207 protein-coding genes and 4 tRNA genes (1 of these 211 cut by a window edge) are annotated in these 230686 nt (G+C 42.1%); 116 read left to right on the top strand and 95 right to left on the bottom strand.

Annotation, left to right across the window (positions count from 1 at the left end; all coding sequences use genetic code 11):
• The 11 genes from AC13CS_RS13525 to AC13CS_RS13475 form a co-directional block, all read right to left on the bottom strand.
• Positions 1–813: the 5' end (the start) of a DUF5723 family protein gene (locus AC13CS_RS13525; RefSeq protein ID WP_293166940.1), read on the bottom strand. The gene continues 1329 nt to the left of window position 1, outside the view; only the first 813 of its 2142 coding nucleotides appear in the window; it begins with the start codon at positions 811–813; its stop codon lies beyond the left edge, outside the window.
• Positions 814–1347: 534 nt separating this feature from the next.
• A complete protein-coding gene (locus tag AC13CS_RS13520) occupies positions 1348–1680 on the bottom strand; it encodes a YegP family protein (RefSeq protein ID WP_293166942.1) in 333 nt (110 codons plus the stop codon).
• A gap of 182 nt (positions 1681–1862) precedes the next feature.
• Positions 1863–3062, bottom strand: a complete 1200-nt coding sequence (locus AC13CS_RS13515; protein ID WP_293166944.1) for a glutamate-5-semialdehyde dehydrogenase — start codon at positions 3060–3062, stop codon at positions 1863–1865.
• On the bottom strand, positions 3062–3838 hold the full coding sequence (proB, locus tag AC13CS_RS13510; protein WP_014033013.1) for a glutamate 5-kinase: 777 nt from the start codon (positions 3836–3838) through the stop codon (positions 3062–3064). The genes AC13CS_RS13515 and proB overlap by 1 nt, the downstream gene beginning before the upstream one ends.
• Positions 3839–3841: 3 nt before the next feature.
• Entirely contained in the window at positions 3842–4648 is an 807-nt protein-coding gene (gene proC, locus AC13CS_RS13505) for a pyrroline-5-carboxylate reductase (protein ID WP_014033014.1), read from the bottom strand.
• A gap of 35 nt (positions 4649–4683) precedes the next feature.
• Positions 4684–4875: a hypothetical protein gene (locus AC13CS_RS13500; protein WP_293166948.1), complete on the bottom strand. Its 192-nt coding sequence runs from the start codon at positions 4873–4875 to the stop codon at positions 4684–4686.
• Positions 4876–4906: 31 nt separating this feature from the next.
• Positions 4907–5104 (bottom strand): 30S ribosomal protein S21, encoded by a 198-nt coding sequence (gene rpsU / locus AC13CS_RS13495; protein ID WP_014033016.1) that lies wholly within the window; start codon positions 5102–5104, stop codon positions 4907–4909.
• An 8-nt stretch (positions 5105–5112) separates the two neighbouring features.
• Positions 5113–5556, bottom strand: a complete 444-nt coding sequence (locus AC13CS_RS13490; protein WP_293166952.1) for a GNAT family N-acetyltransferase — start codon at positions 5554–5556, stop codon at positions 5113–5115.
• A gap of 642 nt (positions 5557–6198) precedes the next feature.
• A complete protein-coding gene (locus AC13CS_RS13485; RefSeq protein ID WP_293166955.1) occupies positions 6199–7293 on the bottom strand; it encodes an acyltransferase family protein in 1095 nt (364 codons plus the stop codon).
• A gap of 158 nt (positions 7294–7451) precedes the next feature.
• The gene (locus AC13CS_RS13480; protein ID WP_293166957.1) at positions 7452–7712 is read right to left on the bottom strand and encodes a LuxR C-terminal-related transcriptional regulator; all 261 of its coding nucleotides are present in this window, start codon (positions 7710–7712) and stop codon (positions 7452–7454) included.
• Positions 7709–8248 carry a hypothetical protein gene (locus AC13CS_RS13475; protein WP_293166959.1) on the bottom strand — a complete coding sequence of 180 codons (540 nt, stop codon included), beginning with the start codon at positions 8246–8248 and terminating at the stop codon, positions 7709–7711. The genes AC13CS_RS13480 and AC13CS_RS13475 overlap by 4 nt, the downstream gene beginning before the upstream one ends.
• Before the next feature lie 163 nt (positions 8249–8411).
• Here AC13CS_RS13475 and AC13CS_RS13470 point away from each other — a divergent pair, with 163 nt between their 5' ends.
• Genes AC13CS_RS13470 through AC13CS_RS13460 form a run of 3 tightly spaced genes read left to right on the top strand, consistent with a single transcriptional unit; the run spans position 8412 to position 12469 of the window.
• Positions 8412–10001, top strand: a complete 1590-nt coding sequence (locus tag AC13CS_RS13470) for a GumC domain-containing protein (protein WP_293166961.1) — start codon at positions 8412–8414, stop codon at positions 9999–10001.
• Positions 10002–10012: 11 nt separating this feature from the next.
• Positions 10013–11170 (top strand): hypothetical protein, encoded by a 1158-nt coding sequence (locus tag AC13CS_RS13465; RefSeq protein ID WP_293166963.1) that lies wholly within the window; start codon positions 10013–10015, stop codon positions 11168–11170.
• A 9-nt stretch (positions 11171–11179) separates the two neighbouring features.
• The gene (locus AC13CS_RS13460; protein WP_293166965.1) at positions 11180–12469 is read left to right on the top strand and encodes a toxin-antitoxin system YwqK family antitoxin; all 1290 of its coding nucleotides are present in this window, start codon (positions 11180–11182) and stop codon (positions 12467–12469) included.
• A gap of 105 nt (positions 12470–12574) precedes the next feature.
• Here AC13CS_RS13460 and AC13CS_RS13455 read toward each other — a convergent pair whose 3' ends face one another.
• Positions 12575–13498, bottom strand: a complete 924-nt coding sequence (locus AC13CS_RS13455) for a PAS domain S-box protein (RefSeq protein ID WP_293166967.1) — start codon at positions 13496–13498, stop codon at positions 12575–12577.
• A 534-nt stretch (positions 13499–14032) separates the two neighbouring features.
• On the opposite strand from AC13CS_RS13455, the gene AC13CS_RS13450 reads away from it, so the two are divergent.
• The 4 genes from AC13CS_RS13450 to AC13CS_RS13435 all read left to right on the top strand — a co-directional run bounded on the left by AC13CS_RS13450 (position 14033) and on the right by AC13CS_RS13435 (position 18828).
• On the top strand, positions 14033–15490 hold the full coding sequence (locus AC13CS_RS13450) for an amidohydrolase family protein (RefSeq protein WP_293166969.1): 1458 nt from the start codon (positions 14033–14035) through the stop codon (positions 15488–15490).
• A 21-nt stretch (positions 15491–15511) separates the two neighbouring features.
• Complete coding sequence (locus AC13CS_RS13445; protein WP_293166971.1) at positions 15512–16231, top strand: type II CAAX endopeptidase family protein; 720 nt, start codon at positions 15512–15514, stop codon at positions 16229–16231.
• A gap of 134 nt (positions 16232–16365) precedes the next feature.
• On the top strand, positions 16366–18069 hold the full coding sequence (locus AC13CS_RS13440) for a serine hydrolase domain-containing protein (protein ID WP_293166973.1): 1704 nt from the start codon (positions 16366–16368) through the stop codon (positions 18067–18069).
• 39 nt (positions 18070–18108) lie between these two features.
• The gene (locus AC13CS_RS13435; protein ID WP_293166975.1) at positions 18109–18828 is read left to right on the top strand and encodes a hypothetical protein; all 720 of its coding nucleotides are present in this window, start codon (positions 18109–18111) and stop codon (positions 18826–18828) included.
• Between the two features lie 58 nt (positions 18829–18886).
• Here the strand turns inward: AC13CS_RS13435 and AC13CS_RS13430 are convergent, their stop codons facing one another.
• The 10 genes from AC13CS_RS13430 to AC13CS_RS13385 all read right to left on the bottom strand — a co-directional run bounded on the left by AC13CS_RS13430 (position 18887) and on the right by AC13CS_RS13385 (position 26096).
• Positions 18887–19348 (bottom strand): GyrI-like domain-containing protein, encoded by a 462-nt coding sequence (locus AC13CS_RS13430; protein ID WP_293166977.1) that lies wholly within the window; start codon positions 19346–19348, stop codon positions 18887–18889.
• Positions 19349–19430: 82 nt separating this feature from the next.
• Positions 19431–20324, bottom strand: a complete 894-nt coding sequence (locus tag AC13CS_RS13425; RefSeq protein ID WP_293166979.1) for a TIM barrel protein — start codon at positions 20322–20324, stop codon at positions 19431–19433.
• Between the two features lie 171 nt (positions 20325–20495).
• Complete coding sequence (locus AC13CS_RS13420) at positions 20496–21230, bottom strand: ThuA domain-containing protein (protein ID WP_293166981.1); 735 nt, start codon at positions 21228–21230, stop codon at positions 20496–20498.
• 44 nt (positions 21231–21274) lie between these two features.
• The gene (locus AC13CS_RS13415; protein ID WP_293166983.1) at positions 21275–22129 is read right to left on the bottom strand and encodes a helix-turn-helix domain-containing protein; all 855 of its coding nucleotides are present in this window, start codon (positions 22127–22129) and stop codon (positions 21275–21277) included.
• Positions 22130–22384: 255 nt separating this feature from the next.
• Positions 22385–23401, bottom strand: coding sequence for a TQO small subunit DoxD (locus AC13CS_RS13410; RefSeq protein WP_293166985.1), 1017 nt, complete (start codon positions 23399–23401; stop codon positions 22385–22387).
• Positions 23402–23407: 6 nt separating this feature from the next.
• On the bottom strand, positions 23408–23824 hold the full coding sequence (locus AC13CS_RS13405; RefSeq protein ID WP_293166987.1) for a DsrE family protein: 417 nt from the start codon (positions 23822–23824) through the stop codon (positions 23408–23410).
• 7 nt (positions 23825–23831) lie between these two features.
• The gene (locus AC13CS_RS13400) at positions 23832–24230 is read right to left on the bottom strand and encodes a DoxX family protein (protein ID WP_293166989.1); all 399 of its coding nucleotides are present in this window, start codon (positions 24228–24230) and stop codon (positions 23832–23834) included.
• 68 nt (positions 24231–24298) lie between these two features.
• Entirely contained in the window at positions 24299–24676 is a 378-nt protein-coding gene (locus AC13CS_RS13395; protein WP_293166991.1) for a hypothetical protein, read from the bottom strand.
• Positions 24677–24869: 193 nt separating this feature from the next.
• Entirely contained in the window at positions 24870–25367 is a 498-nt protein-coding gene (locus tag AC13CS_RS13390; protein WP_293166993.1) for a VOC family protein, read from the bottom strand.
• 186 nt (positions 25368–25553) lie between these two features.
• Positions 25554–26096: a DUF2867 domain-containing protein gene (locus tag AC13CS_RS13385; RefSeq protein WP_293166995.1), complete on the bottom strand. Its 543-nt coding sequence runs from the start codon at positions 26094–26096 to the stop codon at positions 25554–25556.
• Between the two features lie 633 nt (positions 26097–26729).
• On the opposite strand from AC13CS_RS13385, the gene AC13CS_RS13380 reads away from it, so the two are divergent.
• Positions 26730–26948: a hypothetical protein gene (locus AC13CS_RS13380; protein WP_293166997.1), complete on the top strand. Its 219-nt coding sequence runs from the start codon at positions 26730–26732 to the stop codon at positions 26946–26948.
• 254 nt (positions 26949–27202) lie between these two features.
• On the opposite strand, the gene cydB is transcribed toward AC13CS_RS13380, so the two are convergent.
• The 12 genes from cydB to dnaE all read right to left on the bottom strand — a co-directional run bounded on the left by cydB (position 27203) and on the right by dnaE (position 39912).
• Positions 27203–28279 (bottom strand): cytochrome d ubiquinol oxidase subunit II, encoded by a 1077-nt coding sequence (cydB, locus tag AC13CS_RS13375; RefSeq protein ID WP_293166999.1) that lies wholly within the window; start codon positions 28277–28279, stop codon positions 27203–27205.
• A 2-nt stretch (positions 28280–28281) separates the two neighbouring features.
• Positions 28282–29616, bottom strand: coding sequence for a cytochrome ubiquinol oxidase subunit I (locus AC13CS_RS13370; RefSeq protein ID WP_293167001.1), 1335 nt, complete (start codon positions 29614–29616; stop codon positions 28282–28284).
• 72 nt (positions 29617–29688) lie between these two features.
• Positions 29689–30168 (bottom strand): Dps family protein, encoded by a 480-nt coding sequence (locus tag AC13CS_RS13365; protein WP_293167003.1) that lies wholly within the window; start codon positions 30166–30168, stop codon positions 29689–29691.
• Positions 30165–31505 (bottom strand): rhodanese-like domain-containing protein, encoded by a 1341-nt coding sequence (locus AC13CS_RS13360; protein ID WP_293167005.1) that lies wholly within the window; start codon positions 31503–31505, stop codon positions 30165–30167. The genes AC13CS_RS13365 and AC13CS_RS13360 overlap by 4 nt, the downstream gene beginning before the upstream one ends.
• A 57-nt stretch (positions 31506–31562) precedes the next feature.
• A complete protein-coding gene (locus AC13CS_RS13355; RefSeq protein WP_293167007.1) occupies positions 31563–32228 on the bottom strand; it encodes a peroxiredoxin in 666 nt (221 codons plus the stop codon).
• 519 nt (positions 32229–32747) lie between these two features.
• Positions 32748–32951: a site-specific integrase gene (locus AC13CS_RS13350; protein WP_293167009.1), complete on the bottom strand. Its 204-nt coding sequence runs from the start codon at positions 32949–32951 to the stop codon at positions 32748–32750.
• On the bottom strand, positions 32948–33331 hold the full coding sequence (locus tag AC13CS_RS13345; protein WP_293167011.1) for a site-specific integrase: 384 nt from the start codon (positions 33329–33331) through the stop codon (positions 32948–32950). Before AC13CS_RS13345 ends, AC13CS_RS13350 begins: the two co-directional genes overlap by 4 nt.
• On the bottom strand, positions 33303–33653 hold the full coding sequence (locus tag AC13CS_RS13340; protein ID WP_293167013.1) for an Arm DNA-binding domain-containing protein: 351 nt from the start codon (positions 33651–33653) through the stop codon (positions 33303–33305). Before AC13CS_RS13340 ends, AC13CS_RS13345 begins: the two co-directional genes overlap by 29 nt.
• A gap of 242 nt (positions 33654–33895) precedes the next feature.
• Positions 33896–33969 (bottom strand) — tRNA-Asp (locus tag AC13CS_RS13335).
• Between the two features lie 125 nt (positions 33970–34094).
• A complete protein-coding gene (locus AC13CS_RS13330) occupies positions 34095–35024 on the bottom strand; it encodes a DUF58 domain-containing protein (protein ID WP_293167084.1) in 930 nt (309 codons plus the stop codon).
• Positions 35025–35106: 82 nt separating this feature from the next.
• Positions 35107–35424: a thioredoxin gene (trxA, locus tag AC13CS_RS13325; protein WP_275649610.1), complete on the bottom strand. Its 318-nt coding sequence runs from the start codon at positions 35422–35424 to the stop codon at positions 35107–35109.
• A 102-nt stretch (positions 35425–35526) separates the two neighbouring features.
• Positions 35527–39912 carry a DNA polymerase III subunit alpha gene (gene dnaE / locus AC13CS_RS13320; RefSeq protein ID WP_293167088.1) on the bottom strand — a complete coding sequence of 1462 codons (4386 nt, stop codon included), beginning with the start codon at positions 39910–39912 and terminating at the stop codon, positions 35527–35529.
• 222 nt (positions 39913–40134) lie between these two features.
• Between dnaE and AC13CS_RS13315 the strand changes: the two genes are divergently transcribed.
• Complete coding sequence (locus tag AC13CS_RS13315; RefSeq protein WP_293167090.1) at positions 40135–40710, top strand: 30S ribosomal protein S16; 576 nt, start codon at positions 40135–40137, stop codon at positions 40708–40710.
• Between the two features lie 12 nt (positions 40711–40722).
• Complete coding sequence (rimM, locus tag AC13CS_RS13310) at positions 40723–41250, top strand: ribosome maturation factor RimM (protein ID WP_293167092.1); 528 nt, start codon at positions 40723–40725, stop codon at positions 41248–41250.
• A gap of 58 nt (positions 41251–41308) precedes the next feature.
• Here the strand turns inward: rimM and AC13CS_RS13305 are convergent, their stop codons facing one another.
• On the bottom strand, positions 41309–41896 hold the full coding sequence (locus AC13CS_RS13305) for an outer membrane beta-barrel protein (RefSeq protein WP_293167094.1): 588 nt from the start codon (positions 41894–41896) through the stop codon (positions 41309–41311).
• 189 nt (positions 41897–42085) lie between these two features.
• Here AC13CS_RS13305 and AC13CS_RS13300 point away from each other — a divergent pair, with 189 nt between their 5' ends.
• Positions 42086–42796, top strand: coding sequence for a methyltransferase (locus AC13CS_RS13300; RefSeq protein WP_293167096.1), 711 nt, complete (start codon positions 42086–42088; stop codon positions 42794–42796).
• 155 nt (positions 42797–42951) lie between these two features.
• The gene (locus AC13CS_RS13295; RefSeq protein WP_293167098.1) at positions 42952–44130 is read left to right on the top strand and encodes an acyl-CoA dehydrogenase family protein; all 1179 of its coding nucleotides are present in this window, start codon (positions 42952–42954) and stop codon (positions 44128–44130) included.
• Here the strand turns inward: AC13CS_RS13295 and AC13CS_RS13290 are convergent, their stop codons facing one another.
• Positions 44131–46437: an FdhF/YdeP family oxidoreductase gene (locus AC13CS_RS13290; RefSeq protein ID WP_293167100.1), complete on the bottom strand. Its 2307-nt coding sequence runs from the start codon at positions 46435–46437 to the stop codon at positions 44131–44133.
• Positions 46438–46572: 135 nt separating this feature from the next.
• Between AC13CS_RS13290 and AC13CS_RS13285 the strand changes: the two genes are divergently transcribed.
• Entirely contained in the window at positions 46573–47832 is a 1260-nt protein-coding gene (locus tag AC13CS_RS13285) for a Y-family DNA polymerase (protein WP_293167102.1), read from the top strand.
• Complete coding sequence (locus AC13CS_RS13280; protein WP_293167104.1) at positions 47829–48278, top strand: translesion error-prone DNA polymerase V autoproteolytic subunit; 450 nt, start codon at positions 47829–47831, stop codon at positions 48276–48278. Before AC13CS_RS13285 ends, AC13CS_RS13280 begins: the two co-directional genes overlap by 4 nt.
• A 687-nt stretch (positions 48279–48965) precedes the next feature.
• On the opposite strand, the gene hutG is transcribed toward AC13CS_RS13280, so the two are convergent.
• From hutG to hutH, 4 genes are all read right to left on the bottom strand, one after another.
• On the bottom strand, positions 48966–49937 hold the full coding sequence (gene hutG / locus AC13CS_RS13275) for a formimidoylglutamase (RefSeq protein WP_293167106.1): 972 nt from the start codon (positions 49935–49937) through the stop codon (positions 48966–48968).
• 4 nt (positions 49938–49941) lie between these two features.
• Complete coding sequence (locus tag AC13CS_RS13270; RefSeq protein WP_293167108.1) at positions 49942–51951, bottom strand: urocanate hydratase; 2010 nt, start codon at positions 51949–51951, stop codon at positions 49942–49944.
• A gap of 109 nt (positions 51952–52060) precedes the next feature.
• Positions 52061–53290 (bottom strand): imidazolonepropionase, encoded by a 1230-nt coding sequence (hutI, locus tag AC13CS_RS13265; protein WP_293167110.1) that lies wholly within the window; start codon positions 53288–53290, stop codon positions 52061–52063.
• A gap of 2 nt (positions 53291–53292) precedes the next feature.
• Complete coding sequence (gene hutH, locus AC13CS_RS13260; RefSeq protein ID WP_293167112.1) at positions 53293–54870, bottom strand: histidine ammonia-lyase; 1578 nt, start codon at positions 54868–54870, stop codon at positions 53293–53295.
• 243 nt (positions 54871–55113) lie between these two features.
• Here hutH and AC13CS_RS13255 point away from each other — a divergent pair, with 243 nt between their 5' ends.
• Together AC13CS_RS13255 and AC13CS_RS13250 are read left to right on the top strand one after the other, a co-directional pair.
• The gene (locus AC13CS_RS13255; protein ID WP_293167114.1) at positions 55114–56001 is read left to right on the top strand and encodes a LysR substrate-binding domain-containing protein; all 888 of its coding nucleotides are present in this window, start codon (positions 55114–55116) and stop codon (positions 55999–56001) included.
• Between the two features lie 48 nt (positions 56002–56049).
• Positions 56050–56604 (top strand): nitroreductase family protein, encoded by a 555-nt coding sequence (locus AC13CS_RS13250; RefSeq protein WP_293167116.1) that lies wholly within the window; start codon positions 56050–56052, stop codon positions 56602–56604.
• On the opposite strand, the gene AC13CS_RS13245 is transcribed toward AC13CS_RS13250, so the two are convergent.
• Entirely contained in the window at positions 56601–57113 is a 513-nt protein-coding gene (locus tag AC13CS_RS13245; RefSeq protein WP_293167118.1) for a DUF456 domain-containing protein, read from the bottom strand. The two genes, AC13CS_RS13250 and AC13CS_RS13245, sit on opposite strands and share 4 nt — an antisense overlap.
• 156 nt (positions 57114–57269) lie before the next feature.
• Here AC13CS_RS13245 and AC13CS_RS13240 point away from each other — a divergent pair, with 156 nt between their 5' ends.
• From AC13CS_RS13240 to AC13CS_RS13180, 13 genes are all read left to right on the top strand, one after another.
• A complete protein-coding gene (locus AC13CS_RS13240) occupies positions 57270–57668 on the top strand; it encodes a hypothetical protein (RefSeq protein WP_293167120.1) in 399 nt (132 codons plus the stop codon).
• 114 nt (positions 57669–57782) lie between these two features.
• Positions 57783–60008 carry a TonB-dependent receptor plug domain-containing protein gene (locus AC13CS_RS13235; protein ID WP_293167122.1) on the top strand — a complete coding sequence of 742 codons (2226 nt, stop codon included), beginning with the start codon at positions 57783–57785 and terminating at the stop codon, positions 60006–60008.
• 306 nt (positions 60009–60314) lie between these two features.
• Entirely contained in the window at positions 60315–60677 is a 363-nt protein-coding gene (locus AC13CS_RS13230; RefSeq protein ID WP_293167123.1) for a BlaI/MecI/CopY family transcriptional regulator, read from the top strand.
• A complete protein-coding gene (locus AC13CS_RS13225) occupies positions 60674–62527 on the top strand; it encodes a M56 family metallopeptidase (protein WP_293167124.1) in 1854 nt (617 codons plus the stop codon). Before AC13CS_RS13230 ends, AC13CS_RS13225 begins: the two co-directional genes overlap by 4 nt.
• Positions 62528–62635: 108 nt before the next feature.
• Entirely contained in the window at positions 62636–63115 is a 480-nt protein-coding gene (locus AC13CS_RS13220; RefSeq protein WP_293167125.1) for a hypothetical protein, read from the top strand.
• A 1-nt stretch (position 63116) separates the two neighbouring features.
• Entirely contained in the window at positions 63117–63668 is a 552-nt protein-coding gene (gene ruvC / locus AC13CS_RS13215) for a crossover junction endodeoxyribonuclease RuvC (protein WP_293167126.1), read from the top strand.
• A 7-nt stretch (positions 63669–63675) separates the two neighbouring features.
• The gene (gene hemW / locus AC13CS_RS13210) at positions 63676–64845 is read left to right on the top strand and encodes a radical SAM family heme chaperone HemW (RefSeq protein ID WP_293167127.1); all 1170 of its coding nucleotides are present in this window, start codon (positions 63676–63678) and stop codon (positions 64843–64845) included.
• A gap of 84 nt (positions 64846–64929) precedes the next feature.
• Positions 64930–65682, top strand: a complete 753-nt coding sequence (locus tag AC13CS_RS13205; RefSeq protein ID WP_293167128.1) for a cyclase family protein — start codon at positions 64930–64932, stop codon at positions 65680–65682.
• A complete protein-coding gene (locus tag AC13CS_RS13200; RefSeq protein WP_293167129.1) occupies positions 65679–66038 on the top strand; it encodes a DUF4260 domain-containing protein in 360 nt (119 codons plus the stop codon). The genes AC13CS_RS13205 and AC13CS_RS13200 overlap by 4 nt, the downstream gene beginning before the upstream one ends.
• Positions 66031–66654 carry a DUF4230 domain-containing protein gene (locus AC13CS_RS13195; RefSeq protein ID WP_293167130.1) on the top strand — a complete coding sequence of 208 codons (624 nt, stop codon included), beginning with the start codon at positions 66031–66033 and terminating at the stop codon, positions 66652–66654. Before AC13CS_RS13200 ends, AC13CS_RS13195 begins: the two co-directional genes overlap by 8 nt.
• A 2-nt stretch (positions 66655–66656) precedes the next feature.
• Complete coding sequence (locus AC13CS_RS13190; RefSeq protein WP_293167131.1) at positions 66657–67058, top strand: Dabb family protein; 402 nt, start codon at positions 66657–66659, stop codon at positions 67056–67058.
• Positions 67055–67414: an MmcQ/YjbR family DNA-binding protein gene (locus AC13CS_RS13185; RefSeq protein WP_293167132.1), complete on the top strand. Its 360-nt coding sequence runs from the start codon at positions 67055–67057 to the stop codon at positions 67412–67414. Before AC13CS_RS13190 ends, AC13CS_RS13185 begins: the two co-directional genes overlap by 4 nt.
• A 6-nt stretch (positions 67415–67420) precedes the next feature.
• Complete coding sequence (locus AC13CS_RS13180; RefSeq protein ID WP_293167133.1) at positions 67421–69190, top strand: MutS-related protein; 1770 nt, start codon at positions 67421–67423, stop codon at positions 69188–69190.
• Here the strand turns inward: AC13CS_RS13180 and AC13CS_RS13175 are convergent.
• The 3 genes from AC13CS_RS13175 to AC13CS_RS13165 form a co-directional block, all read right to left on the bottom strand.
• Complete coding sequence (locus AC13CS_RS13175) at positions 69187–70287, bottom strand: DUF4407 domain-containing protein (protein WP_293167134.1); 1101 nt, start codon at positions 70285–70287, stop codon at positions 69187–69189. The genes AC13CS_RS13180 and AC13CS_RS13175 overlap by 4 nt on opposite strands.
• Positions 70288–70393: 106 nt before the next feature.
• A complete protein-coding gene (locus AC13CS_RS13170; protein WP_293167135.1) occupies positions 70394–72484 on the bottom strand; it encodes a M56 family metallopeptidase in 2091 nt (696 codons plus the stop codon).
• A gap of 2 nt (positions 72485–72486) precedes the next feature.
• The gene (locus AC13CS_RS13165; RefSeq protein ID WP_293167136.1) at positions 72487–72852 is read right to left on the bottom strand and encodes a BlaI/MecI/CopY family transcriptional regulator; all 366 of its coding nucleotides are present in this window, start codon (positions 72850–72852) and stop codon (positions 72487–72489) included.
• A gap of 135 nt (positions 72853–72987) precedes the next feature.
• Between AC13CS_RS13165 and AC13CS_RS13160 the strand changes: the two genes are divergently transcribed.
• Positions 72988–73566, top strand: coding sequence for an alkylphosphonate utilization protein (locus AC13CS_RS13160; RefSeq protein ID WP_293167137.1), 579 nt, complete (start codon positions 72988–72990; stop codon positions 73564–73566).
• Here the strand turns inward: AC13CS_RS13160 and AC13CS_RS13155 are convergent.
• Positions 73563–74951, bottom strand: a complete 1389-nt coding sequence (locus tag AC13CS_RS13155) for a dipeptidase (protein WP_293167138.1) — start codon at positions 74949–74951, stop codon at positions 73563–73565. The two genes, AC13CS_RS13160 and AC13CS_RS13155, sit on opposite strands and share 4 nt — an antisense overlap.
• 97 nt (positions 74952–75048) lie before the next feature.
• Here AC13CS_RS13155 and AC13CS_RS13150 point away from each other — a divergent pair.
• The 3 genes from AC13CS_RS13150 (at position 75049) to AC13CS_RS13140 (ending at position 77609) form a co-directional block, all read left to right on the top strand.
• Positions 75049–75130: transfer RNA gene (locus AC13CS_RS13150), tRNA-Leu, on the top strand.
• 538 nt (positions 75131–75668) lie between these two features.
• Positions 75669–76058: a response regulator gene (locus AC13CS_RS13145; RefSeq protein ID WP_163625437.1), complete on the top strand. Its 390-nt coding sequence runs from the start codon at positions 75669–75671 to the stop codon at positions 76056–76058.
• Positions 76059–76148: 90 nt separating this feature from the next.
• A complete protein-coding gene (locus AC13CS_RS13140; protein ID WP_293167139.1) occupies positions 76149–77609 on the top strand; it encodes an ATP-binding protein in 1461 nt (486 codons plus the stop codon).
• Between the two features lies 1 nt (position 77610).
• On the opposite strand, the gene AC13CS_RS13135 is transcribed toward AC13CS_RS13140, so the two are convergent.
• From AC13CS_RS13135 to AC13CS_RS13125, 3 genes are all read right to left on the bottom strand, one after another.
• Positions 77611–78546, bottom strand: a complete 936-nt coding sequence (locus AC13CS_RS13135; protein ID WP_293167140.1) for a pyridoxal-phosphate dependent enzyme — start codon at positions 78544–78546, stop codon at positions 77611–77613.
• A gap of 61 nt (positions 78547–78607) precedes the next feature.
• Positions 78608–79516, bottom strand: a complete 909-nt coding sequence (locus AC13CS_RS13130; protein WP_293167141.1) for a universal stress protein — start codon at positions 79514–79516, stop codon at positions 78608–78610.
• Between the two features lie 81 nt (positions 79517–79597).
• Positions 79598–80287 (bottom strand): Crp/Fnr family transcriptional regulator, encoded by a 690-nt coding sequence (locus tag AC13CS_RS13125; RefSeq protein WP_293167142.1) that lies wholly within the window; start codon positions 80285–80287, stop codon positions 79598–79600.
• Between the two features lie 119 nt (positions 80288–80406).
• Between AC13CS_RS13125 and AC13CS_RS13120 the strand changes: the two genes are divergently transcribed.
• The 9 genes from AC13CS_RS13120 to AC13CS_RS13080 all read left to right on the top strand — a co-directional run bounded on the left by AC13CS_RS13120 (position 80407) and on the right by AC13CS_RS13080 (position 90398).
• The gene (locus AC13CS_RS13120; protein ID WP_293167143.1) at positions 80407–82791 is read left to right on the top strand and encodes a heavy metal translocating P-type ATPase; all 2385 of its coding nucleotides are present in this window, start codon (positions 80407–80409) and stop codon (positions 82789–82791) included.
• A 59-nt stretch (positions 82792–82850) separates the two neighbouring features.
• Positions 82851–83060, top strand: a complete 210-nt coding sequence (gene ccoS / locus AC13CS_RS13115; protein ID WP_014033097.1) for a cbb3-type cytochrome oxidase assembly protein CcoS — start codon at positions 82851–82853, stop codon at positions 83058–83060.
• 2 nt (positions 83061–83062) lie between these two features.
• Positions 83063–85246, top strand: a complete 2184-nt coding sequence (gene ccoN, locus AC13CS_RS13110) for a cytochrome-c oxidase, cbb3-type subunit I (protein ID WP_293167144.1) — start codon at positions 83063–83065, stop codon at positions 85244–85246.
• A 99-nt stretch (positions 85247–85345) separates the two neighbouring features.
• On the top strand, positions 85346–85534 hold the full coding sequence (locus AC13CS_RS13105; RefSeq protein WP_014033099.1) for a hypothetical protein: 189 nt from the start codon (positions 85346–85348) through the stop codon (positions 85532–85534).
• Between the two features lie 4 nt (positions 85535–85538).
• Entirely contained in the window at positions 85539–86432 is an 894-nt protein-coding gene (locus AC13CS_RS13100) for a cbb3-type cytochrome c oxidase N-terminal domain-containing protein (RefSeq protein WP_293167145.1), read from the top strand.
• Positions 86433–86534: 102 nt separating this feature from the next.
• Positions 86535–87944 (top strand): cytochrome c oxidase accessory protein CcoG, encoded by a 1410-nt coding sequence (gene ccoG / locus AC13CS_RS13095; RefSeq protein WP_293167146.1) that lies wholly within the window; start codon positions 86535–86537, stop codon positions 87942–87944.
• 11 nt (positions 87945–87955) lie between these two features.
• The gene (locus AC13CS_RS13090; protein ID WP_293167147.1) at positions 87956–88402 is read left to right on the top strand and encodes a FixH family protein; all 447 of its coding nucleotides are present in this window, start codon (positions 87956–87958) and stop codon (positions 88400–88402) included.
• 2 nt (positions 88403–88404) lie between these two features.
• Positions 88405–89115, top strand: coding sequence for a sulfite exporter TauE/SafE family protein (locus AC13CS_RS13085; RefSeq protein WP_293167148.1), 711 nt, complete (start codon positions 88405–88407; stop codon positions 89113–89115).
• A 14-nt stretch (positions 89116–89129) separates the two neighbouring features.
• Positions 89130–90398: an acetyl-CoA hydrolase/transferase C-terminal domain-containing protein gene (locus AC13CS_RS13080; protein ID WP_293167149.1), complete on the top strand. Its 1269-nt coding sequence runs from the start codon at positions 89130–89132 to the stop codon at positions 90396–90398.
• 89 nt (positions 90399–90487) lie between these two features.
• Here the strand turns inward: AC13CS_RS13080 and AC13CS_RS13075 are convergent, their stop codons facing one another.
• Together AC13CS_RS13075 and hemN are read right to left on the bottom strand one after the other, a co-directional pair.
• Positions 90488–91312 (bottom strand): universal stress protein, encoded by an 825-nt coding sequence (locus AC13CS_RS13075; protein WP_293167150.1) that lies wholly within the window; start codon positions 91310–91312, stop codon positions 90488–90490.
• Positions 91313–91330: 18 nt separating this feature from the next.
• On the bottom strand, positions 91331–92689 hold the full coding sequence (gene hemN / locus AC13CS_RS13070) for an oxygen-independent coproporphyrinogen III oxidase (RefSeq protein ID WP_293167151.1): 1359 nt from the start codon (positions 92687–92689) through the stop codon (positions 91331–91333).
• A gap of 186 nt (positions 92690–92875) precedes the next feature.
• On the opposite strand from hemN, the gene AC13CS_RS13065 reads away from it, so the two are divergent.
• Both AC13CS_RS13065 and AC13CS_RS13060 read left to right on the top strand, forming a co-directional pair.
• Positions 92876–94720, top strand: a complete 1845-nt coding sequence (locus AC13CS_RS13065) for a glutamate-cysteine ligase family protein (RefSeq protein WP_293167152.1) — start codon at positions 92876–92878, stop codon at positions 94718–94720.
• A gap of 2 nt (positions 94721–94722) precedes the next feature.
• Positions 94723–95925, top strand: a complete 1203-nt coding sequence (locus AC13CS_RS13060; RefSeq protein ID WP_293167153.1) for a M14 family metallopeptidase — start codon at positions 94723–94725, stop codon at positions 95923–95925.
• Positions 95926–95964: 39 nt separating this feature from the next.
• On the opposite strand, the gene AC13CS_RS13055 is transcribed toward AC13CS_RS13060, so the two are convergent.
• On the bottom strand, positions 95965–96693 hold the full coding sequence (locus tag AC13CS_RS13055; RefSeq protein WP_293167154.1) for an energy transducer TonB: 729 nt from the start codon (positions 96691–96693) through the stop codon (positions 95965–95967).
• A gap of 201 nt (positions 96694–96894) precedes the next feature.
• Positions 96895–97863: an ROK family protein gene (locus AC13CS_RS13050; RefSeq protein ID WP_293167155.1), complete on the bottom strand. Its 969-nt coding sequence runs from the start codon at positions 97861–97863 to the stop codon at positions 96895–96897.
• A 196-nt stretch (positions 97864–98059) separates the two neighbouring features.
• Between AC13CS_RS13050 and AC13CS_RS13045 the strand changes: the two genes are divergently transcribed.
• The 4 genes from AC13CS_RS13045 (at position 98060) to AC13CS_RS13030 (ending at position 101305) form a co-directional block, all read left to right on the top strand.
• Complete coding sequence (locus tag AC13CS_RS13045) at positions 98060–98851, top strand: universal stress protein (RefSeq protein WP_293167156.1); 792 nt, start codon at positions 98060–98062, stop codon at positions 98849–98851.
• A gap of 79 nt (positions 98852–98930) precedes the next feature.
• Positions 98931–100250, top strand: coding sequence for an ATP-dependent 6-phosphofructokinase (locus tag AC13CS_RS13040; RefSeq protein ID WP_293167157.1), 1320 nt, complete (start codon positions 98931–98933; stop codon positions 100248–100250).
• 80 nt (positions 100251–100330) lie between these two features.
• Entirely contained in the window at positions 100331–100630 is a 300-nt protein-coding gene (locus tag AC13CS_RS13035) for an HPF/RaiA family ribosome-associated protein (RefSeq protein WP_293167158.1), read from the top strand.
• Between the two features lie 48 nt (positions 100631–100678).
• The gene (locus tag AC13CS_RS13030) at positions 100679–101305 is read left to right on the top strand and encodes a hypothetical protein (protein ID WP_293167159.1); all 627 of its coding nucleotides are present in this window, start codon (positions 100679–100681) and stop codon (positions 101303–101305) included.
• Between the two features lie 251 nt (positions 101306–101556).
• Here AC13CS_RS13030 and AC13CS_RS13025 read toward each other — a convergent pair whose 3' ends face one another.
• Both AC13CS_RS13025 and AC13CS_RS13020 read right to left on the bottom strand, forming a co-directional pair.
• A complete protein-coding gene (locus AC13CS_RS13025; RefSeq protein WP_293167160.1) occupies positions 101557–102948 on the bottom strand; it encodes a sugar porter family MFS transporter in 1392 nt (463 codons plus the stop codon).
• Positions 102949–102982: 34 nt separating this feature from the next.
• On the bottom strand, positions 102983–104224 hold the full coding sequence (locus AC13CS_RS13020) for a glycosyltransferase N-terminal domain-containing protein (protein WP_293167266.1): 1242 nt from the start codon (positions 104222–104224) through the stop codon (positions 102983–102985).
• Between the two features lie 83 nt (positions 104225–104307).
• On the opposite strand from AC13CS_RS13020, the gene AC13CS_RS13015 reads away from it, so the two are divergent.
• Genes AC13CS_RS13015 through AC13CS_RS13005 form a run of 3 tightly spaced genes read left to right on the top strand, consistent with a single transcriptional unit; the run spans position 104308 to position 106880 of the window.
• Positions 104308–105462: a DegT/DnrJ/EryC1/StrS aminotransferase family protein gene (locus tag AC13CS_RS13015; RefSeq protein ID WP_293167161.1), complete on the top strand. Its 1155-nt coding sequence runs from the start codon at positions 104308–104310 to the stop codon at positions 105460–105462.
• 2 nt (positions 105463–105464) lie between these two features.
• Positions 105465–106487 carry a UDP-glucose 4-epimerase GalE gene (galE, locus tag AC13CS_RS13010; RefSeq protein ID WP_293167162.1) on the top strand — a complete coding sequence of 341 codons (1023 nt, stop codon included), beginning with the start codon at positions 105465–105467 and terminating at the stop codon, positions 106485–106487.
• Positions 106488–106547: 60 nt separating this feature from the next.
• Positions 106548–106880, top strand: coding sequence for a hypothetical protein (locus AC13CS_RS13005; RefSeq protein ID WP_293167163.1), 333 nt, complete (start codon positions 106548–106550; stop codon positions 106878–106880).
• A gap of 7 nt (positions 106881–106887) precedes the next feature.
• Here AC13CS_RS13005 and AC13CS_RS13000 read toward each other — a convergent pair whose 3' ends face one another.
• Positions 106888–107988 carry a heparan-alpha-glucosaminide N-acetyltransferase domain-containing protein gene (locus AC13CS_RS13000; protein WP_293167164.1) on the bottom strand — a complete coding sequence of 367 codons (1101 nt, stop codon included), beginning with the start codon at positions 107986–107988 and terminating at the stop codon, positions 106888–106890.
• Positions 107989–108198: 210 nt separating this feature from the next.
• On the opposite strand from AC13CS_RS13000, the gene AC13CS_RS12995 reads away from it, so the two are divergent.
• Complete coding sequence (locus AC13CS_RS12995; protein ID WP_293167165.1) at positions 108199–110997, top strand: 2-oxoglutarate dehydrogenase E1 component; 2799 nt, start codon at positions 108199–108201, stop codon at positions 110995–110997.
• Between the two features lie 22 nt (positions 110998–111019).
• Entirely contained in the window at positions 111020–112240 is a 1221-nt protein-coding gene (gene odhB, locus AC13CS_RS12990; RefSeq protein ID WP_163625409.1) for a 2-oxoglutarate dehydrogenase complex dihydrolipoyllysine-residue succinyltransferase, read from the top strand.
• Positions 112241–112311: 71 nt separating this feature from the next.
• Here the strand turns inward: odhB and AC13CS_RS12985 are convergent, their stop codons facing one another.
• On the bottom strand, positions 112312–112752 hold the full coding sequence (locus AC13CS_RS12985; RefSeq protein ID WP_293167166.1) for a retropepsin-like aspartic protease: 441 nt from the start codon (positions 112750–112752) through the stop codon (positions 112312–112314).
• A gap of 168 nt (positions 112753–112920) precedes the next feature.
• Between AC13CS_RS12985 and AC13CS_RS12980 the strand changes: the two genes are divergently transcribed.
• From AC13CS_RS12980 to AC13CS_RS12940, 9 genes are all read left to right on the top strand, one after another.
• Complete coding sequence (locus AC13CS_RS12980) at positions 112921–113439, top strand: hypothetical protein (RefSeq protein WP_293167167.1); 519 nt, start codon at positions 112921–112923, stop codon at positions 113437–113439.
• Positions 113439–114206, top strand: a complete 768-nt coding sequence (locus AC13CS_RS12975; protein WP_293167168.1) for a TatD family hydrolase — start codon at positions 113439–113441, stop codon at positions 114204–114206. The genes AC13CS_RS12980 and AC13CS_RS12975 overlap by 1 nt, the downstream gene beginning before the upstream one ends.
• A gap of 3 nt (positions 114207–114209) precedes the next feature.
• On the top strand, positions 114210–115241 hold the full coding sequence (locus AC13CS_RS12970; protein ID WP_293167169.1) for an asparaginase: 1032 nt from the start codon (positions 114210–114212) through the stop codon (positions 115239–115241).
• A gap of 66 nt (positions 115242–115307) precedes the next feature.
• Positions 115308–115395, top strand: a tRNA-Ser gene (locus AC13CS_RS12965).
• Between the two features lie 78 nt (positions 115396–115473).
• On the top strand, positions 115474–116202 hold the full coding sequence (locus tag AC13CS_RS12960; protein WP_127142235.1) for a MotA/TolQ/ExbB proton channel family protein: 729 nt from the start codon (positions 115474–115476) through the stop codon (positions 116200–116202).
• A 26-nt stretch (positions 116203–116228) separates the two neighbouring features.
• Entirely contained in the window at positions 116229–116666 is a 438-nt protein-coding gene (locus AC13CS_RS12955; protein WP_293167170.1) for a hypothetical protein, read from the top strand.
• An 11-nt stretch (positions 116667–116677) separates the two neighbouring features.
• Positions 116678–117286 carry an ExbD/TolR family protein gene (locus AC13CS_RS12950; RefSeq protein WP_293167171.1) on the top strand — a complete coding sequence of 203 codons (609 nt, stop codon included), beginning with the start codon at positions 116678–116680 and terminating at the stop codon, positions 117284–117286.
• Positions 117287–117298: 12 nt separating this feature from the next.
• Positions 117299–117781, top strand: a complete 483-nt coding sequence (locus AC13CS_RS12945) for an ExbD/TolR family protein (RefSeq protein ID WP_127142238.1) — start codon at positions 117299–117301, stop codon at positions 117779–117781.
• A 72-nt stretch (positions 117782–117853) separates the two neighbouring features.
• Complete coding sequence (locus AC13CS_RS12940; protein ID WP_293167172.1) at positions 117854–118555, top strand: porin family protein; 702 nt, start codon at positions 117854–117856, stop codon at positions 118553–118555.
• Here the strand turns inward: AC13CS_RS12940 and AC13CS_RS12935 are convergent.
• The 10 genes from AC13CS_RS12935 to rplM all read right to left on the bottom strand — a co-directional run bounded on the left by AC13CS_RS12935 (position 118550) and on the right by rplM (position 129174).
• Positions 118550–119152 (bottom strand): hypothetical protein, encoded by a 603-nt coding sequence (locus AC13CS_RS12935; protein WP_293167173.1) that lies wholly within the window; start codon positions 119150–119152, stop codon positions 118550–118552. The genes AC13CS_RS12940 and AC13CS_RS12935 overlap by 6 nt on opposite strands.
• Positions 119152–120609 carry an RNA polymerase factor sigma-54 gene (rpoN, locus tag AC13CS_RS12930; protein WP_293167174.1) on the bottom strand — a complete coding sequence of 486 codons (1458 nt, stop codon included), beginning with the start codon at positions 120607–120609 and terminating at the stop codon, positions 119152–119154. The genes AC13CS_RS12935 and rpoN overlap by 1 nt, the downstream gene beginning before the upstream one ends.
• A gap of 50 nt (positions 120610–120659) precedes the next feature.
• Positions 120660–122093 carry an asparagine--tRNA ligase gene (gene asnS, locus AC13CS_RS12925; protein ID WP_293167175.1) on the bottom strand — a complete coding sequence of 478 codons (1434 nt, stop codon included), beginning with the start codon at positions 122091–122093 and terminating at the stop codon, positions 120660–120662.
• A gap of 90 nt (positions 122094–122183) precedes the next feature.
• The gene (locus AC13CS_RS12920) at positions 122184–124586 is read right to left on the bottom strand and encodes an MMPL family transporter (RefSeq protein WP_293167176.1); all 2403 of its coding nucleotides are present in this window, start codon (positions 124584–124586) and stop codon (positions 122184–122186) included.
• A gap of 75 nt (positions 124587–124661) precedes the next feature.
• Complete coding sequence (gene frr, locus AC13CS_RS12915; RefSeq protein WP_293167177.1) at positions 124662–125216, bottom strand: ribosome recycling factor; 555 nt, start codon at positions 125214–125216, stop codon at positions 124662–124664.
• A gap of 42 nt (positions 125217–125258) precedes the next feature.
• Complete coding sequence (gene pyrH, locus AC13CS_RS12910) at positions 125259–125966, bottom strand: UMP kinase (protein ID WP_014033137.1); 708 nt, start codon at positions 125964–125966, stop codon at positions 125259–125261.
• A 132-nt stretch (positions 125967–126098) separates the two neighbouring features.
• Positions 126099–126923 carry a translation elongation factor Ts gene (gene tsf / locus AC13CS_RS12905; RefSeq protein ID WP_163625397.1) on the bottom strand — a complete coding sequence of 275 codons (825 nt, stop codon included), beginning with the start codon at positions 126921–126923 and terminating at the stop codon, positions 126099–126101.
• A gap of 80 nt (positions 126924–127003) precedes the next feature.
• Positions 127004–128104, bottom strand: coding sequence for a 30S ribosomal protein S2 (gene rpsB / locus AC13CS_RS12900; protein WP_293167178.1), 1101 nt, complete (start codon positions 128102–128104; stop codon positions 127004–127006).
• Between the two features lie 228 nt (positions 128105–128332).
• Positions 128333–128719 (bottom strand): 30S ribosomal protein S9, encoded by a 387-nt coding sequence (gene rpsI, locus AC13CS_RS12895; RefSeq protein ID WP_293167179.1) that lies wholly within the window; start codon positions 128717–128719, stop codon positions 128333–128335.
• Complete coding sequence (rplM, locus tag AC13CS_RS12890; RefSeq protein WP_293167180.1) at positions 128719–129174, bottom strand: 50S ribosomal protein L13; 456 nt, start codon at positions 129172–129174, stop codon at positions 128719–128721. The genes rpsI and rplM overlap by 1 nt, the downstream gene beginning before the upstream one ends.
• Before the next feature lie 248 nt (positions 129175–129422).
• Between rplM and AC13CS_RS12885 the strand changes: the two genes are divergently transcribed.
• Complete coding sequence (locus tag AC13CS_RS12885; protein WP_293167181.1) at positions 129423–132074, top strand: DUF5916 domain-containing protein; 2652 nt, start codon at positions 129423–129425, stop codon at positions 132072–132074.
• Between the two features lie 72 nt (positions 132075–132146).
• On the opposite strand, the gene AC13CS_RS12880 is transcribed toward AC13CS_RS12885, so the two are convergent.
• The 7 genes from AC13CS_RS12880 to hppD all read right to left on the bottom strand — a co-directional run bounded on the left by AC13CS_RS12880 (position 132147) and on the right by hppD (position 138649).
• Positions 132147–133247 (bottom strand): pyridoxal phosphate-dependent aminotransferase, encoded by a 1101-nt coding sequence (locus AC13CS_RS12880; RefSeq protein WP_293167182.1) that lies wholly within the window; start codon positions 133245–133247, stop codon positions 132147–132149.
• A 15-nt stretch (positions 133248–133262) separates the two neighbouring features.
• The gene (locus AC13CS_RS12875; protein WP_293167183.1) at positions 133263–133559 is read right to left on the bottom strand and encodes a type II toxin-antitoxin system RelE/ParE family toxin; all 297 of its coding nucleotides are present in this window, start codon (positions 133557–133559) and stop codon (positions 133263–133265) included.
• A complete protein-coding gene (locus AC13CS_RS12870; RefSeq protein WP_293167184.1) occupies positions 133556–133780 on the bottom strand; it encodes a type II toxin-antitoxin system ParD family antitoxin in 225 nt (74 codons plus the stop codon). Before AC13CS_RS12870 ends, AC13CS_RS12875 begins: the two co-directional genes overlap by 4 nt.
• Before the next feature lie 87 nt (positions 133781–133867).
• Entirely contained in the window at positions 133868–134737 is an 870-nt protein-coding gene (locus AC13CS_RS12865) for a flavin reductase family protein (RefSeq protein WP_293167185.1), read from the bottom strand.
• 181 nt (positions 134738–134918) lie between these two features.
• A complete protein-coding gene (gene fahA / locus AC13CS_RS12860) occupies positions 134919–136142 on the bottom strand; it encodes a fumarylacetoacetase (RefSeq protein WP_482888842.1) in 1224 nt (407 codons plus the stop codon).
• A 153-nt stretch (positions 136143–136295) separates the two neighbouring features.
• Positions 136296–137453 carry a homogentisate 1,2-dioxygenase gene (locus AC13CS_RS12855; RefSeq protein WP_293167186.1) on the bottom strand — a complete coding sequence of 386 codons (1158 nt, stop codon included), beginning with the start codon at positions 137451–137453 and terminating at the stop codon, positions 136296–136298.
• 62 nt (positions 137454–137515) lie between these two features.
• A complete protein-coding gene (hppD, locus tag AC13CS_RS12850) occupies positions 137516–138649 on the bottom strand; it encodes a 4-hydroxyphenylpyruvate dioxygenase (protein WP_293167187.1) in 1134 nt (377 codons plus the stop codon).
• A gap of 178 nt (positions 138650–138827) precedes the next feature.
• On the opposite strand from hppD, the gene AC13CS_RS12845 reads away from it, so the two are divergent.
• Positions 138828–139283: a MarR family transcriptional regulator gene (locus tag AC13CS_RS12845; RefSeq protein WP_293167188.1), complete on the top strand. Its 456-nt coding sequence runs from the start codon at positions 138828–138830 to the stop codon at positions 139281–139283.
• Here the strand turns inward: AC13CS_RS12845 and AC13CS_RS12840 are convergent.
• Entirely contained in the window at positions 139259–140008 is a 750-nt protein-coding gene (locus tag AC13CS_RS12840; protein ID WP_293167189.1) for a sulfite exporter TauE/SafE family protein, read from the bottom strand. The genes AC13CS_RS12845 and AC13CS_RS12840 overlap by 25 nt on opposite strands.
• A 179-nt stretch (positions 140009–140187) precedes the next feature.
• On the opposite strand from AC13CS_RS12840, the gene AC13CS_RS12835 reads away from it, so the two are divergent.
• Positions 140188–140751 (top strand): hypothetical protein, encoded by a 564-nt coding sequence (locus tag AC13CS_RS12835; RefSeq protein ID WP_293167190.1) that lies wholly within the window; start codon positions 140188–140190, stop codon positions 140749–140751.
• A 232-nt stretch (positions 140752–140983) separates the two neighbouring features.
• On the opposite strand, the gene AC13CS_RS12830 is transcribed toward AC13CS_RS12835, so the two are convergent.
• The 9 genes from AC13CS_RS12830 to AC13CS_RS12790 all read right to left on the bottom strand — a co-directional run bounded on the left by AC13CS_RS12830 (position 140984) and on the right by AC13CS_RS12790 (position 149478).
• The gene (locus AC13CS_RS12830) at positions 140984–141802 is read right to left on the bottom strand and encodes an NIPSNAP family protein (RefSeq protein ID WP_293167191.1); all 819 of its coding nucleotides are present in this window, start codon (positions 141800–141802) and stop codon (positions 140984–140986) included.
• Between the two features lie 152 nt (positions 141803–141954).
• Entirely contained in the window at positions 141955–142812 is an 858-nt protein-coding gene (locus AC13CS_RS12825; RefSeq protein ID WP_293167192.1) for a GIY-YIG nuclease family protein, read from the bottom strand.
• Between the two features lie 92 nt (positions 142813–142904).
• Positions 142905–143531 carry a JAB domain-containing protein gene (locus AC13CS_RS12820; protein WP_293167193.1) on the bottom strand — a complete coding sequence of 209 codons (627 nt, stop codon included), beginning with the start codon at positions 143529–143531 and terminating at the stop codon, positions 142905–142907.
• 37 nt (positions 143532–143568) lie between these two features.
• Complete coding sequence (locus AC13CS_RS12815) at positions 143569–143856, bottom strand: type II toxin-antitoxin system RelE/ParE family toxin (RefSeq protein ID WP_293167194.1); 288 nt, start codon at positions 143854–143856, stop codon at positions 143569–143571.
• A 1-nt stretch (position 143857) separates the two neighbouring features.
• A complete protein-coding gene (locus tag AC13CS_RS12810; protein ID WP_293167195.1) occupies positions 143858–144088 on the bottom strand; it encodes a type II toxin-antitoxin system ParD family antitoxin in 231 nt (76 codons plus the stop codon).
• 261 nt (positions 144089–144349) lie between these two features.
• A complete protein-coding gene (locus tag AC13CS_RS12805) occupies positions 144350–145009 on the bottom strand; it encodes a DMP19 family protein (protein WP_293167196.1) in 660 nt (219 codons plus the stop codon).
• Positions 145010–145024: 15 nt separating this feature from the next.
• Positions 145025–147859, bottom strand: a complete 2835-nt coding sequence (gene polA / locus AC13CS_RS12800; protein WP_293167197.1) for a DNA polymerase I — start codon at positions 147857–147859, stop codon at positions 145025–145027.
• 161 nt (positions 147860–148020) lie between these two features.
• The gene (locus AC13CS_RS12795; protein ID WP_293167198.1) at positions 148021–148314 is read right to left on the bottom strand and encodes a hypothetical protein; all 294 of its coding nucleotides are present in this window, start codon (positions 148312–148314) and stop codon (positions 148021–148023) included.
• A 162-nt stretch (positions 148315–148476) separates the two neighbouring features.
• Entirely contained in the window at positions 148477–149478 is a 1002-nt protein-coding gene (locus tag AC13CS_RS12790) for a glycosylasparaginase (RefSeq protein ID WP_293167199.1), read from the bottom strand.
• Positions 149479–149518: 40 nt separating this feature from the next.
• Between AC13CS_RS12790 and AC13CS_RS12785 the strand changes: the two genes are divergently transcribed.
• Both AC13CS_RS12785 and AC13CS_RS12780 read left to right on the top strand, forming a co-directional pair.
• Entirely contained in the window at positions 149519–150238 is a 720-nt protein-coding gene (locus AC13CS_RS12785) for a copper homeostasis protein CutC (RefSeq protein WP_293167200.1), read from the top strand.
• A 54-nt stretch (positions 150239–150292) separates the two neighbouring features.
• A complete protein-coding gene (locus AC13CS_RS12780) occupies positions 150293–151528 on the top strand; it encodes a metallophosphoesterase (RefSeq protein ID WP_293167201.1) in 1236 nt (411 codons plus the stop codon).
• Between the two features lie 44 nt (positions 151529–151572).
• Here the strand turns inward: AC13CS_RS12780 and AC13CS_RS12775 are convergent, their stop codons facing one another.
• A complete protein-coding gene (locus tag AC13CS_RS12775) occupies positions 151573–152034 on the bottom strand; it encodes a CBS domain-containing protein (protein WP_163625373.1) in 462 nt (153 codons plus the stop codon).
• Between the two features lie 267 nt (positions 152035–152301).
• Here AC13CS_RS12775 and AC13CS_RS12770 point away from each other — a divergent pair, with 267 nt between their 5' ends.
• Positions 152302–152601: a thioredoxin family protein gene (locus AC13CS_RS12770; protein ID WP_163625372.1), complete on the top strand. Its 300-nt coding sequence runs from the start codon at positions 152302–152304 to the stop codon at positions 152599–152601.
• A gap of 39 nt (positions 152602–152640) precedes the next feature.
• Here AC13CS_RS12770 and AC13CS_RS12765 read toward each other — a convergent pair whose 3' ends face one another.
• Positions 152641–155973 carry a glycosyltransferase family 117 protein gene (locus AC13CS_RS12765; protein WP_293167202.1) on the bottom strand — a complete coding sequence of 1111 codons (3333 nt, stop codon included), beginning with the start codon at positions 155971–155973 and terminating at the stop codon, positions 152641–152643.
• Between the two features lie 170 nt (positions 155974–156143).
• On the opposite strand from AC13CS_RS12765, the gene AC13CS_RS12760 reads away from it, so the two are divergent.
• Positions 156144–156215 (top strand) — tRNA-Gln (locus AC13CS_RS12760).
• Between the two features lie 56 nt (positions 156216–156271).
• On the opposite strand, the gene AC13CS_RS12755 is transcribed toward AC13CS_RS12760, so the two are convergent.
• Together AC13CS_RS12755 and AC13CS_RS12750 are read right to left on the bottom strand one after the other, a co-directional pair.
• The gene (locus tag AC13CS_RS12755) at positions 156272–156853 is read right to left on the bottom strand and encodes a YkgJ family cysteine cluster protein (RefSeq protein ID WP_482888840.1); all 582 of its coding nucleotides are present in this window, start codon (positions 156851–156853) and stop codon (positions 156272–156274) included.
• A 195-nt stretch (positions 156854–157048) separates the two neighbouring features.
• Complete coding sequence (locus AC13CS_RS12750; RefSeq protein ID WP_293167204.1) at positions 157049–160465, bottom strand: PA14 domain-containing protein; 3417 nt, start codon at positions 160463–160465, stop codon at positions 157049–157051.
• A 343-nt stretch (positions 160466–160808) separates the two neighbouring features.
• On the opposite strand from AC13CS_RS12750, the gene rimP reads away from it, so the two are divergent.
• From rimP to infB, 3 genes are read left to right on the top strand one after another with little or no spacing between them, the layout of a single operon-like run.
• Positions 160809–161270, top strand: coding sequence for a ribosome assembly cofactor RimP (rimP, locus tag AC13CS_RS12745; protein ID WP_293167205.1), 462 nt, complete (start codon positions 160809–160811; stop codon positions 161268–161270).
• Positions 161271–161282: 12 nt separating this feature from the next.
• The gene (gene nusA, locus AC13CS_RS12740; RefSeq protein WP_293167206.1) at positions 161283–162515 is read left to right on the top strand and encodes a transcription termination factor NusA; all 1233 of its coding nucleotides are present in this window, start codon (positions 161283–161285) and stop codon (positions 162513–162515) included.
• A gap of 42 nt (positions 162516–162557) precedes the next feature.
• The gene (gene infB, locus AC13CS_RS12735; protein WP_293167207.1) at positions 162558–165296 is read left to right on the top strand and encodes a translation initiation factor IF-2; all 2739 of its coding nucleotides are present in this window, start codon (positions 162558–162560) and stop codon (positions 165294–165296) included.
• A gap of 53 nt (positions 165297–165349) precedes the next feature.
• Here the strand turns inward: infB and AC13CS_RS12730 are convergent, their stop codons facing one another.
• The gene (locus AC13CS_RS12730) at positions 165350–165721 is read right to left on the bottom strand and encodes an SPOR domain-containing protein (RefSeq protein ID WP_293167208.1); all 372 of its coding nucleotides are present in this window, start codon (positions 165719–165721) and stop codon (positions 165350–165352) included.
• A gap of 235 nt (positions 165722–165956) precedes the next feature.
• Between AC13CS_RS12730 and AC13CS_RS12725 the strand changes: the two genes are divergently transcribed.
• The 9 genes from AC13CS_RS12725 (at position 165957) to AC13CS_RS12685 (ending at position 178686) form a co-directional block, all read left to right on the top strand.
• Entirely contained in the window at positions 165957–167324 is a 1368-nt protein-coding gene (locus AC13CS_RS12725) for a cytochrome c3 family protein (protein ID WP_163625364.1), read from the top strand.
• A 32-nt stretch (positions 167325–167356) separates the two neighbouring features.
• Entirely contained in the window at positions 167357–170476 is a 3120-nt protein-coding gene (locus tag AC13CS_RS12720) for a TAT-variant-translocated molybdopterin oxidoreductase (protein ID WP_293167209.1), read from the top strand.
• Positions 170477–170509: 33 nt separating this feature from the next.
• On the top strand, positions 170510–172261 hold the full coding sequence (gene nrfD, locus AC13CS_RS12715) for an NrfD/PsrC family molybdoenzyme membrane anchor subunit (protein ID WP_293167210.1): 1752 nt from the start codon (positions 170510–170512) through the stop codon (positions 172259–172261).
• Positions 172262–172263: 2 nt separating this feature from the next.
• Complete coding sequence (locus tag AC13CS_RS12710; protein WP_014033174.1) at positions 172264–172791, top strand: DUF3341 domain-containing protein; 528 nt, start codon at positions 172264–172266, stop codon at positions 172789–172791.
• Positions 172792–172795: 4 nt separating this feature from the next.
• On the top strand, positions 172796–173365 hold the full coding sequence (locus tag AC13CS_RS12705; protein ID WP_293167211.1) for a c-type cytochrome: 570 nt from the start codon (positions 172796–172798) through the stop codon (positions 173363–173365).
• Positions 173366–173382: 17 nt separating this feature from the next.
• Positions 173383–174720, top strand: a complete 1338-nt coding sequence (locus tag AC13CS_RS12700) for a quinol:cytochrome C oxidoreductase (RefSeq protein ID WP_293167212.1) — start codon at positions 173383–173385, stop codon at positions 174718–174720.
• 33 nt (positions 174721–174753) lie between these two features.
• Positions 174754–175878, top strand: coding sequence for a cytochrome c oxidase subunit II (locus AC13CS_RS12695; protein ID WP_293167213.1), 1125 nt, complete (start codon positions 174754–174756; stop codon positions 175876–175878).
• Between the two features lie 37 nt (positions 175879–175915).
• Complete coding sequence (locus AC13CS_RS12690; protein ID WP_293167214.1) at positions 175916–177739, top strand: cbb3-type cytochrome c oxidase subunit I; 1824 nt, start codon at positions 175916–175918, stop codon at positions 177737–177739.
• A gap of 122 nt (positions 177740–177861) precedes the next feature.
• A complete protein-coding gene (locus AC13CS_RS12685) occupies positions 177862–178686 on the top strand; it encodes a GIN domain-containing protein (protein ID WP_293167215.1) in 825 nt (274 codons plus the stop codon).
• Positions 178687–178689: 3 nt separating this feature from the next.
• Here AC13CS_RS12685 and AC13CS_RS12680 read toward each other — a convergent pair whose 3' ends face one another.
• Complete coding sequence (locus AC13CS_RS12680; protein WP_293167216.1) at positions 178690–180942, bottom strand: acyl-CoA dehydrogenase family protein; 2253 nt, start codon at positions 180940–180942, stop codon at positions 178690–178692.
• A 126-nt stretch (positions 180943–181068) separates the two neighbouring features.
• On the opposite strand from AC13CS_RS12680, the gene ruvB reads away from it, so the two are divergent.
• The 28 genes from ruvB to tsaB all read left to right on the top strand — a co-directional run bounded on the left by ruvB (position 181069) and on the right by tsaB (position 211531).
• Positions 181069–182091: a Holliday junction branch migration DNA helicase RuvB gene (ruvB, locus tag AC13CS_RS12675; RefSeq protein ID WP_293167217.1), complete on the top strand. Its 1023-nt coding sequence runs from the start codon at positions 181069–181071 to the stop codon at positions 182089–182091.
• A 204-nt stretch (positions 182092–182295) separates the two neighbouring features.
• Positions 182296–183366: a c-type cytochrome gene (locus AC13CS_RS12670; RefSeq protein ID WP_293167218.1), complete on the top strand. Its 1071-nt coding sequence runs from the start codon at positions 182296–182298 to the stop codon at positions 183364–183366.
• Positions 183367–183378: 12 nt separating this feature from the next.
• Positions 183379–183846 (top strand): hypothetical protein, encoded by a 468-nt coding sequence (locus AC13CS_RS12665; protein WP_293167219.1) that lies wholly within the window; start codon positions 183379–183381, stop codon positions 183844–183846.
• Positions 183846–184061 carry a hypothetical protein gene (locus AC13CS_RS12660; RefSeq protein WP_293167220.1) on the top strand — a complete coding sequence of 72 codons (216 nt, stop codon included), beginning with the start codon at positions 183846–183848 and terminating at the stop codon, positions 184059–184061. Before AC13CS_RS12665 ends, AC13CS_RS12660 begins: the two co-directional genes overlap by 1 nt.
• Before the next feature lie 3 nt (positions 184062–184064).
• Positions 184065–184475 (top strand): DsrE family protein, encoded by a 411-nt coding sequence (locus AC13CS_RS12655; RefSeq protein ID WP_293167221.1) that lies wholly within the window; start codon positions 184065–184067, stop codon positions 184473–184475.
• Between the two features lie 199 nt (positions 184476–184674).
• Complete coding sequence (locus AC13CS_RS12650; RefSeq protein ID WP_293167222.1) at positions 184675–185772, top strand: nickel-binding protein; 1098 nt, start codon at positions 184675–184677, stop codon at positions 185770–185772.
• A gap of 170 nt (positions 185773–185942) precedes the next feature.
• The gene (locus AC13CS_RS12645) at positions 185943–186299 is read left to right on the top strand and encodes a DUF4242 domain-containing protein (RefSeq protein ID WP_293167223.1); all 357 of its coding nucleotides are present in this window, start codon (positions 185943–185945) and stop codon (positions 186297–186299) included.
• Between the two features lie 39 nt (positions 186300–186338).
• Positions 186339–187262 carry a tRNA epoxyqueuosine(34) reductase QueG gene (queG, locus tag AC13CS_RS12640; protein WP_293167224.1) on the top strand — a complete coding sequence of 308 codons (924 nt, stop codon included), beginning with the start codon at positions 186339–186341 and terminating at the stop codon, positions 187260–187262.
• 166 nt (positions 187263–187428) lie between these two features.
• Positions 187429–189726 (top strand): NADP-dependent malic enzyme, encoded by a 2298-nt coding sequence (locus AC13CS_RS12635; protein WP_293167225.1) that lies wholly within the window; start codon positions 187429–187431, stop codon positions 189724–189726.
• Positions 189727–189749: 23 nt separating this feature from the next.
• Entirely contained in the window at positions 189750–190331 is a 582-nt protein-coding gene (gene ruvA, locus AC13CS_RS12630) for a Holliday junction branch migration protein RuvA (RefSeq protein WP_293167226.1), read from the top strand.
• Between the two features lie 5 nt (positions 190332–190336).
• Entirely contained in the window at positions 190337–197440 is a 7104-nt protein-coding gene (sov, locus tag AC13CS_RS12625) for a T9SS outer membrane translocon Sov/SprA (protein ID WP_482888839.1), read from the top strand.
• A gap of 266 nt (positions 197441–197706) precedes the next feature.
• Positions 197707–198087, top strand: a complete 381-nt coding sequence (gene gcvH / locus AC13CS_RS12620) for a glycine cleavage system protein GcvH (RefSeq protein ID WP_293167228.1) — start codon at positions 197707–197709, stop codon at positions 198085–198087.
• Positions 198088–198163: 76 nt separating this feature from the next.
• Positions 198164–198487, top strand: a complete 324-nt coding sequence (locus AC13CS_RS12615) for a VanZ family protein (protein ID WP_293167229.1) — start codon at positions 198164–198166, stop codon at positions 198485–198487.
• Between the two features lie 63 nt (positions 198488–198550).
• Entirely contained in the window at positions 198551–199255 is a 705-nt protein-coding gene (locus AC13CS_RS12610) for an energy transducer TonB (protein WP_163625346.1), read from the top strand.
• Positions 199256–199415: 160 nt separating this feature from the next.
• Entirely contained in the window at positions 199416–200318 is a 903-nt protein-coding gene (gene cyoE, locus AC13CS_RS12605; RefSeq protein WP_163625345.1) for a heme o synthase, read from the top strand.
• 1 nt (position 200319) lies between these two features.
• Complete coding sequence (locus AC13CS_RS12600; RefSeq protein ID WP_293167230.1) at positions 200320–200901, top strand: cytochrome c oxidase subunit 3; 582 nt, start codon at positions 200320–200322, stop codon at positions 200899–200901.
• A 92-nt stretch (positions 200902–200993) separates the two neighbouring features.
• Positions 200994–201968 carry a cytochrome c oxidase subunit 3 gene (locus AC13CS_RS12595; RefSeq protein WP_293167231.1) on the top strand — a complete coding sequence of 325 codons (975 nt, stop codon included), beginning with the start codon at positions 200994–200996 and terminating at the stop codon, positions 201966–201968.
• Positions 201969–201983: 15 nt separating this feature from the next.
• Positions 201984–202367 carry a cytochrome C oxidase subunit IV family protein gene (locus AC13CS_RS12590; RefSeq protein ID WP_293167232.1) on the top strand — a complete coding sequence of 128 codons (384 nt, stop codon included), beginning with the start codon at positions 201984–201986 and terminating at the stop codon, positions 202365–202367.
• Between the two features lie 71 nt (positions 202368–202438).
• Positions 202439–203071 (top strand): hypothetical protein, encoded by a 633-nt coding sequence (locus tag AC13CS_RS12585; RefSeq protein WP_293167233.1) that lies wholly within the window; start codon positions 202439–202441, stop codon positions 203069–203071.
• Positions 203052–203795: an SCO family protein gene (locus AC13CS_RS12580; RefSeq protein ID WP_293167234.1), complete on the top strand. Its 744-nt coding sequence runs from the start codon at positions 203052–203054 to the stop codon at positions 203793–203795. Before AC13CS_RS12585 ends, AC13CS_RS12580 begins: the two co-directional genes overlap by 20 nt.
• Positions 203792–204328 (top strand): DUF420 domain-containing protein, encoded by a 537-nt coding sequence (locus AC13CS_RS12575; protein WP_293167235.1) that lies wholly within the window; start codon positions 203792–203794, stop codon positions 204326–204328. The genes AC13CS_RS12580 and AC13CS_RS12575 overlap by 4 nt, the downstream gene beginning before the upstream one ends.
• 7 nt (positions 204329–204335) lie before the next feature.
• Positions 204336–204548: a hypothetical protein gene (locus AC13CS_RS12570; protein WP_293167236.1), complete on the top strand. Its 213-nt coding sequence runs from the start codon at positions 204336–204338 to the stop codon at positions 204546–204548.
• Positions 204549–204891: 343 nt separating this feature from the next.
• Positions 204892–205593 carry an ABC transporter ATP-binding protein gene (locus AC13CS_RS12565; protein WP_293167237.1) on the top strand — a complete coding sequence of 234 codons (702 nt, stop codon included), beginning with the start codon at positions 204892–204894 and terminating at the stop codon, positions 205591–205593.
• Positions 205586–206815 carry an ABC transporter permease gene (locus AC13CS_RS12560; protein ID WP_163625336.1) on the top strand — a complete coding sequence of 410 codons (1230 nt, stop codon included), beginning with the start codon at positions 205586–205588 and terminating at the stop codon, positions 206813–206815. Before AC13CS_RS12565 ends, AC13CS_RS12560 begins: the two co-directional genes overlap by 8 nt.
• Before the next feature lie 80 nt (positions 206816–206895).
• Complete coding sequence (locus tag AC13CS_RS12555; RefSeq protein WP_482888838.1) at positions 206896–208074, top strand: ABC transporter permease; 1179 nt, start codon at positions 206896–206898, stop codon at positions 208072–208074.
• A gap of 38 nt (positions 208075–208112) precedes the next feature.
• A complete protein-coding gene (locus AC13CS_RS12550) occupies positions 208113–209231 on the top strand; it encodes an efflux RND transporter periplasmic adaptor subunit (RefSeq protein ID WP_293167239.1) in 1119 nt (372 codons plus the stop codon).
• Between the two features lie 42 nt (positions 209232–209273).
• Positions 209274–210623, top strand: coding sequence for a TolC family protein (locus AC13CS_RS12545; RefSeq protein WP_293167240.1), 1350 nt, complete (start codon positions 209274–209276; stop codon positions 210621–210623).
• 224 nt (positions 210624–210847) lie between these two features.
• Positions 210848–211531 carry a tRNA (adenosine(37)-N6)-threonylcarbamoyltransferase complex dimerization subunit type 1 TsaB gene (gene tsaB / locus AC13CS_RS12540; protein ID WP_293167241.1) on the top strand — a complete coding sequence of 228 codons (684 nt, stop codon included), beginning with the start codon at positions 210848–210850 and terminating at the stop codon, positions 211529–211531.
• Here the strand turns inward: tsaB and AC13CS_RS12535 are convergent.
• The 4 genes from AC13CS_RS12535 to AC13CS_RS12520 all read right to left on the bottom strand — a co-directional run bounded on the left by AC13CS_RS12535 (position 211528) and on the right by AC13CS_RS12520 (position 215775).
• Complete coding sequence (locus AC13CS_RS12535; protein WP_163625331.1) at positions 211528–212355, bottom strand: mechanosensitive ion channel family protein; 828 nt, start codon at positions 212353–212355, stop codon at positions 211528–211530. The genes tsaB and AC13CS_RS12535 overlap by 4 nt on opposite strands.
• 83 nt (positions 212356–212438) lie before the next feature.
• Positions 212439–214538: a thioredoxin domain-containing protein gene (locus AC13CS_RS12530; protein ID WP_293167242.1), complete on the bottom strand. Its 2100-nt coding sequence runs from the start codon at positions 214536–214538 to the stop codon at positions 212439–212441.
• A 67-nt stretch (positions 214539–214605) separates the two neighbouring features.
• On the bottom strand, positions 214606–214806 hold the full coding sequence (locus tag AC13CS_RS12525; protein ID WP_163625329.1) for a dodecin family protein: 201 nt from the start codon (positions 214804–214806) through the stop codon (positions 214606–214608).
• Positions 214807–214878: 72 nt separating this feature from the next.
• The gene (locus AC13CS_RS12520) at positions 214879–215775 is read right to left on the bottom strand and encodes a NifU family protein (protein WP_293167243.1); all 897 of its coding nucleotides are present in this window, start codon (positions 215773–215775) and stop codon (positions 214879–214881) included.
• Positions 215776–215901: 126 nt separating this feature from the next.
• Between AC13CS_RS12520 and AC13CS_RS12515 the strand changes: the two genes are divergently transcribed.
• The 6 genes from AC13CS_RS12515 (at position 215902) to AC13CS_RS12490 (ending at position 226262) form a co-directional block, all read left to right on the top strand.
• A complete protein-coding gene (locus tag AC13CS_RS12515; protein ID WP_293167244.1) occupies positions 215902–216897 on the top strand; it encodes a PorP/SprF family type IX secretion system membrane protein in 996 nt (331 codons plus the stop codon).
• Positions 216898–216996: 99 nt separating this feature from the next.
• Entirely contained in the window at positions 216997–217512 is a 516-nt protein-coding gene (locus AC13CS_RS12510; protein ID WP_293167245.1) for a gamma carbonic anhydrase family protein, read from the top strand.
• Positions 217513–217559: 47 nt separating this feature from the next.
• Positions 217560–218444, top strand: a complete 885-nt coding sequence (gene fabD, locus AC13CS_RS12505) for an ACP S-malonyltransferase (RefSeq protein ID WP_293167246.1) — start codon at positions 217560–217562, stop codon at positions 218442–218444.
• A gap of 112 nt (positions 218445–218556) precedes the next feature.
• Positions 218557–223323, top strand: a complete 4767-nt coding sequence (locus tag AC13CS_RS12500) for a T9SS type B sorting domain-containing protein (protein WP_293167247.1) — start codon at positions 218557–218559, stop codon at positions 223321–223323.
• Position 223324: 1 nt separating this feature from the next.
• The gene (locus AC13CS_RS12495; RefSeq protein WP_293167248.1) at positions 223325–224314 is read left to right on the top strand and encodes a PorP/SprF family type IX secretion system membrane protein; all 990 of its coding nucleotides are present in this window, start codon (positions 223325–223327) and stop codon (positions 224312–224314) included.
• A gap of 1 nt (position 224315) precedes the next feature.
• Positions 224316–226262, top strand: a complete 1947-nt coding sequence (locus tag AC13CS_RS12490; protein WP_293167249.1) for an OmpA family protein — start codon at positions 224316–224318, stop codon at positions 226260–226262.
• A 117-nt stretch (positions 226263–226379) separates the two neighbouring features.
• Here AC13CS_RS12490 and AC13CS_RS12485 read toward each other — a convergent pair whose 3' ends face one another.
• Both AC13CS_RS12485 and AC13CS_RS12480 read right to left on the bottom strand, forming a co-directional pair.
• The gene (locus AC13CS_RS12485; RefSeq protein ID WP_293167250.1) at positions 226380–227624 is read right to left on the bottom strand and encodes a divalent metal cation transporter; all 1245 of its coding nucleotides are present in this window, start codon (positions 227622–227624) and stop codon (positions 226380–226382) included.
• Between the two features lie 81 nt (positions 227625–227705).
• Positions 227706–230081 (bottom strand): prolyl oligopeptidase family serine peptidase, encoded by a 2376-nt coding sequence (locus AC13CS_RS12480; protein WP_293167251.1) that lies wholly within the window; start codon positions 230079–230081, stop codon positions 227706–227708.
• Positions 230082–230305: 224 nt separating this feature from the next.
• On the opposite strand from AC13CS_RS12480, the gene AC13CS_RS12475 reads away from it, so the two are divergent.
• On the top strand, positions 230306–230686 hold a 381-nt coding region (locus tag AC13CS_RS12475), incomplete at its 3' end, for an FAD-binding protein (protein ID WP_482888835.1).

The following is a 230686-nucleotide window of genomic DNA, read 5'->3' as shown; positions in this document are numbered from 1 at the left end:
TTTATTTCCATTGAGGTCTACCAACTTTTGGTTTTCATGGTCGGGCCTCCACTCATATACAAATCCAATATCTGCACCAAGGCCCGTGGACTGTCCAAAACTGAATGCATCTCCCAGGCTGTCATCGCCTCCCACATCATAACCGTGGGTAAGGGTTCCATTTGTTGCTACTTCTTCTGTGGCAGCATTGTAGTCGACAGTTACTTCGGAACCATTAAGATAGGCATGGTGTATGCCAGACAAATATTTAAGGGTAAGACCTCCTTTTAGGAAATGTTCGTCCTTGTCCATCAATATCCTTGCATAGGTGGCACCTATTTCTGTCCAAAGGGTGAGCTCTCCGGACAGGTCTCCTTCATTGATGGAAAAATCCTCATTTTCATCAAAACCTCCTTCTTTGTCAATGGTAGAACCATCTATATCGTCAACATTGGCAAAAATGCGGGCTCTTGTATAAAGGGCCACAGAATGTTTTTCGGAAAGACTGAGCATGGCCGATGGTCCAAGAATATCCAAGTTGGCCGCTATAAAGTTGTTGCTTTTTGGAGTTGTTTTGGCATCGTCAAAGGTTTTGTCTATGTCATTGAATGCATCTCCCAAAGTAGCACTTAAATAATTGTTACCAAAAAAGGCACTTACACCTATTAGGTTGATGTCCAGCTTTAATCTGGAATCTGCAATATTGGCCGGGTTGGAAAGGACACCGTGCACTCCATTGTAATTGTCTGTGAGCAAACCTTCGTAAGATTGTGCTCTGAGCATGTAAACTGAAAATAAAAGTAAAATGCTCAAAAGGATTTTTTTTGAATGCATGTTTTAAAATTTTAGTCCCCAAAACAAGGGCAAGGGTTATTAATTATTTTGATTAATAGACCCCAAAGAGAATATAAAAAGAGGTATTGTAGCGGGTACAATGCACGAAAGGCCCTTTTGAATTGACGGATGGGGGAGTTGGGTTTATCTGGAATTTAATTTGAAGGAATATTCCCCAGAAAAATGGATGGAAAAAACACAGGTGTTGGAAAATAAAAAACCATTACAACCAAGGAACTGATCTAGTTCCTTGGCGTAACGGAAACCTCAACTAAACTAAACACTTTTATGACCAACAGTCGTCAAAAGTGAATTGCTATATGTGCATGCGTTAAAAATTGATCTTGCTTTTTCAATTGGCTTTAACGCTTGATTGCAGAACAAACATAAGAGCAAAAAATGGAATTAAGGTAGCTCGTTTTATGAATGCCCCGTTTCAACTAATGGATGCCCGTTTTCAATTGGTGGATGCAAAAATGAGACATAAAAAAAGCAGCCCAAAGGACTGCTGTTTTATTTAAATGATATACGGTTTTATTCAGAGATTTCCTCTACCGATGCACTTGGTGCGTTTTTTTTAACGGAAGAAATGCCATTTTCCATGGCAGATTCACTGGAATACATTTCGCTATTCCCAATAACTTGACCGTTGGAAGCTTTCAGGTTAAAGAATGGGCTTCCATCCTTTGCGGTGTTTCGCTCAAAATTCCCATCGTCTTGTGAATGAGTTCTTACTGATTCGATGCCATTTTCGCAGGCAGACTTGGAGGAGTACCCTTGACTGCTTAAAATAACCTGGCCGTTTCCAGCTTTTAAATTAAACCGGTACTTACCAGCTTTATCCGTTTTAATCTCAAATTTTCCCATATTCTTTATGTTTTAAGTAATAAATCTAGATAATATATTAAAAATTGACCAATAAAAGCGAGAGAAATTGTCAATAAAATAAGCTTTTACTCTTTTTGAAAGGTGAATGGGAATGGTGCCATGTTTTTGGGATAAAAAAAGGAGGCCGATCGGCCTCCTTTTGAATTATGTAAGTTTATGCTTTACACCCTGATTTGACCGTCTCCAAATACATAGTATTTGTTGGTGACCAATTGTTTTAGACCCAATGGACCACGGTGGTGTAATTTATCTGTACTAATGGCAAGCTCTGCGCCCACGCCCATTTGACCACCATCGGTAAATCGGGTGGAGGCGTTTTGGTACACTGCTGCACAGTCCACATTTTCCATAAAGGTTTTTGCCACACCATTGTTTTCTGTCATGATGGAGGCAGAGTGCCCGCCAGAGTTTTTGTTGATTTTCTCTACGGCTTCATCAATATTGTTGACGGCACCGATAACACACTTCATGGCCAAAAACTCTTCTTGCCAAACGGAAGGGTCCGGAATTACTTCTTCATCCTTCAATACTTTTTTGACTTGATCATCTACCAAGATGGATACGTTGTTGGCGGTAAGGACTTGCTGCAATTCCTTGAGCTTGTCCTCATAACCATCAATTTGGGTATCCATCAAAACTTTGTCCAATGCGTTACAGGCAGAGATTTTATGGGTTTTCGCGTTCAAGATTACTTTTAGGCTCTTTTCCCAATCGGCATCTTTGTGCACGTAAAGAAAATTGTTTCCTCTACCGCTTATCAAAACGGCGCATTTGGCGTGTTCCTTTACAAAGGCGATCAAGCGCTCACCACCACGGGGAACAATAAGGTCCAAGTCTTGGTCTGGATTCCTTAAAAATTCCTGAGTTTGTGTCCTGTCCATTTCCAAGAACTGGATAAAATCCTCCGGTAATCCGTTTTCGGACAAGGCTTGGTGCCAAAACTTTACAAGGGCCTTATTGCTATGGTAGGCTTCTTTACCACCTTTCAACAATATTTTGTTGTTGGCCTTGAAAGCTAGTACGGCGGCCTCGACGGTTACATCCGGACGTGATTCGTAAATAATCATTATAGTGCCGAAAGGGGCTGTACGGTTGATGATTTTTAAACCGTTGTCCAACTCTCTTGTGGAGATTTCCTTGTTAACAGGGTCCTCCTGCAAACGAACCTCTTTTACGGCCTGGATCATTTGGTCTACCTTCTTTTGGTCTACAACCAAACGATCGTACAATGCTTGATCGTTGCGGTTAAATGCGTCAAGATCCTTTTTGTTGGCTTGGAGCAATTCTTCTCGGTTTTGATCGAGAATACGCTCCATATCTTGTAATACTTTATTTTTTAAATCTGTTTTTAATAACTTCATTACTCTGGTTTTGAAACTTCTGTTCCTACGTTTTTTCCGTCTATAACATCTAGGATTACGTTATCCCGCTTACCGTTAACAATGTAGGATGGAATGTTATCGGCAGCTGCTTTTTGTGCGTAGCTCAATTTTGAACCCATACCGCCGCGGCCTTCACCTTCTTGTTTGTTGCCCTCTTCAATATATTTATCTAGGTCTTCTTTGGGCTCAACTTTATCGATTACCTTGGAATCCGCCTTTTCAGGGTGTCCATCATACAGGCCGTCAATATCCGTCATCAGGATTAATTTATCGGCCCTCATTAATTGTGCAAGCAAGGTGGCCAGCTCGTCGTTGTCCGAAAACATGGACATGGATACGGAAACGGCATCATCCTCATTGGCTATCGGGATTACTCCTTCGGAAAGGAGCCCTTCAAGACAATTGATCATGTTGTCGCGGTGCACCCCAGGGTTAAAATCCCTTTTAGTGGGAAGTACCTGGGCACATTTCATACCGTAATCGTTAAAGATGTTGTAATAATGTCTCATCATTCTGGGTTGCCCAATGGCAGAATAAACTTGCCTACGTTGGGTTTTGTCCTTGATCTTTGCTTTTCCCAGCACCTCCTTACCGGCAATTACCGATCCGGAGGAGACCAAAATGGTCATGATGTCTCGTTCGTACAGTTCTGCAATTTGTTGCACCAAATTGTTTAGCACAGGTCTTACTATTCTGTTGTCTTTGTTGGTCATCACATTTGTGCCTACTTTGATGACCACTAGTTCTTTATACATGGTTTAGTATTCTTCGCCCAGTTCCACAGCTCTGCCAAATGCTGCGAAGGCGGCTTCTTTGATTAATTCGTTTACATTGTTGTCTTCCATGGAGTCCAAGGCGGCCCTGGTTGTTCCTCCTTTGGAGGCTACCATTTCCATCCAGGTGTCTGGATTGAGGTTGTTTTGGTTGAACAACTCTACCGCACCGGTAAAGGTTTGGCTCACCAATACTTTGGATACATTTTCGGAGAATCCCATTTGTAGGGCGGCTTCCATCATACTTTGCATAAAGTAAAAAACGTATGCCGGCCCACTTCCGGAAATTCCGGTGGAGGCATCAATGAATTTCTCGTTTTTAACCCGAAGTGATTTTCCCGTAGTGTCCAATAGGCTTTCTACCATGAACAATTCCAGTCGTGATACTTCATCTGCGGAAACATAGCTGGTTAGCCCTTTCCCAACCTGTGCCGGCAAATTGGGCATGGCCCTTACCACTTTTTTTATTCCTAAAGCTTCTTGAATGTAGTTTATGGTGACCCCCGCCATAATGGAAATGAACAATTGTTCCGGGTTTACCAATTTTTTCATGCGTTGGAAGAGTTCTTCGGCATGGTAGGGTTTTACTGCCAAAAAGATAATGTCTGCCTGTGGAACACAATCTTCGATTTTGTCAATGGCATCGAAATAGGCAATTTTTCCTACTTCTTCCAATTTTTCTTTTGACTTGTCCAGCACCATAATGTTGCGTTTCTTCAACAATTTGGATTTAGACATACCTGTGGCATAGGTAAGCCCCATGTTACCTGCGCCAATAACCAATACTTTCATTTGTTTTATTAAAGGGTTATTAAATTATAATGGTGTTATGCTAATACATTACATTCTTCACAATCTTTGACCTCACCATAGTAAGTTTCACGGTATTTGTGCAAAGTGCGAACGGGAAGCCCTATAATGTACTGTTTAATATACGTAACCTGGGTGGTAAGTTCCCCCATTTTAACGCTATAACGTTTTTCATATTTGGTTTCCCTTTTAATTCTTGAAAGTCTCATTTTATTGTTATTGATACTAGAGTTTTTATGTTTATTGGTCTTCCTGTTCGTTCAGGAATTGTTCCTTGTATTGTGCCTTTTTTAATGTTTTACGGCGTTCTACTGATTTTTTAGTGTATTCTTGACGGCTTCGTATTTGGTCCAAACGCTTGGTGTTCCTATATTTTCTTTTGTAGCGTTTTAGAGCCCTTTCAATACTTTCGCCTGGCTTAACTTCTATTTTTAGCATATAATGATTTATCTGTTCAATCTCATTTCTAAATGGGTTGCATTGAACCCTTTTTCTTCGAAAAATTTTTTGTTCGGATATTGGTTTTCACCGGTAATGTGAATGGCAACGTCCCCTTTGCAATATTGGAGCGTATAGTCCAATAGTTTCTGTTCGATGTCGTTACCCCTATGATCTCTGTGTATTACAAAGAATACAAGAAAGTTTTCGGGGATATAGTCTCCCATACCGGTCTTGTTCACAACAGCTAAACCTAGAATTTCATTTTTCTCTTCCATGGCAAAAACATATCCGCCCAATCCGGGAATATCTTTGGTGGAATACTGAATAGCTTTTCTAATGGCTTTTTTCTCTGCCTTTTTTCCCTCTTGATGGTCAAAAAGGAAGTTGGCAAACCGATTTGCTTCCATGGTAGAAAGTCTAGTATAGGCATCGTAGGTTTTGATTACCATGCTTTTGTTTTGAACGATAATGGATTTGGTTTTTTGTTAAAGGTTACGACTAGGGCTGATGGAAAATGGCGGAAATCTTTTTCCGTATTTCCATTATAATGGGGTCAACTTCCCGGGTTAAGGGAAGGTAATTATAGCGTAGGCGGTATAAACTTATCTGGCTGGTTTCTAAATACCAGATAATTAAAACTTAGGATCCTGCAATTTTTTCTCTCGTGGAGCTTGACGTTCATCAGGGCAAAGATAAGAAACATAGCCCTTAAATCCCAATAATACTGGGGTTTATGTTTTTTGTAACGTTTATTCCAAGGTTTTGGACATAAATTAAAGTGGTGGTTAGGTCGATTATTGTAAGGATTACTTAAAGGTCGTGTATTTAATGTTAATTGTTCTTAAAAGTCAACTTTTCAATGGAGCATAACAACTATAGATTTGGCCAAAATATTGAATGTTTTCCATTGCTTCCAAGAATACTGGTGTAGAACGTCATCAGAAAAAGGGTGTTGAAATACTTCCAATCAACAAGCCTTAACCTTACCCTATTAATTCGGTTGGAGGCAGTAACGGTATGGGTGGAGTTATAAAGATTGGCTGCTTTTTAATAGGATGTCGCCAAATGCAGTCTTTCCAATGTAACTGTTTTTAACTTATAGGTTGCTTTACTCTCTTATAGAACATCAAAACCAAGAAACTTATCAAAAAAACAAAACATACTGCCCCGATAATTGTTTGTGATAGAGAGAGGGAGTGGTGATAGTATCTGCTCAATCCGTAACCTGTGATACTGCCGTAGAGGACAATGGAGTGGACAACATAGATGGCCAGGGTATGCCGACCGATATCGAGTACGATTTTGTGGTTCAAAAAGTTTCTCAAGAGCATAAATGTTGCAAAAACCAACAGAACCACACCCAACCGGGCAAAAAGATAGCTTTCCCCAAGTGCGTTTTTAAAAAATTGGAGATCGGTAAGGTTTTCAAGGTCCCTTATGAATTCATAGGATTGGAAAATAAGTAGAGTGCCAACTGCGAGGGTAGCCAATAATGCTTTCCTATAAAACCCCTGTTTGTTGAGATTGTAATGGAAGAATCCGGAAATGCAGGCACCCGCCGTTGCAAAACCAAACCAGGGCACTATGGTAAAAACTGAACCGTTCGCCCGGGTAAAATAATTTGAGACCCCATCGGGCAAGAAACTATATTCCCATTGGCCAAAGGTGGCACTGGACAAGAAAAGTAGAATGGTAATGGAACCCAGCAGAATTTGAAAAACATAGGCTTTGAACCGATAGGAAATCAAATAAAGAACGATGATCAGTATAATGGAGAGCCCCAAGCATTGGAGTACGTGGACAATATCAAAGTTCGCATTGATGGAACCTTCCCACAATCGCCCAAACCGGATTTGCAATATATAGCCGATAACAATGAGGAAGCTGCCCCTTTTTATTCCTTTTTTTACTCGGGGATTTGACCATCCCATCCCATATTTCTTGAGAAGTAAATAGGTGAATATAAATCCTGATACGGTAAAGAACACAGGAGCTGTCACACCTCTTAGGTAACTCCAAACAAAAAAGAGTGAACTTCCTTCCTCTCGATGGGCATCTGCCAACAACGAGGACACAAAATGCCCCTGTAGCATCATCAATATGGCCCACGCACGTAACGCATCTATAAAGTATAGCCGTTCGGTGCTTAATTGATCATGTGATGGTGCTGTTATTTCATTTTTCAAGTGTAAAGCCTGCTTTTATAGGTTTGAAAAAGGATTATTCACTATTTGAAGTACGAAATTATTGTGCCATTGGACGCTCGACCGCAATATTAATATTGGTACTTGATTTAGATGGTAAACTTAAAGGAAGTAACCCTATAATCGTATTATGTGTCCATTTAAATTATCCCGCACATAAGGCATAGGGTTACCAGCTCCACGCTATTTTTGCACTGGGTCTTTTTGAGCATGTTCCTTCTATGTGTACGGACAGTGAGAAAAGCTATCTTCAATTCCTCTGCAATTTCCGCATCGTTTAGGCCTTTGGCCAAAAGCTCGGCTATTTCCCTTTCCCTTTTGGTGAGGGATTTAGCTATTGCATTACGTACCTCCTTTCCCATACTGGGATCAAAAACACCTTTGTTTGCATAAACGTTCAAGTAATTTTTTCCCCATCAATGCTGAAATAGGACACTGTATCATTGTGTTGAACGCCAAGGTGGGTAATATCGGTATGTATGCCCAGTTGATGCTGTGTTGTACCGTCTTCGGAAAGTGACAAGGGGGAAACCTGTATCATCATATCACGTTTTTCACCTCGATGGTTTCTATAGGGATAGGTGTACACATATTTATAATATAAACGCTCCTCCTCGGTTAGGAAACGATTAAAAAAATCGCTGATGGCCGCTTCCTTTTGGGCAATGGTGGGAATAACCTCGGGCAAGGCCATGTCCAACAACAGGTCCATAGTGGTTTTCCCGGGATCTACACCCAACAAATCCACTACTCCGGGGGAAACATATTCCAACTCAAAGGTAAATGTGTTGGCAATGTAGAAATAGAACTGGCCTGGCGTAAAAAGTGAGGCCATGCGCACCAAGTTTGTTGGGATTTTAAACCGAGAAGGCTTTTTTATGCGGTCTTTATATCCCTTTTTCCAAGCCTGGAATACAGGAACAAGGTTTGGGTCCATGTGCTTAAGTTGTTAGGTCGGTTCAGCGATTAAATTAGGGATTTATGTTAAAATTACCTAAAATGCGGTATTTACATGGGGCTTTTTATGAGGTAGCTTTGGAGTGAATAGGCATTTGGTCCGGGCATCAGCTTTTTTTGTCCCATTGCTTAATTTAAATGGTATGTTCAAAACACTTCCAGTCTTCATTTTTGTAATTTCTACCTTTTCGTTGACGGCACAGAACAGTTTTCCATGCACGGAATGTGAAGGGATTTCCGCAATGCCCAATATTAAAATTGACTGTGACGATATAAGGGGGTCCCTTGCCGGTTATGAAAATATGGAACGGATAATCGAATGTTTGGAGTGCAGATGTGAGAAAGCGGCAGAGAAGGAAAAAAGACAAGCTGAGATTGAGGCCATGTATGACCAAAAGAACGTTTTGGACGATAAGGCCCAGAAAGTATGGGAAGAAGGACATCGGGCCAGCAACAAATTAACGGACAACAATCCAAATTTTGAAGCGGACAGACAAGCGGCCATTGACAAATTGGAGGCGTTCATAACCTATAAACGACAAGCTATTGGTGTCCAAAAAGATATCAATCAACGTTTTGGGGGAAATGCAAGCACTAAATATGCAGAAGACGACATTATAAGTGCACAAAACACCATTGCGCGCCTGCAGAACAAGAAAAAGAAAAAGACTTTGGTTCTGTCCGGCATGGATGCAGGGGCAATTTCCGATAATTATAAAAATCCCTCTACGCTTAATAATGATACGGCTTTAAAAGCAGGGAATAACCCGTCCGTTTCCACAGCTACTTCAGATTATGCCCGTCAAGGTGCCAGTCAAAACCAAGTCTACCAGAAAAAAATGGAGAAAAGGCGCCAGCAAATCGCCACAATGCGACAAAGACTGGCCGAACAGCAACGCCAATCGCAAAATTTACAAAATGCCGCCGATCAGACGATGGGCCAATGGGCCCAACAAATGCAAAATGGCGGAACCAATTATATAGAGGGAGTACAGCCACTGGCGGAAGAGTTTGCCAGACAGGGGAATGTGGAAGGTGCAGTCGGTGCCGTAGTAGTAGGTACAGCTGCATCTATAATTGCCGATCTCTCGCAAAGAAAAAAACAAAGGGAAGCCGAGGAACGAGCCGAAGCAGAACGGCAACGTCGCTTAAAATTGCAACGGGAAAGGGAACAACGGTATCGGGAAGAACAGGAGCGATTAAGACGCGAAGCATTTAAAATGGTCATCGATCAGCGCAAAAATATCCTGCATGCCTTCAGCGAAAGCTTGCCGCTCCCTTTGTCTAGCAGCAAGCTACAAACCGACCGAATCTATTACTTCTTTTATGCCACGGATTCCAGTACCATGAACAAGAAAAACACCACTGTTTATGTTTCCAATGTCTTTGAAATAGCACAATACGACAATGGCACTTGGCCTTATCAGCGAAGAGTGGATAAGGAAATTGCTGCACTGGCCCCATATACACCTACCATGCAAGGGTATTACCTCACTTTGGACGACGCCAAAACCATGCGCAACGAATTTGTAAATAGTTTTAAGTCCATCGAGGGCGTTAGTATAAAAGAAGTGGAATATAAGGGAAAACCCAAAAGTGGGATAAAATCCAATAATGACTCCAGCCCATTGGGCATACCTTTGGGGACACTCAAAAAAGAGCACAAAAATGTTATGGATAAACCGAATCCCAAAACCACAGGAGGGCTGGGAGTTCCAATAAAGAACAATTGATAAGTAAACCAATGAAAAAATGTATCCTCTTATTATCGCTGTTATTGACCATTGGCATGCAAGGGCAAGATGCCGTTACATTGCTCAAATTTGAAGAAGCCGAAAAGGCTTTTAACTCGGGCGATTACAGGGCTGCTATAGAGAAACTTGCAGAAGTTGAAGCAGGGATAGGAGTTACCTCAAAGACACTCTACCTAAAAATCATGGCACAAAACCAGTTGTTGGGTGCAGAAAACAAAGTATTTACAGATCCATCAACAACGCTTGACTTTACATTGTTGCGCAGTTTGTTGGAAAATACCCAGACCTATATAAATGCCATGAAAGAACAAGGGCTTGACGATAGGTTTAGGGAAGTGCACAATATTCACGAAAAGCTTAAAGCCTACCCCAAAACCGAAGCAGAATTAAAAAACATATACACAAAACCCTTTGTAGAAACAATTGATAAATATTATGCAAGCATTGGTAGTCAAGAAGATATTGCCAGCGTAGGGACAATGGTTGTCGAAGAAAATCAAGAAAATGATTTTAACAGCCAGTATGTAGAAAATTATAGTAGTACCATCATCACAAAAAAAGCGATAGGGAAATATTCCCTAAATATAGAAGGCCCGCATGGAAGCAAAACCGTATTCAATAAAGAAAAGGGCGTTTACAAAGGTATTTTATTTACTTCAAATTTTGAACATACCAAAAAGCTCTACGATAAATTGACTTCAAATAGCTTATCGTTGGTTTCTGTATTGCCCTTTAATATGGATGATATCCAATCCTTAAAGATCAGACAGGGCAGTTTTAGTGGTGAAGAAGCCACTATTGTTAACCAACAGCAAGAAGTTAACAGTACTAATTATAGTGTCAATTACTATTTTAGTAATACATCGGGTAGGCTCATTGGCACCGTTACAAGTTTAAAAGGCGGTGTGGTTACAATAATCCGATTTACAGATTTCCGTGAAGTTAAAGGGTTGACTTTCCCTTTTAAAAGGATAACAAAAACCCATCAATTATCTGAACATGGCAAAGAAGGATATAACTATGAAGAAGGGTTGGGAGATGAAAAGTTGGCCCTTTTGATGGAACAGGACAACTACATGTCGAGTATTATAAATACAACCACCCGGTTAAAAATAAACGAACCCATACCCGAAAGTGTTTTTGAATAAAAAATGATTATGAAGAAAACCATATTTCTCCTACTATTATTTATGGCGTTTGGTTCCCAAGCCCAAGATGCCGTTACATTGCTCAAATTTGAAGAAGCCGAAAAGGCCTTTAACTCGGGTGATTTTAAAACGGTATTGGAAAAGTTGGACGAAGTGGAGGCCATGGCGCAACCCACATCAAAGACCCTTTATTTAAGAATTGCATCACTAAACCATCTGTTTGATGGGGACAAACTTTTCAACAATCCGGAACAATACGAGCTTTTGGAAGGACTTAGGAACCATGTAAACACCTATTTGGAGGCAATGGCCAATTACGAACTTGATGATAGGTTCAGGGAAGTGTACCAAATTGGGGAAAACCTCAAAAAATATCCCAAGGACAGAGCAGCCTGGGAGAAATGGAACCAAGAGGAAGACAACAGAAGAAACCCCAAGGAGTATTACCCCAGTGGCACATTAAAGTCGATAACCAAAACAAAAGAAGGTTCCAATACCGTTAATTGGCAGGCCTATTATGAAAACGGCCAACTAAAGGAAGAGGGAGAAAAGGTAGGGGAGAAAAAAGTGGGTCCATGGAAACATTACCACGAAAATGGACAACTGGCCGCCCAAGGAACCTACTGGGATGGAGGAAAAATCACTGGTAAAATAGGAAAATGGTACTATTATTATGATAATGGAACAACAAAAGAAGCAGTCAATTATAGATCGGTTTCCTATACGGATGGTACGGTACGGTCGCATTTATGGGGCCAATATTTAAGCTGGTATAAAAATGGACAATTAAAGGAGGAGGGCACTTTTGAAAAGGAGATTGAGACTTTATTCGGAACTGGGTACAATGAGGGCAATAACAGGAAAGTAGGTAAATGGAGTGAATATTATGAGAATGGTCAATTGAAAACATATCAAGAATACGATAAATATGGTCTCCATGCTGGCCTTTATAAAAGTTACTTCGAAGATGGAGTTGTGAAAACTTCGGGACAATATGGAGGCTACAATGGTAGTATGCCAGTTGGAGAATGGAAAACCTATTATGAAAACGGCAACCTAAAATCATTAAAAGCGTACAGTAAAGATGGGTATAAAGCCAAATGGGAACTGTATTACCCAAACGGAACAATTAAAGAATCCGGCAGATATAATTATAAGGATAATAAGGAAGGTAATTGGGAAGCCTATCATCCCAACGGTCAACTTAAAGAGGAAGGAAAGTATAAATATGGTAATAAACATGGTAAGTGGAGCTATTATGACCAAAATGGGAACTTGATAAAGGAAGAAAGATTATAGAAAAATGGTAAGTCAATATCGTTTATTTAGCCAAAAAAAACACTAGCCAATAGTTTTTTTGGCAAAGCTCCTAATGAAATTATGAGGAAAAAGGAGTTTTTTGCTTCAAAAATTCTGGATGAATGTGGTAAGGTCCTCCGATGGGTGGAGTTTTAATTTTTTTTTCAAGCGACTTCTCAATACCCTTAAACTCTCTTTTTTAATGATCATGATATTGGCCACTTCGGAGGATGTCATCCCTAGTTTTATAAAGGCCAAGTGCTTTATGTCCTTTTTTGATAGATTGGGGTACCTCTCCAAAATCTTACCGTAAAAATCAGGATGCATCTTTTTAAAATGAATCATAAAATCTTCCCAGTTTTCATCTAAGTTCAATGTTTCTTGAATATAGGTCAAAACACTCTTTAGTTCCTTTCGTTTACTGGGTTCCAATTCCAAAATTTTATGCTCGATTTTTTCGATGATGGCTTTTTTCTTTTCCAGCAGTACAGAAGATAATAAGAGATTCTGCTGAATAACCTCCCTTTCCTTTTTCTCTATCTCGGCAATTTTTCGGTCTTGGATGTTCCTGGTACAGCTCAATACCAACACCACCTTGTTCTTTTTGTCAAATATGGGCTTGGTATATCCCTCAAACCATTGGTAACCATTATGCTTTGTTTTAAATTTTAATTCCAGTTTATCGGGAACAGAGGTTACACCATTGGTGGAGCTCGAAATATTCTTTAGTAGTATGGAATGATGGTCTGTATGGACAAAATCATACGGAACCTTTCCCCTAAGATTTTCAGAAGTGTACCCCATGATTTCCTCGGTAGAAGGGCTTGCATATAGGTAACGGCCATCCACCGGATGGTGCAAACAAATTACATCAATGGTATTTTCTGCAATCAGTTTGAGTTTATCGAGCTTTTGTTCCGTCAGTAACCTGGCAAGAGCTTCCCCATCAAGATTTTCATCTTCATCAAGTAGCTTAAGAAGATTTTCTGTTTCTTCCCCTCTGGTTTGCATTTCATTTGCTTTGTTCACCTACAAGCAAGTTAGTTTTTTAGATACTTCTGAGCAGTTGTTTTTATTAAGAAATGGAAAACAACGGTCATTACTTATAAAAAGAGTGAATCAATAGGGCGAAGATAAGTAAAGCCCATAAAAATCGTTACGGTTTTTGATCGGCAAAATGGGGGACCATCAGAAAGTAGGTTTAAAACCAGCCCATTACAATTCGATTATATTAAGCTCAAATATTTTTTTGAGGGTGTTAACGGTTTGTTAACGCTATGCGCGGTTAGCATTTGTTCGGAGCTGTCCAATGGGCTAATTTCGATTTCCCATAATGGAAACTCTTCTGAAGAGCATTCCATACAAGGTGAGGTTTTAGGAAGGAGCAGCACGTTCTATGTTCGTTCATTAAGGAGAAAAAGACCCCGCGTAGGAGCCTTACTTATTTTGAGGCAATTCTTTTGGGAAGCAACCTACCGACATGTAGTACAAGCACTGAATCTTTATAATCCAAAGTTCCGCGGACAAGTAGAAGAAATCGTCTTACAAAACAATTCAAATGCAGTGAAAAACATCATTCCAATATCATTTTTAGCCTTGATCCTCGCTTTAGTTCCATTTTTGGGGTGCAATAATGTTCATGGATCAAAATCCTATCAATATCGAAATGGCCAAATTTCATCCACACGGGACATTTATTCAGATAGCATCCTTAAATATGTAAAGTACAACTATCCAACTTTGGCGTTGATGCATGCCAATGTTGTAGATGGAACCGGTACGGTCTTAAAGGAAGATCAAACCATTGTAATTAAACACGGTTTGTTCGAAGCCATTGGCGGGCATACCGAAATTGAAGTTCCAAGGAATGCAAAAATCCTAGATCTTAAAGGAAAGACCATTATTCCTGGTATTGTGGGAATGCACAACCATTTACATATCCCGGGATTCCCCAATGTGGGTAACATGGCGGCCAAATTATATTTGGCCTCAGGGGTCACAACCATTCAAACCTGCGGTGCGGCTTTACCCTACAAGGAATTGGAGTTGTCCAAGGAAATAGAAAAAGGAAACCAAATAGGTCCCGACATAATTCCAAGCGCGCCGTTTATTACAGGAAAAGATGGCAATCCCAATATGGTAATTCCAAGAGATGACAAACACTTGAAGGATACTGTTCAGCATTGGATCGACCAAGGAGTAACTTGGTTTAAAGTGTACCGTAATACAACACCAAAAGACTTAAAAACAATTATTGATGTCGCTCATGGCAGCAAGGCCAAAGTGCGAGGACATTTATGTGCCACAACCTTTGAAGAAGCCGCTCAATTGGGCATTGATGGTATTGAACACGGTCTGAACAGTACCAGCGATTTTAGGATGAACAAAGAGTATGGTATCTGTGGTGGTGGTCGAGAGTATATGGATGAACTTATTGTTGAAAGCCCTAAAGTAAAAGCCTTGCAGCAGTTGATGATCGATAAAGAGGTGTTTTTAACCTCTACGCTGTCCATTTATGAGGCCAGTATCCCCAATAGGGCTTATGCAGATAAAAGAACATTAAAGACCATGTCCCCTTTTTTATTGAACCAATATGAAGAACGTAGGGAAAACTTGGATAAAAATATAAAAGATACCACCAGAAACAACAGGTTAAAACGAATCATGCAGTTTGAATACCAGTACTTTAAAATGGGCGGTTTGTTGTGCAGTGGCGTTGATGCCGGTAGGCACGTACTACCTGGTTTCGGTGACCAACGAAATTACGAATTGCTTATTGAGGCTGGATTTTCCACGCCAGAAGCCGTTCAGATAATGACGGGCAACGGAGCCAAAGCATTGCAACGTTTCGATATCGGGACCATTCAGGAAGGCAAAAGGGCCAATTTTGTCATCTTAAATGGAAACTTGGAAAAAGACCCTGCTATTATTGAAAAGGTCGAGACTGTTTTTAAAAATGGCATTGGCTATGATTCCCATTCAATTTTGGAAACCATAGAAGGACAATTTGCAAAAGAATAAACAACCCTAAAAACCAAAACAATGACCGAAACCAATTCAAAACCAGTAAGTAAGACAAAGACCGTGGTTGTTTTTATAGCGACCATCATTTTGGGATACCTTCTTTTTATAATCCCAGATGTATTTTTTGGGGTCACCAAATTAAATGGAGGTAAAATCGGCATCAACTTGCTTTATATAGCCCTTTTTCAATTGATATCGGTTGCGGCCCTGCTCTATGCCTCTCTCAAAATCCTAAAGAAAAAATTCAGCGATATTGGCCTTAGGTTCGAAAATTTGGGAACCGACATGCTTCTGGGCCTTCTGTTTGGTGGTCTGTGGACCATTCTTCAATTTGTCTTCATCATTCCCAACACAGGTGGGATAAACCGCCCGGACATTTATGGCATGTCGGAAATGTATGATGGCACTCTGGTCGGAACCCTATCTTTTGTGGCTTTGGGCGTGATCGGTGGCGGAATCACCGAAGAACTTTTTAACCGGGGATATTTCATCAATGTGCTTAAGGAAACCTTCAAGAACCCAAAAACGGGGCTATGGTTTTCAGCAATTCTATCCATTCTGATTTTTGCGTTGGGGCACATGCCCGTCAGTGCATTGGATTGGTTCGATATTTTGGTGCCCACGATACTATACACAGTATTGTTTATTTGGACCAAACGCCTTACGGCTTCCATAGTGGCCCATGGTATCTATAATATGTCGGCCATTATTTTAACGTATTATATGTATTTTGTTTAGGAATCAATGTCAACAAATTGATGGAGAACATGACCATCACAAAGCTGTGAGTTTCAAGGAATCACTAACCGACCCAATTTATGTGCAGGAGGACAGCTATTACAAAAACTACGCCCAACCATCAAACACTCACTATGACCAAAAAACTTTTTATTGTACCATTACTGGCAATACTGTTCTCTTTTTGTTCCCCAAAAAAGTCAACATTTGAAACAGATGAACTCATTGGGGTATGGTCTGGATTATTGTTTCAAACTGAATCAAAGTACGATTCCTTAATCTTGTCACCCGCAAATGGTCCAGATGAGGCCCGCTTATATTCAAAGGGCAAGGAAACCGTACACCATATCATCAAAAAAGGAGTAAACTTAAATTTCAAGGATTCTTCAGGTTTCCGTTTTGATGCTTTTCTGACCCATAATGAAAAAACTTTGCATGGCGTACTTACCCATGACCTATGGGCACAAAGCCTCAATTTTCAAAAAAAGGGGAAGCAATGGATTGCCAAGATCCGTAAACCGGAAATAATTGACACTGATTACCTTGTTTATTTGGAGTTTTACAAAGATTCCACAGGCACGATACAGGCCAATATTCAAAGCAATAAGGAAAATAGGGAGCTGCATTTTACCATTGATGAGGTTTTGATCAATGGAAACCATATCGACTACAACATTACGAACGACCGTTTCGGGATTTCGGCTGTGTACGATACGGAGAAAAAGAATATGGCCCTTACGTATGGCAATGCCGGGGGGAAAAGGGAAATACAGTTGAAAAAGCTCAACGATGATCAACTGGAAGGCTATTTGCCAAGGTCACCAAACGAAAAGTACCTGTACAACATTCCAGAAGCTCCCGACTCCACCATGCAAACGGCTTCATTGGAAGAGGTAGGCATCAACAGGTCGCTTTTGGGCCTTATGGACCCAGAGAACAACAAGACCCTGGAGCACATCCATAGTATTCTGATCACCAAGGATGGAAAACTTGTGTTTGAGGAATACTTTCATGGATATGACCGGGAGTATCTTCATGATGTACGGTCCGCTTTTAAATCCATGGCCTCCCTGGCGGTGGGCAAGGCCATGATGAGCAACAATGGGCTACACGTTGAAAATGCCATTTTGGACTACTATCCTGAATACGACATCAATGATGTTCGGAAGAAAAACATCACCGTGCACCATTCCTTGACCATGAGTACGGGCATACAGTTGGAGGATGAAGATAAGATGCAATGGGAACATGAAGATTGGGTGGGTCACAAACTCAACCTTCCCATGGCACATGAACCCGGACAGGTATACGAATACTCCTCTGGGGGCAGCAATCTATTGACGGGGGTCATTCAAAAATCGGCGGACACTTATCTTCCCCTCTTCATTTATGAGGAACTATTGTTGCCCATGGAAATAAATAAATTTCAAATGCTGACATCGCCACAGGGGAGAGGATATTTGGCTGGCTCATTTTACATGCGGCCCATTGATTTTACCAAGTTTGGATTATTGATGCTGAACAAGGGAGAATGGAACGGGGAGCAACTGATTGCAGAATCCTGGATCGGAAAATCCACGACACCCCACATAAAAGGAAGTTGGCCCAAAAATTCAGATTATGGGTATCTGTGGAGATTATTGGAGCGTGAAGTAGGAGGAAAACGGATGAAAACCATTGAAGCTTGGGGCAATGGAGGCCAATTTCTCATCATAATTCCCGAAATTGAAATGACCATCACCATAACAGGGGGCAACTATAATCTATTTCCGGACATGGAAGACCGTCCTTTTTCGATTTTGGACGAATACATATTGCCCGCTGTTCAATTGGAATAGGCTTACATCATCGATCAAGACACCATCAAATCAAAAAATATGAAAAGACATCTTCCAACCATCAACTTCGCTTTTCTGATTGTTTTGACCTGCTTTTACTTTTATGACAGACAGGTCAAAAATGTGGAAACATTCAAAGAAATCCAGGCAGAAAGACTCAGCATAATTGATGCAGAGGAAAACTTGTACATTTCAATCAGTAACCCCGAAAAGCAAGCATTGGCCTCTACCCATGGTATTCCACATAACCCAGGCTCAAAAAGGGATTTGCCGGGAATCATATTTTTTAATCGTGTTGGGGATGAAGTAGGTGGTATCTATTATGATGGAACGGATGAAGAGAATTTTGCAGGCATCACCTTTGATCAACAAAAAAATGACCAAATAATGGCCATTATGAAAGACGAATACTTGGATGAAGGAGAGTGGAAAAGGTGGTATGGAATGTTCTTTAGGGAACGGTCCGATTCAATTCGGGTGGAAAAATTGTACGAGCAATTTCTTGAACGGACAAAATCAATGACAAAAAAGGAAAAAGACGCTGAATATTTGAAATTCAAAAAACACCTGGACTCCGAAATCAATGTGTACAGAATGTTCCTGGGTCGTGAAGAAAACAAGAATACCGGTTTGTTTATTTATGATTCAAAAGGAAATGAACGGATCAAAATTTATGTAGATGAATTGGACCATACCCGTTTCGAGATTTTTGATAAAAATGGAAATAATACAACCGCCGAAAGCTATCTAAACAACTAAAAAACCAACATAATTAAACTGAGTCAAACCCATTCAATATTGATTTAAGCAACTGGACTTAGGCTATTGAAACATAAATATCAACCACTGCATCGTCCCAATTCTCACTTCTTTCATCATATACCTCAAAATCAAAACCAAATTTTCGTTCTATGTCAGCGTTCCATATTTTATTCCAAGCATCGATAATACACCCTGTCATTACACCTCTGGCCGTAACCTTTTGATATTTTTGGGAGGGGATTTTCAATGAATTTAAATTTTTGGGAGTTTCTACATTATCGTCCACTCTACATCCTATAAAATAGGAAAAAGGGGCCGCTTCATCTTTTTCGTAGTCAAAGTATACAGCGTATATTTCGTTGCCCAATCTATTTGGGATCAGGTCTATAATGTTTTCCTTTTCAAATTTTTGCCATAGGTTTCCACAATCCAGGTTTGATTGATTGTTTTTGTTGCTGGTTTTCTGTTCCAATCTTAAACCTACTAACCTAAAGCCAGCCTTACTTAATTTTTCCATAAACTTTTGTATTGTCCATATTCACCTTAACCAATAATGTTTTTGGCGTTTCATTATTCTTCCATTCAGGGGGTAATTCCAATTACAGATATGTTTGCAACTTCTTTTTAAAGAAAGAGGCACTATCAGCAACGCTTTTCATGGGACTGTGGGCATAATTGCTACCTTGTTCCAAATAGTAAAATTCGAGCCCAGATTCTCTTGGGTCTGGAAGTATTTGAGAGTAATCAATGGAACCATTGCCCAACTCAGTATAATCCCCGGTGACTTTATCCATGTCCTTTATGTGCCACAGTACATATCGTCCAGGTTGATGGCTGACCAGCTCTTTTGGAGTGTGTTTGGAGGAGCGGATCACCCAATACATGTCCATCTCAAGCTTAACAAGTGATGGGTCCGTTTCGTTCAGTATAATGTCGAAACCGTTTTCACCATTGTGGTCCATAAACTCAAAACCATGATTGTGGTATGCGAACCCTAGTCCGGCCGAAGTGACCCATTCGGCTATCACATTAAGTTTTTTGGCCAATAATTTGAAGTGGTCGATCGATCTTTGATCAGGATCCAGCCATGGCCATGTTATATACTTCATGCCTAATGTGTGGGCTCCATCTATACACTGGTCAACAAACCTTTTCAGTTTGTCTTCAGATTGGTTGAGATATGGAGAAAACCCGAAGTGTCCACTAGAGGCGGTAAGTTGAAAATCGTCCATTATTTTTCGGAATTCAGAAGATTTATATCCATAAAACGTTCCTTTTTCATGGTCAAAACCAAAGGTTTCAAAGTCTTGATAGCCCATTTTTTTGACGGCGGTCAATGTAGCAATGGTATCTTTCATCATATCATCATGGATGGTATAGAGCTGTAGTCCCATTTTATATTTGGCCGCTCCAAACATTGAAAGGGCCGACACGGGGAATACTGTTGTTGCACTGAGGGCAGCCGCCGACTTTATAAAATTTCTTCGTTCCATATTTACATTGTGTTTAGTAATATATAAGTTATTTTGAAATATTCGATTTTGTGTTTTTTTGGTGCGATTCGTCATTTTCCGTGCTTGATCAAATACGGATATTTTCATTTAAAATAAAAAGCAGTTCAATGGCTGTTGAATAAAGACCATTTGGTTTGAATACATTCAACATCAATCCAATTGCCCCGTTAACCATTTTACCCCATTGGTAAAAAGGGATTTGAACCCTTCGTTTTTTTGTGAGTATTTACCGTGGCCCAACGTTAGGCACATTACTCTGCCCTTGCCCCAATTGCGTGTCCACATTATGGGATGATATTCAGCTCTTGCAATGACCTCCAGGGAATCCGTGTTGAACTGTACCAAATAAAGTTCGTCCAAGGTTTTAAAATCTCCCAATTCCCTTACTATCGGGTGTTTGTATCCGTTATCTTCACTTTCCCATCCATACCAATAATCCGAAGTATTGACGGTAAAGGTCTTTATGTCATCATGGTTGATGAACTTGCCTCCCATCATTTTGAGGTATTTGTCCGAATTTAGGAAGGAAACCAAACCGGCATGAATGGCAAAATAGCTTTTCCCCGATTCTATAAACTTATAAAAAGCATTAAATTGTTCTTCTGTAGGTTCATGGAACAGCGAATTATTGATTATTACATCATAATGCTCCAAATTCCTTTCGTTAAGCTCGGATAGGTCCTTGGTGATTCTGACTTGGGCAAAATCACTGAGGTAGTCCACAAGGACGTCATTATAATGGCGGTGCGACCAATTGCTGTACATATGGTCTGGACCGGTTATTCCTACACCAGTAATCAGTAGGATGTTTAAATTTTTAACGTTTTGCCCCAAGCAGTTAAAGCTTATGGAGGCAAACAAAAGCAGGACCAATGCGTTTCTCATACCACAATTTGTTTAAATTGAAATAATTGGGTTGTAAAACTACCTCAGTCAGAAAACAATGGATTGTAAAAAAACGAACGCCCTTTGTGATCAATAAAATATTTGTTCATCGGTCGGTTCTCGTGAAAAAAGAGAGAGGGTGTTGTATTGGTAAAATGCTTGAAATCTTTTATAAAATGTGCTTGGTCAAAATAGCCAAACCTATGTGCCGTTTCCGTAAAGTTGATATATGGGGTTTCACTAAAATGTTTTAGAACCTTTTGAAACCTGACCACTCTTTGATAAAACTTGGGGCTAAACCCAATCTTTTCCATAAATATCCTTTGGAGGTACCTGTGGCTAATTCCACATTGTCTTACCAATTCATCCCAATTGGGGTTATTGGGGTTTCTTAGGACAAATTTGACCGCATGCTCTGAAATCTCATCTTTTAGCCCCAAATCATTTTCAAACAGCTTTGATGTGAGAAAAGCGTCCACGCCTTCAATTAAACGTTGAATTTTACCGTCGATTAAACAGTCTCCTACGAATTGCCCAAAATCTTTTGCAAACAAATAGTCTGAGGATAAGGTTAGGTCGTTCAGTTCATTAAGCGGGATGTTTGAAAACCTTGAAAAACCATGGGCATAGAAGCGGATACAAAATGTTTTGCCCATACCACCGACTTTAAGCCTATAGGGCTTGGTCATTTGACCAATAATCTCGGTCCAAGGCTCTTTGTTCAATGTGCCGTCAGTTCCAATTCTATTGACATCTAATTCAATACTGAATACGACTTTAACACATCCATTGGGGTAAAAATCGTCCACTATAGGTTCTTGGTAAGCATCGTCGAGATACCAATAGCATTGTACGTAGTTCCTTAATGCTTTGGATGGCGCGTATTCAATAAATGCCACTAGTGAAGTATTTGTTTAAAAAATGAAACAATTCAAATTTAAGTTTTTTAGCGTAAAGGGTAGGAATCTTGACAGGATCGATTTTCAATATTTATTATGAAACCCACTCTTTTTTGCCCATCCAAAATTCTAAGTTATCGGACCTGCACAAAAACCCAAAAACAGAAAAGGGATTAAAATGGGTCTTTTTTTCTGTGTTCAAGGACTTTCGCGCCTGTCCGCTGTAGGAGGAACGGTAACCAATGTCTGGTTTTGTTATTTTTTGATCGGATGTGTCCAATTTGCACCACTTATATCTGTAATTTTAAGCGTGTATTTGCCACTTTCCAAGTTTAATAAAGATTCATTGTCCAAGTTTAATTTTGCTTTAGCTCCCAGGGGTACAATCAAGCTATGTTTTCCCGGTTTAATTTTGGCAATATAATAATTATCGATATCCTCCTGATGTAACTCAACAAGGTCTTCTTGTGAATATTTAACAATGGTATTATTTTTTTCATCCATTAATTCAATGGCTATTACCCAAGAGCCGTAAACGTCAACACCCTCTGTTCTGAATACATCAAATGATAGTGTGGATTTTTCAATTTTACCACCTGTAATTTCAAGTTTTGGTTTAACAGACTTATTATGAAGAGTACCCCACAATCCACCGTGAAATACTTGATTGGTCATTAAGGTCATTCCAAGAACAAACAATGACCCGATTAGTACCACTTTAGGAAAAATACTTTCCTTAATCGGAATGTTGCCTGAGCCGAGCCAGGCAAACCATTTCTTTTTGGATATTGAAAAATTATTGATAATCAGGTAGTTGTCCAAAGAATATTTTCCACTTCCTGTTAAGAACAGAACAAATCCTGTAGCTATTCCTAAAACGCCTATTTGCCATTCATCAAGACAGGTTGTGCCAATCCATCCAGAACCTAGAAGTATGCCCATTGCCAGACCAAAAACGCCAATACTCATTAACCTCGTAAATAACCCTAAAATGATGAATAGTCCAACAATACCTTCTATTATTGTAAAGGCAACCATATTTATCCATAGTATGTCCGGATTTTCCACTAAATATTGAATTATCGGTTTTATACCAAGTGCGTTAGGTAAAAAATGATTGAATTTTTCTCCGATATAACCTGCTGCTTCCGGGTCTAATTTGTCAGCTAGTATTGTTCTTCTCCAAAAGGCAGAAAAATAAGTCCACCCTATAACCAACCTAACCGCCAAGGCTAAGAATCCGGCATCATTTTTTATATTTGGATTTTTCATTGCTTGTTATATAGTTAAAGTAGTAAACCCATTTTTAGTAAGTTGTAACCCGTCTAGGATTCCATTTTCCGTTACTTCTATGGACTTAGGTATATCATTAGGGTCTATTCCAAACTTTTTTAATGACAGCCCACATACGAAGACCTTCAAGTTTTGTTCTTTTGCCAGTTTAGTGAGCGAAACGAATTCATTGTTTTTTGAAATGTCCTGAACCGTTTTACCGCAAAAAATCACATAGAACTCGCCATAATTGTTGCCATCTTGCTTTGTCAGTTCGGTTGCTGTCAGCATTACAGGTTTGAGTTGTTGTATGTTCTTTGAAAGTACCAAATAATTACTCTTTTCATGGTTAACTGTTTGTGCTTGGGCAGTTCCTATTGCGAAAAGGAACATTAGCATTGCGATTATTGATATATTTTTCATTGGTTTTTTACTTTTTGTTTGAATTCATGCTGAAAAAAATAAGACCTCCCAGAATGGCAATGTTCTTGAACAAAGGTCCTAAAGTGGCCGTTTGACCAACTTGTATGGTTAACGTGATAGGTATCAAAACGGTAATTAAAATTATAGCCGAAATTCTTGTTTTAAAGCCTGCCAATAATGCTATGCCAGCAATTAGCATAGCAATTCCTGAAAGTATGACTGCAATTTCAGGTGTTCCCAATATATTGGCCATAAATCCGAAATGGGCACTTTCTATTCTTTTGACTGTTTGTTCCAGTTTAAAGAAATGGCTCGTGCTGGCCACTATAAAAATTAAGCTAAGCATGATGCGAAGTATGGCCACGGACAAGTAGCTTACTTCAAGTTTTTTCTCTTGAATTTTCATTGATAGATATAGGTAATTGATTATTGAATACAGTTGACGAACTGTTTGGTTTTAAATGAAATAATCAATTACGAATAGACCTGAATGTTTTGATATAAAATGTAAAGGGGTATGGAAGGAAATAGCCTTGATTTCCTGATTTGAAGAGTATTGTTGGTTTTAAATTGAATTGGAAGCTGAAAAGTGAATAACTGTCCATCAACAAAGTTGTCAAGTGCTTTTTTAACCGATCTTGAAGACGAATGGTCAATCTCGGAAACATCAAAAGCCACACAATTTGTAGTCGAAATTGTGGTTTGACTTTTATTTAAGGCCTCGGTTTGAGGTACATCCAATTCAGCCTGAACAAAATTCCTGACCTTACAGGGCGAAAGCAAAAGCAGCAATACCAGTCCAAATAGGGAAAGGATTGTTTTGTTTTTCTTTATGCCTAGCTTTTCTTTCATTTTTTGCAAATCTAGCAATAACGATTTTATTGCTGTGTTTTAATATTATAATAAAAGTTAAAGTTTAGTTTATGGAGAGAGGGTGATTTTGAAGTGCCACTTGGTAAGAAGGGTAGTATACGGATGTTCACTGTGGTTTTGAGGGGTGCACTCCGTCAGTTAAGGGCGGAGCCATCCACTACATAGGCTGTAGTCAATTTATTTCGTTCATTAATCCATCAAGATCAAGGGGTTTGGTATACATATCCAATGAGCCATCAGATTTTTGTGGCCATTGGTCTTTCGGTTTGTCCCAATATAGTTCAACACCATTGCCGTCCGGGTCATCTAAATATACGGCCTCTGAGACACCATGGTCCGAAGCCCCTGTCAACGGGTAGTCTGCCTGTTTTAGGCGATAGAGAATAGTTGCAAGGTCTTTTCTTGTTGGATACAGTATTGCTGTATGAAATAGTCCGACCGTATTTCTTGCTGCTGGAGGGGCGTTCTTGCTATACCAAACGTTTAAGCCAATGTGGTGGTGATAACCTCCTGCCGATATGAAGGCGGCGTCCGTGCCATAGGTCGTTGTAATTTCAAAACCCAATAGTCCGCAGTAGAAGTCGAGTGAGCGCTGTAGGTTGGATACCTTCAAGTGTACGTGCCCTATTTTGGTGTCCTTTGGTACCTTATAGTTTGTTGTAATGTCCATCTGTCTCTCTTTTTTTGTTTACAGCCAACTTGTTTATATCCCAATTTTTTGGACAGTCTGTGTCAATTAGGCTGGCTATGCCCAAGTTTTACATTTTAATACAAAGCATAGTTTCCGCTGTTCAAGGGCTTGTGCACCTGTCCGCAAAGGAAGAAGAGTTGCCGCTGTTGGCTGTTCGTTGTTTTTTCAGTTTTGTTGCTCAATATTTTTTATAATTCCTTTCAACATTGTCGGTACAATCAATTTGTGAAATGGTCGAACTGGAAGAAAGTAAAGTCGTCCAAACCAATTGTTAAATTTTACAGTTGTCGAAATGATTAAGTTTTTGTCCGTCTTGTTTTCATTTTGATTGTCAATAAACAAAGAAACTCTAAAATTCAAATGTTTGTCGTCTTCGCCCAAAATTATTTCGTCAGCTGTTTTGTCAAATACTTTGAAAAGTCCTAATTGTTCACCTTTTTCACACTTAAAATCGTCAAGCAATTTTTTTCTGTCAGTTTTCCTCCCTGTTGTTTTTAGTCCGAAAAGCGAAACCAATCTATTTCTAAATGCAAATAGTTTGTCAATCCATTTTGGTCCACTTGAAAAAAATGATTTTCCAACTTCTGTTGTCCCTATATTTTGAAATTTGTCGTAAAACTGTCCTTGAAAACTATCGGTATAATCATAAGTGATATTGTTAGTTTTAAGTAGCGAATTTTCAGGGATTTCAGTCTTTGTAATTGTCATTGAATTATTATTTTACGTTTCAGTTCTTTGTCTGCTTTACAATGACAGTCAACTTGTCTATATACCCAATTTTTTGGACAGTCTGTGTCAATTCGGTTGGCTATGCCCAAGTTTTACATTTTAATACAAAGCATAGTTTCCGCTGTTCAAGGGCTTCGCAACTGTTACCATCTTTGTTACCAATTGGGCTTTATTTTTATTTAAAAACAAATCTCTTAAATTTTTTCCGCTCGAGCTTGCATAGGCCGAATTCGTGGTGGTACTTCTTCTCCTTTTGTGAAAATTACTAAATGACAATCGTCTGCTTTAAGTCTTTTGCCTATTAATTCCCACCATCTATTATCTATGTCTCCCATTGACGAGCCAAAAATGCAAATCAAGTTGGCAGAATTGATTTTACTAGTAAATTATCGGTCAATGTTGTTTTTATTTTCTCAATTACCGTTGTGTAATTAAATGTAAATATGTTCAAACTCCAATGATGATTTGCCCACTTTCGTTTATTCGCAACAAGGATTTCTTTATCAGCAGGCAAGAATAGATTTTCTGCCTAAGGAACTTTTGAATGACGTTCGTCATGTTTTCAAATATAAACCTTGAATACATTTACGTCATAAATTTAACTTATTATCAATGAAGAACATAAGGGATGTGTTAACGGAAATTGAGAAGGTTCTCATTGCTGTCCAGACAAATTACCCAGAGCTATATCGTACTTTGGATGAAAATCCCATAACCATTCCGGCAAAGAATCATCCAGACGTGGGTAAGGAAGCTATGCTGGAATATTTGGAAAGTTTAAAGCAATTACTGAAGCATCATCTGGAAACCCATAAGAAAGGAATTAGTTAAATTCAAGAATATGGGAGAAATCGCTATTTCGGAAAGACAGATTACATTATTTTACTGTTCTAGATCAAATAAGGGCAAAACAAACTTTGGCCTATGCAAAGACGGAGGAATTACCAATATATGAAATAGACCTATTCAAAGTTCCACTGACGGGAACCCAAATAGCTGAGCTATCCGACCTCAATGATACCGTGCGCTATGGCACTTTGTCCCTTCCACCATTGGCTATCAATGGGAAAGTTTATGGCTATAAGTTAATGCTCGCCATAACCAACATCGTCCATCTTGCCTTTAAACACCCTATACTGGATGACCATATAAATAATCACTAACAAAACTGCCAGAACAAACCAGTTGATACCAACGGATAATCCATATTCATGGGCTGCAACATTTTGGATGGTTAGTGATGGATTGACACTATTGCTCGATGGCAGGAGGTTTGGAAAAATTGAGGCTACGGTGGATGTGAACCCTCCCAACAAAAACAACGATGAAAACAGGAATCCCGTGCCATCTTTTTTGAAAGACCTCACTTTAAACAGACCAAACAATCCTGTAAAAGTGATTATCGGAAACACCCATAACCAAGGAGTTTCAATAAAATTATGAAAAGGCTTGGGTTCAATGATATGCCAAACCAGCAATGATATGATCACTAAAATGACAAGGGCTATATTAAGGCGGAATACTACTCTCTTAAGCTTTTCATTTAACGCTGAATTTGTTTTGAAAATAATCCAATTTGCACCGTGGATGGTCAATGAGACAACACCAATGACACCTAACAGCAGTGTAAACCAATCAATAATACCCAAATGTTCGGCGTTCGGACTAAAAGTCGGGTTCCACAGTGGTAAGAAAAAATAATGGGCTTCTTGAGTTGAAACCCCATTTGCGACCATGCCCAGATTGACACCTCTAACCACATTGCCCAAGGCAACACCAAAAAACAAAGCCAATAAAAAACTCGCTGTTCCAAAGGCTTTGTCCCATACAATTTCCCAAATTTTATTGTGTATCTGCCCTCTTAATTCCAATCCGATTGCCCTGAAAATAAGTAGCCAAAGTATTATTATGAGCGGTAAATAAAAACCACTGAAAGAGGAAGCATATAAGGTAGGAAATGCAAAAAACAATACACCGCCAGCTGCAATCAACCAAACTTCATTGGCATCCCAAAAAGGACCAATGGCATTCGTAATGGCTTTTTTATCTTTTTCGTTTTTAGCAAAGAACAAGTGAATGATCCCTGCCCCAAAATCATAGCCATCTAAAATAATATATATGGCTAGCATAGTCATTAAAACAATATACCAGAATAATTCCATAGTTAATTGTGTTTTAAGGCAATAGGCCCTTTATTGATGATTTTACCTACCAATATTAAAAATAAGAGTCCCAATAATAAGTAAAGCCCGATAAACCCTAGAAGTGTAAATAAAGTATTGCCTGAAGATACAGTTGGCGATACACCGTCCTCAGTTTTTAAAAGGTTGTAAACCAACCATGGTTGACGGCCTAGTTCCGCAGTGTACCAACCTGTTGTATTGGCAATGTATGGAAGCGGTAACATTAATAACAATGACCAGAGGATCCATTTTGTTCTATAAAGTCTTTTTCTATACAGTTGAATTGAAGCTGCCAACATTAACCCTATGAATATGGTGCCAAGCCCTACCATAATGTGATAGGCATAATATAGCCCTGGGACATTGGTTGGGTATAGGTTTTTATCAAATTCATTCAAGCCTTTAATTTCGGCATCCCAACGTTGATAAGTTAAAAAACTCAATATATTTGGAACTGCAACCTTATTGTCCAGTTTTTTATTTTCCATATCAGGTTGTCCTATTAAAATAATTTCAGCACCACCTTCTTCTGTCTCAAAAATTCCTTCCATGGCAGCAAAGGTTACCGGTTGGTGCTTAACAACATTTTTAGCGGCCCAATCCCCTGTTGGGAATGCAACCAAAATGCTAGAGACCAAACCAAAGACCACCCCTGTTTTAACAAATAATTTTCCAAACTCACCATGTTTGTTATTCAATAGATAGAAAGCTCCGATAGCTGCCACCACAAAGGATGCCGTTATAAGAGAGGCCAATTGATTGTGCAAGTAGGCGGGCATCAACCAAGGGTTGGAAAACAAGGCGCTAAAATTATTCAAGACAAACTTTCCATTCTCAAGGATTTCGTAACCTACAGGATGTTGCATCCAAGAATGTGTGGCGATAATGAGATACCCGCTTGCCCATGAGCCAAGAAATACCAAAAACCCGGTGACAAAATGAAGCTTATGTCCAAGTAGCTTTTCCCCAAACAGAAAAAGCCCAAGAAATGATGATTCCAGGAAAAAGGAAAACATACCTTCCATTGCCAAAGTCTGTCCGATTATCCCTCCGGTAAGTTCCGAAAATTTGGCCCAATTTGTGCCAAATTGAAACTCCATGGGGATTCCTGTGACTACACCCATAGCAAAATTGAGAGCAAAGATTTTCATCCAAAACTTTGCAGCATCATTGTATGTATCGATTTTGGTTCTTAAAAACTTCCACTTAAAATAGACAATCATTAGGGACAAACCCATTGTCAATTGGGGGAAGAGATAGTGAAAGGTGATCGTAAATGCAAATTGCATCCGGTCATAGAAAAGCATATCTTCCATATGGGATTGGATATTTGGTTTTTAATCTATTTTTTGTGAATAAAAAAGAGACATTTAAAATGCCCCTTTTAGTTAACTCTTATATGCGGATAACATCCAAACCAATTTTTCTTGCTCCACTATATATTCACTCATAAGAGCAACAGTACCTTCGTCGTTTGCGTCAGCTGCTTCTTTTAAGATCACCCTTTCTTTTGAAAGTAAAATTTTTAGAGCCTTTAAAATATTGTCAATTGCTGTTTCACCATCCGAAACATTTTCTGCTTCTTTAATTTCTGAATGGTTCAAGTATTTTGAAAATGTATGATATGGCGATTGGCTTAAAGTGAGTATACGCTCTGCTATCTCATCTACTTTTTCCAAAGCATTGTTATACAGTTCTTCAAATTTTAAATGCAGTTCAAAGAATTTTTTTCCTTTAATGTTCCAATGAAACCCCCTTAAATTCATATAGAATTGTTGATAGTTTGATAACAGGTCGTTTAACTTTTCTGCAACTTGCTTTGAGTCATTAATATCTAGACCAATGTTGTTTAATTCGGATTTTTTCATCTTTTTGTTTTTTTAAAGTTATTTATATTTTCGCTTAAATCGAAGACATTTGCTTTGGCATGCATATTCCCTATAATGCTGCTTCCCACAGCACTTCTATAACCACCTTCACAATGGACTACAATTGGCCTATCGGTTGGGATATGATTTTTTGAATTTCGCAGTTCATTCAACGGTATGTGTATGGCGTTTTCAAAATACTTACCCTCTTTTGTTTCACTTTGGTTACGGATATCCACAATAGTATACTCATCTGGGTTGTTTTTAAAATGTGTCAGGTCAAATTCATCACTTTGTAAAAGCCCGGTTTCATCCAGCGTCAATACCAGTTTTACTTGTTTCTCGTATCCGATTTTAGCAACCCTTTCCAATATGCTTTCCATATCACCAGGTTTGTCGATAACCAAGCTAAAGGGCTCTTCTGGGTTCACTATGGCACCCAGCCATGTTTCGAATTTATCATTTTCGGAAACCGCCATAATATTGATGCTTCCCGGTAGATGGCCTTTTTTAAATTCGGTTTCGTCCCTGACATCCACAATCAAGCCGTCTGTGCCAGTATTTAATCGAAGGGGTACTTTTGCTATGGATGTTCTCAGGTTTTCTGGACCTTGTCTATTGGTGTCCACATCAAACCCAAAATAGGATGGGATAAAGGGTTGACTGTCCAAAAGGGTATTTACAAATTCTTCTTTCGACTGTGGTTTAAAGGCCCAGTTCCCCATTCTTTCATTGCCCAATGTACTACTGTTGTCGGAACTAAGGTTTTTTCCACATAAGGACCCGGCCCCATGTGCAGGGTATACCAATGCTCCATCGGGTAGATCCTTGAATTTGTTTTGGACGGTATCGTACATCATTTCGGCCAATTCTTGACGTTTTGCCGTCATATTACCGGCTTTTTCACGTAAATCTGGTCGGCCTACATCACCAATAAAAAGGGTGTCCCCCGTAAAGAGTGCTGTTTTTCCGTCTTTTTCGGCTACAACGGTAATGCTGTCCGGAGAGTGTCCTGGAGTATTTAAGGCAGAAACCTTGATATCCCCGACCATAATGCTTTGGCCTTCATCAAAAGGCTCATATTCATAGTATGCACCCAAATCTTTGCTGTGATAAATTGGTGCTCCTGTTTCTTGGTGTATTTGCAAGTGGGAACTCACAAAATCAGCGTGTGGATGGGTTTCAATAACGGCTACTATTTTTGCGCCATGTTCTTGTGCAAGCACGTAGTACTGCATAGGATCTCTTTCTGGATCTATAACGGCCATTTCACCGTTGTCCACAATGGCATAGGAATAGTGGGCCAAGGGTTTGTATTCAAACTGTTTTATTTCCATAAAATAGGGTTTTGAAAGGGCGCCTTGGAATAAGGTGCCCTCGTATTCAACATTGGTTTAAATTTCTTTTTTGGCCAAGTACCAATCCACTTTTTCAAGTGTATCGTCCGCAAGTCTTTCATTGAGTTGATCTAGAGTCTTTGGAGGGGAAACGATGACTTTGTCTCCTTTTTTCCAATCCAAAGGCATGGCAACTTTATACTTATCCGAAGTTTGTAGTGCATCCAAGGCTCTTAATATTTCATCCATGTTCCTACCAACATTTAAAGGATAGTACATGATCAATCTGATTTTTTTAGCTGGATCGATAAAGAAAACAGCACGTACTGCTGCGGTTTCACTTTCGTTGGGTTGAAGCATTCCGTACAATTTGGATACCTTCATGTCCAAATCTGCAATGATTGGGAAATCGAAGTATACACCCGTGTTTTCCCTTACATTTTGAACCCACCCCAAGTGGGCGTGGATACTGTCAATACTTAAACCAAGAAGTTCGGTATTTAAGGCGTCAAATTCATCTTTTCTTTGCGCGAACCCGCTCATCTCCGTTGTGCATACAGGAGTGAAATCTGCTGGATGGGAAAACATAACCACCCATTTATCTTTTGCAAATTCCGAGAATTTGATTTTTCCTTTAGTGGTTACGGCCTCAAAATCTGGAGCCATATCTCCAATTCTCGGTATGGTGTTATTTTGTACTTGAATTTCATTTGAAGTTTCCATAATGAACATAGATTTTAATTATTATTAAATTATTCATTGATAAATATATTCTATATTGAAATTATGTACAGTGACTTGGGTCACATTAGTATTGCCCCCTTAAGAAAAAAATCAACTAACTTATATGTTAGATAGATCCAAGTGCTACACCATTTGTTTGCACAAACAGATATTCCAAGTCCCCAGAAGCTGCCCCATCATGTGTGAAATTTGGCCATCCTTTTTGTTGTCAGGTCCATTTAAATGCTATCATGAGTCAAGTATTTATGCTTTATAGCCCATTGAAATCTGAAAGTCGATTTAATTTTCCTGTTTTATGGTAAAATTATTGGAAAATAGGTGTTTGTATCCTTTTTATAGAGGAGCAAAAAAATAAATTCTATTAAAATTAATGTTTTGTATGTTTAAAATTGGAACAAGAGATGTTTATGGATTGCACCAATATTGAGAGAAGTAATGAACAGGTCCCAAACAAATATTGATACGTATAAGCATATATAATAATTGAACAGAAAAGTTTCAAATAGTTTTTGCAAACTCTAATAGTGCAGGATCATTTTTTAATTTTTCCATATCGTCAGAGATTTTGCTGCCCAAGACCTTGGCATAGATGTGGGTCGTTTTCAAGGAAGTATGCCCAAGCATTTTACTTACTGATATGGGTACGTCATTGGAGAGTGTTACCGTTGTGGCAAAGGTATGTCTGGCCAAGTGTGTGGTCAAAGTTTTTTGATTTTACATGCTGCAGCAATTTCATTCAAATAAAAGTTGATCCGTTGATTGGTATATACCGGGAGGAAGATCCTTTTTGAAATCACTCTAGGGTACTCTTTGTATTTGTCAATTATCACATCTGGAATGGTCAATAGCGGGATACTGCTCAAAACCTTGGTTTTTTTCCTTTTGGTCTTGATCCATTTTAGCTCGTTGATATCCTTGACCAAATCATCCTGGGTCAATTTTTCAACATCGGCATAGGCCAGTCCCGTATAGCAGCAGAAAAGGAGAATGTCCTTTACGGTCTGCAATCTTTCAATATCAAATTCTTTCCCGATCAAACTTTCCATTTTGTTGTTATGGTCGTCGAAGATCTCCAGTACCATATGTTCCTTTCTGTCCCTTGCCCAAATAAATATCTTTTATGATATAGGCGGATATATCCTCCTTTTCCTTCAGGAGGGTGTCATATATCTCAATACAGCGGTTTTTTAAGTTTTCAAGGAATCTGTTGAAATCGGAGACCTCACGTATCATTTCCCTGAGTTTCCCCGCCTTGGGATCCCATTTGCGCTCCTTGACCCTCCTGCGAAGGCTGAACTCACTGCGCTTGCCGTTAACGGTGATGCGGGCATAGATGGTCACTTTTCCATCGGTGTCCGAATCCATTTTTTTCGGATAGAACAATATGTTCATTGGTGCAAACATTGGTGAGGGTTTTGAATTACTCACCGGAAGGTATAAAAACCAAATGTTAAAATTTCGGCGTAAATATTTCTTTAACAGTCGATTATAGCGATATTGGTGAGTCTTTCAAAGGGGTTCTCAGACTCACCGCGAGACTCACCTTTTTTATGATATTATTTGATGAGTTTTGGAGATATATAAAATTAAAAAGCCTGTAAATTATTCATTTACAGGCTTTTGCGGATTTTTTAACGCTATCCAAGCGGTCTGGACGGGACTCGAACCCGCGACCCCCTGCGTGACAGGCAGGTATTCTAACCAACTGAACTACCAGACCAATGATTTTATCTTTGTAAGACTCCGACAACAGTCAGATTCAAATCTTGTTCATTGCTTTTTTAAAGCGAGTGCAAATATACACTCTCATTTCGGATTCGGCAAAACATTTTTTTAAAAAAATGATCAAACAAATTTTTGCCGCTCAATCATAAAGGAATTCAGTACTTGGGAGAACTCTGATCTAACATCCACGCCCACATATTTTATTTGATATTGCGCACACTTTAGTTTGAGGCTTTTCTGGTATTGCAGCACTTTTTCTGAATATGCTTTTTTAATGGAATCGGCGTACAAATCTATTTGCTCGCCTGTTTCTACATCCACAAAACGTTTGGGGGCATTGTCAAAATCAAAGTTGAGTTCGTGGGCTTGATCTAATAAATGAAAAAGAACCACCGAATGTTTGTTGTATTTAAGGTGCCGCAGCGCTTCAAAAAGCTTTTCCTCTTCGGTCTCCGTTTGGAACATATCCGTAAATAAAAAAATCAAGCTTCTTCGGTGTATTTTCTCCGCTATTTGATGTAGAAACGTGTAGGTTTTGGTCTCTTTTGTGTTTGTTTTATGCGTGGCCACTTCGTTCAATTTGGAATACAGCATTTGAAAATGGCGTTCACTGTTCTTTTCCGAAGCGTGGAAATCGTAGGTGTCCGAATAGATGCTCAAGCCAACGGCATCCCGTTGTTTCTTCAAAACCTGCATCAATGCCGCAATGGAAAGTACCCCAAAACCAATTTTGTTGAGGTTGTCCAAGGAATACTCTTTCACTTCGGGGTAGTACATAGACGCTGAGTTGTCCAAGATCATATGGCATCTAAGGTTGGTCTCGTCCTCAAAGCGTTTGGTATATAAGCGGTCTGTTCGAGCAAAGAGTTTCCAATCAATATGTCTGGTACTTTGCCCTGGGTTATAAATTTTATGTTCCGCAAACTCAGCGGAGAACCCGTGGAACGGACTTTTATGGATTCCACTGATAAACCCTTCCACAATTTGGTGGGCCAAAAGCTCTAAATTTTGGAAAAGGGTTGCTTTGCTAAGTTCCGATCGTACGTCCATAACTAATTTGTGCAGACAAGATAAAATAAAAAAGGCTTGGCAAGTGCCAAACCTTTTTTAAAATCTAATTCCCTAATTCTTATTACAGAGCTGCATCAATGGCATCTGTATATACTTTTTTAGGAGATACGCCTACTTGACGGTTAACAACCTCACCGTCTTTAAAAACTAAAACGGTTGGAATGTTGCGTACGCCATATTTAGCGGCAAACTGTTGGTTTGCATCAACATCTACCTTACCAACAACAGCTTTGCCATCGTATTCTTGCCCTACTTCTTCAATGATCGGACCTACCATTCTACAAGGCCCACACCATGCTGCCCAAAAATCTACTAGGACAGGCTTGTCACTTTTTAAAACTACCTCATCAAAAGTTGCATCTGTTATTTCTAGTGCCATCTTATTTATTTTAATATTATGCAAAGTTAGTCAAATAATGCCCATGTAACTTACATACGGCGTATTCGTTTTAATTATTGCGCCATTGACAATAATTATGATCTAATTCAATTTGTAATGAATTTCATGTGCTTCCAATTCAGAAAGTAACTCGCTGTTTATCTTCACCTTTTGTTTTCGGCTCGATAATTTGAGTTTGATTTCCTCCTGCATCTCATAAATTACAAAACTTATGGGATGATCCCCTTTATGTAATGTTAAAGTGTCTTTCAAGGTTTTGATACGTTGTTCCTGCAGACGATCTATGTTCAGTTTGATGGTAAGCTTTTTCGCAAAGGCATCCATCACGTCCTGAAGCTGTTTAAAATCGTTGAACTGAAGCCTTGGATCCCCTTTCTTGCCCGTGTCCCGGTTTACCCAGCCCTCGCGTACAAATGCCCGCACATGTACAAAAGAGTTGATCATTAAAAAATGACGGAACTTTAGGTATTCCTCACCAAAAATGCGCAATTCGTACGAATCGTTGTAATCTTCCAAAGTGAAGAGCCCCCAACCTTTACCGTTTTTGGAAACGCGGTGCTGAACATCGGTTATTACACCGGCAACGGTGAGTTCTCGGTTCACATGCTCTTCCAAACGTGAGAAATCGGCCACCGTGTTCTTGCAGAATGCCTTGATCTCTTTTTTGAAGTCATCCAAGGGGTGACCAGAAATGTAGATGCCCACCACTTCTTTTTCGCGACGCAACTTTTCCATGGTGCCCCATTCCTCGCAAGGCGGAACAATGGGTTCGGGAATTTGAACCTCACTAGCTTCACCAAAAAGGCTCACTTGTGATGAATTTTGGTTCTCCTGAAACTTGGAACCATACTTGACTGCCTTTTCTAAGAAAGAAATGCCATCACCATCATCATGAAAATATTGTGCGCGGTGCGTGTCCCCGAAGGAATCAAACCCTCCAGCCAATGCCAGGTTTTCGAATGCTTTTTTATTGGCCGCCCGCAAATCAACCCGTTTGGCCAGATCAAATATGGATTTGTATGGGCCTTCTTCCTTGCGGTTTTCCACGATGGTCTCCACCGCAGAACGCCCCACACCTTTAATGGCGCCCATGCCAAAACGTACCGCATTGTCCTTGTTTACGGCAAATTTGTAGTAGGATTCGTTGACGTCCGGTCCCAGAACTTCCAGTCCCATCCGCTTACACTCCTCCATAAAAAAGGTCACCTGCTTAATGTCGTTCATGTTGTTGGACAGCACGGCGGCCATATATTCAGCAGGGTAGTGGGCTTTTAAATAAGCTGTTTGATATGCGATATAGGCATAACAGGTGGAGTGACTCTTGTTGAAGGCGTAAGATGCAAATGCTTCCCAGTCCTTCCAGATTTTTTCCAGCACATCACGTGGGTGACCATTTTTCTCCCCACCGTCCAAGAACTGGGGTTTTAGTTTTTCCAGAAGGGCAAAAATCTTTTTACCCATGGCTTTTCGCAGAACATCCGCGTCACCTTTGGAGAACCCGGCCAGTTTTTGTGAAAGTAACATCACCTGCTCTTGGTAGACGGTAATCCCGTAGGTTTCCTGCAGGTATTCTTCCATTTCGGGGAGGTCGTAGGTGATTTCCTCTTCACCATGCTTACGTGCAATAAAACTTGGGATGTATTCCATGGGTCCGGGTCTGTACAGGGCATTCATGGCAATGAGGTCATCAAAAACCGTAGGCTTCAGGTTTTTCATGTGCTTCTGCATCCCGGGGGATTCGTATTGGAATATCCCTACGGTGTCTCCTCGTTGGAAAAGCTCGTATGTTTTTTCATCATCCAGCGGAAAATCATCTGGAACCAAATCTATTCCAGTTCTGGCCTTCACGATTTTTACCGTATCCTTGATCAAGGTCAAGGTTTTCAATCCCAAGAAATCCATTTTTAGCAGACCAGCACTCTCTACCACGGAGTTATCGAACTGGGTAACATAAAGATCGGAATCCTTGGCTACGGATACGGGTACGAAATTGGTGATGTCGTCCGGGGTGATGATGACCCCACAGGCATGGATTCCCGTATTTCTGAGTGAACCTTCGAGTACACGGGCCATATTTACGGTTTGCCCTTCCAAATCATCGGTTTCCGAAATGTTGAGCAGTTCATGCACCTTTTCCAAGTCATCGGCACGGAACTTTTTCTTGAGGTCAGCTTCGTCAACCCCAAATATTTTATTGAGCTTGGACATATTGGGAATCAACTTGGCAATACGGTCGGCGTCGCTCAAGGGCAAATCCAGTACACGGGCGGTATCCCTAATGGATGATTTTGCCGCCATGGTACCGTATGTGATGATTTGCGCCACCTGATTGGCACCATATTTTTTGATTACGTAGTCCATAACGCGGCTACGGCCCTCGTCATCAAAATCAATATCGATATCGGGCATCGATACCCTGTCCGGATTCAGGAACCGCTCAAAAAGCAGATCGTACTTTAAGGGGTCGATGTTGGTAATCGTCAAACAGTATGCCACCACAGAACCGGCTGCGGAACCCCTCCCGGGCCCTACGGACACATCCATATTGCGCGCTTCGCGGATAAAATCTTCTACAATCAAAAAGTAGCCCGGATAGCCTGAGTTTTTAATGATTTCCAACTCAAAATCTATCCGTTCCCTGATTTGATCCGTAAGTTCTCCGTACCGTTTTTCGGCTCCTTTATATGTGATATGCCTCAGGTAGGCATTCTCACCGCGATTACCACCATCAACTTCATCTTCAGGGTCCTTAAACTCTTCTGGGATACTGAATTTGGGAAGCAAAATATCACTGGCAAGGTCGAAGGGCTCAATTTTGTCCACAATTTCCTTGATGTTCAAAATAGCATCGGGTAGGTCTTTGAAGAGTTCCTTCATTTCGTCCGAAGACTTAAAATAGTACTCTTGGTTGGGAAGGCCGTAACGGTAACCTCTGCCTCGCCCGATGGGGGTGGATTGTTTTTCCCCATCCTTTACGCACAGTAAAATATCGTGTGCCTCGGCATCTGTTTTATTGCAATAATAGGTGTTGTTGGTAGCGACGAGTTTTACATTATGGTCTTTGGCCATCCGTACCAAAACTTGATTTACACGATCTTCGTCTTCTTGGCCGTGGCGCATAATTTCGATGTAAAAATCGTCGCCAAATTGCTCTTTCCACCACAAAAGGGCTTCTTCGGCCTGTTTTTCACCAACATTTAAAATTTTGTTGGGGACTTCACCATACAGGTTTCCGGTAAGGGCAATTATATCTTCCTTGTATTGTTCAACAACTTTTTTATCGATTCTGGGCACGTAATAAAACCCATCGGTATAGGCAATGGATGACATTTTAGCCAGATTGTGGTACCCTTTTTTGTTTTTGGCCAAGAGCACAATTTGATGCCCGTAGTCCTTTACGTTTTTATTGGTGTGGTCCTCGCAGACAAAAAATTCGCAACCTACAATGGGGGTAATTTCTTTTTCGGTAGGTTGTTCCCCATTGGCTATGAGTTCTTCATTTTTGGCTTTAGCCGCTTTGTTGTGTCCCATTACTTCCTTCACAAAATGAAAAGCGCCCATCATGTTGGCATGGTCGGTAAGGGCAACTGCAGGCATGCCATGGTCGGCCGTGGCCTTTACCAAATCTTTTATGTTGATGGTGGACTGAAGCACGGAGAATTGGGAGTGGTTGTGCAGGTGGACAAAAGGCTCGTCTTCCAAAGTCTCCACGTTCTCTTGGATTTCCTCGTCGGAAACACCACCCGTATCTTCTGCCCAAAGGGCGTCGGCAATTTTTTTTGATGCGGCCTTTAGGTTGATGTGCTTTAACCCGATAAGCTCTATTTCCTGCGGGTTGGCCTCGGAGAAACGCTCAAAATAATCGGGTTGAACGTCTAGTTCTTGGTGGGAATATTGTTTTTTACGGACCAACTCCAAAAAGCAACGTGTGGTGGCTTCCACATCGGCCGTTGCGTTGTGTGCTTCGGCAAATGGTTCCCCGAACAAAAACTCGTGCAGTTCGGTCAGGGTAGGCAATTTGAATTTTCCACCACGTCCCCCGGGTATTTTACAGAGCTCTGCGGTATGTTCGGTACAGGTGTCGAGTACTGGGAGTTCGGTCATTGGACTTTCCACGCCTTCACGGTGGAATTCACACCCCATAATGTTAATGTCGAACCCTACATTTTGACCCACAATAAATTTTGTCTGTTGCAAAGCCTTGTTGAAGGCTTCCAACACCTCGTTCAACGGAACGCCTTTTTCTTCGGCCAAGGCGGTGGAGATGCCATGTATCTGTTCCGATTCGTAAGGTATGTTGAACCCTTCGGGCTTTACCAAAAAGTCTTGGTGTTCTATTAAATTACCGAGCTCATCGTGCAACTGCCATGCTATCTGGACGCATCTTGGCCAATTATCGGTATCGGTAATGGGGGCGTCCCAACGTTTGGGCAAACCAGTGGTTTCCGTATCAAAAATCAAGTACATAAGCTATCTGTCTTGGTCAAAAAAAGAATGAATAAAAATACGGAAGAAGAAAGGTTTGATAAAAAAGAGTTGTGAGGAGTTATCAACCAATAAAAATAGCAAAAAGGAGTTGGGGATTAATGGATTTGGATTATATTTGCACCCGCTTTCAGTTCGACTACGCTCACTGACGGCAAAAAAGAATTAATAACCAGGGTCGGGCACCCTACAAATTAATGTGATATGCCAGTTAAAATTAGACTTCAGAGACACGGTAAAAAAGGTAAACCATTCTATTGGGTGGTCGCAGCAGATGTAAGAGCGAAAAGAGATGGTAAATATTTGGAGAAGTTGGGAACTTATAACCCAAACACCAATCCAGCCACAATCAATCTTGATATTGACGGTTCTGTAAAATGGTTGCAGAACGGTGCACAGCCAACCGACACAGTTAGAGCAATTCTTTCTTATAAAGGAGTGATGATGAAGCACCACTTGATGGTAGGTGTTCGCAAAGGCGCAATGACCGAAGAGCAGGCTGAGGAGAAATTCAAAGCTTGGTTGGAAGAGAAAGAGCAAAAAATCCAAGCCAAGAAAGAAGGTTTGACCAAAGCTGAAGCCGAGGCCAGAGCCAAAGCATTGGAAGCTGAGAAGGAAGCGAACGCTAAGAGAGCTGCCGCTGCTTTGCCAGAAGAAGAAGTAACTGAAGAAGCTGCCGAAGAGACTGCCGAAGCCGCTACAGAGGAGGCCACTGCCGAAGCTGAAGCTCCTGCAGAAGAAGCTCCTGCTGAAGAGGAACCTTCCAAAAAAGAAGAATAGAAACGTAGGACGATGCGCAAGGAAGACTGCTTCTACCTGGGCAAAGTCGTTTCAAAATATAGTTTTAAGGGTGAGGTGCTGGTTAAACTGGACACCGATGAGCCCGATAGTTACGAAAATATGGAATCAGTACTTGTTTCATTAGGAAACAACCTGGTTCCATTTTTTATTGATAAATGTCGATTGCACAAATCCAATCTGCTGCGCATCGATTTTGAAGAGGTAAAGGACGAACCTACTGCGGATAAGCTTATTGGTTCCGAATTATACCTTCCTCTGACTATGCTCCCCCCACTAACAGGCAACAAGTTTTATTTTCATGAGGTAATTGGTTTTACCCTAATGGATGAGGTTCATGGAGATATTGGTGTTGTGGAATCCATTAACGATAGTACTTCACAAGATTTATTTGAAGTTAAAAAAGGAGACACGGAATTGTTGATTCCTGTCAGCGATGAAATAATCAATAAGGTTGACCGCAAGAATAGGACAATTTTTGTGAAGACCCCCGAAGGTTTGGTGGATTTATATCTGGGTTAAAAACAAAAAGGAGGCAAATTAATGCCTCCCTATTGACTCAATAAAACTAGACGAAACATTATTTTTTCCACTTGCCGCCACCAAGGTAAAAACCTAATGATATGCCCAAGTAGGAGTTTTTGACTTCGGCACCTTCACCCAAGTCGGTTTTGCCGATAAGGTTATAAGTAGCGGCGAGTCTAAATTTGCCAGCTTCAAAGCCAGCTCTCAATAGACCACCAAATTTACCATCGACCTCAAGGTCTGCATCACCTTCGGCTTCTTCAATATCGTCTATGTCAAAGCCAATGCTGCCCAAAGAACTATAGCCCATACCAGCACCAACAAATGGAGCAAAAGAGGAGCTTCCCGAATTGAAATAGTAATCAAAGGTACCTGAATAGGACATGCTTGCGGTCAAACTAGCCTCCGCAGAAACAGGGCCAGCTTCAACATTTTTCGCCATGGCAGCAGACTCAAAGCGTATACCTACGTTCATATTGTCGGCAATGTTGATTTTTGGTTCAATGGCGAACAAAACACCGCCGCCGCCATCTGGCATAGTGTACCCTAAGTCTAGTCCTACACGGAATTTACCCTGTTCTTGCGCTTGGGATACTTGAACCACGGCTAGCATAAGTAGGAGTGCAAAAAAGATTTTTTTCATAATCAATAAGTTTAGATAATTTGGTAATGATTTAATTGGGGCTCTTCCCCGTAAATTGCTAGCGAAATAACCATATTCATCCGACTTATCACCCTGCAAATTAACGGATGGCCTATATGAACTGATGGATACCTTATTTCAATTGATGGTTGTAAATTGTTTACAATGCTTTGCCTTACCTTTGATTCAATGAAACCTTTCAAATTCAAAGAATTTACCATTCAACAAGACCAATGCGCCATGAAGGTGGGGACGGATGGGGTGTTGTTGGGTGCTTGGGCATCGCTGGACAAGCTGCCGGAATCCATTCTGGATATAGGTGCGGGAACCGGACTCATTGCCTTGCAAATGGCCCAACGTTCGTCAGCAGAAGTCATTGATGCCATTGAACTGGATGATGATGCCTATGAACAATGTGTCACAAATTTTGAAGCTTCACCATGGGCAGACCGACTGTTCTGTTACCACGCCGGTTTTGATGAATTTGTGGATGAAATGGATGATAAGTACGACTTGATTGTTTCCAATCCGCCTTTCTATTCCGAAGATGTGGCCAGTGGAAGTGAATCGCGGGACAAGGCAAGACAAAGCAGTTCGCTGCCTTTTGGGGAATTAGTTGAGGGAGCAGCAAAACTTTTGAATGAAGATGGGATTTTTGCGGTGATCGTTCCCTTTAAAGAGGAGTCTTATTTTACCGATCTTGCCAAAAAAGAAAGATTATTTCCAAACCGAATCACTCGGGTAAAGGGAAATCCCGAGACTGATTTTAAAAGGAGTTTGATGGAATTTAGTTTTGATGAGGTCAAACCAAACATCAATAATTTGATAATAGAGGAGAGCCGGCACCAATACACCAAAGAATACATTGAATTGACCCAAGCATTTTATTTAAAAATGTAACAATGAACCGATGAAATGTTATATTTCGTCATTATATTTGATGGCGCACCCTAAAGGATGAGCTGTCATTCCGCACAGTTGCTGAGCGCCCGCCTGCCAGACGGGCAGGAAGTCGAAGCAAGATGCGAAATCAATTACAAATAAAATTATTCTTGATGAAGCCCGATTTATTTGAAGCCCCAGATTACTACAATCTCGATGATTTGCTTTCCGAGGAACATAAACTCGTTCGCGATGCTGCCCGTCAATGGGTAAAGCGTGATATTTCCCCCATCATTGAGGAATACGCCCAAAAAGCGGAATTTCCCAAACAGATTATCGGTGGATTGGCTGAAATCGGTGCGTTTGGACCCTACATTCCAGAAGAATATGGCGGGGCTGGCTTAGATCAGATCAGCTATGGATTGATCATGCAAGAAATAGAACGGGGAGATAGTGGGGTGCGTTCCACTGCTTCCGTACAATCATCCTTGGTAATGTATCCCATTTTTGCCTATGGCACGGAGGAGCAACGCAAAAAATACCTGCCTAAACTCGCAACAGGGGAGTGGATGGGCTGTTTTGGACTTACTGAACCCAACCATGGATCCAATCCAGGAGGGATGGAAACCAAATTCAAGGATGCAGGCGATCATTATGTGTTGAACGGTGCCAAATTGTGGATTTCCAATTCACCCTTTGCCGATATAGCCGTGGTGTGGGCCAAAAATGAAGAAGGGCGCATTCATGGACTCATCGTGGAACGTGGCATGGAAGGTTTTTCCACACCTGAGACGCACAACAAATGGTCGTTGCGGGCATCGGCCACAGGCGAACTTATTTTTGATAATGTAAAAGTGCCCAAAGAAAATTTGTTACCGGGTAAAAACGGACTTGGAGCACCACTCGGTTGTTTGGATTCCGCCCGTTATGGCATTGCTTGGGGAGCCATTGGTGCCGCCATGGATTGTTATGATACGGCACTCCGATATGCCAAGGAACGCATTCAATTCGGGAAACCCATTGCCGCATACCAGCTTCAGCAGAAAAAATTGGCCGAAATGATTACCGAAATTACAAAGGCCCAATTATTGGCTTTCCGTTTGGGACAGTTAAAAAATGAAGGGAAGGCCACTACGGCACAAATTTCCATGGCCAAACGGAACAATGTGGAAATGGCCATTAAAATAGCCCGCGAAGCAAGACAGATATTGGGTGGAATGGGGATTACTGGCGAATACAGCATTATGCGCCACATGATGAACCTTGAAAGCGTGATCACTTATGAAGGTACTCACGACATCCATCTCTTGATTACCGGAGCGGATATTACCGGAATCCAGGCATTTAAATAATCAAGATAAAGAAACTTTTTCTACCGTTACCTTAATGGATTTACTGATGGGTGTCTGGCTTTTATCAGCAAAATGATTATGGGGAACCAACATATTGGTTTCAGGAAAATAAGCGGCCATGTTTCCTTTCGGGATTTCATAGGGTACAACCATAAATTTTTCTGCGGTGCGTTTGATGCCGTCATAATTACTGTGTAGATGAACCACATCCAGTTTGGTCAGATGTTTCTCCACCATATCCTCTTCATTCATAAAAACTACGCGGCGCTCGTTGTGGATGCCACGGTAACGATCGTTCAATCCATAAATGGTGGTGTTGAACTGATCATGGGACCGTATGGTCATCAACAGCAATTCATCAGGATTCAGCTGATGGTCGGGCAAAGAGGTAATGGATAACTGTGCCCTGGCGTTCGGTAGCATCCGAAAATCACGTTCACGAACATTGTTCGGGAGGTAATACCCAAACCCTTTGGACTGTTCACTCGTTTTTTCAAACCCTTTTACGGTCTTATCGATAAGATTTCGGATAAGATTGTAGTCCTGGCCCAATGCATACCAATTCATGGAATGGTCGCCCCTGAAATACGTATGGGCCAAGAGCGAAATGATTTCAGGTTCACTTTTAATGTGTTCCGATGCTGGCCTCAACAAGCCTTTGCTTTGCCGAACCTTGCCCATACTGCTTTCCATGGTCAAAAATTGAAGCACTCCATTTTTCTCATCCTTTTCGGAACGCCCAAAAGTGGGGAGTAGGAGTGCGGTTTTGCCTGTGACCAAATGACTTCGGTTCAGTTTGGTACTTATCTGAACCGTCAAATCACAATTTTGTAGGGCCTCCGCAGTATATTTTGTATCCGATGCTGCCATCAAAAAATTACCGCCCAAACAAACAAAAACCTTGGCTTTTTTATCGTGCATGGCCTCAATGGCTTCCACCGTATCATATCCCTTTTCGGTTGGTGGGTCAAAATTGAGATACTCCCGGATTCTCTCGTTCAAAGTCTTGTTCACAAAATGCATGATCCCCACCGAACGATCACCTTGCACATTGCTATGGCCCCTAACCGGACAGGTTCCCGCAAAGGGTTTGCCCACAGCACCCTTCAACAATAAAATATTCACATATTCCTTAATGCACTCCACAGCATTTTTATGCTGGGTGATTCCCATGGCCCAGCAGATGACAATCTTGGAATTTTCGGCCAATAATTCCACAACCTTGTCAATTTTGTGCATATACACCCCACTTCTGCGTTGGAGGCTTTCTGTATTGTAACGGTCTAAATCTTTCAACAGATCATCATACCCATCAACATATTCCACAATAAATTCGTGGTTGATAATATTGGAATTTTTAGCATCGAGAGCGACCAGCTTCTTCAAGATCAGTTTTGCCAAAGCAATATCCTCATTGATTTTGACAGGAAGGTGAATGTCGGCAATAGGCTGTCCGTTGCCCAACATATCCGAAATATTTTGGGGATTTTTAAAGTTGACCAGTCCCGTTTCTGCCAATGGATTTATACTGATGATTTTACCACCATTCTTTTTGCACTTTTCCAGGGCCGATAGCATTCTCGGGTGATTGGTGCCTGGGTTTTGTCCCACGACCAGAATAACTTCCGCCCCATACAGATCATCCAGTTTAACCGAACCTTTCCCAATCCCCAAGGTTTCGGAAAGTGCCACCCCAGATGATTCGTGGCACATATTGGAACAATCGGGCATGTTGTTGGTGCCAAAAGCACGGGCAAACATGCCGTAGAGATAAGCGGCTTCGTTGCTGGATCGGCCCGAAGTATAAAAAATAGCCTCATTTGGGTTTTTCAAGCAGTGCAATTCATCCGAGATCAATTCAAAAGCATCCTGCCAAGAAATGGGCTCGTAATGAACACTGTTCGGTTTAAGGACCATCGGTTCAACCACACGTCCCAATTTGTTGAGTTCAAAATCGCTGAGTTGGGATAGTTCTTCCACGGAATGTTTTGCAAAAAATTCCGCGCCAATATGTTCTTTGGTGGCTTCGTCCGCCAGTGCTTTGGCTCCATTTTCGCAGTATTCCGCAATTTTTGAGGGATGTTCGGGAACGGGCCAAGCACAACTGGGACAGCGAAAGCCATCTTCTTGGTTCATTTCCAAGAGACTACGCATGGAACGGACAATGCCCATTTCCTTAAAAGTATGTCGTAAGGCTTCTTTAACCCCCAAAAGACCTGCTGAGGTTTGCATGGGTTCTTTTAGACGCAGTCCCGTAAATTTGATGTCCCCAGTGAGGGAAACCTTGCGCTTTATCTCTTTTTCCATGCTCTAATATAGGATTTTGGTGTGGGATAATTAATTTTCATCATTTCGGGCAATTCTATGTTGAGCGTAGTTACCTTTGATTTGAATTGCAATGGATTTCCTATGTAATTTAGCAAAAATCGAGTATTTTAAAGTATGTTCGCCCTAGTAGATTGCAATAACTTCTATGCCTCATGTGAACGGGCCTTTCAGCCCCAGTTCAACAATGTTCCCGTGGCCATTCTGTCCAATAACGATGGTTGTTTCATCTCGCGCAGCGATGAGGCAAAGGCACTTGGACTGCCCATGGGCGCCCCGGAATTTAAGTACAGACAATTTTGCAAGGAGAACAAGATCAAGGTCTTTTCGTCCAATTATCCCCTGTACGGAGATATGAGTGCCAGAGTGATGAATATTCTCGGAACATTCACGCCAGATATGGAGGTCTACAGTGTGGATGAGGCTTTTTTAAAGTTTGATGGTTTCAAGAACTACGACTTTGATGCTTACGGCAGGGAAATCCAAAGAAGTGTGGAAAAGTGTACGGGAATCCCCATCAGCATAGGAATTGCCCCAACAAAAGCCCTGGCCAAGGTCGCCAATAAAATTGCCAAAAAGCTGAAATCAAAAACTGGGGGTGTGTATGTAATTCAATCCGAGGAGAGACGGGTAAAAGCATTAAAATGGACCAAGATCGAGAGTGTTTGGGGGATAGGGCGTGGAAACCTGAAACGACTTGAGAGCAGAAACATAAAAACGGCTTATGACTTTACCCAATTGTCGGATGAATGGGTGCGGAAACAAATGGGCATAATTGGCCTTAGACTAAAAAAAGATTTGGAGGGAAGCCCGACATTGGATTTGGATGATGACACCCGCGATAAAAAGGTCATAGCTACCACGCGAAGCTTTGAAAACACCTATTCCGATATTGAAAACATTAAAGAACGAATATCCACCTTCGCGACCAGTTGTGCCGAAAAATTGCGGAGCCAAGGAAGCAGTTGCAACTATCTTGTTGTACTTTTGAGAAGTGACAGGCATAAAAAAAATGAGCCACAGGATAGGGGAAGTCTTATTGTTACCTTGCCCTATGCTACGGATTCCAGCCTGACCATAAGCAACTACGCCGTCAAGGCCGCGGTCTCCATATTCAAACCAGGAATCAAATACAAAAAGGCAGGAGTGATCGTATCGGGACTGGTACCTACCAATGCAAGGCAATTGGATCTCTTCCTGTCCGAAAACCCAAAACACCAGAGACTTATGCAGGTGATGGACGGCATAAACAACAAATATGGCATCAGCAAAATGAAAATAGCCAATCAAGATTTGGAAAGGACTTGGAAGATGCGCCAAGAACACCTTTCCCCAAAATATACCACAAACATCAATGATATCATAAAAGTGAAATGACCTCAAAAAAATCGCCAGAAACAGATTCACTTACTTTTTTTGCCCCAAATGAAGAACAGGGTTTGGGGATGCCATTGTCCAGAAATGCCATCTCAGCAGGATTTCCTTCACCAGCAGATGATTTTAAGGAAAAACGCATCAGTTTGGACAAAACTTTGATCAAAAACAAAGAAGCGACTTTCTACGCACGCGTGAGCGGAGAATCCATGATTGGGGCCGGACTGGATGATGGAGATCTCTTGGTCATCGATAGAAGTTTGGAAGCGGAGCATGGCAAAATAGCCGTTTGTTTTTTGGATGGGGAATTCACCGTAAAACGGTTGAGCATTGAAAAAGACACTATTACATTGATGCCCGAGAATAAAAATTACAAACCCATCAAGGTTTCCAAGGACAGTGACCTATTGATTTGGGGAGTGGTCACTTATGTGATCAAGGCGGTGTAAGCGATAGATTTCTTAATCGTCACTATGTTCCTCGTTTCGAAATGACATATTGTTTTTATTCTTGGACTAAGAATCTTTCCTCCGTGTCATTTCGAACGAATGTGGGAAGTCTTGAGTCTACCTGTCCTAAACTTGGGTCTCAACTGCCTGACCGTCCGGCAGGCGGGCGCTCGACCTGACACCAACTAGTTTTCAATGATTAGTGAAAATTCGTGCCATTAGTGTCAAACCATTAACGCTGCCCCGAATGTCAAGTATGTTCCTTTGGAATGGTTTTAGCCTGATTTTTTTTGAAAAGACGGCAAGTTTGAAAAGCTTTGCTATCTTTGTACCGTTGTGTTGGATTCCAGTCGCGATGATTGGAATCAGGTTGAAGCATCAAACCGATGCTCGCCAATGAAAGGCTTTCCATTTGGAAGGCTTTTTTTGTTTGTGAGACCGGTAGGTCGAACAAATTCCGCTGCAGAGCGGAATCTTTTCCTAATAAATTATAAAGTTGTCACCTCGAGCGCAGTCGAGAGGTCTTGCTACCAAAGGTCTCGACTGCGCTCGACCTGACAAATAACAAAGCATTTGTGGTAATTCGTGCAATTCGTGTCAAGCCAATTATATTTCCCTGAACAATAGATTCTTCGCAAAGCCCGTCTTGAGTGTAGCCGAAAGGCTCAGAATGACAAATAAGTACCGTCAACTTCCCGAAACAACATGTGCCACATGATGCACTAGCGAGGCGGCCAATTTTGCCGTTTGCCCGTCAATATCATATTTCGGATTCATCTCGGCAATGTCCATACTGATCAATTTTCCAGAGCCAATAATGGTTTTCAAGCATTCCAAAACCATGTGGGGCGTAAAACCCATAGGCGAAGCCGCACTTACCCCGGGAGCATAGGCAGAAGAGAATCCATCCAAATCGATGGTCACATAAATATGGTCCACATTTTTGGCAAAGGCATTGATCCAGGTGGTGATTTCATTTAATAGTGGAATTTGAAAGGTGTCGTTCATTACATAGATGACATCCAAGTCCCTTGCGGTTTGGAACAAGTTTCTATCATTGGCGTCCTTTCGGATGCCCAGACAGAGATAGTTAAAATCAACACCCTCTTTTTCACAGTCTTTGGCAATTTGATAAAACGGGGTGCCCGAATTGCTCTGCTCTGTGTTTTTCCGCAAATCAAAGTGTGCATCAAAATTGATGATACCGATGGTTTGTCCTTCTTTTTTGAAATCCAGATATTTTTTGATACCGTTATAGTGACCATAAGCCACATCGTGCCCACCGCCCAAAACAATAGGGAATTGTTTTCTTTCTAAAAGTAAATTGACAGCTTCGGTAAGCTGATTTTGGGCAGCTTCCATATCTCCCTCATCACAGATAATCGAACCCACATCGTGCAACCGTACATTGCTCCCCAAATGGTTGGGCATCTTGGCAAAACTGCTTTTGATGACATCGGGGCCATCCAGGGCACCAACACGACCTTGATTTCTTCGCACCCCTTCATCACAGGCGTAGCCCAAAAGAGCAATGGATTTTTTCTGGGCTTCAGGAAGTTCCTCCAAGGGTGTGCAATGCACTTTTTCATGCAGATACAGCCATTTATTGGAGATTCTACCTGTCCAAAGGTCTTGTTTCGGGGGTTGGTAATGTTTCATGGTATTAAAAAAGATTGTCCAAAATATCAGATTCCACCAGATGGGGCAAAGTTACTTTTAAATTTGGAGAGCGTTCCATTTCCCGTTCAATGGCAAAGCGAGCTTCCTTGTTTCTGGCCCAACTTCTACGGGAAATCCCATTGTTCACATCAAAAAACAACATTTTCTTCAATCGGTTGGAGGCTTCTTCGGAACCATCAAGGACCATTCCAAATCCGCCGTTGATCACTTCTCCCCAGCCAACGCCGCCACCATTATGGATGGAAACCCAAGTGGCGCCCCTAAAACTATCGCCAATCACATTTTGAATGGCCATATCGGCGGTGAACCTGCTTCCGTCATAAATATTGCTGGTCTCCCTAAAGGGAGAATCTGTGCCGCTCACATCGTGATGGTCCCTCCCCAAAACTACGGGAGCACTAATTTCTCCCTTGGCAATGGCCGTGTTGAAGGCATCTGCAATTTTGCTTCGTCCCTCGGAATCGGCATAGAGGATTCGAGCCTGTGAACCTACTACCAATTTGTTCTGTTCCGCTTCCGAAATCCATTTGATGTTGTCCTGCATCTGCTGTTGGATTTCTTCGGGAGCTTCGGATTTGATTTTTTTCATCACCTCAAGGGCAATGGCATCGGTTTTTTGAAGGTCTTTGGGGTCGCCCGAGGTACAGACCCATCGGAACGGACCAAAACCGTAGTCAAAACACATGGGCCCCAAAATATCCTGCACGTAGGACGGATATCTGAAATCGATATTGTTTTCGGCCATCACATCGCCGCCCGCTCGGGAAACTTCCAACAAAAAGGCATTGCCGTAATCAAAAAAGTAGGTGCCTTTTGCCGTATGCTTATTAATAGCAGTGATTTGTCTTCGCAGCGATTCTTGCACTTTTTCCTTGAAAGCCTCTGGATTTTCCACCATCATGATGTTGGATTCTTCAAAAGAAAGCCCAACGGGATAATAGCCACCCGCCCAAGGATTGTGCAATGAGGTTTGGTCAGAACCTAAATGAATGAAAATGTCCTCTTCAAAAAAACGTTCCCAAACGTCAACTACATTGCCGATGTAGGCCAACGAAACCACTTCCTTATTTTTTACAGCTTCTTTGGTTCTCACTACCAATAGATCCAAATCCACCAAAAGCTCATCCACCCAACCTTGGTCGTGGCGTTTTTTGGCAGCTTCGGGGTTGACCTCGGCACAAATGGTAATGCCCCCCGCAATGTTTCCTGCTTTGGGTTGGGCACCGCTCATGCCTCCCAATCCAGCGGTCAAGAAAATCTTGCCTTCGGGAGATTCATTTTGCGTCAATACTTTTCGGAACGCATTCATGACTGTGATGGCCGTTCCGTGGACAATGCCCTGTGGACCAATGTACATATAGGAGCCCGCTGTCATTTGCCCGTATTGGGTGACGCCAAGTGCATTGTATTTTTCCCAATCATCGGGTTTGGAGTAATTGGGAATCATCATCCCGTTGGTAACCACCACTCGTGGCGCTTCTTTGGACGATGGAAAAAGTCCCATCGGATGGCCAGAGTACATATTCAAAGTCTGCTCCTCGGTCATTTCCGCCAAATATTTCATCGTGAGCAGGTATTGCGCCCAGTTTTGGAAAACCGCCCCATTGCCGCCGTAGGTAATCAATTCTTCGGGATGCTGTGCCACGGTAGGATCTAAATTGTTTTGAATCATCAGCATAATCGCCGCAGCCTGATGTGTTTTGGCAGGGTATTCCGAAAGAGGTCGGGCATATATTTCATAATCGGGCTTGAACCGATGCATATAAATACGGCCGTAAGTTTTCAGCTCCTCAGCAAATTCCGGAGCTAGTGTTGCGTGCCAAGCTTCTGGGAAATACCGTAGCGCATTCTTTACGGCCAATTTTTTCTCTTCTTTGGAGAGGATGTCCTTCCGTTTTGGGGCTGGGTTGCCATTTTTCGGATATGCTTTGGTGGCGGGTAATTCCGAAGGAATTCCTTGAAGAATTTGCGATTTGAAATGATCTTTTTTCATTAGTAATTAAGAATGATTTGTCATTCCTGGGAAAGCAGGAATCCAAAATAGGGTAGTGGATTCCGCATCTCGCTTCGACTACGCTCAGCAACCGTGCGGAATGACAAAGTTATTTGCAAATGTTAATTCCTTTTTTCCATACTTCACTGGGCTTTAATTGCCCTTGATGGTAGGTGATTTCTTGATAGTTGTCCGTTGGAAAAACCACAAAGTCTGCTAGTGCCCCTGCTTCCAATTTTCCTCGGTCGGTTAAACGTAAAGCAGTTGCAGCCCTAGAAGTGATACCTGCCAAAACTTCGGTATTGGACAGTTTTTCAAAGGTTCCCAAAATACTCGCTTGTGTGAGCAGATCGCCCATGGGGGCAGACCCGGGATTATGGTCGCTGGCAATGGATAAAGCACCGCCAGCATCCAAAATTTTCCGTGCTGGGGTGTAGGCGCATCCCAAACCGATGGATGCCCCCGGCAAAGCGGTCGCAATAGTGTTGCTTTTTGCCAATAATTCAATTTCTTTTTCGGTGCAGGCTTCCAAATGGTCGGCACTTACCGCATCAAAATCCACCGCAACCTGACTGCCGCCCGTGGTAAATTGGTCGGCATGTACTGTAATATCGAATCCCATTGCTTTGGCTTTTTGAAAATAGGGTTTGATTTCCTCCGGGGAAAAGGCACTTTCTTCCACAAAGGCATCCACACGATGGGCCAAGTTTTCGGTTTTGATGATGGGAAATAATTCATTGATGATTACGTCCAAATAATCATTGTCTCGATTCCAATCCTTGGGTTTCATGTGGGCTGCCAAACAGGTAGGAACCAATGTGGCACTCGAGGATTCATTCGCCTGCTTGATGGCGCGTAGCATTTTCAATTCTTCATCCACGGAAAGACCGTAACCACTTTTTACCTCAATGGTGGTGACCCCATTTTTGAGGTGTTTTTTGCTTCTGGAAACAATCCCTTCAACCAATTCATCTTGTGATGCTTTTCGGGTCTGGGTCACGGTGTCCCAGATACCGCCACCGGCTTTGGCGATTTCCAAATAGGTTTTTCCAGCATTTCGGTAGGCGTAATCTCGGGCACGGGTGCCTCCAAAACAGATATGGGTATGGGAATCCACAAAACCGGGCAGGCAAACCTGTGCTCCTTCGATTGGGTGGATGTCGACATCATCGGATTTCAACTCGTCAAAAACACCGACTTTGAGAATTTTTCCTTCGGAAACCAGAATCCCTCCGTTTTCAATGATGGGCAGTTGCTCATCTTTGAGCGCTCCTTTTAGTGCGAGTCCCGTCATTGGCAGCAATTGGGTGAATGGTCCTATTAATAGTGGTTTGTGCATTCTTAATATGTTTCAAATTCTTGAAGGTGTGGTGTATTCCACTTCAGTTGTTTCTCATCCATCACACGGTCCACCAAATCAATGATCTCACGGTTTTGAATAATTTCGATTCCTTTTTCAATGTCGTCTGCAAAAACACGGTCGTTTTCGGCAAAGGCAACCTTGGTTCTCAGGAAGGTATGGATTTCATCCAACAGAACCCCGGATTTTAGGGGTTTTCTGTATTCGAAGGCCTGCGCTGAGGTCAACAATTCGATGGCCAGTATTTTCTCCACATTTTCAATAATGTTGAGTGCTTTTCTACCACTGATGGAACCCATGCTCACATGGTCTTCTTGACCCAAAGAGGTAGGAATGCTATCGGCACTGGCGGGGAAACATAGGCTTTTGTTCTCACTGGCCAATGCGGCCGAGGTATATTGCAAGATCATATAGCCCGAATTGATTCCGGTATCGTTCATCAATAATTTTGGAACTCCGGGACTGTTGCCCTCAAGGGCGAGATAGATACGGCGGTCGGAGATATTCCCAATTTCTGAAGCAGCCAAGGCGGCATAATCCAAGGCCATGGCCAAGGGTTGCCCGTGGAAATTTCCACCGCTGATGGTGAGTTCATCATTTATGATGACAGGATTGTCCGTTACTGAATTGAGTTCGATTTCCAACAATTCCTTAAGGTGGAGCCACGCATTTCGGGATGCCCCGTGCACTTGCGGCATACAGCGCAAAGAGTAGGGGTCTTGCACCCGTTCACAATCAATGTGGTCCTCCAAAATCTCGGAACCTTGCAGCAATGTACGAATCCTTCCTGCCACATGTTGGTTCCCTTTGAACGGACGAAGTTGATGCAATTCTTCAAAAAAGGGCTTCATGGAACCTTGCAAGCCTTCGAGCATCATCGCCCCGATAATATCCGCATGTCGCAAACAATGCTGTAATTTATGAACGACCATCACCCCGTGTGCAGCGATAAATTGGGTGCCATTGATCAGGGCAAGTCCTTCTTTTGGACCCAATTCCAAGGGCTTTAATTCTGTTTGTTCAAATAATGCTTGGGTCGGGATGTTTTTTCCCTGATATTCCACTTTCCCCAAACCAATCAAAGGCAGAAACAAATGGGACAATGGAGCCAAATCCCCTGATGCCCCCACCGAACCTTGCGAGGGAACCACGGGAATTGCATTGTTTTCCATATGCCAAAGCATACGTTGCAAAGTGGTTTCGGCAATACCTGAATACCCTTTAGCCAGAGCATGGATTTTTAGAATCAACATGATTTTTGCCAATTCGGTGGAAATGGGTTCGCCCACCCCCACGCTGTGGCTTTTCAATATGTTGGATTGAAGGATTTTGGTATCAGCTTTGGAAATCTTGGTATTGCACAATGGGCCAAACCCCGTATTGATACCATACACCGTATCGCCTTTTTCCACGATGCGTTGCACACGTTCGTAACTCGCTTTTACATTTTTTAGGCATTCATTGGAGAAAACACCTTTTATGGTACCATGGGCCAAGCCCAAAGCTATGCTTGCGGTCAAATGACCCTCACCAAATTGAAATGTTCGGTCTGTTGCCATGCTTTTGAATTAATTTACTAACTGATTGTCCGCAATCAATCATGGTGAACTGTCACTTCGAGTCTTTCGACTACGTTCAAGATGAACTTAAGTCGAGAAGTTATTGGACTCAAAGTCTTAAAAATGAGGTCTCGACTGCGTTCGACCTGACAACTTTTTGTTTATATGATTAATCACGGCTATTCAAAGTTACCGATTAGGTTTAATAATTACCAATACTTATTTTTGTAACAATCAATAAGTATGAATTATCAAATAGAGCTTCGACATTTCATCTATTTTTTGGCCGTGGCCGAAGAACTGCACTATAGGAAGGCTGCTGAAAAACTCTTTATTTCCCAACCCGGTTTGAGCACGCAAATCAAACAGATGGAGGAGATTTTGGAAACCCAACTTTTTGTGAGGGACAAGAAAAAGGTTAGCCTTACTCCAGCGGGTGAGTTTTTAAAGAAGGAGGTGGAATTCATTTTGAACCATTTGGAGCAGACCAAAAAGCAGGTGAAACTTATCGGCGATGGACAATTGGGGGAGGTACGCATCGGTTTTTTGGGTTCTGCGATGCAAAATGTGGTACCCAATTTATTATTGGGATTGAAGGAAAAATACCCAACGGTTCACACTTCCTTGGAAGAACTTTCCAATCGTGCACAGATCAATGCGATATTGGCCGATCGTTTGGATTTGGGCTTTGTACGATTGTCGCGAGTACCCAAAGGATTGGATGTGAAGCCCGTTTTTGAGGACACCTTTTCCTTGGTGCTGCCAGCGGAGCATCCTTTGGATGCAATGAATTTCAAGAACATCAATCAAGTGGCGGATGAAGATTTTATCCTTTTTTCCCAGGATTATAGCCCTATGTATTACGATACGGTGCTCAGTATTTGTGAGGATAGTGGGTTTGTACCTCATGTTTCGCATAAATCGGTACATGCCCAGACCATTTTTAAACTGGTGGAGAACAGATTGGGCATTGCCATTGTGCCAACTACCCTTCAATATGGGTTTCAGATGAAGGTGAAGTTCATCGAGATGAAAAAAATTAAGCAACGGGCCGTATTGAGCATGGTCTGGAAAACCGACAATCGGAATCCTGCGCTACAGAAATGTATGGATTTGCTCATGGAATTATGACGGCAATGTTTTCGAGTGTAACTTTGGAATTCAAATTAATACACAACTATGATTTTTGACTTGATCAAGGAGCGAAGAAGCATTTTTCCTCCGCAATATATTGATAAGCCCATCGCCAAAGAAACCATTGAAAAGATTTTGGAAGCGGCCAATTGGGCCCCTACCCATAAAAAAACAGAACCTTGGCGCTTTAAGGTGTTGACAGGTGAAAAGAAACAGGAACTGGGGATTTTTCTTTCCAATAAATATGAGGAAACGGACCCCAAGCCAAAGCAGATGAAGATTAAAAAATTACAATTTAACCCGTCAAATTCGGGTGCTGTAATCGCTATCTGCATGCAACGGGACCCTAAGGAAAGCCTGCCCGAGTGGGAAGAGATTGCATCCGTGGCCATGGCTGTGCAAAATATGTGGCTGTGCTGCACCGAACTCGGTATCGGAAGTTATTGGTCTTCCCCCGGGCTCATAAAATACATGGATGAGTTCTTCAATCTAAATGATGGAGAAAGGTGTTTGGGCTTTTTCTATATGGGTTATTTTGATGGTGAGGTAATCCCATCCGCCAGAACCCCTATTTCCGAAAAAGTGGAGTGGCTGGTTTAACTAAAGGTAAACAGGTCGCCCGCATATTTGATGGAAATGTACACGTAGAAGATGGCATACACAACGGTGACCAACAATTTCATAAAGGTACCGGTCAAAAAACCTAAAAACGAACCGAAAGCCGCCTTCATGGCGGTTTCTTTGTTGGCTTTGTTCAATAATTCACCGACCAAGGCCCCAATAAAAGGCCAAATAATAATCCCGAATGGGCCAAAAATAGGAACAAAGATAGCCACAAGTAATCCTACAATGGTGCCCCACATTCCTGCTTTGCTGCCACCAAACCGTTTGGTGCCCATGGCGGGGATCACATAATCCAAAACTGTTATGGTTATGGCTATCACAAAGGTAACCCCCAATACCCACCAATTATCGGGTACGGCTTTGGTCAGATAAAGCAGTAGCAGTCCAACCCAACTTATAGGCGGACCGGGCAATACCGGTAAAAGGCTCCCCAGTATCCCGACGAGCATCAAAATGAACCCTAAAATGAGTAGTGCAATGTCCATGGTTGTGTTTTTCTGTTAGACAAAAGTAGCTGACAATTGTTACAATCAAAATCAAAATGAAACCCTGTCCTTAAAAATTTCGTAGGTAAATTTGAAACCAATTACGAAACTGTCGTGAAAACAAGTAAAACACATACAAAACCAAGGTTCATTCAAATGGGGTGTGCCGTAATGTGCATGTTTTATTTGCTTGGACTTTTTAATGGTTTGGTACTGGAAGCCCTGCACGAAGTATCGCACGTGATGGCCCCAAAAGCACACCACCATAACTTTGCCTCGGATCACGAAGCTATTGATTATTCTTCATTGGAGGCTATGGCAGGTCACTCGCACAAAGCTTTGGAAGCTTTAAAGGATTTATTGGAGGCCAATCAACCAGATGAGCACGAATCCAAGGATGATATCAGCCTAAAATTGGATAAACACTTCATTGAAGAAATTCAAATTGCACCTGAAATCAATACTTTAATAGACAGCAATCGTCTTTGGGCATACCAAAACATAACTTCTTTTTGGTGCCAAGGGGTAACCACGCCTCCTCCCCAGCATAGCTGAAATAAACTAGACCAAAATTTTAAGGAACAGGCTTCATCAATACTTCGATGAAGCAAGGTCTAGGGATGCTATTGTTCAGACTTATTTACACAAATCAAATTAAAAGACAACGACATGAAATATTTTATGGCGGTATTGTCCATGCTGTTCATGGGCACTATTGCTGCGCAAAACGTACAAGGAAAACTGGTGGATGAAGCTGGTTCCCCGATAGAGGACGCTGGAATTTTTAACAAGACCAGTGGCCAACACAGTCACACCGATGGAACAGGGCATTTTGTTCTGGACAGGACTTCGGTAAACGATACCATTTATTTTTCAAAACTTGGGTATGCCACCCAAACCAAAGTGGTAAATCAATCTGATTTACAGAACCCGATTAGCATTGTCCTTAAAGAGAGTTCTATTTCTTTGGATCAAGTGGTTTTGGTATCCGAAGTGGATGCCTTGAGTAGGGTGGTGGATGTGGATGTGAAAACGAATCCCGTAAAATCCTCACAGGAAATTTTGAGAAAGGTGCCCGGGCTGATTATTGGTCAGCATGCTGGAGGCGGAAAGGCCGAGCAGCTATTTTTGCGCGGTTTTGACGTGGATCACGGTACCGATGTTGCCATCAATGTGGATGGTATGCCCGTAAATATGGTGTCCCACGCCCACGGGCAGGGATATGCCGATCTTCACTTTGTGATTCCGGAAACCATTGAAAACGTAAACTTTGGAAAAGGACCGTATTATGCCGATCAAGGCAATTTTAATACGGCGGGCTACGTCAATCTAAAGTTGAGAAAAGGTTTGGACAAAAGTATGTTGTCCACCGAAGTAGGGCAATTTGGAGCGCGAAGATTTATGGGTATGTTCAATGTGATGGACAACCAGAACAGCAATGCCTATTTGGCCTCCGAACTATATTTAACCGATGGTCCATTCCAGTCGCCGCAGAACTTTAATCGTATCAATATTTTGGGAAGGTACCGCTACGCGTTGCCGGGTGATCAAGAGTTGTTGTTGACCGCATCTCATTTTTCAAGCAAATGGGATGCTTCTGGACAAATACCGCAACGAGCCGTGGACCAGGGTCTGATTGGTCGTTTTGGTGCCATTGACGATACCGAGGGTGGGCAAACCAGTAGAACCAACTTTGTATTGAATCACAACAAGAATATGGGAACGGGGAAATCGCTCAACACAATGGCTTTTGTGTCCCATTATGATTTTGAACTGTATTCCAACTTTACCTTTTTCTTGGAAGACCCCGTGAACGGAGATCAGATCAGACAATTTGAAGACCGACTGATGGCGGGTGCCAAAACGGTTTTTCAGGACAATTCGGCCAAGTTGGGCGGTATGGATTTCAAATACAATGCAGGAATTGGTTTCAGATACGACAATGTGGACGACAACCAATTGTCCCGCACCCTGAATCGCCAGGAATTATTGGAACGTTTGGCTTATGGTGATGTGGATGAGGTGAACAGCTACGCCTTTGCGGGCGCTGAATTCAAATCGGGCAGATTTACTTTTGAACCCGCTGTTCGTTTAGATTATTTTAGGTTCGATTACATTGATAAAATGAGTGAACTGTACGATAGCCGAAGCGAGGAAAAAGTGGCTTTTAGCCCAAAGTTCAATACCATTTACAGTCCAACAGAAAACACTCAGCTTTTCTTGAAAACGGGCATTGGTTTTCACTCCAACGACACTAGGGTAGTGGTTGCGAATGGTGGTGAGGAGATTCTACCTGCCGCCTACGGTGTTGATTTGGGAACCATCATAAAACCAATAAATAAGTTGGTCTTGAACGCCACGTTGTGGACTTTGTTCCTAGATCAAGAGTTTGTGTATGTAGGAGATGCAGGTATTGTTGAGCCCAGCGGAAAAACCCGAAGGATGGGAGTTGAAGTAGGGGCGAGGTATCAACCCTTGGATTGGCTTTATATGTACTCTGATGCCAACTACACCCACGCTCGTAGTACCGAAGAGGCCGATGGGCAAGATTATATTCCTCTGGCGCCCGATTTCACAATGGCAGGAGGAGTTACCTTGGGAGGCAACCAGGGCTTTTCGGGCGGAATCAATTATCGATATATTGACGATAGGCCCGCCAATGAGGATAATTCCATCGTAGCCGAAGGGTATTTTGTAACCGATGCCACCCTTAACTATAGTGTGAAGAATTGGACGTTTGGACTGATTGTGGAGAACCTGTTCGATACCGAATGGAACGAAACGCAATTTGCCACGGAAAGCCGTTTGTTCAATGAACCGAATTCGTTTGAAGAAATCCATTTTACCCCAGGCACACCTTTCTATTTAAGAGGAAAGGTGACCGTAACTTTTTAAACAACTATCCGCCAGTATGCTACGCTGGCGGATTTTTTATTCATTTTTAAACTAAAAAATTAGTTTAAACTAATTTTTTAGTTATATTAGCAGTGTCATTTCGAACTGAGCATAGCGAATGTGAGAAATCTCAAACCATTTTTTGGTTTATGAGTTGCAATTCCACAACTCATTTTCGAATTGTCAGACTGAGCGCAGTCGAAGTCAAGATGAGAAATCTAGCTTGTAATTAAAGATTTGAATTGTATTTAAAATATTAATAAGTGGATTCCCGATTTCTCGGGAATGACAACTAAAACGTGTCAAATGAAACAACTCACCAAAGCAGAAGAAGAGGTAATGCAGCTCCTTTGGAAAATTGAAAAAGGGAACGTAGCTGCAATTTTAGAGGAATTGCCAGAGCCCAAGCCAGCCTACAATACCGTGTCCACTATTGTCAGAATTTTAGAGGACAAAGGCTTTGTGTCGCACGAAAAAGTAGGCAAGGGGCATGTGTACTTTCCTTTAATAAAAAAGGAAGAGTACAGTAATCAGAGCCTGAACAAATTGATGGAGGGGTATTTCCAAGGATCATTTAGCAGCATGGTATCCTTTTTTATGAAGAAAAACGACATCAGCTTGAAGGAACTCGAAGAAATCATGAAGAACATTAAAGACAACGAGCAATGATTACCTATATATTGGAATCTTTAGCGTTTCAACTGGTCTTTTTGTTGACCTACGACCTTTTTCTAAAGAAAGAGACCTTTTTTCAATGGAACCGGGTATATCTGTTGGGCACGTTTGCTCTTTCCCTCATATTGCCTTGGGTAAAGATTCAAGCACTCCAGACCACTATGCCACAGGAGTTGCAGACCACAACGGTATTTCTCGCCCAATTGAATGGGGTAGTGCTCGGCCCCGGCGCAGAAGAAACCAGTTTTCTGGAACGTATCTCTTGGCCGTATTTGGTTTTGGGCGTGGGGAGTATGTTGGCCGCTATTTGGTTCGTGTACAAGTTGATTCAAATAAGTAGACTCCGCCGTAAAAGTGTTGTGGAGAATTATCAAGACTTCACAAAGGTTACAGTACCTAAAAGTACTTCCGCTTTCTCCTTTTTCCGAAGCATTTTTATGGGCGAGGAAATCAAAAAGGATAAGGAGCCCAATATTCTGGCTCACGAATTGGTGCATGTAAAGCAATGGCACACCTTGGACCTCCTCTTTTTTGAAATGGCCCGAATCGTCTTCTGGTTTAATCCCTTGGTGTATATCTATCAAAAGAGAATTGCCGAATTGCACGAGTTTATTGCGGATGAAAAAGCCGTCAAGCAAAACAAGGTGGCACATTTTGAGATGCTGTTGTCCGAAGCGTTCCAAACACATAACATCAGTTTTGTCAATCAATTTTTTACGAAATCATTAATCAAAAAACGAATAGTCATGTTACAAAAAAAGAAATCCAAAGCCGTATGGCAATTAAAGTACGTATTGTTGTTGCCCCTAGTTTTTGGGATGTTGGTTTACACCTCTTGCGAGAGCGAAAATGAATCAAAAGCAGAAGAGGTAGGAGTAGTTCCAATGGAGGAGGAAATGGCTGTTGTTGGTTATGGCGAAGCAAATAATATAGTCACTTTAAAAGTGGGTGACATCGGGTCGTTAACCGAAGACGAAAAATTTAAGCGAGATCAACTTTTGAAAGAATTAGGTAATAGCAAAGAGGTATCTACATTGGAAATAGTTGATAGGAAAAATATCAGGCTTAAAATGACAATTAACAAGGATGAAAGTATCTCTAATGAAGGGACTGTTTCTATTCCATTTGGCGTAATAGATGAAGTACCCGTTTTTCCAGGTTGCGAAGACGCTGATGATAAAAGAGCATGCTTTCAGGAAAAAATACAGGCACATATCCGCAAAAACTTTCATTATCCCGAAGCTGCCCAACAACTTGGGGTCCAAGGAAGGGTCTCTTCCATATTCATAATTGATACAGAAGGAAATGTAGTCGATATACAAATGAGAGGCCCACACGAACTTTTGGAAGAAGAAACGGAACGGATTTTGGAAAAATTACCACAAATGCAACCAGGCAAGCACGAAGGTAAGACGGTCAAGGTACCTTTTTCCATTCCCATAGTTTTTAAGCTCCAAGGGAATGATGAAGAGGAAATCAGTGAGCAAAGAGGGGAAGGACTTGGGGTTCCGTTTGCGAACGTTGATGAGGTTCCAGTCTTTCCGGGATGCGAAGATGCTGATGATAAAAGAGCTTGCTTCAATGAACAGATTGTGAAGCATATTAAAAAACATTTTAATTACCCTAAAAAAGCTCAAGAATTGGGTGTTCAAGGTAGGGTGAGTGTGATTTTTGTGATTGGGAAAGATGGAATAATTACAGACATAGGGAAGCGTGGTCCACACGAGTTATTGGAAAATGAAGCTGTCAGAATCATAGAACGTTTGCCCAAAATGCAACCGGGCAAACATAAAGGCGAAGTGGTAAAAGTACCTTTTGCCATTCCAATCACTTTTAAATTATAGTTGGAATAGCATATAGCGAAAATCAAGGCCCAAAATTATTTTGGGCCTTTCTGTTTTTAATATACTTCCTTAAAAAATCGTAATTTCAGCCAAATTATCAGGGCTGTCATGCAGAAGTATGTTTTATTGATCATTTTTATGGGTTTGCTCGTATCCTGCGAGCTGTTCGAGTCCAAGGAGGATAAGACCCAAAAACTGGTGAATGAGGAACTTTTGGCCATCGATTGGAACGATGTGGACCAATACCCCCTTTTTGAGGATTGCGACGAAACCGCCCCCAAGGACGCCCAACAGGAATGCTTCCAAAATGTGATCACCGAGTATTTTTCCGAAGCCTTGGCAGGGCTCAAGTTTCAAGTTCGGAACGATATGAACGATACGGTTTATATCGACTTCCTGATTGATGAACACGGTTTTATCTCCGTGTTGGGCGTCGAAGAAAAGACCTCCGTGTTGAATGAGATATCCGATTTCAATTCCAAAATTTCCGAACGTTTGAACGATTTGACAACAGTAGCACCCGCATTAAAAAGAGGAAACCCGGTAAGCTTGCGTTTTAGGCTTCCGTTGGTATTAAACACCTACTAATTTGGCAGCAGAAAAAATTATATTGGGAATAGACCCTGGAACCACGATCATGGGTTTCGGCATCATCAAGGTTATCAACAAACAGATGCACTTTGTGCAAATGAACGAGCTGATGCTGCGAAAATATGATGACCCCTACACCAAGCTCAAACTTATTTTTGAGCGTACCTTGGAGCTCATCGACACCTATCACCCCGATGAAATTGCCATTGAAGCTCCTTTTTATGGCAAAAATGTGCAGTCGATGCTCAAATTGGGTCGCGCCCAAGGGGTAGCGATGGCTGCTGGGTTATCCAGAGAAGTTCCGATCACCGAGTATATGCCCAAAAAGATAAAAATGGCCATCACGGGCAACGGAAATGCCAGCAAGGAACAAGTGGCCCGAATGCTTCAAAGTGTTTTAAAGCTGAAGTCCTTGCCCAAAAATTTGGACAGTACCGATGGTTTGGCCGCCGCCGTTTGCCATTTTTACAACGAGGGCAGGATGGAAGTAGGAAAAAGTTATACGGGTTGGGAGGCTTTCATCAAACAAAACCCGGATAAGATCAAATAACAATTGAGTGAGCGGAATTTATATTCACATTCCATTTTGCAAGCAAGCTTGCCATTATTGTGATTTCCATTTTTCCACCCAACTGGAAAAAAAGGAGGTCATGGTTAATGCCATTGCCAAAGAACTTGTTTTGCGAAAATCGGAGGCGGATGATGCCGTCGAAACTATCTATTTTGGAGGAGGCACCCCATCAGTTTTATCCAATGATGAAATTGAACGTTTGATTCAAACGGTTTATGACAATTACAAAGTAATTGACCATCCAGAAATCACCTTGGAAGCCAATCCAGATGACTTGGTGTCATCTCGAGCGCCTGCCTGCCGAACGGGTAGGGGGTCGAGAGATCTCTTTTCGGAATACAAAAATGCGGGAATCAACCGCCTTAGTATCGGCATTCAATCTTTTTTTGATGAAGATCTAAAGCTGATGAACCGTGCCCATGATGCCACTGAAGCCGAGAAGTGCATCAAAGAAGCCACAGAACATTTCGAAAACATCACCATTGATTTGATCTACGGAATCCCAGGAATGGACAATGAGCGCTGGAAAGCTAACATCCAAAAAGCATTGGATTTTGGCCTGCCCCATATTTCAAGCTATGCTTTGACCGTGGAGCCCCGAACCGCCCTTAAAAAATTTATAGAGAAAGGGGTTGTCCCCGATGTGGATGATGAGCAAGCCCAAGAGCAGTTCCATATTTTGGTGGATATGTTGGAAGAGCAGGGCTTCATAAATTATGAAATTTCCAACTTTGGGAAACCTGGATTTTTCTCCAAGAACAATACAGCGTACTGGCTGGGCAAAAAATATTTGGGTGTAGGGCCGTCGGCACACTCCTTTGATGGTAAACACAGAAGCTGGAATATTCGAAACAACCCAACCTATATTAAAAAAATAACCAAAGGTGAATTGCCTTCGGAAATCGAAACCCTTTCCAAAACGGACAGGTACAACGAATATGTGATGACGGGCCTACGCACTATATGGTGTGTGGATTTGGATAGGATTGCATCGGAATTTGGATCAAACTATGTAGAATACCTGAGCCAACAAGCGACAAAATTTCTGGAGCAGGGTTTACTTGTTTTGGAAGATGGAAAATTGCTCACAACCAAAAAAGGCAAGTTTTTGGCCGATGGAATTGCTTCCGACCTTTTTATGATTAATTTAAAGTAGTAAATTGTCATTCCTGCTAAAGCAGGAATCCATGAAGTAGAATTGATTCCCAATCAAGTTGGGAAAGACAAAAAGTAACAAAATTTGATAGCCTCAATAAAACACAACTCCAAAAACTACAAAATAGACCTGACCAAACCGCTGGATATTTCCATACCACTCATAGGTGGCGACAACAATGTGAATGCGTGGTACTTAGACCCGCCAAAAATTGCCCCGCACAAGCAAGATGGGTTTGTGGGTAAAGTGACCGAAGGCGCATCCACCAATTTCAATGATATTTGGTTCAATCCGCATTCGCATGTAACACATACCGAATGTTTGGGGCATATTTCAGAAGAGTTCAACTCCATCAACAAAAAGCTAAAAAAGTTTTTCTTTTTGGCCGAGCTGATCACCGTGGCACCAGAACAATTGGGAGAGGATTTTATCATCTCAGAAAAGCAAATAAAATACGCTTTGGGCAACAAAAAAAGACAGGCCGTGGTTATTAGGACCATCCCAAACTTGGGGTACAAGCGTTCCAAAAAATATTCGGATACCAATCCCACCTATTTAACCGAGGAAGCCGCCAAGTATTTGGTGAAAAAAGGGGTGGAGCATTTGCTTATAGACCTTCCATCGGTGGACAAGGAAAGGGACGGGGGCGAGCTTTTGGCGCATAAGGCCTTTTGGAACATGAGAGGAAAACCAAGAACCAAAGCAACCATTACCGAGTTTATCTATGTGCCCAACCCTGTGGAGGACGGTACCTATTTTTTAAACCTGCAAGTGGCTCCTTTTGAGAACGATGCCAGCCCCAGCAGGCCGGTCTTGTATAAAATTCTTGAAAAATGAAGACGATATTAAAGCTTGAAGAGCTGATGATGTTCGTATTGGGCATCTATCTTTTCAGTTTGTTGGATTATGCGTGGTGGTGGTTTTTGGTACTGATCTTAGCACCGGATATTGGCATGTTCGGATATCTTTTCGGAAACAAAGCGGGAGCTTTTTTTTATAATTTGTTCCATCATAAAGGAGTTGCCCTGCTAATATATCTTGTCGGTGTCTACTTTTCAATACCTTTATGTCAGCTGATCGGTGTAATTTTGTTCTCGCATTCGGCTTTCGATCGAATGTTGGGCTATGGCTTAAAATATGACAAAGGATTCAAGTTTACCCATTTGGGTGAAATAGGTAATACTAATGGGTGAAATTTTCGACACTTTTCTGGGGCTTGTACTAGGAGCAATACTCATGTATTGGTTGTACTCTGTGTTCCGAAAAAAAAGGAACAAGGAAATAACGGAACAACAATCCACCGTAATCTTGAACAAGATACGCAGCGTGTGCAAACTGGTTTCTGTTGAAGGTGATTTCGCCGAAATCTATCACTACGAGAATACCAAGGACAGTTTTATGAGCTTGTTCCGAAGCAAGAAAAAAGCATTGATCATCATCAAGGCCAAGGCCCATATCGGGTATGATCTGAACAAACTTGATATGAAAGCGGACAATGATAAAAAGAAAATCATCTTGAGCCATTTTCCAGAGCCAGAAGTACTGTCCATTGAGCCCGACTTGCAATTTTATGACATTAAAAATGGTATTTTTAACAGCTTTTCGCCTACGGATCTAACGAACCTCAATCAGGAGGCCAAAGAGCACATCAAACAGAAAATACCAGAAAGCGGACTTATGGAAACCGCAAAAAATGAAGCTTTACAGGCCGTTTTGGTCGTGGAGAAAATCGTAGAGACCATTGGGTGGACGCTGGATTATTCCGCCTTGGAAATATCAAACAGAGAAAAACAATCTATAAAAGAGTGAATATGAAAACCAAAATTTTGACCCTACTTCTGGTAGGAACAATATCAGTTATGAGCAACGCACAAGAATCCAACAAAACTACTTTTGACCACACGTTTGCACATGTGGTTTATTTCTGGTTTAAAAACCCAGATAACCAAGCCGACCGAGCTACTTTTGAAGCGTCTTTAACCAAATTTTTGAACAATTCCAAGTACGCCAAAACCAAATTTATAGGCAAACCGCCAAAGGCGATTCGCGATGTAGTGGATGATTCATTTACCTATTCTTTGATTTTATCTTTTGAATCCGCCGAAGATCAGGCTGCCTATCAAGAAGAGCCTCCACACTTGGTTTTTATTGAGGAGTGCGAGGACCTCTGGGAAAAAGTGATCGTTTACGACTCGCAGGGAATCGAACAATGAATGTAGAGGAACTTAGGGAGCTTTGCATATCCAAAAAAGGTGTAACTGAAGAATTTCCGTTTGATGAAAGCACTTTGGTGTTCAAGGTAATGGGCAAAATGTTTGCCTTGGTTCCCTTGGAGCGTCTTCCTGCGCAGTGCAACCTAAAATGCGACCCGGAAAGGGCAGAAGAACTCCGTGAAGAATATGATGGTGCCATCATTCCGGGCTATCACATGAGCAAAACCCATTGGAACACATTGTTTTTGGAACAACTTCCACCACAATTGATTAAAGACTTGGCGGACCATTCCTACGAACTGGTCGTATCCAGTCTCACCAAAAAGCTACAGCAAGAGCTTAAAAATTTAGGTTGACATTAGATGACGGACTTAAAACGTTTTTACACATCCCAACGAGAAAAGCATCAGCAAGAACTTCAGCAAGTAAAAAAACGATTGGGCCTTTTGGCCACTTTGCGTTTGTCCGTTTTTGTGGGTTTGGCCCTTGGAGTTTATTTTCTTTGGGGAACCACCTTGTTATTTGCGTTATTGCCCCTTGGTGTTGTACTGTTTTTGTATCTCGTTACCTGTTTTAGCAATGTAAAACGCAACAAGGAGTATCTGGAAAGGCTCATCACCATCAATACCACGGAATTGGACATCTTGGCCCGTCGTTTCCACCATTTGCCAGATGGGAAGGAGTTTTTAAGACCCGACCATCCGTATGCACAGGATTTGGATATATTTGGAAGGGGTTCTTTTTATCAATACGCCAATAGAACCAAATTGCAACAAGGGCGGGAAATGTTTTCGGACCTTTTGCTGGATGGATATCCAAAGGATATAGCCAAAAAACAAGAGGCGATTCTAGAGTTGGCCAAGCTGCCCGAGTGGCGACAACATTTTTCGGCACTGGCCGGGGAAACCCAACCCAAAATATCGTCGGATTTGGTCTCCGATTGGATGAAAAACCACCAATCTTTTATACCTAAATGGGCGGGAACCGTTCCTCCTATTTTTAGTGTGTTATCAATTGCAATGATTGGCTTGGCTTTTATGGGCATGGTACCAGAAAGTCTGATCTTGTTTTGGTATTTTTCGGGCTTGGCAATCGTGGGTCGATATGCTAAGAATATTATCGGGTTTACTGCCAAAGTATCCGAGGCGCAAGAGACCATTCAACAGCATCAACGATTGATTTCTGAATTGGAGGAACACACTTTTAGTTCGGAATTGCTGCAAGAGATTCAGCAGAAATTGGAGGTCAATGCAGAAAAGACCTCTAAAATATTAAAACGCTTCTCCCAAAGTACCACGATGTTGGAACAGCAGTTCAACTTGATCGTATCATTTTTTGGTCAGGGTCTTGGTTTGTACAGTCTGTTTTATGCTTTTAAAGTCGACTCTTGGATCAAAAAATATGGTGCCGATGTGGCAGGGTGGTTTGCTGCCATTGCCCAATTTGATGCCTACATCACCTTGGGAACTTATGCCTTTAATCATCCCGATCATACCTATCCAAGTTTAGTGCAGGGGGATATCGTGTTAAGTGCGAAAGAAGTGGGGCACCCCTTGGTAGACCCCGAAAAGAACGTTTTGAACGATTTTGAAATTGGAAAAGGCCGTTTCTGTATTGTTACAGGGGCCAATATGGCTGGGAAAAGCACTTTTTTACGAGCCGTTGCTTTGCAAATAGTGATGGCCAACATGGGATTGCCCGTTAAAGGAAAAGAAGTGAAATATGCTCCTGTTCGCTTGTTGACCAGTATGCGTTCTTCGGATTCCCTGGCGGATGAGACCTCTTATTTTTATGCTGAGCTCAAACGCTTAAAGTACATTGTGGAAGAGCTTAAAAAAGGCGACTGCTTTGTGATTTTGGATGAAATCCTGAAGGGTACCAACAGCGTGGATAAGGCCGAAGGCTCCAAAAAATTTGTGGAACGTTTGGTACGGAATGGGTCCACGGGCATGGTGGCCACCCACGATTTAAGCCTTTGTACCCTCGCAGACCAACTTCCAGAGGTGGAAAACCGCTATTTTGATGCCCAAATCGTAAACGGGGAGCTGTTCTTCGATTACAAGTTCAAAGAAGGGGTTTGCCAAAATATGAATGCCTCTTTCTTACTAAAAAATATGGGTATTGTAGATTAAAGTCCTTTTACCTGTACATTATGAAAACTATCGGCTTGCAAGCGAAGCAATTCCTCTGCTTTTTCTTTTTTGTAGCGGTAAAGTTCTTCTTCGTTTTTGATATCGGCATAGATTTGCTGATTGATCTCGCCATCAGTGGACAACAATAATTTACGCTGTTCCACTTTTTGGGTTACCCAGGTAGCTACGACACTTTCTTGTTCTTCAAACTTGTAATCATACTCGCCTTTGGGAGCTAATAATTTGGCAATAATGGGAGCCGTTTCAATGGCCAAGAACAATAAAAAGATAAAAAAGGATGGAAACCACGGTAATTTGCCCAGGGCATTGATGCGGGCCATCAATCCATCAAACCCATCAATAATGGGTTGGGAATTGGCAACTGCGGTATCGTAATCGGTTTGGATGGCGGCAATCTGTGCTTCGATGTTTTCAATTTTATCGCCGTTCGTTTCTTTCAAGGCATTGAGTTCAGCTAATGCTGCGTCGTGTTTTTCGCGTTTTTCCTTGTATACTGGGCCTTTACCCAACAATCCTGTGCCAGCAGTGCCTTCGGCCTCGGAAATATAGGTATCGTAAAGGGCGTTGGTCTCTGCCTCTTTGGTCGCAACCTCATTCTTCAGGTTGGCAATGTCTTGGTTAAGGCTTTCAACTTTCGGGGTGTACTGGAGCGCCAATTGTTCCTTGTTGTCCAAGGTCATGGCATTTTTCTCCTCCAAGAGCACTTGGTTGATTTCTTTCTCAAAAATCTTCATCTCCAACGGTTTGGAAATCACTACGGCGATGATCAGAGCCAAGACGATTCGAGGAGCTGCTTGAAGCAGTTCCCCTTTAAAATTGTCACGTTTTTTAATGGTGGAAACAATGTATCGGTCCAAGTTGAAAATGAGCAAGCCCCATATCAATCCGAAGAAAATGGAAGTGTAAATATTGTCAAAAACCGTGTAAAGGGCATAGCCCGATGCAATAAAAGCCATGACGGCTGTAAAGAATACCGTGGCACCGATGCCTGCGTATTTGTTGCGTTCCCCGTTGGAACAAGTCTCTAGGATTTGGGTGTCCGCACCCGAGCAGAAAATGAAAAAGCGTTGTAACATAAAGTGTTCTCTTTGATTGATAGGATATTAGAACGTGATTTTGGTTGATTTGTTACATAAAAAGCCCCATAATCGGGGCTTTTAACAATTTTTAAGTCACGGAAACTTAATTTTCTATGAAGATGGGGTCTGTTGATAGTTTTACTACAGGGTTGGCTCCGTTGGATTCCCTTGAATCAATATTTATATGTTTGTTTTTTTGAACCACCTCAATGGCTTTTTTTCCAGATATTTTTTCACCGTTCAGGGTGAAAGTTGCTCCTTTGGCGACCATTTTTTTTATGTGCTCTATTGGCTTTGGTGGTGCGGGGGGAGTAGCGGGGTTTATAGGTGTTCTGGTATTTTTGTCAAGGTTGTCATAAGGGTCTTGTGTATCTATTATATTCTTAATTTGACTTGAAGCATACTTTGTCTCTGACATATTTTTAGGTGGTTTTGGAGCCTTTGGTGCCGGCGGAGGAGGTGGAAAATCGGGAAAAGGTTCGGCATCCGCACGTTGTTTTTTGGACATTTTCCCGTAAATGGTTTTTAGGCGCATTACCTCTTTCTTTTTAATGACCATGTGGTTGCTGTCCATTTCATTGTACTTTTTGGCCAAGGCGTTGTACTCTTTCATTTCCTCTCGGGTAGCGCTCTCTTGATAAAGCACTTTTGGACCTACAATATTAATGGTGGCAGAACCGTACTCGGCGAGGATTTTATCTACCTGATCAATAATATTTTTTGAGGTGTTTTGGTCAACCTGAATGACTGAACGCAGTGTTTTTTTACGTTCATCAAAAGAGAGATGATTGTTTATTTTTAAAAGGGTTTCTTTTAAATCACTCAAGGGCACCAAATCTTTTTGAAACAATATCTGACCGCTCTTGTTGATTTTAATGTTGATCGGGTTGATGGTTTTTTGGCCAGCATTTTGAGAGATGGGAGCTGGAGAAGACCCAGCAAATTCTTTTTGCCCCTCGTCCATTCCAACCACTGTCATTTGTTTTGCATTCAAAAGTGTTGTGCTTGGTGTGATCGGAACATTTTCTTTGAACTGACCTTCTTCCATTATGACCTCATTGGCAAATATCTCGATCAAATCAATGCCAGTGGTTCTTATTTCTTTGGACAAATGGTTTATGGTATTTAGATATACAGGTTGAACAGCATTTATCTCAACCTTAGTTTTTTTAGAATCATAGGTCGATAGGTATTCCTGATTTAAAACTTGAGCGACTTCATTGAAATGTATAACCTCATCCTGAATTTGCACAGTTTCAATACCTAAAAGCTCCATTGTAATGATATGGTCTGTTGGAATTTCCCTTGCAATTTCACGATGCTCGCTAAACCCAAATAACAATAAGGCCGTAAGTGGCAAAAGCAATAGACTTCTGAATAGAAATGATTTTTTTGATGTGTTTGTTTTCATGACTGTAAAACGTTTTTTGATTGATGAATAATTAAGGGCATTTGCAATGCCGGTCGACTGATGTGTATTAAAACTATCGTGTGATAAGTATGATAGGATTGTGTTTTGATAATGCGAATGATCGTTGTTCTTGTCAATCACGGCCCTATCCGCCAAAAATTCATGGTTCAGTTTAATGGACGATTTAAATAAGTAGATAACGGGATTGAACCAAAATATGACTTGGGCCAGTTCAATAAAGAGAATATCCAGGCTATGTCGCTGCTTCGCATGGGTTTCCTCATGTACAAGTACTTCCTGTGGAATGTTTTTTTCCTCAAATTGCTGTTGGTTCAAAAAGATATAGTTGAAAAAAGTATGGGGTGGAAGTGATTGTCGCAAAAGAACCTTAGTGACGAAATTCTCCTTGAACTTTGGATTCCTACGGATACGGGACCAAATTTGTGCAAGATGTCTCATAAAACGGAATCCAAATGCAATAACCCCAAGTATATAAACGCTCCACAACAAAACTGCCCAGTCAAAGCCATGCTCTTCGGCGACTAAATGATCAGTACCAACCTCTAAAAATTCATCGGTAATTGGGAAGTCTTGAGCAACTGTATTTTGCGCTATCTTCACATATTCAACAAAGACAATATTGGGAATCAAAAAGGAGGCGATAAGAGCTCCCAAAAGAAAGAATCGTTTAAAATGGTGTATGCTTTCCCTTTCCAGCACTACTTTGTAGAAGACCCAGAAAATGGCGAGACATGCGGTCGATTTTAAAAGGAAGACTAACATAATTACTTCTTTTTAATTTCATTGTCGATTAATTTCTTCAATTCTTCCAACTCTGTTTTGCTCAAATTCGTCTCTTGGGCAAAAAAGGAAGCAAATTGACTGGCACTGTCGTTAAAGAAGTTTTTAATGAGCCCGTTCACATGCTTGGAAAAATAATCCTTCTTCTTTACCAAAGGATAGTACTCCCTGCTTCTTCCGATACTGTTGTAGGCTATAAAACCTTTGTCCGCTACCCGTTTTAAGAGGGTTGCTACAGTTGTGGTCGCTGGTTTGGGTTCGGGGTAGGCATCCAATATGTCCTTCATATAGGCCTTATTTAAATTCCAAACAATGTTCATTAACTCTTCTTCGGATTTTGATAACTGCATTTTCAATTTTTTACAATTATTGCTCTACAAACATAGAATAAAAATTTTAATTCTACAAATGTAGAGTTTGTTTATGATTATAAGAAGTCATTTTAATATCCTAAAATGTTAAGTTTGCCGTCAAATTTGAATATCATGGGATTATTGGAGGACTTACAAAACAGAAGCGGAAATACCTGCGAACTATGCGGGTCAACAGAAAACTTACAGGTATATGAAGTTCCCCCGGTTTCCACTGGTGGTATGGATGGTAGCCTTTTAGGGTGTGCTACGTGCATTGGTCAGCTAGAAGATTCTGATACCGTTGATTCTAACCATTGGCGTTGTTTGAACGATAGCATGTGGAGCGAGCACGATGCGGTAAAAGTTGTGGCTTGGCGTATGCTGAACCGATTAAAGTCCGAAGGATGGCCCCAAGATTTACTGGATATGATGTATTTGGAAGATGAAACATTGGAATGGGCCAAAGCAACGGGTGAAGGAGAAGAGGAAAGTGAAAAAATCATCCATAGGGATGTGAACGGCAATATATTGGAGAACGGTGATAGCGTTGTGCTGGTAAAGGATCTAAAAGTGAAGGGTTCCAGCATGGTCGCAAAACAGGGAACCGCCGTGCGACGGATTTCCCTGGATCACGAAAATGCCGAGTATATTGAAGGCAAGGTAGATGGTCAACAAATTGTGATCATCACCAAATACGTTAAAAAGATTTAAGCCTTCATCTCCGTATAATATTTGTAGAAGTAAGGGATGGTCTCAATGCCCTTTAAAAAGTTCCAGACCCCAAAATGTTCGTTGGGGGAGTGGATGGCATCGCTGTCCAAACCAAATCCTAAAAGAATCGTTTTACTGTCAAAAACATTTTCAAAAAGGGCCACAATTGGAATACTTCCTCCGGTTCGTTGTGGCACAGGAGTTTTTCCAAAGGTTGTTTCCATGGCCTTGGAAGCGGCTTGGTAACCGATACTATCAATTGGGGTAACATAAGCTTGACCTCCGTGGTGGGGGGTCACTTTCACTTTCACGCTTTTTGGGGCCAATGAGGTGAAATGTTTTGTGAAGAGTTCCGTGATCTCGTGCCAATCTTGATCGGGCACCAATCGCATGGAAATTTTGGCGTAGGCTTTACTGGCAATTACGGTTTTTGCACCCTCTCCTGTGTAACCGCCCCAAATACCGTTCACATCCAAGGTTGGTCGTATTCCAAAACGTTCCGGTGTGGAATACCCCTTTTCACCATGGACATCATCAATATCCAACGATTTTTTATAAGCTTCCAAATCAAATGGGGCTTTGGCCATTTCTGCCCGTTCTTCATCAGATATGACCTCAACCTTGTCATAAAAACCGGGTATGGTGATGTGGTTGTTTTCATCGTGCAATCCAGCAATCATTTTGGACAGTACGTTGATGGGGTTCGGAGCGGCACCTCCGTAAATTCCCGAATGCAGGTCACGGTTCGCCCCGGTCACCTCCACTTCAACATAACTAAGTCCGCGTAGGCCTGTTGTTATGGACGGAGTATCGTTGGAAATCATTCCTGTGTCGGAGATCAAGATGATATCGTTTTTAAATTTTTTGCTGTTCTCCTTTAGGAAATCTTCCAAATTATCACTCCCTACTTCTTCCTCGCCTTCGATCATGAACTTTACATTGCAGGGCAACGTATTGTTTTTAATCATAAACTCCACTGCCTTTACATGCATAAAAAACTGGCCTTTGTCGTCACAGGCCCCACGGGCAAAAATGGCCCCATCGGGATGCAGTTCCGTTTCTTTGATTACAGGCTCAAAAGGAGGGGAATCCCAAAGATCCATAGGGTCCGGGGGTTGCACATCGTAATGGCCATAAACCAACACTGTTGGCAGGTTTGGGTCGATGATTTTGTCGGCATACACCACGGGATACCCATTGGTTTCGCAAATTTCGGTGTTTTCGCAACCTGCTTCGTCCAAAGATTTCTTTACAGCTTTAGCGGCTTCCAAAACATCCTTGGCGTATGCCTTATCGGCACTAATGGAGGGGATTTTTAAGAGGTCGATCAACTCGTTGATAAATCTGTCCTTGTTGGTGCTGATGTAATTATGTATGTCTTTCATATATGAATTAAAAAGGACCCTAAAAGTACAAAAAACAAGTTTTTCGGGGCAGTGGATTTGCAAATCGGAAAATTGATTTATATTTGCACTCCATTTCGCGGGTGTGGTGGAATTGGTAGACACGCTAGACTTAGGATCTAGTGCCGCAAGGCGTGGGGGTTCGACTCCCTTCACCCGCACAAAAAGCTCTTCAGTAACTGAGGAGCTTTTTTTGTGTTAAAAATCCGTCACGCATTTTCCATTTCGAAATCAGATTCTTTTCAAGCGTCATTATTCAAGAATTTACCAGACTCTTTCCTGTTTTAAAAAAACCTTCGGAGTTGATAAATAGTACCCCTAAATCATTTAAAGCACGATTGTATTGTGGGGAGTAACTTATATTACTTTTAACCTGCTTATTTGTACACTGGTCAAGAAACGTTACTCATGATTAATGCACTTGGGATGATGATAAAAATCAAAAATTAAAAGTTGATTTTTGAAATTATCCGTAAGATTTTGTTAAAACGAAGGGATATTACTAAATTGAAATCGGATAAGAGAGGAAAACAATTGGGTTAAGCCTAAAAATGCAATAAGCAATTATTGTTGAATGTTTTTTATAATAAAGTTTTCCGATTATAGTTCTACTTAATGCAGAATATTGATATTTGTCAATATTTTTTACAGTAGAACAAAACCAAACCAAAACTAACAAAGTAAAAGACCAACTGCGCTATGTACAAGGAAATATACTTGGTCGATGACGAAGACCTAGTGAATACGGTGAATGCGATTCACTTTAGAAGAATGGGAATGGAAGATAGGGTTAAGAGCTTTACCAATCCCGAATTGGCACTGGATGACCTAAGATTTAGAGATAATCCTCAAACAAAAACGCTTATTTTATTGGACATTAACATGCCCGAGATGAGCGGTTTCGAATTTTTGGAATTCATGATGCTAGAAGATTTTCCGGTAACCAACGAAGTACTTTTGGTAACTTCTTCCGAGTCCGATGCGGATAAAGAAGAAGCAAAAAAGTATGGGAAATATGTAAAGGAATTTATTACAAAGCCTTTAAGAATTGAGCATTTGGAAGATTACCTGCAAAGTGCCAATAAATAGTCTCTTAGTATCCATCAGCTAAGACAAAGTATTTGGTTCCCCTTTTACGACCTAAGTTTTAAACGATCCATTCTGATTAAATTTTAACTTTTGAAAAGGAAACAGACACTTATTCATAACAAGGTTGAAATCGTAGAAGATAGGGATGACGCTGTGTGGGCGATGGATTTAAACTATCGGCTGACCGCTTTTAATCCATCGTTTAAGATAAGACTTAAAAGTGAGGGGTGGGACAAAGCCGACCGAGGTATGGATCTAAGAGCGATATATCGGTCGGGAAGTTTCTTTAAACCATGCGAACAGGGGTGCGAACGGGCCTTTGACCGATTCGCAACCACTTCTAGACACACTTTTGAACAAAATGGGGAAGTAGTGGTGCATGAGTTTTCGTTTCAACCTTTTATGAACAGTTCGGGAAAGGTTATCGGTTGTTGTATTTGGCAAAAGGATATAACGCAGGAAGTGGACAATAATAATCGTTTGCTCGAAAGCGAAAGAAAGTATCGTGAAGCCCAAGAAGTTGCGAATGTTGGGCATTGGGGCTGGGATATGAAGGATGACAAAATTGTTTGGTCCAACCAATTGTTTCGAATCTTTGAACAAGACCCTGGAAAATTTAAAGCAACCTTTGATGCATTATCGGAAATTATCCATCCAGATGACCGCCAAGCGTTTATTGATGATGTTCAAGCTAGTATTGAGGAAAATAAAATGCACGACATTACCCATAGAATTGTTTTGGGCAATGGAGAAATACGTTATGTGCACCAAAAGGGTAGGGCTTATTACGATGAGCACGGCAAACCCAAGTACATGTCCGGTACTACACAAGATGTGACCAAAGAGGTATTGTCCAATCATCAAATAGTACAGCAAAACCAAGAGCTTCAGAATTTTGTTAGGATCATATCGCACAATCTACGAGGGCCCATATCCAACCTTTTAATGTTGTCCAAAATTTATGAATGGGGTAAAGATGAAATAAACGACGACATTGTTAAAAAGATTGAACATACAACCGAGGCACTTGACCAGACCATTAAAGACCTCCACCTTTCCCTATCATTAAAGTCTGCCGACAAGAAAAAGTTCAGAGCGGTGTGCCTTAAAGATGTGATGAAAGATGTGAATGGGTTGTTAACAGAGGAGGTCATGAAGCAAAAGGCGTCGATTCGAACCGATTTTTCGCAAACGGATACCGTGTTCGGGGCCAAAAGCTATGTGGTAAACATTTTTTACAACCTTATTCTTAATGCGATACATTACGCAAAGGATGGTGTTCCTGCCATAATAAATATATCTACCTATCAAACCAAGGAAGCAGTAATATTAAAATTTACCGACAATGGTATTGGAATGGAGCTCACGCCCGAAAAGGAACGAAAAATATTTGATATGTATGGAAGGCTCAGTGGAGCAACCGAAGGTAAAGGCTTTGGACTTTACTTGGTAAAGACCCAAGTGGAAGCCATGGAAGGGAAAATAGAGGTAGAAAGTGAGAAAGGGGTAGGGAGTACATTCACCATAACACTTCCCAACAAGATACAGTAACCTAAAAGGGCAAACGCTCCAAGTCCACATTGCCCCCAGAGATAATAATACCTACTTTTTTATTGGAGACTAGCCCTTTTCTTTTAAAAACAGCAGCCAAGGCTACGGCGCTGGAAGGTTCGCATACAATTTTAAGTCGTTCCCAAATCAATCGCATGGATGCAATAATTTCTTCTTCGGTCACGCGGACAATTTCTTCCACATGCTTCTGGATAATGGGAAAGTTTCTATCACCCAACTGCGTTTTTAAACCGTCGGCAATAGTGTTTGTGGTGGTATTGGTTTCTATTTTTCCGCTTTGTAGGGAGCGATAGGCATCATCCACCTCAAAAGGTTCGCCACCAATGGTTTTACAATGGTTTCCAAAATAATGCGCCGAAAGGGCTGAGCCAGCAATCAAACCGCCCCCGCCAACTGGGGTCACCACGTAATCAAGATCTGGGTATAGTTCCAATAGTTCTTTGCAGGCAGTTCCTTGCCCTAAAATCACATGGTCATCATTGGAAGGGTGAATAAAAGTAGCCCCATGCTCGTTTACAATCCGTTCAGATTCACGTTCCCTAGCTTCCAGAGTAGGCTCACATTCAATCAAAATTCCACCGTATCCCCTTACCGCTTCTTTTTTTACCTGGGGAGCCGAACTCGGCATCACAATATAGGCCTTAACCCCTAAACTTTGTGCGGAAAGGGACAAGGCTTGGGCAAAATTGCCCGAAGAATGTGTGACTACACCGTTCTTCTTTTGTTCGTCCGTAAGTTGTATTATGGCATTGGCTGCCCCACGCATTTTAAATGCACCCATACGCTGAAAGTTTTCGCACTTAAAAAACAAATGGGCACCCGCCATCTCGTCAATGAGGCGGGAAGTAAGAACGGGCGTATTGTGGATAAAAGGTTTTATCCGCTCGTGGCAGTCAATTAGTTCTTGTTTGTCCATAAAAATTACCTTGTACCGATTTTTGTAGCAATTAAATCATGGTAAAGATAACAATGGGATATTAATTGCGCGACTCCACTTCTTCCTCTTCCTCCTTGGCCTTTGCCGAAATACCTTCCATGCCCAGTTCAGGTATCACCAACAATGGTATTTGGGTATGGAATGCCGTTCTTTTGATGATAGGTTCACGAGTCATTTTTTCCATATAGCTGTGTTGGTAATTGAGCATCGCCAACAGATGAATGCCTAATTCCTTGGAAAAGGTTTCCAAGGTATGGGAAACGGAATTGAGTTCCGAAACGGTATGCACATAGTGCTCTACATCGTTCAGATAGCGCCGCAGCATGTTAAGGTTGAACTGTTGTAGTTCCGTCAATGCCTTTATGCCATATTGTACATGTACAATCCGGATGGTGGCTTTGAACATCTTTGCCATGTCCAATAGTGGTGATAGTTCGGATGTAGTGTAAAATCTATTAAAATCCGTTGCAAAAGCAATCTCCGAAGGCGTAACATATTCAAAATGATGGGGAATGGCCAAAACAGGACATTTTTTAGTGCTTTTTATAATCCGTACCGTGTTACTGCCCATAAATACCTCATCCACTCCAGATGCCCCTTTTGTGCCGGTAACCACCATATGTATACCAAAAGTTTCCACAATATCTTTTACCTCTTCCACCAATAGGTTAAAAGAGGAAATGGTCTCGAAACTGTGGTTGGGGTTGCCATATCTGGCTTTTATCCGTTCCACTGTTTTGTTCAATTCCCGTTCAGAATTTTCCCGGACTGCATCCACAATCCGAACCCCATCAATCATTTTTGCCATAAATCGGCTACTGGGAATAACAGGGGTATAGGTGTTGAGCAAATAAAAAGTACAGCGCCTGTTGCGGAACAATTGCATGGCATAATCAATGGCGTTCCACGCATTTTCCGAAAAATCCGTAGGTATTAATATCTTTTGCATCTGACTAAGATTTTCGATGCGATAAAATTAGACCTAAGGGCTAGGGGATACTATGACAATTGTCAGGTTTTGGAAAGTGAATTAAAAACCCTCGACCACTTCCAAAAGTTTACGTTCATCCTTAATTCCGATTTTTTTGCCAGAAGTATGAATCAAACCTTTCTTTTTGAATTCCGAAATGATTCTAATGGCGGATTCGGTTGCAGTGCCCACCACGTTGGAAATGTCCTCTCTGGACAAAGTAAGGGCCAAAAAACCATCGGCATCTTCGCCAAAATTGTTCTGGAGGTACAGAAATGCCTCGGCCATGCGTTGCTTTACGGTTTTTTGGGAAATATTGACGATTACATCATCGGCCTCTTTTAAATCGTGGGCTATGTGCCGCAAAACCTCTAAAGTAAAATTAGGGTTCTTTTGGAGTGTATTTGTGATAGTGTCTTTTGGAATAAAACAAACTTCCATGTCGTTTACGGCAACAGCGGAAAGATTGGTTATTTCTTGGGAAATCACTGAGCGTTGGCCCAGAACTTCACCTTTGCTGGCCAATTTCACGATTTGATCTTTTCCGTTGGCGCTCAACTTGGAAAGTTTGGATACGCCGTTCCTTACACAATAGACCCCGTTGAGTTTATCACCCTCCTCAAATAGAGATTCACCCTTTTTTATGATCTTGGTGGTTTTGGTATCGGAAACTTGTTTCAATTCCTCCTTGCTCATGGCCCGGAGCGAGTTGAACTGTCGGATGATACAATTTTCACATCTACTTTCCATAATGTTTTGCTTACCTGATTTGGCAAACTTAAGGGTTAAACTTTTACGAATTACTGATAAATATCATATTTTTAGGAAGAAGAGTATTACAAATTTGCACTAGGTAAAGCAAATGTGAAATGACAGACCCAACCTGTTATCATTGTGGAGATGAGTGCGGTAAAGGTTACGTTAAGTTTGATGATAAGGATTTTTGTTGCAATGGTTGCAAAACCGTTTACGAGATTTTTACGTCCAACGGCCTATCCACCTATTACGAAATAGAGGGTAAGGCAGGAACCACACCTAACGAAATCCGTCAGAAATACGATTTTTTGGACAACCAAGAAATTGTACAGAAACTCGTGGAATTCAATGAAGAAGGCGTACAGGTGGTCAGCTTGAGTATTCCTGCCATTCATTGCAGTTCCTGCATTTGGGTGTTGGAAAACCTGAACAAGCTACATTCGGCCATTAAGGTTTCCCAGGTCGATTTCCCAAAGAAAACTATCCGGGTTACCTATAAAACAGAAGATTTTTCCCTGAAAGCATTGGTGCTTTTGTTGGGCAGCATCGGCTACGAACCCTATATCTCCCTAGAGGAATACAACAAAAAAGCAAAGAAAGTAGACCGTTCCCTAATCTATAAGTTGGGTGTTGCGGGTTTTGCCTTTGGCAATGTGATGCTGTTCTCCTTTCCAGAGTATTTTGAAGTAGAAGAGTTTTGGTTGGACCAATACAAGCAGGTTTTCCGTTGGTTGATGTTCGCCTTTTCCCTGCCCGTGGTATTTTATGCCTCGCAGGATTATTTTATCTCGGCCTACAAGGGCATCCGTTCCAAATTATTGAATATTGATGTGCCCATCGCCTTGGGGATTTTAGTCCTCTTTTTACGAAGCACCGTCGATATAGCGTTTGATTTGGGCTCAGGCTTTTTTGATAGTCTCACCGGCTTGGTCTTTTTTCTGCTATTTGGGAAATTTTTTCAGCAGAAAACCTACGCCTATCTTTCGTTTGAACGCGATTACAAATCCTATTTTCCCATAGCCGTTACCCGTTTGAAGCAAAACGGGGAAGAAGAAAATATCCAAATTTATAACATTGAAGTAGGGGATAGGGTTTTGATCCGAAGCCACGAAATTATCCCAGTGGACTGTATTCTGATTAAAGGAACTGCCAAGATTGATTACAGTTTTGTAACGGGCGAATCCGAAGCAGTTTTTAAGGAATCGGGAGAAAAATTGTTTGCGGGCGGCAAACAACTTTCAGGGGTTTTGGAGGTTGAGGTGCTCAAATCCGTCTCCCAAAGTTATTTGACCCAGTTGTGGGGCAACTCCATATTTTCCAAGGACAAGGCAAGTCAATTCCAAACCCTTACGGATAGCATCGGAAAACGATTCACCATTGCCGTTTTGAGCATTGCCACCTTGGCCACCACTTTTTGGTTGATTTTTGACCCAAGTTTGGCCCTGAATGTGTTCACTTCGGTATTAATCATCGCCTGTCCGTGCGCCATTGCATTGGCGGCACCATTTACCTTGGGAAATATGCTACGCATTTTTGGAAAACATAAATTCTACCTGAAGAATACCAATGTAATCGAACGCTTGTCCAAAATAGACACCGCCATTTTTGATAAAACGGGAACGCTCACCACCAATCAAAAGGATACCATCCATTATGAAGGAATGGAACTTACGGAGGAGGAAACCGCACTCTTGAAAACCACCTTGAGGGCATCCAACCACCCTTTGAGCCGTTCGCTTTACGACATTTTAAAATCCAATGCCATCATGACTCTTGAAGAATTTCAGGAACATACCGGAAAAGGTATCGAGGGCAAATATAAGGAGCACTCCATAAAAGTGGGTTCGGCATCCTATGTGGGTGAAAGCAAATCCAATGCATTGACCAATACTTCGGTCTACGTAAGTGCCAATGAAGATTTTAAGGGACGGTTCGTGTTTAAGAACACCTATCGCGATGGGATGAGCCAAATTTTTGATGAGCTGTCCACCGATTTGGAACTAGGTATTCTTTCGGGTGATAATGATGGAGAAAAAGCGCAGTTGGAAAAAGCGCTTCCGGAAAAAACAAGAATGCTATTTGATCAAAAACCGGAGGACAAGTTGGAATACATCAGACATTTACAGGAAAAACATAAAGTTTTGATGGTGGGCGATGGTTTGAACGATGCGGGAGCCCTGGCCCAAAGCGATGTAGGTTTGGCCGTTTCGGAAAACATCAATGTGTTTTCACCAGCTTGTGATGGCATTTTGGATGCGAGTAAGCTGCGAATGCTGCCAAAGTTCATAAAACTGTCCAAAAAATCCATTCGCATTATAAAAACGAGCTTTTTGTTATCGCTCTGTTACAATGTCTTGGGATTGTATTTTGCCGTCACAGGTCAGTTACAGCCCGTTATCGCCGCTATTCTGATGCCGTTGAGCTCTATCAGTATTGTGGTGTTCACCACCTTGGCGACAAATTACCTCGGTAAAGATTTAAAAATTTTAGAAAGCTGATATATGTCATTTTTTGAGGAATACCATCACAGTAGTTTTACCCCTAAATTCAGGCAGGTATGAGTGTTATTTATGTGTTGTTGGCCATAAGCATAACGGTGGCCGTAATCTTTTTTGTAGCCTTTGTTTTCTCGGTAAAAAGCGGACAATACGATGACACCTATACCCCATCGGTAAGAATGTTGTTTGAGGATGAGGTGGTTAAGGACAAGGAAAAATCAAACCCAAATAAAAAGGAAATCAAACAAACTAAAAGTACAAACCAATAAATATGGAAATACAACAGTTCCGTTACGATAACAAAATCGTACAAAAGTTCTTATACGCCACCATTTTATGGGGCGTAGTGGGTATGTCGGTAGGCCTTTTATTGGCCTTTATGTTTTTGTTCCCCAATGTTACAGAGGGCATTTCATGGTTGAGTTTTGGGCGTTTGCGTCCATTGCACACCAACGCCGTGATCTTTGCATTTGTGGGGAACGCCATTTTTGCAGGGGTGTATTACTCCTTGCAACGCTTGCTTAAGGCACGAATGTTCAGTGATGCCTTGAGCAACATCAACTTCTGGGGTTGGCAATTGATCATTGTCGCCGCAGCGATCACACTTCCATTGGGGTATACCACCACCAAGGAATATGCCGAGTTGGAATGGCCCATAGATATTGCCATTGCAGTAGTATGGGTGGTCTTTGGATGGAACATGATCGGTACCATCCTCAAAAGAAGGCAAAGGCATTTGTATGTGGCTATCTGGTTCTACTTGGCCACGTTTGTTACCGTAGCCGTGTTGCACATTTTTAATAGCTTGGAGCTGCCGGTATCTGCGCTGAAGAGCTATTCGGTGTATGCTGGTGTGCAAGATGCTTTGGTACAATGGTGGTACGGTCACAATGCGGTGGCATTCTTTTTGACCACTCCTTTCTTAGGGTTGATGTACTACTTTGTTCCCAAGGCGGCGAACAGGCCCATTTATTCCTACAGATTGTCCATCGTCCACTTTTGGTCGTTGATATTCATTTATATCTGGGCAGGTCCTCACCACTTGTTGTATTCTTCCTTGCCAGATTGGGCACAGAATCTTGGTGTCGTATTCTCCATAATGTTGTTGGCTCCATCTTGGGGAGGTATGATCAACGGATTGTTGACCCTCCGTGGAGTATGGGACAAAGTGCGTACCGATGCTACATTAAAATTTATGGTGGTAGCTATTACGGGGTATGGTATGGCCACCTTCGAAGGCCCCATGCTTTCCCTAAAAAACGTAAACGCCATTGCTCACTTTAGTGACTGGATCATTGCCCACGTTCACGTTGGTGCCTTGGCCTGGAACGGATTCTTGACCTTTGGTATGATCTACTGGTTGGTGCCACGAATGTTCAAAACAAATTTGCACTCCAAAGGATTGGCCAATTTCCACTTCTGGATTGGAACCTTGGGTATTGTATTGTATGCCCTTCCCATGTACGTAGCTGGATTTACACAAGCATTAATGTGGAAAGAATTTAACCCAGATGGTACCTTGGTATACGGTAACTTCTTGGAAACGGTAACCCAAATCATACCAATGTACTGGATGAGGGCCATTGGAGGTTCGTTGTACATCCTAGGTATGTTCGTGTTGCTTTACAATATTGTGATGACCATTAGGGCTGGTAGCAAAGTAGAGGACGAAGCTGCGGAAGCTCCGGCATTGGAACGCGTAGCCAAAAGAAGAGTGGCGGGCGAAACCTTCCACAACTGGTTGGAAAGGAAACCCGTTCAGTTGACCATCTTGGCCACCATCGCTATTTTGATTGGAGGTATTATTCAGATTGTCCCAACCATTTTGGTAAAATCCAACATTCCGACCATTACAAGTGTTAAACCGTATACTCCGCTGGAATTGGAAGGTAGGGACCTTTATATTCGAGAAGGTTGTGTGGGCTGTCACTCACAAATGGTCAGACCGTTCCGTAGTGAGGTGGAACGCTATGGTGAGTATGCCAAGGCAGGAGAATTTGTGTACGACCACCCGTTCCTGTGGGGTAGTAAGCGTACAGGTCCCGACTTATTGCGCGTTGGAGGCAAATACTCCGATAGTTGGCACTTAAACCACATGTACGATCCTCAAAGTACCTCGGCTGGTTCCATAATGCCTTCCTACGAATGGCTGGTTACGGACGAACACGATCGTAGCGATGTTCAAGCTAAAATGGAGGCTATGGTAAAATTGGGTGTACCATATACTGATGATGACATTGCCAACGCTCCGCAATCCATGGCAGAGCAAGCGGCACAAATAGAGAAGAGCCTGTACACAGACCCGGAATTTGAAAAAACCTACGAAGCGGATAAAAAATACGCAGAGGAAAACGGATTGGAATTTGTGGAAATGCGCGATCGCGAAATCGTAGCCTTGATCGCTTATCTGCAACGATTGGGCACCGATATTAAGCTTGAAGGAACAGAAGAATAACATAAAAATAATGAACCAAGATTCAGGAGCCAAGACATAAGCAATTTAAGATTTCAAAGTCTTGCATCTTGATTCTTGCACCTAAAATCTAATATAACCATGTTGAAATTTGTAAAAGAACATATGGAAACCATAGATGGGATAGCCAACTACCCCATGGTTTCCCTGCTCATCTTCTTTGTCTTTTTCGTTCTCTTGTTCTGGTGGGTATTTACCGCTACCAAGGAACACATAAGGGAGATGTCCGAACTGCCATTGGATAACGATGATCAACAACACAAACTATAACATTATGAGTACTAAAACACCTTGGTGGATACGAGTCCCGGTTTTATTCTTTTTGATCTTAGGATTGATGGAATTTTTTATAGACTCCGGTGACAAACCCGCAATACTTGAATATCCCATCACACAGTTTTTTATGCTGTTGGTATTGATGATCCTTATTGCCATTGAATTGATTTTGAATTCTATAGAGAACATTATGTTCCAAACCCTTTCCGAAGAAGGGAAGGAACGTTACTTGGAGACCAAAAGCAAGAAATTTGAATGGACATGGGCCAAAAACCTCATGAAAAAATTGACCAAGAGCCGAGCCATTGAAAAAGAAGGTGAAATTGTCTTAGATCACAATTATGATGGTATCCGCGAGCTGGACAATGTGCTCCCGCCTTGGTGGGTGTACCTTTTCTACGCGACCATTGTTTTTGCAGTTGTTTATTTAGTGCGCTTCCACGTTATTGGAGATTATACACAAGAACAGGAATACGAACAAGAGGTGGCCGCTGCCCAAGCAGCTATTGAAGAATATAAAAGAACGGCCAAAGACTTGGTGGATGCCAGTACTGTGGAGTTCCTATCGGATGAATCCGACTTGGCCGCAGGAGAGAAAATATTCCAGACCAATTGTGTTGCTTGCCATATGGCCGATGGTGGAGGAGGAATTGGACCAAACCTGACCGATGAGTATTGGATTTTGGGCGGAGGCATCAAAAATGTGTTTTCCACAATTTCCGAAGGTGGTCGCGATGGTAAGGGGATGATTGCATGGAAACAAACCTTAAAACCGGTCGAAATGGCCCAGGTGGCCAGTTACATAATCACTTTGGGCGGAACCACACCTGCCAATCCAAAGGAACCTGAAGGGGATATTTGGGTAGACCCAGATGCTCCTGATGAAAATTAAGCAAATCAAACCTGATACGAAAAGCTGTGTCCCAAGAATTGGGGCCGGGTTCAGGTTCCGGATAAGTAGCATCAAAACATTTATCCACAAACCACAAATGTGATGGAAGAGAATTTTAGGGATTCCATAGGCACAATTACAGAAGAAGGGAAAAGAAATTGGATTTTCCCCAAGAAACCTAGTGGACGGTATTATAATTACCGAAAGTACGTAAGTTACTTTCTGCTGATTTTCTTGATTGCAGCTCCTTTTGTCAAAATCAATGGGCACCAATTTTTGCTGTTCAATGTGTTGGATCGGCGGTTCAATATATTTGGACTTCCGTTTTGGCCCCAGGATTTTCACCTGATTGTGGTGTCTATGATCATAGGAGTTGTTTTTATAGCACTCTTTACAGTCGCTTACGGTCGTATTTTCTGTGGGTGGATGTGCCCCCAGACCATTTTTTTGGAAATGGTATTCCGTCGTATCGAATATTGGATAGATGGTGATCGAGGTGCACAGATGCGTTTGGCTAAAGCACCTTGGACGGGCAAAAAAATCAGAAAAAGAGTGTTGAAGTGGATTATTTTCTTCATCATCTCCTTTTTTATTGCCAATGTGTTCTTGGCGTACCTGATCGGAAGTGATCAGCTTCTGTCATATATTACCGATGGCCCTATGGCCCATTTGGGCACCATGATCCCGTTGCTGATTTTCACAGGGGTGTTTTATTTCATCTTCGCGTGGTTTAGGGAACAAGTCTGCATCATTGCCTGCCCTTATGGTAGATTACAGGGAGTGCTTTTAGACAATAAATCCATAGTTGTAGCCTATGATCATGAACGTGGTGAAGGTGAAAACGGACGTAAAAAGTTCAGAAAAAATGAAGATCGGGAAGCGCTGGGACATGGGGATTGTATTGATTGCTTCCAATGCGTGAATGTTTGCCCTACGGGGATAGATATCCGTAACGGAACACAATTGGAATGTGTAAACTGTACCGCTTGTATTGATGAGTGCGATCACATTATGGAAAGTATCAATAAACCCAAAGGTTTGATCAGGTACGCCAGCGAGGATGAGATCACCAACAAGAACAAGTTTAAGTTTACCGCCCGGATGAAGGGCTATACGGCAGTACTTGTTGTGCTAACGGGTGTCCTTATTGGAATGTTGTTTATGAGAAACGAGGTCGAGGCCAATGTGCTGCGCTTGCCGGGCCAGTTGTACGAGCGTAAGGCAAATAATATCATCAGTAATGTGTACACCTATAAAATAGTGAACAAAACCACAAATGATATCGAAAACGTTTCTTTTGAACTGATGTCGCACAAGGGCGAAATCAAAATGGTGTCCCAAGATAGTTTTACAGTTTCGGCAGAAGAGTTGACAGAAGGTACCTTGTTCATCGAAATAAATGCATCGGCATTGAACGGCGACAAGGATAAATTGAAGATCGGGGTATACAGTGGCGGTAAGCTCATAGAAACCACGGTGACCCAGTTTTTGGCACCGAGGAGCTATAATTAAAAAAGACAATAATGAAAATTAATTGGGGAACTGGAATAGTATTGGCATTTATAGGTTTTATAACCTTCATTTTATACTTCGTCTTCAGGATGAGCACGGATGATAGTGCCAATCATGATTTGGTGACAGAGGAATATTATAAAAAAGAATTGTCCTATCAGCAGGAAATAGATGCATCAAAAAAGGCCACGGAAATGGATGCCAACCTAAAGGTTGAAAAAACAGATGAAGGCTTGTTGGTTTATTTTCCAGAGCGTTTCGATCCCAAAAAAATAAGTGGAACAGTGTCCCTATACAGACCGTCTAACAAGCACTTGGACACAAACTTTCCTTTAAGTTTGTCCAATACACATTTGCTCATACCTGACAATCGCTTGGTAGACGGTCGCTGGGACATTTCCATAAACTGGGAATACGAAGGTAATTCCTTTTTACATAAAGAAAAATTGGTGTACTGATCATGTTGACATCCGCATTGGTTCTGGGACTTTTGGGAAGCCTGCACTGCTTGGGCATGTGTGGGCCAATAGCCTTTATGCTGCCTTTGGACCAAAACAATGGTGTAAAAAAGACAGCACAACTGTCCATCTACCACTTTGGAAGGCTGTTTGCCTATGGTGTTATTGGCTTGTTGTTTGGACTTTTGGGCAAAGGATTGTCATTGTTCGGCATTCAGCAAAAACTGTCCATTGGAATAGGAGTGCTTATGATCGCTCTTGTATTGATTCCGGGAAAGTACCTGAACGGACATAAACTATTATCACCCATATATTCCATTATTGGGAAGGTGAAATCCAAACTGGGAGCCGAACTCAAGAAAAAGACCCCGGATACCTTTTTGACCATTGGTTTTTTGAACGGTTTCTTACCCTGTGGTCTGGTGTACATGGCCCTTTTGGGAGCCATTGCCATGGGGAGTCCTTTGGAAGGTGGTCTTTATATGATGACTTTTGGCTTGGGTACCGTACCTTTAATGTCATTGGTGGTCTATTCCAAAGGAATGTTCAATACTTCCATTAAATCCAAAATACAGAAATTGATACCGGTATTTGTGGTCATCATTGGTATATTGTTTATTGTACGTGGGCTGGGATTGGGAATACCCTATGTTTCCCCTAAAGCTGCACCTGCAGATTCGGTATCGGCGACCATTGAATGCCATCAACCCTAAAAATTTAATTTAAAATGAAAATAACATCAGCGGAAGAAGCGGTAGGAATTGTAAAATCAGGCGACCGGGTCTTTTTCCAAGGAGCGGCCATGACCCCAAACGAGTTAATCGATGCACTCTGTGAACGTCACGATGAATTGAAGGATGTAGAGATTATTTCCATCCACACCGAAGGGGATGCAAAGTATACCAGAAAACCCTATTGTGATGCCTTTACCTTGAATGCCTGTTTTGTGGGGGGCAACGTTAGAACCTTTGTAAATACGTATATGGGCGACTATATTCCGGTTTTTTTGAGTGAAATACCATGGTTGTTCGCCGACGAGTATCTTCCGTTGGATGTGGCCTTTGTACAAGTGTCGCCACCGGACAAGCATGGCTATTGTTCCTTGGGAGTATCGGTGGATGTGGCATTGCCGGCCATTAGAACGGCCAAAAAAATCGTGGCGCAGATAAATCCACAGGTACCCAGAACCCACGGTACTGGTATCGTTCACGTGGATGAGATTGCATTTGCCACGGAGGTCAATAGGCCCATTCATGCACACCTTCCTACCGAACCGTCGGAAGTAGAGCACGAAATTGGTAGGCACGTAGCATCACTTATTGATGATGGCGCAACCCTACAAATGGGAATTGGGAACATACCCAATGCAGTGCTGTCCAACTTGGGAAACCATAAAAACTTGGGTATTCATACCGAAATGTTTTCTGATGGGGTATTGCCCTTGTTGGAAAGTGGTGTTATCAACGGAAAAGAAAAAACGGTTAAGCGAGGTAAAATAGTGGCTTGTTTTGCTGTAGGCTCCCGAAAACTGTATGATTTTATAGATGATAACCCCATTTGTGATTTTAGAGACTCGGGGTATACCAATGATACGGCCAGAATTCGAAGAAACCCTAAAGCAACGGCCATTAACAGTGCCATAGAAATTGATCTCACGGGTCAAGTCTGTGCAGATACCATCGGAGGATACCAATTCTCTGGAGTGGGTGGGCAAATGGACTTTATGAGAGGGGCATCACTTTCTAAAGGTGGGAAGCCCATCATAGCCATGTCGGCCACTACCAAAAAAGGCGTTTCCAAAATAACACCTTTTTTAAAGCAAGGTGCAGGGGTGACCACCACACGGGCCCACATGCACTATGTGGCCACGGAGTATGGTGTGGTGAATCTTTTTGGGAAAAACCTGCAACAGCGGGCCAAAGCCTTAATTTCCATAGCGCATCCAGACCATAGGGAAGAACTGGAAAAGGCGGCTTATGCAAGATTTCATGGTTAGGGTGAATCATAGTTAATCACAAAAAAAGGGGCAATTTTAAAATTGCCCTTTTTTTGAATTGTATGAAACCAATCAAAAAATACAATCCATTAAATTTTAAAGGTTATTACAGGAGCTTCGGAATGGTTGACAATATCCTCGCCAATACTTCCCATAAAGAAGTGGGATAGACCCTTTCTGCCGTGTGTTGGAATACCGATCAGGTCAGCGGATATTTTGTCGCTGTAATTGATAATACCTTTTTCGACGGTATAGTCGTTAAATATCTCCACTCCAACGTTTATTTTGGCCTCGTCCAGGAATTTGGAGATTTTTTCAGAGGCATCATCGGTGCTTAAAAACTCGTCTCCCGGAGTGTTTATATAAACAAGGTGCAACTTGGCCTTTAAAAGGCCGGCCATTTTCTTGGCTTTTTTTAGGGCAGGAATACTCTCTTCCTCAAAATCACAGGCAAAAACAAAATGCTTTGGGTTAAAGCCATTGACCTCATTTCCTTTGATGACCAAAACAGGGACATCGGAAGTTCTTACCACTCTTTCGGTGTTGGAACCAATAAAAATTTCCTGAAGGCCATCTGCACCATTGGATCCCATAACAATAAGATCGGCTTTGTGTTTTTCCGCCACTTCGGCCACTTCACTGAACACTTTGTAGTGCTTTATAATGGGAATTACCTTTAGTTCTTTTAAATAAGGTTTGTCCAAAAAGTCGGCAAACCTTTGCTCTCCTAATTTTATAAGATGTACCACTTGTTCTTGGGAAATATATCCAGATTCCCCCATAATGGCGGGAGAAAGTTCCAGCATGTGCAAAACATATAGTTCTGCCTTGTGTTCCTTTGCTAAGGAAGCCGCAATTTTAAGGGCTTTTTCGGATTGATTTGAAAAATCAACCGGTACGATTATACTGTTCATTTTGTTGCTTTTTTAAGGTTAAACGGTCATGGAAAATATTCGGGTATTTGGTTTTTGTCGGTGCAGTTTAAGATCAAATGCCATACTAATGTTTCTTACAAAAGGCCTCCCTTTGTCGGTTACCTTAATTTTAGTGTCATTTATTTCTACAAGTCCATCTGCTTCCAATTCGGATAGGTTGCCCAAGATATTTCCAAAATCCACCACTTCTTTTTCCTCGGTGTTCCAAGTAGTTTCGAATTGGCACATTATATTAAGAATGTGCTTTCTCAAGATTTCATCTTCCGTATTTAGGATGTGTCCTCTAAAAATAGGGATAACTCCGTGCGAAACCAAATTCTGATATTCTTCCACGTTCTTTACATTTTGGGCAAATCCATACCAGCTATCGCTAATGCTCGATGCTCCCAAACCGATCATAAGTTTGGTTTTTGATGCGGTATAACCCATAAAGTTTCGGTGCAGGGTTCCATTTCCCAGTGCTTTGTACAAACTATCGGTGGGAAGAGCAAAATGATCCATGCCAACATCTTTGTAACCGAACCCCGTGAGCATCTTTTTACCCATTTCGTACTGTGTTTTTTTCTCCACGGACGATGGTAGGTCTTCATCTTTATAGCCACGTTGTCCGTTGCCTTTTATCCAAGGCACGTGAGCGTAACTATAAAAAGCGATTCTATCGGGTTTTATGGCATTGGTTTTTATCATGGTATTCTCTACATCGGCACAATCTTGAAATGGCAATCCATAGATGATGTCGTGTCCAACCGAGGTGTATCCAATTTCCCTGGCCCATTCGGTAACATTTTTCACGTTCTCAAAAGGCTGTATTCGGTTGATGGCGCGCTGAACGGTGAGGTTATAATCCTGTACGCCAAAAGAAACCCTTCTAAACCCTACATCGTAAAGCGCTTGTAAATGTTCTTTTGTGGTGTTGTTGGGATGGCCCTCAAAACTAAACTCAACTTCGTCCGCCTTGTTTCCAAGACGCACAATGCCCTCGATGAGCATTTTTAAATTTTCCGGAGAAAAAAAGGTAGGGGTACCACCACCCAAATGGAGTTCCTTTATCAGGGGCTTGGAACCCAACAAGTCGCAATACAGTTCCCATTCCTTTAAAACTGCCTTTATGTAGGGTAGTTCAACCTCATGTCTTTTGGTAATACGTTTGTGGCATCCGCAAAAAGTGCACAGATTTTCACAAAATGGGAGGTGTATGTATAAACTTATTCCTTCCTGTTGGCTTTCTCGAGATGCTTTTAGTACACTGGAATTCCATTTTTTTCCAGAAAAACTGTCCAGATCCCAATAGGGTACGGTTGGGTAACTGGTATATCGGGGTCCGGGAACATTGTATTTTTGAACTAATCCACACATTGTTGTATATATCATTACATTATAATTCAAAATTACCTTAGGCAAGTTGCATAGAACATGATAATTGTCAGGATTGGTGTATGGAACCGCGAAAAATGAGTTTTTAGGCCTGATGAGTATCATATTTTTCGTTATCCCAGCATAGTATCTTTAAAGGGTTGTTGACTTACAATTAACTTAAGTTCAATGGGAGAACATATCAAAAAGAGCACGTTTAGTGAAGAGGAACGGAAAGCGTTTGTCCAACATCTTATCGATGACGTCCAATCCTTGGAGCAAATGATTGCAGAAGGTATGATCGAAAATGATATTGTTAGGATTGGAGCCGAACAGGAAATGTGCCTGGTAAATGGTGATTATAGACCATCCCCCAAAGCCATGAAAATCATCAAAGATGTCAACGACGACCACTTTACCACCGAATTTGCAACATATAATATTGAGGCCAATCTTGACCCATATAAGTTGGAGAAGGATTGCTTCGCCAAAATGGAACAACAGCTGCGAAAATTGTTGGGCAAGGTGAAGAAAACTGCTGATAAACATGGTGTAAAGATTATTTTGACCGGTATTCTCCCTACCATAAGCAAGGAAGAGCTTGGTATGGATTTTATGACACCAATACCTCGGTATTACCGAATAAATGAAGTTTTAAAGGCTTGGAGAGGGAATGATTTTTCGCTCAGGATCAAAGGGGCAGATGAACTTTCGCTGCATCACGACTCGGTACTTTTTGAAGCCTGTACTACCAGTTTTCAACTCCATTTGCAGATACCCCCCGATGACTTTATCAAAAGTTACAATTGGGCACAGGCCATTTCGGGCCCTGTTTTGGGAGTTTGCTGCAATTCTCCTTTGCTTTTGGGAAAAGAACTTTGGAGAGAGACCAGAATAGCCCTATTCCAACAAAGTTTGGATACCAGGGTTTGGACAAAGGCAGTTAAGGAACAAGTGGCAAGGGTAGGCTTTGGAGAGCACTGGCAAAGGGATTCTGTGGCCGAGATTTTTAAACAAGACATTTCCTCGCACCGAATTTTACTCACAAAACCCATAACAAAAGGTTCGTTGCATGTGTTGCGGGACGGAAAAACTCCAAAATTGGAGGCGCTAAGCCTGTTCAATAGTACAGTGTACCGATGGAATCGCCCATGCTACGGAGTGGGCAATGGAAAGCCGCATTTGCGAATTGAAAATCGGTACATCCCCTCTGGCCCAACAGTAATCGATGAAATGGCCAATTTTGCATTTTGGGTAGGGCTTATGGCGGGAAGGCCGGAAACGTATGACGATATGCCCAACGTTATGGACTTTAGGGTGACGAAGCTCAACTTTTTTAGAGCCGCCATGAGTGGAAGGCACACGGTGTTTTCATGGTTGGACAAGACTATGACGGCAAAAGAAATTGTCAAAAAAGTATTGTTGCCCATAGCTTACAACGGATTGCGGAAATTCGATATTGATGAAAAGGATATTAATAGGCTCTTGGGCGTAATTGAAGCAAGAACGAAAAGTGGCACAGGGGCCGAGTGGCAAATCAAAAATTTTAGGGAACTTAAAAAACAGATGAAGCTGGACAGCGCCATTGTACAATTGACCAAATCCATGTACAATAACCAAGAGACCCAAACTCCCGTCCATCAATGGAGACCAATAAGTGGAATGGCCAAAACAAAGGAATCGTTTCAATGGGTAAGGCAGGTCATGTCCACAAAGCTCATGAAGCTATACGAAGATGATTATGCCAATTTGGCCATAGCCATTATGCAATGGAACAACATACACCATATTCCTGTAGAAAATGGAAAAGGGGAATTGGTGGGGCTGCTCACCTGGAGCCATATCGAAAAGTTCGAAAAACTGGACAAGAAAGAAGCTAAGGTGTCGGATATTATGGTCAAAGATGTAATTACCGTAGAGCCCAGAACTGAAATAGAAACCGCAAGAAAAATGATGCACGATTACCAAATAGGATGTTTGCCGATTTGTGTGGACACCCATATCGTGGGTATCATAAGTAAAGTAGATTTGTAGCTATGACTTTAGTTCACAATATAGCATGGGATGAAACAGTAAGGGTTGATAGAATCATAGATCATATCAAAGGTATAAAGAGTGGCCCGACCGTAGTTTTTTTTGGAGGTATTCATGGGAACGAAACAGCAGGTGTTTTTGCCTTAAAAGCTGTTTTTAATGAAATCAGAACAAAAAAAATTGGCATAAGCGGCGAAGTTTATGCCATTTCTGGAAACTTGGGCGCTCTGGAAAGTAAGCAGCGTTTTCAAGATGAGGACCTGAACAGGATTTGGTTTCCAGAACGGATAAAACGTATAGTAGGGAATAAAGAAATCCATCATAACGAGGATAACGAACTGAACCAACTTTATCTTTTGGTGCAGGACATCCTTAAAAAGAGCAATCCCCCATTCTATTTTTTGGACCTTCATACCACATCGAGCGACACCTCACCTTTTATAGTCCTCAACGATAGTTTGCTGAACCGTACGTATACATCCAACTATCCATTGCCCATTATCTTGGGGATAGAGGAGTACCTTAAAGGGGCTTTATTGAGCTATATTAATGAATTGGGCTATGTTTCTCTTGGTTTTGAAAGTGGACAACATAATGATGGCGAAGCCATACAAAACAGCATTGAGTTTATTCGCTATTCCTTGGCATTGACCCAGTCCGTTGATTTTTCGGAACAGGAGAAGGAACGATTAAGGAATAAAATAGCGGCATGGGGAACGGTATCGCATAAGTTTTACGAAATATACCATCAGTATGATATTGGTCCACAAACCACCTTTAAAATGTTTCCGGGCTTTGTCAATTTTCAAATAGTGCCAAAGGGTGAGAGTTTGGCACTTGTTGATGCCGTTGTGTTAAAAACGACCAAAAAACGACAGATTTTTATGCCCCTATACCAAAAACAAGGGAATGAGGGCTTTTATTTTATTAGACCCATACCTAAATTTTGGTTGTGGTTGTCCAAAAAATTAAGAAGGTTCAAAGTAGACCATATTTTAGTGAAATTGCCCGGTGTGGAATGGGAAACGGATAAGAAAGATACCCTGATGGTTGACCAAAGGGTGGCCCGTTTTTTCACCAAATCCTTTTTTCACTTGTTGGGTTACAGGGCAAGAAAATTGGATAAAAACCATTTAGTGGCCAAAAATAGGGAGAGCGCATCAAAATCTGGGGAATATAAGGGTTCAGCTTGGTTCAAAAAATAAAAAAGGCCCAAGAAATTGACTTGGACCTATCTTCGGCTTTCAGTTTTGCATTACAAAGTTTATAGGTATGCTATACTTTACACTTACTTTTTTTCCACGTTGTTCGCCTGGTTTTACTTTGGGCAAAGATGCAATAATACGTTCGGCCTCTTTTTCCAATAGCTTATCTGGGCCTCTTTTTTGTATGCCGGCAACCCTGCCGCTTGAATCGATTACAAACTGTACGTGGACCCTGCCCGTTATGCCCATTTCCAAAGCCGATGGCGGATAATTGAAATTAGCTTTTATATGCTCCTGGACTTTTTGGTTAAAGCAATTTTTGCGTTCTGTTTGAGTTTGTAGATGTTCGCATCCAGGGAATACTGGAACATATTCAATTACTGCAAAGGGCACTACAACTTCTTCTTCCACTTCTTCCACTTCAACATCCTCAATTTTTACCACAACATCCTCGATATAGGTTTCTTGACTACTTTCGGTACTTTCAATTACGGTTTCTTTCACATCTTCCACATCCTCCACAATTTCAATTACATCAGGTGCAGATGGTGGGGGAGGGGGTGGTGCGGTCCTGATTATTTCGGTAATGGGTACATCTTCCTTAAGTTCGTCGGTTACCTGCACAACTTCCGAAACTTTGGATTCCTCTTCATAGAACTTTACTTCAAAGGATTGCCATATCATGAACAACACAGAAGTAAGTCCTATCATAAAATATAGACTGCTATTGCGTCCAATTTCTGCGTTTGGGTTCTTTTTTGGTTTCATGACTGCTACTATTTAACTATGTTAAAGGTAGCGTTCTCCAAAATCAGAAAATATGACAATGGTCAGGTTTGTATACAGGTTGAAACAGCTTTGTTTTCCGAATGACTGATATTTGTATTAGGTAGGTATTATGGGCTAAATCATTTTTTGGCAGCATGATGCTTGTCATGGATTCCCCCTTTTTTAATAAAAGCTAGTTTTTTAAACAATTTTCTTTTTTTTGTTTTCCCAGATAAGGGCAGCGGCCCCGCAAATAGCGGCGGTTTTTCCCTCCATGCTGGAGTGTAGGAGTTTTACCTTTCCTTTGTACACATCCAAAAGGAAACCGTTAAAGTATTTTTCCAAAGGGGTCATCATCCATTTGCCACTATTGGTGAGGCCACCCATTAAAATAAATGCTTCGGGTTGGGTAAATGCCGTAAAGTTGGCCAACGCCTGAGCCATAATTCGAGCCGTGTAGTCAAAAGCTTTAAGGGCAATTTCGTCCCCTTCTTCCGCGGCTTGGGTAATGTCCTCCCCGTGGAGGTCGTTATAGGCGATGTCCCTAAACCTACTATTCACCAAATATTTGCTCTGCATATACATAACGGTTCGCTTTAATCCGGTTGCGGATACATAAGCCTCCAGCCCGCCTTTTACGCCTAGTCCGGTCAACCTGCCATCTCCCATGGTCATGTCCACATGGCCCAATTCGCCTGCGAATCCATCATATCCATCAATAAGTTGGCCATTGGCCACTATTCCGGCGCCAAAACCTGTGCCAAGTGTAATTACAATAAAATCGGTCATGTTTTTTGCACCTCCAAATAGCATTTCGCCCAATGCGGCGGCACTGGCGTCGTTCATTATGCGAATGGGCATGTCCATTCTTTGTTTTAGGAGTTTAACCAAGGGAACGCTGCCTTTCCACACTAAGTTACTGGCATTCTCTATAGTTCCGTTTTTACTGGAAGCATTAGGGGCGCCGATACCGCAGCCTATTACATTGGCACGCTCTCCAAACTGCGCCAAAAGCTCATCGGAAGTAGCTTTTATTTTATCAAGGTAAGCATCCAAGTTTGGGAATTCCTGAGTTCTAAAAAAAGTCTTTTCGTGGCATTCACCAGTTTCATCTACCAATCCGATTTTGGTTTTGGTTCCACCAATATCTATTCCGATTACTAAATCCATATTTAAAGTCACATTATTTTACGGCTTTTAAATATAACTATTATGAAGGCAATAAAATAACCTCCTTGACTTTTATGACCGCTGATTTTTTGCTAATATCAAGGAAAATTTGAAAACCCTGACTTCTGTCATGTTTTAGATCATGGCACGGTTCTACTTTTGAGTTCAAGAATTGAAATCATTAAATAAAATAGGTATGAGCAGTTTAAATAAAATATTAATTCCGTTTGATTTTTCCGAGGCATCTGTAAACGCCTTGGAGTATGTGGTCAATTTTGTAGGTACAGAGAGAGCTATAAATATCTTGGGCCTTTATGTAGGCGTTATGCCCATTAGTGAATCCGATAGTGAAAAATTAAAGAGAGATTTTTTAAAAGTGTTGGACTCTTTCAATGTAAAATTGAAAGTGAACCCTGAATTCACAACCGATACCGGCGAAGTGATCAGCACTATTCTTTCTGCCCAAGAGAAGAGCAACGCAGATTTGATCATGATGGGCACTATGGGCGATAAAATTACGGATGAAGCCATTACAAACACATCGAAATTGGTATTGGAGGCCAATTGCCCTGTAATATCAATCCCTTATGGAACCGCCATTAAAGAGCCCAAAAACATTGCCTTGGTAATGGGTGGCGAAAAAATTGATGACAAGAGCGTCTTGGGAACACTATTGGAAGTTGCCAGAGCATTTGACGCCCGTGTCCATGTGCTTACCATTTATAAGGATTCCGTTTTTGATGAAGAAGCCATCAAAGAATCTAATGAAAATTTGTTGGAATACTATTTGGAACACTTTTATGCCGATCATACCTTCACTAAAAATGAAGATGTGGAACAAGGCATTTTGGATTACATCAACGAAAAAAACATTGACCTGTTGGCCATATTGCCCCGTAACCATGCCGAAAAAAGCTCACCTTCAGAAGGAAGATTGACAAAATTGTTGACCCTGCACTCCGAGATACCGGTATTGGCCCTGGATTAAATCTTTACCTTTGAAGATACTGTCGCTGCCGATAGATTCGCGCCACAGTTTGTCCGAACATCTTTAAGATTCAATAAAAGTGAACGATAACAATAGATTTTATATAGAAAGCTTGGGGGCGCCTCAGTATTCATCTCCACTTGAGCTCAGTACCGTTAAGGGAGACCGCATATTTAACTTTGTAAGTGAGTCGGATAGATTGGTGTTCGACCCATCGGTACAATATTACAATCAATGTTTAAATAATGGGGAGGCACCTCTTTGTATGGAAAAAGCAGGTCCAAGACAAAACATCTTTTTTGATGCCAAAAACACTACTGCTGCAATAGTTACCTGTGGTGGTCTTTGCCCGGGGATCAACAATGTGATTCGTGGATTGGTAATGGCCCTGCACTATTTTTATGGGATCAAAAAAATTATTGGGATTCCCTATGGTTATGAAGGCCTAAATCCTGAAAAAGGACATGAGTTCGTGGAATTGACACCGGATAAGGTAAAGGATATCCATCAATTTGGGGGCACCTTTTTAGGCTCGTCCAGAGGTGGACAAGACGTGTCTGTAATGGTGGATACCCTTGAGAAAAACCATGTGGATATGCTATTTGCCATCGGAGGGGATGGAACTTTGAAGGGGGTAAATGCCATTGGTGAGGAAATTACCAAAAGGAATGGCAAAATCAGTGTAGTGGGAATTCCAAAGACCATAGACAACGATATTGACCTAATTGATGAATCCTTTGGCTTTCAGACCGCTTTTGACGTAGCGAGTCCCATTTTACGCGATGCCCATAATGAAGCTACAGGGGCTTACAATGGCATCTCCATTATCAAATTAATGGGCAGGGATAGTGGTTTTATTGCAGCTTCGGCCGCTTTGGCCATGCCCGTAGTTAATTTTGTACTGGTTCCGGAAATGGATTTTTCCCTTGAGGGTGAAGAAGGTTTCTTAAAAGTTTTGGAAAAGCGCCTACAAGAAAAAAAACATGCCGTTATTGTGGTGGCAGAAGGTGCGGGACAACAACTTTTTAAAGACAGAAAGATGGTAAAGGATGCATCGGGCAATGTACAGCACGAGGATATCGGTGTTTTCCTAAAGGAAAAAATCATAGCATATTTTAAAGGAAAAAGTCCAGTGACCATTAAGTACATCGACCCTAGCTATATTGTGCGGTGTGCTCCGGCCAACTCCAGCGATAGCGTTTATTGTAGTGGACTGGCCTATCATGCCGTGCACGGAGCCATGGCCGGAAAAACCAAGTTTGTTGCCAGTAGGATAAACAACCGTTATGTGTACTTGCCTGTTGCCGAAGTCACAAAAAAGAGAAAAAAAATTGATTTGGAAGGTGAGTTCTGGTTCTCCGTACTGCAAAGCACGGGTCAACCATTTTTCTTGGGATGAGAATTGGTTTTTTAACTGACAATTGTCATTAAATTTTATCAATAGTAGTCATAGATTTGAGTATAATCAAAACAGTAATCATGGAAGTACATGTTCAATATCAAAAGATGAAGACCAGCGAGTCGTTGACCCAATTATTAATGAAAAAACTGGAAAGTTTGGAGCAAAAATACAGTTGGTTGATCAAAGCCAATGTATTGTTTAAAACGGAAAACGATAAAACTGGAGAAGGCAAGATCTGTGAAATTGAACTGAGTGCTCCGGGACCGAGAATATTTGCCAAATCGGATACCGACGATTTTGAAAAATCCATGTCCCAAACCGTTGAGGATTTAAGAAGACAACTTGAAAAAAGACAAGCTACATTCGATACCCGTTAATAGAAATTAAGATCTTTGTTACATACAGATCTTTTAAAAAACACCAAAATGAAACTTAAATTAATCGGCATAAGTTTATTGCTCCTAATGGGGTGCTCCTCAACCCGGTTGGTCAGCACTTGGAAGAACCCGGATATAGTGCTTTTTGATGCATATCAAGTATTGGTGGTGGGCATGTCACAAGACGATAATACCAGAATGGAGTTTGAAACCAGATTTGCCGAGGCGTTGAAGGGTCAGGGAGTGGATGCCGTGCGAAGTATTGATCTTTTTGATGTGGAATTCACCTCTTCCAAAAGATCGGAAGAGGAATTGGCCGAGGTAGAACAGCAATTATTGGATAAGGGGTTCGATGCCATTCTGGTCACCAAAGTTGTTGGAACAGAGAACCGACGAACATTTAGGGAGCACATCAACGAAGTGGACAAAATGTTTGTGAGGTTCAGTACGGATTATTTGGAACATCAAGAAATCTATTACGACCCCGAATACTATGATACCTTTAATATATACCATTCAGAGACCTCTCTCTACTGTATATGCATTGGAAAAGAGATAGAATTGATTTGGAGGGGCGAAGTGGATGTCACAGAACCCAACAATATAGAAAGGACCATAGACTCTTACATAAAGCTGGTGACAAAATCAATGGGAGAGGAAGATGTAATATTTTAAGAAGATAGGCCGATTGCATCCAAGACTCCCAAAAAGTCCAACGCGATCAAAATTGGAATCGCTATCAATATTACAATCAACACAAAGACCATAATTCGTAAAAAACCGACTATAAGTTTATTTCCAAAGCTAATTTCATCTGCCATAATGGTGTAATTTCCATCAATTTAAGGAATTATTTGCGTATTTCCTTTATTGGATGGCTCACTATTCGATTAACTGATTGTTTTTAGCCGTATGCTGTAAACCAATCAATTGGGCTTTTGTTTCTTTCGACTGAGGAGTTTTCCCAACTCCTCCAAAGAGATTCCCTTGGTCTCTGGCATCATGAATGCTACCCATATTAATTGAAGCACCATCATAAAAGCAAAGAAGATAAAAATGGGCCAAGGGTTATCCTTGAAAATCCCAATTTCGGCATCTAAAAAGGTGGGGGTAAGCAAAGTAATAAGGGCTGCGAACACCCAATGGGTCCCAGTGCCCCAAGATTGCCCGTAGGACCTAACCTTGTTCGGGAATATTTCCGAAATAAACACCCAGATTACCGCACCTTGGCCAATGGCATGTGAGGCGATAAAAACCAAAATAAAGGTGAGCAACAGCACGGAGCTGGCGCCTGAATAGAAACACCAGCCCACCATGGCCAAACTCACAATATAACCAATGGAACCGATGTACATTAATTGTTTTCGTCCCAATTTATCAATCAGGGATATGCCCACAAAGGTGAATATCAGGTTAATGATGCCGATGGATATGGAACTAAAGAGCGATTCACCGGAAGCGAGACCTGCCCGTTCCAAGATTTCAGGGGCGTAATACAGCACAAAATTGATTCCCGAAAGTTGATTGAAAAAAGCAATCAAAAAAGCCAGTACCAACGATTTGTTATACTTGCCCGAAAACAAACTGTCTTTCTGTTTTTCGGTAGTTTCGACCAAGGCAATCTTGATTTGCTCCAAATGGATGGAAGCCTTGTCTTTTGCAATGCCCAAAAGGGTAATGGATTCCATGACAACGGTATCTGCTCGCTCTTTCATTAAAAGCCATCTAGGGCTGTTCGGTATTTTGAATACCATAAAAGTGTAGATCAAAGCGGGAAGCCCTTCAATGCCCAACATCCATCGCCAAGCTATGCTTTCGTCAAAAATAATCCCGATAAAATAGTTGGATATAAAGGCGATCAAAATTCCAAAAACAATATTGAACTGGTACATGGCCGTTAACCTACCACGTGTTTGGGCAGTGGAAATCTCAGAGATATAAACTGGTGCGGCCACCGATGAGGCTCCTACACCGATACCCCCAATAAACCTAAAGAGCGAAAAACTATAAGGTTCGGGAGCAAAAGCCGAACCCATCGCCGATGCAAAATAGAGTACACCTATCCAGAACAAGGTCTTTTTTCTTCCCAAACGGTCGGTCGGGATACCTCCAAAAAGCGAACCCAGAACGGTTCCCCATAGTGCCATGGACATTATAAAGATGCCGTGGAACGTGAAAATGGAATCGCCCAAAAACCAGTTGGTATCCCATATTTCTTTTATGGGCTGGTTGGCGCCGGAAATAACAACGGTATCAAACCCAAACAAAAAGCCCGCTAGGGCCGCCGTCAATGAAATTCTAAAAATACGCTTGTCCATATAAAAGGTGAATTTTTCTAAAGCTAACCAAAATTTACATAATCTTGGAAATGTGTTTCATGATCAAATCGGCAGCACCTCTATTGGAATTGATATAATTGGAGTTGATTGCTCCAATATTTTTAATGGAAACGGGGTTGTTCAAAAGGTCGCCCACCAAATTATCAAAACTATCTTTGCTCGAAATGGGTAGTATGCCACCTTCATTAACAAGGTCCTCTGCTTCCTTGAAGCCTTCAAATTGTGGCCCTATGATGATGGGGATTCCAAAAACTGCAGGTTCCATGGTATTGTGCAGTCCCGTGGCAAAACCACCCCCTACGTAGGCAATGTTGGCATAACTGTAAATTTTGGTCAACAGGCCAATGGTGTCCACCACAAGGACATCGAACTCCTTTAAATTTTGATTGCCCATCGTGGAATAAAGTACCGTTCTTTTTTGAAGGGCCGAGGTGATTTTCTCAATATGGGCAGGTTTTATTTCGTGAGGGGCGATTACAAATTTCACCTTTTCCTTGCTATTGTTGATGTGGTTGATGAGTATCTCTTCATCTTCGGGCCAAGTACTGCCCGCTACCAAGCAAAATTGGTTGTTTTTGAAACGGTCCATGAACTCCAATTGATTGTTGCGTTCCAAAATTTCTGAAACTCGGTCCAAACGAGTGTCCCCGCTAATACTAATATTTGTAAATCTGATGGACTCCAACAGCTTTTTGGAGTTTTCATCTTGAACAAAATAATGGTCAAATTTCCCTAGGCTCTTTCGCATAAACCCGCCATAAGGCTTAAAATAAATCTGTCTGCTGGAAAAAATGGCCGATACCAAAATGGTCGGAATGTTCCTTTTTTTAAGGTGATAAAGATAATTGGGCCAAACCTCGTACTTTACAAAAATGGCCAACTCTGGGTCAACAAGGTCCAAAAAGTGTTGAACCTTGGAATTCCTGTCCATGGGCAAATACACCACTACATCGGCAATCGACGTGTTCTTTTTTACCTCATAACCAGAAGGTGAAAAAAAGCTTAGGACCAGTTTGTGGTCGGGATATTTGGAACGTAATCTTTCTAAAATAGGCAGCCCTTGTTCAAATTCGCCCAAGGAAGCCACATGCATCCAAACGGTTTTACTGTTCGGTGGGAGCTGTTCCTCCAATAAGGGAAAGGTTTTTTGCCGACCTTGAACGAACAATTTAATCTTCGCATTAAAAAGTGCAATTACTTTTAGGCCAAGCCAAGCTATGTTGATCAGGATGTTGTAAAGAAAACGCAAGGGCATCATTTTTCGCTAAAATACATTCTTTCGGTCAGAGACCATTATAGCATCTTAATTTCTTAATTTTGACCCATTAATTTATTTGGATGAAAAAAATACAGATGGTTGACCTAAAAGGTCAATATGAAGGTATAAAAACCGAGGTCAACGAGGCCATTGCAGAAATCTTGGATTCTTCAGCATTTATAAATGGTCCCCACGTACACGCTTTTCAAAATGAATTAGAGGAATATTTGGATGTAAAGCATGTTATTCCATGTGCCAATGGAACCGATGCCCTTCAAATTTGCATGATGGGGCTCGGGTTGAAACCGGGAGATGAGGTAATTACGGCCGATTTTACTTTTGCCGCAACGGTTGAGGTGATAGGTCTTTTACAATTGACCCCAGTTTTGGTGGATGTAGAACCCGATACTTTCAATATTGATGTAAAAGCCATAGAAAAGGCCATTACACCAAACACAAAGGCCATTGTGCCCGTACATTTATTTGGACAGTGCGCCAATATGGATGAGATCATGGCCTTGGCCAAAAAGCACAATCTGTATGTGATTGAAGATAATGCACAGGCCATTGGAGGGTCCTACTTCTCAAAAGATGGTTCCAAACAAAAGGCAGGGACTATTGGGCATGTAGGGGCTACCTCTTTCTTTCCGTCCAAAAACTTGGGCTGTTATGGCGATGGTGGAGCCATTTTTACCAACGATGATGATTTGGCACATACCATTCGTGGTATTGTTAACCACGGTATGTACAAAAGATATTACCATGATGTGGTAGGGGTAAATTCAAGATTGGACTCCATTCAAGCGGCAGTTTTAAGGGCAAAGCTGCCCAAATTGGACTTTTACAACCAGAAACGATGGGAGGCAGCATCAAAATATTCAACGGCATTTAAAGGACAGGAGTATATTGTAGTGCCAAAAATATCATGCGGTTGCGATAGCGAGAAAAGTGTATGTGATTGCCATGTGTTCCATCAGTACACTTTGCGGATCACAAATGGGCATCGGGACGGTCTGGCACAACATTTAAACGATAACAACGTTCCTTGTGGTGTATATTATCCAGTTCCATTGCATAAGCAAAAAGCCTATGCGGACGACCGTTACAATGAAGAAGATTTTCCTGTGACCAATCAATTGGTGGAAGAGGTTATTTCGCTCCCCATGCACACGGAGTTGGATGATGAACAAATTGATTTTATAACCAAATTGGTAATTGATTTCGTAAACAAATAATAATGAAAATACTCGTAACAGGTGGTTTGGGCTTTATTGGATCCCATACCGTTGTTGAATTGCAAAATGAAGGTTTTGAGGTGGTAATTGTCGACAACCTCTCCAATTCATCCATAAATGTTTTGGACGGCATTGAAGCCATAACGGGCAAAAGACCCATTTTTGAAGAATTTGATCTTCGGGACAAGCCAAAAGTCCAAGATTTCTTTCAAAAGCACGCCGATATCGCAGGGGTAATCCATTTTGCGGCCTCCAAAGCGGTCGGGGAGAGTGTGGTCGAACCATTGTTGTATTATGAGAACAATCTTGGGGTATTGGTCTACATCCTTCAGGAACTAAAGAAAAGAGGAGGGGCAAGCTTTATCTTTAGCAGCTCTTGCACCGTATATGGTCAGGCAGACAAAATGCCGATAACTGAGTCAGCCCCGGTTAAACCTGCTGAATCCCCATACGGTAATACCAAGCAAGTGGGAGAAGAGATAATTCGAGATACTTGCAAGATAGCCCCAGAATTGAAAGCCATCGCGTTACGATACTTTAACCCTATTGGGGCGCACCCATCCGGTAAAATTGGAGAGCTTCCCATTGGAGTGCCCCAGAATTTGGTGCCCTTTATCACGCAAACAGGTGTCGGTCTGCGTGAACAGTTGTCTGTCTTTGGAGATGATTATCCAACCGAAGATGGGACTTGTATTAGGGACTATATCCATGTAGTGGATTTGGCCAAGGCCCATGTAGCAGCATTGCAGCGTCTTTTGGAAGATAAGAACGAAAGCAATTACGAGGTGTTCAACTTGGGTACCGGAAAAGGAAGTTCCGTTTTGGAAGTTATCCATAGTTTTGAGCGCGTTTCTGGAGAAAAGTTGAACTATAAAATAGTTGGTAGAAGGCCAGGAGACGTAATCCAAGCCTATGCGGATACCCAAAAAGCAAATAAAGTTTTGGGGTGGAAGGCAAAATCCAGCCTTGATGATGCCATGAAATCCGCTTGGGAATGGGAAAAAATCGTAAGAAGTTCAAACTGAAAAAATCCTAAAGCATATTTTGGTCGTAAATAGCATATGCTGCCCAACTTTAATACTAGTATGGAGTTGCTGGAAGGTGTCCAGCAAGAACAACTCTATCAAAAATTATTGCAACAATTAAAAAAGGATTTTGAATTGGCCAATGTGCCTATTAACATCCCTTTGGATATATCTCCCGAAGAACTCAAAAGTACCATCCACGAAAAAATTTATTATTTGATTGTGGAAAAGTTTCCGGAATATCTCAACCTATTATATGTAGTGGATATCTCCGAGAACGAAGTCAAAAAGATAGTTCCGTCAGATGTTGTTGATATTTCGGCGGAGGTATCTTTTTTACTATTGAAAAGAGAATGGCAAAAAGTATGGTATAAAGCCAAATATAGCCGCTGACCTTTGGTCATACCTTCACGTAAATACCTCTTTTGTCCATAATATAGCCTACGAACCAACAAGTCAGCATAATCCAAAGGGCAAATAATAATGAGCCCGTGTAGCCGCCTGACCAAGATATAAATATGTTGTCGGCAATCCATCTGTATAAGGATTCTCCGTTGAGGTCAATGGCAAAAAGAGTGATTATAAATAACTCCGACAATAAATAAATAAACAAGGTGTTTTTACCGAAGACTTCAAAAAAGTAGCTCCAACTTTTCGCCTTTTTCATATCCAAGATATAAATAAGCGTAGCGATGGCAAAAAGGTCAATACCACAAGTGAGCAATACAAAGGAACTCGTCCACAATTTTTTGTTGATGGGCAAAATAAGGTCCCATGCCAAGCCCGCAAATACCAGAGCAAAACCGAACATCATCAATTTGGCGACGGTCTCGAAATTTTGACCGTTGTTTTGGATGAATCGACCAGCCAAGTAACCAATAATCACATTTACAATGGCGGGAAGGGTGCTCAACAATCCCTCGGGATCAAAAGCAATGCCTTCGCCATGGTACATGTGGTCGGGTCCAATAAGCCACTCATCCAATTTAAGAACGGCATTTCCCGATAAGGTAAGGTCGCCAAAACCAATTAAAATAAGATGGTAGCCCACTAAAAAGGCCGCGCTCAACCAAATAGCGGTCTTGGTCTTTACAAAGTGAAGGATGATGGAGGCAAACATATAGCACAGTGCAATACGCTGCAAAACCCCGAAAACACGGGTTTCCGAAAATGGTTTCAACTGTCCGTCATCAAAAAATGGGTACCAGTACATTAAAAAGCCCAAAAGAAAAATGATGGCAGTTCGCTTCAGGACCTTCTTAAAAAATGCAGGGTTGCCCATGCTTTCATACTTTTTCATGCTAAAGCTCATCGAGTTTCCCACCACAAACAAAAAAGTGGGAAAAACAAGGTCGGTCAATGTAAATCCGTTCCAGTCGGCGTGCAATAATGGCGCAAAAGTGGTGGATCCATTGCCCGGTGAGTTAACAATGATCATCAAGGCGACATCCAGACCCCTGAAAACATCCAAGGAAAGATATCTGTTTTTAAGTTTGGACATGTTTGGTTGGTTTAACTGGGCGTTCAAGTTAAATTATTTTTAGTTTCTACTGTTAATTTCAGTTAAAAATTTCATTTTTATCGCTTTCCTGTTCATTCTGTGATTTAGTTGTAAATTTGAATAAGAAATTAAAGGGAATGCAAGCATATAAATGCTAAAACCCGTATTTTTGACAAAATTTTCCATAAAGTTTTTGGAGAAACATAAAGAATGGACAAATATTCATTTTTAAATGCTGCGCACACTTCGTTTTTTGCGGAGCAATACGAAAAATATCTAACGAATCCCGATACTATAGAGCCCAGTTGGAGGGCTTTTTTTCAAGGATTTGATTTTGGTTTGGAAGGTTCCCTCGAAGATTTGGGGATTGAATCCGATAAAGGAGGAATGGTGGTGCTTTCCAATGGAAGGAAAGTGGAAATGCCCGAAGCCCTTCAAAAAGAGTTTCAGGTTATACGCCTTATTGATGGTTACCGTTCCCGTGGACACCTTTTTACCGAAACAAACCCTGTAAGGGAAAGGAGAAAGTATGTCCCTACCTTGGATATAGCCAACTTTGGCCTGACCGAAGGGGACTTGGAGACTGTTTTTGATGCTGGAAAAATTCTTGGAATAGGTCCAGCCCCCCTAAAGGAAATTATACGACACCTCGAGAGTATTTATTGCGATGCGATAGGAGTGGAGTACATGTATATCCGTACCCCGGAACGTATTCAATGGATTCAGGATTGGCTCAACAAAAACGACAACCATCCCAATTACACCGCGGAAGAAAAGAAAAACATCCTTAGAAAATTAAACGAGGCCGTTTCTTTTGAGAGCTTTTTGCATACCAAATATGTGGGGCAAAAACGATTTTCGTTGGAAGGTGGCGAATCATTGATTCCCGCTTTGGATGTGATTGTTGAAAAAGCGGCGGACAAAGGCGTAAAGCAATTTGTGGTGGGTATGGCCCACCGAGGGCGCTTGAACGTTCTGACCAATATTTTTGGGAAATCGCCAAAGGATATCTTTAGCGAGTTCGATGGTAAGGATTACGAGGAAACCATCTTTGATGGAGACGTAAAATATCACTTGGGATGGACCTCTAAACGTGAAACGGATTCAGGGAAAATGGTCAATATGAACATTGCCCCGAACCCTTCGCACCTGGAAACCGTAAACTCCATTGTTGAAGGTATAGCCAGAGCCAAGCAAGATCGTGATCACAGTGATGAAATCTCTGAAGTACTGCCGATTTTAATCCATGGAGACGCTGCTTTTGCTGCACAGGGAGTGGTGTACGAAGTGATTCAAATGGCCCGTTTGGATGGATATACCACAGGAGGGACCATTCATATTGTGGTAAATAACCAGATCGGATTTACTACAAACTATTTGGATGCAAGGTCATCAACCTACTGTACCGATGTGGGGAAAGTCACCCTTTCGCCGGTACTTCATGTAAATGCCGATGATGCCGAAGCTGTGGTACATGCCACGACCTTTGCTTTGGAATACAGGATGCGCTACAAGCGCGACATTTTCTTGGATCTGTTGGGCTACAGAAAGTATGGCCACAACGAGGGGGATGAACCCAAGTTTACACAGCCCTTGTTGTACAAATCCATTTCCAAGCATAAAAACCCGAGGGATATTTACGCAGAGAAATTGATTGCCGAAGGAGTCATCGATGAGAACTACGTAAAAGAACTCGAAGAAAAATATAAGAACGATCTTGAGGAGGACCTTTTGGATTCCCGCAAAATCGAAAAGACCAGAATAACCCCTTTCATGCAAGATGAATGGGAAGGGTTTGAGCAGGTGACCGAAGAGGTGATGCTTAAACCTATGGATACTACTTACGACCTTAAAAAGTTGGATGAGGTTGCCCAAAGCATTACCAAGCTTCCGGAGGATAAAAAATTCCTGAGAAAATTGGAGCGATTGGTGGAAGGCCGCCACAAAATGTATTTTGAGGACAACAAGCTCGATTGGGCCATGGGAGAACTTTTGGCCTATGGATCATTGATCGAGGAAGGGTACGATGTTCGCATGACAGGCCAAGATGTGGAAAGGGGAACCTTCTCCCACAGGCATGCCGTCATCAAAACGGAAATGCACGAGGAAGAAGTGGTGTTGTTGAATGAGATGGGGGCCAACCAAAATGGAAAGTTCCACATCTATAACTCACTGCTATCGGAATACGCCGTAATGGGATTTGATTATGGTTACGCCATGGCAAGCCCTAAAACATTGACCATTTGGGAAGCGCAGTTTGGGGATTTCAGTAATGGAGCCCAAATTATAATAGATCAATATTTGTCATCAGCGGAAGACAAATGGAAACTGCAGAACGGCTTGGTCCTTTTGTTGCCACATGGTTACGAAGGTCAGGGAGCGGAACACTCTTCGGCGCGTATGGAACGGTACTTGCAACTTTGTGCCAAGGATAATATGTACGTGGCAGATGTGACCACCCCGGCGAACCTGTTCCACTTGTTCCGTAGACAAATGAAGGCCAAGTTCCGTAAGCCATTGGTGGTATTTACGCCCAAGAGTTTGTTGAGGCATCCCAAGGTGGTTTCCACCAAGGAGGAGATGGCCAATGGAAGTTTCCAGATGGTGATCGACGATGCCGAGGCTAAAGCATCCAAAGTAAAGACATTGGTATTCTGTACCGGTAAATTCTACTATGACCTTTTGGATAAACGAGAAGAGCTTGAAAGAGATGATGTGGCTTTGGTACGTGTGGAGCAATTGTTCCCATTGCCTGCTAAGGAAATGCGAAGCATCATCAAAAAATATAAAAATGCAGACGATATTGTTTGGGCCCAGGAAGAACCCAGGAACATGGGGGCTTGGAGCCATATGTTGATGCATTTGGACGAAGCCAAACAATTTAGGGTGGCATCCCGTAGATTCTACGGAGCCCCTGCTGCAGGTAGTGCGGTGCGCTCAAAAAGACGTCATGCCCAAGTGTTGGACTACGTTTTTGACAAGAGTAAGGATAATATGCAAATAAGATAATACAAGTATAAACTACAATAAGATGGTTTTAGAAATGAAAGTTCCCTCACCGGGGGAATCCATTACAGAAGTAGAAATCGCCGATTGGTTGGTTGAGGATGGAGATTATGTGGAGAAAGACCAAGCCATAGCCGAGGTGGACTCGGATAAGGCAACATTGGAGCTTCCTGCGGAGGCGAGCGGTATTATTACCCTTAAAGCTGAAGTGGGAGACGCAGTAGCTGTTGGCGAGGTGGTTTGCCTCATTGATACAAGTGCGGAAAAGCCTGAAGGTTCATCTGGTGGTTCCGATAAAAAAGAGGAATCCAAAAAGGAAGAGCCTAAAAAAGAAGCACCTAAGAAAGAGGAGCCTAAAAAGGAAACTTATGCTTCCGGGACTCCATCTCCAGCGGCCAAGAAAATATTGGACGAAAAAGGCATCGAGCCTTCATCCGTTTCCGGTAGTGGGCGTGATGGACGCATCACCAAAGATGATGCTGTAAAAGCTAAGCCATCCATGGGAACCCCAACAGGTGGCAACCGTGGCGAAAGCCGTTCCAAATTGTCCATGTTGCGTAGAAAAGTGGCCGAGCGCTTGGTGTCTGCAAAGAACGAGACCGCGATGCTGACTACCTTCAACGAAGTGGATATGTCCGCCATCTTCGAACTGCGTAAACAGTACAAAGAAGCGTTCAAGGAAAAGCACGGGGTAAGTCTTGGATTTATGTCTTTCTTTACGAAAGCAGTAATTCGTGCCTTGCAAATGTACCCTGCCGTTAACTCCATGATCGATGGTAAGGAAATGATCACCTACGAATTCTGCGATATCAGTATTGCGGTTTCAGGTCCAAAAGGTTTGATGGTTCCCGTAATCCGAAATGCAGAAAACCTGACCTTCAGAGGAATTGAATCCGAAGTAAAGCGTTTGGCTATCCGTGCTAGGGAAGGTGAAATCACCGTGGATGAAATGACAGGAGGTACCTTTACCATAACCAACGGGGGTGTATTCGGTTCCATGTTGTCCACTCCGATCATCAACCCACCACAAAGTGGAATCTTGGGTATGCACAATATTGTAGAACGTGCCATTGTTAGGGATGGAGCTATTGCCATTGCACCTGTAATGTACGTAGCACTTTCTTACGATCACAGAATTATTGACGGAAAGGAATCCGTTGGGTTCTTGGTTGCCGTTAAAGAAGCGTTGGAAAGTCCAGAAGAATTGTTGATGGACGGAAACGTGAAAAAAGCGTTGGAATTATAGAATATTGTTGCCTCAAGAGTGGTCGCTGAGCGTAGTCGAAGCGCAATCCAGAGGTTTTGGAATAAATGCCTTTACTTTTTTAAGTAGAGGCATTTTTTATTGTAGTCGATTACCGCTTTTCCCTTTTTGAGAAGATCAGCGCCAATAATGCCATCTACAGGTAAAGCATTATGCGCTGTCAATGCTTGGTTTACATGGCTGAGGTCGAACAGAACTACTTTTTGCTTTTTCTTTTTCCAGTCCCCGATCTGGATTTTGTTTTTGATGGAGATCAACGTTTCCATTTCCGTGGCTCCCGCTCCAGCAGCTTTAATGTCCGTAGCTTCGGAAGCCATTTCAAAAAACTCGATTTTATCCATCCCCACACAAGTATTGGAAGCTCCAGTGTCCAAAATAAACTTGCCTGTGACCCCATTGATACTGGCCACGAGTTCAAAGTGGTTGGTTTCGGTCAATACCAAAGGTATTGTGATGTAGTCTTTGGATTTGAGAAATTTTTTGAGTGATGCCATAGGGAAATATGATCTTGAAGGGCTTTAATCAGTAACAAAGTTTTGGGACATCTAAGATAAGCCTATTTTTGTGTTATGATTGAATTCGGCTTTAAGAAGATTGCTGTCATCGCTGTGTTTGCGGTAATCACAATATCCTGTAATCAGAAGGATAAGAAAATGGACACGATGAAAATTGCCGAAAATTACGTCAGTGCCCTGAACACATCCGATTATAAGGAACTGGTGGGGTTATTTTTGGACAGCATACGATTTAATGAAATGGACCATGTAAGGACTTTTAGTAAAGAGGGCTATCATTCTTTGTTTCAGTGGGATTCCGTGTTCCGTCCAAAGTATAAGGTCTTGGACATTGACAAAAGCGGGGACAGCCTTGAATTAAAAGTCTCAAAGGCATGTGATAGGATTCTTTTTTTGCAAGAAGAACCCTTCGTTAGCCGTGAAATCATAAAAATCAAGAATGGCAAAATTTATAGTATTGATATCGTCGAATATGTCGATTTCAAGGATTCTTTGTGGGCCGCCAGGCGGGAAAATTTGGTATCATGGATAGCTGAGCATCACCCTGAATTGGATGGATTTATTTATGATCAAACCAAGGAGGGAGCGATAAAATTCAAAAAAGCCATAGATTTTTTCAAAAACAGAAGGGATTCAATATCCGTTCAGGAAAATATTTCAAATTAATGATTGTAACCGATACCCATACCCATTTATATAGTGAAGCTTTTGACGAGGATAGAGGTGAAATGATGCAACGTGCCCTGGATGCCGGGGTGGAGCGTTTTTTTATACCTGCAATCGATTCGGCCTACACCCAATCCATGTTGGATTTGGAAACCAAGTATCCCGATAATGTGTTTTTGATGATGGGCCTGCACCCAACCCATGTCAAAGAAAATTATAAGGAAGAGCTTGCTCATGTGGAAGAGTGGTTGGCCAAGAAAAAGTTCTACGCCGTGGGCGAAATAGGGGTGGACCTGTATTGGGACAAAACCTTTTTAAAAGAACAGCAAGATGCCTTTGCCTATCAGATTCGGTTGGCAAAGAAGTACGAACTGCCCATAGTGATCCATTGCCGTGATGCCTTTGATGAGGTTTTTGAAGTTTTGGAGCAGGAAAAAGGGGAGGGCCTTTTCGGGATTTTCCATTGTTTTACAGGAACATTGGAACAGGCCCATCAAGCCTTGTCCTATAATATGAAGTTGGGCATTGGGGGAGTGGCCACCTTCAAAAATGGTAAAATAGATCAGTTCTTGAACCAAATTGACTTGAAACATATTGTTCTGGAAACCGATGCCCCGTATTTGGCGCCAGCACCCTATCGTGGAAAACGGAACGAGAGCTCGTATATCATAAAGGTATTGGAAAAACTATCCTCCATATATAGTATGCCAGAAGAAGAGATTGCTGCAATCACCACGGAAAACTCCAAAGAAATATTCGGAATCTGATCTATGAAAAAGAAGACCAACATATTACTGATTTATACGGGAGGAACCATTGGTATGGTGAAGGATTACAAAACGGGTGCACTCAAGGCGTTCAATTTTGAAGAACTTGTGAAAAATATCCCGGAGCTAAAACAATTGGACTGTAACCTGAGAGGGGTTTCATTCGATGAGCCCATTGATTCTTCCAACATGAACCCCGGTTATTGGGCACAGATTGCTTCCATAATTGAAGAGCACTACGAGGAAGATGATGGTTTTGTAGTGCTTCATGGTAGCGATACGATGAGTTACTCTGCATCGGCACTTAGCTTTATGCTGGAGAATTTGGAGAAGCCGGTAATTTTTACGGGATCGCAATTGCCTATTGGGGATCTACGTACAGATGCCAAGGAGAATCTGATCACGTCCATCGAGATAGCCGCCCTTCAGAAAAAGGGGAAGCCCATTATACGCGAGGTCGGTCTATATTTCGAATATAAGCTCTATCGTGGCAACAGGACCACCAAAATAAATGCGGAACATTTTGAGGCTTTCGATTCCTTGAACTATCCGCCTTTGGTGGAATCTGGCGTTCATTTAAAGGTACATCATAATTATCTGATCAAAAAAGTGACCAAAAACAAGTCGCTCCAAGTACATAAAAAAATGGACAATCGAGTGGCGATTCTCAAGTTGTTTCCGGGAATCAATCAGAATGTGCTGCAGTCGGTCCTTAATATCCCCGATTTGAAGGCATTGATTTTGGAAACCTACGGTGCAGGGAATGCTCCGATGGACAAATGGTTTTTGGAAGCCATAAAAAAATCGGTGGAAAATGGATTGCACATTATTAATGTGACACAATGCTCTGGAGGGAGTGTTTCCATGGGTCATTATGAGACCAGTGAAAAACTTAAGGCGATGCAACTGGTTAACGGCAAGGATATTACAACGGAGGCTGCCATAACAAAAGCGATGTACCTATTGGGGACAGGGGTTCCCGACAAATTGTTCAAGACAATTTTTGAGACACCACTCCGTGGTGAAATGGTGTAAAATTAACGCTTCAAATTTCTATAACTAATTATTTTTTTGTTTATTGGTCGCCCTAAATGAAACAATAGAGAGGTGGCCGAGTGGTCGAAGGCGCACGCCTGGAAAGTGTGTATACACCAAAAGTGTATCGAGGGTTCGAATCCCTTCCTCTCTGCAAGGTATTTTAGTTTTTCTATTATAAAATTTTTATATCTTTAACATTATTAACTAACTAAATTTAAGTTTAAGTAAAATGAAAAAAATATCCTTTACTCTGGCTGCTGCCGGAATGTTTGTGATGGGAACTACAACTGCATCTGCAGCAATGTTGCAAGAAGAAGCTGAAGCCAGCAAAGGTTTCACCCAGGTATTGAAAGAGCAATTTATTCAAGGAGGGCCTGCCTTCATGGGAATTGTATTGCTATGTTTGATCTTGGGATTGGCAGTTGCCATCGAAAGAATCATTTATTTGAATTTGGCCACTACAAATTCCACCAAATTGAAGCAACAAGTTGAGGACGCTTTGGCTTCAGGAGGTGTAGAAGCAGCCAAAGAAGTATGTAGAAACACTAAAGGACCTGTTGCGTCTATCTACTACCAAGGTTTGGATAGAGCTGACGAAGGTTTGGAATCTGCTGAAAAAGCTGTTGTTTCCTACGGAGGTGTGCAAATGGGCCAGTTGGAGAAAAACGTATCTTGGTTGTCCCTGTTTATCGCGATTGCTCCGATGCTTGGATTTATGGGTACGGTAATCGGTATGATTCAGGCCTTCCAAAAAATTGCAGCTGTAGGTAACTTGAGTGCTTCCTTGATTGCAGGTGATATCCAGGTGGCGTTGTTGACAACCGTATTTGGTTTGATCACAGCGATTATCCTTCAGATTTTCTATAACTATATTATTGCTAAAATCGATAGTATCGTAAATGACATGGAAGACAGCTCAATCGCATTGATTGACATGTTGGCTGCCCACAAAAAGTAATTACGAATTAAAAACTATCGAGAATCATGAATAAAATAGTAAAAATATTGCTCATCGTCATCGGATTGGTTGCCGCAGTTCTTTGGTTCTCCCTTCCGTCCGCCGATGATCCAAGTGCCATAAATAGTGGGGCAATGAACTTTATGTTCATTATTATGTACATCTTGTTGGCTATTGCAGTTGTAACTACAGTAGTTTTCGGATTTGCAAAATTGTTTACCACAAAAGGAAGTATTAAGAAAGCTCTTTTCGCCATTGGCGGATTGGCCATAGTAGTGGCCATATCTTACGGGCTTTCTTCAGATAACATGTCTGTGGTAGAAACAATGTCTGAAAGAGGTATTGAAACTACGGAAGGAACTGTGAAAAACATTGGAATGGGATTGAATGTATTTTTTATCCTTACGCTAATTGCGGTAATTCTAATGATAGTACCAGGCTTGAAAAGAATGTTTGTTAAGTAAAAAGTTGAATTATGCCTAGAAGAAAAGGAGCACCGGAAGTAAATGCCGGTTCCATGGCGGATATCGCTTTCCTCTTGCTTATCTTTTTCTTGGTGACCACCACCATAGAAACGGATGCAGGACTGGATCGTATGTTGCCGCCAGCTGAACCGCCAAATGAAGAACCGCCCATAATCAAGCAGAAGAACATTTTCACTGTCAATATCAACAGAAATGGACAACTTTTGGTTGAGGAGAGCTTAATGGATATTAAGGATCTTAGGGAAGCGGCTATCAAATTCCTCGAGAATGGTGCGGACGGGACTTGTGATTACTGTAAAGGTAGAAAAGACCCAGCTTCATCGGATAATCCGTCAAAAGCCATTATCTCTTTAAAGAATGATAGAGAAACCAAGTACAGCACATACATTACAGTTCAAAACGAACTGGTAGGTGCGTATAACGAGTTGCGTAACCGTGAAGCACAACGCCTGTACGGGAGGGACTTTACAGATATGGAGGCAGAATACCTGAATCCAGAGACCCCGTCCAGCGTAAGAAATGACTTGAAAGACAAAGTGAAACGTATCCAGGATATGTTCCCGCAAAAACTTTCAGAGGCAGAAACATCAACCAATTAAAAACTATTTAATATGGCTAAGTTTACCAAAAAGAAGGATGGAGATTTGCCAGCGGTGTCAACAGCTTCGTTGCCGGATATCGTTTTTATGCTTCTGTTCTTCTTTATGACCGTAACCACAATGAAAGATAGTTCGTTAATGGTTGCCAATACCCTTCCCAATGCTTCAGAAATTAAGAAGTTGGAAAAGAAGGATCGCGTTATTTACATTTATGTAGGAACACCTACACAGGAATATCAAAAGGTTTTTGGTACAGAACCAAAAATTCAATTGAATGATAAATTTGCCAATGTGGACGAAGTAGGTTCATTTATTTTGGCAGAACGTGCAAAAAAACCGCAAGAACTTCAAAATGTATTGACTACTGCTTTAAAAGTAGATAAGGATGCCAATATGGGTCTTATCACTGATATTAAGCAACAATTGAGAGAAGTAAATGCCCTTAAAGTGAACTATACCACTTATGAAGGGGATGCTTTTAACAATTTACAGTAGGCAATAGCTTAGATTTAGTGGGAAACGCTCCAAATTTTTAATTTGGGGCGTTTTTTGTTTTAAATTGCCACCATGATCCGCACCGTACTTCAATTTATAGTTAGCGCTGTTTGTTTATTGCTCTCGATATCTGTTTTGGGTCAAACAGGAATGGATAGCACCGTAGTACCCGATAGTCGGTATCTAGAGGATCAGTTTTATATTGGAGTGGGCTATAATGTACTGTTGGATACCCCGGACGAAGTGGGCCAACAAAATCTATCCTATAATCTACAAGCAGGCTTTATAAAGGACATTCCCTTGAACCAAAGAAGGAATTTCGGTGTTGGTTTAGGGCTGGGATATGCTGTGAACTCGTATTATTCGAACATCGTTTCATCGAAAGAATCCAATACAATTGTTTACCAAGTAATGGAGGGTTCCAACTTTAATAGGAGCAAGTTCGAAACCCATTCCATAGAATTTCCCTTGGAATTAAGATGGCGTACATCGACCGCAGAGGAATATAAGTTTTGGCGGATATACGCTGGTGCCAAATTGGGCTACGTGTTCTCAGGTAGGTCAAAATTGGTGACAGATAGTGGTAATGACTCATTTTCCAATAATGATGTTGAAAAATTCCAATATGGCCTTATGCTGAACTTTGGTTATAACACCTGGAACATTCACGCTTACTATGCGTTACATCCATTGCTTAAAGAAGGGACTGCACTTAATGGGAACCCTATTGATTTTAGGGTGCTGCGTATTGGATTGATTTTTTACATCCTATAGCCAGTATTTCAAAATAATCAATTGGGAACAACATCCTAGGATAAAACCTATCAACAGTTCATTTTTAGTGTGTGCCTTCAGGTACAATCTTGAGGTGGCCACCAGCCCGGTAAAAAGGGTGAACAAGCTTATGGCAATGGTAATGTTGGTCTCAAAATGAATGCTCAACGCCACCATAAAGGTTAAGATGCTTCCCATGCCCAACAGGTGCATACTTGTTTTAAATTTAAAGAACAACAGAATTAAGGTCGCGCTGGTCGCAGTCAGAAGTCCTGTAAAATAGTAAAAAAGCTCGTGTACGTAATTATTGGGTATCACTTTGTACAATATCATTAAAAAGATGATACAGCTTATATAAAGCGGGTATTTGCGTTCCTGTAGGGTAGGCAGAAATATGGAGCTGATAACCCCGAGGTTCCTCAATATCAAGAAAAAGATAATGGGGATGATTACCGTAAGGATAAAAATGGGAAGTATATTCCCGCTTTGGGTTTGCAGAGTGCTATAGGGAGCCACCAAAAAATACACTATGGTACCTCCAATCGGTACAAACAACGGGTGAAAGAGGTAGGAGATAATGTTGTATACGTGGCGCATCAAATCTCTTTTCTTAATCGAGCTACAGGTATGCCGAGCTGCTCCCGATATTTGGCAACGGTCCGCCGGGCTATGGGATAGCCCCTTTCTTTTAATATTTTTGCCAATTTTGCATCGGTCAAAGGTTTTTTCTTCTCCTCATCACGAATAACGGTCTCCAAGATCTTTTTAATTTCCCTTGTGGATACATCTTCCCCTTGTTCGTTCTTCATGGATTCGGAAAAGAAATCCTTGATCAATTTGGTGCCATAAGGTGTATCCACATATTTGCTGTTCGCTACCCGCGACACGGTGGAAACGTCCATATCTATTTTATCGGCAATATCCTTTAAGATCATGGGGCGCAATTTTCTTTCGTCCCCCGTCATAAAATATTCCTTTTGATATTCCATAATGGTGTTCATGGTGATGAAAAGGGTTTGCTGACGTTGTCTTATGGCATCTATAAACCATTTTGCGGCATCCAGTTTTTGTTTGATGAACATGACCGTGTCCTTCTGGGATTTGGATTTTTCCTTGGCATTTTTGTATCCCTCCAGCATATTGCTGTAGTCTTTGGAAACATGAAGTTCCGGGGCATTTCTACCGTTAAGGGTAAGTTCCAGTTCACCATCCACTATTTTTATGGAGAAATCGGGGACAATATGCTCGATCATACGGGTATTGCCAGAATAGGAACCACCCGGTTTTGGATTGAGTCTTTCTATTTCCGAAATAGCCTCCTTGAGCTGTTCTTCGGTAACATGGTGTTTTTGTATAAGTTTGGAGTAATGCTTTTTGGTAAAGTGATCGAACGATCGTTCCAAAATGTTAATGGCCAGCTCAACGGAAGGTTTTTTTTCCTTGCGCTTTAGTTGGATGATCAAACATTCATCCAAAGATCGGGCGGCGACCCCGGGAGGGTCTAAATCTTGGACAACCTTTAGAATTTCCTCGATTTTATCCTCGTCCACATAAATGTTCTGGGTAAAGGCAAGGTCGTCCATAATATCTGGAAGCGGTCTTCGTATGTAGCCGCTTTCGTCCACACTGCCCACCAAAAACTCGGCAATGGCCCACTCCTGATCATCCAAGTAAGTCGTGTTCAACTGATTGATCAAGTATTGGTTGAATGATGTTCCAGCGGCATACGGAACCCTTTTATCCTCATCGTCCGCACTATAATTATTCGCTTGGGTGCGGTAATCGGGAATTTCATCATCACTCAGGTAATCATCAATATTGATTTCCTCGGTGTCAATGTTTTCATTGTCCGCCGAATCATCGTAGGTATCCTCGTAAACATCATCCAGGGCATCGGTTTCCTCCTTGCCACTTTCCAAAGCAGGATTTTCTTCCAGCTCTTGTTTTAACCTTTGTTCAAAAGCCTGCGTTGGCAATTGAATAAGTTTCATGAGCTGAATCTGCTGTGGAGACAGTTTTTGTGAAAGCTTAAACTGTAGATGTTGTTTCAGCATATTGATTGATGATTTACAATCGTAACTTTCTTTAAAATAATAAATTCAAATTAAAACTCGGCATTTTGTGGGGTTCTAGGGTAGGGGATTACGTCCCTGATATTGCCCATTCCGGTGGCGAATTGCACCATGCGCTCAAAGCCAAGTCCAAAACCACTGTGCACCGCAGTGCCAAATTTTCTCAAATCCAGATACCACCAAAGCTCTTTGGCATCAATATCCAGTTCCTTTATTTTTTGTTCCAGTACATCCAAACGTTCTTCCCTTTGGGAACCTCCAACAATTTCTCCGATACCCGGGAAAAGTACATCCATGGCACGTACGGTTTTGCCATCCTCGTTCAAGCGCATATAAAATGCCTTGATGTTTGCGGGGTAATCAAACAGGATTACGGGACATTTGAAATGCTTTTCCACCAAGAAGCGCTCGTGCTCGCTTTGCAAGTCGGCCCCCCATTCGTCAATAGGGAACTGGAACTTTTTCTTTTTGTTCGGCTTACTGTTCTTTAAAATATCAATTGCCTCGGTATAGGAAACCCTTTTGAAATTGTTTTCTACAATGAATTTCAATTTTTCGATCAAAGCCATTTCAGAACGCTCGTTCTGAGGTTTGGACTTTTCTTCATCCAACAAACGTTTTTCCAAAAACTCCAAATCATCTTGGCAATGGTCCAGCACGTATTGGATAATGTATTTGATAAAATCTTCTGCCAAATCCATGTTGGCATCCAAATCATAAAAGGCCATCTCGGGCTCGATCATCCAGAACTCGGCCAAATGACGTGATGTATTGGAATTTTCAGCTCTAAAAGTAGGCCCAAAAGTGTACACCTTGCCCAAGCCCATGGCGTAGGTCTCGGCTTCCAACTGACCTGAAACGGTCAGGTTGGTCTCTTTTCCAAAAAAGTCCTCGGAGTAATCCACTTCACCATTGCTATCTAAAGGCGGGTTCTTGGCATCCAAAGTGGATACACGGAACATTTCCCCGGCACCCTCGGCGTCGGAGCCTGTGATGATGGGTGCGTGCATGTAGTAAAAACCATTTTGCTGAAAGTAGCTGTGAACGGCAAAAGAAAGTACCGATCTTACCCGCATTACCGCGGAAAAAGTATTGGTCCGTACCCTAAGATGCGCTTTTTCCCTTAAAAACTCCAACGAGTGTTTTTTGGGTTGAATAGGGTAGGTCTCCGGGTCTGCGGTACCGTGCACGAATATATCCGTAGCTTGGATTTCTACGATTTGCCCTCGACCTTGGCTTTCTTCCAAAGTTCCTGAGATTTTCAGGGCAGCACCTGTTGAAATTTGCTTCAGCAATGCTTCGTCCAAATTTTCAAAGTCCACGACACATTGCAGGTTATGTATGGTGGAACCATCGTTCAATGCGATAAATCGGTTGCTCCTAAATGTTTTTACCCATCCATTTACTTCTACGGAATCTCCTACGGGTTGCTTTTCCAGCAATTCTTTTATGGAATAAGACATCATTCTAAAACTATAGTGATTTAGTTGGTAAAGATAGGTTTTTGATAAAAAACGATGGCAATGGAATAGCCTAATTTATGGCCGTTTCAAACACTATTTGTCCTTTGGGTTGTCCTCGTCCTTCGGCAAAATGTCGATTTGAGGTTTCTTGAGCACCTGCTTGTTGGCAATGCTTCTTTCCAAGGAGAGGAGAAGTGATGGCAACAAGATCAAGTTGGACAGCATGGCGAACAACAAGGTGGCCGAAACCAATCCCCCCAATGCTTTGGTGCCCCCAAAACTGGAGATGATGAATACCGAGAACCCAAAGAACAAGACTATGGATGTGTAGAACATGCTCACTCCGGTCTCGCGCAAGGCGGCGTACACCGATTTTTTGATGTGCCAACGGTGTGCAGTGAGTTCCTGCCGGTATTTGGCCAAAAAGTGAATGGTATCATCCACCGATATGCCAAAGGCAATACTAAATACCAAAATGGTGGATGGTTTTATGGGAACACCCAAGTATCCCATTACACCTGCAGTAATAACTAAAGGCAGTAAGTTGGGTACCAAGGATATGATGACCATTCTAAAGGACCGGAAGAGGTAGGCCATAAACAGCGAAATGAGTCCAATGGCCAATGCAAGGGACAACAACAGGTTTTTGACCAAGTACTTTGTTCCTTTTAGGAACAAGAGGGCTTTTCCGGTCATAAAAACATCGTATCGTTCCGAAGGAAATTGCTTTGTGATAGCTTCTTGCAGGTCTTTTTCAATTTCCTCCATACGGTCGATTTTTACATCGCGCATGTAAGTCGTTAAACGGGCTGTTTGTCCCGTACTGTCCACAAAGCTTTGGAGCAGTTCATTGGTTCCATCAGTTGATGACTTTTGAACAGCGTTCATAATGAATGTGTTCTCTTGACTGGTGGGCAGTTGATAGTATTTTGGAATTCCGTTGTAAAAAGCCTGTTTAGAGTATTTTACCAAATCAACTATGGAAATAGGTCGCGATAGTTCTGGAATTTCATCGATTACAGCGCCCAATTGGTCCATTCGTTTAAGCGTAGCAGGCTTTACCACCCCATTTTTGCGTTTGGTGTCCACCACAATTTCCATGGGCATGATACCGTCAAACTCAGCCTCAAAAAATTGGATGTCCTTGTAAAAGTGGCTTTTCTTGGGGAGGTCTTCAATCCTACTTCCAGTGATTCGCATCTGGTAAATCCCGATAATGCTCAATACCAAAACTGCAACTGTGGTAATGTAAACGCCAATCCTGTGGTTTCTTACCATGTTTTCCATCCAGTTCACAAAAATGTCCATCCATTTTTTGTTCAGGTGCTTTAGGTGCTTGGTTTTTGGAAGCGGCATAAAGCTGTAAATAATGGGTATTATCAACAGGGAAAGAATAAAAATCCCAATGATGTTGATGGAGGCGACGATACCAAATTCCTTGAGCAGGTCACTGTCCAAAATAATAAAGGTAGCGAAGCCTGATGCGGTGGTGATGTTCGTCATTAAGGTGGCGTTGCCAATCTTGGAGATTACCCTTTGTAAGGAAAGTGCTTGATTTCCGTGTTTTTTTACTTCTTGCTGATATTTGTTGATCAAGAAAATACAATTGGGAATACCGATTACAATGATCAATGGCGGAATCAATGCGGTAAGAATCGTAATTTCGTATTGTAAAAGCCCAAGTATTCCAAAGGCCCACATTACTCCAATGATTACTACGCACATGGAGATGAAAGTAGCCCTGAAACTTCTAAAGAAAAAGAAAAAGATGATGGAGGTAACAAGTAGGGCACCTACGATAAAAAGCCCGATTTCATCAACAATGGATTTTGTGTTCCAAGTACGGATGTAGGGCATTCCCGAAATACGGACATCCATTCCGGTCTCTTGCTCAAAATCTTCTACAAGCTCAGCAAGGTCATTGAGTATAAACTCGTTTCTTACCGCCGTGTTCATAATATCCTTGTCCAGATAAACAACGGTTTGGATGGTGCCGCTTTTAGCGTTGTATACCAAATTATCGTAGAAAGGAAGTTCTGTGAACAAATGGTTGGTAAGGGAATCTATTTCCTGTTTGGTCTTGGGAGGGTCGGCTATTAAAGGCTCCATGGAGAACGTTTGGGTATCGTTGTCCTTGATTAGCTCCTTTAAGTTCTCCAACGAAATAACATATTCAACCTCGGGAAAAGCATCGAGTTGTTTGCTCAAGGTGTTCCATCGGTTAAAGTTTTTTGGGGTAAACAGTGAGGAATCCCTAATGGCCAAAACTATGGCGTTGCCTTCTTCGCCAAATATTTTGGTAAATGCATTGTACTGGATACTAGCTGGATGGTCATCGGGCAATATATTGGCCTCGGTGTTGGAAAATTGCATGTTTTTCCATTGCATGGCCAAGAAAACGGTAAAGCCGACAACCGCCAAAAGAATCAAGATTCTATTGCGGAGTATAATTCTTGCGACCTTTGGCCAAAATCCTTTAGTGAGCTTTGCTACCATCTGGGTTTTGTTGGGCGCAAAGGTAGAAAATGATATGTTGTGTTCCTAGGAAAGGGGCTGGTCAAAATCCAAATTTTACACCTTCATTATTTCAGCCTCTTTTGTGGTCAAGATGGCATCAACTCTATCACTGTACTTGTTGGTTAGTTCTTGCACATCAACTTCGGCGTTTTTTAAAAGGTCTTCGGAAATGTCCAATGCTTTTAATTCCTTGTTGGCTTCTTGTCTGGCACTACGGATACTTACTTTGGCGTCTTCGGCTTCGGCCTTGGCCTGTTTTGTCAACTGTACTCTCCTTTCCTCTGTTAATGGGGGTACGTTAATGATTACCATTTCTCCATTGTTCATGGGATTGAAGCCCAAATTGGCGTTCATGATGGCGGTTTCAATCTCCCCCAGCAGGTTTTTTTCCCAAGGTTGAACGGAGAGCGTTCTTGCATCGGGGGTATTGATGTTGGATACTTGGGAAAGCGGGGTTTGAGAGCCGTAGTAATCCACCATTACAGTAGAAAGCATCATGGGGCTGGCTTTACCCGCCCTAATCTTGGTCAATGCTTTTTGCAAGTGCTCAATACTTGCCTCCATACTTTCTTTTGTACTATCAAGAATAAATTTTACTTCTTCGTCCATAACTTTCAAATTTATAAAACTAAAACCAAAGTATATGCCAATTTAAACATTGACCACGGTTCCGATATTTTCTCCAGATACTATTTTCATTAAGTTACCTCGTGTGTTCATGTCGAACACCACAATGGGCAGCTCATTTTCCTGACTTAATGTGAACGCCGTCGTATCCATCACTTTAAGTCCTTTGGAAAGCACTTCGTTAAAGGAAATGGAATCGAATTTAGTGGCGTTTTTATCTTTTTCCGGGTCAGATGTATAAATGCCGTCAACACGGGTTCCTTTTAAAATTACATCTGCTTTTATTTCGATGGCTCTCAATACTGCTGCAGAATCCGTTGTGAAATAAGGGTTTCCCGTTCCACCGCCAAAGATGACGACTCTTCCTTTTTCCAAATGCCGGATGGCCCTTCTTCGGATAAAGGGCTCGGCAACCTCATTTATTTTTATGGCCGATTGTAGCCTTGTCTGCACTCCTTTTATCTCTAGGGCGCTTTGCAATGCCAAACCATTGATTACCGTGGCCAACATGCCCATGTGGTCTCCTTGTACCCGATCCATACCTTGGCTGGCCCCTGCGAGGCCCCTAAAAATGTTTCCTCCACCGATTACGATGGCTACTTCAACACCTTTATCGATTACAGATTTTATTTCTTCGGCATATTCATCCAACCGGTTGGCATCAATGCCATATTGTTGTTCGCCCATTAAGGCTTCTCCACTTAATTTTAATAAAATTCTTTTGTAATGCATTGAGAGTTTCTTGAAGTCCGGACAAAAATAATCAAAATTATTTATGGGAAATGAAGAATTAAGGGTTTGATATGGACATAAAAAAACCGCTTCTGTCGGGAAGCGGTTTTTTGAATTTATTGCTGTGGTGAATTAGCCCAATGCCACTCTTGAAAAACTGGTAACTTCCAAGCTGGAATCCACCGACTTAACGTATTGGGCAACACTTTGTTTGCTATCTTTAATGAAAGCTTGGTTCACCAAAGTGTTGTCTTTAAAGAAACGCTGTAATTTGCCTTGGGCAATTTTGTCCAACATTTCCTCTGGTTTGCCTTCTTCGCGCAATTGATCTTTCGCAATCTCGATTTCTTTGTCGATGATGGATTGATCAACTCCTTCTTCGTTCAAGGCAACAGGATTCATTGCGGCAGCTTGCATGGCTACGTCTTTTGCAGCTTCTGCAGCGCCATCAACATTGGCGGACAAACCTACCAAAGTAGCGATTTTGTTACCTGCGTGGATGTAAGAACCTACGAAAGGGGCGTTCAATCTTTCAAAACTTCCAATCTCGATTTTTTCACCGATAACACCGGTTTGCTCTGTCAATTTATCGGCAACGGTCATTCCATCAAAAGAGGCAGCTAGGAAATCGTCTTTGCTATCGAAACCAAGTGCCAGGTCGGCTAAATCGTTAGCAAGTTTTACAAAGCTATCGTTCTTGGCAACAAAGTCGGTTTCGCAGTTCAAGGAGATAACGACACCTTGTGTGCTATCGCTGTTTACTTTTGCGATGGCTGCACCTTCTGAAGATTCCCTGTCAGCTCTTTTTGCTGCAACTTTTTGACCTTTTTTTCTAAGGATCTCAATTGCTTGGTCGAAATCACCTTCGGCTTCGACCAAAGCTTTTTTACAATCCATCATTCCAGCTCCAGTGGCCTTTCTTAATTTATTTACTTCTGCGGCGGTAATCTTTGCCATTTTCTTTTCTTTTTTAAATTTTACGTAAAGTAAAACACTGTAAAAGTGTTTTTGTTTAGGACAATGTTAAATCAGCAGGTTTATTCAACGCCACCTTTTACGTTGTCTTGCCATTCTTTAAGTTCGTCCCATTTTCCATCGGCAGCCATTTTAGCTTGTTTTGGCCAAGATGTTGGATCCAAGTGGGCTAAAGTTGAGCTGGCCTCGGTCAAGATTTCCTTAACTTTTTCGGCATCGGCATCGGCTAGGTCGGCGTAAGTTTTTACTCCGCTGGCTACAAGAGCTTCGGCAGCTTTTGGTCCAATACCTTCAATTTTGGTAAGGTCGTCCGGTTTTGCCTCTTCTTTTGCTTCTTTTTTGGGAGCTTCGGCCTCAGCTTTTTTGGCTGGTTTTTCCTCAGTGGCTTTTTCTTCCTTCTTTGGAGCGGCCTCAGCTTTTTTCTCCTCTTTCTTGGAATCTTCTTCTTTGTCCTTTCCGCTGTTTTTCTCGCTCTTGCGCTCTTCCAAACCTTCGGCCACTGCTTGGGTTACGGATTCCATGATCGCTTCGATGGATTTACCTGCATCATCATTGGATGGGATGGCGTAATCAACATCGCGAGGGTCTGAGTTGGTATCTACCATGGCAAAAATTGGAATGTTCAATTTTTGGGCCTCTTTAACTGCGATGTGCTCACGCATGGTATCAACAATGAAAAGTGCGCCTGGCAAACGGGTCATGTCGGCAATGGAACCTAAGTTCTTGTCCAACTTGGCACGCAAACGGTCAACCTGCAATCTTTCTTTTTTGGAAAGGGTATTGAATGTGCCATCTTTTTTCATGCGGTCGATAGCTGCCATTTTTTTAACAGCTTTACGAATGGTTACAAAGTTGGTCAACATACCACCTGGCCATCTTTCAGTGATGTACGGCATGTTCACTTTGGATACTTTGTCCGCTACAATGTCCTTTGCTTGTTTTTTTGTGGCTACAAATAGGATTTTTCTTCCTGAGGATGCAATTTTTTTAAGGGCTTCGTTGGCTTCCTCAAGTTTTGCAACTGTTTTGTAGAGATTGATTACGTGGATTCCGTTACGCTCCATGTAGATGTAGGGAGCCATGTTCGGATTCCACTTTCTTGTTAGGTGTCCAAAATGCACACCTGCTTCCAGTAAGTCTTTTACTTCAATTTTACTTGCCATTTTTTGTACTTAGTTTACGTTCCGTTGTAGTAGCAATGCATTGGTGGTCACAAAATTTTGTTCGCCCAATCCATTTAGATGCTAAACTAGTTTCCAAAAAGTTGAATTGTTAATCCCTTTTGGAACAACGACAACTTGGTTAAAAATTTAACCCTGAAAGTATAGTACATAATTTCAGGGTTTTCAATGAACTTATCTATAATTGAATGCCAGGGCACCCAAAGTATATTAACGTTTGGAGAATTGGAATTTCTTACGGGCTTTCTTCTGACCGAATTTCTTTCTTTCCACCATTCTCGGATCCCTTGTCAATAAACCTTCCGGCTTAAGAATCCCTCTATTTTCTGCGTCTATTTCGCACATTGCCCTGGACAAAGCCAAACGAACAGCCTCTGCCTGACCTGTGATTCCACCACCGAAGACATTTACTTTCACATCGTAATTGCCATCGGTTTCAGTTAAAGTGAAAGGCTGTCTCACTTTGTACTGCAATGTACCAGTGGTAAAGTAATCGTTAAGATCTCTTTTGTTTACTGTGATGTTTCCAGATCCTTCGGAAACATATACTCTTGCCACAGCGGTTTTTCTTCTACCTATCTTATGAACCACTTCCATTATTTGTAGTCGTTTAAGTTTATAGCTTTTGGTTTTTGCGCTTCTTGCCCGTGCTCAGCACCGGCATATACCTTTAGGTTTCTGAACAAGTCAGCTCCAAGTTTGTTTTTTGGAAGCATTCCTTTTACAGAACCTTCGATAATGCGCTCGGGATGTTTTTCCAACACTTCTCTAGCAGAAGCGGAACGTTGTCCACCTGGATACCCAGTATATCTTTGGTATTCCTTTTCATCCCACTTGTTGCCTGACATGTCGATTTTTTCGGCATTGATGACAATAACATTGTCTCCACAATCAACATGAGGGGTAAAGTTGGTTTTATATTTCCCTCTAAGTATTTTGGCTACTTTAGACGCCAATCTTCCTAAGGTCTGTCCTTCAGCATCAACCAATAACCATTGTTTGTCAACAGTAGATTTATTGGCGGAAATAGTTTTATAACTTAATGTATCCACTTCTCGAATATTATTGATTTAATAACCTATCCCGAATAACGGGCTGCAAATGTACAATTATTAGATTGAATTACAAACGGTTGATCGGGAATATTTTTCCACTTTTTTAAAATCCAATTGGATGCTTTATAAAGGTCCTGCAATATAGCTTGTTGAAAATGTTAAAAAAAGATTAAAAAAAACGTCGACTGTAACTCATGCCATTTTCACAGGTCTTTAATACATCTATTAAATCAAAAAACGACCAAGTGAGAAACGTAGTACCAGTTTTCTTAAGTCTTTTCTTTTTTTACAATCTCCAAGCGCAAGATTCCACGGAGGTCATCATCAAAAAAAAGTATACCACTAAAGCTTTGGGGCAATATGCCACTCCTACCATAAATGGTATTTTGGAAGATGAGGCATGGAATCTTGTAGAATGGGGCGGAGATTATATTGAATGGCAGCCCGATGAAAACACCCCGCCTGCCCATCAAACCAAATTCAAAATATTGTACGATAGCAAAAACCTATATATAGGTGTACGCTGTTATGATTCCGAACCCGATAAAATTGTACGGAGATTGTCCCGTAGGGATGGTTTTGATGGTGACTGGATAGAATTCAATATAGATAGCTATTTTGATAAACGTACTGCATTTTCTTTTACCATTACAGCAGCAGGAGTAAAAGGTGATGAGTTTATATCCAACAATGGCAATAATTGGGATTCGAGCTGGAACCCTATTTGGTATGCTAAGGCCCATGTAGATGATAAGGGGTGGACCGCGGAACTTCGTATCCCCTTAAGTCAATTGAAATTTGGTAGTGCAGAAGAACAAGTTTGGGGTTTTCAGTCCACAAGACGCTTTTTTAGAAATGAAGAACGCTCCGTGTGGCAACGTAAACCCGTGGACCAGCCCGGTTGGGTAAGTGAGTTTGGGGAACTGCACGGTCTAAAAAATATTGAACCCCAAAAACAATTGGAGATTCAGCCGTACACAGTGGCCAAGACTGAAACCTACGAAGCAGAAGAGGGAAATCCGTTTCGGGATGGTAGCGAAAGCAATATTACGGCAGGTTTGGATGCCAAGATTGGCATTACCAACGATCTTACCTTAGATTTAACGGTGAATCCAGATTTTGGACAGGTAGATGCCGACCCATCGGCCATTGCTTTGGATGGTTTTCAGATATTTTTCCAAGAGCGACGTCCATTTTTTGTGGAGAACAAAAATATTTTTGACTTTAGTGTATCGCAATCCGAAGCGGGGAATACATTCGGTTCCGATAATATATTCTATTCCCGAAGAATTGGTAGAAGCCCACAAGGGTACCCCGATACATCGGATGATGAGTTTGTGGACCAGCCCGATAACACTCCTATAATCGGTGCGGCCAAATTTAGCGGCAAAACCAAAGATGGTTGGGCCATAGGTGTACTCGAAAGTGTGACCGCGCAACGAACGGCCACTATTATTAATAGTGATGGAAATACCCGAAAGGAAATGGTGGAGCCCCTGACCAATTACTTTGTAGGGAGGTTGCAAAAGGACTTTAATGAACGAAATTCGTATATCGGGGGCATTTTTACGGCCACGAACCGAGAAAACTTACCAGAACAACTCAATTTTTTGCATAGTGCAGCCTACACAGGTGGATTTGATATTAAACACCAATGGGCCAACCGGGATTGGTATATTGGCGGCAACCTTACCATGAGCCATGTTCGGGGCAGCGAAGAAGCCATTACAAATACCCAAGAATCCATTACACATTTGTTCGATAGGGTGGGGGCAGACCACGTCGCTGTGGATACCACTAGAACATCATTGACAGGAACTGGGGGCAACGTGCAAATTGGAAAGATAGGAAATGGACATTGGCGCTTCGAGTCCGGAGCTACTTGGCGATCGCCCGAATTGGAGCTCAACGATATCGGGTTTCAGCGTCAGGCTGACGATGTACGGCATTATACTTGGATAGGCTATCAAACCTTAAAGCCGGACAGTACCTTTAGGCGAGTGGGCATTAATTATAACCATTGGACGGCTTGGGATTTTATGGGAAATCATAATTATTTGCAGTTCAATACCAATAGCTGGCAAAACTGGAAGGACAATTGGAACACCAATATCGGGTTCAATTTTGCCCCTATCGAGTATTCCAATTTTGCCTTGCGAGGTGGCCCAAGATTGCGACAATCGCCCTGGGTGAGCTTTTGGAACAGTATCAATACGGATTACAGGAGGAAATTGCGATTCTCATTTTTTCATAATGGTAGAAAGGCGCTGGACAACTCCATAAAAAACTATTATATGGAAGGAGGGTTTGTGTACCAGCCCATAAATGCGTTACGGATTTCCGTATTCCCATCCTTGGATATAAATCGGGACAAACTCCAGTTCATTGATAATTTTGATGATATCAATGGTTCGCCCCGCTACCTGAACGGGGAAATCAATCAGCGAACCCTGAGTATGTCCGTACGTTTGAACTACACCATCAACCCCAACTTGACCATTCAATATTGGGGACAACCTTTTATTTCCAGAGGGCGGTATTCCAATTTTAAACATATCACCGACCCCGTGGCCAAAACTTTTGAGGACCGATTTGTGCAATACACTCCTGAACAAACTACCTTGAACGATGGTACCTTCACCATTGATGAAGATTTGGATGGCGTAACCGATTTTAGTTTTGACAATCCAGACTTTTCCTTTGTGCAGTTCCGTTCCAACTTGGTCATCCGATGGGAGTACATCCCAGGGTCGGAAATATTCTTGGTATGGTCTCAAGATGTGTCAAGGAATGGCGACCCGACCAATGGACTGTTGTCCAGTTTGGGCGACAACATTTTTGGTCAAAAACCACAAAATATCTTTTTGTTGAAGGCTACGTATCGATTTGTGTTGTAGTTGTCATTCCTGCGAAGGCAGGAATCCAAAAAAATATCCAAAATGGATTCCGCATCAAGTGCGGAATGACAACTAAATGTCCATCATCTTCCTTAAGGCTTTCACCAATGCTTCATTCGCCTCTTTATTACCTATGGTAATACGAACTTTTCCCGGGGCACCAAACTGTGAAACGGGACGAACCATAATCCCTTCTTCCATCATTTTGTCCGTGAACTCCATTTCGGGTAATGGCGGGGCAATGATAAAAAAGTTCGCTTGGCTTGGCCAATATTTGATGTCCAATTCATCAAAAGTCTTGGCAATAAAAGTTCTGCCTTCCAAAACGGTTTTTACGGTTTCGGCAATAAATTCGGTATCGTTCAAAGCTCCGATAGCGGCTTCAATGGAAGTCAATGGAAGTAAAAAAGGCTTATGAATCAAACGTACATAATTGGCAATGGTGGCTGTAGTATAGCCGTACCCAATGCGCTGTCCTGCCAATCCGTAGGTTTTGGAAAAACTGTTGAGCCCAACCACATTGTAACCTTCCAATACATAAGGCAATGCGGTAACATAATCTTCTGCATCGGCAAAGTGGCGGTAGACCTCATCAAACACCACCACAATATTCTTAGGAACACGAGTTATGAAATCGTCCATCACCGATTTGGGAATATAGGTGCCCGTTGGATTGTTGGGACTGGTCAAGAAGATTACCTTGGTCTTCTCTGTGATAGCGTTCAAGATACCTTCCACATCCAATTCGTAGTTGGGGGCCAAAAGGGGAATGTCCACTTGGTGGGCGCCATACCATCTGGAAAAAACGGAGTAGGGCAGGAAGCAGGGATTGGAAAAAATCACCTCGTCACCTTCGTTGATAAAAGCTCGAAGAATAATGTCGATAACTTCCGAACCGCTATTGCCGCACAAAAACTGGTCGGCGCTCAACTGACCACCAAAATCTTGGACCAAAGCCTCGCGTAAACGGATGTCCGTTTGGTCCGGGTAAATATCAATTTTGTCCATGGCGGCCTTCATCGCAGCAACAGCCTTGGGCGATGCACCCAAAGGATTTTCGTTGGAGGATAGCTTATATATTTTTTTATCGGTCGGGGGAATATTTTTTCCGCCTTTATAGACCTCTTTCGGCACTAAATGCGGTTTGAAGATGGACTTTATGTCTTTTTTCATTTTTCTGATTGAATTTTAGAATAAGAATTTTATCAAATCCCTACCACCGTACAGTACCCTTATTATGCGTACATAACCGTCCATTTTACGATAGAATATAATATGGGAAACGTAAGGGAAACTAAAAAGCCCATCCTTGATTTCTTTTCTTTCTTTTCTTATATCGGGATTTTTGGCAATTGCTTCAAAGTGATTGTTCATGCCAATTAGATATTCAATGGCTTTAGAGGTGCCGAATTTGTGCTCCCCATATTCAAAAATATCCTCAATATCATCATCCGCTTCTTGTGATAGAACGTAGTCGCTTATCATCCATTTCTTTTTGAAGCAATGATTTCCTCCATGGTTCTTGGGCTGTCTGGTCCCTTCCAGCCTTTCTCTATTTCATTTCTAAGGTCATTAATGACCTTGTCCCTATAAATTTTGTGTAAACGTAAGGCGTCACGAATAACTTCGCTATTATTTTGATATTCCCCAGTGGCAACTTGTTCGGTAATATATTCTTCCTGTTTTTTGGTAAAACTGACATTCATGACAAACAACTTATTGATTACTCAAAATTATAAAATATGTCTATATTTAGCAAATATAGATATAAATTAAATGTTTTAGTTGAACTATCACAATCCCTCCGCAAACAATAAATACGCCATTGCCTTTACAGCATCACCTTCCTCCAATAGCTGTTTGGCCAAGGTGTGCAGTTCGGTTTTGGATTTATCTTGTATTCCCTCGGCCTCAATAATGGTTTCAATGTCTTTTGGGGAAGGTAATTGCTCCAAATTTCCCAATCGCCCTAAATTGTTTCCTGTAAGTATATCACTTTCTCTAATGCCCTTGGGCAAAGCATCCACGCCAATGCCGTGGGTGCGAATGGGCTTTGGAATCTCGAACAAGGACTCTTTAATGGCTCGGATATACCAATTGCCCCCCATACGGCCCACCAAGTCCAATTTTTCGGTATCCAGCACACCATTGGTAAAGTAGTCATCGTTTACATGGATCATATCAACCTGTGCAATGATCAAATTTCCCGCACCAGGGGTTTGCGCCAATTCAACCACTTCCAAAACACTGCACTCAAAGGAAACGGGCGCTTCGCCCACTCGGGGCGGTTTTACTTTTACACTGGGCACTTCGGTAAAACCAGCTTTCACAAATTCGTTAACGCCCTTGTCGTAGGCCGTACTGGAAAGCGACATTTGCTCTGCCATTGCATGGTTTACCACGTTGATGACCACTTCGGGCACTTCCACCACATTTTGGTGGGTATGTTTCAAGGAATTGTCCCTACCGCTCCTCGCAGGCGAAAATACCATCACAGGCGGATTGGAACTGAACACATTAAAAAAACTGAACGGGCTCAGGTTTACATTGCCGGCCGCGTCCACCGTACTTGCAAAGCAAATCGGTCTGGGAGCTACCGCGGTAGATAAAATACTGTACAGTTCGGGTTGTGGTATTGTATTTGGGTCTATGGTTTTGATCATATGCTATTCTTCTATCATTCCCACAAAGGTGGGAATCTCTAGTTGGTTTCCTATGTCATTCCTGCGAAAGCAGGAATCTTCAATTCGTTTTTTTTTGATTTGTCATATCGAGCGCAGTCGAGATATGGTTAAACTTCAGAACACATTTCGACTGCGCTCAATGTGACATCTGAAATTGTATTCATTCTTTAGCAGGCAACACTTTTGTGCTTACTTCACCAAATCCGACCCTAATATCGCCCTTTTTGGCGAAACCGCGCATAATCACCGTGTCGCCATCTTCTATAAATTTGCGTTCGCTACCATTTTTTAGTTTGATAGATTTTGTGCCTCCCCAAGACAATTCGAGCATGGAGCCAAAACTGTTTTCTTCCTTACCCGAAATGGTTCCTGAAGCCATCATGTCACCAATATTAATGTTGCACCCATTTACGGTATGATGCGCCAATTGTTGGGCCATGTTCCAGTACATATGTTTAAAATTACTTGAGCAAACCGTGGTTTCTTCACCTTGTTCTGGGGCAATGTTTACTTCTAAATTGATATCGTAATTCTTCGCACCCTCAAATTGTAAATAAGGCAATACTTCAGGTTCTTGTTTGGGCCCTGCTAATTTGAAGGGTTCCAAGGCCTCCAAAGTAACCACCCAAGGCGAAATGGACGAAGCGAAATTCTTCGCCAAGAAAGGCCCAAGCGGTATGTATTCCCATTTTTGGATATCACGCGCCGACCAATCGTTGAATAATACCAGCCCGAAGATGTGATTCTCGGCATCTTTTGTAGAAACGGATTCGCCCAATTGGGTGTCTTTTCCAGAGATGAAACCCATTTCCAGTTCAAAATCCAAGCGTCGCGTAGGGCCAAACACGGGCGCATCCGAATCTTTTGGCATTGTTTGTCCTTTCGGACGATGAATGGGTTGACCACTAACAATAATGGAGCTTGCCCTGCCATGATAACCAACTGGAATATGTTTCCAATTGGGCAAAAGGGCATTTTCGGGGTCACGAAACATTTTCCCCACATTGGTGGCGTGTTCCAGACTCGAATAAAAATCGGTATAGTCCCCAACCGCTACGGGAATATGCATTTGGGCCTCGCTCTGCTTTACGAATAGTTCTGGTTTTCCAGCCAAAACGGAATCGTCGTCTTTTAGCCAATATTGGATTTTTTTACGAACCCGTGTGGTGATTTCTTTCCCAAGGGAAATAAAATCATTCAAGGTGTCTTTTTCCAGCAAAGCCGTATTGAAATCGAACACATCCAATTCGGCCACAGCGGCCAAATCCAAAATATGTTCACCAACGGCAACGCCTACTCGCGGGCTTCTACCTTTAGTGGAAAAAATCCCAAAGGGAATATTGTGAATCGAAAAATCTGAGTTTTCAGGTATTTCTATGATCATGTAACTTTTTATATGTCATTCCCGTGAAAACGGGAATCTTATCTTTTTGTCATTTCGAACTGTCAGCTCGAGCGCAGTCGAGAGCGATAAACAACGCCTTCTTTTCTCGACTGCGCTCGAAATGACAGAAGGCAAGAAAAGGAATCCGAATATTTACTCCAACCACGATTTATAATACTTGCCATCATCAATTTTGAGGGCATTCTTGGTCACCTGTAAGGGTTTAAAGGTATCTATCATCACCGCCAACTCCTTGGTTTCTTTTTTGCCGATACTGGCTTCATAAGTTCCGGGGTGCGGCCCATGGGGAATACCTGCAGGATGCAACGAAATATAACCCGGGCCAATGCCTGTTCTGCTCATAAAGTCACCATCTACATAATACAATACTTCATCGGAATCTATATTGGAATGGTTGTATGGAGCGGGTATGGATTTTGGGTGATAATCGTACAATCTAGGACAGAACGAACACACCACAAAGGCACCCGTCTCAAAAGTTTGATGCACAGGTGGCGGTTGATGCACACGTCCCGTAATCGGTTCAAAATTATGGATGGAAAATCCGTAGGGGAAGTTATAACCGTCCCAACCGACCACATCAAAAGGATGCGTGGCATATACGAGTTGGTGCAACATACCCTGTTTCTTGATTTTCATCAAAAACTCTCCTTTTTCATCAAAAGTTTGAAGGTCCTGCGGCAGTTTGTAGTCCCGTTCGCAGAAAGGGGAGTGCTCCAAAAGTTGGCCAAACCAATTGCGATATCGTTTTGGGGTATAAATTGGGTGGAAGGACTCTGCATATAAAATACGGTTGTCCTCCGTGTCAAATTCTATTTGATAGATCATCCCCCGTGGAATGATGAGGTAATCCCCATATTCAAAAGGAATGTTTCCCAAAAAGGTTTTTAAGGTTCCCGACCCTTTATGGATAAAGAGCATTTCATCCGCATCGGCATTTTTATAAAAATAGTCCGTTACGGATTTTTTGGGTGCAGCCAAACCTATGTGAACATCGTTGTTTACCAATAGCGGTTCGCGTGCTTCCAAGAAATCATTTTTTGGGGCTACATCAAAACCGATTAATTTTCGGCTGGTGATGTTCTTTGCCACCGCAATCTTTGGGCTCACGTCCAAGGCCTTACCAATTTCCTTGACCTGAGTGGGTCGGTGAACGTGGTAGGACAGTGAGGACATCCCATCAAAACCGATAGTCCCAAAAAGCTGCTCGTAATAGAGGCCGCCATCGGGCTTCTCGAATTGGGTATGCCGTTTCTGCGGAATTTTCCCGAGTTTATGATAAATAGGCATGGTGTTACATTTAAGTTCAAATTCAAGAATCAAGTTCAAGCTCAAAAACTTTGAACCACATGTTAGTGCAAAGTACCTCGAAGCTCTTGCTCACGCTCAATGGCCTCGAACAATGCTTTAAAGTTACCTTTTCCAAACGATTGTGCGCCTTTTCTTTGGATGATTTCAAAGAACATTGTTGGTCTGGGCTCTACAGGCTTGGTAAAGATTTGCAGCAAATACCCCTCATCATCACGGTCTACCAAGATGCCCAATTCTTTCAATGGGGCAATATCCTCGTCAATTTCACCGACACGGTCTGTAACGGCATCATAATAAGTGGCCGGAACTCTTAGGAACTCTACGCCACGACTTCTTAAGTCACGAACAGTTTTAATAATATCGTCGGTGGCCACGGCAATGTGCTGTACGCCTTCATCCTCATAAAAATCCAAATATTCTTCCACCTGTGACTTTTTCTTTCCTTTGGCAGGTTCGTTAATCGGGAATTTGATGCGACCGTTTCCGTTGCTCATTACCTTGCTCATTAAAGCGGTGTAGTCTGTAGAAATGTCATTGTCATCAAAAGATAGGATGTTCTTGAATCCCATAACATCTTCGTAAAACTTTACCCAATGGTTCATTTTGTTCCAACCTACATTGCCAACCATGTGGTCTACAAATTTTAGGCCCGTAGGTTCTGGGTTGTAATCCGGGGTTTCCCATTTTTTGTATCCGGGAAGGAATGTACCATTATAATCTTTGCGTTCCACAAAAATATGCACGGTCTCACCATAGGTGTAAATTCCAGCACGTACCACTTTTCCATTCTTGTCCTCTTCAACCCTTGGCTCCATGTAGGATTTAGCACCTCTTTCCATGGCGTTGTTATAGGCTTGGGTGGCATCATCCACCCATAGGGCCACAACTTTTACGCCATCGCCGTGCTTGTCGATGTGTTTTCCAATCTCTGTTCCACTCTTTAAGGGAGAGGTAAGCACCAAACGAATTTTATCCTGAACCACTACGTAACTTTCACGGTCTTTTAGTCCAGTTTCCAATCCAGCCTGTGCGTAGGATTGAAAACCAAAGGCGGTTTTGTAATAATGTGCCGCTTGTTTGGAGTTTCCTACATACAATTCGATGTAATCCGTCCCGTTGATGGGCATAAAGTCTTCAGATGTATTTGTTCCTTTTGGAAGTGTTGATGTCTCCATGGTCTTTTATATATTTTTTATTGTCTAATTTTATATTGTTGCATCAACAACAAAAATAATAATTTTGAGATACGAAAACGATTTTGTTGGTTGAAATTTGAGTTAAAATTGATACTGTGATGAGGCATGGCGGACCAACTAAATCGGAATCCCTATTTTTGTGGCTATTCTCAAAAAGATGCTCAATCGTATAGATGAAATACAAGGGATGGGGTTCCACTTGGATTTGGTGCTCCGTAAAATCCAAAAGGCGTATTTGCGCACCTTTAATGAACTTGGAGTGGATACGACCATTGAGCAATGGGTGATTCTCTATCAAATTCATCAACTTGGTGAAAATGCCAGTCAGCGTGATATTGTGAATGAAAATTTTCGCAACCGCGCCACTACCTCCAGGGTTATTGGTGGCTTGGAGCGCAAAGGTTGGATTTCCAAGACCCGTTTTGAAGGTGACCAAAAGCGTTTTAAACTGGAACTGACCCCAAAGGGAAAGGAAATTCTGGACACTACCTTGCCTAGCGCACTGCAACTACGAAAACTGGCCATAAAGGATGTGGATACATCCGAGTTTGAGACCTTTTTAAGGGTGTTGGATAAAATAGGGGAGAATTACGAAGAAAATGAGCCCCAATAATTCAATACCAAACCGGCGATGGTGGCCAATCCAATAAGCAGGATAAAGATTAAACTTAGTTTACGGAACTTTTCTTGTGGGATGTAATGCAGTATTCTTTTTCCTAAATACGTACCCACCAAACCAATTACGAACAAAAAGGGAAGATAGGTCAATTCTTGTTTGCCGATGTAGCCATTTCCGTAGTACACAAAGGTGCGGGAGAAATCTATCATAAAATCAATAAAGGCGGAAGTGGCAATAAAGGCACTTTTTTCCAAATTGAAGGCAGCCATGGTCAATCCGCGGATAGCGCCTCCTGTGCCCAAAAGACCGGCAGAGAACCCTGATAATGCACCTCCGATTACAGAATTCTTTTTGTTTGGAAGTATAATGATCTCGCTTTTTATGAGAAACAGTAGACTAAAGGCAACCAGAAATACGCCCAACACAATTTCCAGTGCACTGCTGTTTACTATTTTAGAGAGAAACCCACCCACAATCACGAAGAGCACCGAGGGAGCACCGATGTAAAGCAGCAGCTTTTTGTCCAACCCTTTTTTGAACAGAAAGATCTTACTAAGGTTGCTGGATAGGTGGAAAATGGCCGTCATGCCCAGCACGGAATAAAAATCAAAATAAAAGTTGCCCAGCGGTACAAAGAACACTGATGAGCCAAAACCTCCGATGGTTCCTATGATTTCAGCAACCAGTGCAAGCAATAAAAAAATGTAGTTGATCTTCATACTTCCGAAAGATAATACGGTATGCTGTATGGAAGTTAAATTTATGTCATTTTAACCTAAAAAAATCTTAAAAAGTGGATTTCGTGTTAATGTAGCATATAAAATGGATAATCTGATGGACGTTCGGTTAGGAAAACCACTGCAACTTTGTACCTGTATAAGTTAGATATACAATTGCTATGAAAAAGACGAATTTTTATCCAACAATATGGTCAATAGCTGCTTACACCCCGAGTGTAATGGCAGACTGGTACGGCACCGAAGCCAAAGGAGCCGAGTTGATTTTGAAAAATGAGGCCGCTACAGCGCTCCATGTTTCAGAAATGACCCTTAACATTACTAAGTTCTCAGCAATAGATGCGCAGGGTAATGAACACTTTATTATAGATTTTCCCGGTCAGAACCCGGTAACCCTAAAAGGTATAGCTTCCGGAAACTTTATGCGTTCCAAAAGCGTGCTTTCCTTGCCCGAAGGTAAATACACTACATTGCGTTTTTATATGGCAGGATGGGGAAACCAGTTCATTTACCGGGATGGGGCAGCCGAATCTGCCAACTCGTTCAACCGTCTGGATTTTCAGATTGAAGACGGTTTTACGGTGCAGGAAGGCAACGCCCCCGATGTTAAATTGTGGTTTGACTTTGCTCCCTACCAGTGGAAGCGACACTTTAAACCGCTTACGGATTTGTTTATTGGGAGCAAAAGTCAAAAACCACGATTGGCCAATAGTTTTGGCAATTGATCATTATGCTATGAAGAGGAATGGAAAAGGCACCGATTGGGTGCCTTTTTTAATTTTGTGAAAAGGGTTTTATTGCAGTTACTTTAGTTTTCTATAAATCCCCTCTCTGGTCTCCCAAAGGGGAGAAGTTTCCCTCCTTTGGAGAGCCTGTCCCGAACCTGTTTCGGGAGATTAAGGGAGGATTTGATACCAGATGTGACAAAGAATTTCATTCTTTTTGAAAAAGAGACTTTTAATAATCCGAATATTGGGTAGGGTATAAGAACCAAATATCGGCATGGGATACATTGTTTTCATACTTGGGCATGGCAATGAGTTCCTTCCATTCCGGTGCATCCACAAAAGCTTCCCAATTTTTTTCTCTGGTTGCCATATCGGCGTGGGTGGTCATGTACATTAAGTTGGGCATGTTGGCGCCTGAAAGCACCTCGCCATAAAACACGGCTTGGAAGCCCAATCGGTCAAAAAGCGGGATTTCACCTCCTGCATTGAACATATCCACCTTGTTGCGATAGTATTTTTCCGTAGCGGATTCGTAGCTTCTCAGTTCGTACACACGTTCCGACCTTGGACTATCCAAATCGGGCACCTCCATTATGGGCATATCGGGGAATGCTTGCAAAAGTATGGACTGGATGCGATTGTAGGGCGGATTGTCATACTTAGCATCGATATAGGTGGCACCAGCCACAGTATAAGTTGAATCTTTCAAAAGTTTGTGGTCCAGTTCTTGGAATTGCTCCAAACTTTCAAAAGGCAGCAAAACAAAGGTTTTTTGAACCGTGTCTGTTTCATTGGTACGAAATTTAAAAACACCCACTTTATCGATGCCCTGTTTCTTAACCGCAGGCATAAACGCATTTTTTAGATATGCATCCACCGTAGCCACTTGCTCTTCAGTACTAAAAGAATAGATTTTTAGTTGATAGAACTCCCGTTCATCTTGTACGGTTTTGGAAGTCTCGGCAGTTGCTGTGGTTTCGGGCTTTGGATTGCCACAGCTTGCCAATGCTGCCGTTACCAATAGCAAAAGTAGTTTGATAGGTTTCATTTTTATGTGCAGTTTAAATGAGTTCTATAAGTAGAATCAAAAACAATGTTTGAAGATATTGGAATTATTCAACATGTTGTCAAAAGAGTTTAAAAAGGCTTCGATTTAGTATTGTTTCTGATTTATCTTGACGGTTATTGGGTGAAACCGTATTAATCTAAAATTTCAAATTCCTTAAGGGTTTTACCATTTTTAAGTTTCCATTCTTTTAGCCCATTTGCATTTCTTCCCATTAAAATGGCCGCAGCAGTAGAAGGACTGGAAAATTCATGATCTTTATTGAAAATCAATCCTTTGTCTGCTTTTATTATTATTTCATTGTCAATTAACTTTTGTCTTATGTTATTTAAGGATTTTTGCATTGAGTCTACGGTATTAGTAGCTACCTCGCTCCCCTTAAATATTATAAAACCTTTTGAGCTTGGTATTCCATAACCATTGGCGCCACGAGCAGCCTTGATATAAAATGTATTGGTTTTCTTGGTTTTATTCGCTTCAGCATTAACAAGGCTTTCAAAAACTCTATGTCCTAAAGTATTTGTCAAGAGTTTTATGTTTTCAATGAATTCTTCCATTTCAGCAATCTCAGATTCAGAAATTGAAGCTTTCGATGGAACAGTGCTGTTCTCAAGGTTATAATTATTAATTTTCTTTGTTATCTCGTAAAGCCGACTCTCTAAATATTTAATATGGGCTTTATTTAAGTTTTCGTCTTTACTGATAAAAACTATTGCTTCTGACCAAAACTCTTTTTGTGCAACATGTTGTTTTAATCTATCAATTATAGTTTCAGCTTCGCCGACATAAACTATTCCCTTACCATCTTCATTTTCCCCAAATAATAAATAAATACCTGGGTTTTTTAAGTCATCACGTGAGTATGATTCTTTTATCAGAATCCTCGGAATTTTATAAGCTTTTCCTGTCCAATTAGAAAGTTCACATGTCATTCGCCCACTTGGCTCTCCATCTATAAGAAATAGCTTAATTGTTTTTCCGAATTTTTTCATTTATGCCAGTTTTTCAATCAAGATTTTATGTTTAAGTATTTCAATATACCTTCAACCAGTTCTCCCCAACACCCACTTCCACACCGAGCGGGTTATTTCTTTTTCTTCACCCTCAGCTTTTTCACCTCCTCCACGGAAAGTCCTGTGATTTCGGAAATAGTCTCTACATCCATTCCCTTTCCCTTCATTTGCTTGGCTATTTCCACTTTTTCTTTTCGTTTGGCGATGTCGGCGGCCTCTTTTTTAAAGCGTTTTTCCAAAACGTAGCTGGGTACGTACTGGGTGCTCTCCAAAAGTTCGTCCATAAGCCCAATGTCCTTAAAACTCAGGTAGCTTTTGGTGGAGATGATGAGGTGGTCCAGCACTTGGGTGTTCACAATAATGCCCACTTGTATAAGGCGGTCTGTGATGTCCTTGTCCACCTCCGTGGGCGTGAGTTCGCCCGTAGGGTGGTTGTGGCACAGGATGATCTTTACCGCCCTTTTCTGCAGGGCCAGGCTAAAGACCTCCATGGGCTCGGCCAATGCGCGGTTTACGGTGCCCAGACTGATCAGCTCAATGAACAAGATGCGGTTGTTGTTCTCCAGCCCAATGACCCAAAAGTGCTCCCGGTTCTGGTCTATTTTGTCCTCCCGCAAGAGAATGCGCTGCATAATGCCGTACAGGTCGTCCGAGTTCAGGATTTTGATCTTTTGGGCTTCTGTGAGTTTAATGTCCATGGATTAAAGATAGTTGATTACAAGAAATTCCGCGTAATCAAAGCAAGTTATCCAAATCTTGCCTTCCCACAATGGCCATGATTTCAACCATATCATTGTTCAATCTAAAAAATATACTGTCCGAACCACAGACACAACGCCTATATCCTTTTTTGATATGATCTACAGATTCAAAGGAAAAGGGGTTTTGGGCAATTCGGTCAAAATGTTCAAAAAAAGCTTCAAAGTAAGTATCGGCCTGTGCCATGCCAAATTTGGCCACGCCATACCGGTGTATTCGAATCAAATCTTCCTTGGCCTCATTGCTCAACCTATACTTGGCCACGCTAAGAGGATTTGGATTGCTTTAAAATATCATCCTTACTATCCGTTGTGAACCCGCTGTTTTCGGCCTTGGTGAGTTTGGTCCGTATCCAGTCCAATTGCGCCTGTTGGTTACGAGCCTGCCGGATAAGATCGTTTACCAACTCGCTTTTGCTGGAGTATTCTTTGTTGTCCACTTGGGATTTTAACCACTCATCATTGGGTTCTGTAAGGGAAATGCTCTGTCTTGCCATGACCGCTGTGATTTGGTGCAAATATACACCAAAAATGAATCAATATGGATATTATATGTGGTGTCCAGATATTTATTTATCAATAATCAATCATTAATGTGTCTCGAACCAATTCTCACCAATACCCACTTCCACATCAGGCGGGTTATTTCTTCCCCATTGCCCGCAAACCAAAGTGAGGTGCAGCAAAACTGAGACAAAACGATGATTGGGAGGATGAGCTTAGAGGGCTTAATTAAAATAGGTTGCCATTGCACAAAATCAATTAGGATGATTTTTTTCTAGTTCTGTCCACAAGTTGTGGCAATTGTCTTCAAAATAGTCCATTTTCAGTTTGGAAAGATTCTCTTTGGATTGGTAGAATTTTTTATCGATTTCATACATTTCATTTTGAAGTTCGGGATTACTATGAAGTTTGGGGAAATCAATAAATTGGTATAACTTTTTTGAATTGATCTTATCGTGAAGATGATTGGGGGGGTCACTGTGTTTTGACAACACCTGAAAGGCACTTTTTAAAAACTTGTGGTTATAAGTGGCACCAATTAATTTCAAAGCGTCCAACGTTTCGTCAGCATATCGGCCTGATGAATTGGTAAAAAATTGAAGATAGCCTCCATTGTTTACCTCCGCTTCCAGTTCGTTTATCAGCCAAACCACTTGAAGCAGTTCGGGCATATTTCTAAATGAAGCTTCACTATAATTACCAGCTTGCTGTAATTTATGGGTGAAGTAATACAATAACTCTTGTTTTTCTTCAGCAGTGGCTTTTTCAAATTTATCCTTGTTGAGTTTGGCGAATTTTACACGGTAGTGCCATTCGCTTTTAGGATCAGATTTTTCTGGGGTCCCAAAATCCACTAACCTAGGCAGCAAAAACCTTAGGAGAACAATAATGGCAATGAAAATGGTTAGTTTCATTTGAAATGAATTAAATCAATGCGCCTCCAACCAATTCTCACCAATGCCCACTTCCACATCCAGCGGCACAGAAAGTTTATAGGCGTTTTCCATTTCGGATTTTATAAGTTCCTTCATTTCCTCTAGCTCCGGTTTGTAGCAATCAAACACCAATTCATCATGTACTTGCAGCAACATCTTGGTCTTGTATTTTCCTTCGGAAAGCTTTTTGTGGATGTTGATCATCGCAATTTTTATAATGTCCGCTGCACTCCCTTGGATGGGTGCGTTCACGGCGTTTCGCTCCGCAGCCCCGCGCACTACTTGGTTGCCTGCATTAATATCCTTTAAATAACGACGGCGCCCTAAAACCGTTTGTACATATCCGTGCTCACGGGCAAAATCCACTTGTTCGCTCATATAATTGCGCAATTTCGGGTAGGTTTTGTAATAGGTGTCAATGAGTTCCTTGGCCTCCGAACGGCTCAAATCTGTTTGGTTGCTCAACCCAAAGGCCGAAACCCCGTAAATAATCCCAAAGTTCACCGTTTTGGCATTGCTACGCTGTTCGCGGGTCACCTCCTCAATCGGTACATTAAATACCTTGGATGCAGTGGAAGCGTGAATGTCCTCACCGTTTTTAAAGGCTGAAATCATGGTGTCTTCCTCGCTCAATGCCGCAATTATACGCAATTCTATCTGGGAGTAATCCGCAGCCAAGAGTACGTAGTTTTTATCCCGTGGGATAAACGCCTTGCGCACTTGTCGCCCGCGCTCTGTACGGATGGGAATGTTCTGCAAGTTCGGGTTGTTACTGCTCAAACGGCCCGTAGCGGCTACGGTCTGCATATAATCCGTGTGTACTCGACCTGTTTTTTGCTGTACCTCGTTGGGCAACGCATCCACGTAGGTGCTTTTTAGTTTGGCCAATCCACGGTAGTCCAACACATTCTGAATAATGTCGTGATCCTTGGCCAAGTAGGAGAGCACATCTTCCGAAGTGGAAAACTGCCCTGTTTTGGTCTTTTTGGGCTTGTCCACCAGTTTTAGTTTGCCAAAAAGGATGTCGCCCAATTGTTTGGGGGAGGCAATATTGAATTCCTCACCGGCATCTTCATAGATTTTCTTTTCCAAATCGGCAATATCCGTTTCAAGGGCAACCGAAAGGTCATTTAGATATTCCTTATCCAAATTGATGCCTTCCAGTTCCATATCGGCGAGCACCCGAACCAACGGAATTTCGATGTCATCAAACAATTTATCGGTATGTGCGTCTTTCAGCTCTGGGGTGAATTTTAAACCCAACTGGAAAGTGATATCGGCATCTTCCACCGCATACTCCGTTTGTTTTTCCAAAGGAACCTGTCGCATGCTGAGCTGGTTTTTGCCTTTTTTGCCAATAAGTTCCGTAATGGAAATGGGCGTGTAGTTGAGGTAGGTTTCCGCAAGCACATCCATATTGTGGCGCATATCGGGGTTGATGAGGTAGTGGGCCAACATGGTATCGAACAACTTGCCTTTCACCTCCACGCCATAGTTTTGCATTACTTTGATGTCGTACTTCAGGTTTTGCCCCACTTTTTCAATGGTTTCCGATTCAAAAAACGGGCGTAGCTTTTCAATCAAAGGTTTGGCGTCGTTTTCATTGTCGGGAAAGGGCACATAAAATCCTTTGCCGGGCGACCAACTAAAGGCGATGCCCACCAGTTCCGCTTCCAACGGATTTAGGGAAGTGGTCTCGGTATCAAAACAGACGGAAGGTTGTTTCATCAAGGTTTCAAGGAATAGTTCCATGCCCAATCCATCTTGTACATGCTGATAAAAATGGGGGACATCGGCAATGGTTTTTCGGCTGTTCACATCTTTGATGGTGGCCGCAGCTTCTGATGGATCGCCGCCAAACAACGTAAACTGACCGCTTCCCGCCACTTTGGCCTCTTCCTTGGCCGTTTTGGTATTGGTCACTTGGGTGCTGGCTTCCGCCTCGCCCGTATATATTTTGATGAACTGATCCTTTAACCTACGGAATTCCAGTTCTTCGAAGATTTCCTGCACTTTTTCCGCATCGGGCGGACACATTTCGTAATCTTCCGCGTGAAATTGCACTTCGCAATCGGTTTTGATCTCTGCCAATTTTCGTGAAAGTCGGCCCAGTTCGGCATTTTCTTCCACTTTTTCCTTCATTTTGCCCTTGAGCTGGTCGGTATTGCTCAACAGCCCTTCCATGGAATCGAATTGATCCAAGAACTTTTTGGCGGTCTTATCGCCCACACCAGGCAGTCCGGGAATATTGTCACTTGCATCGCCCATCATTCCCAAATAGTCGATTACCTGCTCTGGACGTTTTACGCCGAAGCGTTTTTGTACTTCGGGAATGCCCCAAATTTCGATACCGTTGCCCATTCTGGCGGGGCGGTACATAAAAATGTTCTCGCTCACCAACTGCCCAAAATCTTTGTCGGGCGTTACCATAAATACTTTGTAATTCTCTTTTTCGGCCTGTTTGGCCAAGGTTCCGATAAGGTCATCGGCTTCATAGCCCTCCAATTCCACCACGGGAATCTTCATGGCCTCCAAAATTTGTTGGATGTATGGCACCGCAATGCGGATGGCATCTGGAGTTTCGTCACGGTTAGCTTTGTATGCTTCAAACATTTCGGTGCGCTCTACACTTCCCCCTTTGTCAAAAGCCACGGCTAAATGGTCGGGCTGTTCGCGTTTGATCACATCAAACAGGGAATTCATAAACCCCATGATAGCAGAGGTGTCCATTCCCTTGGAGTTGATTCTCGGATTTTTGATCAAGGCATAATAACCACGGAATATAAGTGCGTAGGCATCAAGTAAAAAAAGTCGTTTTTGTTCGGACATGTATTTTTCAGTTAGCAATTTTCAATAAACAATTATAAAAGGCAGGTTTTAAAAGTACGAATTGCTGTTCAAAAGAGCCTAGAATATAGAGCCAAGAATCAAGAGACAAGTGATATATAATATATTCTTCTAATTTTGATGCTTCTTTTTTTGCTTAATAATCATCCTTCATTTACAGAAAAAAGTCTTTTTGAAATCCATGTTCCAGAAACCAGCACTATAAATTCGAATAAAAAAATCAAAATGAAGTAAATGGGTAAAAATGCTAGATGGAGCAGAAAACCTATTATTCCTTCTGTTTGATTTCCATTTAGTGTAATAGGAACTTTTGCGCCTGCAATTATCATGATTGTTCCAATTCCAAAATAAAGTACACTAAATCCTAGACTGCTGAAAATTGAAATTTTTAACAGACGATTGAATGTTAGTGACTTGATAAGTTCTTTTGATTTCATTGTTGAAATGACTTTATTGAATGTATGCAAATTCTTATTGAGCCAAGAGTCAAGACGTCTTGGTTCTTGTTTCCAGAAGCGAAGCGGTCTAACATCTAATGTCCATCAGCGAAGCGGTCTTGTGTCTTTTTTCTAAAAGCGTAGCGCTCTTGGTTCTGATATCTATTCGTAGAAGCTCACGACTTCTCGGTTCTCGTGTCCATTGTCGGAATACTCCCGGTAGGTAAACCCGGGATGCACGCAGTAGCCGCCCGTTTCCCCATTTTTGTTGATGGCCAAAAACCCGATTTGGAAATCTTTTCGACCCTTATTTTTCTGCATGATACGTTTTACACCTTCTTCGCAGGCTTCTTGCGGACTTTTTCCTTGCCGCATGAGCTCTACGATCAAAAAACTGCCCACGGTACGGATTACTTCTTCGCCAACCCCCGTGGCCGTGGCACCGCCCACTTCATTGTCAATAAAAAGACCGGCGCCAATAATGGGGGAATCCCCAACGCGCCCTGCTACTTTGTAGGCCATTCCACTTGTGGTGCAAGCCCCGGAAATATCGCCATTTTCATCAATGGCGAGCATGCCAATGGTATCGTGGTTTTCTATATTGATGATGGTCTCATATTTGGAAGTCTTCAACCACTCTTCGTATTGTTTTTTGGTACTTTCGGTCAATAGGTCTTCTTTTTTGAAGCCTTGCTCATAAGCAAATTTCTCCGCGCCTTTGCCCGCCAAGATAATGTGCGGGGTTTCCTCCATCACCTTTCTGGCTACGGAAACCGGATGCACAATGTTTTGCAAGCAGACCACAGAGCCGCAATTGCCATCCTTGTCCATAATGCAGGCATCCAGCGTAACATTGCCATCACGGTCCGGTCGGCCACCTTTGCCCACCGTTTCGTTGGTTTCGTCGGCTTCCTCGACCCTAACGCCCTGTTCCACGGCATCCAGGGCATTACCGCCCGACTTTAAGACCTCCCACGCCTTCTCCGTAGCATTGAAAAAGTTCCAAGTACAGACCACAATGGGTCTTATAGGATTGGGAGTTGGAATTGCCGCAGCGGAAGCTGCTTCGGGCTTTGGCTCGGTTTTACAGGCGACCAAAGTAGAGGCGGAAACCAGTCCGGCTGCGGAGAGGCTGGAATTTTTAAGAAATTTGCGTCGTTCCATGCGATGGTATGTTTAATTTTGAGGGTCATAAATATACAATATGCTGGTAGAAGTTTGTGCCAATTCCCTGGAATCGGCAAGGAATGCCGAAAGGGCAGGGGCGAATCGAATTGAACTTTGTTCGGAACTCGGGGTGGGGGGCATTACGCCATCTGCTGGATTGATCCAATGGGTTAAAAGGGAGTTGAATATCCCCGTTCATGTACTTATTCGTCCAAGGGGCGGGCATTTCACCTATTCCAATACTGAGTTTGAGGTGATGAAAGCCGATATTTTGGCGTGCAAGGCTTTGGGTGTGCAGGGTATTGTTTCTGGAATTTTGATGGAAGATTTTACTGTGGATGTGGAAAGAACCAAAGCGTTGGTGGATTTGGCAAAGCCAATGCATTTTACCTTTCATCGTGCGTTTGATTGGGTGGAGGAGCCCTTGGAGGCCATCAAGCAGCTTGATGGACTTGGGGTACAGACCATTTTAACCTCCGGAGGAGAGATTTCAGCGGAAAAAGGAATCAATCACTTAAAGTTATGGCAGCAAAATACTACCATGACCATTATGGCAGGTGGAGGTGTGTCTCCCAAGAATGCATCGGATTTCAAGGATATTGGACTTAGTGCCATCCATTGCTCGGGGACTTCCTTTGGACATCATGTGGCGTTAGAAGGTAAAATCAGTATGAACTCTGCAAAACATATGGTGGAGGATGAGGTTGCGATTTCAAATTTAGCTATCCTCAAATCTATTGTTGAAGCCGTTAAATAAAATTAAAAAACCCTGCTTTATAGCATATTAGCCCTAATTTTGTAAAAAAATTGTATGTCCCGATTTATTGTTTTGGCAATCTTGTATGTGGTGCTGGCCGTTTATGGCTTTCAAGCATTCCGTACACTGTTCAAAAGTCCGTTGATGCAATGGGCTTATATTGTACTTTTTTTGGGAGCCTTGGTTTTTTTGACCATCAAAGTAATGACATACGATCCTGGCGATGGGTTTAAAGGTACCGCCGCCATTGCAGGAACCATATTTGCTTCATTTTTTTTATTGGCTTTGGTCTTGGGCTTCTTCCTTTTGCTGGAAGATGTGGTACGTGTAATTGGCTACGGGTATAACAAAATTGTTGGGGTTTCGGATACTGATGCAGGTTACTTCCCTTCACGAAGAAAATTTATTAGCGGTATTGCCCTTGGTTTGGCTGCGCTGCCCTTTGGGGCATTGCTGTATGGCATGTACCGTGGAAAATACAACTATCAGGTTTTAAAATACGAACTGGAGTTCGATGATCTTCCAGATGCCTTCCACAACTATCAGATTACACAGATTTCCGATGTGCACAGCGGTAGTTTTGACGATTATAAAAAAGTGGAATATGGGGTAAGTCTTATCAACCAACAAAAGAGCGATGTAATTTTCTTTACCGGAGATATTGTGAACAACCGTTCGGATGAGTTGGAACCTTGGAAAGAGGTTTTTTCCCGTTTGGATGCCAAAGATGGGGTGTTCTCTATTTTGGGCAACCACGATTATGGGGATTATGCGGTTTGGGATACGGAAGAAGAGAAGGCACAAAACTTGGAGAACCTCAAAACCATGCAAAAAGAAATGGGTTTTGACCTATTGCTCAACTCCAACCGATTTTTGGAAAAGGGTGGCGAAAAGATTGCCTTGGTCGGAGTGGAGAACTGGGGTCGCGGCGGATTTAAAAAAGCGGGCGACCTACAAAAGGCCAAAGAGGGTGTCTCCCATGATGATTTTAAAATATTGTTGAGCCACGACCCATCGCATTGGGAAGATGTGGTGATCCATGATGATTACCATTTTCACTTGACCTTGAGCGGACATACCCATGGCATGCAGTTCGGTGTTGAGATTCCTGGCTGGGTTAAATGGAGCCCTGTTAAGTGGCGTTACAAATATTGGGCGGGCATTTACAAGGAGTTGGACCAGTTTATCAATGTAAACCGAGGGTTTGGGTTTATTGGTTACCCCGGTCGTTTTGGTATTTGGCCCGAGATTTCGGTGATTACCTTGAAGAAAAAGGGAATGGCGGCGTAAATCCGATTTTATGGGTTTACAGGAAATTTTTACGACTTATGATATCATTTCCAGTTTTGGCCCTTTATTCCCATCGTAGCTTTTAGAATATCTTTTTGGGATATTTGACCAACAAGTTTTCCGTTTTCCAAAATAGGGAAACGGCGTCTTCTGACTTCGAGGAACATTTTTGCCGCATCAAAGATGTTCATATTGCCATCAATGGTCTCTACATTTTTAATCATTCGAAGCTCTACCCTGCTGTGTTCCATGGGCAAATTGTAATACCTGCTGTCACTAATGTGCTTTATACAATCCCCTTCTGAAATAATCCCTATCAACTCGTTGTTTTCGTTAACGACCGGGCCTCCCGAAATTTTATGCCGTATCAAAGCTTCGATGACCTCCTCTATAGATTGGTCAGGACTAAAGGTGATTAAGTCCCGAGTCATATAATCACTCACTTTGAGCGGTATTTCTTTTGGTATTTCCTTTACCCTTTTTCCTGTGTAACTCTTGATTCCCATATCCAATTTTTTAATCCCTCTATTAAATATACTGAATTTCAGGGACTTAAAATCACAAAAATTGTAAATAAACTGCTTTTGGAATATGGGTGTATGATGATTGATTGTATTGTTTGTGAGAACAAATATTGTAATAAGACACGGTAATGGGTCACTATGTGCAGAGATGGTTTAATGAAAATTTGCCATAGACTAATAGGTAAAGCATTGACTTGCTATAAAAACATTCACATTTTTTCTTACTTTTGATTGTAAACCTTAGAATACATGTCCAAATTTGGTGAACTTATAGATTTACAAGTCCCTGTATTGTTAGACTTTTATGCAGAATGGAACGAGGAGTCCACTTCCATGCATCCTGTTTTGAGTGATGTGGCCGCTGCCCTTGGTGATAAGGGAAAGGTTATAAAAATTGATGTGGACAAAAACAAGGAACTTTCGCAGGCACTCCGCATTAAGGGACTGCCCACTTTAATGATCTACAAAAAAGGAGAGATGGTTTGGCGCCAAAGTGGCGAGCAGGACGCCAATACCCTCATAGGTATCCTAAACGAATACATCCAATAAAGAAAAAAGCGAGGTGAAAACCTCGCTTTTTTATGTTTTTTATTCTTCAGGAAGTGTGGAATCCAGAACACTTTCTATGGTATCCAGCAGTATGGAATCTTCCATATCCGGGTCTAGGGGAAGTGGTTCGTCCAAACTCTCTTCTTCTTCATCCACAAACTGCGAGAACTTATCTATATACTCATTGAAAATGATCGTTTCCGACTCCGCCAGTTCCTTGTCGTTGTTTTCGATTAGGATATCAATGTTCCTGCGGTATGCTTGCATATCGGACAGGATATCGTCAATTTTATCGTATTGTTCATCCAAAGGAATGTTGGCATAATATTCCAAATGTTCTTGATATACTTTTTTGAGCTTGCCGAACAACGCACGGGCCTTTTCGGTCTCACCGACTTTGTAGTACCCATCTACAAATGGTTCCACAAAGGCATAAAAGCCATAATGGTCCACTGGCATGTTGTCCATAGCAATGTTGATCACGTCCTTGGCCTTGTCTATTTTGTTTTCTTCGATAAGGGTTTCCATCAAACGGGCCAAATTGCTCCTAAAGGAGAGCCCTTGGGAACGCGTTTGTGGGTCGTGGTAAATTTCATCGCTTCCTGAGTTGCCCCAATCCCAATCCTTTACAATGTCGTACATCAATTCGGAATCAATACGGCCCATTTCAAAGGAATTTCTATTTGGTGTTTTAATGGGCACCAATTTGTATACCAGGCCATCAAGCTGAAGATAATCCTTCATCCAAATGTATTCGGCGCTATCAAAACTACCCCCGGAGAAATAGATGGGGCGTTTCCAATCGTTGTTGGCGATAAGATCCAGCATCAGAATTCTATTTTTTGGAAGTGCGCTCTGTGGTAAATCAATATCAATATAATCCACAATAAGGGCGGAATCTTTTTCCTTGACCAACCCACTTTCCAGTACATTTTGTTTGTTGACCGGAATCCTAATCTTATTGGTGGGATAGTACACAATATCCAAGGTGCTTTCCGAATAGTTACTCAAATCGGCACCTTGATTGGTTAAAATATGTCTGAACTTGGTTTGGGGTTTATCGCTCCCGATCCAGTTCATAAAATCTTTGATGTTCCATCGGTTTTCAGTAATGCCTTGATAATAAACTGCATCCCTTGTTCCATAGCTGTACTTGTCGTGGGTCAATTGCGATGGTATGGGGTCGCTCTCGTAGGCTTTACGTTTCATCTGGTCTATGTACCAGTCGGTGGCAAAAAGACTGGTGTTTACCACACGAACATCGGTTCTATAGTTTTCAATTTCCTGTGCATACCAGATCGGGAAGGTATCGTTGTCCCCAATAGTGAACAGAATTGCCCCTGCATCTTCTTGGCAGGAATCGAGATAGGCTTTAGCGGTTGCTGGTGCGGTGTATCGGTCGGATCTATCGTGATCGTCCCAGTTTTGGAAGGCCATCAACAGGGGTACAGCCAATAGGCATAAGGTTGTAATGGCAGGTGCAGCAATTTTGGCCGAAATCAGTTTTTTAAATTCTTCAAACAGGCCGTAGACCCCAATACCAATCCAAATACAGAAAACATAAAAGGATCCCACCAAAGAATAATCCCTTTCCCTAGGTTGGAAAATGTAGGGGTTGGTGTAGAACTGAATGGCCAGTCCCGTAAACATGAAGAATACGAAGAGGACCCAAAATTGTTTCGGGTTTTTGGATATCTGGAATACAATGCCCAAAATTCCGAGAAGCAACGGTAGGAAGAAATAGGTGTTGCGCCCTTTGTTGTTTTTCCAGTCGCTGGGTAGGTTTTCTTGGCTTCCCAGACGGATGCCATCAATAAAATTAATGCCGCTCAGCCAGTTCCCGTTTTCATCGTATCTACCTTGTACATCGTTTTGCTTTCCGACAAAATTCCACATAAAGTAGCGCATGTACATGTAGCTGAACTGGAAATCGAATAGGTATTCGATGTTTTGCCATACGGTTGGTGGTTCCACTTCAATGTACTCTCCAAATTCGCGCAAAAAGCGAATATATTGTTCGGTGTCGAGTTCTCCTTGTGAGTATGCTGTTTTAAATTGGTTTACGGCATCCCTAAGATCGTTGTTTGAGATGTATTCCGATTTTATCCGAAATTCCAGTGCACCAAAATAGCGCATGTAATTTTCGGCATGCTGGTCGCTCCACATTCTGGGCAAAATGCCCACATGCTTTTCGTTGGGCCCGGGCAAGGCATCTTTGTAGTGGTTTACAATAACATATTTGCCCAGTTCCAGGTCTTTTTCATATTTGGGACTGTCATCCCTATCTTCTCCAGCGGGAGCAAAGGTATCCGAATAATAAGCGCCATAAACAGGACTGTCCACACCGGGATATTGTTCCCTGTTGTAGTAGGCCAAAAGGGCTCTTGCATCGGCAGGGTTGTTTTCGTTGACCACGGTTTTGGCGTTTGCACGAATGGGAAGCATCAACCAAGACGAGAATCCAAGAAAAAGGAACATGAGGCAAAGTACCACGATGTTTGCATTGTAGTAATTATGTTTTCGGGTATATTTCAAACCAAAATAGAAAGCAGCAACAAATAGGAGTCCCATAATAATGGAACCTGAGTTGAACGGAAGGCCAATCTCATTGATAAAGAAAACCTCGCTCCAGCCAAAAAGCTCCAATACATAGGTCAAAGAGAATTTGTAAACCAGAATGAGCACCGCCACCACTGCAATATTGGCCAACAAAAAGTTCTTTACCGTTGTGGTCTTGTACTTTTTAAAGTAATAGAGCAAACCTATTGATGGAATGGCCAAAAAGCCCATAAACTGGATTCCGAAGGTAAGGCCGATCACAAAACAGATAAGCATAAGCCAACGGTGACCTCTGGGGTCGCCCAAGTTGTCGGTCCACTTTAAGCCCAGCCAGAGCAACAGGGCCATAATTAAACTGGCCATGGCGTATACTTCGGTCTCTACGGCATTGAACCAAAAACTATCTGAAAAAGTAAAGGCAAGCGCCCCAACAAGTCCGCTTCCAAAAACAGCAATAGCTTTGCTATTGGTCATTTTACTCTTTTTGGAAACCAATTTCCCGACCAAATTGGTAATGGTCCAGAAAGTGAACAATACGGCAAATGCACTCGAAACAACGGAGACTGCATTAACCATAAGGGCTATTTTGGTTGCATCGCCAAAGGCAAACATGGCAAAGAAAGCCCCTATCATTTGCAACAATGGTGCCCCTGGTGGGTGCCCAACCTGCAATTTTGCTGAAGTGGAAATATATTCCCCTGCATCCCAAAAACTTCCTGTGGGTTCAACGGTCAGGGCATAAACTATAAACGCGATGGCGAAGGAAACCCACCCAAGGATGGTATCCCATTTTTTGAAGTCTTTTGCAAACATAGAGTTGGTTATTAACCGAATTGTGGCGAATTTAGTAAATCTAGAACAGATGCCTAACCCTTTTTGGAAAACCTTTAACACCCTTGTTCAAGAAAAATAGGGTGCATTCTTGTGAAAAATATTTGTTGAAACCAAAGTTTGTTATAAATTTGCACGCTCAAATACGGTACTGGCCTATGGTGTAATTGGTAACACAGCTGATTTTGGTTCAGTCGTTCAAGGTTCGAGTCCTTGTAGGCCAACAGAAAGCCCCTTAAATCAATGATTTAAGGGGCTTGTTTTTTTATACCGGATTCTTTTAAACACACTCCCTGTCCAACCTGGGAACAGGTCTGTATGTATAATACTGTAAAACTTCCTCCAAAGCCATTTTAAGGGCTTTGTTTATGGGTATTGTTTTGGAGCCCAATTGAAAATCGATTTGGCTCAATTGCATGTAATAGTCTGTAAAGACGGGGATATGCATTGTTTCTTTTAAAATAGCTTCGGATACAACCAGATAGTTATCGGTCTGCTCTTCTTTGATGGTTTTACAGGTTGCCAATCGTAAATTGCCATATTTGTCCCTGTTCGCGGCGTAGCCAAATAACCTGCATATTAAGCCTCTATGGCGGTAACTCCCACAATGGCCTTTACCTATAATGGAAACAGGTGTCAGTATAAAGCAGGACATGATCGGATATTTATTGATGCTTGTAAGTGCATCCTCCGCTTTGCCAGATAAAAATAGATGAAATGCCCAAGGTAAAAACTCCAAAGGAGAAGCTTCAATATTAGGGTAAGTACAACATTTTCCACAACCCGAAACACAGCCAATTCCAGATGCTTCTTGAAATTGAAGGGTTTCTTTCTCCAATTGATCAAATAACCTTTCAACCAATTGAACTTTATTTTCCAGTGTCATTATTCTTTACCGAAAGTATGTTTTATTTCGATACAGGGGCAAGATATTTTCAATTGAATTTTTGATACTCCTTTATGTGGGAAATACCAATGGAAAAGGACTTTCAGCTTGAAGCATTACAACAATTGTGAATCACCTAAAAGAGGTATTTATCTGGTTTTGGGCAATACATTAGTTGTTGTTCACGCGGTAAGTTACCCCTCGGTTGGTGATGACTCTTCCCGTTTTAACGGTCAAAGATGCCTGATCCGAAGTAATTGGACTGCAGCTTCCGGTACTGTTGGAGGCAAGTACCCGGAAAATATATCCATTTTTAGAGGTATCCGGCGAGTTTACGCTGAGGTTGGCTGTTTGCGTTCCCGAATATTCAGCTCCATCCGAGATAGGGGCAAAATTACTTCCTCCATCTGTACTTATCTCCCATTGATAGGTGTCTACGTTGGTAACCGTAACCGAGAAACTTCCATTATTGCCCATAACAACTGTTTGGTCTGTGGGTTGTGATGATATGGTGAATGGTGTTATCGTAATGGTCTGCTCCACATCGGTGGTGTTTCCGGCCGTATCCGTAATCCTATATGTACGAGTAATGATTTCGGGCTTGCTTCCTCCATCGCTAACGTCACTCACAAAAGTTACCGTTGGATTTGGATCGCAATTATCAGCTTCATCTGTTATTACGGTTACATCTGGTGTAGGAATGTCAGCCGAACAATTTACCGCTATTGGATCTGGAGCACTTGCTGTAGGTGCTGTTGTCTCTACAGTGATCATTGTTGTAGCTGCTAAGTCTGGATGAGTGGGGTCGCCGGGCATACCTCCGTATTCCACCAAATATCCTTTTGGTTGATAATCCCCGCTGGCAGCTCCTGTGTTGGAAAGGTCGTTCCAAGACCCGGGCAATCCAACCCCTGGAGCAGTGATGTGGGCATAATCCTCGTCTCCCGATTGATTGGGTTCGCCAGAATTCCAAAATTCATAGGCAAAGGCGGTTCCACCACCAGTTCCCCTCCAGAACAAGGTTCCTGCCTCAGGACCGGTTACCCAGTACCAATCTCCTTCGGTGGCGGCATCACTTGCCCCGATCCAACCTGCTCCAGGTGCTTGTGAGCCCAACAGGTCCGATTCATCTTGAATTGAAATGGTGGCCAAATAGCCTTGGAGACCATAAAATGTTCTTAAGGCTGCGGCATCGCGGGCAGCGGTCCAAGTAATTCCTTCGGAAGGAACATACTCATAATAATGCCCTGTCGATTCCAAATAGTTGGCCTCGTTCATTACTATGGAAAAAGTTCTTGTATCGCCACTGCTTACGGTGGCCGTAGTTTGAAAAACTACAGCGCCAATGGCTGCCTCAAATTCGGCCAAAGTCGCTGGTCCATCAAGTAAAAGCCTTCCCTCTGAAGTATCCCAACTAGCTGTAATGTTTGGGTGTGTGCCGGTTAGGCTTAAAACATCGCCAGAAACATCGTAATTGGATGTGACTTGTATGTACACGGCGTCCAGTGTACTGCTATCGGCATCAGTAATATCTACACTTTCAACAACAGAAATTGTATCGCTGGGACAAAAAATTTGGTCTCCCGTAGCTGTAATGGATGGTGGTTCGTTATCGTCAAAAGTACCATCCCTAAAATCCAAGTCACCTCCCGAGGCAACATCGCCATCGGAATCGGGTAGCATTAAAGAACCGCCGTTGGAGTTCATAGGGTTGTCTATAGTCCCCCCGGGGTCGGAATACCCGGTCGAGCCATCCATATTGTTGTCCAGGCCATCATTATCACTGTCCGATCCAGTTAGGGTAAGCGTAGCCTCAATGGTATCCGATGCCCCATCATTATCGCTGTCGGTATCCATAAAATCGGGAGTGCCATCACCATCGGTGTCCACAGCGGATAAACCGCTTCCTTCGTAGGCATCATCCAGTCCATTGTTATTGGCATCAACTCCCGAAGGGGCTATATAGTTCAAGGATGTTTGTGCTTCCACATTATCGGGTATGCCATCGCCATCACTATCCAGATCTTGGTAATTAGGTATGCCGTCGCCATCGGTATCGACCGTGGTACAATCTACAGACCCGCCGTAACTGGCGCCATAAACCCTTGCGCCCACTTGCCAAGCAATTACTTTGATGTATTGCAGACTAGGTCCGTTTACGGTGAAAGTTACTTCACGAATGGAACCTGGAGAGGTACCATTGGCCCCAGCTAACCATCCTTCATTATCTCCTGCGGCATTGGAACGCTGTATCTGCATGTTGGTGCTCGTAACCGCTGGATCTGCACCCAAAAAAACACTTAATGTGGTTCCGTCGGGCACGGGTTGGGCAAATCGTAATAATATTTCGGACTGATCTTCATAGGTGTAAACTGAATTATAGGCGTAAGTAGTCCCGGGATTGCCTTCAGCATTGGATGGTGTCCTAAAGTGAGCAAGATCGCTGGCTGTTTGGACAAAATTCCCAGAGGCCCCGCCACATTCATCAGTATCAAGGATTCCATCGTTGTCATCATCAATATCGGTCACATCATCAACACCATCCCCATCAAGGTCGGCACTGCCCACACTACAATTTGAGTATAGTTTTGAAAATGGGACATTTTGTTTGGACAAGGAAGGTCCTTGATATTGTACGTTCAGTGTTTCACCGCCCCCGTTTTCAAAAAATAGAACGGTAATGTCATGCAGTCCAGTGGTCAGCGAAATGTTGCCAGACCTTTCTTGTGTGCCGTGGTTTCCATCATTGTCAACCACTTCGGTTCCATCAATAAAAAGCTTGGAGCCGTCGTCCGATGATGTAAAAAAGGTATACGAGCCTTCCGTATCAATCTGAATGTAGCCCGAATATCGAATACTGAAATCGTCGGCATCGCCGGGGTCTTCTTGGTTTTGTAGTGCATCAACATTAAAACTGGTAAAAGTCCCGGTCCCCTGATAACCCGTTGTGGGAATATTGTCCGTGGTGTACCCGGAAGGTGCACTATCATAAAATTGAAAATCAATTTCACCATTACATAGGTCTAGGTTTCCTTCTACTATGACATCGTCTATATAATAATATTCGTTGCCTGAGTCGTTGTACATGCGCACCCTGATCTCCAAAGTGGAGCCCGTTGAAGGGAGGTTAACTGTATAAGATGTATCCAGCGGGTCCGAAGTAGCCCCAGAGACACTTACAAACTCTACCCAAGAACCTCCGTCAAGCCGGTATTGGCCAATAAAGTAGTCCTCCCACCAATCCATATCACCCCCATTGTTCACCCAAGTTGCCATACTAAAACTTACCTCGGTATAGCCATAAATATTTATGGGGTCTGTTTGCCAAACGCCTTCTCCGTCTAAATTATTGGCTCGTAATTCGTTGCTCCGAACAGATAGTCTGTTCCCCCGATTGGTTGTCCAATCAGAGGCCGAAGGACCTGATGCTGTGCCACTTTGTGTATTGTTGTTATAGGAGAAGCTTTCGCTCCAAATAGTGGTTTGGGAAAATGAAAGAAATGTTCCCAATAGGAAAAATGCAATGATCAGCATCCATCCATTCGGAAAATGATTCATCTTCTTATCGAAGAAAGAGGTTGTGCCCATGTACTTTAATTGATTGTACTACAAAATTAGCGGGGGTTCTTTAGCTTCAAAATATTTGTTGTGAAAGGGGGTGAAACGAATGTTAACCCTATAATAATGTAGGGATTGTTGTTATTGTGTTTGTAAATCACCCTGTAAATGGCATTCATGTTCTACAGGATTATTGGGAAGCCGGTCATTTATAAATTATTGTAATGCACTGAAAAGTAGATGGCAAAAGCTTTATTTTTGTGGTTGAATGAGTTGCACATGCGATATTATTTGTTGTATATTTGCAAAACTGAACGGATATAAAAGTATTCATGAGGGGACCTTGAGTCCCCTCTTTTATTACTGATTTCTTATGTTGAAGGATAAAGTGAAGCAATTGTTGGACAATGCACTGGAAGAACATTCTTCCTTGTTCTTGGTTGATTTTACGGTTGGCGGCGATAATAGCATCAAAGTCGTTTTGGACGGTGATCAAGGAGTTAGTCTGCAAGATTGTATGAACGTTAGCCGGGCCATTGAACATAACTTGGATCGTGAGGAGGAAGATTTTTCCTTGGAGGTGACATCGGCTGGAGCTACATCGCCATTGCAATTGCCGCGTCAGTACAACAAAAATATTGGAAGAAAATTACAGGTAAAGACCAGCTCCGGGAAATTGGAGGGCACACTGGTGGAAACCTCGACAGATAGTATTACCTTGGAATGGAAGGCGCGAGAGCCCAAACCAGTGGGTAAAGGAAAGATTACAGTGCAGAAAAAGCAGGAAATCGCATTTTCTGATATTCAAGAAGCAAAAGTTAAATTAAAATTTTAATTGTAGTAGAAAATGGAAAACCTAGCGCTCATCGAATCCTTTTCGGAGTTTAAGGACGATAAGTTTATTGATAGGGTTACCCTTATGGCGATTTTGGAAGAAGTATTCCGAAGTGCGCTCAAGAAAAAATTTGGTTCTGACGACAATTTTGATATTATTATCAACCCCGATAAAGGGGATTTGGAGATATGGAGAAACCGTGTGGTTGTTGAAGATGGTGAAGTAGAAGAACCTAACGAGGAAATATCCTTGTCCGAAGCTAGAAAAATTGAGCCCGATTTTGAGGTGGGCGAAGACGTTTCGGAAGAGGTGAAGCTGATTGATTTGGGTAGGAGGGCAATTTTGGCATTGCGTCAGAACCTGATCTCCAAGATCCATGAGCACGACAATACCACCATCTACAAGCAATTTAAGGACTTGGAAGGTGAAATCTATACGGCTGAGGTGCACCATATAAGGCATCGTGCGGTTATTTTGTTGGATGATGAAGGAAATGAGATCATTCTTCCAAAAGAAAAACAGATTCCTTCCGACTTTTTCCGTAAAGGGGACAACGTTCGCGGTATTATCGAGAGTGTGGAGCTTAAAGGGAACAAGCCTACCATTATCATGTCCAGAACCTCACCAATTTTCTTGGAGCAATTGTTCTTCCAAGAAATCCCTGAGGTGTTCGATGGACTGATCACCATTAAAAAAGCGGTTCGTATTCCTGGCGAAAAAGCTAAGGTCGCAGTAGATTCTTACGATGATAGAATTGATCCCGTTGGAGCCTGTGTGGGTATGAAAGGGTCCCGAATCCACGGAATTGTGCGTGAGTTGGGCAACGAAAACATTGATGTGATCAACTGGACCAACAACCCACAATTAATGGTTACCCGAGCACTTAGTCCTGCTAGGGTGTCGTCCGTTAAATTGAACGACGAGAAAAAAACAGCTCAAGTATACCTTAAGCCAGAGGAAGTTTCCAAGGCCATTGGTAGGGGTGGGCATAACATACGATTGGCAGGCCAATTGACTGGTTACGAAATAGATGTGTTCCGCGAAGGTGTCGAGGAAGATGTGGAGTTGACCGAGTTTTCCGATGAGATAGAAAGCTGGGTGATTGAAGAATTCAAGAAGATTGGATTGGACACCGCACGTAGCGTTTTGGAGCAAGATGTAAAAGATTTGGCAAAGCGAACCGATCTAGAAGAAGAAACAATCCAAGAGGTCGTTCGCATCCTCAAGGAAGAATTTGAAGATTAGGCTTATATTAGCAGCGAAAATTTAGGGCAAGTAAAATTATTTATGGCAGAAAATCCAACAATACGACTTAACAAAGTTCTTAGAGAATTGAACATTTCACTGGATAGAGCAGTCGATTACCTAGCCTCGGAGGGGCACGAGGTAGAGGCGCGTCCTACCACTAAAATATCCAATGAGGTGTATCAAGTTCTGTTGGATGAATTCCAAACGGATAAGAGCAAAAAGGTTGCTTCCAAGGAAGTTGGTGAAGAAAAGCGCAAGGAAAAGGAGGCCATCCGAATCCGAATGGAAAAAGAACAAGAAGAGCGCAGATTGGCCAAAGAGAAAAAAGAAGCGGAACAGCAAGTTGTAAAAGCCAAAGCCGAACTTTCCGGCCCCAAGACCGTGGGTAAAATTGATTTGGATAAAAAACCAGATAAGCCCAAGGAAGAGGAGCCAAAACAGGAAGAGGCACCAAAACCAAAAGCTGAGCCAGAAAAAGTCAAAGAAGAAGTAAAAGAAGAGGCACCAGCTAAAGAAAAGACTGAAAAGTTGGAAGCTGAGGCCCCAGAAAAAAAAGAGGCTGAGGCCAAAGAAGAAAGTGCCGAAAGCAAAGAAGAGTCCGAAGGAGCCGAAAACGGAACCATAAAGACAAAATACCAAAAGCTTTCAGGTCCCAAGATAACCGGGGATAAGATTGACCTTTCCCAGTTCAAGAAACCTGCCAAAAAGAAGAAAGAGGATAGCCAAAAAGCCAAAGGCGGTTCATCCGATGCCGGAGAGCGTAAAAAACGCCGAAGAAGAATTGTGAAGAATGGCCCACAAGCAGGTGGAGGCCGAAATACAAGAGGAGGTGCTGCAAGAAAAGGACAGCGTTCAACTGCGCCTAAAGTAGAGCCAACCGAGGAGGAAGTACAAAAACAAGTACGAGAAACCTTGGAGAAGCTTCAAGGTAAATCCAGTAAGGGCAAAGGCGCCAAATATCGTAGGGAAAAAAGAGATCAGCACCGTCAACAAACGGAGAAAGATCTTGAGAAACAAGAAATGGAGAGCAAAATCCTCAAGGTGACCGAGTTTGTTACGGTCAATGAGCTTGCAACCATGATGAATGTTTCCACGACCCAGATTATTTCGGCCTGTATGTCCTTGGGTATCATGGTAACGATGAACCAGCGTTTGGATGCCGAAACCCTTTCCATCGTGGCTGATGAATTTGGTTACGAAGTTGAATTTGTAACCGCTGAAATCGAAGAAACCATCGAAGAGGTAGAGGATACCCCTGAAGATTTAAAATCCCGTGCACCCATAGTTACCGTTATGGGGCACGTAGACCACGGTAAAACATCATTGTTGGATTATGTTCGTCAAGAGAACGTGATTGCAGGTGAAAGTGGGGGAATTACCCAACACATCGGAGCCTACGGAGTTTCGCTTGAAGATGGACAAAAAATAACATTCTTGGATACACCGGGCCACGAGGCGTTTACCGCGATGCGAGCCCGTGGTGCCCAAGTAACGGATATTGCAATTATTGTAATTGCTGCAGACGATGATATTATGCCTCAGACCAAAGAAGCCATAAGTCACGCTCAAGCGGCGGGAGTACCTATTGTATTTGCAATCAACAAAGTTGATAAGCCTACGGCAAACCCCGATAAGATCAAAGAAGGCTTGGCCAGTATGAATCTGTTGGTGGAAGACTGGGGAGGAAAAGTTCAGTCCCACGATATTTCTGCCAAAACAGGGGAAGGAGTTAAAGAATTATTGGAGAAAGTACTGTTGGAGGCAGAATTGTTGGAGCTTAAGGCAAATCCGAACAGGCTTGCATCTGGTACAGTTGTAGAAGCTTTCTTGGATAAAGGTAGAGGGTATGTGGCCACAATCTTGGTACAGACCGGTACCTTGAATATAGGTGATTACGTTTTGGCCGGAACTTGTAGTGGTAAGGTCAAGGCAATGCACGATGAAAGAGGTAAGAACATAGAAAGTGCCGGGCCATCCACGCCAATTTCAATTTTGGGATTGGATGGAGCGCCCCAGGCAGGTGATAGATTCCACGTGTTGGAAGATGAGCGTGAGGCAAAACAGATTGCAGCAAAACGTTCGCAGTTGCAACGTGAGCAATCCGTAAGAACACAACGCCATATTACCTTGGATGAAATTGGACGTAGAATCGCCTTGGGTGACTTCCAGGAATTGAACATTATCCTTAAAGGTGATGTGGACGGTTCAGTGGAAGCCCTGACGGATTCGTTCCAAAAATTGTCCACCGACGAGATACAAGTGAACATCATCCATAAAGGAGTTGGGGCCATTACAGAGTCCGATGTGTTGTTGGCAAGTGCTTCCGATGCGATTATAATCGGATTTAACGTACGGCCAATGGGCAATGCCAGGACCATTGCGGATAAGGAGGAAATTGATATCAGGACATACTCCATCATTTATGATGCAATCAACGACCTTAAAGATGCCATGGAAGGTATGTTGTCCCCTGTGATGAAAGAAGAAATTACGGGTAACGCCGAAGTTAGGGAAACCTTCAAGATTTCCAAGATCGGAACTATTGCCGGTTGTATGGTTACCAGTGGTAAAATATTCAGGAACTCACGCATCAGGTTGATTAGGGACGGTGTTGTGATCTACACTGGAGAATTGGCCTCGTTGAAACGATTTAAAGATGATGTCAAGGAGGTGTCCAAAGGATATGATTGTGGACTACAGGTTAAAAACTACAATGACGTTAGGGAGGGTGATATTATAGAAGCCTTCCAAGAAGTAGCAGTGAAGAAAAAGTTGTAGGAAGAGATGATCGAATAAAAAAATCCCGCCTTTAAAGCGGGATTTTTTTATGGCTAAGATTCTTTTTCTTCCGGTTTTAGTAGCATGGCATGCGGATATTTTTTACGCACCTCCAAATACTTTCTTTCGGCCTCCAATTTGGTTTTGAACCTTCCCAGTCTAACTCGGTAGGTGGGGGATTCAAACTCTATTTTGGAATACCAGTTCGGGAAATCAACTTCCACTTGGTTCAAGAGGTCCAATGCTTTTTTATAGTTGCCAAAACCTACTTGAATCTGATAATATCCGGTATTGGAGCTAACCTTGGTGTAGAGTTTTACCAATTCATCGATCTTTGGATCTTGTTGAATGGTCACTTGAGCGTTCTGAGCCGAAAGATGCGTTGTTAAGCCAATTAAAATTGCTGCAAATACAGTGGTTTTCATATTGTTCCTTTGTTGTATCGTTTACGCTTGTTGCAAATGTAGATTATTATAGGTTAATCATGTGGGGGCAAAGTTATTTAGAATCTTTATAAATTATAAGTTATAAATACCTTAACATTTCAAAAAATGACTGTATGTCTTACTTTTGTTGCCATTCTTGGCAGGGTAAAAAGCTATTGCTCTCAAACTCAATAGAAAGAATCATGCCAAAGATTTCGATAGAAATTTCACGAATATGAAAAAGGTTTTATACCGCCATCTATTTTCTAAAGTTTTAGGTTTAACTTTCCTATTGTTCTCATCATCTTTTTATGCACAGGAAGAGGCTGAGGTCGCTACGGATGCTGCAGCGGAACAAACTGCCGATGCTGTTGAAGGCGACCCGGTAAAGGGGAAGCAGTTGTTTAACCAGAACTGTGCTGCATGTCACTCCTTGGACAGGAAAATGACCGGTCCTGCATTGGCCAATGTGGAAACAAGGTTGATGGAAGATGAGGGGTTGGATAAAGAATGGATTTATGAGTGGATAAAAAACAGTCCTGCTGTTATATCTTCCGGCGACGCTTATGGAAACAAGATTTACGCAGAGTACAATCAGGCGGCAATGACGCCTTTTCCAACATTGTCGAACGAGGATATTGACGATATTTTGGCCTACACGGCCGCACCTCCATCTACACCCGCACCTACTGCAACTGCAACAACGGCTGGAGGGGAAGCAACTGGTTCAAGTTCGGGAATATCCAATGAGATGATTCTTGGGGCCTTGGCCTTGGTATTTGGTCTTTTGGTGATCATGTTGGTCTTGGTGAACAAGACCTTGAGAAGAATCGCCGAAGCCAATGGAGTTGTTCTTGAAAAGGAAAAAGAAAAGCGTTTGCCTCTTTGGAAAGCATTTGTTCAAAACCAGTTTTTGGTTTTGGTAAGTGTGGTGTTCTTGCTATTGGCGAGTGCCTATTTCGCCTATGGTTGGATGATGCAAATTGGTGTGGATCAAGGTTATGCCCCTGTGCAGCCAATCCATTTCTCGCACAAAATTCACGCTGGTGACAATAATATTGACTGTAAATACTGTCATTCTTCTGCCAGGGTGTCAAAGACTTCAGGGATTCCATCTTTGAATGTTTGTATGAACTGTCACAAATCCATATACGAATACACCGGTAATCCGGAAGGTCCATCTGCAGAGGATTTGGCAGCGGGCCATACCAATGAATTTTATACCGGAGAAATCAAAAAATTATATAAGGCAGTAGGCTGGGATGAAGAAAACCAAAGCTACACGGGCGAGACGCAACCTGTAGAGTGGGTCAGGATTCACCAATTGCCCGATTTTGCCTATTTCAACCACTCCCAGCACGTTTCTGTTGCCGGTGTTGAGTGCCAGACTTGTCACGGCCCGGTCGAGGAAATGGAGATTGTGGAGCAGTTCGCTCCATTGACCATGGGGTGGTGTATCAATTGTCACCGCGAGACCAATGTCAAGGTTCAGGGCAATGCGTACTACGAAGCGATTCACGAGGAGTTGTCCAAGAAGTATGGGGTAGAGAAATTGACCGCTGCCATGATGGGTGGTCTTGAATGTGGAAAGTGTCACTATTAAGAATTAAAAGAAGATAATCTCAGATATATCGTATGGCATCAAACAAAAAATATTGGAAAAGTGAAGCGGAGTTGAATCCGAACGATTCCATTGTTGAGGCGCTAAAAAACAACGAGTTTACCGAAGAGATTCCCGTTGATGAGTTTTTGGGCGACAAGGAAAACCTGTCTTCCTCGAACACATCCCGTAGGGATTTCTTGAAATATGTAGGTTTTAGTACGGCAGCCGCTACAGTGGCGGCCTGTGAGGGCCCTGTTCATAAATCCATTCCTTATGTGGTGCAGCCGGATAGTATTGTTCCTGGGGTGGCCAACTACTATGCCACTACCATTGCGGACGGTTTTGATTTTGCCAGCATCTTGGTGAAGACCAGGGAAGGAAGGCCCATCAAAATTGAAAACAATGCCGATGCGAAGGTTAACGGAGGTGCCAATGCAAGGGTACAGGCTTCTGTTTTAACCTTGTACGATAGCAAAAGGGTTCAGGGGCCAATGGCCAATGGTGAGCCTGTGGAATGGAAAGTGTTGGATGCGACCGTTAAGGCGAAGTTGAATGCCTTGAAAGGTTCCAATAAGCAAGTGGTTTTATTGACACAGACTTACGCCAGTCCTTCAACTTCAAAATTAATAGCTGAGTTTAAGGCAGCTTACGGAGAAAATGTGAACCATGTCGTTTACGATGCCATTTCCGAAGATGCCGCATTGAATGCATATCAAAAAGCTTACGGTGAGCGTGCCTTGGCCGATTACGATTTTGAGAAAGCCGATTTGATCGTTTCTTTCGGAGCGGATTTTCTTGGTGATTGGCAAGGTGGGGGTTATGACTCTGGTTACGCCAAAGGACATGTTCCCAAAAATGGAAAAATGTCGAGACATGTGCAGTTGGAAGCTAACATGTCTTTGACGGGTGCCAATGCCGACAAGCGATATCCGATGACGCCTACACAGCAAAAAATTGCCCTTGCCAAATTGTATGGTAAGTTGAACGGCAGTAGTGTTGGTGGAGGTACTTCTGATGTTGACGAAGCTGTTGACAAAGTTGCGGCCGAGATCAAAAAAGCAGGTAGCAAAGCAGTTGTGGTAAGCGGTCTTAATGACGAAAATGCACAGACTGTTGTGTTGGCCATCAACAAATTATTGGCCAGCGAAGCTTTTGATCCTGAAAAACCAAAATATGTACGCCAAGGTGATGCTGCAAAAGTGGCCAAATTGGTTGCCGATATGAACGCGGGACGTGTTGGGGCATTGATCATGGATGGCGTTAACCCAGCGTATACATTGCCAAATGCGGAAGAGTTCCTTTCTGGGCTTGAGCAAGTGGACGTGTCGGTTGACTTTGCATATATCAATGATGAAACGGCGCAAGCGTCCAGTTATGTGGCTGCGGCTTCACATTATTTGGAGTCTTGGGGTGATGCCCAGTTCAAAAAAGGAGAATACAGTTTAATGCAACCTGCCATTCGGGAGTTGTTTGATACAAAACAGTTTCAAACAGCACTTTTGACATGGATGGGTTTCGAGAAAACATACTACGAGTACATAAAGGAAACTTGGAGTACAGATGTGCTTCAGGGTGGATCTTGGAACCAAGCATTGCAAGATGGTGTGTTCGCCGCACCTGCAGTGACTATTGAAGATGCTGAGGCAACAACTGTTACTGCATCTGAAGAAGGTCAGCCTGAAATAGTTCCGATTGCCTCTGCAATCCGTTCTTTGGTAAATTCAACAAGCCCGGGCACCGAGTTGGTGCTCTATTCCAAAGTTGGGATGGGTGATGGCCGTCAGGCCAACAACCCTTGGTTGCAAGAGTTCCCTGATCCTATTTCTAGGGTGTCTTGGGACAATTATATAACGGTTTCCAAAGCTGATGCAGAATCTTGGGGGCTTGAAAATACAATTGAGGCCGATGGTGGTGTTAATGGTAGCTACGTAAAATTGACCGTGGATGGTAAAGTGTTGGATAATGTTCCGGTAATTGTCCAGCCAGGTCAGGCAATAGGTACTGTTGGTCTATCTTTTGGTTATGGTAAAAAAGCTGGAATGCAAGAGGAGATGGCCACTGGGGTCAATGCATATACTTTGTATGGCAACTTCTCCAATGTCCAGTCCGTAACTGTCGAAAAGTCGGACGGGGTACACGAGTTTGCTTGTATCCAATCACATAAAACATTGATGGGTAGAGGGGATATTATCAAGGAAACCACCTTGGAAATATTCAATACCAAAGATCATGCGGAGTGGAACCCAATGCCTCACGTATCATTGAATCATCAAGAAATTCCAGTGACTTCGCCAGATGCGGATCTATGGGATGAATTTGATAGAAGCATTGGACATCACTTTAATTTGTCCATCGACTTAAATGCATGTACCGGATGTGGTGCTTGTGTTATAGCATGTCATGCAGAGAACAACGTTCCTGTTGTTGGTAAAGCTGAAATGCGTCGTTCCAGGGATATGCACTGGTTACGAATTGATAGGTATTATTCTTCCGAAGAGACCTTTGAGGAGGACAACGAGAAGAAGGAAAGCATGGATGGTCTTTGGGGAGATAAAGGTTCTCTTGGTGGATTCAGGGAGATGGAAGACCCATCTGCCAACCCACAAGTGGCTTTCCAACCTGTAATGTGCCAGCACTGTAACCATGCACCTTGTGAAACGGTTTGTCCAGTGGCTGCTACATCGCACAGTAGGCAAGGTCAAAACCATATGGCTTATAACAGATGTGTAGGTACTAGATATTGTGCCAATAACTGTCCATATAAAGTTCGTAGGTTCAACTGGTTCTTATATAGTGATAACGACGAGTTTGACTTTAACATGAACAACGACTTGGGTAAAATGGTTATTAACCCAGATGTTAATGTACGTTCAAGGGGTGTTATGGAGAAATGCTCCATGTGTATCCAAATGACCCAAAAAACCATTTTGGATGCCAAGAGAGATGGAAGAGTGATCAAGGATGGTGAGTTCCAAACAGCCTGTTCTGCAGCATGTAGCAGTGGAGCCATGGTGTTTGGTGATATCAATGACCACGACAGTAAGGTGGCAGCGTTGAAAGAAGATGATAGAATGTACCATTTGTTGGAGCATGTAGGAACAAAACCAAATGTGTTCTACCATGTGAAGGTTAGAAACACCAACGAGGCTTAATCAATAAAAAAAGAAGTAACTAGAAGATAAATTATGGCGTCGCATTACGAAGCACCTATTCGAAAGCCCTTAGTGGTCGGAGACAAAGGATACCACGATGTAACAGTGGACATTGCCCGTCCGGTTGAGGGAAAGGCCAATAAACAATGGTGGATTGTATTCTCCATTGCATTAGTGGCATTCCTCTGGGGTCTAGGATGTATCATTTATACCATTTCCACGGGTATTGGGGTTTGGGGTCTTAACCGAACTGTTAACTGGGCCTGGGATATCACCAACTTTGTATGGTGGGTAGGTATTGGTCACGCAGGTACACTTATTTCGGCTGTACTCTTGCTTTTCCGTCAAAAATGGAGAATGGCAATCAACCGTTCTGCAGAGGCGATGACCATTTTCTCGGTTGTACAGGCAGGTTTGTTCCCGATTATCCACATGGGACGTCCATGGTTGGGTTACTGGGTACTTCCCATCCCTAACCAATTCGGTTCGCTTTGGGTAAACTTCAACTCGCCCTTGCTTTGGGACGTGTTTGCGATTTCAACCTATCTTTCGGTATCATTGGTATTCTGGTGGACAGGTCTTTTGCCTGACTTTGCCATGATTCGTGATAGAGCGGTAAAACCATTCCAAAAGAAAATATATAGCCTGTTGAGCTTTGGTTGGACAGGTCGTGCAAAGGATTGGCAACGTTTTGAGGAGGTTTCCTTGGTATTGGCCGGTTTGGCCACACCTTTGGTACTTTCCGTACATACCATTGTATCTTTTGACTTTGCTACCTCGGTAATTCCAGGATGGCACACCACGATTTTCCCGCCGTACTTTGTTGCGGGTGCGATTTTCTCTGGATTTGCCATGGTGAACACACTTTTGATTATTATGCGAAAAGTGTGCAGCCTTGAAGCCTATATCACCGTACAGCATATCGAATTGATGAACATTGTAATTATGATTACGGGATCCATCGTAGGATGTGCCTATATCACAGAGTTGTTCATTGCATGGTATTCCGGTGTGGAGTACGAGCAGTATGCCTTCTTGAACAGGGCTACAGGACCTTACTGGTGGGCTTACTGGTCCATGATGACCTGTAACGTGTTCTCACCACAGTTTATGTGGTTCAAAAAATTACGTACCAGCATCATGTTCTCTTTCTTTATCTCTATAGTGGTGAATATTGGTATGTGGTTCGAGCGTTTTGTAATTATCGTGACCTCATTGCACAGGGATTACTTGCCATCTTCTTGGACTATGTTCTCCCCAACATTTGTGGATATCGGAATCTTTGTCGGAACCATCGGATTCTTCTTTGTACTGTTCCTATTATATTCCAGAACATTCCCCGTAATTGCACAGGCAGAGGTAAAATCAATCTTGAAATCATCAGGAGAGAAATACAAAAAGCTAAGGGATGCAGGAAAACCTTTGTATCAAATGCCACAAGGTGTTAACAAAGTGGTCAGCTACGATGAGCCTATTACCGATGATGTTTTGATGGGCGAGCCCAAACCAACAGTTGGCGATAAAGTAGGAGTTTCTGAACTGTTGAGCGCTATCGGAACTTTTGATTCGGCAACAGAAACCCCCGACGATTTGAAAAAGATAAAAGGTGTAGGTCCGGAGATGGAGCGTACCTTAAACGAGATAGGTATTTTCACCTATGCACAGGTCGCTAGAATGACAGAAAAAGAGTATGATTTGCTGGACTCCATTACGGGAAGATTCCCAGGTCGTGCGCAGCGCGATGATTGGGCCGGTCAAGCAAAGTTGTTAAACGATAAAAAATAATTATGGCATCAAAAGTTATACAAGCACTTTACAACGATGACGATGTGTTGATGCATGCCGTAAAAAAGGTTAGGGCAGAGCACCATCATATTGAGGAGGTGTACACTCCGTTTCCTGTTCACGGTCTGGACAAGGCAATGGGACTGGCGGATACCCGAATAGCTATTACCTCTTTCCTGTATGGATGTTTGGGGTTGACGGTTGCCGTAGTTATGATGAACTATATCATGATCGAGGATTGGCCACAGGACATCGGTGGCAAGCCAAGCTTTAGTTACTTGGAAAACATGCCGGCCTTTGTTCCGATTATGTTCGAGCTTACGGTTTTCTTTGCAGCCCACTTAATGGTGATTACCTTTTACCTAAGAAGTAGAATGTGGCCGTTCAAAAAAGCAGAAAACCCCGATAAACGTACAACCGACGACCACTTTTTAATGGAAATAGGGTTGCACGATAACGAAAATGAACTTGCCGATTTGTTGTGGGAAACAGGTGCGGTAGAAGTAAAAGTTACAGAAAAGGAGTCTTAATAATATGAAGCAATTAGGTAAAATAAGTGTTGCTTTGGTCCTGGTGATGTTCGCAACCTCTTGCGCGGACAAGAACAGTCCAAACTACCAATTCATGCCAAACATGTACGAACCTGTAGGATATGAGACCTATCAAGGTGTGGACAATGGGTTGTTCCCCGATGGGACAGAGGCCCTTTTGCCACCAGAAGGTACCATTTCCAGAGGATACATGCCCTATGAGTTTGAAAACACTCCGGAAGGTAAAGAACTAGCAAGATTGAACACAAGCCCTTTGGATTCCCTAAAACAAGAAGAGAACTTGGCAAAAGGAGCAGAGCTTTACGCAATTTATTGTGCCGTATGCCATGGGCCAAAAGGGGATGGGCAAGGCAATCTTGTGAAGAGAGAAAAAATATTGGGTGTTCCCAGCTATGATGACGTAGCTAGAGATATTACTGTTGGAACCACATATCACGCGATTTATTACGGATTGAACTCCATGGGCTCATACGCCTCTCAGTTCGCCAGTGAAGAAGAGATGTGGCAAGTGTCCGAATATGTAATGAAGTTAAAGGAAGACCTAACAAAATAATAGGATAAGAAGAAACTATGTATACCTTTTCAAACAAACTTAGAATAGGATCTTTCATAGCCATGGGGCTTGGATTTATATTCCTTGTAATTGGTTTTATGTCTGCCCCATCAACTGTAGAAGAGGCCAAGGCCATGGTAGCAGTACATGACGATGGTCATGGTGGAGGGCATGCAGAGGAAGCAACCAATGGCCATGGTGAAGAACAAAGTCACGGTGCAGAAGCTTCGCATGGGGAAGAACACGACGCATCCCACGACACCCATTTATTGCACCAATTACAAAATAGACCATGGTCCGCACTATACGTAGCTGCATTCTTTTTCTTTATGATATCATTGGGTGTCTTGGCATTTTATGCCATACAACGCGCCGCACAAGCAGGTTGGTCCCCATTGCTCTTTAGGGTCATGGAAGGAATTACAGCTTATCTGGTTCCGGGCGGAATCATCGTATTTGTGATTTTATTGTTGTCCACATTGCACATGAACCACATGTTTGTATGGATGGATCCCGAAGTAGTGGCACACGATAAATTGCTGCAAGGTAAAGCAGGATACTTGAACCCGACCTTCTTTTTGATAAGAGCGGCCATATACTTGGGTGGATGGATTTTTTACCGCCAATATTCAAGAAAACTGTCCTTGGCACAGGATGAGTCCGATGATAACAGCAACTTTGTGAAAAACTTTAGATGGTCCGCTGGTTTCTTGGTATTCTATTTGGTAACCGAATCCATGATGTCCTGGGACTGGATTATGAGTGTAGATCCCCACTGGTTCAGCACCCTGTTCGGATGGTATGTGTTTGCCGGTATGTTCGTTTCGGGCATTACAGTAATTGCAATGGTAACCGTTTACCTTAAATCAAAAGGATATCTGGAAGATGTAAATGATAGCCATATTCACGATTTGGCCAAGTTTATGTTCGGTATCAGTATTTTCTGGACGTATTTGTGGTTTGCACAATTCATGTTGATTTGGTACGCGAACATTCCAGAAGAAGTTACCTATTATGTGGCGAGGTTCCAAGATTATAAATTGCCATTCTTCGGAATGTTGGTCTTGAACTTTGTGTTCCCGTTATTGGTGCTTATGAACAGTGATTACAAGAGAATCAACTGGTTTGTGATCATGACAGGTATTGTGGTTCTATTTGGCCACTATTTGGATATATTTAATATGATAATGCCTGCAACGGTTGGTGACCAATGGTCTATTGGATTGCCAGAGATTGGTGGTATTTTGTTCTTCGGAGGTTTGTTCGTTTACTGGGTGTTTACTGCTTTGACAAAGGCACCATTACAGCCCAAACGAAACCCATTTATTGAGGAGAGTAGACATTTTCATTATTAATACAATACGATTTAAGTCTTAGATAGATATACGATGACTGCATTATTAACATTAACTGTTTTAGTACTGGTTGCGATTGCAATTTGGCAGATGACCAAAATTTTTGAATTATCGCAAACAAAAACAGAGCACGATGAGATTGCGAACGATTCCGATAATAAAAATAACGGCTACCTATTATTCGCCTTCCTGATTTTTATTTACGGAATAACTATTTTCAGTTTTGCCAAGTATTATAAGATGCTTTTGCCTGAGGCTGCATCTGAACACGGAGCAGATTACGACCAATTGATGTGGGTTTCTTTCGCAATTATATTCTTTGTTCAAACCATAACACAAGCTTTGCTCCACTATTTTGGATATAAGTACAGGGGACAAAAGGGTAAAAAAGCACTCTTTTTTGCGGATAATGACAGATTGGAGTTCATTTGGACCATTATTCCAGTAATTGTACTGGCTGGTTTGATTCTTTGGGGATTGTACACATGGACCAATATCATGGACATCAACGAAGATGATGATCCGTTGATTGTGGAACTTTACGCACAACAATTTAACTGGACTGCTAGATACGGTGGAGACGACAACGTTCTTGGTGAAGCCAATGTTCGTTTGATTGATATTGCCAATGCCAATGTACTCGGTTTGGATGAGTCCGACCCCAACGCAGAAGATGACATTATTGTAAAAGAATTGCACTTGCCCGTAGGAAGAAAAGTGAACTTTAAAATGAGGTCACAAGATGTACTGCACTCGGCATATATGCCCCACTTTAGGGCGCAGATGAACTGTGTGCCCGGTATGATTACCCAGTTCTCTTTTACACCAACAGTTACAACAGAAGAAATGCGTTTAAACCCAGATGTTGTGGACAAGGTAAAAAGAACCAATGCCATTAGGGCACAAAAAGCAGCAGAAGGGATACCAAATAACGAACCGTGGGAGTTCGATTACGTATTGCTGTGCAACAAAATATGCGGGAAATCCCATTATAACATGCAGATGAAGATTATAGTGGAAACCGAGGAAGAGTTCAATAAATGGCTTGCCGAACAGAAAACCTTTAAAGAAACTGTTATGGTCGATGAAACGGAGCAAGCACATAACTTGGAAGATGACGCTGATATTGAATTGAGCGAAACAGCTTCGGTAGAATAACAAACAAAAGAGAATAACGAAATAAATTAATTGGAATATGTCTGAAGTAGCCCATGTAAATCACGATGATCACCACGATGATCACGGACATCACCATAAGGAAACCTTCATAACAAAATATATTTTCAGTCAGGACCACAAGATGATATCCAAGCAATATCTCATTACGGGTCTGATCATGGGATTCATAGGTATAGCCATGTCATTGTTGTTTAGAATGCAATTGGCTTGGCCAGGCGAATCTTTCGGTATTTTTGAAGCTGTTTTGGGCAAATGGGCCCCAGACGGTGTAATGGATGCCGATATCTATTTGGCATTGGTTACCATTCACGGTACATTAATGGTGTTCTTTGTATTAACGCAGGGATTGAGTGGTACTTTCAGTAACCTGTTGATTCCATTGCAAATCGGTGCACGGGATATGGCTTCCGGTTTCATGAACATGCTTTCGTACTGGATGTTCTTTGTCTCATCCGTAATCATGATTAGTTCCTTGTTTGTGGAAGCTGGGCCTGCAGCTGCAGGTTGGACCATATATCCACCATTGAGTGCACTGCCCATGGCTCAGCCAGGTTCTGGTATGGGTATGACCCTTTGGTTGGTATCCATGGCCATATTTATTGCATCTTCATTGTTGGGATCGTTGAACTACATTGTTACGGTAATCAACCTAAGAACAAAGGGAATGTCCATGACACGCTTGCCTTTGACAATTTGGACATTTTTTGTGACCGCAATAATCGGTGTAGTTTCGTTCCCGGTATTGCTTTCGGCAGCCTTGTTGTTGATTATGGACAGAAGTTTTGGTACATCGTTCTTCTTGTCGGATATCTTTATTCAAGGTGAAGTATTGCATTATCAAGGGGGGTCCCCGGTATTGTACGAACACTTGTTCTGGTTCTTGGGTCACCCGGAAGTATATATCGTTATTCTTCCTGCTATGGGAATAGTTTCGGAGGTAATGGCCGTTAATGCACGTAAACCAATTTTTGGATATCGGGCGATGATTGCCTCTGTTCTGGCCATTGCATTTTTATCCACTATAGTATGGGGCCACCACATGTTCGTGTCCGGTATGAATCCGTTTTTGGGGTCAGTATTTACGTTTACGACACTTTTGATAGCTATTCCTTCTGCGGTGAAGGCATTTAACTGGATTACCACCTTATGGAAGGGTAATCTCCAGCTCAATCCTGGAATGCTCTTTTCAATAGGTATGGTGTCCACTTTCATTACAGGTGGTTTAACAGGTATCATTTTAGGTGACAGTACGCTCGATATCAACGTTCACGATACATACTTCGTTGTTGCCCACTTCCATTTGGTAATGGGTATATCCGCCCTGTATGGTATGTTTGCGGGCATTTATCATTGGTTCCCAAAAATGTTCCATGGAAGAATGATGAACAAAAATTTGGGTTATGTCCACTTTTGGATTACTGCAGTTTGTTCCTACGGTGTCTTTTTCCCAATGCATTTTGTGGGTATGGCCGGTGTGCCAAGACGTTACTATGAGAATACGGCGTTCCCAATGTTCGATGAACTGACCAATGTACAGGTTTTGATGACCGTGTTTGCGATTATTGCTGGTTTTGCCCAGTTAATATTCGTTTACAACTTTATCTCCAGTATTTTCTATGGTAAAAAAGGACCTGTTAATCCATGGGGTGCCAATACATTGGAATGGACAACCCCTCAAGAGCATATTCACGGTAACTGGCCGGGAGAAATTCCACATGTTTACCGTTGGGCTTACGATTATAGCAAAACATACGAAAATGGAGAGTACATTATTGCAGGGCAGGATTTTGTTCCGCAAAACGTTCCGCTTCAAGAGAACGAAGAAGAACTCAACCATTAAGATTACATTTATATTAGTGAGAAGGCCCGTCCGTTTTTGGATGGGCTTTTTTTGTTGGAATAGATTTTGAAGTGAATTGCATATCTTTAAAAAGCATTTCCCACTTCAAAAAGATAACCATCATGAAAAAGTTACTAATCCTACTGTTGATATTAACCCCGATACTTTCCATTGCTCAACGTAAACCTAAAATAAAAGGCAGTAGAATCGTTACTGAAATAAGCGAGGAACTTCCGCCCTTTAATGCCATTATGTTGACTGATGACCTTGAAATTACACTGAATAAGGCGTTGGGGCCAAGCTATCACCTTATCGCTGATGACAATTTGGTGGACATTCTCAAGTTTGAAGTGGAAGACGGTACTTTGGTAATCAGTTCTTATTACAATATTACGGCCAAAAAAGAACTGCAAATAACCGTTAACTATACCGAACTGCAGGCAATCACCTTAAAAAATGGTAGTATTCTCTCCAAGGATGTAATTCAATCCAACGAATTGTTTGTGGATGGGTTCAACAATACTAAACTCGACATAAAGGCCAATGCTGCCGTAATGGATATAAATCTGGAAGATACAAGCAGCGGAGATTTTCATGTGGAAGTAGATTCTTTGAATATTAACCTGAACAAAAGGGCGCAAGCCTATGTTTATGCCCAACTCAATACTGGAGCATTGGATCTCGAGGACAATTCCTCCTTGACCATGGAGGGCACATCCGAACGATTACAGGTAAATTTACTGCAATCTGCCAAGTACAGGGGCGAAAGTATGCAAATAGGCTCCTGTACACTTAAGATTACCGGAAATGCCAATGCCAGGGTGTACGCATTTGGAGATATTAATATTAACGCCACGGGAAATTCCGGAATATACCTTTATGGAACCCCAAAAATTACCATATCGGAGTTTTTGAATACCTCCCAACTAATCAAAAAGGAAGAATAAAAATTACTTTGTGATCGGGGCGGTTAGGCAATGTTCTGGAATGCCAAAACCATCCACCAAGACTTCGATATGCGGTCTGAGCTCAGTTGATAACCTCTCTACCCGTTGTCGGATCGCTTTTGATTTTGTTCCGCCTATATACCCCTGTTCCAAAAACCATTTGGCATCCTTGTTAATTTGATCGAGTGCATAGAGACAGCCTACCTTCTCCAGTAATGCACGGTATTTTAAATCTTCCAGTTGTTGATAGTGATCACAGAAGATGTTGTAAGCCAATTCCACACTGTAGGCTTTTCCCAAAGCCAATAAATGGGTCTGTACCTTTAAGAAAGCTTGATAGGATGGAATCCCTTTTTTAATATAGTTTCGAATCCGCATTGCCAAGCTATAGGTCAATCTTCGGGTACGATAGTCAAAAGCATGCTTATGGAACTTTGGATTGTAAAGATGCTCGGCATCAACTTTGTTGGAGTACAACGGATTAATGGCTGTCAGTTTATCCGAAAGCTGTGTTTGCAAAAGTTTTAAAACCGATGCAAAACCTGCACTGTTGAATTCGGCCCTAAAATCGGAAAGAATACCCTTGGCCGCCAGTTGCAGTAATACGGTGTTGTCACCTTCAAATGTGGTAAAAATATCCACGTCGCCTTTTAAATCGGCAATTCGGTTCTCCAATAAATACCCTTTTCCACCGCATGCCTCTCGACATTCTTGGATAGTTTCATTGGCAAACCAGGTTATAATGGATTTTAAACCAGCCACTTGGGTTTCAATTTTTCTTTTATCGGGTTGGGATTCATCACTGTAACGTTTCATCATCTCTTCCAGGGTAAAATGGTACACATAAGCGCCAGCAATCTCCGGAGTAAGCCTTAGTTGATGCGTGGGATAGTCCATGATCAAATCTTCTTGTACCTTCACATTATCATTGAACTGCCTGCGGTTCAGGGCATATTTTACAGCGATGGACAAGGCCATTTTGCTTCCCCCCAATGCGCCACGGGCCACACAAATACGTCCGCCGACCAAAGTTCCCAGCATGGTAAAAAATCGCTTGTTCGGATTTTTTATGGAGGAAAAGTAGGTTCCATCATCCCGTATTTCGCCATATTTGTTGAGCAGGTTTTCTCGTGGTACCTTTACGTTGTTAAACCAGATTTTTCCATTATCAACGCCATTTAACCCCAACTTGTACCCATTGTCCTCAACGGTAATGCCTTTCAAAGTATCATGATTTTCATTTCTGAGGGGAACCAAAATGGCGTGGACCCCCTCATTTTTACCATTTACAATCAATTGGGCGAAAACGGTGGCCATTTTGGAATGTAAGGCATTGCCAATGTATTCTTTGTTGTCATTTTTTCCAGGGGTGTGTATAATAATGGAATCGGATGCTTTTTCGTAGGAGGCAGTAGTCTTTATGCCTCTAACGTTGGAACCGTGTCCCGTTTCCGTCATGGCAAAACAACCCAATAGTTTGGTTTCCCCGGCTTGGGTCAAGTATTCATCGTGATGTTTTTTTGTTCCCAATTTCTGGATACTTCCTCCAAAAAGACCAAACTGTACCCCAAACTTTACCGCCAAACTGCCATCCACGAACATCAGATGTTCAAAAATAGCTGCGTAGGCGGGCATGTTTCCCGTTCCTCCATACGCATTGGGGTAGGCCATAGCGCCGTACCCTGCTTCTCCCAAAAGCTGGACTTGATGCAAAACCCTGTTCCTAAAATCTTCTTTGTGTCTTAAAACCTGCCATGAAAAATCGGGCTTGTCCAAAAAACACCTGAACTCATCAACCACATTAGCATGTTCTCCCTTTAAAATTTCATCTAGAATGTTGGCGTCATATTCATCGGAAGTTTTTTCATGCACTACTTCCACATCAAACAAATGGTTGTAATGGTTGGGCTGTATGCCCAAATGGACTTCAATATGTTTTAAATGATCGTTCAGATTTTCACCATTGACCAAGCGTTGGCTAAGGGAAGAAAGAGGGTAGGTGTCGCTTTCGATCAATTTTACCTTGGAATTGGCAATGGTCTGCTTCCAGTTCTTGATTTCATCATCAAAAGGAGGGGCATCTTTTTTTAACCATCTCTGTAATTGATGTTTTTCATCCGCATTCAAAGATGCATCAAGTTCAATCACTTTTTGTACGACCGAAATTTCTGAAGCGGACAGCAAATCATCGGACCAAATCACATAGAAAAAAGGGATGTATTGTAGAATTCCAGAGGAATAATCTGTGGCAATCATATAAAGTTGTGTTGATGCATTTATACTTTTCTAAGGTAAGGTTTAGATTTTTAAGTTCCATCTCTACGGGTATTTTTGTGGATATGGTTTTAGGCGGATAGGGTTTTCAGTTATATTTGTTGCACTATGAACGAGAATTTAGATCCAACAGGCGAAAATCTTTCCCCGGAAGAATTCGATATAGAAAGAGCTCTACGGCCCGTTAGTTTTGATGACTTTACCGGGCAGGCACGGGTATTGGAAAACCTCAAGATTTTTGTGCAAGCAGCCAACCTAAGGGGCGAAGCCTTGGATCATACACTTTTTCATGGCCCTCCAGGGCTTGGCAAGACCACCTTGGCCCATATTTTGGCCAACGAACTTGGTGTGAACATTAAAGTTACCTCTGGCCCTGTTTTGGACAAACCGGGAGATTTGGCAGGACTGTTGACCAATCTGGAAGAACGCGACGTCCTTTTTATTGATGAAATCCATAGGTTAAGTCCCATTGTGGAAGAATATCTGTATTCCGCCATGGAAGATTATAAGATCGATATTATGATTGAATCGGGCCCCAACGCCCGTTCCGTTCAAATTAACCTTAGTCCGTTTACCTTGATAGGGGCCACCACTAGGTCTGGATTGCTTACAGCCCCCATGCGGGCAAGATTTGGAATTCAGAGCCGGTTGGAATATTACAACACCGAGCTGTTGTCCACCATTGTGGAACGTAGTGCGGAAATACTTAAGGTGCCCATTACAAACGATGCAGCCATAGAAATTGCAGGACGAAGCAGGGGAACCCCCAGAATATGCAACGCACTCTTGCGCAGGGTACGGGATTTTGCACAGATCAAGGGGAATGGAAACATAGACTTGGAAATTTCCCAGTTCGGGTTAAAGGCCCTAAACGTAGATGCCCACGGTTTGGATGAAATGGATAATAAAATATTGACCACCATTATAGATAAATTCAAGGGAGGGCCCGTTGGTATCACCACTTTGGCGACAGCTGTGTCCGAAAGTGCAGAGACCTTGGAAGAAGTGTACGAACCTTTTTTGATTCAGCAAGGTTTTATAATGCGAACCCCAAGAGGGCGAGAAGTCACCGAACTTGCATATAGACATTTGGGCAAGGTGAAAGGGGGTACGCAGGGAGGTTTGTTTTAACCCCATTTTACCTACATAAAAATTCTTAGTGAAAAAGCACCCTGTTGTACCATAACTTTTTGTACTTTAATAGGATTCTTTGATTATAAGGGCTTTATTTTTTGGATACATGGCCCTGCCCAATATAATCATTGATGATATACACTGAACTTCCCAAATATTTACCATTAAAGCTGTATGCTAGTGGTGAAATTATAGGGAACAATGAATAAACACTCTAAAAAAAACAATGTCCCCGAAAAGGGAGATTTCCAATCCTTATCTCAGCAAATAAGAAGATTGTGCATGCAAATCGGTATATGCATGGGGCTGATCATTGTTTTGGCATTTGCTGTTCTTATGGCAGGGGTTGGATTCGGAGCGAATAATCATCAAGTGGAGTTCCCCGACGATGTGTATTACATGGACTATAATGTGAACAATCTTCCATTTTCCGGAAAAAACGAAGAAATCAAGTTGGGTTTCGATATTTTCAGGAATACATCGCTTCATATTGGCCCCAAACAAAAGGATTCTTCAAAAGCATTTGCACGAAATAATTTGGCCTGTGCCAGTTGTCATTTAAACGGCGGCACCAAGCCCTATGCAGCTCCTTTGATCGGAGTCGTTAAACGCTTTCCCCAGTTTCGCGGGCGCGAAAACAAAATGGGAACCATTGAGGAACGCATCAATGGATGTATGGAACGAAGCATGAATGGCAGGACAATGCCGGAATCCAGCGTTGAAATGCAAGCTCTTATTGCTTATATGGATTGGTTGGGCAGAGCAGCTCCATCAAACGGTAAAATAGAAGGGCAAGGTTTTTTGACCATTGAAATCCCTGATAGGGCCGTGGATTTACAGCATGGAGAACAGGTTTTTGTCAAAAATTGTGTGGAATGTCATGGCGCGGATGGGCAAGGAGAGTCCCAAGCAGATGGCACTTATCTCTACCCGCCATTGTGGGGAAACGATTCTTACAATAATGGCGCCGGCATGACACGTGTGATTACCGCCGCACAGTTTATAAAAGGGAATATGCCCTACGGAACCACATTCGATAACCCTGTACTTACCGATGCTGAAGCATATGATGTAGCTGGATACATCAATCAAAAATTGAGACCGACAAAGCCCAATAGAGAGGCAGACTTTCCAGATCTGGTCAAAAAGCCCGTATCCACTCCCTATGGTCCCTACCTGGACCCTTTTTCTGAGGAACAACATCAGTTAGGACCTTTCCAGCCTATTATGGAGTATTACCAAAAAGAATATCAATTAAGTAAATCCAAATAAACACTAGTGACAATGAAAGCAACTACAGCAACAACAAGACGGAATTTTATGGGAGCGATAATGTTGGGTGCCACGGTATCCACATTGTCGGCTTTCACCAATCCTGCTTTTGCGGGAATGACGGATTTTACACATTCAGAAATGAATGATGCAGAGGCTTGGATGAAAACAATAAAAGGAAAACATCGCATTGTTTATGATGGCTCGTATCCGCATAACGGTTTTCCTATTATTTGGAACTGGGCCTATTACCTATCAAACAATGAAATGGGATCGACCGATGATGAAATTACGGCAATGACCGTTCTAAGGCACGACGCCATTCCATTTGCATTGCACGATGATCTTGGAAAGCATATCCGCTCGGTGAAATGTTCCATGTTAAAAAAGCAGATGGAACAGTATATAGCCGTAATCCATACTACGAACCACAGGAGGGCGATTTTCCGTTACCGGCCATTCAAGGAATCAAAGATCTGATGGATAGAGGGGCTATGTTCTGCGTGTGCAATCTGGCGCTAAATGTGTACAGTGGGGCAGTAGCACAACAAATGGGCAAGGATCCCAATGAAGTTTACGAAGAGTGGAAAGCTGCTGTTCTGCCCGAAATTCAGATTGTCCCCTCTGGCGTTTGGGCACTGGGCAGGGCCCAAGAGGAAGGCTGTGGATACATTTTTGCAGGAAATACGATTTAAAAGATGAAAAACATACTTTTATTTTTAGTGATGATGGTGTCAGGATTGACCTTGGCACAAAACGAACCCATCAAAGTAGTATTTGATGTAACCAGCAGTAATCCCGATGTGCATAGAACAGCGGCCAAGCATTTAAGATTAATGGCCGAAGCTTATCCGGAATCGGAGTTTGAGTTGGTAATTTACAGCGGAGCCTTTAAAATGGTGGATAAAAAATCATCTGTTGCCGGTGAAACCTTGTCAACTATAGTCAATAGGGACAATGTGTCCATAGTGATTTGTGAACAGACCATGAAAAGGCATAAAATGACCATGGACGATCTTATTCCCGGAGTAGAATCAGTGCCCGATGGTATTTTTGAGTTGGTCATGAAACAAAAGCAAGGCTGGGGCTATATTAAAGAAGCTCAGTAATCAACTTGTTTTTAGTGGATAAAAACCGAGGAAAAACCACCTCGGTTTTTTATTTGTCACATTTGTGATATGTACGGGTTTATTGAAATGAACCAATTTTGCTATTTTTTGAATCAAATTTTATATTTTGAAACCATATTGTTCTGTTTATTAATGATTTAACACCAATGATGAATTATTTGTACTAGAAAGTTGAATTATGCCCATATATATGGACCGACATATTGTACCGGGAATTGAAGCTAAGCATGCTGCCAAGGCACATCGTGAGGATTTATTGATTCAGGAAGAATATGGTTGTAGATGTATGACCTATTGGGTAGATGAGAAGAATGGTTCCGCTTTTTGTTTGATAGATGCACCCAATAAAGATGCCGTGGAGGAAATGCACAAGAAGGCACATGGATTGGTTCCCCATGAAATTGTTCAAGTAAATAGCAATGTGGTCGAGGCCTTCTTGGGAAGAATAAACGACCCCGAAGGATTCTATGATGTTGATGACCCCAACCTAAAAATATTCAACGATCCCGCATTCAGGATTATTCTGGTTTCCCGGACACTGAACCCTATTTCGCTCCAACAGCAACTCGGCAAGGAAAAGGCAAAGCGGTTGACCTCGCTTTATCGGGAAATTTACAGGGAAGAGCAGCAACGGTTCGAGGGGCGCGAGGTAGAATCGGAAGAGCAAGGTTTTATTACCTCTTTTGTTTCTGTGAACCAGGCTGTTGATTGTGCAAGGGCAGTTAAAAAAAGACTACATGTGGCTGGGGAATTAATACAGTTAAAAATAGGAATGCATGCAGGGATGCCTGTGGATAAAAGTGATGTGTTGTTCGGTGATACGGTTAAAATGGCGAAATACCTGTGCAATATCAAGAGAGGCGGGCCAATGGTCTTATCTTCCCTTGTTGCTGAAATATATAAGAGCGACATTAATGGGAATTCACAAGGGGAAAAGGTTAAAACTATCAAGGTCGAAGACGAGAACTTTCTTCTGGACATGATGGACTTACTGCATGAAAACATAAAGAATCCGAATTGGGGCATTTCGGATTTTTGTCAAAAAATGGCAATGAGCAAATCCAAACTGTACCGTAAATGCACTCAGGTTATTGGTATGTCGCCCAACGAACTTTTCAGGGAACACAGATTGCTCAAATCCTTGAACTTGCTAAAAACGGAAAGAAATATCATGCAGACTTCCTATGATGTCGGTTTTACAAGCCCTTCATATTTCACTAAATGTTTTCAGGAACGTTTTGGTATGACACCTTTGTCCTATGTTAAGGAGCTTTAGAGCCTGTTTAAGAATATGCGATCAAAAAGGGGCGTAGGAAAACAATTGACAAACTCCTAAACAGGTTCTTGGGCATGTTGAACCATCTTTTACATTTAAAAACTTTTTTGTTTTATCCCTATGTGTTGTGTATCAGTAGTTTTGGAGTGTAATTTTAAAATTCAAAAACTATGAAAGATTTAAAAACATTTGGAACCATTGTAATTGTAGTACTGTTCGGTTTAATTTCTGGCCAAGCCCAAGAAACCAAAGCCAAGTTAAAAACCTATTTGATAGAACGAGACATTCCAAAAGCAGGCGAATTTACCGAAGAGGAATTAGTAGGCATTTCAAAAAAATCATGTTCGGTGCTTGAGAAAATGACAGATATTGAATGGGTGAATAGTTATGTGATGGATGAAAAGGTGTATTGTTTGTATAGGGCAACAACACCTAAATTGATTTATCAGCATGCCGAGGATGCGGGCTTTCCCGTTACAAGAATAATGGAAATAGGTTCGGTTATAGGTCCCAAAACGGCAAATTAATATTAATCCGTTAAATTCGTTCCCTGCATAGACAAGGACATGCCTAACAGGGAAAAAAATACAGAATTGATTAAAACCGAAGCCAAGCGCCTCGGTTTTTTGTCGTGCGGTGTTTCAAAGGCCGAATTTTTGGAAGAAGAAGCGCCCCGTTTGGAGAAATGGCTCAACCAGAACATGCATGGCGAAATGCAATACATGGAAAACTATTTTGACAAACGGCTTGATCCAACAAAATTGGTAGAGGGTTCCAAATCCGTTATTTCCCTATTGCTGAATTATTACCCATCCGAAGAGCAAAATCCAGATTCCTATAAAATTTCCAAATATGCCTATGGCATGGATTATCACTTTGTGATAAAGGACAAACTCAAAAGCCTGCTCCACTTTATTCAAGAAGAAATCGGAGACGTGCATGGGCGGGCCTTTGTGGATTCTGCGCCTGTACTGGACAAAGTATGGGCCGCAAAAAGTGGTCTGGGTTGGATCGGTAAGCACAGCAATCTGCTTACCCAGCAAGTAGGCTCCTTTTATTTTATAGCTGAACTGATCGTGGACCTGGACCTGGAATACGATACCCCCGTAACCGACCATTGCGGCACCTGTACCGCTTGTATAGATGCTTGCCCAACCGACGCCATTGTACAACCCTATGTGGTGGATGGCAGCAAATGCATATCATACCTCACAATTGAATTAAAGAACGAAATCCCCTCCGAATTTGATGGTAAATTGGATGATTGGATGTTTGGTTGCGATGTTTGCCAAGATGTGTGCCCATGGAACCGCTTTTCAAAATCGCATAGCGAACCTCTTTTTGATCCAAACCCAGAATTATTGTCCTTCACCAAAAAGGATTGGGAAGAGATTACAGAAGATGTCTTTAAAAAAATCTTCAAAAAATCAGCGGTAAAAAGAACAAAACTGTCCGGCCTTAAACGTAATGTCGACTTTATTAAAAAATAAAAGGATAGCCTTGTTTGATCTTTTGTTCAAATTTATAATGAAAACAAAATCAACGAGTTGAAAAACCGTTCGTTTTCTATGTAAGGCGCCAATAAAAAATTGATTGTTATAGATCTCCCAATAAAACCTTGGAATACCCTAACTTTACCCATTCATTTTCGACAATATGAGCAAGGAAAAACAAAGAAGGGAAGCGTTACTCTACCACGCAAAACCACAACCGGGAAAAATCAAGATTGTACCAACAAAACCCTATGCTACGCAAAGGGACCTGGCATTGGCCTATTCCCCGGGGGTGGCCGAACCTTGTTTGGAAATTGAAAAGAACAAGGACGATGTGTACAAGTACACCGCAAAAGGCAATATTGTTGCCGTGATCTCCAACGGAACTGCAGTTTTGGGCTTGGGAGATATTGGACCGGAAGCCTCTAAACCCGTTATGGAAGGGAAGAGCTTGCTTTTCAAGATTTTTGCCGATATCGATGGGATTGATATTGAACTTGATACCAAGGATGTGGATAGGTTCATTGAAACAGTCAAAACGATTGCCCCAACATTTGGGGGCATCAATTTAGAAGATATCAAGGCTCCCGAAGCATTCGAGATTGAACGTAGGTTGAAAGAAGAACTCGATATTCCCGTAATGCACGACGATCAGCACGGGACCGCGATCATTTCCGCTGCAGCTTTGCTGAATGCCTTGGAGATTGCCGAAAAAAAAATTGAAGAAGTTAAAATTGTAGTAAGCGGAGCGGGAGCGGCGGCGGTTTCCTGTACAAAGCTCTACAAAGCCTTTGGGGCCAGGACAGAGAATATTGTAATGCTGGACAGTAAGGGGGTAATCCGAAGTGATAGGGAAACCCTGAGCGAAGAGAAAAAAGAATTTGCCACCGATCGGAAGATTGACACTTTGGAAGAGGCCATGAAAGATTCCGATGTGTTCATTGGACTTTCCATTGCCGATATTGTTTCTCCAGAAATGCTGAATTCCATGGCCGAAAACCCCATTGTTTTTGCCATGGCAAATCCTAACCCCGAGATTGAGTACGATTTGGCCATGAAGACCAGGGACGACATTATTATGGCCACAGGCCGTTCCGACCACCCTAATCAGGTGAACAATGTGTTGGGCTTTCCTTTTATTTTTAGAGGGGCTTTGGATGTGCGGGCAACCAAAATCAACGAGGAAATGAAAATGGCCGCAGTAAGGGCCTTGGCCGATTTGACCCGTGAACCCGTGCCGGAACAGGTAAATATAGCTTACGATGCCACTAGGTTGACCTTTGGACGTGATTACATCATTCCAAAACCATTTGATCCCCGTTTGATCACCAAAATTCCACCTGCTGTGGCCAAAGCGGCCATGGACAGTGGCGTGGCGAAATTCCCCATACAAGATTGGGCAAAGTATGAAGAGGAACTCTACCAAAGATCGGGTAATGACAACAAAGTTGTCCGGTTGCTTCACAATAGGGCCAAAGTGAATCCAAAACGCATTGTTTTTGCTGAAGCTGAACTTTTGGACGTAATGAAGGCTGCCCAAATTGTGCATGATGAGGGTATAGGTATCCCAATCCTTTTAGGAAATAAGGAAACCATAGAAAATTTAAAGGCGGAACTCGAATTTGATGCTGAAGTCCCCATTATAGATCCTCGCTCCGATGAATTCAGTAAGATGAGGACCAAATATGCCTTAAAACTTTGGGAACTGAGAAAAAGAAAGGGCGAGACCAAGTACAGTGCTCGGGTAAACATGGGCAAACGTAATTATTTTGGCGCCATGATGCTCAAAGAAGGTGATGCTGATGGTATGATTTCCGGTTACTCAAGATCTTACCCTAAAGTGCTTCGTCCTGTTTTTGAAGTATTGGGGCGTGCCAAAAATGTGAAAAATGCCAGTACGGTAAATATTATGATAACGGACAGAGGGCCGCTCTTTTTGGCCGATACCTCCATCAATATTGATCCCAATGCCGAAGAGTTGGCAGAAATTGCCCAAATGACGGCCAATGTAGCCAAGACCTTTGGTTTTAATCCAGTAATGGCATTGCTTTCTTACGCCAACTTTGGCTCATCCAGCCACCCGAATGCACAGAAAGTGAGGGAGGCAGTGAGCATATTGCATGAAAGAAACCCGGATTTGGTGGTTGATGGAGAGATTCAGACCGACTTTGCATTAGATCCCGAGATGAGCAGCAAAAACTTCCCGTTCTCCAAAATATCGGGTAAAAAAGTGAATACGTTGGTTTTTCCTAACTTGGAATCCGCCAATATCACTTACAAATTGTTGAAAGGTCTCAACAATGCCGATTCCATTGGGCCAATTATGGTTGGGCTTACAAGAGCCGCCCATATTTTGCAGTTGGGAGCCAGTGTGGACGAAATGGTGAACATGGCTGCCGTGGCCGTTATAGATGCCCAAGAACGAGAGAAAAGAAAAATAGCGAAAATGCAAGGGGAATGATCAAAAATCAAATCGGTTAAAAAATGATTACCCATTTAAGAGGAAAACTAGTAGAGAAGAATCCAACCTATGTCATTGTGGAGTGCAATGGAGTGGGGTATTTTTTAAACATTTCGTTGCACACCTTTTCCCTGCTTCCGGATGAGGAAAACATATTTATTTATACCGACTTATTGGTAAAGGAAGATTCCCATACCTTGTTCGGATTTGCCGAGCGTGCCGAACGCGAAGTCTTCCGTTTATTGATATCGGTTTCAGGGGTTGGTGCCAGTACTGCGCGTACCATGTTATCCTCGCTTTCACCGTCCGATGTAAGGGATGCCATAGCCAATGGGGATGTACCCACAATCCAGTCTGTAAAAGGGATTGGTGCCAAAACGGCCCAGCGTGTAATCTTGGATTTGAAGGACAAGATTTTAAAAGTCTACGACATAGGCGAAGTTTCACAACAATCAAACAATACAAATAAAGAAGAAGCGTTATCTGCATTAGAGGTTCTTGGTTTTACCAGAAAACAATCCGAAAAGGTAGTGGACAAGGTAGTTTCCCAAGATACTTCGCTAAGCGTAGAGAACATTATTAAACTGGCGCTGAAAAATTTGTAACTAGTTTGAAAAAAGGGGCAAAACCAATACTTAAACCAACACGCTTTAAGTACATATTCTTTGTTGTTTGTTTGCTGTCCATAGCTACAATAATGGGGCAGGAAACCAACGAACAGGCTCAGGATTCTGTAAAAACAGGTGTAGAGCTTGGTCGCCTTATCATGGAAAATCCTGATAGCATTGTTGCAAAATACACCTACGATCCCAAAACCAATACTTACGTTTACAGAGAAAGCATAGGGGATTTTAATGTCAACTACCCCGTAATTCTTACCCCGGAACAATACTACGACCTTGTTGAAAAGGAACAGATGAAATCCTACTTTAAGCAAAAGGCAGATGCCTATGCAGGGAAGAAGGAAGGAAGCGAAGAAGCAAGAAGAAACCTGTTGCCCAACTTTTATGTGAACAGTAACTTTTTTGAGACCATTTTTGGCGGGAACACCATTGAGGTAATCCCACAAGGGTCGGTTGCGATGGATTTGGGGATTTTATGGCAAAAAAATGACAACCCCGCTCTATCTCCCAGGAACAGAACCAATCTTTCATTTGATTTTGACCAACGCATCAGTTTGAGTTTATTGGGAAAAGTGGGTGAGCGTCTTCAGGTAACTGCAAATTATGACACCGAAGCCACATTCGATTTTCAGAATTTGGTAAAACTCGATTATACCCCGACCGAGGATGATATTCTTCAAAAAATTGAAGTGGGTAACGTAAGTATGCCCCTCAACAGTTCTTTGATTACGGGCGCACAGAGTTTGTTCGGGGTAAAAACACAGCTTCAGTTTGGGAAAACAACGGTTACCGCTGTTTTTTCCGAACAACGATCACAAAACAATACTGTAGTTGCCCAAGGTGGGGGTACTGTAAACGAGTTTTCCCTAACCGCATTGGATTACGATGAGGACAGGCACTTTTTCCTGGCCCATTATTTTCGCGATAATTACGATCGTGCATTGGAATTTTATCCCTTTATACAAACGCAAGTTCAAATTACCCGTTTGGAGGTGTGGGTGACCAATCGAAACCAGCAAACACAAAATGTTAGAAATGTTGTAGCCATTCAGGATTTGGGAGAGGGCATATCCGATAATACACGTATTGGGGCCAACAATGGTGACCCAGCAGGGTTTTTTAACCCTTCTGCTGTGGCAAGTGGGCTTCCTCAGAACGGGGCCAATGCCTATGACCCCAATCAAATTGGAAGCGGAGCGCTGACACAGTCCATTAGAGATATCGCTACGGTGGATTCCGGATTCAATATTCCAGGATATACCGTAAACCAAGGTTTTGATTATGCAATTCTTGAAAACGCCAGAAAACTTGAGGCAGGGAGGGATTATGAGTTCGATTCCCAATTGGGATATATCTCCCTAAGTCAGAGTTTGAGCAACGATGAGGTACTGGGAGTAGCTTTTCAGTATACCTACAATGGCGAGGTTTATCAGGTGGGTGAGTTTGCCAACGGCGGGGTTGATGCGACATCGGTTTCGGTCAACACAAGTTTTGTTGAAAATAATTCATTGGTCTTAAAATTACTGAAAAGCAACATTACCAACGTGGAGGACCCAATTTGGGATTTGATGATGAAAAACATCTACTCAACCGGGGCCTATCAATTGAATCAAGAGGATTTTAAGTTGAACATCCTTTATTCCGACCCAACACCACGAAACTATATTACGCCAGTAGACCCCAACGCAGGTTGGCCCTCGGGCTTGGAAGATCAGATATTGCTCAATGTGTTCAATTTAGACCGTTTGAACACCTATAATGATGTACAACCGGGCGGGGATGGGTTTTTTGACTATGTGGAAGGAATCACTGTGGATTCCCAATCCGGACGGATTATTTTCACCAAGGTTGAACCCTTTGGGGAATACCTTTTTGAGAAATTGGGAGGCGGGGTTTACGATGTGGATAACGACCAAGGGTACAACCCCAACCAAAGGCGTTACGTATTCCGCAACATGTACGCAAAAACCAAGGCGGCTTCGTTGCAGAATGCCGAAAAAAACCGTTTTCAGATAAAGGGAAGGTACACCTCCCAATCCAATAATGGTATTCCCATCGGGGCTTTTAATGTGCCACAAGGTTCCGTTACCGTTACCGCAGGGGGGCGTCAATTGCAAGAAGGCATCGATTATACGGTGAACTATCAAGCGGGAACGGTGCAACTTTTGGACCCAAGCTTAGAGGCATCCAATACCCCCATCAATATTTCTGTAGAGAACAATGCCGTATTTGGGCAACAAACACGTCGATTTGCGGGGGTCAATGTAGAACATAAGTTCAACGACAAATTTGTTTTGGGCGGTACCTTGCTCAATTTGAACGAGCGACCCCTTACCCAAAAATCAAATTACGGGATAGAACCTGTTAACAATACTATTTTTGGTCTAAATGGAAACTTCAGTACCGAAATCCCTTTTTTGACAAGACTAGCAAACAAATTGCCAAATATTGATACCGATGTGCCCTCCAATCTCTCGTTGAGGGGCGAAGTGGCCTTTTTGCGACCCAATTCACCAAAAAATGCGGATTTTAGGGGGGAAACCACCACCTACCTGGATGATTTTGAAGGAGCACAGGCCTTGATCGATATCCGTTCCTCTTTGGGATGGACCTTGGCCAGTCCGCCAGTTGAGTATATAGATGATAGAACAGGAATTGATGTAGGCTACGAGCGTGCAAAAATGGCGTGGTATACCATAGACCCTATTTTTTATACGAATCAGAGACCATCAGGATTGTCGGACAACGATATTTCCCTGAACTCCACCCGTAGGGTTTTTATTGATGAGGTATTTACCGAAACCGATATTGCCCAAGGGCAAACGCAGGTGCAAAGCACACTGGATATTGTGTATTACCCAAATGAAAAAGGGCCCTACAATGCCAATCCAAGTTTTGAATCCGAAACCCCAGATGCCAAGTGGGGCGGTATTATGAGACCCTTGAGCAGTACCAACTTTGAGCAATCCAACGTAGAGTTTGTCCAGTTTTGGGTGTTGGATCCCTATATTGATGGAGAAACCACCGATGCCAATGCAGGAGAATTGGTGCTTAATTTAGGCAATATCTCCGAAGATATCCTAAAAGATGGTCGTAAGCAATATGAAAACGGACTTCCCGCAAGCACGAACAACGAAGTGCCAAGGGAAACCGCTTGGGGCCAAGTGCCATCGACCCAATCTTTGGTGTATGCCTTTGATGCCGATGAGGCCAACAGAACAGCTCAAGACCTTGGTCTGGATGGCTACGGTGACGCCCAAGAGGCTGCAATTTATAATGGTCCGGCGGAAGACCCTGCTTTGGATAACTATCAATATTACTTGGATAGGGAAGGTGGCATCTTGGACCGTTATTTTGACTTTAACAATACGCAAGGGAATTCCCCGGTTTCCGTAACAAATACCAATAGAGGTTCCACAACTTTGCCAGATGTGGAAGATATTGACCGGGATTTGACCATGAACACGGTGAACAGCTACTACGAATACCGTATTCAGATAAAGCCCAACACTACCATCGACGACAAATATGTAACGGATATACGCGAAGGACAAACCCCGACACTGCCCAATGGAACACAACTGAACCGTAGGTGGATTCAGTATAAAATACCATTGAGCGATTTTACGGATGCCATAGGTGGCATCTCGGATTTTAGATCCATTAGCTTTATGAGAATGTACCTTACCGGATTTTCGGATGATGTGGTACTGCGTTTTGCAACCTTGGATTTGGTGCGTGGCGATTGGAGAACCTATACCAACTCCTTACAGCCCAATGTGGACAATGATCCTTCGGATGATGCCACGGTAACCGATGTGAATACCGTGAATATTGAAGAAAACTACGGAAGGCAACCCATACCTTATGTATTGCCCCCAGGTGTTGTGCGGGAACAATTGAACAATAACAATACCATTATCCGCCAGAATGAGCAATCCTTGTCCTTTGTTGTGGAAAATTTGGAGTCTCAGGATTCCCGAGGAGTGTTCAAAAATGTAAATGTTGATGTGCGCCAGTACGAACGCCTTAAAATGTTCATGCACGCCGAAAAAATATTCAATACCGATTATTCAGATAGTGATACACCACTGGTCGGTTTCTTGAGGATCGGCACCGATTTCTCCGAAAACTTCTATCAAATAGAGTTACCGCTTCAATTTACCCCATTTGGAGCTTCATCCGCAGATGAAATTTGGCCCGATGTAAACGAAATTGACGTCGCATTGAGCGATTTGGGCAAAGTTAAATCCAAAGGAATATCCGATCAGACCTTGGACGAAATCAAATACTACGAAATTGTGGACGGTGAGGCCGTGCTAGTGGATGAGTTTGCCCCAAGAACCCCGGGCACCGTTCGTATTGGTATTCGTGGTAATCCATCTTTGGGCAGTATTCGTGGCATGATGGTCGGTATTAAAAACATTGATGACATTCCGGCCCGTGGGGAAGTGTGGTTCAATGAGCTTCGCTTGGCAGGTCTTGAAAATAATGGAGGGTGGGCCGCTACCGCTGCTTTGGACGCCAACATGGCCGATTTTGCCAATGTGACGGCAACAGGAAGCCGAAGCACATCGGGCTTTGGTTCCATTGACCAAACTCCTACGGAGCGTTCCTTGGAAGATGCCATTTCTTACGATGTGGTGACCAATGTAAATGTGGGGCAACTGTTTCCAAAGAAATGGAACCTGCAATTGCCGTTCAATTATGGAATATCCGAAACACTCATTACTCCAGAGTTCGACCCCGTTTATGACGACTTAAGATTGGATGATAGGATTGCAGCAGCTTCAACGGCAGAAGAGGCAGAGGATATAGAAGAGCAGGCTGAAGATTATACGAAACGAACCAGTATCAACTTGATCGGTGTACGAAAAAATAGGGGAGAGGAAGCCGAGGAAAACTTCTTCGACGTGGAAAACTTCACTTTTAATTACTCCTATAACGAAACAGATCACAGGGATTTTGAGATTGCGGAACTTCGTGACCAGAATGTTTCCACCGGATTTGTGTACAATCACAACTTTAAACCTGCTCCCGTGGCACCTTTTGCCAAAAAGGATTCCGTGCTCACGGGCAAATATTGGCAATGGTTAAAGGACTTGAACTTTAATGCACTGCCAACAAGTCTTTCCGTAAATGCAAATTACAACCGCTCCTTCAACCAACAACGGTATCGGGATGTGTTGGAACCTGGTGTGGATGCTTTGGAATTACCATTGTTACAACAGCGAAATTATTTGTTCAACTGGCAATATGCCCTCAATTATAGCATTACAAAATCGTTACGGTTGAATTTGACCGCGTCCAACAATAACATTGTCCGTAATTATTTTAATGTGGATGAAAATCCCGATTCCGGTATAAACGATGCGCTTGATCTTTGGGATGGATTTTTTGATATTGGCGAGCCCAACAGGCATGCACAGCAAATGCAATTGAACTACGAGCTGCCATTTAGCAAGATACCCTTCCTCAATTTTATAAATGCACAGTACACCTACACCAGTAATTTTGATTGGCAACGCGGGGGCGATGCATTGCGCGAGGTCGCCAACGAAGACATTAATACCGTACAGAACGCCAGCACCCATAATTTAACGGCCAATATGAGCATGCAGCGTTTTTATGACTTTTTGGGCCTAAAGAAGCGTGATGGCAAAGTAACGGCAAACCAAGCGGCTATCAGAAGGGATAAAGCAGGTAATCCCGCAAATGGTGAAGCTGCCGATGGACCAAGAAAAACAAGTAAGGGTTTTAATACGTTGGTGGATATTGTTACCATGGTAAAACGGTTAAATGTAAATTACAGCGAAAACCGCGGTACCGTACTGCCGGGATATACCCAATCCATTGGATTTATTGGAACCACCCGACCAACTTTGGGTTTTGTGTTCGGAAGTCAGGCCGATGTGCGTTTTGAAGCTGCACGTAACGGATGGTTGACCGATTATCCCGAGTACAGCAGGCAGTTTATGCAAAACACCAACAAGCAATTGAACATTACTGCCACGGCACAGCCCACCCAAGATCTGACCATAGATTTGAGTGCCGATAGAAATTATATGAGTTCCTCCCAAGAAAGTTACAGTCCAGAAGAATGGATGAATGGACAGAATGGACTGATCAATGAAATGGGCAACTTTAGTATTTCCACTGTAATGATCGGAACAGTCTTCAATAAAAGTGATGAGTTCGATTCCGAGACTTTTGAGCAATTCAAACAAAATAGAATAACCATCGCCAACAGATTGGTATCCGATAGGGGCGAGAGCCCAGGAGAATTGGATGAGGATGGTTTCCCCGAACGTTATGGTAAAACACAACAGGAAGTATTGCTTCCCGCATTCTTCGCAGCCTACACCGGACAGGATGTGGAACGTGTAAATATGGATGCCTTCCGTGATATCCCAATCCCCAACTGGAATATTAAGTACACAGGTTTGATGAAAAATAGGTGGTTCAAGAAGAAATTCAAGCGTTTCTCCTTGAGTCATGGGTATCGTGCCGCCTATAGTGTGAACTCATTCCAGACCAACTTGGAACGTCAGAATACCACATTCGACCCAGAAAATGGGGATTTGTTACCCAAAACCCTCATTAATAATGTTGTTTTGACTGATGAGTTCAGTCCGTTGATGCGGGTGGATTTTGAAATGCAGAACTCCTTTAGCTTTTTGGCCGAGGTGCGGACCAGTAGAACCTTGTCCTTGAGTTTTGACAACAATTTGCTGACGGAAATCAATGGGAACGAATATACCCTAGGGCTTGGATATCGCTTCAAGGATGTGAAATTTGTGACCAACATTGGGGGAGAGAAAACACGTTTGAAAGGAGACTTGAACCTAAAAGCGGACCTTTCACTTCGTGATAACATTACCATAATCCGTAATTTGGATATCGACAATAACCAAATTACCTCGGGGCAAAAATTAATGTCCATCAAGTTCACGGCCGATTATGCCCTGAGCAAAAGTTTGAACGCGCTGTTCTTCTATGATCATTCCTTCTCGGAGTTTGCGGTTTCCACGGCATTTCCACAAACAACCATCAATGCGGGCTTTACGTTGCGGTACAACTTTGGGAACTAATAAATGAACTCGTCTTGAGTTCCCAATATTTGCTGCAAATTTTTCTTTTGCACCTATATTTCTTCTTTTTCTCGCCCCGTAGCTCTGCTATGCAGCTCAAAAAAGCTTTCATCTGGGCACAAAACCTTAAATTTTCGCTTGAATTTGAAAACTTAAGACGAGTTCAATAAGGTTATCCGATTTTCTTTCATTTTGTCGCAAAGTTTCTTTGAAAAGCTTTCCGCAATCTGTTACATTTGTCCATCGACTAATTCAAATATATAGTAATGAACATACCATCAGAATTAAAATATACAAAAGACCATGAATGGGTCAAAATAGATGGAGATATCGCTACCGTAGGCATTACGGATTTTGCCCAAAGCGAGCTAGGGGATATCGTTTACGTTGAAGTGGAAACTTTGGACGAAACATTGGATAAAGAAGAAGTTTTTGGAACGGTTGAAGCAGTAAAGACCGTTTCTGACTTGTTTTTGCCCTTGAGTGGAGAGATTATTGAGTTTAATGAAGCTTTGGAAGACGAGCCCGAGAAAGTAAACTCCGACCCCTATGGTGATGGATGGATGGTGAAAATTAAACTAAGCGAGCCCTCTGAGGTGGAAGGCCTTATGAGTGCCGACGACTACAAGGCGTTGATAGGTGCTTAAGAAAAATATATATACCTTATTATTTGTAAGCTGGGTAATCGTTATTACGATACTCAGCTTATTTTCTTTTTCGGATATGGACTTGGATACAGGTAACCTAAACATTCCCTATGCCGATAAAATCACACATTTTATATTTTATATGGTGTTCGGATTTGTAGGTTGTTTGAGTTTTCGGGAAAGAACCAAGGGAAGCCTTGGATTGAGCAAAACCACAAAAATTGTTGTTGGCTTGGCAATTGTATATGGTATAGTTATTGAGGTATTACAATATATGGTCACAACCGATAGAATGGCCGAAATTGGCGATGTTTTGGCCAATACATTGGGCGCATTTGCAGGAATTGGGCTTATTGTGTGGTTTTTTTCTAAGAAAAACCCGTTAAAATGGAAATTTTAATTGTTTATTTAACCAATTAATAATTAAATTAGCAAACACTAAATTTAGAAAAGGAGAAAAAGGATGGAACCAAAAAAGAACCCGAAAGCAGACGTAGGAAGAAACAGTACGCTATATTTTGTTATAGGATTGGCCGCTGTTTTGGCATTGGTCTACGGTGCCATGGAGTGGAAAAAATATGATAAGGTCAATGACTACGACATTTCTATGAATGTTGAAGATCAATTGGACGAAGAAGTGCCAATGACCGAGCAAATCAAAACTCCGCCACCGCCACCGCCACCTGCTGCCCCCGAAGTAATCGAGGTTGTAGAAGATGAAGAAGAGGTGGAAGAGACCGTTATCGAGTCTACCGAAACTAGCCAAGAAGAAGAGGTAATCGAAATCGAGGAAGTTGAAGTGGAAGAGGTGGAAGAGGATATTTCCGTTCCCTTTGCCGTAATTGAAGATGTTCCTGTTTTCCCAGGCTGTGAAAATGCCAGTGATAAAAAAGCATGTTTCCAAGAAATGATGCAGAAGCACATCCGTAAAAACTTCCGTTACCCAGAAATTGCCCAAGAAATGGGAGTTCAAGGTAGGGTTAGCGTAATTTTCGTTATCCAGAAAGATGGAAGTATCGGAAACATTAGAATGCGCGGACCGGATAAAAACTTAGAAGCTGAGGCAATGAGAATTATCCAAAAACTGCCTAAAATGACTCCTGGAAAGCAAAGAGGTAGACCCGTAAAAGTACCTTTCAGTATTCCAATTACATTTAAACTACAGTAATAAGAGTTATATAATTCCTGTCGAGGCAGGAATGGAAAAGCCCGAATGATAATTTCATTCGGGCTTTTTTTATGGATTTAACTCCAAGAATCATAAAACTTTAGCTTTGGTTGCAAAAGATACGTACTGGCGTTATCTTTGCCAGCCAATAAAGATGTGGATGAAATCTGCCGTAGGTTCCGTAAAAAATAATACTTTTTCCTTATTATTTTCCGATTTTAAGGAGATTACCAAGGCCAAACTGGCCATTAGTGTGGTTTTCTCTTCCATCGCGGGGTATTTTCTAGGCGCATACCAGATTGATGTAGTTTCCCTTTTATTATTAATGTTCGGGGGCTATTGTATGGTAGGGGCATCAAACGCATACAATCAAATCATAGAAAAAGATTTGGACGCTTTAATGAAGCGTACCAGAAACAGACCCATCCCATCAGGGAGAATGTCCGTGAGAACCGCATTGATCATTGCCGTAGTCTTGACGGTCTTGGGGGTGTTGGCATTATTTGCCCTAAGCCCAAAAACGGCCATGTTCGGGGCCATATCCATATTTTTGTACACCAGTGTGTATACACCATTAAAAACCAAATCGCCACTTTCAGTATTTGTGGGGGCTTTTCCTGGGGCGATTCCTTTTATGTTGGGGTGGGTAGCGGCAACCGATGATTTTGGCATTGAACCAGGAACGTTGTTCATGATCCAGTTTTTTTGGCAGTTTCCCCACTTTTGGGCACTTGGCTGGATGCTGGACGAAGATTACAAACAGGCAGGGTTTAAAATGTTGCCTACAGGCAAAAAGGACAAGGGAACAGCAATACAAATCATTCTGTATACCATTTGGATGATCGTTATCTCCATAATCCCCGTATTTGGTTTTACAGGAAGATTACATCTTTCCATTCCAGCAGCCGTAATTGTACTGCTGTCCGGATTGGTCATGTTGTTCTTCGCCTTCAAATTATACGAAAACAGGGACAATCCTTCAGCAAGGAAATTGATGTTGGCCAGTGTCACCTATATATCATTGATTCAAATAGTGTACGTAATAGATAAGTTTATAAACTAAAATGGATTTAACCCAAGGAACAGCGAAAGAAAAGAACAGGCGGGCAAAAAAAATGATGCTCTGGTTCGGTATTGTGAGTTTGATTATGGGCTTTGCCGGTTGGACCAGTGCCTACATTGTAAGTAGCAAACGGGAAGATTGGGTAAGCGATTTGGAGCTGCCCAGTGCATTTTTCATCAGTACCGCCATGATTATCTTGAGCAGTATCACCTATTTGTTGGCCAAAAAAGCCGTAGCCAAAAACAATCAAAAGAACGGGACAATATTTTTGCTCATCACATTGGTGCTCGGGATAACATTTATATCCTTACAATTTGTAGGATTTTCCCAAATGTTGGAAGATGGCTATTATTTTACAGGTCCCACGAGCAACATAAAAATGTCCTACGTCTTTTTGTTGGCAGCGGTGCACATTGCCCACGTCGTGGCAGGATTAATATCACTTTCGGTGGTTTTGGTGCAACAACTCAGAAGTAAATATACCCCGGAGAACATGTTGGGGATGGAATTAGGGGCCACTTTTTGGCATTTTCTGGATTTTATTTGGGTATATCTAATTCTATTTATGTATTTCGTGAAATAAATTTTGTTTGGAGCAGTTTTCAATCAAGTTTGTCTTTTACAATACATCAAAAAATGTAAATTTGTGAAAGTTTTAATAAAACGACCTTTTATATGGATGCAACGGTAAGTACCGGTACAGAAGACAGCGTTTGGGGAGGTGGAAATAAACCCCTCGGCGCTAGCTATGGAAAAATGATGATGTGGTTTTTTATCATGTCGGATGCCTTGACCTTTTCTGGTTTTTTGGTGGCATACGGTTTCTCAAGATTTAAGTTTATAGAGCTATGGCCAATTGCCGATGAGGTATTTACCCACGTGCCTTTTTTCCATGGAAACTACCCCATGTACTATGTGGCCTTTATGACCTTTATTTTGATTATGTCTTCCGTGACCATGGTATTGGCTGTGGATGCAGGTCATAAAATGAAACAGAAAAGCGTTATCCTTTACATGTTCCTTACCATTATCGGTGGTGCCATCTTTGTTGGCTCACAAGCTTGGGAATGGGCAACTTTTATAAAGGGTGATTACGGAGCGGTAGAAACAAACTCGGGAAGAATTCTTCAGTTTGTGAATGCCGAAACAGGTGAAAGAGCAGCTTTGGCCGACTTTGCCGAAACCCTACCGGAAGAAAGAATAAAGCACCAAGCAAACCAAGGAATTTGGTTTGAGAGCGAAGGTTACAAAACATCCTATTCTCTAAATGAAGTTGTGGAAGGTTTCAAGGCAACACCAAATATCTTGATCCGTACCGAACAATTGAATGAAGAGGGAGAAAAGACCCTTTTGGACAGAAAAGAATCTTTGGCCAAAATATTGGAAGCCAATCAAGTGGTAGAAGGTGCCAACCTTGTCCACAACGAATACGGTCATAGACTGTTCGCGGATTTCTTCTTCTTTATCACAGGATTCCATGGATTCCACGTATTCTCGGGTGTAGTAATCAACATCATCATATTCTTTAATGTGATTTTGGGCACATACCAACGCAGGGGCCATTACGAAATGGTGGAGAAAGTTGGGCTGTACTGGCACTTTGTGGATTTGGTATGGGTATTCGTATTTACATTCTTTTATTTGGTATAAAAACATTGATTTTAAATGGCACACGAACATAAACTTGAGATTTTTAGAGGACTTTTAAAATTTAAGTCGAACACCCAAAAAATTTGGGGAGTGCTTATCTTCCTCACAATAGTTACCACTATTGAAGTTGCTTTGGGTATTGTTAAACCAAGATTTTTGACCCACGGCTACTTTTTGGGGATGAAATTGCTCAATTGGATTTTTATCATCCTAACTTTGGTGAAAGCCTATTACATTGCGTGGGACTTTATGCACCTTAGGGACGAAAAAACACCATTAAGAAGGGTAATTGTATGGACCCCCGTATTCCTAATATGTTATTTAATATTCATTCTGCTGTTCGAAGCAGATTACATTTATAATGTGTATACCGAGGGATTCGTAACCTGGGACTTCTAAGAAAGTATTTAACAAAATTAAAAGACGGTTTTCCAACCGTCTTTTTTTATTTTTGTACGGTTGAAAACACTATGAAAAAGAAAATCGTATTAGCAAGCCTTTTTATACTCCCTGTCGTGGTCTATTTGTTTTTTGCATCGGGGGTAAACAATTTTGGACGTTTGCCAATCCTTACCGAAAAAATATCAGATGTTTCCCAAATGGATCCCAACGTTCAGTTTAAAGACAAGATCACCATTCTCGGTTTTTTGGGAAACAATGTGGAAAAAATGCAAGGGAATGCTTTCAATCTAAATCAAAAGATTTACAAAAGATTTGGAGAATTCAACGATTTTCAAATGATCATGGTCGTTCCCCAAGGCAATGAAGAGCAAGTGGGGGAGTTGAAGAATGAATTGGGGAAATTGTCCAACGTGGATAAATGGCACTTTGCCTTTGGTGCCGAAGACGAAATCAAGTCACTTTTTGAATCATTGCAAACCAATGTTGATTTGGGCGATGATTTGGCTACACCCAATGTTTTTATAGTTGACAAAGACCTAAGCCTACGCGGACGGACCGACGATGAAGATGAAGGCGTCAAATATGGTTTTGATACTTCTTCCGTTGCAGAACTGAACAATAAAATGGTGGACGATGTCAAGATTATCTTGGCAGAATACCGTCTGGCCCTAAAAAAGAATAATGCCGACAGGAGCAAATAATAAAAAGAAGTACACCTACATTTGGGTATCCGCAATCATCTTGATTTTTGGGATTTTTGCCGTGTACGAAATTACAAAACGTGTAAAAGGGGGCACAGTCGTGGAAAACGACCGTATGAGTGTTCCAAACAAAAATACCAAAGTGGGTTTTGTGGTAAACCAGGGAGAAAAACGCAGAGTTCCCGACTTTTCATTTTACAATCAGGATAGCGTATTAGTTACCAACGAAGATTATTTGGGGAAGGTTTATGTGGTGGAATTCTTCTTTACCACCTGTCCTACCATTTGCCCTGTAATGACCAAGAACTTGGTAGAACTACAGGAAACCTTTAAAGGAGATGAGGATTTTGGGGTGGCATCCTTTACCATTAACCCACGGTACGATACACCATCTGTGCTTACCAAGTATGCCAAAAAATATGGGATTACGGATAAGGATTGGCACTTGTTGACAGGTGATCAGGACAAGATCTATCAATTGGCACAAGAAGGATTTTACATCTTTGCCAACGAAGACCAAGATGCCCCGGGCGGATTTGAGCATTCCGGTATGTTCGCATTGGTTGATAAAAATGGATATATTCGTTCGCGTAAAGATGAGTTTGGCAACCCGCTAATCTATTATCGCGGTACCATTACAGAAGAGCAAGGAGTAAACTCAGACGGGGAAACCCAACAGATTACGATATTAAAAGAGGACATTAAAAAACTATTGGCAGAATGACCGATGAAATTTCTTTAAAGGAAAAACGGTATAATAGATTGATAACCGTAATTTCCATTGCAATACCTTTAGTGGTTGCCGTATTGTTTAGGTACAAGATCCCAAATGCAAAACCATTATCTTTTTTGCCGCCGATCTATGCGGGAATCAATGGTTTAACCTCTATATTGCTTATTGTTGCATTTATAGCCATTAAAAATGGCAGACAATTGATACACCGTAGGTTGATGACGACCAATATTGTGCTTTCAGCATTGTTTCTGATTATGTATGTAGCCTATCATATGACCTCTGAAACGACTGTTTTTGGTGGAGAAGGACCCATTAAATTTGTTTATTACTTTATTTTGATGACGCACATTGTCTTGTCCATATCGGTAATTCCTTTGGTGTTGATCACATATTCAAAAGTGTATTTGGACGATTTTGAAAGTCATAGGCAATGGGCAAAATATACCTTCCCAATATGGCTATATGTTGCGGTTACCGGAGTTCTGGTCTATGTGATGATTTCACCCTATTATCAATATTGATTTTTCCATGAAAACAAAATTGCTGTTAATTCTACTTGTTATATTGGTTTTCCCAACTGTGTCGGAAGCCCAGTGTGCTATGTGCCGTGCAGTTGTAGAAAGTGAATCCGATGGAAAAACTGCAGAGGCGATCAATAACGGAATTGTTTACCTAATGGCCGTGCCCTATGTACTGGTGGCTGGCCTTTTCTACTTCATTTATAGAAAAATGAGAAGCTAAAATAGCTTTTCTGCACAAGTTTTACCTTACACTGTATATTTAGTAAGTTTGATTGTCTTATTGATAGACGCTTGCGTGACTCATTAATCAAAATAGCCGACCTTGTTCGACCTGGAACAGTGGCCAAAATATTTGGCACCTCAATAAAGAATCAACTACATTTTTTTAAGCGTACTATCTGTTGTCACGGGCATCTCTATTTGGGTAATGCTACCTGGGTTTTGCCAAGGAATGGGTGATTAAATCCGTCGTTAGGAAAAAAAAGTAAAAAATCTTGTAACAATTTAACAACATTACTGTCTTACTTGCAGAGGTAAACGTAAGATAGCTAACATCATCAATCATGATTGAAATCAAAGATCTTCATAAATCCTATAAGATGGGGAGTAATTCCCTCCATGTTTTAAAGGGGATAAATTTTAAAGTAAAAGAAGGGGAGCTTGTGGCCATTATGGGGTCTTCGGGATCTGGAAAATCCACATTGTTGAACATTTTGGGAATGTTGGACGGAGCGGATTCCGGTGAGTATACCTTGGATGGTGTGCCGATTAAAAACCTGAGCGAAACCAAGGCTGCCCAATATAGGAACAAATTCTTGGGATTCATCTTTCAATCCTTCAACTTGATCAATTATAAAAGTGCCTTGGAGAATGTGGCCCTTCCGCTCTATTATCAAAAAGTGCCCAGAAAGGAGCGCCAAGAAAAGGCCATGAAGTATTTGGAGCGAGTTGGCTTAAAACCATGGGCGGACCACTTGCCCAGTGAACTTTCCGGAGGTCAAAAGCAAAGGGTGGCCATTGCGCGAGCCATGGCTGCAGAACCCAAAGTGCTTTTGGCGGATGAGCCAACGGGTGCCTTGGACAGTACAACTTCTTATGAGGTCATGGACCTTATCCAAAAAATCAACGATGACGGCAATACCATATTAGTGGTTACCCACGAGGAAGATATAGCCCACATGTGCAAACGTATAGTACACCTTAAGGATGGTGTTATCGTAGAAGATAAAAAAGTCGAACAAGTAAGAGCAGAACAGTATGTTTGATCGAGACGTTTGGCAGGAAATATTCAATACGATCAAAACCAATAAGCTGAGAACTTTTTTGACAGGTTTCTCCGTGGGGTGGGCCATCTTTATTTTGGTAATGTTGCTCGCTTCGGTAAACGGTATGCAGAATGGTTTTGTTGGTCAGTTCAACGATGATGCCACCAACTCTATATTTGTTCGCCCAGGAACTACATCCAAAGCATATGGTGGTTTTGAAGCTGGCAGACGTATTCAATTAAAAAATGATGATTTAGAATATATCAAGCAGAGCTTTTCTAAAGATATTGAATACATAAGTGCCCGATATTATGCCAACGCAGCGGCAAGGTATAAAGACGAAACAGGCTCATATTCCGTGCAGGCAACCCATCCCGATCATCAGGCCATAGAAAAAACCTTGGTTGTTGCCGGTAGGTATATTAATGAGGCAGATATTGTCAATAAGGCCAAAGTAGCAGTAATCGGCAGAAAAGTGGCCGAAGATCTGTTCAAAAAAGAAGACCCTCTTGGAAAGTTTATAGAGTTCAATGGTTTACCCTTTAGGGTAATCGGGATTTTTACCGATGATGGCGATGACAATGCGGAAAGAAGAATTTATGCGCCAGTGAGTACCTATCAACGCATTTATGGCAATACCAACGAAATTGCCAGTATTGCCTTGACCTATAATCCCAATTATGATTTGACAGAGGCATTGGCATTTTCCGAAAGATTGGAAATGTTGATGAAAAGACGCCACAAAATCGCTCCGGACGATCAAGCAGGCCTTAATGTTTGGAACTATGCAGAAGCCTTTGAAAATATCAGCAGTTTTACATCGGTTTTAAAAGGAATCGGTATCGGAGTTGGTTTTTTGATCCTCGTTGCAGGAATCGTTGGTATCGGAAATATTATGGTATTTACGATCAAGGAAAGAACAAAAGAAATCGGGGTGCGGAAAGCACTTGGAGCAAGACCACGTCAAATAATAAACTTGGTATTGTTGGAATCCGTTTTTATTACCGCCATTTCTGGTTTTGTGGGATTGTTGTTTGCTTGGATGATTTTGGCAGCGGTAGGCCCCATGATAGAAACACCTGCCTTTAGCAACCCCTCTGTAAATCTTTCCACCGTGGTTACGGCCACCATTATTTTGATAATTGCAGGAGTATTGGCAGGGCTATTACCGGCCATGAAAGCTGCAAATGTTAAACCCATTGTTGCACTAAGTGATATATAGTTATGTGGTTATTTGATAAGGATTTGTGGATAGAAATTTTTCATACGCTGAGCAAGAATATGTTCAGGACCTTCCTAACTATGTTGGGTGTAATTTTCGCCATGATCATCTTGGTGCTCTTATTGGGGTCGGCCAATGGAATGAACAATGGTTTCAATAAAATTTTTGCAGGAACAGCCTCGAACAGCTTGTTTGTTTGGGGACAATCAACCTCCGAACCCTACAAAGGTTTTGAACGTGGGCGAAGAATCCGTTACAAGCTCGAAGATGCGGACATTTTAAAAAGACAGATTCCGGAGATTGAGGTGCTGGCACCACGAATTGAGCTGGCCAGTCACAGAGGAACCGTAACCGTTTACAGAAATGGACAGACAAGTGGTTCTGCAGTGTACGGAGACTTTCCGGAAATAGACAACATCACCAAAAAGAAACTGGTGGAAGGCAGGTTCTTGAACCAGACCGATATTGAACATTCCAAAAAAGTATGTGTTATTGGCGAAGAAACCTATAAACTTCTATTTGATAAAGGGGATAATGCCATAGGCGAGGATATCCGTATCAACGGTGTATATTTTAGTGTGGTGGGAATTTATAAACCCAACAACAACATTAATATTGATGGGGAAAATGCAGTATTTATACCCTTTTCCACTTTTCAAAAAGCCTTTAATTCTGGCGATAGGATGGGATGGATGGCCATTGCCGTCGAAGAGAATACACCAGTGCCCTTTGTAGAAAGTCAGATCAAGAGCATTTTAAAGGCCAAGTATGATATCCACCCCGATGACGAGCGTGCCATAGGAAGCTTCGATATGTCGGAGATATTCAATAACATCACGGCATTTACAACGGTCCTAAAAGGATTTTCCTTTTTTGTGGGAATCTTCACATTACTGGCGGGCGTGATAGCCATTAGTAATATTCTGCTGATCACGGTAAAGGAGCGTACACAAGAGATAGGAGTGCGTAGGGCCTTGGGTGCAACCCCGGTCATCGTAAAACGTCAAATTGTTGTGGAAGCCATTGTTTTAACAGCATTTGCAGGTTTGGTAGGATTTGCGGTTGCAGTAGGAATATTATCCATTTTGGATGCCATGTTTGGCAGCGGGGAGAATTTCCCTTTTGTGCAGCCCATGATCAGCATCCCACAGTTTATCATATCATTTATTTTAATGGTAGGGCTGAGTGTGCTCATAGGCCTATTGCCAGCCAACCGGGCCGTAAAAATTAAGCCCATAGACGCACTAAGAGAAGAATAATCATCAATACAATTAAATAACGAATCAAATAAGCAAGAATGAACAAGTATGTAAAATACGGATTGATAGGGGTAGTGGTCATTGGTATTTTGGCCGCCGTTGTCTACTTTTTAAAGCAGAACAGTACTCCTGTAGAGCTGTATAAAACCGAAACAGCAGAACGAAAGGACATCGTAAATAAAGTAATCGTTACCGGAAAGGTGATACCTGAGGATGAAATCAACATCAAACCTCAAATTTCCGGGATTATAGACAAAATCCTATTGGAAGAAGGAGCCAAGGTAAAGTCCGGTGACCTTATCGCAGTAATAAAAGTGGTTCCCAACGAGCAATCCGTGAACCAAGCCGCAGGAAGGGTCCGCAATGCAGAATTGGCCCTTAACAATGCCAAAATAGAGTACGATAGAAACAAAACGCTGTTTGACAAAGGTGTTATCTCCAGTCAGGACTTTAACAACTTAAAGTTGACCTATGACCAGGCATTGCAAGAATTAAAAAATGCCCAGGCCGATTATCAGATTATCAGAAAAGGCTCCGCGGGAGGTTCCGCCAGTGCAAACACCAACATTAGGGCAACTGTTTCCGGAACTATTCTTGAGATTCCTGTAAAAGAAGGAGATCAGGTGATCCAAAGCAACAACTTTAACGAAGGGACCACCATAGCCACCATCGCCGATATGTCCAAAATGATTTTTGAAGGTGAAGTGGACGAGGCCGAGGTTGGAAAGTTAAGTGTGGGAATGCCATTGGAAATAAGCCTTGGAGCCTTGGAGGAGCAAAAATTCGATGCCAAATTAAAATTCATTGCACCTAAAGGGGTGGAAGAAGAAGGTGCTGTTCAGTTTAAGATTGAAGGTGATTTGGATGTAAAGGAAACCGATAGCACCTCGTATGTGCGGGCCGGGTACAGTGCAAATGCTTCCATTGTTTTGGAAGAGAAAAAGGATGTGTTGGCCATAAAAGAAGCTTTGCTTCAGTTTGATAAGGAGACCGAAAAACCATACGTGGAAGTACAGACAGGCGAAAACGAATTCGAACGCAAAGATCTTGAATTGGGGGTTAGTGATGGTATAGACGTAGAAATTGTTTCAGGCATTGGCGAAGATGATAAGATCAAAGTCTGGAACAAGCTCGAGAAGAAATCTGAAGAGGATTAATCCATGCTGACCATCATTTTACAAACCAAAATCAAAAAACGAATGAAAAATAGCATAACGTTACTACTATTATTGTTCGCCGTTACCTTGACCAGTGCACAAGTACGTCAATGGACGCTTCAGGAGTGTGTGGAATACGCGGTGGAGAACAATTTGACCGTAGAACAATTTGAACTAGATCTGGAAAACGCTAAAATAGATAAGTCCGATGCCATAGGAAACATGCTTCCTAGTTTAAATGGATCAACATCGGTATCGAGTAATACAGGTTTCTCCATTAACCCAACAAACAACCTGCCTACAAACAGCACGGCAAATAACATGAACATTGGTGTTAGCTCCAATGTAACCCTTTTTGATGGCTTGAGGAACATGCACCAATTGAACAGGGCAAAAATGAATGCCATTGCCAACCAATATCGTTTGGATAATTTAAAGGACGATATTCGTTTAAATGTGGCCAATGCCTATTTACAGGTACTTTCCAACAAGGAGCAATTAAAAACCTTTAAAGCGCAATACGCCGTTACGGAACAAGACTTGAAAAGGACCAAGGAGCTGGTGGAATCTGGAGTTGTGCCAAGGGGGGATCTTTTGGAGATTGAGGCAACCGCTGCCAATCAAGAACAGCAGATTGTGAACGGTGAAAGCAATGTTTTGATCGCTCGTGTTAATTTGGCACAATTGCTACAGATAACCGATTACGAAAACTTTGATATTGCAGAAGAGGAGTTCGAAATTCCGCCTTCGGATATCCTTAAAAACTCTCCAAAGGTAATTTTTGATAAGGCCTTGGGTTTTAGAAACGATATTAAATTCTCCGAATCCAATGTGGATTTGGCCGAACAGGACCTTAAGATTGCCAAAGGTGCTTATTTGCCGACCTTGTCTGCATTTTTCCAGTACGGTACAAGATATTCCGATGTGACCCAAATACCTGACGGTGATGGAATTCCCTACACGCCGAACCTAACGGACCAGTTATGGATTTTTGATGGTATAAGTTACGGGGCACAATTGAACATACCCATATTTAACGGATGGAGCACTCGTAACAACGTGATGCGATCTAAGATCAGTCTGGAAAAAGCAAAATTGCAATTTAAACAGGATAAGCTGGACTTGGAAAACACTATCCAACAGGCCTATGTGGATGTAAGTACTTTTGAAAAGGCTTATATCGCAGCAGAAAAAACTTTGGAAGCCAGACGTTTGGCCTACGAATATGCCAAAGAGCGTTTTGATGTTGGATTAATGAACGCTTTTGACTTTAGTCAAGCACAGTCCAGAGTGGAAAATGCCCAAGCCGATGTGATCCGCACCAAGTACGATTATATCTTCCGGTTGAAAATATTGGAGTTCTACTTCGGGTTGCCCATTTCATTAAACTAACTCGTAGTGCATTTTGATAAAAATTCGTCATTTCGAGTGGTTTTTGGTGGTTGAGCGAAGTCGAAACCAAAGAAAATTGTATCGAGAAAAGAATTTTCTTAAGCGTAAACCTTGTTCTCGGTACTTTTTCCTTCTGAAAAAACTCGAACTTGACGGTTTATCGCAATATTATCAAAATGCACTACTGCACTAATACTGGTTAAACTAGTATCTTTGTGGCCGCTATGGCTATACTACTACATTTGGAAACCGCGACCACCAATTGCTCCGTAAGCATATCTAAGGATGACGACATCCTAGTCCTAAAAGAGAACAATGCCACAAGCTATTCGCATTCGGAACAATTGCATGTATTTATAAAAGAAGCCTTGAAAGAGGCTTCTTTGTCATTTTCGGACCTGGATGCCATTTCTATAAGTAAAGGGCCCGGTTCGTACACAGGACTCCGGATAGGGGTGTCCGCTGCCAAAGGGCTGTGCTTTTCTCTGGACATACCGTTGATTTCCGTGCCTACTTTACAAAGTATGGCGCATCAGGTGTATTTAAGCCCTGGAGAATTGGTGATTCCTGTACTGGATGCCAGACGTATGGAAGTCTATTCCTGTGTCTATGGTTCTGATTATAAAGAAGTACGAGAGACCCGTGCAGAGATTGTCAATGAGGAATCTTTTGCCGATTATGTTTCCGATACCAAAGTATATGTGGTGGGCAGTGGTGCAGAAAAATGTAGGGGTGTCCTGCAACACCCCAATTTTATTTTTAATGAATCTGTAGTTCCTTCTGCTAAGGAAATGGCTTCAATTGCCTTCCATAATAAATATATTTCCAAACAATTTGAGGATGTGGCCTATTTTGAACCTTACTACCTCAAAGACTTTGTCCTTCAGCAGAAAAAGAAAAAAAATTAATCTTCCAATGCTTTGTGCATAACCCTTTGTGGGAATGGAATTTCGATTCCAGCGGCGTCAAAACGTAATTTTGTTTGCTCCATTACATAAAAATGTGCTGGCCAAAACACATCATTATTGGCCCAAAAGCGTAACGTTAGGTTTACCGAACTGTCTGCCAATGCGCCAACGTAGACTTCCGGTGCTGGCTCGGTATTGATGTTGGGATTATCCGCGCAAATCTGTAACAAGATTTCTTTGGCCTCCTTGATGTTGGACCCGTAACCGATACCCACATCTATTTTATCCCTTCGGGTATCTTCCATATTGTAGTTCACAATGTTCCCATTGGAAAGTTGTCCGTTAGGGATAATGGCAATTTGGTTGCCAAAAGTGCTCAACTTAGTGTTGAAAATGGAAATTTCCTTTACAGTGCCATCCACACCTTGTGCAGAAATCCAATCCCCTACCTTAAAAGGTTTAAAAATGAGGATAAGTACCCCGCCGGCAAAATTGGCCAAAGACCCCTGTAATGCCAAACCAACAGCAAGGCCTGCGGCACCCACAATGGCGACCAAGGAAGAGGTCTTAACGCCCAATTGCGTAATCACCAAAACAAACAGTAATGCTTTTAGGGTAATACTGATAAAACTCTGTAAGAAAGATTCCAAGGTTTCATCATAATCCTTTTTTGCAAAAAAGCGACGGACCATTCGATTGAAAAATTTGATGACCCAAAGACCTATAAAAAATGTGATGATGGCTGTTATAAGACTTGGTAAAATGCCTACAGCCCAATCCATGGCTTGATCAATGTATGTTTGATAATTTTCTAGTTCTTCCATAATGGTTTTTTAGTTTAAATGGCAACGTAGTTAATATTCAACTGAAATAAAAGAAAAGGTTTTTAAACAAATGTTAATGTTGCCTACAGCTGTTTTAAAGCCTCTTCCGCTTTTGTTACAGGGAGCTTACAGGCCCCTTCTATACAAACATAGACTAAGGTTTTGTTAGGGTTTTCCCTGTTTTTTAATAGTTCCAAATTTCCCTCTTTTCTGGAACCTGCCAAAATACTGTTGGGTACATATTCCTTGCCAATTTGTTGCCCTAAACTTTTGTAGTCCTCGCCAAGTATGGCGATTTCATAAAAATCGTGATTCTGGAATAGCACCAAATGCAACCAGTTGGCAAAACCTTGTGCCCTGCGATCAAAATCCTTTTGAACGTTTTTCAGCATTTGCTCGGACATGGTTCCATAGGGTTCTTTGGGATAAAGCTTGTGAAATTTATACAGATTGATGACCATGATGGAGTTAGAGGAAGAAATCACATTATCGTCCACCTCTATGGTTCTTCTGATTAAAGATTGGTCTTCATCCGAAGTATAAAAGAACATGCCGGAAGCTTCATCAAAAAAGTGTTTTTTGGAATAATCGAGTAGACGCTTGCCCAAGTTGAGCCACTTTTCATCAAAAGTGACCTCGTAGAGCGAAAAATAAGCATCGATCACGGTGGCATAATCGTCCAAAAAACCATTGATGGTGCTTTTCCCCGCTTTGTGGTTTCGATGTAGTGAACCATCATTTTTAATCATTTCACGCTCAATAAACTCGGCATTTTTTAAAGCGAGACCCAGATAATCTTCTTCACCCAAATAACGGTAGGCATCAACCAGACCTTTTAGCATCAAGCCATTCCAAGATGTTAAAATTTTATCGTCCAATCGGGGTTTGGAGCGCTTGCTTCTTTCTTTTTTGAGTATGGCCAAGCTCTCGTTTATTTTTGTTATCAGTGTTGGCACTGTAATCTTGAATTTTTCGGCTATTTCTTCATCATTTTTATCCCTAATGAGCACATGGTTGCCTTCTTCCCAATGTCCATAGGAATTAATGTTGAAATACGCTTGAAAGACCTCATAATCATCCCCCAATAAACGGGTAAGCTCTTCTTTGGTCCAAACATAGTAGGCACCTTCTGCCAATTCGCCGTTTTCATCAAGACTGTCGGCATCCAAAGAGGAATAAAAACCGCCACTGCGATCCAAAAGTTCTTCTTGAACAAAGTTGATGGTTTCCGCCACTACGCTTTTGTACAATTCGTTTTTGGTTACGGCATAGACCTTGGCATAAAGGCTTGTCAACTGACCATTGTCATACAGCATTTTTTCAAAATGAGGCACATGCCATTTAGTGTCCACGGCGTACCTGGAAAACCCTCCTCCTACATGGTCGTATACACCACCGTAGGCCATTCGGGTTAACGTGGTGTCAACAAACCCCATAATTTCAGGTTTGTCCATGGCGGTGGCATAGTGCAATAAAAAGTCCCAGTTGTTGGGCATCATAAATTTGGGGGCGCGCTTGTGGCCACCTAAAAATGTATCAAAATATTGGGTCCAATTTTGGATTGCCACATTCAGTTGGTCCAAAGAATACAGGTCACTGTCCTTATCGTTTTTTACCAAATTGATGGCTTGGAGCCCATTGGCCAAATCCGTGGCGTATTGGGTTACCCGTGGTTTATCTTTTTTATAGAGTTCTGCGAGCTGCTCCAACGATTTTATCCAATTGTCCTTGGGTACGTACGTAGCACCCCAAAAAGGCCTTCCATCGGGTAGGGCAACTATGTTTAGGGGCCACCCACCTTGTCCAGATATCATTTGGATGGCGTCCATGTAGATCTGGTCCACATCGGGCCGCTCCTCACGGTCAATTTTAATGTTGATGAAGTTTTTGTTCATCACCTCGGCCACTTCCGCATCTTCAAAACACTCCTTTTCCATCACATGGCACCAATGACAAGCGGCATAGCCAATACTGATGAGCAATAGCTTATCCTCTTTTTTTGCCCGTTCCAACACATCGGGGTGCCATGCTTCCCAATTTACGGGATTGTGGGCATGTTGCAGAAGATAGGGACTAGTCTCATGGATGAGTGCATTGGTATGTTCGTGGGTCACTTCCTTAGGTTTTTGTTTGCAACTTAGGGTTGCGATTGTAATTATTATGAAGAAAAGCACTTTTTTCATTAACTGAACATTTTAAGCATAAAAAAATGCGTCCGTTGCGGGACGCATTTTCTTTTCTTCAAATTTTCTACTGAACTTCAAAGGTAATCTTTACGTTTACCCTGTAGTCGTCAATTTTTCCATCTTTTACCGTGGCACTTTGCTCGTTGATATAGATGGAACGAATATTCTTGACGGATTTTGATGCTTGGTCCAACGCTTTGTTGGTTGCATCTTCCCAGCTTTTGCTGGAATTCGCCAATACTTCGATAACTTTTAAAACTGCCATGGTCAATGTATTTTTTAGATTCCCTTGAATTTAACAAATTTTGATGGAAATCCGGCAGTAAAATGAAGTTAATTAGCCGTTTAAAGCCACTACTTCCTTGATTTTTTCGCCCATCATGTTCTTGAGCATGGTCTCGATGCCATTTTTCAGGGTAAATGTAGAAGATGGACAACCACTACAGGCACCTTGAAGGATTACGCTAACCGTTCCACTTTGCTCTTCATAAGATTGGAAAAGAATGTTTCCGCCATCGCTGGCAACGGCCGGTTTTACATATTCTTCCAAAATGTCTATAATTTGTTGGGAAGTATCATCATATTGGGTTTGCGTGGTTTTTTGCTCAACGGTCTCTTTGCTTTTTTGGATCGCTTCTGCCGTAACCACATCTTTTCCATCTGCTAAGTAATCCCGGATGAATTCACGCAATTGCATATTGATTTCCTCCCAATCCGCAACCTCATATTTGGTGACGGAAACATAGTTCTCGTCCATAAAAACCTCTTTTACAAAGGGAAAATGGAACAATTCTATGGCCAAAGGCGAATCTTTCGCTTCATCAATATTCTTGAATTCGTAGGTGCTGGGAACGATACGCTTGTTGGAAACAAACTTCATCACCGCAGGATTGGGGGTCACCTCTGCATAAACGGTAATGGGCTGCTTCTTTTTAACATCTTCTTCGTTTACCACAGGTTCTCCAGCATTAAGGTACTCTACCAATTGCTGGGCCACTTCGTCCTTGACATCGTTCCACTCCACAATATCAAACCTTTCCAATGCCACAAAATTACTGGCAATGTACACGGTTTTGATAAATGGAAGATAGAAAAGCTGTTGTGCCAAGGGGGAATTTTTGGCCTCGTCTATGTTTTTATATTCATAGTTGCCCTTAACCAAAAAATGGTTGGCTTCCAACTTGATTATCTTGGGGTTGTTGGTAGGAACAACCGTAATGTTGTATTCTTTCATCTTGAATCTTTGATACAAAAGTACCAATAGTTAGGATGCGCAGCAAAATATTATAATAATGTGTGTTGCTTGCCGTTATCTTAGTGTTTTATTGTATTGAACAACCATTCTAGCCCCAACCGTCACATGAGACGTATTCTAACCTCAATTATCCTAACCCTGTTTTTTGGGTCCGTGGCCAAAGCACAGGAAGGAATTCCCGTGTATTTTGATTACTTGGCGGACAATTATTACTTGGTCTATCCATCCATGGCAGGTATCGCCGAGGGGACCAAGGTTCGTCTTACCGCTAGGAAACAGTGGTTTAATGTGGATGAAGCACCAAGCTTGCAGACACTGAACATAAATTCCAGGGTTGGTGAGCGCAGTGGGATAGGAGGCATACTTTTTAACGATTCCAATGGGTACCACTCCCAAACGGGCTTCAAAGCGACTTACGCACACCATTTGCAATTGGGCGGCGATTTTAGAACGCTCAACCAGCTATCTTTAGGTTTGAGTGCAGGCATTATTCTCAGTAGTTTGGACGAAACGGAATTTAGGTCCGTAATTCCAGACCCTGTTGTTACCGGGGTAAAGAACACAGCGAGCTATTTTAATGTGGATTTGGGCGTTTCCTACAATTTGTTCGAGTTTTATGCACATGCTGCTATTTTAAATATTTTGGGCAGTGGACGTGATTTATATACGGCAGCTGAATTTGACAACTTGAGACGTTACCTGTTCTCCGTTGGATATGTTTTTGGAAAAAATACACGGATTGAACCATCCATTTTGTTCCAGATGACAGATTTTACCAAAGAGAAAACTGTAGATTTGAATGCTAAAGTGTATCGAGATGTTAGTTTTGGTACAGTATGGGCCGGTTTGTCGTACCGACGTAGTTTTGATGGGGCACAATTTCAATCCAACGGAAATTTCGGGGAACAACGCTTGCAATTGTTTACGCCGATTATCGGGGTTAATGTGAATAGATTCATGTTCTCGTACAATTATTCCTACCAATCCGGGGATATCCGTTTTGATAACGGTGGTTTTCATCAAATCACTTTGGGTTACGATTTTGGACAAAGCGACCAAGGCAATCGTTACGATTGTTATTGCCCTGCTGCGAATAATTAACTTTCAAGAATAATTGATAGATGTAGGTTCAAGGGTAGCCTGTCGCAGTCGAAAGGGTAGTCGAGATGCTTTTTTGTTTAAAAGGTAAATTTTACATCAATGATCATGAAACCAGTTCGGGGCAAATCCCCAGAAATAGGAAAAGATTGTTTTATAGCTGAAAATGCCACTATTGTTGGTGAGGTATGTATGGGCGACCAGTGCAGTGTTTGGTTCAATGCCGTAATCAGGGGCGATGTCCATTATATAAAAATGGGAAACAAGGTCAATGTGCAGGACGGCGCCGTGATTCATTGTACATATGAAAAATCCCCAACCACTATCGGAAATAACGTTTCTATTGGACATAATGCCATAGTGCACGGTTGTACCATTAAGGACAATGTGTTGGTGGGTATGGGAAGTATGATCATGGATGATTGTATAGTGGAAAGCAATTCCATTATTGCAGCGGGTGCGGTTGTTACCAAAGGCACGCATGTAGAGGCCGGGAGTATATATGCGGGTATGCCTGCTAAAAAGATAAAGGACATCAGTCCGGAGCTTTCCAAGGGAGAAATAGATAGGATCGCCAACAACTATGTAAAGTACTCCAGCTGGTTTAAAGAAGGGTAAGCAAACAAATTATCCCTATTTTTGTCCCACTCAAAAACTCGACAATTATGAATGTATATATTTTTCCGGGACAGGGAGCACAATTTGTAGGTATGGGCTTGGACCTCTACGAAAACCATTCCGAAGCACAGGAACTTTTTGAAAAAGCCAACGAAATTCTTGGGTTTTCCATAACCGATATCATGTTCGAGGGCACTGCCGAAGACCTAAAACAGACCAAGGTGACCCAGCCCGCCATCTTTTTGCACTCTGTGATTTTGAGCAAGGTGTTGGGAGATGCTTTTAAACCCGATATGGTGGCCGGACATTCCTTGGGGGAATTCTCCGCTTTGGTAGCCAATGGAACCTTGAATTTTGAAGATGGCCTAAAATTGGTGTCACAACGTGCCTTGGCCATGCAAAAGGCTTGCGAAGTTCAACCCAGTACCATGGCCGCTGTTTTGGGCTTGGAAGATGAGGTGGTGGAAAAAATTTGTGCCGAAGTGGAAGGTATTGTGGTTCCCGCCAACTATAATTGTCCAGGGCAATTGGTAATCTCTGGAGAGGTGGATGCGGTAAACATAGCCTGCGAAAAAATGAAGGAGGCCGGGGCAAGAAGAGCCTTGTTATTGCCGGTTGGAGGAGCATTTCATTCCCCTTTAATGGAACCGGCAAGGGAAGAATTGGCGGCAGCGATTGAATCTATGGAATTCAAAATACCTACTTGCCCTATTTATCAAAACGTGACGACCACGGCCGTGTCCGATGCCGAGGAAATCAAGAAGAATTTAATACTACAATTAACGGCTCCCGTAAAATGGACGCAAAGCGTGCAACAAATGGTAAAAGATGGAGCTACATCCTTTGTGGAAGTAGGGCCGGGCAAGGTGTTGCAAGGCTTGGTTAAAAAAATCCACCGCGAGGCCGAAACCAGTTCGGCGACAGTTTCATAGGTAAGGAAAACACTTTATCCGAATAAATTGAGGTTTAAACTAATTGGCAAGGATATTCCTTGCCTTTTTTTGTAATATTGGTAGCCCCAAATCACCGACCTATATATAGCTTTTGGACAAATTGAAACTGATTGAACTGGTGATGTCAACCTTATATAAAAATGCCCCAAATAAACCCAGGACTGCCATAGTTCGTGGTGGACTATTGTTTGTTCTTTTTTTACTGCTTGGTATTGGTGTGGGGTATGGGCAGGCTATAGTCATAGATGAAGGCGACGGTGTCAATACATCTGAAACAGGCGCTACAGACACCTTTTCCGTGGTATTGGACGCCCAACCAACAAGCGATGTTGTATTAAATGTTGCATCGGATGATGTAGGGGAGGGTACCGTTTCTCCATCAACATTGACATTTACATCAGGAGATTGGGATACACCGCAAGAAGTAACCATAACTGGGGTTGACGATACAATTATTGATGGAGACCAATCCTATAATGTGACGGTAAGCGTGAACGATGGTTCTAGTGATGATGCTTTTGATGGTCTTTTTGAAACCGTTCCAGCCAGCAATGCCGATAATGACTCCGCTAGTTTTTCAATAGTTGAAACGGATGGATCTACCAATACTTCAGAGGATGGAACGACAGATACTTTCACGGTTGTTATGGATGCCCAGCCGACGACGGACGTTGTTCTTGACGTTGTGTCCGGTAACACCGATGAGGGAACGGTTGACTTTGGCGTATTAACTTTTACCAATGCCAACTGGGATACCCCGCAAACGGTCATCGTCACGGGTGTGGACGATGCCATCGTGGATGGGACTGTGACCTATAATATTACAGTTAGCGTAAATGCTACGAACAGTGACAATGCCTTTGATTCGTTGGCGGACCAATTGGTGCCGGTAGAAAACGCGGATGATGACACAGCTTCAATAATCATCACACAAACAGACGGCGGCACTGTTACCTCGGAAGATGGAACCACGGATACCTTCGAAGTGCTATTGGGAGCACAACCCACAAGTGATGTTGTGCTTAATATTTCATCCAGTGATACTGGTGAGGGCGATGTTAGTACAAGTCAGTTGACATTTACCAATGCAAATTGGGATACCTCACAGGAAATAGCCGTGACTGGTGTAGATGATAATATTATTGATGGTACACAACCTTATAATATAACAATCAGTGTTGATAATTCCGTCAGTGATGATGCTTTTGACGGTCTTTCAGAAGTTGTATCCGCTCAGAATACGGATAATGATTCAGCGGGCATAGCCATTACGGAAACGGATGGGAACACTGTTACGTCGGAAGATGGTACTACAGACACCTTTTCCTTGGTATTGGATGCCCAACCAACAAGCGATGTTGTATTGAATGTTACATCGGATGATGTAGGGGAGGGTACCGTTTCTCCATCAACATTGACATTTACATCTGGAGATTGGGATACACCGCAAGAAGTTACCATAACAGGGGTTGACGATGCAATTGTTGATGGTGACCTTTCCTATGATGTGACCATAACTGTGAACGATGGTTCCAGTGATGATGATTTTGATGGTCTTGAGGAAATAGTTACAGCCAGTAATACTGATAATGACTCCGCTAGTTTTTCAATAGTTGAAACGGATGGATCTACCAATACTTCAGAAGACGAAGCTACGGATACTTTTACCGTAGTTTTGGATGTACAGCCAACGAGTAATGTGGTTTTTGACATTGAGTCCGATGATACAGGGGAGGGAACTGTCTCTACTGAAATTTTGACATTTACACCTATCAACTGGGATACTCCACAAATAGTTACGGTCACAGGTGAAGATGATTTAATTATAGATGGTGCCCAAACTTTTGCAATAAACTTAGGTGTGAATAACACAAACAGCGATGACGCTTTTGATAATTTAGCCGATACAGTTTCAGTAACGAATTCCGATGACGATGTGGCTGGGTTTACCATAGTGGAATCGGATGGAGAGACTTCAACTTCAGAGGCAGGGGCTACGGATACCTTTACGGTTGTGCTTAATCGAAGGACTTTAATCAGCAATGTGGTTTTTGATATTACTTCTGATGACGTGGGGGAAGGAACGGTTTCACCTTCAACATTAACATTTACCACTGGAAACTGGAACGTTCCTCAAACGGTAACGGTAACAGGGGTTGATGATGCTATTGTAGATGGTTTGCAACCTTATGATATAAATGTTAGTGTAGCAGTAGGAAGTGCACTTTCATATTTGGGTGTTTCCGATCAAAATGTTTCAGTTGAAAATGTTGACGACGACAGTGCATCCGTAACGATTGCAAATGCAAGTGGTAATGAAGATGATGGCCCCATTATAGCTTCTGCAACTTTAAACAACCAGGTCGCAGGTGGGTTTACAGTTAATGTTTCTTCTGCCGATGGTACAGCAACAACTGCTAGTTCTGATTATACATTGGTCAACGAAACGTTAACATTTGCAGGGAATGCGGGCGAAGTACAGACTTTTGATGTAATTCCAAATGCTGATGCATTAATTGAAGGGGATGAAACCTTGGAAGTTTCAATGTCTGGTTTAGGTGGTACATCCTTTACCATTGATATTTCTGATACAGCTACCGTTACAATAATCAATGATGATTCCTGTGCCGCAGGCGCGGATGCACCTGTTCTTAACGACACGGGCACCCAATTTTGTGTTGAAACCTTCAATGATTTCACTCAAGACTTAAACGATTATGTAGATGTCACAGCACAACTGGTATGGAGTACCAATCCGGATACCAGTCAAACAGGTGATTATTTAGGGTCTAGTGTGATTACGGGCAGCCAAGTTATCAATCAAAATACCTACTACGGGTTTTACTACGATAGTTTAAACGATTGTGCAAGCCCAACGGTTGAAGTAATTCTATCCGTAAACGAAGAACCCAACCCTGGAACCACAACTGGGGCCAGTGTTTGTGCCGATTCTTCGAACGGTGGTACCACTATTGATTTGGACAATCAACTTTCTGGAGCAGATCCAGGGCTTTGGAGTATCACTACGGACCCATCAGGTGGAGCTATAACCATTGATACAGATAATGTGGTGAATTTTGATGGTCAACCTTTAGGAGATTATATTTTTGCCTACACAGCTACGGCAGAAGGAGTTTGTTCCGACAAAACGGTAAATTTAATCATAACGGTTGATGATTGTCCCGGCCCTTGCGATGCTGGAAATACGGCCCCAACGTTTAATGGAGATGATACCACCATCGAATTTTGTGATGAAGTAAATACGGATTTGAGCAGTTATGTGTCGAGTACTGCCCCTTCAGGAACCACTCTTATTTGGAGTACGAGTTCGGAACCTTCAGAAACTGGAGCACACCTTAATAGCAGCAATGTAGTTGAACCTGGAACCTATTACGGCTTTTACTACGATGAGGTCAACGAATGTGGTAGCCCTGTTCTGGCCATTACTTTGGTGCGTAATTTTACCCCGACAATTGATGCGACCAGTGGAGATTCCAGTTGTGATGCCGCTACGTTAATATTAACAGCTAGTGCATCGGTAGCAGATGAGAGTACCGTCAGTTACACATGGTATGATGCACCAACAGGCGGAAATATTGTTGGCACAAGTGCTACTTACACAACAAATACTTTGACCGAAACAACCTCTTTTTATGTTTCAGCTTCCGCCAACGGATGCGAATCTGATCGCGTGGAGGTGGTGGCTACCATTACCGATACACCAAATGCAGGTACAGCAACAAATACTTCGGCCTGTAATGTAGCAGGAAATGGAGGACCTAATGTAATAGATTTGGATGATACCCTCATCGGGGCAGATCCTGGAACTTGGGCCATCATTACAGACCCATCCAACGGAGATCTTAGCATTGGTTCCGATAATAATATTGATTTCACGGGATTGGCTATGGGCGACTACGTGTTTGAATATACCACTGCCACCGAAGCTCCGTGTACACCAGCATCGGTGCAAGTGACCATCTCGGTAAGTGATTGTACCGTAGATACTGACGGTGATGGGCTTACCGATGGAGAGGAAATTACCCTGGGCACCGACCCTAATGATCCCGATACGGATGGCGATGGGCTCACTGATAGCGAAGAAGTATTGGTCGTGGATGACACAAGCACCGATGCTGTACCAGAAAATGCAACCGATCCTTTGGATGCTTGTGATCCTTTCTTAACGCCAGAGTGTAACCCCGAGGATATAGATTTGGCGATAACCAAAGAAGTTAACGAAACGGAAGTGCTGTTGAACTCCATAATCACCTTTACTATCACGGTACAAAATACCACCATGGATAGGGTGTTGGATATTGTGGTGAGCGACCTGTTGGGCAATGGGTTTCAATATCAATCCAGTACTCCTTCCAAAGGAAGTTATGATGAAACCACAGGAGAATGGATCATTGATGAACTTGATGCAGAAGAGGAAGTGACCTTGGAGATTTCGGTAACCGTTACAGAATCTGGAGTCTTAGAAAATACAGCAAACCTTGAGTCTTCATTTCCAAATGATGGTATAGCTGACAACAATACAGCCACAGTGCAAATTCAGGTAAATCGTAGCGGATGCGAGGACCCGGGAACCATTTGTACCATCTTTTCTCCCAATGGAGACGGACGTAACGATACATTGACCCTTGTGGACCACACAAGCTATCCAAATAATTCATTCGAAGTATTCGACCGCTACGGCAACAGCGTCTTCCAAATGAACGGATACGACAGTTCGTGGGACGGTACGGGCAAAAACGGGGATTTGCCCAAAGGCACCTATTTCTATGTTTTGGACCTGAACGGCGACGGAACGGACGTGGTAAAAGGGTGGATTCAAATTGTAAGGAACAACTAAAATGCCAGATAAAAAAGGTTTTTCAAAATACGGAATGGTTCTAGGAGTGCTTTGTATGGCGTTTGGCTACACCCATGCCCAAAAAGAACCACAGTACACCCAATACATGTACAACATAGGCAGTTTTAACCCAGCTTATGTGGGAACTGTGGAGAGTCCTGAAATTATTGGTCTGTACCGTGCCCAATGGGTGGATATTCCCGGTGCGCCGACCACCATACGTGGAGGGGCCAACATTCCTTTCAACAACGAAAAAATGGGACTGGGCGTCAACATTGTTAACGATGTACTTGGACCATCCACACAAACCTATTTTGATGTGGCCTATTCCTATCAAATTCAATTATCCGAAGACACTAAACTATCCTTTGGACTTAATGCAGGAGGTTCGTCCTTGAACATTGATTATTCCAAAGGTACTTTTGAAGACCCATCGGACGGTTCCATCTTGGGAGGGAATTATAGCAACTTCTATCCGACCGTGGGTGCAGGACTGTTTATGTACCACAAAGAAGACTGGTATTTGGGACTTTCAGTACCCAATTTTTTGACCAATGCATTGTATAATGATGAAGTGGCGACCATTGTAGAAGACAATATGCAGTTCAATGCCATTGGGGGCTATGTGTTCGAGTTGGGAGAACAAACCAAATTTAAACCGGCCTTTTTGGTGAATTACCTTCAGGGTTCCCCGGTAACCGTAAACCTGTCGGCCAATTTTCAATTTATTGATGCATTGACCATTGGAGCTTCATACAGATTTGATAATGCCGTGAGCGGCCTGGCTGGATTCCAAATTTCCAACGGAATGTTCATTGGATACTCTTACGATTATAATACCAATGGTTTGGGCGAGTACAGCGGCGGTTCGCATGAAGCCATTTTAAAATTTTATATAGGTAGAGGCGGTTTTGGTTTTGGAAACAACAATTCAAAGAACAAAAAATCAAAAAATAAAGGTAAGCAGATAGACTCCCCAAGATTTTTCTAACATGAACCATACAAAAAAAATACAGATAACACTTTTGGCATCCCTACTGGGTGTGGTTTTCTGCTTCGCCCAAAAAAAGAAGTCCCAAGGCGATGTTTTCTTTTTTCAATACGAATACCAAAAAGCAGTCAATGCATACGAAGAAGAACTTTCTGAAGGTGTTTTGACCAAGCAGCAGTTCCTGAACCTTGCGGATGCTTATTTTGAAACAAATAATTACGACAAGGCTTCGGAAGCCTACATGAAAATCTATGACCAAGACACTTTGATGGATACGCACCATTACAATAAAATGTTGCAAAGCCTGTCCAAAAGTCCGAATGTCGATGGGAAAAGGGATTTTTTGACCAGTATATCATCAAGTTTTCCAAAGGAACTGATGGAGAACATGGAATTCAACAATCAGTTGTTGCAAAATGGCGCGGATGGAAATCAGTTGGAGTACGAAATCTTCAATTTGGAGGGCAATAGCCCCCAAACGGATTTTGCCCCCAGCTTTTACAATGATAAGTTATTGTTCTCCAGCGGGCGTCAAGTCAATAAAAAACTACGGTACGAACCAGGTAACGAAGGCTATTTCAATATTTATGAATCCGAGATTCAACCTAATGGGCAAATTACTGCTCTGCAATCTTTCCAAGAACTAAAGGATACTGATTACCATGAAGCGACACCGTTTTTTTCGTCTGGATTGAACAGTGTGTTTTATGTGCTGTCCAATACGCAAGATGGCGAACTGGCCTTTGATGAAAACGGTAAAAACGCCTTGGCCATTGCAAAGCAAAACATTGGAGGTTCCTACCAATTGTTGCTAAAGGATTTGAGCACCTCTTTCTATTACCCTTTTTACGATGATGCCAGCGGAAAACTCTACTTTTCTGCAGATTTTGAAGAGGGCTACGGGGGAACGGACATTTATTTTGTGTACACCAATAATGGACAGGTAATGTCCGCCCCGATCAATTTAGGGCCACGAATCAACTCTTCCGGTAACGAAATCGCACCTTTTATTTTTGAGAACAGTTTTTATTTTGCTTCGGACGTATTCTTCGGACTTGGCGGTATGGACATTTACAAATCCAATATTGAAGACGAAGGTTTCGGAATCCCTATCAATCTGGGAGCACCCATTAATACCGAATTCGATGATTTTGGAATGATCATTAGAAATGATGGCGATGGATTGTTGGGCTATTTCGCATCCAACCGTACCGGCGGAAAAGGTAAAGATGATATTTATGGCTTTAAGGTTGACGAAAAGCCCGGCCTCAAGACAATTACCTTTAAAGGTGCCGTTGTGAATGCGAGCAGTGCATCCGAAATAGTGCCTAATGCAACAGTGAGTCTTTGGGATATGAACGGGGAAATGTTGGCCGAGACCACTTCGGATGAAGAAGGCCAGTACAGACTGGAAATTCCGTATGAGCCCGAGTTGGTGTTGGATGCATCCAAAGAGCGTTATTCAAGATTTAACAAAAAGTTTGACCAAGATGAGTTGGATGCCTTGCAAAACAGCATTTTTGATGTGCCCATCGCCTTTTACAATGATCTTGTGGAAGAGCGCGAGGGCCAGAAAGTGGTGAAGATGGACGATTTTTACTTCAACACCAGTTCCACACAACTAACGGATGAAATCAAAACCGAGCTTGCCAAAGTCATTGATTTTATTGATGCGTTTCCCCGTGCCCAGCTCAGAATTGAAACCTACACGGATAGCAGGGGAGGGAGCAGTACCAATTTTCGGCTTACCCAAGCCCGCTCCGATGCCATTAAAAAATATTTGGTGGAAAACGGTGTGCCGGCAAGCAATATCTTGTATTCCGTAGGTTATGGAGAGGACAAAATCTTGAACAATTGTACCAATGGCGTATTCTGTTTGGAAACCTTGCACAAAAAGAACCAGCGCTCTTTGATCGTTGTTCTCAATGATAATGTGCTGTTTGATTAAAGCTAGACCAACCTGAGTTCGAAAAGGACACTTCTCGATACCTGCCTACCGGCAGGCAGGCGCTTCGCACTCGAAGTGACGGCATTTTCAAGGTCAAAAATAATAATCGAACTCAGGTTAAACCAACAACATCCAACAATAGTACAGCGCAAATAATGATAGGAAGATCATCCCGCAATAAGTAAGCATTTTTAATCCCATTTTAGGCTGATGTTCCTTTGGAACATCTTTTCCGGTTACCGTTTTTAGGTTCATCCATCCCAAAAGTGGGGCAAAAACAAAGGAAACAAACGTAGCCAGCCCGACCAGATCCCCCATATTGGCACTAAACAGACTGATCACTATCCAATTGATCCATGCCATTGCAATGACCATCAAGGCGAAAGCATGTTTTTGGTTGTAGATGTTTTTCTTAGGATATAGTTTTTGAAGCACGTCCAAACTCACGCGGGAAATAGCGTCATGGGCGGTCATGCACGTACTGAACATGGTCGCAAAAGCAGCTATGGCAATAAAAAAGTAGGCCCAATTGCCAATATGTGTGGTGAACAGATTGACCAACTGGTCGGCAAAAACCACAGCATTACCGCTGAGTTCGGTTCCGGTACCATACAGGGTCATCCAACCAATGATCATAAAAAACAGCGCCAAAACAGCCGTTAAAATATAACCTACGTTAAATTCTTTCAGGGCAAGTTTAAGTGTGGGCTTGTTCTTCATGGTCTTTAGGTTTTCCATGCCCCAAAGGCTCACCCAGCCCGATGCTTCTACGGCCGTGGGCATCCACCCCATAAGACCGATTAAAAACAAAATCCCGACCTCATTAAAAATTTCAGGCCTTTGGTAGGATGCAGCATCAGGTACGGGACCTTTTTGCAACACCATTACGGTTGTGGCCAACAAGGCGATAAAAAGTATGGTAATGACCGCTTTCAAAGAATTTTCAAGAAATCGGTACTTTCCAATGATCAAAATCAAACCGATAAAAACAAACAATCCCAACGACACCATTCCGGCACCCACCGAAGTGATTTCAAAAAGATTGATGAATAAACCTGCCGTTACCACATAAAGCGCTGCTAAAATGGTAAAGGTGGAAATCAGGGTTACGAAGGCATAGATGTACAAATAGGTCTTGCCCAAATTGGTGTATCCCTTGATCAGACTTTTTTCCGTTACCGTGGTGTACCGTATCCCAAACTCAAAAAAGGGATACTTCAACAAATTCGCCAAAACAATGGGAATTATCATAATCCAACCATATTGTGCACCTGCTTTGGTGGAAAGGACCAAATGTGAGGTGCCAATGGCCATGCTGGCAAACAATAGGCCAGGGCCGAGTGCTTTTAACAATGCTTTCATGCAGCTTGTTTGTTAATTTTCAGGCTGGAAGATATGTTTTTTTTGCTTAAAGTCTTTGGGTTCTCCCTTTGATGCAATCCTTTATTCTTTCCCTAAAAGTGATTTTTGGAACAGCTTGAAGATGCGGGTATACTCGTCCGTCCAACTGCTGGGCTCCACAAAACCGTGTCGCTCCACAGGATAAACTGCCATTTCCCAATTTTCCTTGCCGAGTTCGATCAAGCGTTGGGAAAGCCTTACCATATCCTGAAAATGCACATTATCGTCCACCATGCCATGAAGAATCAAAAGGTCGCCTTGCAAACCATCGGCAAAATAAATGGGAGAACTACGTTTATAGGCCAAGCTATCGGTAGCAGGTGTGTTTAAAATTCGTGCTGTATAACCATGATTGTACGCGGCCCAATCCCCAACAGAACGGATTGCACCACCGGCACTAAAGGTGTCAGGTGCGTTGAACATGCCCATTAAGGTGATGAATCCGCCGTAGGAACCCCCGTAAATACCTATTTTATCTGTATCAATACCGTAATCATCCACCAACATTTTGGCACCATCCACTTGATCGGACAAATCCTTGCCCCCCATGTGTCGGTAAATTCCGGTACGCCAATCTCTGCCATACCCGGCACTTCCCCGGTAATCTATATCAAGAACGGTGTAGCCGTTGTCCACCAACAGATTGTGGAACATATATTCCCTAAAATAGGAGCTCCACCACTTGTGGGCGTTCTGTAAATATCCCGCACCATGTACAAAAATCACGGCGGCCTTGTTTTTTACCGAAGCTTCGGGTTGGTACAATCTTGCGTGAACTTTTGCACCATCCGATGCCTTGAACGTAATGATTTCCGGGTCTTTCCAATCATACGCATTAAATGCATCACTATTGGATTTGGTGATTTGTTCTGCTTTGGGATTTCCACCTGTCTCAACAGGATTATCTTTAATGAACAATTCCGTAGGCTTGTTGGAATACGAGTAGAGAATGGCCATTTTTTCCTCGTTGGGGGAAAGCACCACATCGTTTCTACCCACCATAGTGGTCAACTGTTCCCATTTTCCACCTTTGACTGCCATGGAATAGAATTGACGATCGCCCGGATGGGTCTTGTTGGAAGTAAAATACCATCTGTTTTTATCTTTGGATAGGAACGCATCATAAATTTCAAACTCCCCAGAAGTCAAGGCCTTGGTTTTCTTGTTGTTGATGTCCATGGTGTACAAATGGGAATACCCTGTTTTTTCGGACATGAACCAAATTTTATTGCCATCGGGCATCCATCCTAAATCGCCTCCTCGATAGCGGCCTATGCCCGGGCCTCCAATCCAAGCTTCATCATGTTGGCGGTCCAATTGCTCCACTTTGCCCGTTTTTGGATCTAGTAAAACAATCCAACGGTCTTTGTAATCGTTGGCTTGGATGTCCAAAATGGCTTTGCTGCCATCCGAGTTCCAAGTTGGGCCATTTATAAATCCAATTCGGTCCTCGTTTTCATACGTTTTGTCCGGATAATCCTTGGTGTACTCCGGAACATAGTCCAAACCCTCCAGATTATCCAAAACCACGGGATAGTTTTTGCGGTTTTCCACATCGTACACAAACATTTCGTATTGTGTGGGTTCATCGCCTACTTTGGAGCGGGTGTTTTGATCTTCGGTATAGCCCGATTCCGTTACAAAATGGGGCACAATCGTTCCTTTGGAATCAGGGCGATCCATCAAAATATAAGTGATGTAAGAGCCAGAAGGGTCTATTTGCAGACTGATGACCCTTTTTCCACCTGTTTCGAGTTCCAGTGGTTGTAGCGTTTCCAGTTTTTTGCTGATTTGCTCCCCGGCATCTCTTTTTGCTTTTCGCTCCTGCAGTACATCAAAAATCTCCAATTGGTCTTGGTGCAGCCATTCATCCTTGGAATCGCGCTGCGGCTCATCGTTTTTGGATTTTACAAAATGTGTCTTTTGTTCCATCAATCCCGAAACAATGTTCCAAGTGTAAAGTTCCCCATCCTTTACAAAAGCTATGCTTTTTCCATCATCGGTAAAATGTGGGTTACTTTCCCGTTCTTGGGTTTTGGTAATGGGCCTGGATTGATGGGTGTCAACATCCAACAAAAAAACATCCCCGTTTTTGGCATAAACCGCCTTTGTTTTGCTTTGGTCGTATGTTAATCTAGATGAGGGGAGAGCATTGGCTTGCAAAAAACCAACTTTTTTAATGTTTTTGCTATTGACGGAGTACGCATAAAGCGAATCGCTCATGGCACTGTCAGGATTCCAATCAAAGTACAAGGTTTTTCCATCGGTGGACCAATAGGGGCTGGACGGCCTATGTCCGACAAAGTCATCCCCTTGCATAATATCCTTTATTTTTAAGGCGGAGATATTCCTTTTTTGAGCCAGTAAAGTGTTGAAAGTGATAAGAAAAAGTACGAACGTCGTAAAAAATCTTCCCATGATGGTTGTAAGGTTTAAAGGTGGTTTGTTCTTCAAATATCGGGTATTTTGATGAGTTTGTGACATAAGCTATAAAAATGAAAATTGGGAAAAAGCTCCTGTTTTATGTACAGAAAAAGTATCTTTAAAACGCACTAGATGCAAGAAAAATCAATCTATCCCTTTTGGATTGTGAGGTAATTTATTGATTTTAAGCAAAGTAAAACTAAACCAAACATATATCCATGCAGATTATAGAGAATTCCACGGTCTACGATGCCATTATTGTGGGCTCTGGAGCAGGAGGCGGAATGTCGGCCAAAGTTTTGTCGGAGGCCGGCCTCAAGGTCGCTGTGGTCGAGGCCGGTCCCTTTTTTGATCCGGCCATGCCGGAGCACCAGACCCAGTTGAAATGGCCCTACGAGAGCCCCAGGCGCGGCAAGAGCACTCGATTCCGTCCCTTCGGGGACTTCGATGCGGCCTACGGCGGCTGGGACATCGAGGGGGAGCCCTACACCCAAGGGGAGGACACCCGATTCGATTGGTTCCGTTCCAGGATGCTGGGCGGACGGACCAACCACTGGGGAAGGATATCGCTGAGGTTCGGTCCGAAGGACTTCAAGCAC

This window comes from Flagellimonas sp. B-3, from assembly GCF_056857835.1.
Note: the sequence above shows the minus strand (reverse complement) of the source record. Positions and strands in the feature narration are given on the sequence as shown.

Excerpts from the sequence above, each read along its gene's own strand:
- AC13CS_RS13520 (WP_293166942.1), bottom strand. The coding sequence starts at position 1,680 with ATGGGAAAATTTGAGATTAAAACGGATAAAGCTGGTAAGTACCGGTTT.
- AC13CS_RS13515 (WP_293166944.1), bottom strand. The coding sequence starts at position 3,062 with ATGAAGTTATTAAAAACAGATTTAAAAAATAAAGTATTACAAGATATG.
- proB (WP_014033013.1), bottom strand. The coding sequence starts at position 3,838 with ATGTATAAAGAACTAGTGGTCATCAAAGTAGGCACAAATGTGATGACC.
- proC (WP_014033014.1), bottom strand. The coding sequence starts at position 4,648 with ATGAAAGTATTGGTTATTGGCGCAGGTAACATGGGGCTTACCTATGCC.
- AC13CS_RS13500 (WP_293166948.1), bottom strand. The coding sequence starts at position 4,875 with ATGAGACTTTCAAGAATTAAAAGGGAAACCAAATATGAAAAACGTTAT.
- rpsU (WP_014033016.1), bottom strand. The coding sequence starts at position 5,104 with ATGCTAAAAATAGAAGTTAAGCCAGGCGAAAGTATTGAAAGGGCTCTA.
- AC13CS_RS13490 (WP_293166952.1), bottom strand. The coding sequence starts at position 5,556 with ATGGTAATCAAAACCTACGATGCCTATACTAGACTTTCTACCATGGAA.
- AC13CS_RS13475 (WP_293166959.1), bottom strand. The coding sequence starts at position 8,248 with ATGGACCCAAACCTTGTTCCTGTATTCCAGGCTTGGAAAAAGGGATAT.
- AC13CS_RS13470 (WP_293166961.1), top strand. The coding sequence starts at position 8,412 with ATGTTCAAAACACTTCCAGTCTTCATTTTTGTAATTTCTACCTTTTCG.
- AC13CS_RS13465 (WP_293166963.1), top strand. The coding sequence starts at position 10,013 with ATGAAAAAATGTATCCTCTTATTATCGCTGTTATTGACCATTGGCATG.
- AC13CS_RS13460 (WP_293166965.1), top strand. The coding sequence starts at position 11,180 with ATGAAGAAAACCATATTTCTCCTACTATTATTTATGGCGTTTGGTTCC.
- AC13CS_RS13445 (WP_293166971.1), top strand. The coding sequence starts at position 15,512 with ATGACCGAAACCAATTCAAAACCAGTAAGTAAGACAAAGACCGTGGTT.
- AC13CS_RS13440 (WP_293166973.1), top strand. The coding sequence starts at position 16,366 with ATGACCAAAAAACTTTTTATTGTACCATTACTGGCAATACTGTTCTCT.
- AC13CS_RS13435 (WP_293166975.1), top strand. The coding sequence starts at position 18,109 with ATGAAAAGACATCTTCCAACCATCAACTTCGCTTTTCTGATTGTTTTG.
- AC13CS_RS13430 (WP_293166977.1), bottom strand. The coding sequence starts at position 19,348 with ATGGAAAAATTAAGTAAGGCTGGCTTTAGGTTAGTAGGTTTAAGATTG.
- AC13CS_RS13425 (WP_293166979.1), bottom strand. The coding sequence starts at position 20,324 with ATGGAACGAAGAAATTTTATAAAGTCGGCGGCTGCCCTCAGTGCAACA.
- AC13CS_RS13420 (WP_293166981.1), bottom strand. The coding sequence starts at position 21,230 with ATGAGAAACGCATTGGTCCTGCTTTTGTTTGCCTCCATAAGCTTTAAC.
- AC13CS_RS13410 (WP_293166985.1), bottom strand. The coding sequence starts at position 23,401 with ATGAAAAATCCAAATATAAAAAATGATGCCGGATTCTTAGCCTTGGCG.
- AC13CS_RS13405 (WP_293166987.1), bottom strand. The coding sequence starts at position 23,824 with ATGAAAAATATATCAATAATCGCAATGCTAATGTTCCTTTTCGCAATA.
- AC13CS_RS13400 (WP_293166989.1), bottom strand. The coding sequence starts at position 24,230 with ATGAAAATTCAAGAGAAAAAACTTGAAGTAAGCTACTTGTCCGTGGCC.
- AC13CS_RS13395 (WP_293166991.1), bottom strand. The coding sequence starts at position 24,676 with ATGAAAGAAAAGCTAGGCATAAAGAAAAACAAAACAATCCTTTCCCTA.
- AC13CS_RS13390 (WP_293166993.1), bottom strand. The coding sequence starts at position 25,367 with ATGGACATTACAACAAACTATAAGGTACCAAAGGACACCAAAATAGGG.
- AC13CS_RS13385 (WP_293166995.1), bottom strand. The coding sequence starts at position 26,096 with ATGACAATTACAAAGACTGAAATCCCTGAAAATTCGCTACTTAAAACT.
- AC13CS_RS13380 (WP_293166997.1), top strand. The coding sequence starts at position 26,730 with ATGAAGAACATAAGGGATGTGTTAACGGAAATTGAGAAGGTTCTCATT.
- cydB (WP_293166999.1), bottom strand. The coding sequence starts at position 28,279 with ATGGAATTATTCTGGTATATTGTTTTAATGACTATGCTAGCCATATAT.
- AC13CS_RS13370 (WP_293167001.1), bottom strand. The coding sequence starts at position 29,616 with ATGGAAGATATGCTTTTCTATGACCGGATGCAATTTGCATTTACGATC.
- AC13CS_RS13365 (WP_293167003.1), bottom strand. The coding sequence starts at position 30,168 with ATGAAAAAATCCGAATTAAACAACATTGGTCTAGATATTAATGACTCA.
- AC13CS_RS13360 (WP_293167005.1), bottom strand. The coding sequence starts at position 31,505 with ATGGAAATAAAACAGTTTGAATACAAACCCTTGGCCCACTATTCCTAT.
- AC13CS_RS13355 (WP_293167007.1), bottom strand. The coding sequence starts at position 32,228 with ATGGAAACTTCAAATGAAATTCAAGTACAAAATAACACCATACCGAGA.
- AC13CS_RS13345 (WP_293167011.1), bottom strand. The coding sequence starts at position 33,331 with ATGGTACTGGAGATCTTCGACGACCATAACAACAAAATGGAAAGTTTG.
- AC13CS_RS13340 (WP_293167013.1), bottom strand. The coding sequence starts at position 33,653 with ATGTTTGCACCAATGAACATATTGTTCTATCCGAAAAAAATGGATTCG.
- AC13CS_RS13330 (WP_293167084.1), bottom strand. The coding sequence starts at position 35,024 with ATGGACGTACGATCGGAACTTAGCAAAGCAACCCTTTTCCAAAATTTA.
- trxA (WP_275649610.1), bottom strand. The coding sequence starts at position 35,424 with ATGGCACTAGAAATAACAGATGCAACTTTTGATGAGGTAGTTTTAAAA.
- dnaE (WP_293167088.1), bottom strand. The coding sequence starts at position 39,912 with ATGTACTTGATTTTTGATACGGAAACCACTGGTTTGCCCAAACGTTGG.
- AC13CS_RS13315 (WP_293167090.1), top strand. The coding sequence starts at position 40,135 with ATGCCAGTTAAAATTAGACTTCAGAGACACGGTAAAAAAGGTAAACCA.
- rimM (WP_293167092.1), top strand. The coding sequence starts at position 40,723 with ATGCGCAAGGAAGACTGCTTCTACCTGGGCAAAGTCGTTTCAAAATAT.
- AC13CS_RS13305 (WP_293167094.1), bottom strand. The coding sequence starts at position 41,896 with ATGAAAAAAATCTTTTTTGCACTCCTACTTATGCTAGCCGTGGTTCAA.
- AC13CS_RS13300 (WP_293167096.1), top strand. The coding sequence starts at position 42,086 with ATGAAACCTTTCAAATTCAAAGAATTTACCATTCAACAAGACCAATGC.
- AC13CS_RS13295 (WP_293167098.1), top strand. The coding sequence starts at position 42,952 with ATGAAGCCCGATTTATTTGAAGCCCCAGATTACTACAATCTCGATGAT.
- AC13CS_RS13290 (WP_293167100.1), bottom strand. The coding sequence starts at position 46,437 with ATGGAAAAAGAGATAAAGCGCAAGGTTTCCCTCACTGGGGACATCAAA.
- AC13CS_RS13285 (WP_293167102.1), top strand. The coding sequence starts at position 46,573 with ATGTTCGCCCTAGTAGATTGCAATAACTTCTATGCCTCATGTGAACGG.
- AC13CS_RS13280 (WP_293167104.1), top strand. The coding sequence starts at position 47,829 with ATGACCTCAAAAAAATCGCCAGAAACAGATTCACTTACTTTTTTTGCC.
- hutG (WP_293167106.1), bottom strand. The coding sequence starts at position 49,937 with ATGAAACATTACCAACCCCCGAAACAAGACCTTTGGACAGGTAGAATC.
- AC13CS_RS13270 (WP_293167108.1), bottom strand. The coding sequence starts at position 51,951 with ATGAAAAAAGATCATTTCAAATCGCAAATTCTTCAAGGAATTCCTTCG.
- hutI (WP_293167110.1), bottom strand. The coding sequence starts at position 53,290 with ATGCACAAACCACTATTAATAGGACCATTCACCCAATTGCTGCCAATG.
- hutH (WP_293167112.1), bottom strand. The coding sequence starts at position 54,870 with ATGGCAACAGACCGAACATTTCAATTTGGTGAGGGTCATTTGACCGCA.
- AC13CS_RS13255 (WP_293167114.1), top strand. The coding sequence starts at position 55,114 with ATGAATTATCAAATAGAGCTTCGACATTTCATCTATTTTTTGGCCGTG.
- AC13CS_RS13250 (WP_293167116.1), top strand. The coding sequence starts at position 56,050 with ATGATTTTTGACTTGATCAAGGAGCGAAGAAGCATTTTTCCTCCGCAA.
- AC13CS_RS13245 (WP_293167118.1), bottom strand. The coding sequence starts at position 57,113 with ATGGACATTGCACTACTCATTTTAGGGTTCATTTTGATGCTCGTCGGG.
- AC13CS_RS13240 (WP_293167120.1), top strand. The coding sequence starts at position 57,270 with ATGGGGTGTGCCGTAATGTGCATGTTTTATTTGCTTGGACTTTTTAAT.
- AC13CS_RS13235 (WP_293167122.1), top strand. The coding sequence starts at position 57,783 with ATGAAATATTTTATGGCGGTATTGTCCATGCTGTTCATGGGCACTATT.
- AC13CS_RS13230 (WP_293167123.1), top strand. The coding sequence starts at position 60,315 with ATGAAACAACTCACCAAAGCAGAAGAAGAGGTAATGCAGCTCCTTTGG.
- AC13CS_RS13225 (WP_293167124.1), top strand. The coding sequence starts at position 60,674 with ATGATTACCTATATATTGGAATCTTTAGCGTTTCAACTGGTCTTTTTG.
- AC13CS_RS13220 (WP_293167125.1), top strand. The coding sequence starts at position 62,636 with ATGCAGAAGTATGTTTTATTGATCATTTTTATGGGTTTGCTCGTATCC.
- AC13CS_RS13200 (WP_293167129.1), top strand. The coding sequence starts at position 65,679 with ATGAAGACGATATTAAAGCTTGAAGAGCTGATGATGTTCGTATTGGGC.
- AC13CS_RS13195 (WP_293167130.1), top strand. The coding sequence starts at position 66,031 with ATGGGTGAAATTTTCGACACTTTTCTGGGGCTTGTACTAGGAGCAATA.
- AC13CS_RS13190 (WP_293167131.1), top strand. The coding sequence starts at position 66,657 with ATGAAAACCAAAATTTTGACCCTACTTCTGGTAGGAACAATATCAGTT.
- AC13CS_RS13185 (WP_293167132.1), top strand. The coding sequence starts at position 67,055 with ATGAATGTAGAGGAACTTAGGGAGCTTTGCATATCCAAAAAAGGTGTA.
- AC13CS_RS13180 (WP_293167133.1), top strand. The coding sequence starts at position 67,421 with ATGACGGACTTAAAACGTTTTTACACATCCCAACGAGAAAAGCATCAG.
- AC13CS_RS13175 (WP_293167134.1), bottom strand. The coding sequence starts at position 70,287 with ATGTTACAACGCTTTTTCATTTTCTGCTCGGGTGCGGACACCCAAATC.
- AC13CS_RS13170 (WP_293167135.1), bottom strand. The coding sequence starts at position 72,484 with ATGTTAGTCTTCCTTTTAAAATCGACCGCATGTCTCGCCATTTTCTGG.
- AC13CS_RS13165 (WP_293167136.1), bottom strand. The coding sequence starts at position 72,852 with ATGCAGTTATCAAAATCCGAAGAAGAGTTAATGAACATTGTTTGGAAT.
- AC13CS_RS13160 (WP_293167137.1), top strand. The coding sequence starts at position 72,988 with ATGGGATTATTGGAGGACTTACAAAACAGAAGCGGAAATACCTGCGAA.
- AC13CS_RS13155 (WP_293167138.1), bottom strand. The coding sequence starts at position 74,951 with ATGAAAGACATACATAATTACATCAGCACCAACAAGGACAGATTTATC.
- AC13CS_RS13145 (WP_163625437.1), top strand. The coding sequence starts at position 75,669 with ATGTACAAGGAAATATACTTGGTCGATGACGAAGACCTAGTGAATACG.
- AC13CS_RS13135 (WP_293167140.1), bottom strand. The coding sequence starts at position 78,546 with ATGGACAAACAAGAACTAATTGACTGCCACGAGCGGATAAAACCTTTT.
- AC13CS_RS13130 (WP_293167141.1), bottom strand. The coding sequence starts at position 79,516 with ATGCAAAAGATATTAATACCTACGGATTTTTCGGAAAATGCGTGGAAC.
- AC13CS_RS13125 (WP_293167142.1), bottom strand. The coding sequence starts at position 80,287 with ATGGAAAGTAGATGTGAAAATTGTATCATCCGACAGTTCAACTCGCTC.
- AC13CS_RS13120 (WP_293167143.1), top strand. The coding sequence starts at position 80,407 with ATGACAGACCCAACCTGTTATCATTGTGGAGATGAGTGCGGTAAAGGT.
- ccoS (WP_014033097.1), top strand. The coding sequence starts at position 82,851 with ATGAGTGTTATTTATGTGTTGTTGGCCATAAGCATAACGGTGGCCGTA.
- ccoN (WP_293167144.1), top strand. The coding sequence starts at position 83,063 with ATGGAAATACAACAGTTCCGTTACGATAACAAAATCGTACAAAAGTTC.
- AC13CS_RS13105 (WP_014033099.1), top strand. The coding sequence starts at position 85,346 with ATGTTGAAATTTGTAAAAGAACATATGGAAACCATAGATGGGATAGCC.
- AC13CS_RS13100 (WP_293167145.1), top strand. The coding sequence starts at position 85,539 with ATGAGTACTAAAACACCTTGGTGGATACGAGTCCCGGTTTTATTCTTT.
- ccoG (WP_293167146.1), top strand. The coding sequence starts at position 86,535 with ATGGAAGAGAATTTTAGGGATTCCATAGGCACAATTACAGAAGAAGGG.
- AC13CS_RS13090 (WP_293167147.1), top strand. The coding sequence starts at position 87,956 with ATGAAAATTAATTGGGGAACTGGAATAGTATTGGCATTTATAGGTTTT.
- AC13CS_RS13085 (WP_293167148.1), top strand. The coding sequence starts at position 88,405 with ATGTTGACATCCGCATTGGTTCTGGGACTTTTGGGAAGCCTGCACTGC.
- AC13CS_RS13080 (WP_293167149.1), top strand. The coding sequence starts at position 89,130 with ATGAAAATAACATCAGCGGAAGAAGCGGTAGGAATTGTAAAATCAGGC.
- AC13CS_RS13075 (WP_293167150.1), bottom strand. The coding sequence starts at position 91,312 with ATGAACAGTATAATCGTACCGGTTGATTTTTCAAATCAATCCGAAAAA.
- hemN (WP_293167151.1), bottom strand. The coding sequence starts at position 92,689 with ATGTGTGGATTAGTTCAAAAATACAATGTTCCCGGACCCCGATATACC.
- AC13CS_RS13065 (WP_293167152.1), top strand. The coding sequence starts at position 92,876 with ATGGGAGAACATATCAAAAAGAGCACGTTTAGTGAAGAGGAACGGAAA.
- AC13CS_RS13060 (WP_293167153.1), top strand. The coding sequence starts at position 94,723 with ATGACTTTAGTTCACAATATAGCATGGGATGAAACAGTAAGGGTTGAT.
- AC13CS_RS13055 (WP_293167154.1), bottom strand. The coding sequence starts at position 96,693 with ATGAAACCAAAAAAGAACCCAAACGCAGAAATTGGACGCAATAGCAGT.
- AC13CS_RS13050 (WP_293167155.1), bottom strand. The coding sequence starts at position 97,863 with ATGGATTTAGTAATCGGAATAGATATTGGTGGAACCAAAACCAAAATC.
- AC13CS_RS13045 (WP_293167156.1), top strand. The coding sequence starts at position 98,060 with ATGAGCAGTTTAAATAAAATATTAATTCCGTTTGATTTTTCCGAGGCA.
- AC13CS_RS13035 (WP_293167158.1), top strand. The coding sequence starts at position 100,331 with ATGGAAGTACATGTTCAATATCAAAAGATGAAGACCAGCGAGTCGTTG.
- AC13CS_RS13030 (WP_293167159.1), top strand. The coding sequence starts at position 100,679 with ATGAAACTTAAATTAATCGGCATAAGTTTATTGCTCCTAATGGGGTGC.
- AC13CS_RS13025 (WP_293167160.1), bottom strand. The coding sequence starts at position 102,948 with ATGGACAAGCGTATTTTTAGAATTTCATTGACGGCGGCCCTAGCGGGC.
- AC13CS_RS13020 (WP_293167266.1), bottom strand. The coding sequence starts at position 104,224 with ATGCCCTTGCGTTTTCTTTACAACATCCTGATCAACATAGCTTGGCTT.
- AC13CS_RS13015 (WP_293167161.1), top strand. The coding sequence starts at position 104,308 with ATGAAAAAAATACAGATGGTTGACCTAAAAGGTCAATATGAAGGTATA.
- galE (WP_293167162.1), top strand. The coding sequence starts at position 105,465 with ATGAAAATACTCGTAACAGGTGGTTTGGGCTTTATTGGATCCCATACC.
- AC13CS_RS13005 (WP_293167163.1), top strand. The coding sequence starts at position 106,548 with ATGGAGTTGCTGGAAGGTGTCCAGCAAGAACAACTCTATCAAAAATTA.
- AC13CS_RS13000 (WP_293167164.1), bottom strand. The coding sequence starts at position 107,988 with ATGTCCAAACTTAAAAACAGATATCTTTCCTTGGATGTTTTCAGGGGT.
- AC13CS_RS12995 (WP_293167165.1), top strand. The coding sequence starts at position 108,199 with ATGGACAAATATTCATTTTTAAATGCTGCGCACACTTCGTTTTTTGCG.
- odhB (WP_163625409.1), top strand. The coding sequence starts at position 111,020 with ATGGTTTTAGAAATGAAAGTTCCCTCACCGGGGGAATCCATTACAGAA.
- AC13CS_RS12985 (WP_293167166.1), bottom strand. The coding sequence starts at position 112,752 with ATGGCATCACTCAAAAAATTTCTCAAATCCAAAGACTACATCACAATA.
- AC13CS_RS12980 (WP_293167167.1), top strand. The coding sequence starts at position 112,921 with ATGAAAATTGCCGAAAATTACGTCAGTGCCCTGAACACATCCGATTAT.
- AC13CS_RS12975 (WP_293167168.1), top strand. The coding sequence starts at position 113,439 with ATGATTGTAACCGATACCCATACCCATTTATATAGTGAAGCTTTTGAC.
- AC13CS_RS12970 (WP_293167169.1), top strand. The coding sequence starts at position 114,210 with ATGAAAAAGAAGACCAACATATTACTGATTTATACGGGAGGAACCATT.
- AC13CS_RS12960 (WP_127142235.1), top strand. The coding sequence starts at position 115,474 with ATGAAAAAAATATCCTTTACTCTGGCTGCTGCCGGAATGTTTGTGATG.
- AC13CS_RS12955 (WP_293167170.1), top strand. The coding sequence starts at position 116,229 with ATGAATAAAATAGTAAAAATATTGCTCATCGTCATCGGATTGGTTGCC.
- AC13CS_RS12950 (WP_293167171.1), top strand. The coding sequence starts at position 116,678 with ATGCCTAGAAGAAAAGGAGCACCGGAAGTAAATGCCGGTTCCATGGCG.
- AC13CS_RS12945 (WP_127142238.1), top strand. The coding sequence starts at position 117,299 with ATGGCTAAGTTTACCAAAAAGAAGGATGGAGATTTGCCAGCGGTGTCA.
- AC13CS_RS12940 (WP_293167172.1), top strand. The coding sequence starts at position 117,854 with ATGATCCGCACCGTACTTCAATTTATAGTTAGCGCTGTTTGTTTATTG.
- AC13CS_RS12935 (WP_293167173.1), bottom strand. The coding sequence starts at position 119,152 with ATGCGCCACGTATACAACATTATCTCCTACCTCTTTCACCCGTTGTTT.
- rpoN (WP_293167174.1), bottom strand. The coding sequence starts at position 120,609 with ATGCTGAAACAACATCTACAGTTTAAGCTTTCACAAAAACTGTCTCCA.
- asnS (WP_293167175.1), bottom strand. The coding sequence starts at position 122,093 with ATGATGTCTTATTCCATAAAAGAATTGCTGGAAAAGCAACCCGTAGGA.
- AC13CS_RS12920 (WP_293167176.1), bottom strand. The coding sequence starts at position 124,586 with ATGGTAGCAAAGCTCACTAAAGGATTTTGGCCAAAGGTCGCAAGAATT.
- frr (WP_293167177.1), bottom strand. The coding sequence starts at position 125,216 with ATGGACGAAGAAGTAAAATTTATTCTTGATAGTACAAAAGAAAGTATG.
- pyrH (WP_014033137.1), bottom strand. The coding sequence starts at position 125,966 with ATGCATTACAAAAGAATTTTATTAAAATTAAGTGGAGAAGCCTTAATG.
- tsf (WP_163625397.1), bottom strand. The coding sequence starts at position 126,923 with ATGGCAAAGATTACCGCCGCAGAAGTAAATAAATTAAGAAAGGCCACT.
- rpsB (WP_293167178.1), bottom strand. The coding sequence starts at position 128,104 with ATGGCAAGTAAAATTGAAGTAAAAGACTTACTGGAAGCAGGTGTGCAT.
- rpsI (WP_293167179.1), bottom strand. The coding sequence starts at position 128,719 with ATGGAAGTGGTTCATAAGATAGGTAGAAGAAAAACCGCTGTGGCAAGA.
- AC13CS_RS12880 (WP_293167182.1), bottom strand. The coding sequence starts at position 133,247 with ATGAAAAAAGACATAAAGTCCATCTTCAAACCGCATTTAGTGCCGAAA.
- AC13CS_RS12875 (WP_293167183.1), bottom strand. The coding sequence starts at position 133,559 with ATGATAAGCGACTACGTTCTATCACAAGAAGCGGATGATGATATTGAG.
- AC13CS_RS12870 (WP_293167184.1), bottom strand. The coding sequence starts at position 133,780 with ATGAATGTCAGTTTTACCAAAAAACAGGAAGAATATATTACCGAACAA.
- AC13CS_RS12865 (WP_293167185.1), bottom strand. The coding sequence starts at position 134,737 with ATGATCAAAACCATAGACCCAAATACAATACCACAACCCGAACTGTAC.
- fahA (WP_482888842.1), bottom strand. The coding sequence starts at position 136,142 with ATGATCATAGAAATACCTGAAAACTCAGATTTTTCGATTCACAATATT.
- AC13CS_RS12855 (WP_293167186.1), bottom strand. The coding sequence starts at position 137,453 with ATGCCTATTTATCATAAACTCGGGAAAATTCCGCAGAAACGGCATACC.
- hppD (WP_293167187.1), bottom strand. The coding sequence starts at position 138,649 with ATGGAGACATCAACACTTCCAAAAGGAACAAATACATCTGAAGACTTT.
- AC13CS_RS12845 (WP_293167188.1), top strand. The coding sequence starts at position 138,828 with ATGCTCAATCGTATAGATGAAATACAAGGGATGGGGTTCCACTTGGAT.
- AC13CS_RS12840 (WP_293167189.1), bottom strand. The coding sequence starts at position 140,008 with ATGAAGATCAACTACATTTTTTTATTGCTTGCACTGGTTGCTGAAATC.
- AC13CS_RS12835 (WP_293167190.1), top strand. The coding sequence starts at position 140,188 with ATGAAAAAGACGAATTTTTATCCAACAATATGGTCAATAGCTGCTTAC.
- AC13CS_RS12830 (WP_293167191.1), bottom strand. The coding sequence starts at position 141,802 with ATGAAACCTATCAAACTACTTTTGCTATTGGTAACGGCAGCATTGGCA.
- AC13CS_RS12825 (WP_293167192.1), bottom strand. The coding sequence starts at position 142,812 with ATGAAAAAATTCGGAAAAACAATTAAGCTATTTCTTATAGATGGAGAG.
- AC13CS_RS12820 (WP_293167193.1), bottom strand. The coding sequence starts at position 143,531 with ATGGACATTAAACTCACAGAAGCCCAAAAGATCAAAATCCTGAACTCG.
- AC13CS_RS12810 (WP_293167195.1), bottom strand. The coding sequence starts at position 144,088 with ATGGCAAGACAGAGCATTTCCCTTACAGAACCCAATGATGAGTGGTTA.
- AC13CS_RS12805 (WP_293167196.1), bottom strand. The coding sequence starts at position 145,009 with ATGAAACTAACCATTTTCATTGCCATTATTGTTCTCCTAAGGTTTTTG.
- polA (WP_293167197.1), bottom strand. The coding sequence starts at position 147,859 with ATGTCCGAACAAAAACGACTTTTTTTACTTGATGCCTACGCACTTATA.
- AC13CS_RS12795 (WP_293167198.1), bottom strand. The coding sequence starts at position 148,314 with ATGAAATCAAAAGAACTTATCAAGTCACTAACATTCAATCGTCTGTTA.
- AC13CS_RS12790 (WP_293167199.1), bottom strand. The coding sequence starts at position 149,478 with ATGGAACGACGCAAATTTCTTAAAAATTCCAGCCTCTCCGCAGCCGGA.
- AC13CS_RS12785 (WP_293167200.1), top strand. The coding sequence starts at position 149,519 with ATGCTGGTAGAAGTTTGTGCCAATTCCCTGGAATCGGCAAGGAATGCC.
- AC13CS_RS12780 (WP_293167201.1), top strand. The coding sequence starts at position 150,293 with ATGTCCCGATTTATTGTTTTGGCAATCTTGTATGTGGTGCTGGCCGTT.
- AC13CS_RS12775 (WP_163625373.1), bottom strand. The coding sequence starts at position 152,034 with ATGGGAATCAAGAGTTACACAGGAAAAAGGGTAAAGGAAATACCAAAA.
- AC13CS_RS12770 (WP_163625372.1), top strand. The coding sequence starts at position 152,302 with ATGTCCAAATTTGGTGAACTTATAGATTTACAAGTCCCTGTATTGTTA.
- AC13CS_RS12765 (WP_293167202.1), bottom strand. The coding sequence starts at position 155,973 with ATGTTTGCAAAAGACTTCAAAAAATGGGATACCATCCTTGGGTGGGTT.
- AC13CS_RS12750 (WP_293167204.1), bottom strand. The coding sequence starts at position 160,465 with ATGGGCACAACCTCTTTCTTCGATAAGAAGATGAATCATTTTCCGAAT.
- rimP (WP_293167205.1), top strand. The coding sequence starts at position 160,809 with ATGTTGAAGGATAAAGTGAAGCAATTGTTGGACAATGCACTGGAAGAA.
- nusA (WP_293167206.1), top strand. The coding sequence starts at position 161,283 with ATGGAAAACCTAGCGCTCATCGAATCCTTTTCGGAGTTTAAGGACGAT.
- infB (WP_293167207.1), top strand. The coding sequence starts at position 162,558 with ATGGCAGAAAATCCAACAATACGACTTAACAAAGTTCTTAGAGAATTG.
- AC13CS_RS12730 (WP_293167208.1), bottom strand. The coding sequence starts at position 165,721 with ATGAAAACCACTGTATTTGCAGCAATTTTAATTGGCTTAACAACGCAT.
- AC13CS_RS12725 (WP_163625364.1), top strand. The coding sequence starts at position 165,957 with ATGAAAAAGGTTTTATACCGCCATCTATTTTCTAAAGTTTTAGGTTTA.
- AC13CS_RS12720 (WP_293167209.1), top strand. The coding sequence starts at position 167,357 with ATGGCATCAAACAAAAAATATTGGAAAAGTGAAGCGGAGTTGAATCCG.
- nrfD (WP_293167210.1), top strand. The coding sequence starts at position 170,510 with ATGGCGTCGCATTACGAAGCACCTATTCGAAAGCCCTTAGTGGTCGGA.
- AC13CS_RS12710 (WP_014033174.1), top strand. The coding sequence starts at position 172,264 with ATGGCATCAAAAGTTATACAAGCACTTTACAACGATGACGATGTGTTG.
- AC13CS_RS12705 (WP_293167211.1), top strand. The coding sequence starts at position 172,796 with ATGAAGCAATTAGGTAAAATAAGTGTTGCTTTGGTCCTGGTGATGTTC.
- AC13CS_RS12700 (WP_293167212.1), top strand. The coding sequence starts at position 173,383 with ATGTATACCTTTTCAAACAAACTTAGAATAGGATCTTTCATAGCCATG.
- AC13CS_RS12695 (WP_293167213.1), top strand. The coding sequence starts at position 174,754 with ATGACTGCATTATTAACATTAACTGTTTTAGTACTGGTTGCGATTGCA.
- AC13CS_RS12690 (WP_293167214.1), top strand. The coding sequence starts at position 175,916 with ATGTCTGAAGTAGCCCATGTAAATCACGATGATCACCACGATGATCAC.
- AC13CS_RS12685 (WP_293167215.1), top strand. The coding sequence starts at position 177,862 with ATGAAAAAGTTACTAATCCTACTGTTGATATTAACCCCGATACTTTCC.
- AC13CS_RS12680 (WP_293167216.1), bottom strand. The coding sequence starts at position 180,942 with ATGATTGCCACAGATTATTCCTCTGGAATTCTACAATACATCCCTTTT.
- ruvB (WP_293167217.1), top strand. The coding sequence starts at position 181,069 with ATGAACGAGAATTTAGATCCAACAGGCGAAAATCTTTCCCCGGAAGAA.
- AC13CS_RS12670 (WP_293167218.1), top strand. The coding sequence starts at position 182,296 with ATGAATAAACACTCTAAAAAAAACAATGTCCCCGAAAAGGGAGATTTC.
- AC13CS_RS12665 (WP_293167219.1), top strand. The coding sequence starts at position 183,379 with ATGAAAGCAACTACAGCAACAACAAGACGGAATTTTATGGGAGCGATA.
- AC13CS_RS12660 (WP_293167220.1), top strand. The coding sequence starts at position 183,846 with ATGGATAGAGGGGCTATGTTCTGCGTGTGCAATCTGGCGCTAAATGTG.
- AC13CS_RS12655 (WP_293167221.1), top strand. The coding sequence starts at position 184,065 with ATGAAAAACATACTTTTATTTTTAGTGATGATGGTGTCAGGATTGACC.
- AC13CS_RS12650 (WP_293167222.1), top strand. The coding sequence starts at position 184,675 with ATGCCCATATATATGGACCGACATATTGTACCGGGAATTGAAGCTAAG.
- AC13CS_RS12645 (WP_293167223.1), top strand. The coding sequence starts at position 185,943 with ATGAAAGATTTAAAAACATTTGGAACCATTGTAATTGTAGTACTGTTC.
- queG (WP_293167224.1), top strand. The coding sequence starts at position 186,339 with ATGCCTAACAGGGAAAAAAATACAGAATTGATTAAAACCGAAGCCAAG.
- AC13CS_RS12635 (WP_293167225.1), top strand. The coding sequence starts at position 187,429 with ATGAGCAAGGAAAAACAAAGAAGGGAAGCGTTACTCTACCACGCAAAA.
- ruvA (WP_293167226.1), top strand. The coding sequence starts at position 189,750 with ATGATTACCCATTTAAGAGGAAAACTAGTAGAGAAGAATCCAACCTAT.
- gcvH (WP_293167228.1), top strand. The coding sequence starts at position 197,707 with ATGAACATACCATCAGAATTAAAATATACAAAAGACCATGAATGGGTC.
- AC13CS_RS12615 (WP_293167229.1), top strand. The coding sequence starts at position 198,164 with ATGGACTTGGATACAGGTAACCTAAACATTCCCTATGCCGATAAAATC.
- AC13CS_RS12610 (WP_163625346.1), top strand. The coding sequence starts at position 198,551 with ATGGAACCAAAAAAGAACCCGAAAGCAGACGTAGGAAGAAACAGTACG.
- cyoE (WP_163625345.1), top strand. The coding sequence starts at position 199,416 with ATGAAATCTGCCGTAGGTTCCGTAAAAAATAATACTTTTTCCTTATTA.
- AC13CS_RS12600 (WP_293167230.1), top strand. The coding sequence starts at position 200,320 with ATGGATTTAACCCAAGGAACAGCGAAAGAAAAGAACAGGCGGGCAAAA.
- AC13CS_RS12595 (WP_293167231.1), top strand. The coding sequence starts at position 200,994 with ATGGATGCAACGGTAAGTACCGGTACAGAAGACAGCGTTTGGGGAGGT.
- AC13CS_RS12590 (WP_293167232.1), top strand. The coding sequence starts at position 201,984 with ATGGCACACGAACATAAACTTGAGATTTTTAGAGGACTTTTAAAATTT.
- AC13CS_RS12585 (WP_293167233.1), top strand. The coding sequence starts at position 202,439 with ATGAAAAAGAAAATCGTATTAGCAAGCCTTTTTATACTCCCTGTCGTG.
- AC13CS_RS12580 (WP_293167234.1), top strand. The coding sequence starts at position 203,052 with ATGCCGACAGGAGCAAATAATAAAAAGAAGTACACCTACATTTGGGTA.
- AC13CS_RS12575 (WP_293167235.1), top strand. The coding sequence starts at position 203,792 with ATGACCGATGAAATTTCTTTAAAGGAAAAACGGTATAATAGATTGATA.
- AC13CS_RS12570 (WP_293167236.1), top strand. The coding sequence starts at position 204,336 with ATGAAAACAAAATTGCTGTTAATTCTACTTGTTATATTGGTTTTCCCA.
- AC13CS_RS12565 (WP_293167237.1), top strand. The coding sequence starts at position 204,892 with ATGATTGAAATCAAAGATCTTCATAAATCCTATAAGATGGGGAGTAAT.
- AC13CS_RS12560 (WP_163625336.1), top strand. The coding sequence starts at position 205,586 with ATGTTTGATCGAGACGTTTGGCAGGAAATATTCAATACGATCAAAACC.
- AC13CS_RS12555 (WP_482888838.1), top strand. The coding sequence starts at position 206,896 with ATGTTGGGTGTAATTTTCGCCATGATCATCTTGGTGCTCTTATTGGGG.
- AC13CS_RS12550 (WP_293167239.1), top strand. The coding sequence starts at position 208,113 with ATGAACAAGTATGTAAAATACGGATTGATAGGGGTAGTGGTCATTGGT.
- AC13CS_RS12545 (WP_293167240.1), top strand. The coding sequence starts at position 209,274 with ATGAAAAATAGCATAACGTTACTACTATTATTGTTCGCCGTTACCTTG.
- tsaB (WP_293167241.1), top strand. The coding sequence starts at position 210,848 with ATGGCTATACTACTACATTTGGAAACCGCGACCACCAATTGCTCCGTA.
- AC13CS_RS12535 (WP_163625331.1), bottom strand. The coding sequence starts at position 212,355 with ATGGAAGAACTAGAAAATTATCAAACATACATTGATCAAGCCATGGAT.
- AC13CS_RS12530 (WP_293167242.1), bottom strand. The coding sequence starts at position 214,538 with ATGAAAAAAGTGCTTTTCTTCATAATAATTACAATCGCAACCCTAAGT.
- AC13CS_RS12525 (WP_163625329.1), bottom strand. The coding sequence starts at position 214,806 with ATGGCAGTTTTAAAAGTTATCGAAGTATTGGCGAATTCCAGCAAAAGC.
- AC13CS_RS12520 (WP_293167243.1), bottom strand. The coding sequence starts at position 215,775 with ATGAAAGAATACAACATTACGGTTGTTCCTACCAACAACCCCAAGATA.
- AC13CS_RS12515 (WP_293167244.1), top strand. The coding sequence starts at position 215,902 with ATGAGACGTATTCTAACCTCAATTATCCTAACCCTGTTTTTTGGGTCC.
- AC13CS_RS12510 (WP_293167245.1), top strand. The coding sequence starts at position 216,997 with ATGATCATGAAACCAGTTCGGGGCAAATCCCCAGAAATAGGAAAAGAT.
- fabD (WP_293167246.1), top strand. The coding sequence starts at position 217,560 with ATGAATGTATATATTTTTCCGGGACAGGGAGCACAATTTGTAGGTATG.
- AC13CS_RS12495 (WP_293167248.1), top strand. The coding sequence starts at position 223,325 with ATGCCAGATAAAAAAGGTTTTTCAAAATACGGAATGGTTCTAGGAGTG.
- AC13CS_RS12490 (WP_293167249.1), top strand. The coding sequence starts at position 224,316 with ATGAACCATACAAAAAAAATACAGATAACACTTTTGGCATCCCTACTG.
- AC13CS_RS12485 (WP_293167250.1), bottom strand. The coding sequence starts at position 227,624 with ATGAAAGCATTGTTAAAAGCACTCGGCCCTGGCCTATTGTTTGCCAGC.
- AC13CS_RS12480 (WP_293167251.1), bottom strand. The coding sequence starts at position 230,081 with ATGGGAAGATTTTTTACGACGTTCGTACTTTTTCTTATCACTTTCAAC.